This is a genomic window from Geothrix paludis (genome assembly GCF_022808815.1).
GTDB lineage: Bacteria > Acidobacteriota > Holophagae > Holophagales > Holophagaceae > Geothrix > Geothrix paludis.
In genome coordinates this window covers 164,167-391,004 of sequence record NZ_JAKZLC010000003.1, presented here as the reverse complement: position 1 = coordinate 391,004, position 226,838 = coordinate 164,167, and the positions used below count along the sequence as shown (strand labels likewise).

Here is a 226,838-nt window from a genome sequence, read left to right as displayed (position 1 = left end):
CAAGATGCCGGGACCGGCGGAGGTTGACCACAGCCTCCGGAGGCCCGATGATGCCATATCTGCCGGATTGGGGGATTCTATGCGCAGGCAACTGCTTTCACTCGCGGCGCTCGCCGCCATGACTGCCCTCCCGGCCTCCGCCGGCGAGGTCGGCGTGCTGCTGGACAAGCAGGTGGGCAAGGCCCAGGCTGCTTCCTTCGGCACGGGCCAGAAGTACGATGCCGTGAGCCCCACGGGCTTCGCCATCCGCGGCGGCTTTGACGTCGTGGACCTGAAGGTGGCTGCCCTCCAGCTGAACGCCACGTGGCACAACAAGACCACCGGCGATCTGACTTACGGCGGCACCAAGTACGGAGAGCTGGAGAACCAGTACTGGGCCGTGGGCGCCATGGTGAATTGGAAGCTCCTGGTGAACGTGGGCGCCGGCGTGGAATACCGCTCCGAGAGCCTCACCTTCCGCCCCACCGCGGGCACCAGCACGGACAGCACCCTGGGCCGCCCCTGGGCCCGCGTGAACGTGGGCTTCAGCATCCCGACCCCCATCGTCAGCCCCTTCTTCACGCTGGAGGTGGCCGCGCCCCTCACCAAGAAGGACACCACGGCCACCTACAAGGACTTGAGCGAGGCGCTGGCTCCCCAGGTGCAGATCGGCATCTACGGCGGCATCCGCTTCTAGACCCGTCCGCTCTACGAAAAAGGGGCGCCTCCGGCGTCCCTTTTTCGTATGATGAGTCCACTTACACCGAGGAGCGATGGAACTCAGGATCCTGGGCTGCAGCGGCGGAGAGGTCGAGGGCGAGCGCCTCACGGGCCTGCTCGTCAACGGCTGCGTGGCCATCGATGCCGGCTCGCTGACCGCGGCCCTCACAGTGGCCGAGCAGGTGGCCATCCAGCATGTGTTCCTCAGCCACTCGCACCTGGACCACATCTGCACCCTGCCCTTCTTCACCAAGAACATCTTCGGGCACACCCACGAGGCCGTGGAGATCCACGCCCTGCCCGAGACCCTCGACGTGCTGCGGCGCCACCTCTTCAACGACGAGCTGTGGCCCGACTTCAGCGTGATTCCCAGCCCCAACGATCCCACCATCCGCTACACGGAGATCGAGCCCGAGCGCACCTACCGCGTCTGCGGCCTGGCCATCACGCCCATCCGCGTGAACCACCTGGTCCCCTGCGTCGGCTACAAGGTGGACGACGGGAAGGACGCCTTCATCTTCACCAGCGACACCGCGGGGACGGATCGCATCTGGGCGGAAGCCAACGCCACGCCCAACCTGCGCCTGGTGATCACGGAGGCCAGCTTCCCCAACGAACAGGCCGGGCTCGCCGAGGCTTCCAAGCACCTGACCCCCGCCATGCTCGGAACCGAGCTCCGTAAGCTCACCCGCGACGTGCCCGTGAGGATCTACCACCTCACCCCCGGCGACAAGGCCACCATGCTGCCCCAGATCCAGGCCCTGGGCGACCGCCGGGTCAGCCTGCTGGCCCAGGACGAGCGGCTGGTCTGGTAGGGGACGGTCAAGCCTCCGGAAAGGCCGCCCGGATCGCGGCCAGCGCTTCTTCGTAGGCGGCGGGGAACGCCTCCAGGAGGTTGCGCGCGGCCTCCCACTCGCCAGCGCGGAGGTGCTCCTCCATCCGGTGGCCCAGCTCGGCGAAGCGCTGGAGCCCCATGGTCCCCAGGGCCCCCTTCAGCTGGTGGGCCTCCGGTATCGCGGCGTCGCCGTCCTCGCGCGCCAGGGCCTGCCGCAGGGCGGCCATCCGGGCGGGGACATCCGCCTCCAGCAGCCCGATCAGCTCCGTCACCAGGCCCGGTTCCGCCCCCATCTCCAGGAGGTCCTGGAGGGGGCGGGGATCGAGGACGGGCAGAAGGTCCGGCAAGACGGCTCCGACAGGAAGACTTCACCCGCCCTCATCGGCCCCGGGCAGCGGGTCCATGAGGACGGGTGGAAGGTGTCGGGAGACGAAGCGATCAGAATCCGTGGCCGGCCGGGTGGCCCGCGGCCTGGAGGCGGATGAGGCTGGCGTCGAGGGCGGCCTGGGCGGAGGCCAGGTCATGCTCCGTCTGGGCCTCCTTGAGGAGCTTCAGGGCATGCTGGCGATCCGCCTCGACGCGCTCGAGGTCGATCATGTCCACGGTCTCGCTCTCGCGGGCCAGGATGGTGACGCGATCGGGGCCCACTTCCGCGAAGCCCCCGAACACCGTGAGCCAGTGCTTCTGGCCATCCTGCACGTAGTAGAGCAGGCCGTCGCCCACCTCGGTCATCAGGGGCGTGTGGCCCGGCAGGATGCCGTAGTAGCCGCGGGCCGCGGTGGGGAACTGCACCTCGGCCACCTCGGCCGAGAAGACCGGCCGCTCCGGGGTCACCACTTCCAGTTTGATGGTTTGGGACATGGCAGGCTCTTTTCAATGCTCGGAATCCGCTTTCGCGGATTCCGAGTTGGAGAAAGACAAGGCTACACCGCGGCCAGTTTTTCGGCCTTCTCGACGGCTTCCTCGATGGTGCCGACGAGGTAGAAGGCCTGCTCGGGCAGGTGGTCCCACTTGCCGTCGCAGATCTCGCTGAAGCCCTTGATGCTGTCCTCGAGCTTCACGTACTTGCCCTGCATGCCCGTGAACTGCTCGGCCACGAAGAAGGGCTGGCTGAGGAAGCGCTGGATCTTGCGGGCGCGGGCCACGACCAGCTTGTCGTCCTCGGAGAGCTCGTCCATGCCGAGGATGGCGATGATGTCCTGCAGCTCCTTATACTTCTGCAGGATCGCCTTCACGCGCATGGCGGTGTTGTAGTGCAGGTCGCCCAGGATGCGGGGATCCAGCAGGCGGCTGGTGGAAGCCAGGGGGTCCACGGCGGGGTAGATGCCCAGGGCCGCGATCTCACGGGAGAGGTTCGTGGTGGCGTCCAGGTGGGCGAAGGTGGTGGCGGGCGCGGGATCCGTGTAGTCGTCCGCGGGCACGTAGACGGCCTGCACCGAGGTGATGGAGCCCTTCTTGGTGGAGGTGATGCGCTCCTGCAGCTCGCCCATCTCCGTGGCCAGCGTGGGCTGGTAGCCCACGGCGGAGGGCATGCGGCCCAGCAGCGCGGACACTTCGGCGCCGGCCTGGGTGAAGCGGAAGATGTTGTCCACGAAGAGCAGCACGTCCTTGCCTTCCACGTCGCGGAAGTACTCGGCGACGGTGAGGCCGGTCAGCGCCACGCGGGCACGGGCTCCGGGGGGTTCGGTCATCTGGCCGTAGATGAGCGCCACCTTGCTCTTGGAGATGTCGTCCTTGTTGATGACGCCGGAATCCATCATCTCGTGCCAGAGGTCGTTGCCCTCGCGGGTGCGCTCGCCCACGCCGGCGAACACTGAGTAGCCGCCGTGGCCCTTGGCGATGTTGTTGATGAGCTCCATGATCAGCACGGTCTTGCCCACGCCGGCGCCGCCGAAGAGGCCCGTCTTGCCGCCCTTCGCGTAGGGTTCCAGCAGATCGATGACCTTGATGCCCGTCTCGAACATCTCGGAGGAGGTGTTCAGCTCTTCGTACTTGGGAGCCTCGCGGTGGATGGGCAGGGTCATCTTGTGGCCGATGGGGCCGCGCTCGTCCACGGGGTCGCCCACCACGTTGATGATGCGCCCCAGGGTCTCGGGGCCCACGGGCACGTTGATGGCCTTGCCGGTGTCGGTCACGATCTGGCCGCGGATCATGCCTTCCGTGGGCTGCATGGAGACGCAGCGCACGCGGTTCTCGCCGAGGTGCTGCTGCACCTCCAGCGTCACCGTGACGCCGGCGATCTCGGTATGCAGGGCGTTCATGATCTCGGGCAGGTGGGCGTCGAACTCGACGTCCACGGCGGGACCGACGATGGCGATCACGCGGCCTTGAAGTTGGTTGGACATGGGAACCTCGACGAAGGAATAGGCGGAGGGCTAGGCGTTGGCGCCCGACACGATCTCGATGATCTGGTTGGTGATGCTGGCCTGGCGGATCTTGTTCATGGTCAGCGTCAGCTTGGCGATCATCTCGCCGGCGTTGTTGCTGGCCTTGTCCATGGCCGCCATGCGGGCGCCGTGCTCGGAGGCGCTGCTCTCCAGGAGGTTGCGCAGCAGCTCCGTCTCCACGAAGCGGGGCAGCAGGGTCTCCAGCACCGCGTTGGGATCAGGCTCGAGCAGGTGGGGCACCTCGGCGGCCTCGCGGCTCTCGGTGCGCCGGTCCAGCTCCATGGGGAAGACCTTGAAGACCGTGGGCGTCTGCGCCACAGGGCTGTTGAAGTAGTTGTAGATGACGTAGAGCGCGTCGATCTCCCCCGCGTGGTACTGGGCGGCGGCGCCTTCGGAAATCTCCGTCACCACACGCTGGAAACCCGCGAGGGGGATGTTCAGGTATTCCCCGGTGGCGGTCAGCTTGCGCTTGCGCGCCCACTCGGCCGCGCGCTTGCCGACCACGTCCAGATGCACGATCTCGGCCTGGGTTTCCGTGGCGAAGGCGGTGGCGGCCTTGAGCACGTTGGCGTTGAAGCCGCCGCAGAGTCCCTTGTCCGAAGCCACGAGGACCACGCGGATGCGCTTCTCCTCGCGGGGGGTCAGGAAGGCCTGGGCGGCGGGGCCCGGCTGGATCTCGGAATCACCCTTGATGCGGCCCACGACGCGCTGGACGACGTCCATCATCTTCCCGGCGTAGGGGCGCAGGGCCACCAGGCGTTCCTGGGACTTCCGCAGCTTCACCGCGGAAATCATCTTCATGGCCTTGGTGACCTGCTGGGTGTTCTTCACCGACCGGATGCGGCGGCGAATGTCCTGGAGACCGGCCATCGGACTAGGCTCCCGCGGCCTGGTTCAGGGAGGCCACGAAGGTCTCCTTGAAGGTCGCCACCTGGGCCTTGAGCTGGGCCTTGGCGTCGTCGCTCAGCACCTTGGTGTCGCGGATGCCGCGGAGCAGCTCCGGGGCGTTCACGTCGAGGTAGGCCATGAACTCGCTCTCGAACCGGCGCACCTGGGCCACCGGCAGGTCATCCACGTAGCCGTTGGTGGCGGCCCAGATGCTGACGACCTGCTTCTCCACGGACATGGGCTGGTACTGGCCCTGCTTCAGGATCTCGACGAGCCGCTGGCCGCGGTTCAGCTGGGCCAGGGTGGCCTTGTCCAGATCGGAGCCGAACTGAGCGAAGGCCGCGAGCTCGCGGTATTGGGCGAGGTCGAGCTTGATGGTGCCGGCCACGGACTTCATGGCCTTCACCTGGGCGGAACCGCCCACGCGGCTCACGGAGATGCCCACGTTCACGGCGGGACGGACGCCCGCGTTGAAGAGGTCGCTCTCGAGGAAGATCTGACCGTCGGTGATGGAGATGACGTTGGTCGGGATGTAGGCGGACACGTCACCGGCCTGGGTCTCGATGACCGGCAGGGCGGTGAGCGAACCCGCGCCGCGCTCGTCGCTGAGCTTGCAGGCGCGCTCCAGCAGGCGGGAGTGGAGGTAGAACACGTCGCCGGGGTAGGCCTCACGTCCGGGAGGACGGCGCACCAGCAGGGAGATCTCGCGGTAGGCGGCGGCCTGCTTGGAGAGGTCGTCGTAGATGCAGAGCACGTGGCCGCCGGGGTTGTCCTTGCCCGCGGGCTTGCCGTCCTTGCCGTGCCACATGAAGTACTCGCCCAGGGCCGCGCCGGTCATGGGGGCCAGGAAGAGCAGCGGGGCGGCCTCGGAAGCGGAGGCGGCCACCACGATGGTGTGCTTCATGGCGTCGTACTCTTCCAGGGTCTTCACCACCTGGGCGATGGTGGAGCGCTTCTGGCCGATGGCGACGTAGATGCAGATGACGCCGGTGTCCTTCTGGTTGATGATCGTGTCCACCGCGACGGCGGTCTTGCCGGTCTGGCGATCGCCGATGATCAACTCGCGCTGGCCGCGGCCGATGGGGATCAGGCTGTCGATGGCCTTGAGGCCCGTCTGCATGGGCTCGTGGACGCTCTTACGGTCCACGATGCCGGGGGCGATGCGCTCGATGGGGTTGCTGGAGACCGCCTGGATCGGGCCCTTGCCATCGATGGGATTGCCCAGGGCGTCGATGACGCGGCCCACGAAGGCGGGGCCCACGGGCACGGACATGATCTTGCCGGTGCGCTTGACGGTGTCGCCTTCCTTGATGGCGGCGGCATCGCCCAGCAGGATGATGCCGACGTTGTCCTCCTCCAGGTTGAAGGCGAGGCCCATCACGCCGTGGGGCAGCTCCAGCAGCTCGCCGGCCATGGCCTTCTCGAGGCCGTAGGCGCGGGCGATGCCGTCGCCCACGCTGATGACGGTGCCGACTTCGGCCACGTCCACCTGGGCGTCGAAGCCTTCGATCTGGCTGCGGATGATGCGGGAGATCTCTTCCGCGCGGATGTCCATGAAGTCCTCCAAAACCTGCGAGTGAAAGCGAAGGGGATTAAGCCGAGAGGAGCTGCGTCTTGAGCTGGCGGAGCTGGCCCTGGAGCGAGGCGTCCAGGACCGTGGAGCCCACCTGGACCTTCAGGCCGCCGAGAAGGGCGGAATCCTGCTGCCAGGAGAGGCGGATGGTCTTGCCCGTGCGGGCGGCCAGCGACGCGACGAGGGCCTTGGACTGGGCCTCGCTCAGGGCTTGGGCGCTGGACACCCGGGCCTCCACGATGCCGGCCCGCTCGTCCACCAGCTCCGCGAAGGTGCGGTGGATGTCGGGAAGCAGGTTCAGGCGGCCGGCCTCGGTCACCACCCGGAAGAAGTGGCGGAGGGTCTGGCTCACCTTGGCGCTGGCGAGAATGGCCTCGAAGACCTCGGCCTTCCTGGTGGGCAGCACCAGGGGCGACGCCACCAGGCGGGTGAGGTCGGCATTGGCGGCCACGGTGGCGGCCACGGTGTCCAGCTCCTGCTGGAGCTGGGACACGTTGCCCTGCTTGTCGCCGATCTGGAGGAGGGCCTTGGCGTAGCGCCGGGCGGTCAGGCGGTTGCTCACTGGATACCCCCGGTCTGCTGGCCGATCTGGTGGATGGCGCGGTCGATGGCCTTGGCGGCGTCAGGGCCCGCCAGCTTGGCCTCCAGGCGCTTGGCGGCACCTTCGACGGCCAGCTCGGCCACGAGAGCCCGCAGTTCCTGCTCAGCCTGCCGCTTCTGGAAGCCAATCTCTGCCTGGGCCTGGGCCAGGATCTGGGCGGCCTCGGCTTTCGCGGCCTCCAGCACGCGCTGCTTCTCGGCCTCGGCGTCGGTCTCGGCCTTGGCCAGGATGCCCGCCAGCTCACCTTCGAGCCCAGCCATCTTGGCCTCCATCTCCTTCATCTGGGCCTCGCTCTCGGCCTTGTCCTTCTCCGCCTGGGCGAGCATCGTTTCCAGCTCCTCCTTGCGGGACTTGAACATGGCGGACAGGGCGCCCTTCAGCAGGAAGAAGAGGGCCGCGGCGTAGATGGCGAAGTTCAGCAGCTGGACGAGGAAGGCGCCCAGGTTGCCGTACGCCTTGCCGAAGAGCTTCATGGCCGGGCCGTGGTGGGCGCCGCCATGCGCTTCCTGACCGGCCGTTTCGTGACCGGCGGCCGCCTCGCCATGGGCTTCGGGCGCATGGCCTTCCGCGGGCTGGGCCTCATGCGCCGCAGGCTGGGCGCCGTGGCCGGCCGCAGGCGCCTCGTGCGCCTCAGCGGCGGGGGCTGCGTGGGAGTCTTGGGCCTGGGCCGACAGCCCGAGGGGGCTGAGCACCAGGGCGGCGGCGAGGGAGAGTCGGGTCAGGGTCTTCATGCTCGGGGTCTTCATGCTCAGGCCTGCTTCAGGAGGGTCTGGGCCATGGTCTCGGACAGGGCGTCCACCTGGGCCAGCAGGTTCTGCTTGGCTTCGGCCTGCTGCGCCTTCAAGGAAGCCACAGCGGCCTGACGCTCGGCCAGGGCCTTGGCCCGGGCCTCGTCAAGCAGCTGCTGCTTGTCCTTGCCGGCGGCATCCGCCAGGGCCTTGCGCCGCTCGAAGGCCTGCGCGCGGAGATCCTTCAGGCGGCCCTGATAATCCTTCTGACGGGCCTCCAGCTGCGCCGCGGCCTCGGCCTTGGCGTCTCCGCCGGCGCTCAGGTCCCGCTCCCGGTCGTCCATGACCTGGGTGATGGGCTTGAAGAACACCACCTTGAGGTAGATGTAGAGCACCACGAGCAGGACGATCACGAACAGGATGGCCGGCAGGTCCGGGCGCATGGGATCCGGCATCTGGGCCAGGATGCGCGCGACGGGGCCGTCCCCTTCCGGTGATCGGAGCGTCAGATTCGCCAGTTCCAGCAGCGCCACAGGCCACCCTCCAGAAACGTCCCAAGGCCACGGCCGAAGGGATCGGCCAGGGTCACACCGACACCAGCGAAAGGTCCCCGGGAACCCCTGGCACGGAAGTCTGAAAACCTTACCAGATCTGGAGGAAACCCTCAACGCAGACCTTTGGCCTTGACCCTTCCTGCATCCTGTGTGAGCATCATGGTTCGGCGATTCGGGCGATTAGCTCAGTCGGTAGAGCAGCTGCCTTACACGCAGCATGTCGGCGGTTCGAGCCCGTCATCGCCCACCAGATTCATCTGGTGAAAAAGCAAGGGGTTGTAGCTCAGTCGGTTAGAGTGCCGGCCTGTCACGCCGGAGGTCGCGGGTTCGAGCCCCGTCAGCCCCGCCAAAAAGCGCCCAGTCGGGCGCTTTTTGGCGTTTGGGGCGGACGGGGCTCGGACCCGCGAGTGGGATCGCAGAGGCGCCACTTGATGTGGCGCCGGAGCGAGACCGGCAGACGCAAGCCCAAAGGGCGCAGCGGCTGCGTTCGAGCCCCGTGGCGGCATGGGTCGGCACGAAAGGGGGGGAACGGCGGGGCTGACGGGGCTCGGACCCGCCCCGGCCGCGCATGCGCGGCCAGGATCCAGCGTCGAGTGGACTTGCGGAGACAGGGCTTGATGCCCTGTCCCCCGCGCCCCCGCCCCCCGCGTCGGTCGGCGCGCCCCGCGCCCGGCCCCCCCCCCCCCCCCCCCAAGGCCAGGGGACGCAAGCCCGCAGGGCGCCGCGGACCCGTTCGAGCCCCGTGACTGCATGGGTCGCCGCGAAAGGCGGAGAACGGCCAGATGCGAAAGGGCGCCGCCCTACCTCATCTCGCTCTTGAATGCCGCGATGTCCCTCCGCAGGATCGTGGCCCGGTTCTTGGCTTCGGTGGACTTCAGCTGGGGCGTCAGATCCGCCAGCTCCTGGTCAAGGCGATCCAGGGTCGCCAGCGGAGATTCTGTCTGGCTGGACGCATCCACCCCAAGGGCCTGGGACCGGCCGGCCGCCTGCCACTGCTCCCGCGCCCGCTGGAACTCCTCGCCCAGGGCGATGACCCGCTGTTCTTCCTGGGAGAGGGCCACCCAGGGAAGGCGGCCCGTCATGACGTAGTAGACCCCGGTGAACAGCCCAGCCACTACCAGGAAGACCACCAGAATCCTCTTCATGAACGCACCTCGTCGGATTTATCCTCCCCAGCTTACGGCGGAAGTGACGGCGAGTCCTCATTCGTGCGCTGTCTTTTCCCCTCCAGGCCGATAGACTGGAGGGCTTGGAACAGATATGAAACTGCCCCTCGTCGCCCTCTGCGGACGCCCCAATGTGGGCAAGTCCACCCTCTTCAATCGGCTCACCCGCAGCCGGGCGGCCCTGGTCCACGACCTGCCGGGCATGACCCGGGACCGCAGCTACGGCCGCGTCACCTGCCTCGACGACGAGGGGGTGGCCGAGGAGGTCTTCGAGCTGGTGGACACCGGTGGCCTCGACTTCGAGGGTGACGACGTCATCACCCAGGGCATCACCCGCATGGCCGAAGCGGCCCTGGGCGAGGCCCATGTCGCCATCCTGCTGGTGGACGGCCACGACGGCCTCACGGCCGGGGACGAGGAGATCGCCGCGCGCCTCCGCCGTCAGGGCAAGCCCATCCTGCTGGTCATCAACAAGCTGGACGGCATGAAAGGCGGCGCCCCCGACGCCGGGTTCTACGGCCTGGGCTTCGACGCCGTGCTGTCCATCTCGGCGGCCCATGGCTCCGGCGTGCCCGAGCTGCTGGAGGCCATCCGCGCCCGGCTGCCCTTCCACCGCACCCCCGAGGAAGCGGCGATCCACAACCTCTCGGATGAGCTGCGCTTCGCTCTCATCGGCCGTCCCAACGTGGGCAAGTCCTCCCTCACGAACCGCCTGCTGGGCTATGAGCGCAGCCTCGTCAGCGAGGTGGCCGGCACCACGCGGGACACGGTGGACACGGTCTTCCACGTGAAGGGGAAGGTCTACCGGATGATCGACACGGCCGGCATCCGCAAGAAGGGCAAGACCCACGAGGGTGCCGAGAAGCTCAGCATCCTCAAGGCCAAGCAGGCCATGGCCCGGGCCGACGTCAGCCTCCTGCTGCTGGACGCCGTGGAAGGTGCCACCCACCAGGACGCCGTCATCGCCGGCTACGCCCAGGAGGCCGGCGCCGCCGTCATCCTCGTGGTGAACAAGTGGGACCTGGTGGAGAAGGACACGCACACCATCTACGGCGCCGAGGAGGACCTCCGCCGCAGCCTGGGCTTCCTGCACCATGCGCCCATGATCTTCCTCTCCGCCCTGACTGGACAGCGGGTGTCCAAGCTGTTCGGCATGATCGACGAGCTGGCCGAGGCCCACGCCCGGCGCATCCCCACGGGCGAGCTGAACCGCTTCCTGCGCGAATCCGTGGCGGCCATGAGCCCCCACGCCGTGGACGGCAAGCTGCCCAAGCTCTACTTCATGACCCAGGTGGGCGTGCGGCCCCCCAGCTTCGTGGTGAAGGCCAACACGGACCGGGGCCTGCACTTCAGCTACGTGCGCTACCTGGAAAACCGCCTGCGCGAGCAGTTCGGCCTGGCGGGCGTGCCCCTGCGCCTCAGCGTCCAGAAGAAGCAGAAGGGCGAAGGCGAGGAGGCCGAGGTGGCCCCCGTGCGCCGCATCCTCGATCCCGGCGAGGGCCTCAAGCCCTCCCGCAGCAACGAGTCCCTCCAGGCCCAACGGGCGGACAGGGTGAAGGCCCGGCCCAAGCCCAAGAAGAAGGAGGGCCCCCGACCCGCAGCCAAGCAGGCTCCCCGCAAGGGCGCCGGCCCGAAGCGGGTCCGCCAGAAATCCACCAAGCGGCCCTAAGCCCCGGATCTGATCCCGGGGTTCCAGAAGGGCGCAATCCCTTCCGTGCCTTTGCTCAAAACGATCAAACCTGACCAATGGATTAATTATCAAACATTGGTATCAATAATTTTGTATCGTATATTTTTAAATAGAAATGATTCTCAAGAAAATTAACAAGCCTTAACTTGAGGGGTTGACGCGCGGTAGGGACTCTGGTTCCGACTTTCCGATCTTTTCACCCCCACCTAGCCTCCGTCCTCGCTTCGGCGAAGCGGGCAGGCCTCCCCCCCCTCAAGTCAAGGAGCCCCCCATGGCGATCTCCACGGGCCGTACGGCCCTGTCCTTCCTCACCGCGGCCCTCGCCGCGGGTTCCCTGAGCGCTCGGCTTCCGCAGGATTCGCCGCGCGCCGATGCGGCCGCCCAGCATCTGCTGGCCAGCCGCGCGCAGCTGGGGCTGGATGCGGACCACGCGTTCCTCCTCCGCGGCGCCCATGCCGACCAGCTCGGTCAGTCCCACGCCCACTTCCAGCAGACCTACAAGGGCGTGAAGGTGTGGGGCGGCGACGCCATCACCCATACCGCCAAGAACGGCTCGGAGCTGCCCCTCACCAACGCCCTGCTCAAGGGCATCCAGCTGAACGTGACCCCCTCCCTCGACGCCGCGGAGGCGCTGGCCGTCGTCCAGAGTGATCTGGCTCCCAAGGGCGCCTATGCCTACGCCCCGACGACCGAGCTCGTGGTCTACCCCGAGATGGCCGAGGTCGTCCGCGCCGGTCGCGCCGCCGCCGACCTGAACGCCGAGGACGTGTCCCGCGAAGTGCTCCGCTACGCCCTGGCCTACCACGTCCACACCGAGCTCGAGAACGACCAGGACGGCATCAAGCACACCGACTACCTGGTGGACGCGCACAACGGCGCCATCCTGAAGTCCTGGAACACCCTCCACACCACCGCGGCCACCGGCACCGGCAACAGCCAGTACAACGGCACGGTCTCCCTGCCCGCGAACTACACCGGCAGCACCTACGAGCTGCGCGACACGACCCGGGGCAGCGGCGGTTCCTTCGGCAACAACGTGGTCACCAACATGGCCCACGCCTCCACCAGCAGCACGGCCACGGGCACGATCTACACCGACGCCGACAACACCTGGGGTGACGGCGCCAACTATGTCGAAGGCGGCTCCACCACCGCCGCCAACGGCGAGACCGCGGCCGTGGACGCCATGTTCGGCATGATCAAGAGCTGGGACTTCTACAAGAACGTCTTCAGCCGCAACGGCATCGACGGCTCCGGCACCGCCACCTACAGCCGGGTTCACATCGGCAACGGCTACGACAACGCCTTCTGGTCCGACAGCTGCTTTTGCATGACCTATGGCGACGGCACCAGCTTCACCACGCTGACCGCCCTGGATGTGGCCGGCCACGAGATGAGCCACGGCGTCTGCGCCCGCACCGCCAACCTCACCTACTCCGGCGAGTCGGGCGGTCTGAACGAGTCCAACTCGGACATCTTCGGCACCATGATCGAGTTCTACGCCCGCGGCGGGTCGGGTTCCACCATCGGCAGCACCGGCGGCAACTGGACCATCGGCGAACAGCTGGCCACCAACCCCCTGCGCTGGATGTACAAGCCCAGCCTGGACGGCTCCAGCCCCGACGCCTGGTCCTCCACCATCGGCAACCTCGACGTGCACTATTCCAGCGGCCCCATGAACCGCTGCTTCTACTTCCTCAGCCAGGGCGCCACCACCAGCGGCAACACCAGCACCACCTACCTGCCGAACGGCATGACCGGCATCGGCAACGACGCCGCCGCCCGCATCTGGTTCCGGGCCCTCACCGTCTACATGACCTCCAGCACCAACTACGCCGGGGCCCGGACGGCCGCCATCAGCGCCGCCAAGGACCTCTACGGCGCCGGCAGCGCCCAAGAGCAGGCCGTGTGGAACGCCTTCCACGGCATCAACGTGGGCTCCGCCTGGACCAGCGGTTCCGGTGACACCACCGCTCCCACCGTGAGCGTCACCGAGAGCGGGACATCGGGCACCATCACCTTCACCGCCACCGCCAGCGACAACGTCGGCGTCACCAAGGTGGAGTTCTACGTGGACGGCGCCCTGAAGGGCACGGACACGGCCACGCCTTGGACCCTGTCCTTCGACAGCACCACGCTGACCAACGGGTCCCACAACCTGGTCGCCAAGGCCTATGACGCCGCCGGCAACGTGGGCACCAGCACCACCGTCGCCTTCAGCGTCTCCAACACCAGCGGGGGTGGCACGGAGCTGGTCCTGAACGGCGGCTTCGAGAGCGGCGCCACCAGCTGGACCCAGACCACCGGCGTCATCGGAACCTACACCGGCGAGCCCGCCCACGGCGGCTCCTACGATGCCTGGATGTGCGGCTACGGCTCCGCCCACACCGACTACATCTACCAGCAGATCGCCATCCCCAGCACCGCCACCGGGACCCTGACCTTCTGGCTCCACGTCGACACGGCGGAGACCACCACCACCACCGCCTACGACACCATGAAGGTCCAGGTCCTCAACACCTCCGGCACCGTGCTGGCCACCCTGGCCACCTACTCGAACCTGGACAAGGGCACGGGCTACACCCAGAAGTCGCTGAGCCTCAGCGCCTACAAGGGCCAGACCATCCGCCTGCGCTTCTACTCCGTGGAGGACAGCAGCCTCCAGACCTCCTTCGTCGTCGACGACGTGAGCGTCAAGTAGTCGGAACGAACCACGGAAAGGGCCGCCTCCGGGCGGCCCTTTTTCATGCTCTTCCGCAGCGGATCCCACCGCAAACGCCGGCCAATCCAGAATGTTCTTGCGGGTCACGGAAGACGCGGAAGAAGGCCGGAAAACACGGAAAAAGCACTTGGTACCCCAGCCCGGACATCCGGGCCTCCGGCCCCAGGTCGCGCTTAGCGCGGCCTGCTTCATGGGCGGCGGCCACGGCGGTCCTCGGAAGCCGTCCGGAGCCGCCGCCCGTGAAGGGATGTCCGCGGTGGGTCGAGTCCCTTCTGTGTCCTCTGTGCGCGCCCAACGGGCGCTTCTGTGCCTTCTGTGTCCCTGCTTTTCTGGCTGAGACCTGCAAGCCTAGAAAACCTGAATCAACCTTCCAGCAGCACCTTGGCATGCTCCAGGGCCTCAGGCCGGTCGGGGTGGCCTGAGAGGAGCCGGGCCAGCTCGCGGTTGCGGGTCTCGCCCGCCACCCAGCCCAGGGCGCTGCGGGTGCGGCCGCCTTCGGTCTCCTTGTGCAGGCGTCCGTGCCGGTCGGCCCGGGCCGCCACCTGGGCCAGGTGCGTCACAGCCAGCACCTGGTGGGCCTTCCCGAGCTCGGCCACAGCCTTGCCCACGGCCAGGGCCGTCTCACCGCCGAGACCCGCGTCCACCTCGTCCAGCACCAGGGTGAGGCCGTCCCTGACGCCTGCGCCGAGGGCGAGACCGGCCCCCACGAGCGACAGCATGAGGCGGCTCAGCTCGCCGCCGGAGGCGATCTTGGCCAGGGGGCGGAAGCCCTCGCCGGGGTTCGGCTCGATCCAGATGGCCAGGGCCGAGAAGCCCTGGGCCGCCACGCGGACGGGCCGGCCGCTCTGCTGGACGGGACTGCCCGGTTCCTCCGCCAGGGAGAGGCGCAGCTGGATCCGCGCCCCCTTCATGCCCAGACGGCCCAGTCGCTTCTGGACTTCCGCCTCGAGCTTCGGAATGGCCTCGGACCGGCGGCCGTGCAGCACCTCGGCCACCTGCCGGTAGGCCTCCGCGGCCTTCGCCAGGGCCTTCTCCAACTCCTTCACGGAGACGTCGCCGGCCAGCAGGGAGCGCTGCTCGTCCTTGAGGGCCTGCTGGTGCGTGGCCAGCTCCTCGGGCTCGCAGCGGTGGCGGCGGGCCAGGCGCTCGTAGAGGGCGAGGCGGGCCTCCATGGCTTCGATGCGGTCGGCGCCGGCCTGGGACCAGCGCAGGGCCTGGTCCTGAGCCAGAGCCAACAGGTCCTCCAGCTCCAGGACGGCGGACCGCAGGCGGTCCTGCTCGGCCACGGCGTCCGGCCAATGGGTCACGGCGCGCACCAGCGCCTTGTGGGCCAGCTCCACCTTGGGAATGCCCGCATCCAGGGCCTCGGCGGCCTCCCGGAAGGCCTGCTCCAGGTGGACGGCATGGCGCAGGGGCTCGCGGTCGGCCTTGAGCTGGGCCCACTCGCCGGGCTTCGGCGCCAGCTTCTCCAGGTCCGCCAGGGCCTCCGCCAGCTGCTCCAGGCGCTGTTCCCGCTCGGCCTCGCTGCGGCGTCGGGCCTTCAGGGCGGCCTCGGCCTCCCGCACCGAGGCCGCCTGGGATTCCAGGGCCGGCTCGATCCCCAGCACCTCGTCGATGAGCGTCAAGTGGCGGTCTTCGCCCAGCAACGACTGGTGGTCGTGCTGGCTGGTGAGGCGCATCCAGAGCCGGCCCGCGTCCCGCAGGTCCGCCAGGGCGCAGCTGGCGCCGTTGATCCAGGCCCGACTGCGGCCCGCTCCCACCTCGCGGCGCAGCACCACCGGCTGTTCCTCCGGCAGGCCACGCTCCGCCAGGAAAACCCGCCAGGCCTCGAAGCGGCCCTCCACCACGGCCTCCACCGTGGCCCGTTCCGCGCCGTGCCGCACCAGCTCCCCATCGCCCCGGGCGCCCACCAGCAGCGACAGCGCGTCCACCAGGAGGGACTTGCCCGCTCCAGTCTCGCCCGTCAGCACCGTGAAGCCCGGTCCCCAGTCCAGGGACAGGTCTTCCACCAGGGCCAGGTTCTGGATTCTGAGGGATGAGAGCATGGGACCAGTCTAGCGGAGCCCTCCGACCAGCCGGACCTCCCGAGCCGTCTCGTCGATGGCGAGCTCCAGCGCGGGGAGATCCCCCGGCGCCGGCCCATAGCCGGCAAGCAGCTCCGTCAGGCTCAGGCGCTGGCCCTCGTGGGGCGGGAAGAGGCTCCAGCGGGCGGCGTAGGCCAGGCCGTGGGGCATGCCGTCCGAGCCGAAGATCAGGTCCCTACCGGGGCGGAAGCCGACCCGGTCGATGAGCATGCGGAAGGGATTGTTCCGCGCCAGCATATCGGGGCCCAGACGGTCGCCGTAGTCCACGCTGTCGCTGGTGAAGTTGGGCTGCATGGAGAGCACCAGTCCCAGGTCCCGGGCCCGGCGGGCCTGGGCCTCGGTGATGAACTGGAGGTGCTCCAGACGGACCAGGGGAAAGCGGAGTCCCTGCCGGTCCAGGTCCTCCAGGGCCCCCAGCGCCTGGCCGATGGCCCGGTCCCCGATGGCGTGGATGGCCAGGGCCTTGCCGTGGGGGTGGAGGGCGGCCAGGGCCTGCCGCAAGCCCTCGTCGGTGTGGAGCAGGAGGCCCGGGGTCCCGTCCAGGAAGGGCTCAGCCAGGGCCGCCGTGCGGGCGCCCAGGGCCCCGTCGGTGAAGACCTTCAGGCCTGCGCATTCGGCCTTGGCCTCGGCGGGAAGGGCCTCGAAGATGACGGGAACCGTCCACCAGGGCATGCGATCCGCCCACCGGGAGGCCCGCATCACCCGCCAGGCCGCATCGCCCGTGAGGAGCAGGTCCTCCACGGCCCCGGTGCCCGTGGCTTCGAGACTCTGGATCCAGGCTTCCAGCTTGGCGGGCGTGAGGCCCGCCGTGCGGCCGTAGAGGACCAGGAGTCGGTCCAGGTTCCGCTCGCACCAGCCTGGATCGGCGTGCCGCGCCACCAGCTCCGAGTCTGTGTCCTGGAGCATCTCGGCGGCTCCGGGGCTGAGGCGCAGGCCGTGGAGGCTGAAGTTCACCAGGAGCAGGGGCGGCAGGCCTGCGAGGTCGGCTTCCGAGAGGGGCAGACGCCCGCTGTGCCAGCCCCGGACCAGGGAGAGTCGGTCCTCCGGCAGGGCCCGCATCAGGCGCAGTGCCGCGGCCGGGTTGGCGCAGGTCGAGAGGTCCAGGCAGCCCTGCAGGGCCGCATAAAGGCTCACGTGGGAGTGGTGGTCGAAGATGGGCGCGAAGCGGTGCGGCATGGGTCCCCGTCCGCCGCGATCAAAGGATCCCCAGCGGCGGCTGGCCCCATTGTCGCCGGCCCCTGGCCGTTGCGCCGGTCATACTGGCGGCAGGAGGAACCTCATGCAGTACCGGAAGCCCTGCGGCAGCGTCCTGGAAGCCATCGGCAACACGCCGCTGGTGCGGCTGCGCCGCGTGGTGTCGGACCTTCCGGCGGAGGTCTTCGCCAAGCTCGAGTTCCTGAACCCCATGGGCAGCAGCAAGGACCGCATCGCCAAGCACATGATCGAGGCGGCCGAGCGGGACGGCCGGCTGAAGCCCGGCGACACCATCATCGAGAACTCCTCGGGCAACACCGCCATGGGCCTGGCCCTCATGGCCATCCAGAAGGGCTACAAGCTTAAGGTCGTGGTGCGCGACACCATCAGCCAGGAGAAGCTGAACCAGCTGCTGGCCCTGGGCGCCCAGGTGCACAAGGTGGACACGAGCCTGCCGCCGGAGCATCCCGACAGCTACAACAACATCACGCCGCGCCTGGCGAAGGAGCTCCCCAACTGCTTCTTCCCCGACCAGCACGGCAACCGGGAAAACAATGCCGCCCACTACGCCGGCACGGGACCGGAGATCTGGGAGCAGATGGAGGGCCGCATCGACGTCCTGGTGGCGGGCGCCGGCACCGGCGGCACGATCGGGGGCGTGGGCCGCTACCTGAAAGAGAAGGATCCGAAGATCAAGGTCGTGGCCGTGGATCCCGTGGGCTCGGTGTTCACACCCCACTTCCGCGGAGAGAGGGAGCTGAAGGCCGGGCCCTACAAGATCGAGGGCCTGGGCGACGAGTTCCTCATCCCCACCATGGAGTTCGAGCTCATCGACGAGATGCTCCAGGTGACGGACCGCGACGCCTTCCTCCACGCGCGGCGGCTGGTGAAGGAGGAGGGGGTCCTGGGCGGCGGCTCCAGCGGAGCGGCACTGTGGGCGGTGCGGCAGGTGGCGGCCAAGCTGCCGCCCATGGGCCGCCCCGCGCGCATCGTCACCGTGTTCCCCGACGGCGCCGGCCGCTACCTCAGCAGCATCTTCAACGACGCCTGGCTGGCGGAGAGGGGCCTGCTCGAGGCGAAGGGATGACCGCCTTCTCCGGCACCTACGTCGACGCCATCCGCCAGGCCCTCTTCGACGCCATGGAGGCCGATCCCCGGGTCTGCTGCCTGGGTGAGGACATCGGCACGTACGGCGGCGCCTTCCGCGCCACGGAGGGCCTGCTGGAACGCTTCGGCGCGGACCGGGTGATCGACACGCCCATCTCCGAGCAGGCCATCGCCGGTGCGGCCATCGGCGCGGCCCTCATGGGCCAGCGCCCCGTGGCGGAGTTCCAGTTCATGGACTTCGCCCTGCTGGCCTCCGACCTCATGGTGAACTTCGCCGCCAAGGCCCACTGGCGCTGGGGTGCCACCGTGCCCGCCGTGTTCCGCGGCCCCTCCGGCGCCGGCAACGGCGGCGGCCCCTTCCACAGCCAGAACCCCGAGGGCCACTTCCTCGGCAGCCCCGGCCTGAAGGTAGTGGCTCCGGGCACCGTACGCGACGCCTACGCCCTCCTGCGCGCGGCCATCGACGACCCCGATCCTGTGCTGTTCTTCGAGCACAAGCACCTCTACCGTCGGCTCAAGGATGAGTGGGACGAGGCCCCCACGGCCCGGCTCGGGGAGGCGGCCCTGCGCAAGGACGGCTCGAAGGCCTGCGTGATCACCTACGGCGCCGCCCAGCACGTGGCGCTGGAAGCCGTGGCGGACCTGGACGTGGCGGTGCTGGATCTGCGCACTCTCTGGCCCCTGGACGACGAGACCATCGCCGAGCTCGCGAAGCGGACCCATCGCGTCCTGGTGCTCACCGAAGCCAGCCTCACCTACGGGCCCGGCGCCGAGCTGGCCGCTCGCATCGGCGAGACCTGCTTCGAGTGGCTGGACGCTCCGGTGCTGCGGGTGGGCGCCGCGGACACGCCGATCCCCGCCAGCCCTCCGCTGGAGGCGGCCTACCTGCCCGGAACGAAGGCGGTGCGATCCGCCCTGGACCATCTCCTGGCCTGGTAGATCCCTCGGAGGGCTCACCGCCTAGCCAAAGGCCCTGTCTGTGATTTTCTGCTCGCGAACGGTAAATTCCAGTTCTAATGAAGCAGATGATCCGGCGTTTACCAGCTCTGAAGATGCTCGGCCTCGCCCTTTCCCTGGGTCTCCCGGGGGGTGAGGCCCTCCTGTCGGCGACTCCGGCGCCTCCCTCCCGCCAGCGGACCAACCTTCCGCGCCCGGTCCCTCGCCCCTCCCAGCCCCAGATCCCGGCGCGCGCCCACGACCGCCGGTTGGAAGTGGCGGATGGCGCGGGCGGCTGGCGGCCCTTCTACGTCAAAGGCGTGAACCTGGGCGCCGCCATTCCCGGCCGGCACCCGAGCGAGTTCCCGGACCGGGCCACCTACGACGGGTGGATCCGCGAGATGGCGGAGGCGGGCTTCAACACGATCCGCGTCTACACCATCCATCCACCCGCATTCTACGAGGCCCTGCGCGCCTACAACCTCGGCGCCCGGAAGCCCATGTGGCTCATCCACGGCGTCTGGACCGAGCTGCCCCCCGGCCACGACTTCCTGGATCCCGCCTGGCTCGCGGCCTGGCATCGGGAGATGCGGGACGTGGCCGACGTGCTTCACGGCCGCGCCCGCATCCCCTCCCGCCCGGGCCACGCCAGCGGCGCCTTTGACGCGGACGTCAGCCCCTGGACCGTGGCCGTCATTCTGGGCCGCGAATGGGAATCCTCCAGCGTGGTGGCCTTCAACCGCCAACACCCCGGGACCTCGACCTGGACCGGCCGCTTCGTCACGGTGCGGGAGGGCCACGCCATGGAGCGATTCCTCGCCCAGAGCCTGGACCGCTTCCTCGCCGAGGAATGGGACCGGTTCCAGGCCCAGCGGCCCATCGCCTTCACCAACTGGCCCACGCTGGACCCCCTCTTCCACATCACAGAACCCACGGAACAGGAGGATCGCGCCCTGCGGCGGAAGCTCGGCATGGCGGTCGAGGCCCCGAACCCGGATCCCGACGACGAGGACGCCGCCAGCCTGGACATGGAGAAGTTCGATGGCACGGCAAACCTCAGGGCCGGCCTCTTCGCCAGCTACCACGCCTATCCGTACTACCCCGACTTCATGAACCTGGACCCCGGCTACGGCCAGGCCCGGGATCACCTGGGCCCCAGCCATTACGCGGGATACCTCGCCGACCTGATGAGGCATCACGCCCACCATCCGGTGCTCATCGCGGAATTCGGCGTGCCCTCCTCCCGCATCGTGGCCCACTGGCAACCCCAGGGCATGACCCATGGCGGGCAGGGCGAGCGCGAGCAGGGCGAGCAGGATGCCCGGCTCCAGCAGGACATCTACGACGCGGGCTGCGCCGGGGGCGTGCTCTTTGCCTGGATCGACGAGTGGTTCAAGAAGAACTGGCTCACCCTGCCCTTCGAGCGCCCCTTCGAGCGGAAGCCACTCTGGTACAACGCCATGGACGCCGAGGAGAACTACGGGCTCATCGCCTACCGGCCCGGCGCCAAGGGGCCTTCCATCCTGATCGACGGCAAGGCGGAGGACTGGGCCCGGATTCCGGCGTACCTCGAGGGCCGCGGCCTCTCCCTGAAGGTCGTGGCGGACGAGGGCTGGCTCCACCTCGGTCTGTTCCTCCCGCGCCCCGTGGACTTCTCGAAGGAAGCGATCCTCGTCGGCCTCGACACCGTGGACGTCCGCCGGGGCGACCACCGGCTTCCCTGGGTGGCGGGCCCGCGCAGCGAGGCTGGCCTGGAGTTCGTGATCCTCTTCCAGGGGCCGGACCACACGGGGGTGTTCGTGGATGCCCCCTACGCCATCCCCGACTACCGGCCCCTGCCCCAGCACCGCTACCAGAGCGTGGCCAACGAGGCGGGCCGCTTCCTCCTGCCCACAGCCAAGAGCAACCATCCTCGGATCGGCCGGGACGGAACGCGGTTCCCGGGCCACACCACGGAGATCGGCTGGCTCCGCCAGGGGACGCAGGACCGCGCCGATCCCGCCTTCGACTCCCGAGCCGAATGGCAGGCGGGCCGGGGCCCGGGGGGCCAGGGGTTCCTCGAGGCGCGCATCCCCTGGACACTGCTCCAGGTCACGGATCCGAGCCAGCGGATGGTCCTGGATGATCCCGGGAGGAAACACGGCGACCCTCTGGAATCGTCCAAGTCGACCGGCTTCAGATTCGTGTTGGCGATCCTGGATGCCGACAAACCGCTCGGGGAAGGTCCGAGCGCCCTCCGCCTCACCCTTCCCGCTGCCGTTCGCGGCAGCATCCCCGTGCCGCCGCTCTACACCTGGCCGACCTGGAGCCGACCGACCTTCCATCGCTTCCGCAAGCTGTCCTTCGCCATCTACCAGAAAGCCCTGGCCGCCACTCCCGACGAACCGAGGTTGCTCCGATGATCCATCCCGCCCCGCCCGCCATGCAGGAGCCCGCCCCGGCTCCGGATGCCGCCGCGCTCCTGAAGCAGGCCCGGGAGCTGCGCTCGCAGAAGCGGTTCACCGAGGCCGTGGCGGTCTACACCCGGATGCTGGAGCTCTGGAAGGACCAGCCCGACGCCCTCCTGGAGCGGGCCCGGACCCTCAGCTGGATGAAGCGGTTCGACGAGGCCATCCGCGACCTGAAGCGGCGCCGGGAGGTCCATCCGGAGCTGGCGGCGGAATCCGAACCGGTGCTGGCCCGGGTCACCGCCTGGTCCGGACGCTTCGGCGAGGCCGTGGGGATCCTCCGGCCCTACGTGGCCAAGGGCGACCGCCAGGCCACCCTGGACACGGCCACCTACCTGAGCTGGGACGGGCGCATGGACCAGAGCCTGGCCCTGACGGACGCCTGGCTGCAGGCCCATCCCGCCGACACGGACTTCCACCTGCTCCGGGGCCGGGTGCTCGGATGGCGCGGGCGGCACGGACAGGCCCGCCGGGCCTACCAGGAGGCCCTCGCCCGGACGCCGGGAAACCGCCAGGCGATCCTGGGGCTGGCCCAGCTGGACCTCTGGGCCGGCGATCCCGAAGCGGCCGAGCGGCGTCTGGGCAGTCTCGGATCCGAGGACGCCCGGAGCCCCGAGGCAGAGCTCATGCAAGCCCAGATCGACCAGCGGATGGGCCGTCTCCGCCGGGCAAGGGCCCGCACTGAGGCCCTGCTGGACCAGCCGGACACGCGCGAGGACGCCCAGGCCCGGCTCCGCGGCCTGGCCGATGCCCAGGGCCCCTGGATCGAGCTCTCCCAGACCCGCACGGACTCCAACGAGGGCCTGCGCGCCCAGGCCCAGCGGGTGGACGCGGCGGTGCCGTTCTTCGACGGGAGCCTCCGGGCCGGCGGCAGCTTCGATCTGCTCGACCAGAGCGGCCAGGCCGAGCGCAAGCCCCGCGAGTGGTCGCTGGGCCTCAGCCATCCCCTGGGCTCGCGGGTCATGGCCTCGGCCCAGGTGGGCCGGGTGGATGACGTGGGCGGGGAACCCGCGGGCTTCCACAGCCTGGCCCTCGGATGGCGCGCAGCGCCGGGCCTGAACCTGGTGCTGTCCCACACCTTCGCGCCGAACCTGGCCACCCCCCGGGCCGTGGACCTCCGTACCTTCACCCGGACCTGGGGGCTGGGAGGAACCTGGGTCTTCAACCAGACCCTCGACCATGCGGCCCTGTCCCTGGAGCGGGCCTTCCTCTCCCCCGGCGCCGCCCGGACGGGCGTCCGGGCAGAGGCGGGGCATCGCTTCCCCTTCGAGTGGGGGGAGTGGCGCGCGGGGCTCGCCACCCGGTTCATCGACCAGGACCAGAGCCTCCGCATCGGGTTCTTCAACCCCGAGCGCTACCGCTACTACGGCGCCACCGCCGGCGTCTCGGTGCGGCGCGAAGAGCGCTGGGAGGTCGCCCTCGACGGGTGGGGCGGAAGCCAGGTGGTGAACCAGACCGCCAGCCAGTTCACCTGGGGCTACACCCTGGCTGGAACCTGGACGCCCGGGGGCTCCGCCGCCACCCTCTTCGCCTCCTGGAGCCAGAGCGTGGCGGGCCTGCCCATCGCGGATCCCACGGACCCCACCAGCTACCGCGACCACACCCTCCGGTTCGGCATCCGGGTACGCGGGAATCGATGGTTCTGGTAGAAAGGGGTAGACTTTTTCCGATGACCCGACGCTGGCCAGCCCAAACGACGATCCTGGTGGTCGAAGACGACCCTGCGACCGCGAAGATCATCCAGGTCCGCCTGGAGATGGAGGGGCTGAAGGTGCTCGTGGCCGCCAACGGCATGGAGGCCCTCGAGATCCTCCACCGCGAACAGGTCGACATGATCACCACCGACCTCATGATGCCCGCCATGAACGGGTTCCGGCTGGTGCAGGAGGTGCGGGACCTCGCGCCGCCCAAGGGCCGCATCCCCATCCTGCTGCTCTCCAGCAACCACAGCGAGCAGGACATGGTGCGCTGCCTGGCGGCCGGCGCGGACGACTACATGGCGAAGCCGATCTCGGTCCAGGTGATGGTGGAGCGGCTCTGGCGGCTCTACGAACGCTCCCACCGCGTGGGGTGAGCCATCCTGTCCATGCCCTTTCCCCATGTCCCCCTGCTGCCGGTCCTCCGCTGGGCGACGTTCGGCCTGCTGGCCCTGACCGGCGGGCTGGTGCTGGTGGGCACCATCCTGCAGTACCGCAAGGACCGCCAGAACCGGCATCGCATCGCCTGCTACCAGGCCTGGGAAACCCAGCTCACGGACTACCTGTTCAAGAAGGGCTACGAGGACGGGTCCTTCGGACCGGTCTCCTGGGCCGACCGGTGGCTGTTCAGGGACTTCCTCGCCCGCTACCAGTCCACCATCGCCGGGCAGGAATTCGAGCTGCTCCGGGAGCTCTACTTGGGCATGGGCCTCCACGCCTCCCTGCCCCAGCGGCTGAAGGACCGCGATCCCAACGTCCGGGCCCAGGCGGCCAAGGAGATCTCCGTCTTCCGCCTGGACGAGCCGGCGGAGCACGCGCCGCCCCCGGTGACCGAGCGCCCCTGGCGCTGGAAGCCCGGGGTCCGCATGGAGGGCTACCTGGACCAGGTTCTGCCGCTGCTCGATGATCCGGTCCCCTTCGTGGCCCACACGGCGGCCCAAGCCCTGACCCACAGCCGGAGCCTGAGGTTCGCCGCGCCGGTGCTGGCCTGGGTCATGCGCGAAGAGCTCTACCAGCGGGAGCGCCTCCTCCGGGTGCTCGAAGGGTTCGGGCCGGACCTGCTGCCCTGGATGAAGGAGAACCTGGAGTCGCCGAACCAGAACCCCGAACCCTGGATTCTCTACGCCCTGCTGGTGGGCTCCCACCGTCACCGCGAGTCCCTGCCGCGCCTGCTCTGGCTGCTGGACGTGCCGAGCGTGGACCTCCGGGCCTCCGTCCTCAAGGCCCTCATCATTCTGGCGGATCCAGAGGTCTACCCGCGGGTCCTGAGCTTCGCCGCCAGCCCGGCCTGGGAGATCCGCGCCCAGGTGGCCCGGGCTCTGGGCGTGCTGGGCGGCCCCTCGGCCGTTCCCGACCTGCTCCCGCTGATGACTGATCCCGTCTACGAGGTCCGCCGCAACGCCGCTCAGAGCCTCGTGGACTTGGGCCACTCCGGCGTGTCCGCCCTGTCCTGGCTGGCGGACGATCCAGCCTCCGACCGCTTCGCCCGCGACATGGCCCGGGAGCGGCTCGAGTGGGCCGATGAACGGGGGCACCTGTGACCTTCCGCGCCGTCATCCTGGCCTTCGCTGAGTGGGGCATCCTCCTCTACTACCTGGCCATGCAGCTGACGAACCTGTCGCTAATCCTGCGGGCCTTCTTCTCCATCCGCAGCTACCTGGACGCGGTGAGGATCGACCGTCTCGACACGGCCTTCGAAACCAGCCACTACAAGCCCATCACGCTGATCTGCCCGGTCTACAACGAGGAGGCCGGCGCGGTGCCCAGCGTCAACAGCCTCATCAGCTTGCGCTATCCCGAGTTCCAGGTGGTGGTGGTGAGCGACGGCAGCACGGACGCCACCCTGGAGCGCCTGGTCAAGGCCTTCAAGCTCCAGCCGAGCCAGCGCGTCGTGCGCCACCTGCTGCCCACCCAGGAGGTGCGCGGCATCTACGAGAGCGCCTACGTGCCCAACCTGGTGGTGGTGGACAAGGCCAACGGCGGCAAGGCGGACGCCCTGAACTGCGGCATCAACCTGGCCCGCTACCCGCTGGTCTGCTGCATGGACGGGGACAGCCTCCTGGAGAACGATGCCCTCCTCCGCATCGCCCGGCCCTTCATGGACCGCCCGGACATGGTGGCCTCCGGCGGCGTGGTGCGGCCCGTGAACGGCTGCAAGATCACCCCCATGGGCATCCGCGGCATCTTCCTGCCGGGATCCTGGCTGGCGCGCTTCCAGATCGTGGAATACCTGCGCGCCTTCCTCTTCGCCCGCGTGGGCCTGGCCTCCCTGGACAGCATGTTCATCGTCAGCGGCGCCTTCGGCGTGTTCCGCAAGGACCTGGTGGTGGCCGCGGGAGGCTTCGAGACCGCCACCATCGGCGAGGACTTCGAGCTCGTCGTGCGCCTCCACCGCTGCCTGCGCGAGTGGAAGCGGCCCCATCACATCACCCTGGTGCCCGATCCCGTGTGCTGGACCGAGGTGCCCGAGGATTTCCGAGGCCTGGGGCGGCAGCGGAACCGCTGGCAGCGCGGCCTGCTGGAGACCCTCTGGCGGCACCGGGCAATGTGCTTCAACCCGAAGTTCGGGCGCATCGGCTTCTTCTCCATGCCCTACTTCATCTTCTTCGAGGCCCTGGCCCCCATCGTCGAGGTGGGCGGCTACCTCGTCTTCGCCTGGTCCGTCTGGACCCACTCGCTGAACACGCCCTTCGCCATCCTCTTCATCTACGTGGCCCTGCTCCTGGGCGTGCTGAACTCCGTGGTGGCCGTGGTGCTCCAGGAGATCAGTGGCCACCGCTACCAGGGCCTCAAGGCCTGGGCCCTGCTCCTGTTCGCGGCCGTGGCCGAGAACTTTGGCTACCGGCAGCTGACACTGTGGTGGCGGCTCCGGGGCACCTTCGACTGGATCCGCGGCAAGGACAGCTGGGGCCACCTGAAGCGCAAGGGCCTCACGGCGCATCCGGCCGGGGAAGGGGTCGCCCCGCCGCCGCAGGCTTGACGGACGGGCGTGGTCAGACCATGCTGGTTCCTCGATCTTTGGCAGTCCCCATGAGTGCCCCTGGCACTCCATAGCGCTATCCAGAAAGGTGGAGGGAAAGGCCCTGTGAAACCTTGGCAACCTGCGAACGCAAGGTGCCAACTCCTGCCCCCGGCATGCCGGGGGGAAGATACCGAACGACCCGGACTGACCCGAGACCCCCTGGATGCCGATGAGGACCGCCCTGATCACCACCAGGCGCATCCATGACCGAATCCACCTTCCGGCAGGCCCTCGACGAGGGCGAGTGTTTCCTCTTCGACGGAAGCACGGCCTCGGCCCTGCATGACCGTGGCATCACGCTGCAGCGGAGCTTCGAGGAGTGCAACCTCAAGACGCCGGACCTGCTGCTGGCCATCCACGGCGAGTTCCTCGCCGCCGGCGCGCAGGTGCTCACCACCAACACCTGGGGCGCCAACCGGCTGAAGCTCGCCGCCCGGGGCCTGGAGGGCCAGCTCGACGCCATCAACCGCGAGGGCGTGGCCCTGGCGAAGCAGGCCATCGCCCAGCAGCAGGCCCGCGCCTGGGTGGCGGGCTGCATCGGGCCCCTGGGCGTTCGCATCGAGCCTTGGGGACCCACCTCCTTCGACGAGGCCCGGGCCCTCTTCCGCGAGCAGGCGGAGGCGCTCATCGAGGCCGGTTCCGATCTGGTCGTCCTGGAGGGCTTCGAGGATCTCAACGAGATCCACCAGGCCATCCTCGCCGTCCAGGAGGTGCGCGACCTGCCCCTCGCCGCCCTGATGACCACCAACGACGAGGGCCAGGCCCTGTTCGGCTCCGAGCCCGAGTGGTTCATCAAGCAGCTCGACACCTGGGGCGCGGACCTGGTGGGCCTCATCGGCGGCAACGGCCCCGCGCCGCACCTGCGGCTGCTGGAGCACCTGAAGGGCGTCACCACCCGGCCCATCGTCCTGCTGCCCAACCCCGGCCTGCCACACCTGGTGGATGGCCGCCTGATCTACGGGGCCAGCCCCGAGTACCTGGGCGGCTTCGCGGCCCGGGCCCTGGCCGGCGGCGCCCGCGCCGTGGGCGGCTGCAGCGGCACCACGGCCGCCCACATCCGCGCCATGCGGGGGGCCTTCCGCCAGGAGCGGGCCTTCGTCCAGGCCGGGGGACGCTACGAGCTCAAGCCCCACGAGCAGCCGCAGCCCGAGGTGCCCTTCGCCTTCCGCAGCCGCTTCAGCCTCAAGCTCGCCCAGGGCGAGTTCACCCACACCGTGGAGCTCGTGCCGCCCAAGGGCATGGAGTACGACAAGCTCCTGGCGAAGACCCGCCAGTGCCGGGCCCTGGGCGTGGACGCCATCAACGTGCCGGACGGCCCCCGGGCCATGGCCCGCATGTCCGCGCTGGCCACGGCCCTCATCATCGAGCAGCAGCTGGGCGTGGAGACCATCCTCCACTACGCCTGCCGGGACCGCAACCTGCTGGGCATGCAGAGCGACCTCCTGGGCGCGGCGGGCCTGGGTCTGCGCAACATCCTGGCCGTCACCGGCGATCCCCCGAAGCTGGGGCCGTACCCCCAGGCCACGGCGGTCTTCGACGTGGACGCCATCGGCCTCGTGAACATGCTCAAGCGCCTCAACACGGGCCTCGATCTCGGCGGCGCCAGCATCGGCAAGCCCACCTCCTTCAGCGTGGGCGTGGGCGCCAATCCCGTGGCCCCGGACCTGGAGCGGGAGAAGACCCGGTTCCGCTACAAGGTCGAGGCCGGCGCCCAGTGGGCCATCACCCAGCCCGTCTTCGACCCGGATAGTCTCTTCCGCTTCCTGGACTTCGCCGAGGGTGTGGCCCCGGACCTGCCTGTCATCGCCGGCATCTGGCCCTTCAAGAGCCTGCGCAACGCCGAGTTCATGGCCAACGAGGTACCCGGCGTCCTCGTGCCGCCCGCCCTGCTCACCCGCATGGCCAGGTGGGCCACCGCCGACGACCAGGTCAAGGAGGGCCTGGCCATCGCCCAGGAGACCATCGAGGCCATCCGCCCCCGCATCCGCGGCCTCCAGCTCAGCGCCCCCTTCGGCCAGGTCGAGCTCGTGGCGCCGCTCCTGCCGAAACGGGAGGTCGCATGAGCGTGAAGGTCCATTTCCTGCTGGAAGATCTGCTGGTCGAAGCACCGGAGGGGACGCCGCTGCAGACGATCGCCGACGCCGCCGGGGCGGACATCACCTTCGGCTGCCGCACGGGCTCCTGCGGCACCTGCCGCGTGCGCGTGGCCGAGGGCCTGGGCCACTGCAGCGAGATGGGGCCGGAGGAGCGGGACTTCCTCCAGGGCCTGGACGCGCCGGCCGACCAGCGCCTCGCCTGCCAGGTGACCGTCCACGGCGACGTGGCCATCGACTACCTGGGACTGTGACATGACCACCCTCGACACGCTCCTCCGCGACAAGGTGCTGCTGCTGGACGGCGGCATGGGAACGCAGATCTTCGCCCGCACGCCCACGGTGGAGGACTACGGCGGCGCGGCCCTGGAGGGCTGCGTGGACCTGCTCACGGAGCGGCGGCCCCAGTGGATCCGCGAGATCCACGAGAGCTATTTCAACGCGGGCGCCGACGCGGTGGAGACCAACACCTTCGGGGCGAACCCGCTGGTGCTCGGCGAGTTCGGACTCTCGGCCAGGGCCTACGATCTGAACGTCCAGGCCGCCTCGCTGGCCAAGGAGGTGGCCCGCAGCTTCGACCGGCCCCGCTTCGTCATCGGCTCCGTGGGTCCCGGCACCAAGCTCATCACCCTGGGCCACGTGGGCTACGCCGAGCTGCTGGCCTCGTACCGCGTGCAGATGGAGGGCCTGCTGGACGGCGGCGCCGACGCCATTCTCATCGAGACCTGCCAGGACCTGGGCCAGATCAAGGTGGCCGTGCGCGCCGCGCGCGAGGCCATGGCCGCCAAACGCCGGAAGGTCCCGCTCTGGGTGCAGGCCACCGTGGAGACCACGGGCACGCTGCTCGTGGGCTCCGACATCTCCGCCGTGCTCACCAGCGTGGAGCCGCTGGGCATCGACGTGCTGGGCCTCAACTGCGCCACGGGCCCGGACGAGATGCACCAGCACCTGCAGACCCTCTGCGAGGCCAGCCCCTTCCCCATCAGCTGCCTGCCCAACGCGGGCCTGCCGGAGAACGTGGCCGGCGAGGTGGTCTACCCCCTGGACCCGGCCGCCTTCGCCCCCAAGGTGCTGCATGCCGCCTCGGAGTTCGGCCTGGCCATCCTGGGCGGCTGCTGCGGCACCACGCCGGATCACATCCGCGCCCTGGCGCCCGGCGTGACGAAGCTGAACCCGCCGAAGCGCGCGCCGAAGCTGGAGCGCAGCGCCGCCAGCCTCTACCAGAGCGTGACGCTCAAGCAGGAGCCCGCGCCCCTCATCGTGGGCGAGCGGACGAACGCCAACGGCTCGAAGAAGTTCCGCGACCTGCTGGCCGCCGAGGACTGGGACGGCATGATCGCGCTGGCCAAGGAGCAGCAGAAGGAGGGCGCCCACCTGCTGGACCTCTGCGTGGCCTACGTGGGCCGCGACGAGACGCGCGACGCGGACGAGCTGCTGGGTCGCCTGGTCTCCCAGATCACCCTGCCCCTGGTCATCGACAGCACCGAGGTACCGGTCATCGAGAAGGCCCTCCAGCGCAGCCCCGGCAAGTGCGTGGTGAACTCCATCAACTTCGAGGATGGCGAAGGCAAGGCGCGGAAGATCCTGGACCTGTGCAAGACGTACGGCGCGGCGGTGGTGGCCCTCACCATCGACGAGCGGGGCATGGCCAAGACACGGGAGGAGAAGCTGGCCGTGGCGAAGCGCCTGCACGCTCTGGTGGTGGGCGAGTACGGGCTGGACCCCGGCGACCTGATCATCGATCCGCTGACCTTCACTCTGGGCAGCGGCGAGGAGACGTTCCGAGGCTCCGCCGTCGAGACCCTGGAGGCCCTGCGGCTCATCAAGGCCGAGCTGCCGGGCGTGATGACCATGCTGGGCGTGAGCAACGTGAGCTTCGGCCTGAACCCCGCGGCGCGCCACGTGCTCAACGCCCTCATGCTCTACCACGGCGTGAAGCACGGGCTGGACATGGCCATCTTCAACGCCTCGAAGGTGCTCCCCGTCGCGAAGATCGACCCCGAGGACCGCCGCATGGTCGAGGACCTGATCTTCGACCGGCGCTCGGAGGGCTACGACCCCCTCAAGGCCGTCCTGGCGCGCTTCAGCGACCGCAAGGCCACCCTCACCGACGGCCACCGGGCCGACCTGCCCGTGCTGGATCGCCTGCACCGCGGCATCCTCGACGGCGAAAAGCAGGCCATCCTGGCCGATGTGGACGAGGCCCTGAAGGACCACGACCCCCTGAAGCTCATCAACGAAGTGCTGCTGGGCGCCATGAAGGTGGTGGGCGAGCGCTTCGGCTCCGGCGAGATGCAGCTCCCCTTCGTGCTGGAGAGCGCCGAGGCCATGAAGGCCGCCATCAAGCGCATCGAGCCGCACCTGCCCCGGGAATCCAGCTACCAGAAGGGCCGCATCCTCCTGGCCACGGTGAAGGGCGACGTCCACGACATCGGCAAGAACCTGGTGGACATCATCCTCAGCAACAATGGCTTCGAGGTGCGGAACCTGGGCATCAAGCAGCCCATCGAGTCCATCCTCAAGGAGCTGGAGGCCTGGCCCGCGGACGCCATCGGCCTCTCGGGCCTGCTGGTGAAGTCCACCGTGATCATGAAGGAGAACCTGCACTTCCTGGAGGAGCAGGCGCAGCGCGTACCCGTCATCCTCGGCGGCGCCGCCCTCACCCGCGACTACGTGGAGGGCGACTGCCGCCGATCCTATTCCGGCGCGGTGCTCTACGCAGAGGACGCCTTCGAGGGGCTGCGGCACATGCAGGCGCTGGTGGCGGGCGACCTCAGCGTGCCGGCACCTGCGCCAGCCGCTTCCGCGGCGGGCGATATCAAAATACTGAAGCGGGGAAGTGCTTCAGTCCCGCTGACAGAGCATGGCCAGAGCAGCTGGGTACGCCATGACACACCCTCGCCGGAGCCGCCCTTCTGGGGCGTGCGGGAGATCGCCGACGCGCCCGTGGACCTCTTCGAGCACCTGGACGAGTTCGCCCTGGTCCGCAACCGCTGGGGCTTCAGCCAGGGCAGCCAGGGGGACGAGGCCTTCGCGGCCGTGCTGCGGGACAAGGCCGAGCCCCAGTTGGCGCGCTGGAAGGAGCGCCTCGCGGCCGATCCGGTCTTCCAGCCGAAGGCTCGCTACGGCTACTTCCCCGTGCGGGCCGAGGGCGACGCGCTGCGGGTGCTCGATCCTGCGGATCCTGCCCGCACCCTCGCTGTGCTCGGCTTCCCGCGCCAAAGCGCGGGCCGTCGCCTCTGCATCGCGGACTTCTTCCGGGCGGACGCCACCGACGTGCTGGCCGTCCAGCTCGTCACCCTGGGCCAGGCTGCTGCGGACCACGCGGCCAGGCTCTACCGGGAGGACGGCTACGCGGACTACTTCGCCTTCCACGGCCTCGCCACCGAGCTGACGGAAGCCTACGCGGAGCGGCTCCACGCCCGCATCCGCCGGGAGCTGGGCATCCACCACAAGGACCTGCCGGGCCGCGCCCTCTTCGCCCAGGGCTACCAGGGCTCCCGCTACTCCTACGGCTATCCCGCCTGCCCCGACCTGGAAGACAACGGCCCCATCCTCGACCTGCTGCGCGGCGCCGAGATCGGCGTCCACCTCAGCGACAGCCACCAGATGGATCCCGAGTACAGCACCAGCGCCCTCGTGGCCTGGCATCCCCAGGCGCGGTACTTCTCCGTGTAAAGACAACGAAAGGGGTTGCCAACCAGGTTGCCCGGCGTTACCGTTCTTCACCGGCCCTTCGGGGCCGTTCTCTTACGAGATCCTTGTCAGTTCCATAGCGAGTTATCCAGAAAGGTGGAGGGACGGGCCCTGTGAAACCTTGGCAACCTGCGGAAGCAAGGTGCCAATTCCTGCCGCGAGTGAGCGATCAAGCGCGGAGAGATGTCGAGCTGTGTCGAGCTGACGCAATCATCGAAGGGGCCCGAGCAATCGGGCCCCTTTGGCTTTTCCTGGACTTGCTTGGACAGACGAGGCCTCGGCCTTTCCATCCCTTTTCCAGGAGACGCCATGAGCGCCAGCCCCACCCCCCGCTTCGAGACCCTCGCCCTCCACGGGGGCCACAGCCCGGATTCGGACACCAAGAGCCGGGCCGTGCCGATCTACCAGACCACGAGCTACGTGTTTGACAGCACCGAGCACGGCGCGGCCCTCTTCAACCTGGAGGTGCCGGGGAACATCTACACCCGCATCATGAACCCCACCACGGCCGTGCTGGAGCAGCGCGTGGCCCAGCTGGAGGGCGGCATCGCGGCCCTGGCCACAGCCTCGGGCCAGGCCGCCATCACCCTCACGCTCACCACCCTGCTCCGCGGCGGCGACCACGTGGTGGCCGGCAACAACCTCTACGGCGGCACCTACAACCTGCTGAGCCACACCCTGCCGCGTGCGGGCATCACCACCACCTTCGTGGATTCGACGAAGCCCGAGGCCTTCCGCGCCGACCTGCGGCCCGAAACCCGCGCCATCTACATCGAGGCCGTGGGCAATCCCAAGCTGGACGTGCCGGACTTCGAGGCCATCGCCGCCATCGCCCACGGGGCCGGGATTCCGCTCATAGTGGACAACACCCTGCCCAGTCCCTACCTGCTGAACCCCTTCAAGCTGGGCGCGGACATCGTGGTGCACAGCGCCACCAAGTACCTCGGTGGGCACGGAACCTCGGTGGCGGGCCTCATCGTGGACGGCGGCACCTTCGACTGGAAGAGCGGCAAGTTCCCCGAGTTCACAGAGCCCTTCGCCGCCTATCACGGCGCCATCCTGGCGGACCTCGCCGGCCCCGCGGCCTTCATCACCAAGGCCCGCATCGAGGGGCTGCGCGACACGGGCGCCGCCCTGAGCCCCTTCAACGCCTTCCTCATCCTTCAGGGCATCGAGACCCTGCACCTCCGCGTGGAGCGGCACGGCGCCAACGCCCTGGCCCTGGCCCAGTGGCTTTCGACGCACCCCAAGGTGGCCTGGGTGAACTACCCCGGCCTGCCCGGCAGCCCGAACCACGCCGCCGCGGCGCGGTACTTCCGCAAGGGCGCCGGTTTCGGCGGCATCCTCACCTTCGGCGTGAAGGGAGGGCTGAAGGCCGGCGGAGCCGTCATCGATGCCGTGCAGCTCTTCTCGCGCCTGGCCAACCTGGGCGATGCCAAGAGCCTCATCATCCACCCTGCCACCACCACCCACGCCCAGCTCTCCGCGGAAGAGCGCGCGGCCACCGGCGTCACCGACGACCTGGTCCGCCTCTCCGTGGGCCTCGAGCACATCGACGACCTCACCGCGGACCTGGATCAGGCCCTGGCGAAAGCGTAGGCCCCGCCCATGCCCGTCAAGATTCCCGACACCCTGCCCGCCCGCGGCGTCCTGGAGGCGGAGAACGTGTTCCTGATGGAGGAGCACCGCGCCCTCCAGCAGGATATCCGCCCCCTGCGCATCGCCATCCTCAACCTGATGCCCACCAAGATCGCCACGGAGACGCAGCTCCTCCGCCTGCTGGGCAACTCCCCCCTGCAGGTGGAAGTGACGCTGCTCCACATGGCCTCCCACGAGGCGAAGAACACCCCGGCGGAGCACCTGCTGGAGCACTACGTGTCCTTCGCGGACGTGCGCGGGCAAGCCTTCGACGGGCTCATCGTCACCGGCGCCCCCGTGGAGACGCTGCCCTTCGAGGCGGTGGACTACTGGCCGGAGCTGGCGGAGCTGCTGGACTGGGCCCGGACGAACGTCTTCTCCAGCCTCTTCATCTGCTGGGGCGCCCAGGCCGCCCTCCACCACTACTACGGGATTCCCAAGCACCCCCTGGCGGAGAAGCAGTTCGGAGTGTTCCCCCACAAGGTGAACGCGCGCCAGGAGCACCTGGTGCAGGGCTTCGACGATGTGTTCTTCGCGCCCCACTCGCGGCACACGGAGACCCGCCGGGCGGACGTCCTGGCGGAGCCGCGGCTCATGCTCCTGGCCGAGTCCGACGAGGCCGGCGTGTACCTGCTGCAGTCCGCAGACCGTCGGCAGGTCTTCGTCACGGGGCACTCGGAGTACGACCCTGGCACCCTCCAGGGCGAGTACGCCCGGGACCTCGGCAAGGGCCTGCCCATTGGCATTCCCCGGAACTACTTCCCGGACGACGACCCGACCCGTGAGCCCCTGGTGCGCTGGCGGAGCCACGCCAACCTCCTCTTCTCGAACTGGCTGAACTACGCCGTCTATCAGGAGGTCCCCTTCCAAGCGGACGCCCTGCCGGTGGAAGGGAGGCAGGCATGAGCCTGAAGGTCCTCAAGTTCGGCGGCAGTTCCGTGGGCAGCGCCGACGCGCTCCGCCGGGCCGCCGCCATCGTCCGCGACGAGCTCCCCGAGGGCGGCCTCGTGGTGGTCTCGGCCCTGAGGGGCACCACGGATCGCCTCCTGGAAGCCTGCGCGGCAGCGGGCCGGGGCGACCTGCCCAGTGCGCGGGAACATCTGGTCGCCCTGCGGGACCGGCACCGCCAGGTGGCCTCCGAGCTGGGCCTCTGGGCCGAGGTTCGGCCTGCCTGGACGCCCCTGTTCGAGCGGCTGGACCAGCTGCTCACGGGTATGGCCATGCTGAGCGAGGCCACGGCCCGGGGGCGGGACTCGGCCCTGGCCCTGGGCGAGACGCTGTCGGCGCATCTGGCGGCTCTCTGCTTCGGCGGGACCTTCAAGGAAGTGCGGGACGTGATGCGGACCGATGCCCGCTTCGGCAAGGCGCGGCCCCAGCTCGCGGCCCTGCGCGCCGCCGCCGCGCCCTGGCGTGAGGGCCTGGCGGCCGGCGCCCTCTGGGTCACCCAGGGCTTCCTGGGCGCCACGGCCGAGGGGCACACCACCACCCTGGGACGGGGCGGCTCCGACACCAGCGCCACCCTGCTGGGCGAGGCGCTTGGCGCGACCGAAGTGCAGATCTGGACGGATGTGGACGGCGTGCTCACGGCGGATCCCAGCCTGGTGGCCGAGGCCCAGCCCATCCCCCAGATGAGCCTCGGCGAAGCGGAGGCCCTCAGCGCCTTCGGGGCCAAGGTGCTGCACGCGGACTCCCTGGCTCCCGGGGGCCGGGCGGGCTTCCGGCTCGTGGTGGCCAACACGCTGCGGCCGGCGGCCTCCCGCACGGAGATCCTGCCCGTGCCGCCCGTGCGGACGCCAGGTGCCGTCACCTCCGTGGCCTACAAAGAAGGTCTCAGCCTCCTGCGGTTCCCGGCCTCGGATGGCCTGGAACCGCCCCTGGAGGCCGCCCGGCGCCTGGAGGAGGTCGGGGCCCTGCGCTTCGGCCTGGTGTCCAGCCCGGCAGGGACCCTGCTCGCGGTGCGGCCGGACACGCCCGCGGCGACCAAAGTGCTGGCCGACCTAGCCGCCGAGGGCCCGGACCTGGAAGCCGGCTGGGCCGTGGTGGCCCTGGTGGGCGAGGGCCTGCGGGCCGATCCGCTGGCCGCCCTGCGCCACCTGGCAGCCCTCGGCCAGGAACCGGTCGGCGGCCTCCTCACCGGCGGCAGCACAGTCTCCATCGCCTTCTTGGTCCCCGAGGCCCGGCTGGGCGACCTGATCCCCCGCCTCCATGGCCGCTGCGTCCTGGACACCCTCCAGACCCAGCCCTGACCCAGTCCTGATCTTGTATTCGCGATACTGACTCAGCCCTGGCGCAGGAGCCAGGCGGTGAGGCGCGTGTGGAAGTCCTCAGGGTGTTCCAGGTCCGTGGGTCGCAGGCGGGCGGGATGGGCCGGATCCGCCAGCAGGAGGGGCGCCGCGTCCACCAGGTTGGGCAGACGGTGGCCATCCGGCAGGGACCACAGGGCCCCTCGCGCCTCGTCTTTCCGCACTTCCGGCGCATGGCGCCGGTCGCCCCGTGTCTCGCAGGTCATCACTTTCCTCTGTGAATTCTAAAGATAGGGCTCTCAACCCCCCGCGCCACCACCCTCGGATCCCACCCTGCTCCCCGTGCCTGGCCGATCACGACGATGAGAGAGCTTGACCACGACCCAATCCATACAGCGCCTCAATTCAACATGGATTTTCCCGCGACGACCTCTGACCCCGTTCTCCCGTCCGACGTACATTTCCCGTACGCGGACGCGTCCCCCGCGGGAACAGGCGGCAGGCCATGAGATCACTCAATGAATCCACCACCAACATCCTGGAATGGCGGCGGTCGGGAGCCAATCCCAGGAGCTTCGAACTGCACGTGGAGCAGGAGGTCTTCGCCACCATGGCCTTCATGGACGAAGGCTGCATCCTGGCCCGTGTCGAAACAGCCGAGGGGACCTGGACCCTCAAGCACCTGGGCGTGATGAACCCGGTGGTGACCCTGCGGGAGGAGGGCGGAAAGGTAAACCTCGCCACCTTCCACCCCCACGCCTTCCGGCACGGGCGCCTGGAATTCGAGGATGGCGCGGCCTTCGACTGGATCTGGCACCACGGCGTCGGCCCCGGCGGCACCTTTGCGGATCTCAGCGGCATGCCCCTGGTGCGCCTCCATGCCCGTACGGGCCGGGACGCGACTTCCCTCCCCGGCTATGAGCAGGGCGATGTGGAACTGGACACGACGCATCCCGCCCGCTTCCGGCACGCCATCCTCGCAGCCATCGGGTGGTACCTGATCGTCTTCGATCACCTGAAGGCACGCGACGCCACGGCAGCGGAGACCGCGCTTCGAATGTAGCGTCCGGTTGATTTAAGGCGCGTTCAGCCCAGGAACTTCTTCAGCAGATCCATGCCGACGCCGCCTTCGGGCAGGCTGCCCTGGGGGCTCAGCTTGTCGATCACCTGGGGCAGGATGCTGGCCAGGCCCGAGGCGGCTTCGCCATGGGAGACTCCCAGCTGGCCTGCCAGCTGCTGCAGCTGATCAGAACCCAGCGCCGCCTGGACGTGTTCGGCGCTGATGGGCTGGTTCTCGCCGGTGCCGATCCAGGAGGCCACCTGATCGCCCAGCCCCTTCTCCTGGAACTGGCCCAGCAGGCCCTGGAGGCCGCCGGGATGGTTCTGGATGAGGCCCATGACCGCGCCCATGAGCGGGTTGCCACCCTCCGCCTGACCGCCCTGTCCCAACAGACCGCCCACCATGTCCAGCAGACCCATGACATCCTCCTCGGGAAGTGGAGCCCCAGCTTCCTCTCCGGTCCTGCCTTCCGCAAGCCCTGAATTCAAGGCATCTCAGCGTGATGCGTCCCGGGTTTTGCGATTGACCGCGCCAAACCCGAGGCCTAAGGTGGCTGCAACATCACCGAACCCATCGAGGAGGTTTGCATGCTCCACCTCATCTGGACCTGCATCATCGGTCTCATCGCCGGCGCCGTGGCGAAACTCGTCATGCCCGGCAAGGACCCCGGCGGATGGATCATCACCATGGTCCTCGGCATCGCGGGCTCCTTCCTGGGCACCTGGATCGGGCGGGCGCTGGGCTTCTACAAGGAAGGGCATAGCGCAGGGTTCATCATGTCCGTGGTGGGCGCGGTGATCCTCCTGGGCATCTACCACCTCTACAAGCGGTTCACCGCCTGATGGGCCAGCTCCAGACGCTGGCGGCCATCCTCGGCCTCTCCACCGTCTCCGGCATCAACCTCTACCTGACGGTGCTCCTGGTGGGCGCGGGGCAGCGCTATGGCTGGATCCACGGCCTGCCCCCGGACCTGGCCATCCTCAGCCACCCGGTGGTGCTGGGGGTGGCGACGATCCTGTTCCTCCTGGAATTCCTGGCGGACAAGGTACCCTTCATCACGCCCATCTGGGACGGCCTGCACACCTTCATCCGGCCCGTGGGCGGCGCCCTCCTGGCCCTGGGAGCCGCCAGCGAGCTGCATCCCGTGGCCAAGGTGCTGGCCCTGCTGGCGGGCGGCACCATCGCCCTGGGCACCCACGGCAGCAAGATGGGCGTGCGGCTCCTGGCCCACACGGCGCCGGAGCCCGCCAGCCACAGCGCCCTCAGCGTGGCGGAGGACGTGGGCGTCGTCGGGCTCCTGGCCCTGGCCTACAGCCACCCGGCCATCGCGCTGCCCGTGCTGGGGGTCCTGCTTGTCGCCACCGCCCTTCTCCTGCCCCTGCTGATACGGGCACTGGCCTTCGTGCTCACGGGCTTCCGGGGGGCTCTGCGCTCCCTGGTGGGACGGGGCACCCGCGACGAGATCCCCACCTGGGTGGAGCTGAAGGCCCTGGAGTTGGCGCCCACGCGCCCCTCGGAGGTCCTGCCGTGCTTCGCCCGGCGAGTGAAGGGCCTGCCGCGGTTCCATGGGGCCTTTCTCGTGCAGGCGGGCGGAAACTGGCACCTGGTCTATCGGCGCTGGTTCCGCACCCGCAAACTCTCCTTCGACGCGGCGCCCGGCCCGGTACAGACTTTCCCGGGCTTCTTCTGGGACACCGCCGTCTTCATGCGGGACGGGAAACCCCAGATCCTGCTGGCGGGTCGGGACTGGCGCCACGCGCTGCCCGCGGAGATGGCGCGGCCCTCCTGACCCCCCACCTTCCCCAACGGGGCCTTTCGGTCCACCCTGGAAGGTCCTGAGGTACCCCATGCGCGGATCTTTGCCCCTCCTTTCCCTCTGTCTCGCCGTCTCCGCCCTGGTGGCGGCCCCGCCCAAGGCCGCGCCCCACGGCCTCGACCTGACGGGCATGGACCGCAGCGTGGCGCCCGGCGACGACTTCTTCGCCTACGCCAACGGCGCCTGGGTGAAGCGGACGGAGATCCCCGCAGACCGCGGCTCCTACGGGGTCGGCCGCGAGGTGGCGGACCTCACGGACCGCCGCACCGCCGCCCTGATCCGGGAGGCCACTAAGGCGCCCGCCGGATCCGAGCTGCGGAAGGTCGGCGACTGCTTCACCAGCTTCATGGACCAGAAGCGGATCGAGGCCAAAGGCCTGGCCCCCCTGGCCCCCACCTTCAAGGCCATCGGCGCCATCCAGGGCCGCCAGGACCTGGCCCGGTACCTGGGGACGACCCTGCGGGCGGACGTGGACGTGCTGAACAACACCCAGTACCACACCGCCAACTTCCTCGGCCTGTGGGTCGCGCAGGACCTGGACGAGCCCACCCGCTACGCGCCGTTCCTCCTCCAGGGCGGCCTGGGGCTGCCCGAGCGCAGCTACTACCTGGATTCCTCGGAGGGCATGGCGGCCGTCCGCACCCAGTACACCACCCATGTGGCGGCCATGCTGAAGCTGGCGGGCCTGTCGAACGTCCTCGAGCGCGCCACGGCGGTGGTGGACCTGGAGACCCGCATGGCCAAGGCCCACCTGGGCCGCGAGGAATCCGGCGACGTCCAGAAGGGCAACAACCACTGGACCCGTGCGGACTTCCCCGCCAAGGCCCCGGGGCTGGACTGGGAAGCCTTCTTCGCCGCCGCAGGCCTCTCGAAGCCCCAGGTGTTCGTGGTCTGGCAGCCCGGCGCCGTCACCGGCCTCTCGGCCCTGACCGCGGACGTGTCCCTCGATGTGTGGAAGGACTACCTCACCTTCCACGTCATCCAGCACTGGGCGCCGGTGCTGCCCAAGGCCGTGGCGGACCAGTCCTTCGCCTTCTACGGCAAGGTGCTGAGCGGCGCCTCCAAGCCCCTGGACCGCTGGAAGACGGGTGTGGCACTGACCAACGAGGCCCTGGGCGAGGCCGTGGGCAAGGCGTACGTGGCGAAGTACTTCCCGCCTTCCGAGAAGGCCCGCGCCGAGCAGATGGTCACGAACATCAAGGAGGCCTTCCGCATCCGCATCGAGCACCTGGACTGGATGTCCCCCGCCACCAAGGCCAAGGCCATCGCCAAGCTGGATGCGCTCAAGGTGGGCGTGGGCTACCCGGACCGCTGGCGTGACTACCGAGGCCTGAAGGTCGCCGCCGGGGACGCCTTCGGCAACCTCCAGCGGGCCGAGCGCTTCGAGTACGAGCGCAACCTGAAGAAGCTCGGCCAGCCCATCGACCGCACGGAGTGGGTGATGAACCCCCAGCTCGTGAATGCGGTGAACCTCCCCGTGATGAACGCCCTCAACTTCCCGGCGGCCATCCTCCAGCCGCCCTTCTTCGACCCGAAGCGCCCCATGGTCATGGACTACGGCGCCATCGGGGCCGTCATCGGCCACGAGATCAGCCACAGCTTCGACGACTCCGGCTCGCTCTTCGACGCCAGCGGCAAACTGGAGAACTGGTGGACGCCCGAGGACCTGAAGCACTTCCAGGCCTCCGCCGACCAGCTGGTGAAGCAGTTCGACGCCTACGAGCCCTTCCCGGGCCTCCACATCAAGGGCAGGCAGACCCTGGGCGAGAACATCGCGGATGTGGCGGGCCTCGCCGCGGCCTATGACGCCTACCGCCTGTCCCTGAAGGGGAAGGAGGCGCCTGTGGTGCAGGGCCTCACCGGCGACCAGCAGTTCTTCCTCAGCTACGCCCAGAGCTGGCGCGAGAAGACCCGCGAGCCCCTGCTGCGCCAGCAGATCCTCACGGACGGCCACGCCCCGGCCTCCTTCCGCCCCTATACGGTGCGGAACCTGGACGCCTGGTACCCCGCCTTCCAGGTGAAGGCCGGCCAGAAGCTCTACCTGGCCCCGGCGGACCGCGTGAAGATCTGGTAGATCCCCGGGAGGTTCCCATGGCCCTGCTCGATTCCAGCCGCAGCATCCTCGTCGTCATCGACCTCCAGGGCAAGCTGGTGGGCATGGTCCACCGGCCGGCCCTGGTGCTGGAGGCCACGCGCCGCCTCATGCGGCTGGCGGACCTTTTCTCGGTGCCCGTGGTCCTCACCGAGCAGTACCCGAAGGGCATCGGTCCCACCGAGGAGAGCATCCGCGCCACCTACGACGCCCTGGCCACGCCGAAGTTCTTCCTGGAGAAGACCGCCTTCGGCTGTTGCGGCGATGCCGGCTTCGAGACCCTGCTCAAGCAGGCCCGGCCCCACCTGGCCCGGGAGAAGCGCCAGATCGTGGTGGCGGGCATCGAGGCCCACGTTTGCGTGATGCAGACCGTGCTCGAGCTGCTGGGCTCGGGCCACGAGGTGCACCTCTGCTGGGACGCCGTCAGCGGCCGGGGCGAGGAGTACCGCCGCCACGCCCTGGAACGCATGGCCGCGGCCGGCGCCACGCTCACCAACCACGAGTCCGTGGCCTTCGAGTGGGCCCGCGACAAGAACCACCCCCAGTTCAAGGCACTGTCCGCGCTGATGAAGGAAGGCCAGCCCGGCTGAGCCCCGCTCAGCGGAGTGCCCGCGGCGGACTGAAGATTCCGGGCGCAGTCTGGACCATCACGCTGGGCCCCTCGTTCAGGACCACGTCCGCGCGGCCATCGCCATCCACATCGCCGAGCGCGAGAAAGTTGGACGACGGCGTTCCATCCATGACGCCGCCCACGGCGAACGCGCCGCGGTGGGTGGCGGACTGCAGGAGGACGGTCACCTTCGAAGGCGTGGACAGCGACTGGTACACCAGCGAGATCGCCGCGATGTCCGGCAGGCCGTCGCCATTGAGATCCCCGATGGCCACCTGACGCGCCCCGTCGACCACGGGGAGGGCCGTGGCCGCGAAAGTGCCGGGGTGGGTCTGCAGGAAGACCGTCACGCTGGCTCCGCCCCGGCCGCCGTCCGTGACGTTCCCGGGGTTTGCCGCCACCAAGTCCATCCGGCCGTCGCCATCAAGGTCCGCCGCGGCCACCCCATCGATCCGCTGCCCCGGGGCGAGGAAAACCGGCGGCGCGAAGCCTCCGCCCGCCTGCTGCAGGAGCAGGGCCACGCCGCCTGAGCCCGCCAGCACCAGATCCGATCGGCCATCGCCGTCGACATCCGCCGCCGTCAGGTCGCTGAAACCCTGGCCAGCCGCCACAGGCACCGGGACGGCCGGCAGGAAGGCACCCGGCGCGTCCGAAGCCTGCGCCAACAGGAGGAGGCGGCCGTTGACGCGCACCCCGTCCGCCACCGCCAGGTCGGCCAAGCCGTCCCCCGTCAGGTCCGCCACCGCCGATGATTCCGCCGCTCCGCCGGTCCAGACCCAGACCGGCGAGCGGAAGCGCCCCGGCGCCGCGGGGTCCTGCCGAAGCACGATCAGCCCGCCACTGTCTCCCGGGGTGTTCAATTGCGGTGGTGTGGAAGCGGGAATGGCCACGACGAGATCCGGCCGTCCATCCCCATCCAGGTCTCCCGCCGACAGGCCCCAGGGATCGAAGGCCAGGGGATACGCCGTCGGCGCGGCGAATCCGCCCGCCGCCTCCCGGAGGAAGACCTGCACGCTGCTCCGGTGCGTCCCGCCGTCGATCAGGGTGGCGGGGACTGCCACATCCGCCAGGCCATCCCCGTTCAGGTCCGCCACCGCCACCTGGCCCCAGACCCGGAACGGCGGGATCACCACCTCCCCGCCGCCCCCGCAGGCCGCTCCGAGCAGCAGGACCGCCGCTCCCGCCAACGGGATGGTTCCCTTCCCGAGGTCCCCCGCGAGTCGCCTCACGATCCACCTCCCCGGAGCTTCCCGGTCTGGACCCGCAGGTGGCCTCTGACGGAAGGGCGTCCTCAGCGCGGCGGGACCATTGCAGAATGTACGCCTTCAGGAAGCGCCATGCCCCGCATTCAAGGCCAACCCGTCCCCGCCCTGTTCCCCGACTCCGGGCCGGTCTCCGTCATGCTCTTCGGCGAAGCCCCCGGCCCCCGGGGCGCGGACCAGTCGGGCCTTCCCTTCTGGGGCGACGGCGCGGGCATCACCGTCTACCGCGCCCTGGCCGCCACCGGCCGGGCCGAGGTGCCAGAGGCGGTCTGGGAGGACTGGGACGGCGCCCGCTTCAAGGCCCTGGCCCTGGCCCCGCGCCTCATCGGCACAGCCCTCAGCAACGCCTACCCTGCCTGCCCCACGAAGGACGGCGAGCACTTCCACGCGCCCTCCAACCGGGACCTGCTGGATCCGGCCAACCTCGCTCGCCTCGTTTCGGAACTGACCCGCGCTTCGCGGGGCGGCGCTTCCGCCCTGCGTGTCATCGCCTTCGGCAAGCGGGCGGAGTGGGTGCTCTCGCGGCTGAAGGGCGCGCCCCCCTTCGAGCTGCACGCCCTGCCCCACCCCAGCGCCCAGGGCCTACTGCAGGCCGCCCCCGGCAAGGGAAAGGGCCTGCGGCTGGAAGACCTCCGCGCCGAGTGGGAGGCCCGGCTCCGGCGGCTGCTGGATCAGGACCGGCCCGAAGGCCGCACCTTCGCGTAGCCGTCCAGGAAGCCCTGCAGGAAGCCGAGACGCTGGCGGATGTCCTCCTCCCAGAAGCCGAGCCGCTCCCAGCCGAGGGGTGTCAGCTCGTAGACCTTCCGGGCGGGGCCTCGGGTGCCCGTGTCCCAGTGGGCCGTCACCTCCCCGGCCGCTTCCAGGGCCTGGAGCGTCCGGTAGATGGCGCCGGGGTCCCCCTTGAAGTCCGCGAACCGCGCGTGGAGCGCCGCCCGGATGGCGTGTCCGTGCAGGGGCCCCTCGGTGAGGGCCAGCAAGATGAAGGCGGGGAGGTGGCGGCCGTGGCGGTGGGGAGCGGGCATGGGATGAAGAGAGTGTACCCTCAGCGCCCACCTCAGCGAGCTGGCCGGCGTTCCAGCCGCTCCATGAGGAACCCGCAGCCGAGGATCCCGGGGACGGTGAGGGCGAGGCGGATCAGGGCGAAGCACGGGCCCAGGAAGGCGCTCTCCAGCATCAGCATGGGCACCTTGATGGTGGCCCAGGCGCCCAGGAAGATGACCAGGTTGGCGGTCCGGGCCCCCTTCTCACGGAGCGACAGGCCCAGGGGGAAGGCCGCGTAGATGGGTCCTGCGGCCGCCGTGCCCAGCAGCATGGCGAAGGCCACCCCACGGAGACCCGATCCTGGCCCCAGGCTCCGCTCCACCACGGCCCGGGGAACCCAGGCGTCGAATAGGGCCAGGAGGACCAGCACCGCGGGCAGGATGGCCAGGATCTGGCCGAAACCCCGCAGGCCCCCCTTGGCCGAGGCCGCCGCAAGCTCCGGAAACCGCCAAGCCAGGCCGAAGTGGACCGCCGCAATGGCGGCCAGGATCCAGAGGACGGGACGCCAGGTCCGGCTCATAGCAGCACCCCCATGGCGGCTCCGATGGCCAGGGCCAGGACCAGGCTCAGGGCCTGCCTTCGGAAGGTGAACGCCCGACCGAAGGCCTTGACCTCCAGGGGCGCCGTGAGGAGGCCCACCATGGTCAGGGTGGTGATGAAGCTGGCGAGGGCGGGAAGGCTGGCCCCCATGCGGTGGAGCGTCCCCGCCAGGGGATAGGCCACGGGCGATGGGATCGTGATCAGGGCGCCCAGGCCCGACAGGAGGAGGAAGCCCGCGGCCCCGTGCTCATGGAACAGCCGCGCCACGGCCTGGGGCGAGATCAGGGCCGTGGCCAGCCCGATGCCCGCCGTCAGCCCCAGGAGGGAGGGCAGCAGGCCGAGCCAGGACCGCCAGGCCGCCTCCAGGGCCGTGCGGGTGCGGGCCCGGTCCTTCCGGGCGGACAGGAGGAGGCCGGACAGAGCCAGCGCAAGCAGGATGAGGGAAGACATGAGAGTGGACTCCAGATTTAGCATTTAGATGCTTATGACATCTAGATGCTCAACATTATTCCTTCCGCGCCGCCTGTCAACCGCTCCCCTGCCCGGCCTCTGCCCGAGGGGAACCTCGGACCAGACCTAAACATTTCTTAACAAGCGCTTCTCTGCATGCCGCGTAATCTGAGGGTCTCCCATCGGGAATCTTTCACAACCTGGAGGTCACATGCCCTTCTCCCGTCGAATGATGCTGCCCCTCTGTGGGGCCCTGGCCATGGCGCTGGTGGCGGGGGACGCCCCCAGGCCCACCACGACCTCGAAAGCCGCCGCCGCGACCAAGGCCGCCAAACCCGCATCCCTGGCCGCACCCGTGCAGGTGACCACGGTGGAGGGCATCACCGAGTACCGGCTGGCCAACGGCCTGCGGGTGCTGCTCTATCCCGACGCCAGCAAGCCCACCATCACCACCAACATCACCTACCTGGTGGGCAGCCGGCAGGAGCACTACGGCGAGACGGGCATGGCCCACCTGCTGGAGCACATGCTCTTCAAGGGCACCAAGGCCCGGCCGGACACCTGGAAGATCCTCAACGAGCTGGGCGGCGACGCCAACGGCACCACCAACTTCGACCGCACCAACTACTACGTTTCCTTCCCGGCCTCCGAGGAGAACCTGAAGAAAGCGCTGGATCTGGAGGCGGACCGGATGCTGAACTGCACCTTCACGGCGGAGACGCTGTGGGGCAAAGACGGCAAGAGCGGTGAGATGACCGTCGTCCGCAACGAGTTCGAGTCCGGCGAGAACAGCCCCTTCCGCACCACCATCCTGCGGGTGATGTCCGCGGCCTACGACTGGCACAACTACGGGAAGCCCGTCATCGGCGCCCGCAGCGACATCGAGCATGTGAACGTCGACCACCTCCGGGCCTTCTACACGAAGTACTACCAGCCGGACAACGCGGTCCTGATGGTGGCGGGGCAGTTCGACGGACCGAAGACCCTGGCCTACATCAACGCCACCTTCGGGCGGATCCCGAAGCCGACCCGAGCCCTGGAGCCCACCTACACCGTGGAGCCCGTCCAGGACGGCGAGCGGCTGGTCACCATCCGCCGCGTGGGCGGCACCCCGCTCCTGGTGGCCGGATACCACGTCGCCCCCTCCGCCCAGGGGGATCGCAGCGCCACGGACCTGGCAGCGACCATCCTCACGGACGCCCCCAGCGGCCGCCTCTACAAGGCCCTGGTGGAGACCAAGCTGGCCGCCCAGGTCTTCCCCCTCTCCTTCTCCACCTATGAGCCCGGCCTCCAGATGTTCGGCGTGATGCTGCCGAAGGATGGGGATGTGGAGAAGGTGAAGGCCATCCTCCTGCGCGAGGTGGAGGACCTGAAGGACAAGCCCCTGACCCAGGCCGAGCTGGACCGCGCCAAGGCCCAGGTCCAGAAGGGCGTTGACCAGACCCTCTCCAACACCAAGAACATGGCCATCAGCCTCAGCGAGGCCATGGCCACCGGCGACTGGCGGGAGTGGTTCCTGGACCGCGACCGCACCCTGTCCGCCACCCTCGAGCAGGTCCAGAAGGTCGCCGTCACCTACTTCAAGCCCAGCAACCGCACCCTCGGGGAGTACCTCCCCACGGAGAAGCCGGACCGCACCGAGGTGCCCGGCGTGCCCGATGTCGCTGCGGACGTGAAGGGCTACACCGGCAAGCAGACCATCGCCCAGGGCGAGGCCTTCGACGCCACCCCCGCCCACGTGGATCAGCGCACTCTCCGCTTCACCGGCCCCAACGGCCTGAAGGGCGCCCTGCTGTCCAAGAAGACCAAGGGCAACATGGCCTCGGTGCAGTTCACTCTGCGCTTCGGCCAGGAGTCCTCGTTGCGGGACAAGCAGGCCGTGCCGGACCTCACGGGCGCCATGCTCATGCGCGGCACCCTCAAGCACTCGCGCCAGGAGATTGCCGACGCCTTCGACAAGCTGAAGGCGGAAGTGATGATCACCGGCGGCGCCACGTCCGCCAATGCCCGGATCAAGGTGCCCCGGGAGAACCTGGCCGCCACGCTGAAGCTCGTGGCCGAGGTGCTGCGCGAACCCGCGTTCCCGGCCTCCGAGCTGGACACCCTCGTGAAGCAGCAGACCACGGGCATCGAGTCCCAGCGCCAGGAACCCCAGGCCAAGGCCATGGAGTTCCTGGGCCAGACCCTGGACGCCTACCCCGCCGGGCACCCCTCGGCCTACCGGTCCCTGGAGACCCGGATCCAGGACCTGAAGGCGGCCAAGGTGGAGGACCTCAAGGCCTTCCACACCGCCTTCTACGGCGCCGACCACGCCACCTTCGCCGCCTCCGGCGACTTCGACGCCAAGGAGCTCCAGGCCCTCGTAACCGACCTCTTCGGCACCTGGACGTCCGCCTCCCCCTACACGCGCATCCCGGCGCGGATGAAGGAGGTCCCCGGCCAATCCAAGGTCCTGGAGACGCCGGACAAGCAGATGGCCATCTTCTTGGCCGTGGAGCGCTGGGCCATGAAGGACACGGATCCCGACTACCCGGCCTTCCTCATGGCCAACCAGATCCTTGGCGGCGGCACACTGAAGAACCGTCTCGGCGACCGCCTGCGCCAGAAGGAGGGCTTCAGCTACGGGGCCGGATCCTACGCCAACGTCAGCAGCCAGGACCCCGTGACCTCCTGGCAGGCCTACGCCATCTACGCGCCCCAGAACGCGGCGAAGCTGGAGGCGGCCTTCCAGGAAGAGCTGCAGAAGGCCCTGAAGGACGGCTTCACCCAGGAGGAGCTGGACTTCGCCCGCAAGACCTGGCTCCAGGGCGAGCAGACCGAGCGGCAGGACGACCGCGCGATCGCCGGCTGGCTGAACACCTCCCTCTACCTGGATCGCCCCGTGCTCTTCCAGGCGGAGCTGGAGGCCAAGGTCCAGGCCCTCAAGCTCGACGAGGTCAACGCCGCCCTCCGCAAGCACCTGGACCCCGCGAAGCTCGTCATCGTGAAGGCGGGAGATTTCGCGAAGAAGTAGTCTTTTGTCCGGCTGTCAAAATGGGGGAGCGGCATGCCGCTCCCCCATTTTGCTAGGTGGGAAAAGCGTTTCGTGGTCTGCTGGATGTCCGCTCGGCGTTGACAGTGACGCGGGGCGATGACGGAGGGCGTCGCCATGGCACGCATCGAACGGGAATGGCAGGCGGAGCAGGAGGGCGCAGCCCTGGCTTCGGAACTGCACAAGGTGATGGTCATCAGCCACCGGCAGGCCAAGGGCTTCATCGACGGCCGCTGCGTGACGGTGAATGGCGAGACCGCCGAGAAGCACGGCCACCGGCTCAAGGCCGGCGACACCGTGAAGGTGGTGTTCGATCCCGAGCTCACCTACGAGGTGCTGCCGCCGCCGAAGAAACTTAGCTCCGGCCCCTACGAGACGCTGTGGGAGGACAACCACCTGCTCTTCGTCTTCAAGCCCGCGGGCCTGCTGACGGTGCCGGCTGAACAAGGCGGCGAGCCCAGCCTGGCAGAGGCCATCACCGAGTCCTACCGGCGGCGCGGCTTCAAGCGCTTCAACCTCTTCATCGTCCACCGGCTCGACCGCTTCACCAGCGGCGTGCTGGTCTTCGCCAAGACCCCGGAGGCCCTGCACGGCCTCAAGAAGCACTTCGAGCTGCACCGCCTCCAGCGCGTCTACTTCGCCATCCTCGTGGGCGAGCTGCCGGAGAACAGCGGCACCCTGGCGGGCCACCTCATCGAGCACGCCAAGTCCCTGAAGATGTCCGTGGCCAAGGTCCGCAAGGGCCCCGGCGGCGGCAAGCGCATGCCCGCCGGCGCCAAGGAGGCCGTCACCCACTACCGCGTGATCGAGCGCCTGCCCGGCCACACGGTCGTGGAAGTGCGCCTGGAGACCGGCCGCCGCAACCAGATCCGCGTGCAGTTCGCGGACCGTGGCTTCCCGCTGTTGGGCGACCAGGTCTACGGCACCGAGAGCCCCCTGCTGGACCGCCAGGCCCTGCACGCCGAGCTGCTGGGCTTCAAGCATCCCGTCACCGAGGAGCAGGTCACGGTGACGGCCCCCATGCCCGCGGACATGGAGGCGGCCCTCAAGGCCCTGCGGAATTCCGCCCGCCTGCAGCGCGCCGCCACCGGCGCCAAGGGCGAGGAGGGCATCTTCCAGCCCACCGAGAGCCGCGACCACAAGCTCAAGCGCGTGGCCCGCGCCAAGCGGTTCGATGAGCGGGAAGCGCCCGCCCGCCCCGTCAATGGCGATGAGCGGCCCCGCCGTCCCTTCACCCCCGGTGACCGTCCGGCCCGGCCCCGCCGCGAGGAAGGGGATGAACGCCCGCGCCGCAGCTTCGGCTCCGCCGAGCGCCCTGCCCGACCGCGGCGTGACGAAGGCGACGAGCGGCCCCGCCGTGACGAGGGCGATGAGCGTCCGCGCCGCAGCTTCGGCGCCACCGAGCGCCCCGCCCGCCCGCGCCGCGACGACAGCGACGAGCGGCCCCGCCGTCCCTTCACCTCCGGCGACCGCCCAGCCCGGCCCCGCCGCGACGAGGGCGACGAACGTCCGCGCCGCAGCTTCGGCTCCACCGAGCGCCCCGCCCGCCCGCGCCGCGACGACAGCGACGAGCGGCCCCGCCGTCCCTTCACCCCCGGCGACCGCCCGACCCGGCCCCGCCGCGAGGAAGGGGATGAGCGCCCGCGCCGCAGCTTCGGCTCCACCGAGCGGCCCGCCCGCCCTCGACGCGACGACAGCGACGAGCGGCCTCGCCGTCCCTTCACCCCCGGCGACCGTCCGGCCCGGCCCCGACGCGACGAGGGCGACGAACGCCCGCGCCGCAGCTTCGGCTCCACCGAGCGCCCCGCCCGCCCGCGCCGCGACGACAGCGACGAGCGGCCCCGCCGTCCCTTCACCCCCGGCGACCGTCCGGCCCGACCCCGCCGCGACGAGGGCGATGAGCGTCCGCGCCGCAGCTTCGGCTCCACCGAGCGTCCCGCCCGTCCCCGGCGTGACGAGGGCGATGAACGCCCACGGCGCAGCTACGACGCGACCAGCCGCCCGGCAGGCCCACGCCGAGAAGGCCCCGGTGGGCGCCCCGCAGGCAAGCCCGGCCCGCGCAGCGGGAAACCCAAGCCCCGGAAATCCTGAGGAACCGCATCCCGGCCCGGCTCATCCTTCTTCCATGCGCCTCTGCTGGTTCGGTTTCATCCTCACGCCCTTCCTGGCGGCCCAGGAGGTGGGAACCCTGGATCTGCACACCGATCTGGGCACCGATCCCATCGTCCATCTCCGCCTGGTGCAGCCCGGGTGCTGGGACAGCCTGGTCCTGCACGCCGCCCCCCGGGCCTTGCGCACCCCCCAGCGGGATCCCGCCGAGGCCACGGTGGAAGTGTGGGATCTGGCCTACCGGGACACACCGCGGCGCGAGGCCTTCACCCTCACCCTCAAGGCCTTGCGGGATCGCCTGGTCCGGGCCTTCGCGGCTCCGCCGCCCAGCCACGGGAAGATCGAACTCAGCGAGCTGGTCTCGTCGGATCCCTCGAATCCCCAGCAACTGGACCTCACCAAGGTGCAGTCCATGCAGGAGCGGTTCAACCCGCCACCGCGCACCCCACCGATGCGCTGAGACAAGGGCGGTCTCCTGGCTAGATGTGCTCCTGGTACATCCGGTCCAGGGCCTCGGCCAGGTCCAGGTCCCGCTGGGTGACTCCGCGGCTGACGTGGGTGGTGAGGACCGCCACGACCCAGCGGTAGCCGAGGGTCAGGTCTGGGTGGTGATTCACCTTCTCGGCATGTTCCGCGGCGGCCATGACGAAGCCCAGGCCTCGCGGGTAGCCGGAGAAAACATAGCGGCGCCGGAGGGTCAGGCCATGGGCATCCCCCTGCGCGACCCAGTCGGGATGCGCCTTCAGGAAGGCCTCCATGGCGTCAGGGCTGACCAGATCCTTGGACATGCTTTCCCCCATGGGGCATCCTAATCCGTTGCCCTGGAATCGCGCCATGCCCTTCAACCAGCCTCCCCTGCTCGGCCGCATCGCTTTTGTCACCGGCTCCTCCCGGGGCATCGGGCGGGCCATCGCCGTGGAGCTGGCCCGCTGGGGCGCGGACGTGGTGGTGCACGCCCAGAAGAACCTGGACTTGGCGGAGGCCGTGGCGGAAGAGGTCCGCGGCATGGATCGCCGGGCCATGGCCGTGCTGGCGGACGTCCGCGTGAAAGCCGAGCTGGAGGCCGCCGCGGATCGCGTGAAGGCCGAGCTGGGGCCCGTGGACATCCTCGTGAACAACGCCGGGACGCGAAAGGACGGCCCCTTCATCCTCATGGGCGACGAGAAGTGGGAGGAGGTCATGGACGTGAACCTCCGGGGCACCGTCTACGCCACCAAGGCCTTCGTCCGCGGCATGATGGCCCGCAAGTGGGGGCGCGTCGTCAACATCGTCAGCCCCACCGGCATCATCGGCATGGCCGGCCAGACCAACTACGGGGCCAGCAAGGGCGCCGTGATGTCCCTCACCAAGAGCCTGGCCCGGGAAGTGGCCCCCTTCGGCGTCCTGGTGAACGCCGTCAATCCCGGATTCATCCACACGGAACTGACGGCGGACGTCTCCGAGGAAGCCAAGCGCGTCCTCCTGGCCCCCACCATCCTCAAGCGCGAAGGGGAACCCGAGGAAGTCGCCAGCGTCGTGGCCTTCCTCTGCTCCGACTGGGCCAGCTACATGAGCGGCCAGATCATCAACGTGGACGGCGGACTTTGTCCGTAAAGCCCAACGGCGAATCAGCTCTGCTGATTCGCCGCCTGCAGGGTATTGGTCAGCAGGCCCGCGATGGTGAGGGGGCCGACGCCGCCGGGGACGGGGGTCACGGCGGAGGCCACCTGCATGGCCTCGCCGAAGCGCACGTCGCCGCAGAGGACGGCGCCCTTGGCCATCAGGGTCTCCAGCTTCTTGGGCTCGGCGGCGAAGATGCGCTCGCCCAGGACGAGGTCGTCCACGCGGTTGATGCCCACGTCCACCACCACGGCGCCGGGCTTGATCCAGGAGCCTTCCACCAAGCCGGGCTTGCCGACGGCGGCCACCAGCAGGTCCGCCTCGCGGCAGACGGCCGGAAGATCCCTTGTGCGGCTATGGGCGATGGTCACGGTGGCGTGCTGCTCCAGCAGCATGAGGGCCATGGGCTTGCCCACGATCTCGCTGCGGCCCAGCACCACGGCGCGCAGGCCCTTCAGCGCCAGCCCGTGGTGGGCCAGCAGGGACATGCAGGCGGAGGGCGTGCAGGGGCGCAGGCCCGGCAGCCCCTCCAGCAGGAGGCCCTGGTTCACGGGGTGGAAGCCGTCCACGTCCTTGGCGGGGCTGATGCGGTGCAGGGCCCGCTTGGAATCGAGCCCCTTGGGCAGGGGCAGCTGCACCAGGATGCCGTCCACCCCGGGATCGGCGTTCAGGCGGTCGATGAGGTCGTCCAGCACGGCCTGGGGCGTGTCCGCCGGCAGCCGATGCTCCAGGGAGGTGATGCCCACCTTGGCGCAGGCGGCGGACTTGTTGCGGACGTAGACGTGGCTGGCGGGATCGTCGCCCACCAGCGCCACGGCCAGGGCCGGGGCGCGCTTCCCTTCAGCCAGCCGGGCCTCCACCCCCTGACGCACCGCCTCCAGCATGCGGTCCGCATGCGCCTTGCCATCCAGCACCTGTGCCATGGGCCATCCTTCCTGGGCAAAAGGGGACCCGCCAGCCCCCAATCCAGCCTACCAGCCAGCTCGCCAGCCTGAGGCCGGGCCCACCGGGGGCCAGGCACCGCCACCCCCCGATGCGTTCCCGGCCTTGAGAACCCTTGCACATCGCGCTAGACTCATAGGTCAATTCGGCCATGGCCTCCCGGACTCGGGTGCCAAGACTGGGTGGGTTCGGCCCACCTTTTTTGTTGTTCACCCGGAGATCCCGTGGATCTGAAGAAAGCGCAACCCCTCCTCGAGCGCCAGCTGGCCCTGCTGGGCTACGAGCTGGTGCACCTGGAGCTGGCCCGCGAGGGCCGGGACGAGGTGCTGCGCCTCTACATCGACCACCTCGACGGCGCCACCAGCGGCCGCAAGGTCACTCTGGACGACTGCACCGCCGCTCACGAGGGCCTCCTGCTCTGGATGGACGTGGAGTTCCCCGACCTCCGGGAAAAGCTCGGGGTCGAGGTCAGCAGCCCGGGCATGGAGCGCCCCCTGGTCAAGGCCGACCACTTCCGCCGCTTCGCGGGCCGGCTCTGCCGCGTGCAGACCGCCGCGCCCATCAACGGCCAGAAGCGGTTCAAGGGCTGGATCGGCCCCGTGGAGGGCGCCAGCGTCACCCTGGAAGAGGACGGCGTCCTCAAGAGCATTCCCCTGGAGTCCATCCAGAAGGCGCGCCTGGCGCCCTTCGATGAGGACAAGACCCCGCGGCCGAAACACCTGGCCGCCCGTTTGACTGAAGTACCGGATGCCGATGGCGTAGAGACAAGCGCCGTCGAGGACGAGGAGGCCTGAGATGGCGAACGTGGCAACGACCTTTTTCGACAGCGTGAAGATGATCGCCGCCGAGAAGGGCATCAACGAGGAAGATGTCTTCGCGGCGGTGGAGGAGGCTCTCGCCAAGGCCGCGGACAAGTACTTCAATGCCCAGGATTTCTACGGCAACTTCCAGGCCCAGATGGACCGTGAGACCGGCGAGTTCCACGTCTACGCCCTGAAGCAGGTGGTGGCCGAGGTCGAGGAAGAGGACCTGGAGATCAGCCTGGCCGAAGCCCAGACGCTGAACCCGGACGCGGCCGAGGGCGACACCCTCTGGCTGCCCCAGGACACCAGCCAGCTGGGCCGCATCGCCGCCCAGGCCGCCAAGCAGGTGCTGGTGCAGAAGGTCCGCGAGGCCGAGCGCGAGCGCATCTTCACCGAGTTCGCCGATCGCATCGGCGAGGTGGTGGTGGCCGAGGTCAAGCGCTTCGAGAAGAGCGCCATCATCCTCGAGATCGACCGCGTCGAGGCCATGCTGCGCCGCTCCGAGGCGCTGCGCGGCGACCGCTTCGACAAGGGCCAGCGCATCAAGGTCGTCATCGTGAGCGTCGACCGCAGTGCCAAGGATCCCCAGGTGCAGGTCAGCCGCACGGATCCGCGGCTGCTCATCAAGCTCTTCGAGAATGAAGTCCCCGAGATCCACGACGGCACTGTGGTCATCCGCAACTGCGTCCGCGAGGCCGGCGACCGCGCCAAGGTGGCCGTCCACAGCCTCGACCCGGATGTCGATCCCGTGGGCGCCTGTGTGGGCCTCAAGGGCAGCCGCGTGCAGGCCATCATCCGCGAGCTGAAGAACGAGAAGATCGACATCGTGCGCTTCTCGGATGACGCGGCCCAGTTCATCGCCAACGCCCTGAACCCCGCCAAGTCCATCCGGGTGAACCTGGTGGACCCCGAAGCCCACCGGGTCGAGGTGGTCGTGGACGACGAGCAGCTCAGCGTCGCCATCGGCAAGCGGGGCCAGAACGTCCGTCTGGCCGCCAAGCTCACGGGCTGGAACATCGACGTCCGCAGCGAGGCCGACAAGCGCCGCGAGGCCGAAGTCGCCATGGGCTTGGCCCTCCCGGAGATGGGTGCCGAGGCAGCCCCCGCCGCCGAGGCCGCCGCCCCCGCCTCCACCCTGCTGGACGAGATCCAGGTCGAGGGGCTGGACGCCGCCCTCGCCGACCGGCTGGCCGCCGCGGGCTATTCCGATGCCAAATCCCTTTACACTGTCACTGCCGAGCAGCTCATGCAGGTGGAAGGCATGGATCAGGATCTGGCCTTCCGTCTCATCGATGCCGTGCAGGCGTACTTCGGGGAGTAGGCTGTAGTCCTGCAGCCCTTCCCGTTTCCCACCCCCAGGCCGAGGTAATCCCCTTACATGCTGCGTATCAACCAACTCGCCAAAGAGCTCGGAGTCGCCAACCAGGAGGTCATCGAGGCCTGTGAGAAGCGTCTGGGCCTCCAAGGGAAGAGCCACAGCTCCAACCTCACCGATGACCAGGCGGACCAGCTGCGCCGGGCCTTCCAGGGCAAGCACAAGGGGGAGAGCGACGCGCCCCCCCTCGCGCTGCACAAGCCCTCCGCCGCCGTGAAGGTGGTGAAGGGACCCACCCCGGTCGCCCCCCGCCCCGAGCCCAAGGTCGAGACCCCCGTCGAGGCCCCCAAGGCCGCGCCCGCCGTGCTGGTGAAGAAGGCCGAGCCCAAGCCTGAAGCCCAGCCCGAACCGAGCCCCGAGCCGCAGGCGGCGGCCCCCGCGGCCATGCCCGCGCCCCAGGCGAAGCCGGCCGAGGCCGCCCCGGCGCCCGCTCCGGCCGCGCCCGCGGCCCCGGTCGCCACGGCCCCGGCTGCGGCGTCGGCCCCGGCTGCGGCGTCGGCCCCGGTTGAGGCTCCGGTACCGGCCCCGGCGGCGGAAGCTCCCAAGGAGACCTTCTCCCGCCTGAAGGTGTCCACGGGCACCGCGCCCGCCCCCCGCGAAGAGAAGCCTGCCCGCTACATCCAGCTCCCGCCGACCCGGCCCGCGGGCGCCCCGGCGCCCCAGCGTCCTGCCCAGCCCTCCGCGGCCCAGGGCTCCGGCCCCCGCCCCGAAGCGGGCGCCCGGCCCATCGTCCAGCGGCCCGGCCAGGCCCCCGCACCCCGGGACGTCCAGCGCTCCGGCATGCCCCAGAAGGAGAAGGCCGTTCTCCAGATGGCCACCAACACGGGCCGTGGCGAAGTCCGCCATGAGGCCCCCGCCCCGTCCACGCCCAGCCGGCGTCCCTACATTCCGCCAGCCATCACCGAATTGCGCCCCGACCAGGGCTTCAGCCGCATCAAGACCTCGGATACCCCGGCCCCGGCGCCCCGGTCCACGGAACCTGCCCGCTACATCCAGCTGCCCCAGGCGCGCCCTGCGCCCGGCAGCCGCCCTAGCGGCCCCGGCGGTCGTCCGGGCGGTCCCGGCAGCCGTCCCGGCGGCCCCGGCCGTCCCGGCATGGGCTCCCGTCCTGGCGGTCCCGGCCGTCCCGGCATGGGCCCCCGCCCCGGCGGCCCCGGTCGCGGTCCCTCCATCCCGGCCTCGGGTCCCATCGATCCCAACAGCCAGAAGGGCCCCGGTCGCGGCGCCCACGTGGGCGGCAAGAAGAAGAAGGGTGGCTACGTCCGGAGCAAGGAGGAGGAACTCGACCTCAAGCTCCGCCAGCCCCGCTCCCGCGCCCAGCAGGTGGCCAGCGAGTACATCGAGGAGGAGATCGGCATCGTCATGCTCTCCGAGGGCGTGACGGTGAAGGAACTCGCCGAGAAGTGCAACCGGCCCGCCAAGGATGTGGTCGCCAAGCTGCTCCATCGGGGCATCTTCGCCACCATCAACCAGCCCCTCGACACCGAGATGGCCAAGGACATCGCCCGCGAGTTCGGCTACCTGGCCGACATCGTCTCCTTCGAGGAGGATGTGCAGATCGCCGCGGATGAATCCGGCGAGGTGGCGGGCGAGAAGCTGTCCCGTCCCCCAGTCGTCACCATCATGGGCCACGTCGACCACGGCAAGACTTCGCTGCTGGACGCCATCCGCAAGACCAAGGTGGCGGCCGGCGAAGCCGGCGGCATCACGCAGCACGTGGGCGCCTACCACGTGGCCGTGAAGGACCCGAACACCGGCGAGAAGCGCAAGGTGGTCTTCCTCGACACGCCGGGCCACGAAGCCTTCACCAAGATGCGCGCCCGCGGCGCCAAGGTGACGGACATCGCCGTCCTGGTGGTGGCCGCCGACGACGGCGTCATGCCCCAGACCGTGGAGTCCATCAACCACGCCAAGGCCGCGGACGTCCCCCTGGTGATCGCCATCAATAAGATCGACAAGCCCGGCGCCAACCCGGACAAGGTCCAGCAGGGCCTGCTCCAGTACGGCGTCCAGACCGAGGCCTATGGCGGCGACGTGCCGGCCGTCCTCGTCAGCGCCAAGACCCAGCAGGGCCTCGACGACCTGCTCGAGACGCTGCTCCTCGTGGCGGACCTGAAGGAGCTGAAGGCGGTCTATGACTGCCCCGCCGCCGGGTCCATCATCGAAGGCCGCCTGGACCGGGGCCGCGGTCCCGTGGCCACGGTGCTCGTGCAGCGCGGCACCCTGCGGGCCGGCGACATCTTCGTGGCCGGCGCCACCATGGGCCGCGTCCGCGCCATGTTCGACTATCTGGGTCAGCGCGTCACCGAAGCCGAGCCGTCCACCGCCGTGCAGATCCTCGGCTTCGAGGAAGTGCCCAGCGCCGGCGACAACTTCCAGGTGGTGGAGGACGAGGGCAAGGCCCGCACCATCGTCTCCTTCCGCCAGGAGAAGGCCAAGCAGGCGGCCCAGCAGAAGCAGCGCGCCACGCTCGAGACGCTGTTCAGCACCCTCAAGGACGGCCAGGTCAAGGAGCTGCCCCTCATCATCAAGGCGGACACCCAGGGCTCCGTGGAATCCCTCGTGGGCCAGCTGGAGCGCCTCAGCACCGAGAAGGTCCGGGTGCGCATCATCCACAGCGCCGCCGGCACCGTCACCGAGAACGACGTGCTCCTCGCCGAAGCCTCCAAGGCCACCATCATCGGCTTCCAGACCAGGGCCGAGAAGAAGACCGAGGAACTCGCCCACGAGGAGGGCGTGGACCTGCGCTTCCACGACATCATCTACAAGGTCACGGAAGAGGTCGAGCAGGCCATGGTTGGCATGCTGGACGCCACCGAGAAGGAGACCGTCCACGGCCAGGCCGAGGTGCGCCAGCTCTTCAAGATCGGCAAGGCCGTCATCGCCGGTTCCTTCGTCACCGAGGGCAAGGTCCAGAAGTCGAACAAGGTCCGCGTGAAGCGTGGCGAGGAGGTCCTCTTCGAGGGCGGCATCAAGAACCTCAAGCGCTTCAAGGAGGACGTGACCGAGGTGAAGAACGGCCTCGACTGCGGCATCTCCCTCGACGGCTTCGACGAGCTGAAGGAAGGGGATATCCTCGAGTTCTTCAGCAAGGAGAAGGTGATCGCAACCTCTCTCAGCTGAGGCGGCCTGCGCTTCGCGCGGATCGGAAATGGGCCCGCCGAGCGGGCCCATTTTTCATTGATTTTCATAATCGACTCAATGGTGTTTAAACTATTGAATACAATTGGGTAACCATCATTCATGTGATTCCCGTCACGCCCCTGCGGCCCCAGACTGGACGGTCTGCCCCGTGTGAGGTGTCCATGACCGCTCCGAGCTTCGCCCTGACCGCCCCTGCCCACCGGGAGCCCGGCGGCAATCCCATGGGGCTGCAGCGCATCGATCACTTCCAGCTGACCGGCTCCGTCGAGCGCCTGGAGCCCCTCTACCGCCGCCTCGGGTTCGCCCGGGTGGCCAGTGGGTCCCACGCCTGGGGCCGGATGGTCCACCTGCGCCAGCAGCGCATGGACATCCTCATCTTCGAAGCCATGGCCTCCCATCCGGCCGGCAGCTACGCCCAGGCTCACGGAGAAGGCGTCTGCGCGCTCAACTTCCTGGTGGACGACCTCGACGTGGCCATGGCCCAGGCCCGCGCCCAGGACGCCCGCGTCATGCGGGAGCCCGAGACGCACCCGCTGGGTGACGGCACGCTCCGCTTCGCCGCGATCCAGGGCGTGGGCGACGTCTGGAACTTCCTCGTGCAGCGCACGCCGGGAAACGAGGGCGAACGGAAGGGCGAGTTGTCCATCTTCTGGCCCGGCCTCTCGCCCGACCCGGCCCCGGCCTTCTGCGATCCTGGCCTGGTACGCGTGGATCACCTCACCAACAACGTGGGCCCCGCCGAGATGGATGCCCTGGTGGACTTCTACGAGCGCGTCTACGGCTTCGTCGTCACCCGCGAGTTCCACATCCGCGGCGCCCTGGGCACGGGCCTCGACTCCAAGGTGGTCCAGAGCGCCAACAACCAGGTGATCATCCCCATCAACCAGCCCACGGATGAGAAGAGCCAGGTGCAGGAGTATGTCACCCGGCACAAGGGCCAGGGCGTGCAGCACATCGCCCTCTCCACCAACGACATCTTCCACACCCTGCGCACCCTGCGGGACCAGGGGTTCAAGTTCCTGCGGGTCCCCGACACCTACTACGAGCTGCTGCCCGGGCGCATCGCGGCAAGCGGCTACACCGTGCGCGAGGACCTGGCCACCGTGCAGGAGCTGGGCGTCCAGATCGACGGCGACGAGACCGGCTACCTCCTGCAGATCTTCACCGAGGACCAGATCGGACCGCTGTTCTTCGAGATCATCCAGCGGCGGGGGAACATGGGCTTCGGCGAGGGCAACTTCCAGGCGCTCTATGACTCCATTGAGCTGGATCAGAAGAAGAGGGGCGTACTCTAACGCCGCCCATGTCCCCCTCGAAATAGGGCCGCAACGCGGCCCTATTTCATGCACTCCCTATCGAAGGCTCCCCTGGAGCCTCCGATGGCCGGTCGCCCCATGGGCTTCGGCGAGGGCAACTTCCAGGCGCTCTACGACTCCATTGAACTGGATCAGAAGAAGCGGGGCGTGCTCTAGCGCAGGGTCTTGTGGGGCAGGCCCTCGACCCAGCCGGCGGGGGAGACCTGCACGTAGTTGAGCTTCCGCTGGAGCTCGCGGATGGTGTTCGCGCCGGCATAGGTCAGGCCGGAGCGCAGGCCGCCCACGATGTCGGCGAGGATCTCGTCTTCGTCCTCCCGGTAGGGGACCTCGGTGGCCACGCCCTCCGCGGTCTTCCAGCCGGTGAGCCCGCCCAGGTGGTCGTCGGCCACCTCCTGGCTGGCCATGCCCCGGTACACCTTGCGGGTGGGCGTCCCGGCGTCGTCCTTGAGCGGCTCTCCCGGCGTGGGCCGCGTGCCGGCCAGCATGCCGCCGATCATCACGAAGTCCGCGCCGAAGGCCAGGGCCTTCACGACATCTCCCGGGGTGCGGATACCTCCGTCGGCCACGATGGAGCGGTCCGCCCGGGAACACTCCTTGATGGCCGTGAGCTGGGGCACGCCGAAGCCGGTCTTGATGCGCGTGGTGCAGACGCTGCCCGGGCCGATGCCCACCTTCACGATGTCGGCCTTCACGCTGGCCAGGTAGTCCGCCCCAGCATAGGTGGCCACGTTCCCCGCCATGATGCATTCGTTCGGCAGGATGGCCCGCATGCGCTTGACCATCTTGCCGACGTACTTGGCATGACCGTGGGCCACGTCCACGCAGAAGTACTGGGCCCCGGCGTCCCGGAGGGCCTCCACCCGCTCCATCTCCGCATCCGCAGTGCCCACGGAGACGAAGGTGGGGAAGCGGCAGCGCCGGAACATGGCGACGTTCTCCTCCACGGACATGAACCGGTGGAGGACGCCCATGCCGCCCCGCTCGCCGACGAAGTCGGCCATGGCCTCCTCGGTCACCGTGTCCATGTTCGCCGTCAGGACGGGCAGCTCCAGCCGGAGCTTCCCGGTCTTGTCGGTCATGCTGATATCCACGATCCGCCGGGACTCGTGGTGGTTGTAGGCCGGGATCAGGAGAATGTCGTCGAAGGTGATCGCGGTTTCGGGCATGGGATCCTCGTCCGGACGCGCCCAGCATACGTCGATCCCGCCGTCCGGGCCCGGGCAATCCCGCAACCAACCCCTCGCCGGGCCCGGGCTGCGCTAAGGTAATGCCATGCGCCTCGTCCCCTCCCGCCAGCGCGGGTTCACCCTGATGGAACTGCTGGTCGTCATGACCATCCTGGCCCTCCTGGCCACGATCGGCCTGGTGGGCTACCGGTACAAGACGACCGTGGCCCGCGAGGCCGTCCTCAAGGAGAACCTCTTCCAGATCAACCACGCCCTCGAGCAGTACCGGGCGGATCGCGGCAAGTATCCCACGAGCCTCGCGCCCCTCCGGGAGCTGGGCTACCTGCGGGACATCCCCTGGGATCCCATGACCCAGTCCCGGGACACCTGGCAGCTCGAAACAGAGCCCCCGGATCCCGATAATCCGGATGCCGATCTGGGCGTGTGGCGCGTCCGCAGCGGCTCCGCCGACAAGAGCCCCACCAACCAGATCCCCTACAACGAGTGGTAGGGGGGCCTCAGTCCTCAGTATTCAGCGCGGAAATCCATGAGCCCCAGCACCCTGCACCGCCTCGACCGCATCACCACCGCCCTCCTGCTGCTGTGGGCGGGCGCCGCGCTGGGCTTCGGCGTGTTCTCCGCACCGGTCTTCTTCCGCGAGCTGCCCAGCCGCGATGTGGCGGGCCATATCGCCGGCCTCATCCTGGGCCGCCTGGACTGGGCGGCCTGGACGGTCTTCGGCCTGGCGGGACTGAGCTGGGGCGCCCGGTGGATCGCCGAAGTGAAGGAGGACCTCATCGGCCCCATCCGCCTGTGGAGCGCCGCCTGGCTGGTGGCTATGCTCATGTGCCTGGCCAGCACCTTCGTGGTGACGCCCAAGGTCCGGGCCATCCGGGCCCGCATCGACGCGCCCATCGAGACGCTGGCGCCGGAGCATGAGGACCGCGTGGCCTACAACAAGGCCCACAGCCTCAGCCGCAACCTCTTCTTCCTGCGCATCCTGCTGGCCCTGGGCCTGGCGGCCACCGTGGGGATGCTGCCCCGGAAGGATCAGGCGCCGGAAGGATTAGGCCCCTCGGCCTGAACGCGGTCCCCGTCCTTCAGGCCGAGGGGCGGATTCAGCACCACCGTGTCCCCGGGTCGAAGGCCGCCCAGCACGCGGATGCGCTGGTCCTCCTCCTCGCCGAGCTGGAGGGCCTGGAAGCGCACTCGGCCATCGGCCTGCACCACGGCCGCCAGGGGTTTGCCCCCCTGCAGAACCACGGCCTCGGCGGGCACCGCGAAGCGACCGGCGGCGGGCACCTTCAGCGCCACCTGGACGAAGCCCCCCGCCAGGAAGGCCCGGTCCCGGTTGTCGAGGTCGGCCTCCACCAGCAGGGTGCGGGTCCGGGGATCCAGCGCCCCGGCCACGCGGCTGAGCTTCGCCTTCCGGATGATGTCGAGGCGCTCCGCCGGGCGGATCTCCACCTCGGTGCCCACCTTCACCCGGGCCGCCGCCGACGCATCCAGATACACCGTGACGCGGAGGCGGTCCACCTCCGCCAGGGTCACCAGGGGCTGGGCCGTGCTGGTGGCGCCGGCGTTCTGCACCAGGGCGCCTGGATCGGCGAAGCGCTGGGTGACCACGCCGCTGAAGGGGGCACGGACTACCTGGTAGCCCTTGAGGGTGGCCTGGGAGGCCAGCTTGGCCTCGGCCACCCGGGCATCGGCTTCCGCCTGCTCCACGTCCCGGGGGCTCAGGAGCCCGTCCCCGCCCAAGGTCCGGCTGCGGGCCGCGTTCCGGCGCTTGTTGTCCGCGTCGGCCTGGAGGGCCTGGGTGTCCCGGTCCGTCTCCGGTGATTCCACCACGGCCACCACCTGGCCCTTGGCCACGGCGCTGCCCTTGTCCACGGGGATGCTGCGGAGGAAGCCGCTCACCTTGGCGTAGAGCGTGGTGCTCACGTAGGGCAGCGCCTCGCCCTCGAGGGCCAGGGCGCGCTCGCCGCCCTGGGTGTCCAGCCGGGCCACGCGGACCCGGGGGCCCGCCTCGGCCTCGGTCCGGAGGTGCCGGGCCTCCCGCTTTAGGTTGGACTGGCGGGCCCAGAGGAGGCTGCCCACGCCCAGGACGGCCACGGCCAGGGTGAGGACGCCGCCCAGCTTGAAGGTTGGGGATTCAGGCCGCTCGCTCATGCTTCACTCCCTTGCTGTTCTTCCTGGAACCGGCTCTCCAGCAGGTGGGCCGTGGGCGGCTTTCTCCGCAGGAGGCTGTAGATGACGGGCACGATGAAGAGGGTGACGAAGGTGGCCATGAGTAGGCCCCCGATCACCGCCCGGCCCAGGGGGGCGTTCTGGCTCCCTGCCTCGCCCAGGGCCAGGGCCATGGGCACCATGCCGATGATCATGGCCAGGGCCGTCATGAGCACGGGCCGCAGCCGCACCTTGCCGGCCTCCAGGGCCGCGTCCAGGGCGCTCATCCCCGGGTTCCCGGCCCGCACCTCGTTGGCGAAGCTCACGATGAGGATGGCGTTGGAGGTGGCGATGCCCACGGCCATGATGGCGCCCATGAGCGACTCCACGTTGAAGGTGGTGCCCGTCAGGGCCAGCATCCACAGGATGCCCACCAGGGCGCCCGGCACGGCCGTGATGATGATGAAGGGATCCAGCCAGCTCTGGAACAGCACGACCATGAGCAGGTAGACCAGGGCGATGGCGATCAGCAGCCCCCCGCCCAGGCTCCGGAAGGATTCGGTCATCACCTCGTTCTGGCCCCGGATGCGGATCTTCATGGGCGGCGGCAGGGGGCCCAGGGCCTTGATCTGCCCTTCGATCTCCTTCACCACGCTGCCCAGGTCTCGGCCGTCCACGTTGGCCATGACGTCGAGCACGCGCTGGACCGTCGCATGGTTGATCTCACTGGGGGTGCTCACCCGCTGGATCGAAGCCAGGTTGGAGAGGGGCTGGAAGGCGGCCTGGGTGGCGGGCCCCGCGGCCCTGAAGGGCTCCGCCTGGAGCAGGCCGGCGGAGCCCGGGAGCCCGAAGGGCGTCGCGAGCAGCTTGTCCGGGGAGTCCAGGTTCACCAGGGGCGACTTCACGACCACGGTGTAGTTCACGCCGTTGGCGGGGTTCAGGAAATACGAGGGCGCCAGCTGGCCGTTGCCCGAGAGGGAGACGAGCAGGCCGTTGGCGACATCCCGCTGGGTGACGCCGGCCCGCGCCGCCCGGAGGCGGTCCACATCGATGCGGTAGGCCGGGGCCTCCGTCACCTGCTTCAGTCGCACGTCCACGGCCCCGGGAATGGCCTGGATGGCGGCCTTCAGGCGCTGGGCGACCGCCCCGCTGGCCCCCAGGTCGGGCCCCTCGATCTGGACATCGATGGGCGCGGCCACGCCGAAATTCAGCACCTGGCTCACGATGTCGGCGGGCTGGAAGTAGAAGCTGACGCCCGGCAGGCGCCGCGGCAGCTCCTCCCGCAGCCGCCGCATGTGCTCGCGGGTGTGGTGCCCCTCGGGGGCCAGGGAGATGAAGATGTCCGCGTCCTGGCTCGTGACGTTGTCGCTGGGCATGTACGCCATGTTGAAGGCGTTGGCCACACCGAGGTTGCTGTTGACGGACCGGAGCTCCCCGGCCGGGATGAGGCTCCGGATCTCGCCTTCCACCTGGGCCACGACCCGCTCAGTCTCCTCCAGACGCAGCCCGACAGGGGCCCGCACGTGGAGCTTCATCAGGCCCACGTCCACCGTGGGGAAGAAGTCGCGGCCGATGACGAAGAGCAGGCCCGAGCTCACCGCCACGAAGGCCAGGGACACCATGAGGACGAAGACGCGGTGGTGCAGCACCTGATCCAGAGCCCGGCCGTAGGCCGCCTGGAACCGCTCCAGGGCGCCCTCGCGCCAGGCGTTGAAGCGGCCCACGAGGCTCTCGGGCTCCGGATGGTCGTGGCCCATGAGCATCCGGGCCATGGTGGGCACCAGGGTGCGGGACAGCAGGTACGAGGCCAGCATGGAGAAGACCACAGCCATGGCCAGCGGCGTGAACAGGTACTTGGCGGGCCCCACCAGCAGCACCACCGGGAAGAAGACGATGCAGATGGCCAGGGTGGCCACGATGGCCGGCACGGCGATCTGCCGCGCGCCGTCCAGGATGGCCACCGTGAGGGGCTTGCCCATGGCCTGGTTGCGGTGGATGTTCTCCACCTCCACCGTGGCGTCGTCCACCAGCATGCCGATGGCGAGGCTGAGGCCGCCGAGGGTCATGATGTTCAGGGTCTGGCCCGACAGCTTCAGGCCCACCAGGCCCACCAGGACCGCCAGGGGGATGCTGGTGCAGACGATGAGCATGCTGCGCCAGGAACCCAGGAACAGCAGGATCATCACGGACACGAGCAGGGAGGAGGCCAGGGCCTCCTTGGCCACGTCCTGGATGGCGGCCCGCACGAAGTGGCTCTGGTCGAAGTCGAACTTCAGCTCCAGGCCCTTGGGCGCCGCGGCCTGGATGGCCGGCAGGGCCTCCTTGGCCGCGTCCACCACCGCCAGGGTGGAGGCGTCCGCCTTCTTGAGGATGGCCAGGTAGGTGGCCCGCTGGCCATTGACGCGCACGATGTTGGTCTGATCCGCGAAGCCGTCGTAGACCCGGGCCACGTCGCCCAGCAGCACCGGCGCGCCGTTCACCACCTTCACGGGGAGATCCCGGAACGCCTCGATGGTGGAGGGGCTGGAGTTCGTCACCACCGGCACCTCGCGGCTGCCCATGCGGGTCATGCCCGCGGGGGTGATGACGTTCTCGGCGGAGAGGGCGTTCACCACGTCCGCGGGGCTGAGGCTCCGGGCCGCCAGCTTGGCCGTGTCGATGTCCACAGAGACCTGGCGCCCCTTGCCGCCGTAGGGGAGCGGCGTGGACAGGCCCGGAATGGTGAAGAGGCGGATGCGGATGAAGTTGGTGGCGTAATCCACGATCTTCTGCTCGGGCAGCGTGTCGCTGCGGGCCGCGAGCTGGACCACGGGCACGTTGCTGGCGTTGAACTGGATGACGGCCGGCGCCGTCATGCCCGGCGGCATGATGCGCAGGATGGGGCCGCTCACCGCCGAGATCTGCGCGATGGCCGCGCCGATGTCCGTGCCCGGCTGGAAATAGACCCGCAACAGCCCGACGCCCTGGATGCTCTGGGACTCGATGCGCTCGATGCCATTCACCGTGGTGGACATGGCCCGCTCGCTGATGGTGACCACCCGGCGCTCCATCTCCTCCGGCGGGAGCCCGCCGTACTGCCAGACCACGGCCACCACGGGGATGTCGATGCTGGGGAAGATGTCCACGGGCATGCGGGTGACGGACAGGCCGCCCATGAGCAGCACCAGAAGGCACATGACGGCGGTGGTGTAGGGACGGCGCAGGGCCAGTCGGACGATCCACATGGCGCGCTCCTACTTCCCTTCCACGGAGCCGGCCCGGCCTTGACCCAGATCCGGGCCCTGACCCTGGTCCTGCTCCATCCGGTCCAGCTCGTCCATCCGGTCCAGGTTGCCCATGACCGAGGCCAGGATGTCCCGGAGGCGGTCCCGGTCCTTGGGGTCCAGCCCCTGTTCCATCCCCTCCCGCATGGACTGGCGGAAGCCCCGCAGCTCCTGGACCAGCGCCTCCGCCTCCGGCAGGAGGTGGAACAGCACCCGGCGCCGGTGGGCGGGGTCGCCCTCGGCCCGCACGAGACCCCGGTCCTGGAGGGTCCGGAGGATCCGGGTGGCCGTGGGCTTGTCCATCCAGGTGCTCCGGGCCAGATCCCCGTGGCAGCGGCCATCCCGCTCGGCCACGGCCATCAGCAGCTGGAACTGCTGGGGCGTCAGCCCATAGGGGGCCAGGCGGCGTCCGGCCACCTGCCGCATGCGGCTCTTCACCGCAGTGATCATGTGGGACAGGCTGGCGGTCTTCCAGAAGGCGGTTAGTTGCATAAGCAACAAGGCTACGCGACAGGAATCTCCGGGTCCAGTCCTGTCTTCCCTCCTTCTTCCTCTTGGGATCAGACCGCCGGAGCGGGGTCCGGCAGCTCCCAGTCCTCCAGCTCCCTGGGCTTGGGCGGCCCGGGGATCAGCTCCCGCAACCAGGAGCGGATCTCGGGGATGCCCGCGCCCTGGAGCGCGCAAGCCTGGACGGCGCCCGGGTGGCGCTTCTTCAGGCCCAGCTTCTGGGGCCGGTGCAGGCGGTCCACCTGGTTGAGCACCAGGAGCCGGGGCTGGGCATCGCCATCCTCGGGGGCGCAGCCGATCTCGCGCAGGGTGGCGCCCACCACCTTGAGGTGATCCTCCAGGTCCGGATGGGCCGCGTCGGCCACCACCAGCAGGGCGTCCGCCGTGCGGACCTCGCCCAGGGTGCTGCGGAAGGCGGCCACGAGCTGGTGGGGCAGCTTGCGGATGAAGCCCACGGTGTCGGCCACCAAGCAGTGCTTGGGTTCCAGGCTGCCCTCCCCGGTCTCGGGGTCGAAGTCCTGGCCCAGCCAGGCCTTGCGGGTGGTGGTGTCGAGGGTGGCGAAGAGCAGATCCCGGGGCTCGCCTTCGCCGGTGAGGGCCTTCAGGAGGGTGGTCTTGCCCGCGTTGGTGTAGCCCACCAGGGCCACCCTGGGCAGGCCCTGGGGCCGGCCCTGGCGCTGGGTCTCCCGCACCCGCTCCAGGTGGGTGAGCTCCCGCTTGAGCTGGCTGATGCGGGTGCGGATCATGCGGCGGTCCACCTCGATCTGGGTCTCGCCGGGACCCCCGCGGACGCCCACGCCGCCCACCTGGCGTTCCAGGTGGGTCCAGGCGCCCTTGAGGCGGGGCAGCTCGTATTCCAGCCGGGCCAACTCCACCTGGGCCTTGGCCTCCCGGCTCTGGGCCCGCTGCTCGAAGATGCTGAGGATGAGGCCCGTGCGATCCAGGCAGACCAGGTTCGTGGCCTTCTCGATGGCGTTCACCTGGCTGCCGCTCAGCTCGTCATCGCAGATGAGGTGGCGGACCCCCTGCCGGGCGGCCTCGTCCGCCAGGGCCTGGAGCTGGCCGGAGCCGTAGAAGGTCCGCGGGGCGATCTGGGGGCGCTTCAGGCGGTGGTGGGCCCAGACCTCGAAGCCGCAGCTGCGGGCCAGCTCCACCAGCTCCAGCAGGTGGTCCTCGATGCGGTCCTCCCGGTCCTCGGGGCCCTGGCGGGCGATGAGCAGACAGCGGGGCGGAGTTTCGGCCATGAGCCAAAGCTGCCGTGTCGGGGGGCAAGAATCAAGTCCCGGCTACCCTGGATCCATGGCCCTGTTCGAACGCACCATCGCCGACCGCTACCTGAAGACCCACCGGAAGGGGGCCTTCGTGCGGATCATGGTGCGGTTCGCCCGGGGTGGCACGGCCCTGGGCGTCTTCGCCATGGTGGTGACCCTGGCCGTGATGAACGGCTTCCACGAGGAGATCCAGGCCACCCTCTTCAGCGCCACGGCCCACTTCACCGTCTTCAACCTGGGCGGGGACATTCCGGACACTGAAGGCGCCTTGAGAACCATCCGTGCGGTGCCCGGTGTGCAGGCCGCCTCGCCCATCCGGCTGGAAAAGGGGCTCCTGCGGCGCCCGGACAGCGACATGCCCCCTGAGACCGTGGTGGTGAAGGCCGTGGATCCCGCCACGGCCCACGGCACCTCCAGCATCTTCGACTCCATGAAACCCCTACCCGTGGAGCAGCTGAAGGAGGGCGAGATCATCCTGGGCAAGGAGCTGGCCCAGCGCCTCAGCCTCAAGGTGGGCGACACCGTGGCCCTGGCAGTCTTCCGGCTGGAGCTGGGCCTGGGCGGCCAGCAGCCCAAGGTGGCGGCCTTCCGCGTGGCCGGGACCTTCTACAGCCACAGCTCCGAGTACGACAAGGCCTGGGCCTTCATCCACCTGGCGGACGCCATGCGGATCGCCCGATCCGAGGGCCGGGCCGAGATGATCGAGGTGCGCGCCACCAGCATCGACGCCATCGCGGACGTAAAGCCCCGCGTTCTCCAGGCCCTCGGCCCCGCCTTCCAGGCCACGGACCTGCGGGAATCCAACCGGGCCCTCTTCGCCGCATTGACGGTGGAGAAGTGGGCCTTCGCCTCCATCCTCAGCCTCATCGTGCTGGTGGCGGCCTTCAACATCGTGGCCTCCCTGGTGCTGCTGGTGACGGAAAAGCGGCGGGATCTGGGCGTGCTGCTGGCCTTGGGCGCCACGCCGAAGCAGATCCAACGGCTCTTCGAGCTGCAGGGCCTGCGCATCGGCGTGGCGGGAACGGCCTGGGGGCTGGGCATCAGCGTGCCCCTCTGCCTCATCCTCGATCACTGGAAGCTCCTGAAGCTGCCGGCGGCTGTCTACGACTTCATCACCTACATGCCCTTCCGCCTCAGGCTGCTGGACGTGCTGCTGGTGGGCCTCTTCCCCTTGCTGGTCTCCTGGCTGGCCGCGCGCTACCCCGCCAAGAAGGCCGCAGCTCTGGACCCCGTCGACGCGCTGAGGGCCGAATGATCGGACAGCCCCTTTCCATCCGGGACCTGCACAAGACCTACCCCGGCAATGCCCATCCAGTCTTCGACGGCTTCTCCCTCGACGTCGAGGCCGGCAGCCTCTGCGCCATCGTGGGCGTCTCCGGCGTGGGCAAGACCACGCTCCTGAACTGCGTGGCCGGGCTCGACCACTGGGAGGGCGGCGGCATCGCCGTGGGCGGGGACCCCGTGCCCGCGGGCGCCGAGGCCCGGGCCCTCTACCGCCGGCGCCGGGTGGGCCTGGCCTTCCAGCAGCCCCACCTGCTGCCTGAGTTTACCGTGCGGGAGAACCTCCGCATGCCCCTGCTCATCGACGGCGACGGCTCCGCCGAGGCCGAGGCCTGGATCGGACAGCTCCTGTCCACCGTGGGCCTGGGCGATCTCGGCGAGCGGCTCCCCGGCCAGCTCTCGGGCGGCCAGGCCGCCCGCGCCGGCCTGGCCCGCGCCCTGGTGCGCAAGCCCGCCCTCTGGCTGCTGGACGAGCCCACCGGCAACCTGGATCCCGCCACGGCCGAGGAGGTCTTCGGCTTCCTGATGGATCTCCACGCCGAGCTGCGGCCCACCACCCTGCTCGTCACCCACAACCCGGGCCTGGCGGAGCGCTGCATGCGGACGGTGCGCCTGGGCTGAGCCGGAGGGCGGGCTCAGGCCATCTGCCCCAGCTTCAGCTTGAGGTCCATGAGCGTGAAGGGCTTCAGGATCAGCCCCACGTGAGCGCCCTGTTCGAGGATCCGGTCGCCCCGCTCGTCCCGGTAGCCCGTGGCGAGCAGGACGGGCAGGTCCGGCCTCAGGACGCGCAGGCGCCTCAGGGTCTCCTCACCGTCCATGCCCGGCATGCTGAGGTCCAGGATCACGAGATCTGGAGCGTAGCCCGCCTCCAGCCGCTCCAGGGCCTGGGGCCCGCCGGCCGTGGCCAGGACTTCATGCCCTAGCGCCTCGAGCATGACCGGCACCGTGCCCCGGACCAGCTCGTCGTCGTCCACCAGCAGGATGCGGAGCCGACGGCCCCTCGCCTCGTCCGCCAGGGGAATTCCCACATCGAAGGGAAGGTCGGCCTGGTAGGTCGGGAAGACGAGGGTGATCTCCGTGCCCCGGCCCGGCGTGCTGCGGAGGTCCACCCGCCCGCCGTGGGCCTTCATCACGCCGTAGACCAGGGCCAGCCCCAGGCCGGTGCCCTTGCCCACCGGCTTCGTGGTGAAGAAGGGCTCCAGGGCCCGCGCCAGGACCTCCGGCGCCATGCCGTGGCCCGAGTCCTCCACGACGAGCTCCACCATGCCGGCGGCGCCGGGATGGGTGGCGAGGCGCAGGCGGCCCCCCTCGGGCATGGCGTCCAGGGCATTGACGCAGAGGTTCATGAGGGCGTTGGAGATGGCGCTGGGATCGCCCATCACCAGGGGAAGGCCCTCTGCCAGCGCCAGCTCCACGCCCACCTTCTGCAGCGTCGTCCGCTGGAGGAGGGCGGCCTCCTTTCGGACCAGCTCGTTGAGATCCAGGGGCTGGGGCTCGGGGAGGTCCTTGCGGGCGAAGTCGGTCAGCCCCTTCACCAGGTCCCGGCCCCGGCCCGCGGCGTGGAGCAGGGTGTCCATGGACTTCACCAGCTCCGCATCGTCCGGGCGCTTCTCCTTGAGCATGGAGGCCACCGCCATGATGGCGGCCAGCACGTTGTTCATGTCGTGGGAGACGCCTCCCGCCAGGGCGCCGAGGGACTCCAGCTTCTGCCCGTGGGCGACCTCGGCCTCCAGCCGCCGCCGCTCCTCCTCGGCCTCGCGGACCGGCGTCAGATCGACGGTCGCGGTTCCCACCCCCGTGATGCGTCCCTCGGCGTCCCGCATGGGCTCGCAGTAGAAGTCCAGGAACAGGCGGCGCCCCGGGCGGTCCAGCCACATCTGCTGGTGGATCTCCGCGCCCTCCTCCAGCACCTGCCGCTTCAGCTCATCCAGCCTGGCCGCCTGGTCGGGGGAGAACAGGTCGGCGTCGCGCCGGCCCACCATGTCCTCGGGCCGGGCGGTCCGCTGGTTGTAGGCCCAGACGTAGCGCAGGTCCCGGTCCTGGACGGCCACGGACACCGGCGCGTTCCGCAGGGCCAGGCGGAAGCGCTGCTCGCTCTCGCGCAGGGCCTGGAGCGCCTCCACCCGCTCGGTGATGTCCTCCGAGAAGATCACGATGCCGCCCACGGTCCCGTCCGCGGCGTGCCAGGGCCGGAGCTCCCAGCGCCGCCAGTACACGGTCCCGTCCTGCCGGATGAAGCGGTCCTCCTCCGAGTGAAGGATCTCCCCCGCCAACCCTCGCCGGTGGGCCTCCCGCCAGGCCTCGGGGATCTCCGGGAAGATGTCGTAGTGGGAGCGCCCCAGGATGGCCTGCTCGCCCAGGTGGAAATCGCTGAGCCAGCGCCGGCTCACGGCAAGGTACCGCATCTCCCGGTCGAACATCGCCAGGGCCGCCGGGGCGTGGTCGATGAGCATCTGCAGGCGCTCCTGGCTCTCGCGGAGGGCCAGCTCCGTGCGCTTGCGCTCGGTGATGTCCTGGAAGGTGCCCTGGATGCGGACCACCCGCCCGCCCATGACCACCGGCTGGCCCTGGGTCCACACCCACTTGCGCGCCCCCGTGGCGCTCACCAACTCCAGCTCCAGATCGTAGGGACGACCCTTCTCGATGGCCTCCCGGATGGCCCGCTCGATCAGGGGCCGGGACTGGGCCGTGTAAAAGTTCAGTCCCAGCGCCGCGGAGGCCGGCGTCGAGGGATCGAGGTCGTGGATGCGGGCCACCTCCTCCGTCCACCAGCCCTCGCCCGAGTCCACGTCGAAGCTCCAGCCCCCCACCTTGGCCATCCGCCCGATGCGGGGCAGGAAGCTGGTGATGGCGTCCTCGAACCGCCGGCCCCGCCGCTCCTCGGAGCGGGCATCACCAGAAGGGGCGTCGTCCGGCCCCTGAGCCTCCTTCAGGCCCACGGCCGGGATCCTTCCGAGGTCTCCGTCGCCAGGAGCCCACGGGCGGCGCCTGCCCTGCGGAAGGCGGGATGGAGAGAACGAAGGGAACCTGCCATGCCTGGACCCCAGGAATCGGAGATGACGACCTTCGGAGCGACCCGGAGGCCAACTCCACGCGACTCATCATGCATCGGTTTGACCACCCCTCAACTCAAGAAAGTTCTCGAGTCTCCTGAATCCAGGTCGGCAAAAAAAGAGGCAACTCATGGCAGCCTCCTTCAGGCCAGCCCGGCATCCTCCCGACTGAGGCGGGAGAGGGCGGCCAGGTCCTGCTCGCCGTAGCCCTTGGCCACGGCCGACAGGAGGCGGTCCCGCAGGAGGCTGGCGATGGGCAGGGGCGCCTGGTAGGCCTCGGCGGCGCGGAGGGCCAGGCTCACGTCCTTGAGCCCCAGCCGCAGGGCGAAGCCCGCGGGCTCGAAGTCGCCCCGCACCACCGCGCCCCCGTAGGCATCGGCCAGGGGCGACTTCAGCAGGGCCGTGTTGAGGATCTTCAGGGTGGTCTCCGGCGCCACCCCCGCCTTCTCGCCGTAGGCGAAGGCTTCGCTGAGGGCCTCCACGGCGGTGACGAGGAGGCTGTTGCCCGCCAGCTTCATGGCGTGGGCCGTGGAGGCTCGCCCCCCCAGCGGGAAAGTGCCTTGGCCCAGGGCCTGGAACAGGGGCTGGCACTTGGCCACCTGGTCGTCGGGGCCGGCGGCCAGGATCCAGAGCTGGCCCGAAGCCGCCGCGGGCGGGCGGCCGAAGACCGGCGCCGCCACGAAGCCCTGCCCGGCTTCGGCGTGGGCCTCCCCCAGACGGGCGGAGGTGGCGATGCCGATGGTGCTCATGGAGACGTGGATGGCCTCCGGGGCCAGCGTCTCCAGCAGGCCGCCGGGACCGAAGGTGATGGCCTCTTCCGCGGCGTCGTCCGAGAGCATGGTGATGGCGACCTCCGCCCCAGCCACGGCCTCCCGCACGGAGCCCGCCACCCGCGCTCCCAGGGCCCCGAAGGGTCGGGCCCGGGCCATGTCCCGGTTGAACACCGTCAGCTCGAAGGCGCCCACCAGCCGGCGCGCCATGGGATCGCCCATCCGTCCCAGGCCCAGGAATGCGACTCGCATCGTTCCTCCCGTGGTGGGGATCAATCCAGGGCGCTGGCGGGGATCCCCTTGGCCCGCCGGTCCTCCAGCAGCTCGTTCAGGATGACCGCCGCCGCGGCGGCGTCCAGCAGGAGCTTGCGCTTCTCGGGCTTCACGCCCCGCTCGCGCAGCAGGCGCTCGGCCTCGGCGCTGCTGAGGTGCTCGTTCACGAAGCGCAGGGGCAGGCCCGTGCGCGCCGCCAGGGCCTCGCCGAAGGCCCTCGCCGCGGGCGCCGTGGCACTCTCGGCGCCGTCCTTGTGGCGGGGCAGGCCCACGCAGAGGGCCTGCACGCCCTCGTCCTTGCAGAGCCGAGCCAAGCGATCCAGCGTGCGCGCCTCCTCCTGGGGCCAGACCTCGAAGGGCGAGGCCAAGATCTCCAGCTCGTCCGAGAAGGCGAGGCCGATCTTCTTCGTGCCGTGGTCGATGGCGAGCCAGCGCATCAGGAGCGGGGTCCCGGATCCCCGAGCCCGCACTGAACCTTGGCCCAGGCCAACACCACCTCAGCCAGCTCCAGGGCCCGTGCGTGGTCCTCGCGCGTCAACGGCTCGAAGCCGCCGGGGTAGCGGGTTTCCGAGGCATAGCGGGTAAGGATCGAAGCCGCATCCACTGGCTCGGGGATGTTGTAGCCCAGTTCTTCGAGCCCTTCAAACAGCAGATCGAGGTCGTGCACGAACGGGAACGAGGTTTTCCGATGAATGAAAACAGCCTTCAACGCCTTCTCGGCAGCCTGCTGGACCTGGAAGCACAAATCCTCCAGCGCCACGCCGGGGCCGACCATGCGGGCAAGAGCCAGGCTCGCTTCCGCCCTTGCCAGCCAATCCTCTGTGCGTCCCAGGTTCCTAGGCGGCATGGAAGATCTCCTGCCCCTCGCGCAGGGCCTCGCAGTAGACCATGCCCAGGGTGTTCCGGTGGGCCTCGAGGAACCCTTCCTGAACCACGATCAGATCCTTGGCGTAGGGAAACCGCCGCAGCCCCTGGTAGGCCCGGTTCCAGGCTTCTTTCTGGGAGACACCATCGGGCACCACCACCAGTAGGTCGATGTCACTGTGGGGACCCATCTCGCCACGAGCGGCGCTCCCGAAGAGGATGATCCGCGTGGGGTGCACGGCCTCGACCAGGCGCGCCACCAATTCCTGGATCAGTTCCTCAGGCAGCTTCATGGGAGATCCTCACGACCATCCTAACGCCCCGTGACATCATCAGCCCATGGTCCGCCTCCTCACCTTCGCCACCGCCATGGGGCGGATCCGCCTGGGCTGGACGGCGGAGGGGATCTGCCTCCTGCGCTTCACGGACGCCCTGGATCGCGAGGAGACCCGGGAGGCCCCGGCCTGGGTGCTGGAGGCCGTGCGGCGCCTCATGGCCCACCTGGCGGGAAGTCCGCAGGATCTGGGTGGGATCCCCCTGGATCTTTCTGGCCTGACACCCTTCCACCGCCGCGTAGCTGACGTGCTGCGGGCCACGCGATCCGGCCAGACCCTCACCTACGGCGAGGTGGCCCTGCTGGCCGGGCGCCCAGGCGCGGCCCGGGCCGTGGGGCAGGCCGTGAAGGCGAACCCCATCATCATCCTCGTGCCCTGCCACCGCGTGATGGCGGCGGACGGTCCCGGCGGCTGGAGCGCCTTCGGATCGCCGGAGGTCAAGGCGCGGCTGCTCGAGCTGGAGACGCCCCCAGGGCGATGAGGTCGGCAGCCTCGAGGATCGCCGTCGGCGCCCCGTCCCGCGCCACGCAGAGCATGGCCCGACCCAGCTCCTCCGTGGTGAGGATGGCCTTCGGGAACAGCCGCCGCAGCAGCGGGAAGCAGGGCCCCAGCACCGTGTAGATGGCCTGGTACCAGCCCGTCCGCGACCGGATGCCATGCAGGGGCTGGATGAGGCCGGGCCGGAAGAGGTAGACGGCCTGAAAGGGCAGGCGCCGCAGGGCGTTCTCGGTCCGCCCCTTCACCCGCGCCCACATGGTGCGGCCCTGCTCGGTGCTGTCCGTTCCGGCGCCGGACACGTAGACAAATGTCATGGCCGGGTTGAGCCGTGCCAAGGTCTCCGCCGCGGCCAGCGTGAGGTCGTGGGTCAGGCGCCGGTACTCGGCCTCCGACAGGCCCGCGGCCGAGACGCCCAGGCAGAAGAAGCAGGCGTCCAGTCCGGTGAGCTCCGGCTCCACCACCCGGTAGTCGAAGAAGTCTGTGTGGACGACCTCCCGGAGCTTGGAATGGGCAGGAAGAGAGGGCTCGCGTACGAGCGCCACCACCTGGCTGATGCCGGGATCCAGGAGGCACTCGCGCAACACACCCTGCCCCACCATGCCCGTGGCGCCGAAGATCAGGACCTTCATGGCAGGCCTCCCTGGAGAACCGCGGGTTGTCCGTCCAGCGTGGCACGGACGGGCACCTCCGCCGCGGTCTTCCAGGGCAGCGTCGGCCACCAGCGCTGGGTCGGCAGGGGACCGCCAGGCTCGAAGCCCTCGCCGGGCCGGGGCAGGGCCACCGGGATACCTGCGGGGTCCGCCGCCGCCAGCACCCGCTCCACGGGCTCCGTCCAGCCGTGGGCCGCCAGGTTGAAGAGGCCCCAGTGGAGGGGCAGGAGCACCCGGCCCCGCACCATCCGGTGGGCCGCCACGGCCTGCTCGGGGCCCAGGTGCCAGTCGGGCCAGGCCGGGTTGTAGGCACCGGCCTCGATCATGGCCAGGTCGAAGGGACCCAGGCGCTCGCCGATGTCCGCCAGGCCCGGGAACATGCCGGTGTCGCCGGAGAAGTAGACCCGGTGGCGGGGGCCGAGGAAGGCGAAACCGCCCCAGAGTGTCCGGTCCTTGTCCCGCAGGCCCCGGCCCGAGGCGTGCCGGGCCGGCACCAGCACCACCTCCAGGTCGCCCACCCGCACCGACTCCCACCAGTCCAGTTCCGTGATGCGGTCCGCGGCCACGCCCCAGCGCACCAGGCGCGCGCCCACGCCCAGGGGGGTCACGAAGCGCGTGTCCCAGTCCTTGATGCGGCGGATCGTGTCCCGGTCCAGGTGGTCGTAGTGGTCGTGGGAGAGGGCCACCACCTGCGGCACGGGCACCTCCTCCAGGGGGATGGGCGGCGCGTAGAAGCGGCGGGGCCCGGCCCAGCCGAAGGGCGAGGCCCGCAGGCCCCACACGGGATCCGTGAGGACGCGGGTGCCGTCCACCTCCAGGTGCACCGTGGAGTGGCCCAGCCAGGTGGCCCGCAGGCCCGTGGGCGCGTCCGCGGCCAAGTCGGCACGCGTGGGATGGGCCACGGGAATCTCGGCCTGGGGGTTCGCGTTCGAGTCCCGCCGCACCATGGCGGCGAGGGCCCCCCAGGTGTCGTTCCAGATGGGCTGGGGATTGCGGAAGCGCCCGTCGCGCCACTGGGGGGATTGGGGGGATCGGTCCATGCGGGAACTCCTGAGGAAATCGGGGGAGGAGCCGGCGGCCCAGAAGCCTCCGGCCACCATGACGGCGATGAGGAGGGACGCGGCCTTGCGGAGACGGCGGCTGGATCCGCTAGATCGGATACACCACCCTCGTGCGCTGCTCGGAGAGGCGCCACATCCAGCGCTGGAGGCCTTCGTCCCGGGAGCGGGCGTCGGATCGCACCGGTACCGGGGCTCCCTTCATCTCCTGGAAGCCCGAGGGACCGAAGTAATCCCCGCCTTCCACCGCGGGATCCGTGGCGGCCCGCAGCAGGGGCTGGGCCCCGCCGAAGGCGTCCTGGCTCAGCAGACCCTCCAGACCCGCGATCCGAAGCCAGCGGATCCACCCCGCGTGCCTTTGAAGCTCGGTCCGGGCCCAGCCGGGGTGGGCGGCCACGGAACACGTCGTCGAGCCAACCGCCGCCAGCCGACGCTGCAGCTCGTAGGCGAAGAGGAGGTTGGCCAGCTTGGACTGGCCGTAGGCGGCCCAGGCCCGGTAGCCGCGCTCGAAGTCCATGTCGTCGGCGTAGATGCGGCCCATCCGATGGGCTCCGCTGCTCATGGTCGCCACCCGAGAACCCGGCGTGGCCATCAGGCGCGCCAGCAGGAGGCCCGTGAGGGCGAAGGGGCCGAAGTGGTTGGTGCCGAGCTGGGTCTCGAAGCCGTCCTCGGTCTTCCCGTAGGGCGGGACCATCACCCCGGCGTTGTTCAAGAGCAGGTCCAGGCGGTCGAAGCGGGCCAGGAGCTCCGCGGCTGCCGTCCGCACGGAGGCCAGGGAGGCCAGGTCCAGGGCCTGGACCTCCACCCGGGCCCCGGGATGGAGCGCCTGGATGCGCCGGGCCGCCTCCTCCGCCTTGGGCTGGTTCCGGCAGGCCAGGACCACGGTAGCCCGGCGGGCCGCCAGGATGCGGGCGGCCTCGAAGCCGGTGCCGGAGGTGGCCCCGGTGACCACGGCGACCCGGCCGGTCTGATCGGGGACCTGGGCCCAGGTCCAACCTTCTTGCGTCATGTCGTTCTCCACAATCAATTTGACACAATGACTAATAATGTCAGAAAGCCAATATTGACAATCGGACAAATTTTGTCAACACTCTTTTCATGGGAAACGAGAAGAAGGCCCGAGTCCTGGAGGCCGCCGAATCCGTGTTCCTCCGCTTCGGCTACCGGCGGACGACCATGGGCGACCTCGCGGCCGCCGCGGGCATGTCCCGACCGGCCCTCTACCTGGTCTTCTGCAACAAGGAGGAGGTCTTCGAGACCGTCCTCCGGGCCTTCACCGCCCGCACGCTGGAGGAGGTCCGCCATGGCCTGGACGCCCGTCCCACCCCCCTGGAGAAGCTCCGCTTCGCCTTCGACCTCTGGGCCGTGCGCCCCTTCGGGTTCTTCGAGGCCTCGCCCGAACTGCGGGAACCTCTCCATGGCGGCCTCGCCTTCGCCAAGGGGGCCATCGACCAGGCCGTGGCGGCCTTCGAGGCCGAGCTGGTGGGCATCCTCGCGCCCCTGAGCGCGACGGCGCCCGCGAAGGCGCTGCCCCCCGAGCAGATCGCCCGCGTCCTCACCCGCGCCGTCCACGGCTTCAAGGAATCCGCCAAGGATGCCGACGAGCTCCGCGCCATGATCGACGGCCTGCTGGAGATGGTGCTGGCCTCGCTTCGGCCCGCGCCGGAAGCGGGGGTCTGAGCCGGTTCGTCCATACTGGAATCGATGACGCGCCCCCTGCCCGATGATCTGCTGAAGGTTCCCCACCGCCGGGACGTGCCCTTCGCGCGCCTCACGACGCTGGGCGTGGGCGGGCTCTGCCGCTGGCTCTTCGAGCCCACGACAGAAGGCGAGGCCCAGGCCTTCGTGCGCGCCTGCGCCCGGGAGGGCCTGCCCTGGCGCGTGCTGGGGGGCGGCTCGAACCTGGTGGTGCTGGGCGACATTGACACGCCGGTGCTGCGGCTCGCCCTGCCCAAGATCGTCCAGCGCGACGGCACGCGGATCACCGCGCCCGCCAGCCACGGCCACATCGCCCTGGCAGAGGCCGCGGCCGCCGCCGGGCTGTCGGGCCTGGAGTTCGCCAGCGGCATTCCTGGCTCCCTTGGCGGCGCCATCCGCATGAACGCGGGCGCCTACGGCCGCGAGTGGGTGGATGTGCTCGCGCGCTACCGCTTCATCACGCCCGACGGTGAGCTGGTGGAGAAGGCGCCCGAAGCCGGTGAGTTCAAGTACCGCTGGAGCTTCCTCACTGGGGGCCGCGTGGTGCTCTCGGCCACGGCCCAGCTCGCGGAAGGCAATCCCGCCGCCATCCGGGCCCAGGTGGCGGAGTACCGGGCCAAGCGCGGCACCAGCCAGCCGCTGTCGAAGCGCAACGCCGGCTGCATCTTCAAGAACCCGCCGGGCCAGAGCGCCGGCCGCCTCATCGACCAGGCGGGCCTCAAGGGCCTGCGGGTGGGCGACGCCGAGGTGAGCCCCGAGCACGCCAACTTCCTCGTGAACCACGGCCGCGCCACCGCCGCCGAATTCGCCGAGCTGATGGAACAGGTGCGAACGAGGGTGCGGGAAAGGCATGGCGTGGAGCTGGAACCCGAAGTGGAGATCTGGCGGGAGCACCCTTGATCTCCAACGGCCAGCGCCTCGAGATCTGATGGCCAGTTAAGCGGGGTTAGGCCGCCCTCACTGACGGACATAGCGCAGGTGTGTGGCGGCTGGACCATCAAAAACCTTGTCTATGCGAAACTGCGGCCCGGGCTCGCTTAGGTTCTCGAAGAGACGCCGCCCGCCGCCGAAAAACACGGGTGCCAAGGCGATTTCCAGCTCATCAACGACACCTAGGTTCAGATACTGCTGGATCACATCCGGTCCACCCGCGACACGAATATCACGACTGCCTGCGGATTCCCGAGCCAATTCTAGGGCGCGCTCTGGCCCTTCATTGACGAAGTAAAAGGTCGTGCCACCGGGGCGCATCCAGGGCTCGCGTTTCTCATTGGTAAGAACGTATACCGGTGTGTGAAACGGAGCCTCTTCTGGCCAGGCGCGCTCGCCTTGGTCGAACATCCGCTTGCCCATGATGTTGGCACCGATGCGCTCGGTGGTCCTGCGAACCAGGTCATTGACCGGTCCGGTTTCTCCTCCTGATTCGAGCTTGAGGAGGTTCTCGCGAAAGTACTGTTGATTGATGAGCCAAGCCATCAGCGCACCCCACTTGGCACCCCAGTTCTTATACGCGGGGTTCTCCATGGTCATTCCTTCCGGCGCCATGTAGCCATCGAGGCTAAGCGCGATGTTCACAAATACCTTGCTCATGATTTTCCTCTCGTATGTTTAGATGCCATGCAAGCTCGGGATTACGGCAAGGAAAAACTCGTTGAACTCATGATCCGCGTGCAGAAGAAAGTGCACGCAAACCAAGGCAGGGAGTTGGAATCCGAAGTGGAGATTTGGCGGACCTGATGCGCCCTTCTCAGGAAGCAGGTTTCCCCTTGGCCTTGGCACGCCGTGCCTCGCTTTCGCGAATCATCTTGTCCAGGTCCGCTGCCGGCCGGATCTCCCAAGGCCCCATCTTCAGGCCCGGGTGGTTCGAGATCAGGTGGATGGCGTGGTTGAGGTCCCGCGCCTCCAGCATCAGGAGGCCGCCCAGCAGCTCCTTGGTCTCGGCGTAGGGGCCGTCCGTCACGGACGCCTTGCCCTGCTCGAAGCGCACCATGACGGCAGTGTCCGGGCCCTGCAGCCCCTCCCCGCCGGCCCAGTGGCCGTCCTTCTTCAGGCCCTCATCGTAGGCGAAGCACGCGTCGATCATGGCGTGCTGCTTGTCCTGGGAGAGGGTCGCCCACTGCTGAACATCGAGGTACCCGAAACAGATGTATTTCATGGTGGCTCCTATGGGGTTGCTCTGACCCCTTCACCCCCTGGTCGTTCGGGGAGGCGCTGTTTCGACAGGGAACCGAAGTTTTTTTGTAATCGGCCTGACCCAGCCAGAAAAGCAAGGAACCGCGAATGACGCGAAAGGGCGCGAAACGCGGCGGAGATAGGCCGCCTGGGCCTTCGGCCCCCAGCCGCGCGATGCGCGGCTGGGCACACGCGGGGCGGGAATGCCGGCTTCTGAAGGCCGCCAGACCCGCCCCGCGCGTGGAGGCGGAAGCAGGATCGTTCGCCATTCGCGCGCCCGCAGGGCGATTCGCGTCTTTCGAGGTTCGATCATTACCAAGCGCGAGTAGGCCAATAATCAGGAATTATTTTTGAAGCTCGGCCACTCGCCGCTCGAGGAACCGCCGCTCGGGCCCCTGCTGGACCAGCCCGAGGGCCTGGCGGTAGGAGGCAAGCGCTTCTTCCGTCCTCCCCAGGCGGCGGCAGAGGTCCGCGCGGACCGAGTGGGCCAGGTGGTACTCCGCCATGTCGCGGCGTGCCAGGAGGGCATCGGTGAGGTCCAGCCCGGCCTGGGGGCCGTCCCGCATGGCCACCGCCACCGCCCGGTTGAGGTCCACCACGGGCGAGGGCGCCACCCGGGCCAGGAGGGTGTACAGCCCGATGATCCGGGTCCAGTCCGTGGCCGGGGCCTCGGCCGCCTCGGCGTGGGCGGCGGCGATGGCGGCCTGGAGCGTGTAGGCGCCCACCCGGCGGGAGGCCAGCGCCTGGTCCACCAGCGCCTTCCCTTCGGCCATCAGGGCCCGGTCCCACCGGGAGCGGTCCTGGTCCTCCAGCAGCACCAGGTCCCCCTCGGGCGAGACCCGCGCGGCCCGCCGGGACTCCTGCAGCAGCATGAGGGCGAGGAGGCCCATCACCTCCGGATCCGGCAGCAGTTCGAGGAGCAGCCGCCCCAGGCGGATCGCCTCGTCCGAGAGGTCCGGGCGCGTCAGCGCCTCCCCCGAAGAGGCGGAATAGCCTTCGTTGAACACCAGGTAGACGACCTTCAGCACCGCGTCCAGCCGGTCCGGCAGGTCGGCCCGGGCGGGGATCTCGAAGGGAATGCCCGCCTCGCGGAGCTTCGCCTTGGCACGGACGATCCGCTGGGCCAGCGTGGACGGGGCGGTGAGGAAGGCCCGGGCGATGGCCTCCGTCGTCAGGCCGCACACCTCCCGGAGCGTCAGCGCCGTGCTGGCCTCCGGAGGCAGGGCCGGGTGACAGCAGGTGAAGATGAGCCGCAGGCGGTCGTCTTCGACGCCTTCCTCCTCCACCCATTCCGACGGCCCCTCGGCGGGCAGCTCCGCCAGGGTCTCAAGCGAGGTGCTGAACCGCGCGGACCGCCGCAGGCGGTCGATCGCCTTGAAGCGCCCTGTGGACACCAGCCAGGCGCGGGGATTCCCGGGAACACCGTCCCGGGGCCAGGCCTCCAGCGCGGCCGCGAAGGCATCGTGCATCCCGTCTTCCGCCAGATCGAAATCCCCGAGCAGCCGGATCAAGGAGGCGAGGATCCGCCGCGACTCCGAACGGAAGAGGGAATCGAGGAAATCCGGAATGCCCCCGGGGGCGATGGAAGCCATGGGGCATCCTCCCAGCTCTTAAGGGAGGCTTCCAGCCATCCAGCCCATCCAGGCCGCCGCCTCCAGGCGGTAGACTGACCCCCATGTCCATGCTCCCTCGCACCCGCCCCAAGCGCCCCTGGTTCCCCTGGGTGCGGGCGGGGCTCACGGTGGTGGTGCTGGGCGGGGGGGCCTGGGCCCTGATGGAGCTGGGCACGCGGTATCTCGGGTTGCAGAAGCTCACCATCGAGCAGGTGAACGTGAGCGGCTGCCGGGGCGAGCGTCAGGCGGAGATCCAGGCCCTGGCGGAGAAGCTGGCGCTGGGCAAGCCCCTCTTCTGGCTGGACGCGGAGGAGCTCCGGTCCCGGATCGAGGCCAAGCGCTGGGTGCGGAACCTCCAGATCCGCAAGGACCCCCCCGACCGCCTCAGCCTCGTCGTGGAGGAACGGCGGCCCGTGCTCTGGCTGGTGCGGAGCAACGGCGTATTCCTCGTCTCCGACGACGGCATCCTCCTGGATCGGGTCAATCAGGCGAACCTAAGTCCCATTCCCGTCGTGGTGGATCCCGCCAGCCAGACGGACCAGGGTCTGGCCCGGCTCGTGAGCGCTGCACGGGTTTTGAGGGAAAAGCAGGCGGGGTTTTACGACCGGGTGACCGAGTTCCGCTGGAGCCCCAAGGGGCCCGTGGCCTACATCGAGGGCCTTCCGGCCCCGATCTACCTGTCCCGCCAAGATGTGACGAAAAACGTGCCCAATTTCCAGGGCCTGTTCGTCGACCGCCTGTCCCAGAGGCCGGATCTGGCCCGGCTCCGGTACATCGACCTGCGCTGGGACGAGGAGGTCGCCGTGGGGGAACCTGAGGATGCCCCGGCCGGCGTCAAGACGCCACGCTGACCTGCCGGGGAAGAAAGCGGCGTTTTTTCCGTGCGCAAAGGCTCGAACCCGGCACGGAAGTGGTGTAAACCTAGAGCAAGGAAAAGGATCTTCATGCCTCAGCGTGCCGTTCTCCTAGGCCTCGACCTCGGTGCAAGCAAAGTGGTGGCGGTGGTGGCCGTCCAGGAGGAAGACGGGACGCTGAATGTGACGGGCACCGGACAGGCCTCCCCCCAGGGCGGCTTCACCCAGGGCCAGATCACGGACATGGACCTCTGCACCCGCGCCGTCGTGCGCGCCGTGGAAGAAGCCATGAACACGGCCGGCCAGACCAAGGTGGACGGCATCCGCGTGGCCGTGGACGGCATCCAGTTCAAGGGCGAGAACCTCCGCGATTCCATCACCATCAGCAGCAGCGACAAGATCATCACCGCCTCGGACCGCGACCGCGTGCTGGAGCAGGCCACCAACGGCTGCAAACTGGCCAAGGAGGAGCTGGTCCTCCACCGCATCCCCCAGATGTTCCACATCAAGGGCCAGCGGGATATCCGCAACCCGGTGGGCATGTTCGGTGAATCGCTCGAGGCCGAGGTCCGCATCATCGTGGCCCCGAGCCCCGTCATCATGAACATCCAGCTGGCGCTGAAGAACGCGGGCCTGCACGGCGCGGAGCTGATGTACTCGCCCCTGGCCAGCGCCGAAGCCGTGCTGAGCCGCGAGGACCGCGAGAACGGCGCCGTGGTGGTGGACATCGGCGAGCACCTCACGCACCTGGGCATCTTCCTGCACGGCACCCTGTTCCACTCGGCGGTGATCCCCATCGGCGGCATGCACTTCACCCGCGACCTGGAGATCACCAAGCACCTGGGCGGCATCGCGGCTTCCGAGCGCATCAAGATCCGCTTCGGCACGGTGCTGCACAACCATGTGCCCCCTGAGGAATCCATCGAGCTCGAGGAGGAGGGCCGCCTGGTCTCGCGCCGCGAGATCGCGGAGGTGCTCCAGGCCCGGGCGGCGGAGCTGCTCAACCTGGTGCTGGCCGAGATGGGCCGCACGGGCCTCATGCACGAGATCCACGGCGGCGTGCACCTGGTGGGCGGCGGCGCCCTCCTCACCCACCTCGCCATCCTCGCCCAGACCATCCTGGGGCGCCCCCGCGTGGTGCTGGGCCGCATCATCGGCGTCTCCGGCCTGCCCCAGGCCACCGGCAACCCCTACTTCGTGAACGCCCTGGGCGCGGTGAAATCCCTCGCCCGGGACATGAGCGAGACCCGCGGCAAGCAGGACCGGGGAGACGGTTTCCTCGGCCGTTTCAAGAAACTCTTCTAGTGCCTGTCCTCCGTGATGCCCCACTCGGGAGTTCCGATGTCTGAGACCCCCTTCCTCCCCTGCCCGCACAGCCTTCCCGGCGCCAACATCAAGGTGCTGGGCGTGGGCGGCGCGGGCTGCAACGCCATCAACCGCATGATCGAAAGCGGCGTGACCGGCGTGCAGTTCATCGCCATGAACACCGATCAGCAGAGCCTCTCCCAGAGCAAGGCCCACCTGAAGCTGCCGCTGGGCCCCCAGAGCAGCCGGGGCCTGGGCGCGGGCGGGAGCGCCGAGCGCGGCGCCGTGGCCGCCGAGGAGAGCCGCGAGGAAGTGCTGGCGGCGCTCCAGGGCGCCGACATGGTCTTCATCACCGGCGGCATGGGCGGCGGCACGGGCACGGGCGCGGCGCCGGTGCTGGCCAGCTTCGCCCGGGAGCTGGGCGCCCTCACCGTGGCCGTGGTGCTCACGCCCTTCGCCTGGGAGGGCCGCAAGAAGGGCGACCTGGCCCTGTCCGGCCTCGCCAACCTGCGTGAGACCGCCGATACCGTCATCGTCGTGAGCAATGAGCGCCTGAAGGCCGTCTGCGACGCCCGTGTGACCATGAAGGAGGCCTTCCGCGTGGCGGACGGTGTGCTCATCCAGGGCGTGCGCGGCATCGCGGACCTCATCCTCAAACCCGGCATCATCAACGGCGACTTCGCGGATGTGGAGGCCGTCCTGCGGGATGGCGGCGAGGCCCTCATCGGCACCGGCGCGGGCCGCGGCGAGGAGGCCGTCATGGACGCCCTCAAGAAGGCCCTGGCCTGCCCCCTGCTGGAGCGCGCCCAGACCGGCGCCGCCGCCAACGTCATGGTGTCCATCACCGCCGACTGGGAGGTCATGGAGGCCTCCGCCATCGAGACCGCGATGAACTACCTGCAGGAGCACTACAACGGCCGCCCTGACATCAAGGCCTGCACCGTGGAGGGCGAGGGCATGGAGGACCGCGTGCTGGTCACCGTCCTGGCCAGCGGCTTCGACGGCGAGGACAAGCTCCTGCAGGACCGCCGCCACAGCCTGAACCTGGCCGGGGCTGTGGAGGCCGCCGCGCCGACGCTGGTCGCCGCCGGGATCCAGCCCGTGGACGGCCAGGCGGTCCTGCCCGTGAACGGCCAGGCCATTCTCCCCGTGAACGGCCCCAGCGGCCGGGTCTACGGCGAGGTGCCCGCCAGCGAGCAGGGCCCCACCCCCACCCGCCTCCTGCCCCAGGCCCCCACGCCCAGCGGTGAGCTGCCCGGTGGCAACGACGACCTCCACGTGCCCGCCATCATCCGGCTGGGCCAGGGGCGGCTGCCCATCGAATGACGGCGCGGTTGCCCATCGAGTGACCGCACAGACCGCCGAGGCGGTCGGGGAGCGATTTCCCTTCGGCGTTCACGCCGGAGCGGAGCTAAGGTGATGGGGATCGGTCCGTGTTCCATGCACGGACCTCGCGGATCCGCGGTGATCCCATGACTGCCGAAGCTCGCATCCATCGACCCTCCGGCCTCGACCTGGAGGGCTTTGCCGGCCTCTCCGAAGCCGAGGCGCGGCGTCGCCTGGAACGCGATGGCCCCAACGAGCTGCCCTCCCGGGACCGGCGCGGCTTCCTGGCCATCGCCTGGGAGGTGGTGCGGGAGCCCATGTTCATCATGCTCGTCGCCGCGGGCGCGCTGTACCTGCTGATGGGCGAGCACGGGGACGCGGCGATGCTGCTCGGCTTCGTCTTCGTGGTCATGGGCATCACCATCGTCCAGGAGCGGCGGACGGAGCACGCCCTGGAGGCCCTGCGGGACCTCTCCAGCCCCCGGGCCCTGGTGATCCGGGACGGCCGGCAGCGCCGCATCCCGGGCCGCGAGGTGGTGCCCGGCGACATCCTGGTCCTGGTCGAGGGCGACCGGGTGCCCGCGGACGCCCTCCTGCGCGCCGGCCTCCACCTGTCCGTGGACGAGTCCCTCCTCACCGGCGAGTCCGTGCCCGTCCGCAAGGCGGCCTCCGCCGAGGCCCGCGCCATGGGGCCCCCGGGCGGGGACGATCTGCCTTCGGTCTTCTCGGGCACGCTGGTGACCGCGGGCCAGGGCGTGGCCGAGGTCCTGGCCACGGGCCTCCGGACGGAGCTCGGCCGGATCGGCAAAGCCCTGCAGCAGGTGGAGCCGGAATCCACCTTCCTCCAGCGGGAGACGGGCCGGCTGGTGCGCACCTTCGCCCTGCTCAGCCTGGGTGCCTGCGTGACGGTGGTGGTCCTCTACGGACTGACCCGGGGCGGCGACCTGGAGGTGTGGAAGGACGGCCTGCTGGCCGGCATCGCCCTCGCCATGGCCACACTCCCCGAGGAATTCCCCGTGGTGCTCACGGTCTTCCTGGCGCTGGGCGCCTGGCGCATCTCCCGCCATCGGGTCCTCACCCGCCGCATGCCCGCCATCGAGACCCTCGGCGCGGCCACCGTCCTGTGCGTGGACAAGACCGGAACCCTCACCCTCAACCAGATGACCCTCCGGCGGCTGGATGTGGCAGGTCATGCCCAGGATCTGGCGGCGACCGGGCCGGACCTTCCCGAGCCGGTGCACGAGCTGATGGAATACGCCATCCTGGCCAGCCGGAAGGATCCCTTCGATCCCATGGAGCGGGCCCTCCACGCCGCCGGGAAGACCTGGCTGGTGGAGACCGAGCACCTGCACCCGGACTGGTCCCTGGCCAGGGAATACCCGCTGATGCCCGGCCTCCTGGCCGTCACCCACGCCTGGAACTGTGGCGATGACCAGATCGTCGTAGCCACCAAGGGCGCCCCCGAGGCCGTCGTGGACCTCTGCCACCTGCCCCCGGACCGCCAGGCCCGGGTGGAGGCGCGGGTGGCAGAGCTGGCGTCCCACGGCCTGCGCGTCCTGGGCGTCGCCCGCGGTCGCTACGGCGCCGCTGACCTTCCGGAGGCCCACCACGACCTGGACCTCGACTTCGTGGGCCTGCTGGGCCTGGAGGATCCGGTGCGCCCAAGCGTGCCCGCCGCCGTGGCGGAGTGCCGCACCGCGGGCATCCGCGTGGTGATGATCACCGGCGACTACCCGGCCACCGCGGTCAGCATCGCCCGGCAGGCGGGCCTGCCCCATCCCGAGCACGTCCTCACCGGGCCCGAGCTGGACCGGATGAGCGACGCGGACCTCGCGGCGCGGATCCGGGAGGTGAATGTCTTCGCCCGCGTGGTGCCGGAGCAGAAGCTGCGCCTCGTCGCCGCCCTCAAGGCCAACCGCGAGGTGGTGGCCATGACGGGCGACGGCGTGAACGACGCCCCGGCCCTCAAGGCCGCCCACATCGGCGTGGCCATGGGGGGCCGCGGCACGGACGTGGCCCGGGAGGCCGCCGACCTGGTGCTACTGGACGACGACTTTTCCTCCATCGTGGCCGCCGTCCGGATGGGCCGGCGCATCTTCGACAACATCCGCAAGGCTGTGGCCTTCATCCTGGCCGTGCACATCCCCATCGCCGGGCTGTCCCTGCTGCCGGTCTTCCTCGGCTGGCCCCTGCTGCTGCTGCCGGTCCACATCGTCTTCCTGGAGCTGGTGATCGATCCCTCCTGCACGCTGATCTTCGAGGCGGAGGCGGCCGAGCCCGACGTCATGCGCCGGCCGCCCAGGGACCCCCAGGAGCGCCTGTTCAGCTTGAAGGCCACCGGGCTGGCCGTGCTCCAGGGGATCACCGCCCTGGCCGCCTGCGTGGCGGTCTACCTCCTGGCCCGGCCCACCCATGGCCACGACGCGGCCCGCGCCCTCACCTTCGCGGGCCTGGTGGCGTCCTTTCTCGCCATCATCCTGGCCAACCGGTCCTGGTCGAGGAGCATCCTCGGCAGCCTGTGGAGCCCCAACCCCGCCCTCTGGTGGGTGCTGGGCGGCACCACCGCCTGCCTGGCCCTGGTGCTCGCCTGGCCCGTGGCCCAGCGCCTCTTCCACTTCGCCCCGCTGCACGGCCTGGACGTCCCGCTGGCCCTGGGGGTGGGCTTCGCCAGCATCCTCTGGTTCGAGGCCTTCAAGCTCCTACGCCACCGGGCCGCCCCGGCCGGAGGCTGAGCCATGTTCATCGGCATCCTCCTCCTGGTATCGGCCCTGGTGCTGGCCTACGTGGCCTGGCGCACGGCCTCGGTTCCCTGGTTCGCACGCGGTCCGCGGCGGCGCCTCTGGATGACCTTCGCGGGAGCCTGGGGCCTGATGGTCGCCGGGGGGATCCTGGGGCATGAGGCCGCCTTCCCCGGCGCGGGCTGGGCGGCCCTCGCGGGCATGACCGTGCTGGGCCTCCTCTTCCTCGCCTTCGCCTGCCTCCTGGCCGTGGATGTGGCCACGGGGTTCGGCTGGTGGTTCCGCGCCGCGGCGCCCCGCCTGCGGGGGTGGGCCCTCCTGGCCAGCCTGGGGTTGGCCGCCTTCGCGACCGTCCAGGGCCTGCGCCCACCCGAGGTCGTGGCCTACGAGGTGGCTCTGCGGGGCCTGCCGCCGGAGCGGGACGGCCTCCTGGTGGCGGCCCTGTCGGACCTCCATGTGGGCGCCATCCTGGGGCCGGACTGGCTGGCGGCCCGGGTGGCGCAGGTCCAGGCCCTGAGGCCCGATCTGGTGGTGCTTCTCGGGGACGTCTTCGAGGGGCACGGCCGGCCCGATCCCCGCGCGATCCGGGCCCTCGAAGGCCTGCGGGCCCCGCTGGGCGTCTGGGGAGTGGATGGGAACCACGAGCACTACGGCGTCGCCGGGGCCCCCCTGGAGGCGGCGGGGGTGCGGGTCCTGCGGAACGCCCTCGCCAGCCCCGTGCCCGGCCTGGTCCTGGCGGGCCGGGCGGACGCGGGCCGGAGCCTCCGTCAGGCCGCGTGGACTGTGCCCCGGGAGCGCCCGGCCGGCGCCCTGGTGCTGCTGTCCCACCGGCCCACCCAGCTGGAACCGGCGGCCCGCTCGGGCGTGGGGCTCATGCTCGCCGGCCACACGCACGCTGGCCAGATCTGGCCCTTCGGGTACCTCGTGGCGAGGGTCTATTCCACCCTGTCCGGGCGGGCCCAGGTGGGGGACATGACCCTGATCGTCAGCCGCGGCACCGGCACCTGGGGCCCGCGCATGCGGCTGTGGCGGCGGGGCGAGATCAGCCTGATCCGGCTGCGGTCGGCGGAGGCGGGCCGGCCCGAGGAAAGGATCCAGCCCGGAGGCACCGAGAACGCGGAGGGAAGACGCTGAAAAAGCCATTGGCCACCGATCTCGCCGATTGCGGTGATGGTGCCCTGAAAGGATCGAACCGCGAAAGACGCGAATCGCCCTGCGTGTGACCAGCCGCGCATGGCGCGGAGGGAGCCGAAGGCCCAGGCGGCCAGACTCCGCTGCGTTTCGCGCCCTTTCGCGTCTTTCGCGGTTGCATGCTCTTCTGGCTGAGTCAGGCCGACCAGCTCCCGCTCCGTTCTGGCCAGCGCAGCGCCTCCACCAGCTCCTCCAGGAACAGGGCCCGGGGCACGACCTGGAAGCCGTAGCCCCTCAGGCCCTCGTGGGGCAGCTGGCCGTCGATCATGGCGAAGTCCCAGGCCTTCAGCCGCTCGTCCAGGGCCTGGAGAGCCGCGCGGCTGGCCTCGGGCTCCAGGCTGAACATGCTCTCGCCGAAGAAGGCCCGGCCCAGGGATACGCCGTAGAGGCCGCCCTTCAGCTCGCCGTTCCGCCAGGCCTCCACGCTGTGGGCGTGGCCTGCTTGGTGCAACGCGATGTAGGCCTCGCGCATCTCCGGCGTGATCCAGGTGCCATCCTGGCCGGGGCGCGGCACCTGGGAACAATGGCCGATGACCCCTTCAAAGGCCGTGTCGAAGCGGATCTCGAAGGGGCGATGGCGCAGGCTGCGACGGGTGCGGGCCGACAGGTGCAGGTGGCCGGGACGCAGCAGGGCCCGCTCTGGCGGCGACCACCAGAGCAAGGGATCGCCCTCGCCGTACCAGGGGAAGATGCCGCTGCGGTAGGCCAGCAGGAGACGCGCCTCGCTGAGGTCGCCGCCGATGGCCAGCAGGCCGTCCTCCGCCAGCTCCGGGTCCGGGAAAACCAGGGCCTTCGTCAGCCGAAAGACAGGCACGGCCGGCCGTCCTGGAGGTCCACGGTGGCCTTGCCGCCCTTGGCCAGGGGCCCGAAGAGGATGGCCTCCGCCAGGGGCCGGCGCAGCTCGCGCTCGATGAGCCGCGCCATGGGGCGGGCACCGAAGGCCGGGTCGTGGCCCTTCTCCGCCAGCCAGGCCCGGGCCGCCTCGGTACAGACGAGGGTCACGTCCTTCTCCTTGAGCTGCTCCTCCAGCTCGCGGAGGTGCTTGTCCGCCACGCGGACCATCGACTCCCGGCCCAGGGGCGCGAACTGGAGGATGGCGTCCAGGCGGTTGCGGAACTCGGGACTGAAGGCCTTCTCCAGGGCCCCGGTGGCCGTCTTCCGGGCCCCGGCCTCGGCGAAACCCACCTGCCGGGCCGACAGCTCCCGGGCACCGACATTGGTGGTCATCACGAGCACCGTGTGGCGGAAGTCCGCGCTGCGCCCATGGCTGTCCGTGAGCGTGGCGTGGTCCATGACCTGGAGCAGGATTCCGAAGAGGTCCGGGTGGGCCTTCTCCAGCTCGTCCAGCAGCAGCACCGCGTGGGGGGATTTCCGCACGGCATCCGTGAGCAGGCCGCCCTCCTCGTAGCCCACGTAGCCGGGCGGCGCACCGATGAGCCGCGCCACCGTGTGCTTCTCCTGGTACTCGCTCATGTCGAAGCGCAGGAAGGCGATGCCCAGGGCCTTGGCGAGCTGCTTGGCCAGCTCCGTCTTGCCCACGCCTGTGGGCCCGGCGAAGAGGAAACAGCCCATGGGCTTCAAGGGATCCCGCAGGCCGGAGCGTGCCAGCTTGATGGCGCCGGCGACCGTTTCACAGGCCTGGTCTTGGCCGTAGATCTGTGCCCGGAGCTGCGCTTCGAGCGTCTGCAAAGCTTCCCGGTCGTCAGCGCTGACGGAGGCCACCGGAACGCGGGCCATGCGGGCCACCACGGCCTCGATCTCGGCGGGGCCCACCTGCTTCGCCCGCGCCTTCTTCGGCAGCAGCTTCTGGGCGGCGCCGGCCTCGTCCACCACGTCCAGGGCGCTATCCGGGAGCTTGCGGTCCGTCAGGTGCTTGGACGCCAGGCGCACGGCGGCTTCCAGGGCCTCGTTCGAGTAGGTCACGCCGTGGTGCGATTCGTAGGAGGGCTTCAGGCCCTGGAGGATGTCCAGTGCATCGGCCGTGGTGGGTTCGCTCACCTCGACCACCTGGAAGCGCCGGGAGAGGGCGCGGTCGCGGTCCAGGGAGCCCTTGAGGTCCTGGAAGGTGGTGGCGCCAATGCAGCGCAGGTCGCCGGAGGCGAGGGCCGGCTTCAGCAGGTTGGCCGCGTCCATGGCGCCGCCGCTGGTGGCGCCGGCGCCCACCAGGGTGTGCAGCTCGTCCACGAAGAGGATGGCGCCGGGCTCGTCGGCCAGAGCCTTCAGCACGGCCTTGAGGCGCTCCTCGAAGTCTCCCCGGTAGCGGCTGCCGGCCAGGAGCGCACCCAGATCCAGGGCGAAGATGCGGGCAGCCTTGAGCGGCTCCGGCACCTTCTTCTCGTGGATGCGGCGGGCCAGGCCCTCGACGATGGCCGTCTTGCCCACGCCGGGCTCGCCCACCAGCAAGGGGTTGTTCTTCCGGCGCCGACAGAGCACCTGCGCCATACGCGTGATCTCGGCGTCGCGGCCCACCAAGGGATCCAGCCGGCCCGCCGCGGCCCGGGCCACCAGGTCCGTCGCGTAGGCCTCCAGCGGGTTTTCGGCCACGGTGCCCTCGTCTTCCTCTGCTTCGACTTGCTTCTTCGCCGGTGTCCTGGCCTTTGGAGCCGCGGGCCCATGGCTGAGCACCTTCAGCAGGGCCAGCCGCTTCACGCCGTGCTTCTCCAGCAGGTGGCGCACGTGGCTGGCCTCCTCCTCCAGGAAGGCCGGCAGCAGCTCGCCGCCGCGGACCTCCTTCTGCCCGGCGCTGAAGGCGTGGACCAGGGCCCGCTCCACCACCCGCACGAAGCCCAGGGTGCTGTGGGGCTGGACCTCTTCGCCCTCGGGCACCGGCTCGAACAGCCGCTCCAGGGCCGCCTCCAGGTCTCGGCGAAGGGCGTCCAGCTTCACGCCGCAGCCCTTCAGCGCCTTGGCGGCGTGGGGATTGTCCAGCAGGGCCAGCAGCAGGTGCTCCAGGGCCACGTCCTCGTGGCGCCGGGCCTTGGCCAGCTCGAAGGCCCGCTGGAAGCCCTGGTTCAGGTCGGCGCCGATCTGAGGAGATTCAGGCATTCTCGGCCTCCACCGTGAGCAGCAGGGGGAAGCCCTCACGCTCGGCCAGTTGCCGCCCCCGCTCGGCGCGGGTCTCGGCCACGTCCTTCGTGTAGACACCCGCCACGCCTACGCCCGCCCGGTGCACCGCCAGCATGATGGCGGTGGCCTCGGGCTCAGCCTTGCGGAACACCGTCTTCAGCAGCCACACCACGAACTCCTGGGTGGTGTAGTCGTCGTTGTGGAGGAGCACCTTCCACAGGCCGGGCTCCTTCACCTTCGCCCGCTGGCGGGTGAGGACCTGGCCCGCCTCCTTCGACTGCCTGGCCATGGATCGTGCCTCCGGGGCACCAGGATAGCGGGGCTCCGGGGCGAGGAGAAATCAGCGTCTGCTTTCCTCTGCGTTCTCCGCGTTCTCTGCGGTTGGCGTTTTTCTTTCCCCTGGCTACGACAGCCGCAGGAACCCGCCCCGGGCCAGTTCGCGGAGAAACAGGGCGGCGCGAAAGCCGGCATCGGGCTCGCCGGGGTGGGCCTGGGCCATGGCCTCCATCACCTGCGCCACGGTGCGCGCGCCGTCGCAGGCCTGCCACAGGGCCGTGCCGCGGGCGTCGAGCTTCACCCGGAAGTTGGGTCGCTTCATCAGCCGCACCAGCCAGGCCCAGCGTGGGGACAGGATCTTGGGGCGGATCAGGACCAGTGTGTCCCCCACGCCGGGTTCGGCCGCCACGGCCTGCACAGGGACGAGGGCGAGGAAGGATTCATCGGGGAAGGAGGACATGGATAGGACCCTGGCTGGGAAGAGTGAGAAGCGGGGGGCCCGCGTTTGCGGGCCTTAGCGCGGGGGTCCGGGGGGGTGCGCCCCCCCCCGAACCCCCCGCGAGCATCAACCTAGAAATTCGCGCTGGGTGGCGCGGGCTCGTCGGCTTCGCCGGCGTTGGCCAGGGGCACCCTCACCAGGTAGACGGCGATGCCGGCCAGGATCAGCAGGCTGATCCAGAACATGCCGGGGTCGGCGAAGATCTTGTACTTCACCTCGAAGAAGGCGAAGGAGGCGAAGAGCAGGCCTACCAGGGCCTCGCCGGCGATGAGGCCGGCGGCCAGCAGCACGCCATTGTTCTCCACGCGCACCTTCTGGGCCTCGTTGAGGCCCCGCTTGGCGCCGATCATCTCCACGGCGCCCTTGATGAGGCCGCCCAGGAAGATCGCGAAGGTGGTCTCCAGCGGCAGGTACATGCCCACCGACACCAGCATGGGACTCTTGACCTGCATGAGGATGAAGGCGAAGCCCATCATCATGCCGACGATGATCAGCGGCCACGCCATCTTGCCTTCCACGATGCCCTTGCTGAGCAGGGCCATGAGGCCCGCCTGGGGCGCCGCCAGCTGCTTGGAACCGAAGCCGGCGTCCAGGGAGAGCACGGCCTTCTTCTGGTCCGCGGGCAGCTTCTTCACTTCGTCCAGGGTGTAGGTCTTGCCATCGGGGGCGGTGACCACCTGCACCTGCTGGGCGGTCAGCTCGGCGATGCGCTTGGTGCCCTGGGCGGAGATGTCGCCTTCGTGCAGCACCATGAGGGGGATGAACAGCACCACGGAGGCCAGGGCCACGCCGATGAGGTCGCCCATCTCCATGCGCCAGGGGGTGCCGCCGAGGATGTGCCCGGCCTTGAGGTCCTGCAGCATCTCGCCGGCCACGGCGGCGGAGACGCAGACGATGGCCGCCACGCCCAGCACCGCGGCAACGCCTTCCTGGCCCTTCACGCCGAGGAGCACCATCACGAGGGCCGTGATCACCAGGGCCGTCAGGGTCAGGCCGGAGATCGGGTTGTTGCTCGAGCCCATGATGCCCACCAGGTAGCCGCTGATGGCCGCGAAGAAGAAGCCCAGGATCACCACCACCAGGGCCGCCACGAAGGAAACCAGCGGGCTCACCTGGAAGATGCGCCAGGTGATGAAGAACGTCACCAGGGCCGCGAATCCGAGGCCGAACAGGACGTTGGTGAAGGGCAGGTCCTTGTTGACGCGGTCCACCACGTGTTCGCCGGCCGCGGCCTTCTTCATGTCGGAGACCGAGCGGGTGAGGCCCGTGGCCAGGCTCTTGCGCATCTTAAAGAGGGTGAAGCCGGCGCCCACGAGCATGCCGCCGATGGCGATGGGGCGGACGATGAACTTCCACACCGAGTAGGACAGGGCGATCCAGTCGCCCTGGGAAGCGCCCTCGGGCAGGACGCCCGGCGCCAGGAAGTAGGTGATGATGGGCACGAGGAGGCCCCAGGCGATGATGCCGCCCGAGAAGTTCAGGGCACCGAGCTTGGGCCCGATGATGTAGCCCACGCCCATGTAGGCGGGGCTGATGCCGGGGGAGCTGAGCAGCATGCCGCCCGCCACCTTGGCCTTCCAGGTGCCGACGAGGTTGATGGTGGTGGTCTTGAAGGCCACGAATCGCTCCCAGGTGCTGGCGAAGACCGAGATCTGCACCAGGGCCTGGATGGCGGCGCCGAGGCCCATGGCGCCGAAGAGGAACTTCGTGCCGCTGCCCCCGCGGGCGCCGGCCTTGTGGATCTCGGCGGCGGCCACGCTCTCGGGGTAGGGCAGCTCGGCGTCCTCCACCATCACGCGGCGGAGCAGGGCCACGAACATGATGCCCAGCACGCCGCCGCCGAACATGATCAGCGAGCTGGTGACGTAGTGCCCGGCCGTGAAGAACTTGGGCCAGATGCCGCTGATGGCGAAGGCCGGGACGGTGAAGATGGCGCCGGCGGCCACGGACTCGCCGATGCTGCCCACCGTTCGGGCCATGTTCTCTTCCAGGATGGTGCCCTTCATCAGCTTGATGAGGGCCATGCCGATCACGGCCGCGGGATAGGTGGCGGCGATGGTCATGCCGGCCTTCAGGCCGAGGTAGGCGTTGGCGGAACCCAGCACCACGGCCATGACGAGGCCGATGAGCACCGCCCGCAGGGAGAACTCCCGCAGGTTCTGGTCAGAGGGGACAAAAGGTTGCATCGGTGCTCCTGGAAAGGCGCAGAGGGATGGAAAGAAAGGTCGGATGGAGCGGATAGTCTAATACATCGCTGTTTGATCCATCCCAGATCCCACGGGGAACCTGGGCCCATGGGCCCCCCAGAGGGCAGCCTCCCGGCAGACGACCCCGGGGAAACGGGCCTCCGGTCCTGCCCGGAGAGAGCCCAACAGACCACCCGCCCGAATCACCGCTCCGCCAGGGGCTCGTCCGGCCGCCGCTCCACGGAGAGGAGGATCACCGCCCCGAGGATCAGGGCCGCGCCTACCCACTGCCAGGGCAGCAGGATCTCATGGAGAAAGAGGGCCCCGAACAGGCAGGCGGCCAGCGGCTCCAGGGTGCTGACGACCGAGGCTCGGGCGGCGCCCACCCGGGCCATGCCAGCCAGAAGCAGGGGAATGGGCAGCAAGGTGCCGATCACGGCCAGCCCCAGCAGGGGCTTCCAGGCGCGGAGGGCCAGGGCCGGCTCCCACCGGTGAGAGCCCAGGGCCAGGACCAGGTACATGAGCCCCGCGCTGGACATGATCCAGGCGCTGGCGACCAGCGAGGGCACCCCTTTCTGGAGGCGCGCGCCCAGCAGGATGTAGGCGGTGTACCCGAAGGCCGTGGCGAGCCCCATGACGAGGCCCAGGACATCCGTGCCCCGGCCCGGCGCGCCCACGGCCAGGGCCGTTCCCAGCAGCGAGGCGATGAGGGCGATCAGGTCGCGGCCCGCCAGGCGGTGCCGCCCGGCCAGGACCTCCCACAGGGCCACCATGGCGGGGTAGAGGTAGAGCAACAGGGCCGTGAGAGCCACGGGGATGCGGCGGGAGCTGGCGAAATAGAGGCCGCTCTCCACCACGTAGAGGGCGCCCATGCCCACGAAGCCGGCGATCTGGGTCGGCGTGAGGGTGAAGCGGACGCCCCGCAGGAGCAGCCACAGCCAGAGGGCGCCTCCAGCCACGAGGAAGCGCACCGCCAGGAAGGTGGGGAGTCCCAAGCCCAGGGCGGCCGCCTGGCGGTTGAAGATGGGCAGGAGGCCGAAGCAGATCCCCGAGATGGCCACCAGGAGGAAGCCCAGCCCCAGGCCTGTGTCTGAACCCCCGGTGGCCGGGTCCTTCGCGTCGTCATCCATCCCAGCAGGGTATCGCGGCACCCAGGAGGGCATCGCGGGGCACGGCGCGGCCTTCTTCAGAGGAGGCGGACCGGCTCCCTGGCATGATGCTCATGTTGGCGCTGCCATCCCCAGGGTGGGGGCGTCCCGTGATGTCCCCGGACCCGGTCCCCATGCCCACCCTCACCAGCAAAGCCAATCCGCGCTTCAAGGAGCTCCTGGCCCGCCTCCGCCCGGGCGGCGCCCGCCGCGAGGCCACGCTCCTGCTGGGCTCGAAGCTCATTGAGGCCTGGGCCGAAACTCGGCGGACCGCAGCCGGAAAACGGCTCCAGCCGGCCCTTTGGCTGAGGCTGGAGCAGGCCGTCCCCCACCCCCTGGAGGCCATCCTGGGCGCGGAAACCCAGGTGCTCGGCGAAGCCCTCATGCGGGAGCTGGCCGACGCGGGCAGTCCGCCAGAGCACGCCCTGCTGATGGACCTGGGCCCCGAGCCCGCCGGGCCCCTGGCCGAGCGCGTCATCGGCGCCTGGGGCATCCAGGATCCGGGCAACCTCGGCGCGCTCCTCCGCAGCGCCGCCGCCTTCGGTTTCCAGGAGGCCCTGCTGGGGCCGGGCTGCGCAGATCCCTTCCACCCCAGGGCTCTGCGCGGCAGCATGGGTGCCGCCTTCCTGATGCCCCTGCGCCGGGCGGCGCGGCTGGAGCCGGATGAAGGCCGCTGGTACGCCCTGGACGGCGGCCCCGGCGCCGTGCCCCTGGCCGAGGCCGATCTTTCAGCACCCCTGCGCCTCTGGGTGGGCAGCGAAGGCCACGGCTGGCAGGGGGTGGACCTGCCCCCGGCCGTACGGCGCCTGGCCATCCCCATCCAGGGCGTGGAGAGTCTCAACGCCGCTGTGGCGGCGGGCATCGCGTGCTACGAAGTGGCGAGAAGGTCCAGACCTTGAAGATGCCTTCCCTCCTCCGTCCCCTCGAAACCGCCGTGCTGGCGTGCATCTTCATGCTCGCCTTCCGCTTCCCCGGCGCCCTGGGGGGCTGGCTGGAGCCGGCCCTGGCGCTGCTCTTCCCCGTGCTGCTGCTGGAAGGCCTGTTCAAGGGGCGCCACGCGGTGTGGACCTGGACGGCGATCCTGGGCGGCCTCCTCCTCCTCTACCAGTGGGTGCCCCAGACCCTGGCCTCCAAGGGCGGGCTGCCCTTCGGCCTGGCCCTGCTGGGGACGGTCCTGCTGAGCCTCTGGGAAGCCACGGGGCTCTGGCTGGTGGCCCTGGGATCGCGCTGGGCCTTCCGCCGCATCGGGCCCCTGGCCGCCGCCTGCGTGGCCGCCTTCCTCCTGATGGGATGGGAGACCTGGGGGTTCCATGTCTACCCCTGGACCTGGGGCGCCGCCTTCGGTTCCCTGCCCTGGCCGGCGCGCTCCGCCGCGTTCCTGGGCGCCTCGGGCCTGTCGGCCCTGGCCTGGGGCGCCGGGGCCTGGACCGCCGCCCACCTGGCCCAGGGCGCCTCTCCCCGGCGGACCCTGGCGGGGGCGGGCTTCGCCGTGGGTCTGATGTTCCTGCTGGGAGGCGCCTGGTTTCTGCTGCCCCGCGACGGGGAGCGGGCCCTCGACGTGGCCATGATCCAGCCCAACTTCCCCGCTGGCGTGCGCTGGCCGGGGATGGAAGCGGAGATGTGGCGGCGCAGCGACGCGTTGCTGAAGGCCCGGGACTGGCCGAGGGCCGGGCGCGCCACCCTGCTCCTCTGGCCCGAGAGCTCGGTGCTGGGCCGGGACGACCGCCACCCGGACCTGCGGCTTTCCGCCGAGGCCGTGTCCCGGGGCGTGGCCTGGCTCTTCGGCACCGAGGGAGGTCCCTACAACCTGGTGCGGGGCGAGGCCGCCGGCCGGCCCCCCTTCGTCTTCGCGAAGACGGAGCCCATGCCCTTCGGCGAGCGCACGCCGGGCCCCGAGCCCTTCCGCCGCTGGATGGACGGGAAGATGGGCTTCGTGTCCCAGGAGGCCGGGGAACTCAAGGAGGGCTGCGCCTTCGCCGTGCCCACCCCCGCCGGCGACCTGCACGTGCATCCCCTCATCTGCAGCGAGGCCCTCCTGACCCAGCGCACCCGCCGGGGCTTCGAACTGGGCCACGCGGACCTGCTGAGCAACCACACCAACGACGGCTGGTTCGACCGCAGCATCGCCACGGACCTGCATGCCGCCCAGATCCGCCTCCGCGCCACGGAGCTGGGCGTCCCCCTGCTGCGGGCCACACTCACGGGGAAGTCCGGCGTGTTCCGGGAGGACGGCCGCTTCGAGCTTTGGGGCGAGCCGCTCAGCGAAGGAGCCTACGCCGTGGCGTTGACCTGGCGGCCGGTGCACACCCCCGCGCGTTCCGCCTGGCTGCTGCCGGGGCTGATGGCGGGACTGGCGCTCGGAACGGTACTGCTAGGCTGGAAGGCCCTAGCCCGGAAGGCCTGATGGACCGCGATCTCCTCGTACCCGAGCCGCTTTCGACCCCGCACGGCACCGTGGCCTTCTTCGACGAGACCTGGAGCGTGGACCCCCGCGAGCTCCAGATCTTCTTCCAGGCGGAAGAGGTCTACTGGACCGCGGACCGCACCATCGGCCAGTGGCGGCGGCTGCTGGCCTGCTCGCGCCTGCTGACGGCCCGGCTCGTGCCCGAGGGCCATCGAGGCGGCCGCCTGGTGGGTGCCACCCGGCTCTGGTCCGACCACGCCTACGAAGCCAAGCTCTACGACGTGGTCACGGCCCGGGACCTCATGGGCCTGGGCGTCGCGACAGAGTTGGTGAAGTGGGCCCTGCGCCACCCCTGGACGGGCGAGGTGCAGCGCTTCGTCCTGGAGACCCGGGACGCGGCCAACTTCTACCCCCGCTTCGGCTTCCGCCTGGGCCAGGAAGTCGACAGCTTCCACATGCGGGTGGGCATCGCCGAGCTCGAGCAACGGGGCCTGCGGTGAGCGAAACCCTCCCCGGCCTCCCCGAGGCCGCCCTGAAGCCCCTGATCCTGGCCAGCAGCAGTCCGCGCCGGCGCCACTGGCTGGAGGCCATGCGCATCCCCTTCGAGATCCAGGCGCCCGAGGTGGACGAGACGCCCCTGCTGGACGAGGAGCCCGGCGACCTGGTGCTGCGCCTGGCGGAGCTGAAGGCCGAGGTGGTGGCCGGCCGCAATCCCGACCGCTGGGTGATGGCCGCGGACACCACCGTGGCCGTGGACCATCACACGCTCAACAAGCCCCTCGACGCGGAGGACGCCGTGCGGATGCTGGGCCTGATCCAGGGCCGCGCCCACCAGGTGCACACCGGCTTCTGCCTCCAGCGGAACGATCAGGTCCACAGCTTCGTGGACACGGCCCAGGTGGTGTTCCGCCCCCTCACCGAGGCCCAGATCCGCTGGTACATCGGCACCCACGAACCCATGGACAAAGCGGGCTCGTACGCCATCCAGGGCATCGGGGCCCTGTTCATCGAGGGGGTCGAGGGCAGCTTCTCCACGGTGATGGGCCTGCCCGTGGAGCGCATGGGCGCCCTCTTCCTCCAGCTGGGGCTCCTGAAACCCTGGATGGGCTTCCCCAGGTAGGGTGGTCAGACCCCGCGAAAAATCCCAAACCCCTGACAAAGAAGAGGTTCCGGGAGGTTATGCGCCACCTCGGGTGCGGAGGCGGAGCCGGCCTCGTCTCGACGGCCTCTGACCTGGAGGAAATCGCCACCTCCACAGGTCTCGAAATAGAACACCGGATAATCCCCTTAGTCGCTGGATCTGCCTCAGAAAAAAGGGATAAACAATCCTGTGGCACTGATCTATGATGGTGACTTGCGACACAAATTTGCCGAATGTCGCCCCAGCGTGACCAAGTCCTCTGGACACGAGTGTCGTCTTACTTCAGACGCCGCTCCGCCGACATTCTCTGGACGGAGACGCCGACACCCGGAAGGAATCCCTTCCGGCTCGCCCGGCACCTGCCAGAATCCCTGGCCATCACCTCCGATCCGTCCCGCGTCCCACCGTCCCTTCAGTCCCCACTGGCTCCGGCCACTGCGCGGATCCGAACTTTCCAGGGGTTGTGCATGCACCAATTCGACCGAGCGTTCCGCTTCGTCCTGCCGGCCGGGGCCGTGGCGGTCCTTCTCACGGTGCTCACCGTGGGCTGGTTCACCCAGCCGGACCGCTTCGCCAAGGGCTACGCCCCCGAGCAGCCCATCCCCTTCTCCCACGAACTGCACGCCGGCACCCTCCGCATGCAGTGCCAGTACTGCCACTCCGGCGTGGACAAGTCCCGGGTGGCGGGCATCCCCAGCGTCGACCTCTGCATGAGCTGCCACAAGGTGACCCGGACCGACCGGCCGGCCATCCAGAAGCTGGCGAAGGTCGCCGCCTCCGGCGAGCCCATGCTCTGGCAGCGGGTCCACACCCTTCCGGATCACGTCTTCTTCGACCACCGACCCCACGTGAACGCCGGCATCACCTGCCAGAGCTGCCACGGCGAGGTGCAGACCATGAAGGTGGTCACCCGCGAGATGGGCATGCGCATGGGCAACTGCCTGGCCTGCCACCGGGATCCCCACGCCGCGCTGCCCGCCGGCTCCAAGATCACCCGGGGCGCCGAGAACTGCGCCGCCTGCCACCGCTAGGAGCTCCGACGATGGCCGACGAGACCCGCAAGCCGCTGCTCGACCGCGCCGCCGCCCTGCTGGCGGGCCCGCTCCTCCTGGGCCGGGAGGCCCTGGGCCTCGTCTTCCGCCCGGACCGCGAGACCCCTCCGGAGACGCCGCCGGAAGCGGTTCCCCTCCGCATCCCCATCACGCCCCCCGAACACGCCATCAAGCGCCGCGGATGACCCCATGAAGACACGACTTCCCGAACACGGCCCCATCGAGACCCCGCGCTTCTGGCGCACCCTCGAGGAGCGCATCGAGACGCCGGAGGCCCAGCGGGCCGCCCACGATGAGTTCCTGCCCGGCGCCATCCCGACCGGCCCTGACTACGACGACGTCCATGGCCTGCCCCCCCAGAACGGCGTCTCCCGGCGCGACTTCCTGGGCCTGGTGAGCGCCGCCGCTGCCCTGGCCGCCACCGTGGCCTGCGACCGCAAGGGCCAGGGCACCGTGGTGCCCTACACCAAGCGCCCGGTGGAGGTGGTCCCCGGCGTGGCCAACTACTACGCCAGCGCCACCCACGAGGGCCGCCGCGTCTACCCCGTGCTGGTGAAGACCCGCGAGGGCCGCCCCATCCACCTCACGGGCAACGACGAGCATCCCGGCGTGAAGGGCAAGACCAGCCCCCGCGTCATGGCCGACGTGCTGCGCCTCTACGATCCCGACCGCCTCCGGGCTCCCAAGGCCCAGGGCCATGTGGCGAGCTGGGCGGACGTGGAAGCCCAGCTCCACGGCGCGCTCCGGGGCGCCAAGGCCGCGGGCAAGCCCGTGCTGCTGGTCTCCGGGGCCGTGGTTTCGCCCAGCCGCAAGGCCCTGCTGGCGGACCTCAAGACCACCCTGCCCACCCTGGAGTACCTGGCCTATGAGCCCGCCGTGGGCGATGCCGCCGAGGTGGCCGCCCAGGCCAGCTTCGGCCAGGCCGTGGATCTCCAGCCCCGGCTGGACAAGGCCAAGGTGATCCTGTCGCTGGGCGCGGACTTCCTGAACGGCGAGGATCCCGAAGCCCAGGCCGCCTGGGGCGCCAAGCGGAGGTTGAAGAGCGCGAAGGATGAGATCAACCGTCTCTGGGTGCTGGAAGGCCCCCTCACGCTGACCGGCACCAACGCCGATCAGCGCGTGCCCGTGTCGCCCTCGCGCCTCGGCGCCGTGGCCTTCGCCCTGGCGAAGGAGCTGGCGGCCAAGGGCGTGGCGCTGCCCGCTGGCACGGATCTATCCGGAATTCCCGCGGGCGCCCCCGCGGGCATTCCGGCAGCCACCTGGTCCAACCTGGTGAAGGACCTCCGGGCCGCCGGCCGGAACGCCGTGGTGCTCTGCGGGGCCCAGATGCCCGCCGAAGCACACCAGGCCTCCCACCTGCTGAACGCCATGCTGGGCTCCGAGGCCGTGGCCGTCCGCGCCGCCGAGCCCCTGGCCACGGTGAAGGATCTGGAGGCCGCCGCGCAGAAGATGGCCTCCGGCGCTTACGCCGCCGTCCTCTTCTGGGACGTGAACCCCGCCTACACCTACCCGAAGGCCGCCCAATGGAAGGAAGCCGTGGCCAAGGTGCCCTTCCGGGCCTGGATCGGCCAGGTGGAGGACGAGACCGCCGCCCAGTGCCAGCTGCTGCTGCCGGAGAACCACTGGCTGGAGAGCTGGGGCGACTACGCCACGCCCGGCGCTGCGGTCCTCCAGCAGCCCGCCATCGGCACCCTCTACGACACCCGCCAGGGTGAGGACCTCCTCCTGGGCCTCCTGAAGGCGCTCGGCGCCACTGTTCCCGACGGCTACCACGCTTACTTGCAGGTCCGCTGGAAGAAGGAGCTGCCTTTCGGAACCTCCTTCGAGCAGGCCCTGCACGACGGCCTGGTGAAGGGTGATGCGAAGGCTTCTGCGCCGGTGTTCAAGGGCGCCTCCGTGGCCGCCGCCGCCAAGAAGGCCACCGCCGCGAAAGCTGACGGCCTCGAGCTGGTGCTCTTCCCCGGCTTCGCCACCCACGACGGCCGCCACGCCAACAACAGCTGGCTGCAGGAGACGCCGGATCCCATCACCAAGATGACCTGGGACAACCCCGTGGCCGTCTCCGTGCAGGACGCGAAGGCCCTGGGCCTCGAAGAGGGCGATTGGGTCAGCCTCTCCCTGGACGGCGCCACCCTGCGCCTGCCCGCGGTCATCCAGCCGGGCCAGGCCCAGGGCGTGCTGGCCCTGGCGCTGGGCTACGGCCGCACCACCGGCGGCGTGGCCAAGGGCATGGGCGTCAACGCCTTCCCCCTGGTGGGCCTGGATCCCGCCAGCGCCCACGTCCGCGGCGGCGCGAAGCTGGCCAAGGCCGGCGGGAAGAAGGAACTCTCCCGCACCCAGAGCCACCACCGCATGGAGGGTCGCGACCTGGTGCGCTCCCTCACGATGGACGAGTTCGCCCACGACCCCCAGGGCCACCACCACGGGCCCGAGCTGGTGACCCTCTACGAAGAGCAGCGGTTCCCCGACCACAAGTGGGGCATGGTCATCGACCTGGCCGCGTGCACCGGCTGCTCCGCCTGCATGGTGGCCTGCCAGTCCGAGAACAACGTGCCCACCGTGGGGCCCGAGCAGGTGGCCCGCGGACGCGAGATGCACTGGATCCGCATCGACCGCTACTACGAAGGCGAGCTGGAGAACCCGAAGGTGGTCCACCAGCCGATGCTGTGCCAGCACTGCGACAACGCGCCCTGCGAGAACGTGTGCCCGGTGAACGCCACCAACCACAGCCCCGAAGGCCTGAACCAGATGGCCTACAACCGCTGCGTGGGCACCCGCTACTGCGCCAACAACTGCCCCTACAAGGTGCGCCGCTTCAACTTCCTGGAGTACACGGCCTACAAGACCGAGCCTGAGACCCTGGCGAACAACCCCGAGGTCACGGTCCGCCCCCGCGGCGTCATGGAGAAGTGCTCCTTCTGCGTGCAGCGCATCAACGACGTGAAGATCCGTGCCAAGGGCGACGGACGCGCCATCCTCGACGGCGAGATCACCACCGCCTGCATGGCCGGCTGCCCCTCGGACGCCATCGTCTTCGGCGACCTGAAGGACCCCAAGAGCAAGGTCTCCCAGCTGGTGGCCGCCAGCCGCGCCTACCGCGTGCTCGAAGAGCTGGGCGTCAAGCCCGCCATCACCTACCTGGCCGATCTGAAGAACCCCGCCGTTGAGGCCACCGTGGGAGGTCACCATGAAGCCTGATGCCGCCATCCTGGCCGGCGACATCCCCGAGGCCCTGATCGAGCCCGCGCTCACCGTGGGCGTGGTCACGCCCGGCAGCCTGGACGACCAGGTCCTGGCCTTCCCCGAGACGAAGCCCCCGAAGCAGTGGTACATCGCCCTGGCCGTCACCCTCACGGCCCTCGGCATCGGCGTGGGCTGCATCGGCTACGTCTTTGCCACCGGCATCGGCGCCTGGGGCAACACCAGCCCGGTGTTCTGGGCCTTCGACATCATCAACTTCGTGTTCTGGGTGGGCATTGGCCACGCCGGCACGCTGATCTCGGCCATCCTCTTCCTCTTCCGCAAACGCTGGCGCAACGCCATCGCGCGCTTCGCCGAGGCCATGACCATCTTCGCGGTCATCTGCGCCGTGATCTTCCCGCTCATCCACGTGGGCCGCCCCTGGCTGGCCTACTGGCTCTTCCCCTACCCGAACCAGCGCGCCCTGTGGACCAACTTCCGCTCGCCGCTGCTGTGGGACGTCTTCGCGGTGAACACCTACTTCTCCGTGTCCCTGATGTTCTGGTACCTGGGCCTCATCCCCGACATCGCCTCCATGCGCGACCGGGCGACCGGCAAGGTCCGGAAGGTCATCTACACCGTGCTGGCCATGGGCTGGCGCGGTGCCGCCTCCCACTGGCAGCACTACGAGAAGGCCTACCTGCTGCTCGCCGGCCTGGCCACGGGCCTGGTGCTCTCCGTGCACTCGGTGGTGAGCTTCGACTTCGCCACGTCCGTGGTGCCCGGCTGGCACATGACCATCTTCCCGCCCTATTTCGTGGCGGGCGCCATCTTCGCCGGCTTCGCCATGGTGGTGATGGTGCTGGTGGTGGTGCGCGAGACCATGCAGCTCAAGAACCTGATCACCATGCGTCACCTGGAGGTGATGAACAAGGTGATCCTCGCCATGAGCTGCATCATGGGCTACAGCTACATGATGGAGGGCTTCACGGCCTGGTACTCCATGAACGAGTACCTCCACCACGGCTTCATGAACATCATCAGCGGCACCTACGGCTGGGCCGGCTGGGTGACCATCAGCTGCAACATCTTCATCCCGCAGATCCTCTGGTTCAAGAAGGCCCGGGCCAGCTACTTCTGGATGATCCTGGTGGCCGTGGGCGTGACCATCGGCATGTGGTTCGAGCGGTTCGTCATCATCGTGGTCTCGCTGCACCAGGACTACCTGCCCTCCGCCTGGCGCATCTACAAGCCGACCATGATCGACTTCGGCGTCCTCCTGGGCACCTTCGGGATCTTCTTCACGCTCGTCCTGCTCTTCGCCCGGGTCCTGCCGGTCATCGCCACCACCGAGGTGAAGGCGATCCTGCCCGGCGCCCAGCCCTCTCACCATGGAGACGACCACCATGCCTGAGACGTCCTACGCCGTCCTCGGCGTCTTCGAGACGCCCGACGCCCTCATGAAGGCCATCCCCCAGGCGCGCGCCGCCAAGCTCGGCACCGTGGAGGCCTACACGCCCTACGCCATCCACGGCATCGAGGAGGCCCTGGGCCTCCGCCGCTCCCCCCTGGGCGGCATGGTGCTGGTGATGGGCATCCTGGGCGCCATCACGGCCTTCGGGTTCCAGTACTGGATCAGCGCCATCGACTACCCCATCATCACCGGCGGCAAGGGGGCGGGCTCCTGGGAAGCCTTCATCCCCATCATGTTCGAAGTGACGGTGCTCTTCGCCACCTTCACCGCCGGCCTGGGCATGCTGTTCCTCCTGAACAAGCTGCCCTTCTTCGGGCACCCCGTGCTCTCCTCCAAGTCCATCAAGGGCATCACCCGGGACCGCTACGTCCTGGCCGTGGAGGCCGAGAGCGAGGCCTTCGACAGCGCCGCCGCCGCCCGGACCCTCCAGGCCGCCGGCGCCATCGAGATTGAGGCCCTGCCTGCGCCGGATCGCAGCCCCTTCCTCACCAGCGACTACATCCTGCGCACCCTGGGCGGCATCTTCATCGCCTGCGTGGTGGCGGGGCTGGCGATGTACTTCGCCACCAAGTGGTTCCCCGTGCTGGCCCCCATGAAATACATGCACGAGCAGCCCCGGCTGAACGCCCAGAAAGCCTCCGACTTCTTCAAGGACGGCCACGGCATGCAGCAGCCGGTGCCGGGCACCGTGGCCCGGGGCTACCTGCCCACGGCCACGGGCACCCAGGAGGAGGCGGCCTCACTGGTGAATCCGCTGCCGCGCACCCCGGAGGTCTTCGCCCTCGGGAAGAAGGTCTACACCAACCGCTGCGAGGTGTGCCATGGCGCCGTAGGCAATGGCGTGGGCAGCCTGACGGCGGCCTACGGCGCCAAGCCCGCCAACCTTCAGGCCCAGCAGTTCCTGGACTACCCGGACGGCAAGATCTACTGGGCCATCGTGAACGGGAAGAATTCTATGCCCTCCCACGCCCCCTACCTCTCCGAGCGGGAGCGGTGGGCCGTGGTGGATTACGTGCGCGCCCTCCAGCGTGCCCAGAACGCCAAGGACGAGGATCTGAAGGTGGCCACGCGATGAGCCAGGACAAGAACGCCTCCAACCTCCCCGCCTCCTGGCTATGGGGCGCCGTGGCCCTGGGCGCCCTGGGCGTCCTCGGCAGCTACGCCGCCGCCGGCCCCGAGCGTTTCTGGGCCAACTGGGTCTTCTGGTTCGTGCTCCTCTTCACGCTGGGCCTGGGCTCGCTGTTCATCGTGGCCTTGGAGCACCTGGTCAACGCCAAGTGGAGCGTGCCCATCCGGCGCATTCCCGAGCGCCTGGCCACCCTGCTGATCCCCTCGATCCCCGTCGGCCTCATCGCCCTGGGCGCCATCCCGGTGCTCTATCCCGGCGCCCGGCCCGAGGCGGCCCATCACCCGCTCCTGGCCGGCAAGGCCTTCTGGCTGAGCATGCCCTTCTTCTCCGCACGCACCGTCGTGGCCCTGGCGCTCTGCCTCCTGGGCCTCTGGGTGCTGGTGGGCGGCTCGCTCAAGCAGGACGCCACGAAGGATCCGGCGTTCAACTTCAAGGCCCGCAAGTTCGCCCCCGCTTTCATGGCCATCTTCGCGCTGGTGGTGACGCTGGTGGCCTTCGACTGGATCTCCGGCCTCACGCCCGAGTGGTACAGCGACATCTTCGGCGTCTACGTCTTCGCCGGCGCCTTCCTCAGCGGCCTGGCGGCCACGGCCCTGGCGGTCCTGCACCTCCAGGACCAGGGCCGGCTGGAGGGCGTGCGGGGCGACCATCTCTACAACCTGGGCGGCTTCCTCTTCGCCTTCACGGTGTTCTGGTCCTACATCGGCTTCGCCCAGTACATGCTCATGTGGTACGCGAACCTGCCGGACGAGGTCATCTGGTACAAGGTGCGCCTCCAGGGCTCCTGGCACCTCATCACGCTGGTGCTGGCGGGCCTGCACTTCGTGCTGCCCTTCTTCGCCCTGGTGACCCGGGACTCGAAGAAGGATCCCCGGCGCCTGCGCCGCGTGGCCTACCTGATGCTCGGGGCCCACGTGCTCGACATCTACTGGCTCATCTTCCCCATCCTCGGCGCCAGCCCCAGGTTCTCCTGGCCCGAGCTCAGCTTCGCCCTCTTCTTCCTGGGCGGGATCCTGCTCTGGGCCCGCGGCGCCATGCAGAAGGGCGAGGACATGCCCGTCGGCGATCCCTTCCTCCGTGAGGGCCTGGAGTTCCGGCTATGAAGATCCAAGACTACCTCTCCCCCGACGAGCTGAAGCGCCTGCTGTCCGCCCTGCTGGTGGTGATCTGCTTCATCTTCATCGCCGCCTTCTTCGGCTTCACCGTGCTGCCCGGCCTGCGCTACCAGGCCCACACGCAGCCCGACGCCGTGCCCATCCAGGCCGTGCAGGGCGAGACCGGCTGGCTGGACCCCACGGACTACCCCGCCCAGGCCCGGCAGGTCATCCCGCCCATCGACCCCAAGACGGTCATGACGCCCAATCCCGAGCTCATGGCCCGCGGCAAGGCGATCTTCGCGCAGACCTGCGCCAGCTGCCACGGTCCCGAGGGCAAGGGGGACGGGCCGGCGGGGAAGGGCCTCAACCCCATGCCCCGCAACTTCACCCAGAACGCGGGCTGGAAGAACGGCACCCGGATCGAGGACATCTACAAGACCCTGAACGAGGGCATCAAAGGCAGCTCCATGGTGGCCTACACGGACCTCTCCAAGCGGGACCGCATGGCGCTCGTCCATGTGGTGCAGTCGCTGGGCGCCTTCGACCACGGCACGAGCGATCCGAAGGCCACCGCCGCCATGGAGAAGCTCTTCGCCAGCGCCGGTGAAGTGATCCCCAACCGCATCCCCGTTTCCCGCGCCGTGGACATCCTCTGCCGGGAGTACGCCGAGGCCCATCCCCAAGGCCGACCATGACCTTCCGCCCGCTCCGCACCTCCTTCTCCGTTCTGACCCTCGCCGCGGCGCTCCTCTGCCTCCCAGCCGCGGCCCAGGCGACCAAGTCCACGCCGTCACCCGCCCCGGCCCCGGCGCCCGCAGCCGTTGAAGGCCCAGCGGCCCCCGCCTTCACCCCCCAGGAAGTGGGCATCGACGAGAAGCTGGGCGCCACCCTGCCGCTGGACCTGGTCCTGAACGGCGAGGACGGCCAGCCCGTCACCCTGCGCCAGCTCATCGACAAGCCCACCATCCTGACCCTCAACTACTTCCGCTGCGCCGGCATCTGCACGCCCCAGCTCAATGGGGTGGTCGAGGTGCTGAACCGCACGGAGGCGATCCCCGGCAAGGACTTCCAGGTCCTCACGGTCAGCTTCGACGAGCGGGACACGCCCGAGATGGCCGCGCAGAAGCGCACCAACTACCTGGGCGAGCTCACCCGGCCCTTCCCCCCCGCCGCCTGGCGCTTCCTCACGGGCCCCGCCACCGCCAGCCGCGCCCTGGCCGACGCCGTGGGCTTCAGGTACAAGCGGGTGGGCGAGGACTTCGTCCACGCCGCGGCCATCATCTTCATCAGCCCCCAGGGCAAGGTCACGCGCTACATGTACGGCGTCACCTACCTGCCGGCGGACCTCCAGCTGGCGGCGCAGGAGGCCGGGCGCGGCGAGGCCCAGCCCACCATCAACAAGTTCCTGAAGTTCTGCTTCAGCTATGACCCCGCAGGGCGCAGGTACGTCCTGAACACCACGGCCATCAGCGCCACCGTCACCATCCTGGCGGCCCTGATCTTCGTGGTCTTCCTCGTCCGCCGGGGCCGCAAGACCAAGTCCGAGGAGGCCGAATGACCACCCACGCCACCGCCCAGCCCAGCTACCTGGTGGACACGGGCTCCCGCAAGGGCCTCATGGCCTGGCTGACCTCCACGGACCACAAGCGGGTCGGGGTGCTCTACCTCTACTCGATGATCAGCTTCTTCTTCGTCGGCGTGGGCATCGGCTTCCTCATGCGCCTGGTGCAGCTGACGCCCTTCCAGCACCTGATCACCGCCCGGACCTACAACGCCCTGTTCACGGTCCACGGCGTGATCATGATCTTCCTGTTCGTCATCCCGGGCCTGCCCGCCGTCTTCGGGAACTTCTTCCTGCCGATCCTGATCGGCGCCAAGGATGTGGCCTTCCCGCGACTGAACCTGGCGTCCTGGTACTTCTTCATGATCGGGGCCATCCTCGCGGTGCTCTCGCTGTTCACCGGCGGCGGCGCGCCCGACACGGGCTGGTCCTTCTACGCGCCCTTCAGTCTGAAGACCGGCACCAACGTGAGCCTGGCGGTGTTCGGCGCCTTCATCCTGGGCTTCTCGTCCATGCTGACGGGCATCAACTTCATCACCACCATCCACCGCCTGCGGGCGCCGGGCATGAAGTGGTTCCGCATGCCGCTCATGTGCTGGGCCCTGTACTCCACCTCCTGGATCCAGCTCCTGGCCACGCCCATCCTGGCCATCACCCTGGTGCTGGTCATCCTCGAGCGCTTCTTCGGCATCGGCATCTTCGATCCCGCCAAGGGCGGCGATCCCCTACTCTACCAGCACCTGTTCTGGATCTACTCCCACCCGGCGGTCTACATCATGATCCTGCCGGCCATGGGCGCCATCACCGAGATCATCCCCACCTTCGCCAAGCGCACCATCTTCGGCTACAAGGCCATCGCCTTCTCCAGCATGGCCATCGCCGGCGTGGGCAGCCTGGTGTGGGCCCACCACATGTTCACATCGGGCATGAGCAGCCTGGCCACGCTGCTCTTCTCGCTGCTGACGATGATCGTGGCCGTGCCCAGCGCCATCAAGGTCTTCAACTGGGTGAGCACGCTCTACAAAGGCAGCATCGACTTCCAGCCGCCCCTGCTCTTCGCCCTGACCTTCATCTTCCTCTTCGCCATCGGCGGCCTCACGGGCGTCATGCAGGGGGCGCTGGCCATCAACGTCCACATCCACGACACCTACTTCATCGTGGGCCACTTCCACTACGTGATGTTCGGCGGCACCGGCTTCGCCTTCTTCGCGGCGCTGCTCTACTGGTTCCCCAAGATGTCCGGGAAGATGTACTCCAAGAAGGCCATCTACGCCTCCTGGTTCCCCATGTTCATCGGCTTCAACATGCTCTACTTCGGCATGCTGATCCTCGGCATGATGGGCATGCCCCGCCGCTACTACGTCCACCTGCCCCAGTACCACACCATGCACGTGGTGGCAACCGTCGGCAGCTGGTTCCTGGTGCTGGGCCTCCTCGCCTTCTTCGGAACGCTCATCTACGCCCTCTTCAAGGGATCGAAGGCCGAGGACAACCCCTGGGGTGGCGTCACGCTGGAGTGGACCATCCCCAGCCCGCCCCCCCAGGAGAACTTCGAGGCCATCCCCACCATCACCCACGGCCCCTACCACTTCGAGCAGGAGTCCAAATGAGTGAGCACGTCCACCGCGACGACTTCGGCGCCCGGCTCGGCATGTGGCTGTTCCTGGTGACGGAGATCGTCCTCTTCGGCGGCCTCTTCATCGGCTATTCGTACATGCGGTACAAGTACCCCGCCGAGTTCCACCACGGCGGCGCCGAGCTGAACGCCACCCTGGGCGTCATCAACACCCTGGTGCTGCTCACCAGCAGCCTCACGGTGGTGCTCGCCATCGTGGCCATCCAGCGGGCGGAGAAGAAGCGGGCCATGGCCTTCCTGGGCACCACCCTGGCCCTGGGCCTGACCTTCCTGGTCATCAAGTCCTTCGAATGGGCCGCCAAGTTCCACCACGGCCTCTATCCCAACGCCCCGCACCTGGGCACGCTGCCGCCGGGGGAGCAGGTCTTCTTCGGCCTCTACTTCACGATGACGGGCCTCCACGGGCTCCACGTCATCGTCGGCCTCTCGCTCCTCTCCGTCATGCTCTGGTGGGTGGCCACGGACCGCATCCGCGCGGACCGCTACATCCACCTGGAAAACAGCGGCCTCTACTGGCATCTGGTGGACGTGATCTGGATCTTCCTCCTCCCCCTCTTCTATTTGGCCGCGTAAGGGAAGGACCATGAGCGAACACGCCGAACACTCCCTCGAGCACGCCAACCACCCCGGCTACGGCACCTTCATCAAGGTGTGGGTGGCCCTGCTGATCCTCACGGGCGCCCTGGTGGGCGTGAGCCACCTGGGCCAGACCTACGCCGTCTGGGGCCTGCTCACGCTGACGCCCCTCAAGGCCGGCCTGGTCTTCTACTTCTTCATGCACCTGAAGTACGAGGGGCCGCTGCTCAAGATCGTGGTCCTGGTCACCCTGGGCACACTGCTGATCTTCTTCGCCCTGCTCTTCTCCGACGTCGCTTTCCACTGAGGCACCCATGGACTGGATGAACCAAGCCGCCCTATCGGCCCAGAAGTCCGACGCGGTCTTTTTCTACGTGTTCGGCCTCTCCGTCGCGTTCCTCATCTTCATCACGGCGCTGATGATCTATTTCGTGGTGCGCTACAGCAAGAAGCGCCACCCGAAGGCCGAGCAGATCGAAGGCCACCTGGGCCTCGAGGTCCTGTGGACCACCATTCCCCTGGCCCTGTTCCTCTCGATCTTCTACTACGGCTGGACCAACTACGAATACATGCGCCAGGCCCCCCGGGACGCCATGGCCGTGAAGGTCACCGCCCGCCAGTGGAGCTGGTCCTTCGAATACCCCAACGGCAAGAAGAGCAAGGTGCTCTTCGCCCCCCTCAACAAGCCCATGAAGATGGAGGTCCGCAGCGCCGACGTGGTGCACGGCTTCTTCATCCCCTCGTTCCGCCTCAAGATCGACGCCGTGCCCGCCCGCACCAACACCACCTGGTTCCAGGCCACCAAGCTGGGCTCGTATGACATCGAGTGCACGGTCATCTGCGGCGTGGACCACAGCCTCATGCTGAGCAAGGTCGTGGTGGTGCCCGAGGACGAGTTCAAAGCCTGGTACTTCGGCAGCGACGACGCCCCCGAGCCCGGCAAGGCCATCCGCGCCGCCGAGGCCCATCCCGACCTCAAGGACCTGCCGCCGGGCCTCGCCGTCCTCACCTCCAAGGGCTGCCTGGCCTGCCACTCGGTGGACGGCAAGCCGAAAGTCGGCCCCACCCTCAAGGCCCTCTACGGCCGGCAGGAGGAGGTCCTCGTGGCGGGCGCCATGCGCGCCGTCACCGTGGACGAGGCCTACCTGCGCCGGGCCATCACCAACCCCATGGAACAGGTGGTGCGCGGCTATCCGCCCGCCATGCCCCAGACGCCCATGACGGAGCAGGAACTCGCCGAAGTCGTGCGCTACCTGAAGACGTTGAACTAGGAGCACCCTCGTGAGCGTGGCCGCCCTTCCCCTGTCCAAGCCCAGCCCCGTCTCGACCTTTCTCGAGCTGACCAAGCTGCGCATCTCCGGGGCCTCCACGTTCACGGCGGCGGCAGGCTACGTGGCCTTCCTGCGCGGGGCGGATGCCGGGCTGATCACGACCCTCATCGGCATCCTCCTCCTGGCCATGGGCTCCAGCGCCCTCAACGAGGTGCAGGAGCGCCGCTACGACGCGATGATGCCCCGCACCGCCGGGCGGCCCATCCCGCACGGGGACATCTCCGCCGGGTCCGCCACGATCCTCGCTGTGACCCTGGCCGTGGCCGGCTTCGGCCTCCTGTGGGCCGCCCACAACCTCACCTCGGCCCTGCTCGGCGCCCTGGCGCTTGGCTGGTACAACGGCTTCTACACACCCCTCAAGCGTGTGAGCGCCTTCGCCGTGGTGCCGGGCTCGCTCATCGGCGCCCTGCCCCCGGCCATCGGCTGGACCGCCGCCGGCGGCAGCGTGGCGGATCCCTCGGTCCTGGCCCTGGCCTTCGTCTTCTTCATCTGGCAGGTGCCCCACTTCTGGCTGCTGGTGGGCCTCCACGCCGAGGGCTACGAGAAGGCCGGCTTCCCCACGCTGGTGTCCGTCTTCGGCCGGCCCCGCCTGTCCCGGCTGACCTTCACCTGGACCTGCGGCACCGCCGCGGCCTGCGGCCTGCTGCCGATGTTCCGAGTGCTGGTCTCCTGGCCGGCGGAGGTCATGCTGGGCCTGGGCGCCGTCTGGCTCATCGCCGGTTCGCTGCCCCTGCTGCGCGAAGGCCAGGACGCCCCCCTCTACCGCCGCGTCTTCATGAACATCAACCTCTTCGCCCTGGTCCTCACCGCCGCCGTCATCCTGGATCCCTTCTTCAGCCGCTGAGCGGCTTGGCTGAGTCCGGTCGAAAGGCTTTGTTGCCACCGATTTCGCCGATTTCAGTGATTTAAAACCGATTCCCGGTCCCAGCGCAGCATGGGCTCCATGGGGGGGGGGGGGGGGGGGCGCCGGGGGGGGGGGGGGGGGGGGGGGGGGGGGGGGGGGGGCCCCCCCCCCCCCCCCCCCCCCCCCCCCCGCCCCCGGGCGAAGCCGACCGCGGCCTGCGGCCGGCCCATGCGGAAATCAACCGAGGCGCAATCAGCGCAATCGGCGAAATCGGTGGCTAAAAAAGGCTTTTGCTTTTGAAACCAGCGGCCAACTCATTCTCCGGATCCCTGCGGTACACTCCCGCCATGCCTCCCCGCCCCGCTGAACCCGCGCGAAAGCCTCGTCCGTGGATGTGACGCGCTTCCTCGGGACGCACCGCTACACCTGGCTCATGGACCTGGGCCAGGGCGAGGGCTGCGTCTTCCAGCTCCTGCGACGGGAACTCGATGGCGCGCGCTTCCTGGCGCAGATCTGGTCGCCGCTGCCCGCGGAGCGCGACCTGGACCAGCTGCGCGACACCTTCCTGGCCCGCTTCCGCGACGCCGACCCGCTGGATCCGGTCATCGGCCACTTCGGCTTCGACGACGGCCAGGCCTGGCACCTCCAGGCCCTCCAGGGAACGCCCCTCTCCCGCCTCTGGCCGGGCTGGGGTCCGGCCCAGCGCGCCGCCCTGACGCAGCACCTCGCGCGGGAGCTCGCGCGTGACCTGCACCCCCGGTTCCTGCACCCCGAGGTCATCTCCTTCCGGGCCGGGCTCACCCAGGTCCCGCGCGTCCTCGACGGGGCTCCCTGGGGCCTGCCGGAGCTCGCCAGTCTCCTGCCCGAGGCCGTTCCCGCCTCGGCCCTCTCCGACGACCTTCCCTGGATCCACACCCGGGACCTGTCGGAGCTCATCGCCCGGCCCCTCCGGGGGCGGAGCCAGGAGCTGCCCTACCTCAAGTCCCTCATGCTCGGCCTCAACGCTCCCATCCCCATGGAGCGCATCGTCCTCCTCCAGGGCGAGGAGGGCGTCGGCAAGGCCCACCTGGCGGCCTGGGCCTGCGCCGTGGCCGAGGGCGAGGGCATCTGGGTCCACCCCCTCGAAGCCTCCGCGGACGAATCCGCCGGGCGGTTCCTGGGCCGGCTGCTGGAGACCCTGCTCGCCGGCAACGAGGCGGATCTGTATGCCCAGCGTCCCGAGACCGCCCGGGCCCTGTCCCTGCGGATGCCCGCCTTCGCCTTCCTCACCGGCGGGCGCCACCGGAACCGCCAGGACCCTGGCCCCGAGCCCGAGGAGGTGAAGGCCGCCCTCGAGGCCCTGGACTTCGCCCGCCTCCTCCATCCCCGCCTCGTCCACCTCTCGAACCTGGAGCGGGCCGCGCCCGAGGTGCTGTCGCTGGTGCGGGAGCTGGTCCACCGCTCGGACCTGCCCTGGCTGCTCTCCCTCACCACGGGCGCCCAGGGCGCCGGGCTGAAGCCCCTCATCGCCGATCTGCGGCAGGAGGCCTCCGCGGCCCTGGTGGGCGTCAATCGCATGGAGGACGAGGACCTCCGCGCCATCCTGGACGACCTGCTGGGCCGCCACGCCCTGCCCCCGGCCTACGTGGCGGACCTGCTGACCCAGAGCCTGGGCAACCCGGGCCTGCTGCGGAACGTCCTGGAGCTGGCCCAGCAGGAGGGCGCCCTGACCTGGGACCAGGACCACTGGATCCTGGCCCCCGACCGCCCGGCGACCCTCCATGCCCAGGCCGACCTCGTGCAGCAGGTCTTTCTGGGCCGCCTCCAGCGGCTCACCCCCGCCGCCGCCACCCTGGTGCGGCTGCTGGCCCTGACCGACCGGCCCGTGCCCGCCAGCTCCCTCGGCCGCCTGCTGGGCCTCGCGGGCGACGCGCTGGAGGACGCCCAGCAGGGCGCCCTGAGCTCCCGCCTGGTCCAGCTCCAGGGCGGCCAGGCCCTCATGCCCGATCCCCGCTGGCGCGAGCTGGTGCTCGCCCACACGCCCCAGGCCGAGCTCAAGCGGCTGGCCCGCGCCCTCCTGGCCGTCATCCAGGAGCAGGGCGGCCCCGTGGCCCACTCGGTGACGCTCCAGGCCCTGGCCTCCGACGAGGCCACCGCGCTGGCGGCCGTGCTGGAGGCCCTCGAGCACCACCCGCCCGCCCCGCCCCAGGAGGCCCAGCGGATGGTGGAGCAGGCCCTCCAGCTCCAGCCCCGGCCCTGGGACGAGGCGCGCCTGCACGAGCACCTGGCGGATGCCTGGGCCGCCGGCTCCCAGGGGCCAACCACCGACGGGGAGACCCCGGCGCGGCCCGTGACGGACCTGGCCCTGGAGGCCCTCGACCACGCCCTGGACGCCCTGGGGCGATCCGCCTTCCACGAGGGCGTCCGCCTGGCCGAGGCCCGGGTGCTGCGGAAGCGGGCCATGCTCCTGCTCCACCTCCGCCGCCCCGGCGAGGCCCAGGAGCCGGTCATGGGCGCCGCCGCCCGCCTGAAGGACCACCCTCTGCATCCCGAGCAGCCCCGCCTGCGCCTGGCCCTGGGCCAGCTCCACCTGTTGCAGGGCCACCTGACCAAGGGCATCCGCGCCCTGGAGGAAGGCCTCCACCCCCAGGGCGGCCGGTCTCAGCCCCAGGACCAGGCGGCCCTGCTCACCGCGCTGGGCCGGGCCCTGGCCGCCCAGGGGCAGTTCCAGCGCGCGGCCGGCCACCTCGAATCCGCCCAGCGCCTGCTGGAGCACGGGCAGGACTTCCGCGGCCTGGTGCCGGCCCAGATCGGCCTGGCCCAGGTCCGCCTTGCCCAGGGCCAGGCCGGCCCCTGCATCGCCCTGCTCCAGGAGGCCCTCCAGACCGCCCGCCTGCAGGGCGACCTCGGCCTCCAGAGCCAGAGCCACCTGGCCCTGGGGGCGGTGCGGAGCCTCCAGCAGTTCCTGGGGCCGGCCCTGACGCACCTGGACCGGGCCCTGGGCCAGGCCCAGCGGCTGGGCGACGCTTCCCAGGTGGCCATGATCCAGGTCTGGCGCGCGCGCACCTTCGCCGCCATGGGCGATCCCGTGGCTGCGGACCACGCCCTGTTCCAGGCCCAGGGCCCTTCGTCCGGCGCCCAGCGCCTCCTGCTGGCCCCGGAGGAGCAGGGGGACCACACCCTGCTCCAGGGCGACGTGGCCCGGTTCCGCGGCGCCTGGCGGGATGCGGCCCGGCTCTTCAAGGCCGCGGCCGACCAGTTCGAGGCCTCCGGCATGCTCTGGCGCCACCGGCTGGCCCAGCTCCGGCTGGCCCAGGTGCTGTCCCGGGAATCCCAGCGCACCCGGCAGGAGGCCCCGGAGCAGGGCTGGGCCATCCTCGAGAGCCTCAAGGCCCCCGTGGAAGGCTCCGGCTCCCGCTGGCTGGAGCTGGAGTGGCACCGCGCCCACGCCCTGCTGCTTTCCACGGTGCCGGCGACGGAAGCCGTGGCGGAGGAGGAGCTGGAAGCCTGGAGCGAGGTGCTGGCCGCGGCCCGGGACCTCCAGTTCCCCGCCGAGGTGGTGGAGGCCTGCACCGAGGGCGCCCAGCTCCTGCTCCAGCGCGGCGAGAAACTGGGCGCCAAGGCCCGCCTGCAGGACGCCTTCCCCAGCTTCCAGGAGCTCTGGTCCCACCTCCCCGAGAGCCAGGGCAACGCCTTCCTGGGCCGCGAGGACCTGCACCGCTTCCGCCAGACCGTCGAAGCCGCCGGCCTCCGCTGGATCCTCCCCGACCGCGCCGACCCCCTCCAGGACTGGACCCCCACCCAGATGAACCTGCCCGTGGTGCCCGAAGGGGAGTGAGGCTTCTTCCGGCGAAAGGCCTTTTTAGCCACCGATTTCGCCGATGGCGCTGATTGCGCTTCGGATGGGTCCCGCGTGGGCCGGCCGCAGGCCGCTTCCGGCTTCGCCGGAAGTCATGGGGGGGGGGGGGGGGGGGGGGGCCCCCCCCCCCCCGCGCCCGGGGGCCCCCCCCGGGCCCCCACGAGCGGGGGGGGCCGCGCCTCCCCCCCCCCGCCCCCCCCCCCCCCCCCCCCCGCGCGGCCCCCCCCCCCCCCCCCCCCCCCCCACCCCCCCCCCCCCCCCCCCCCCCCCATGGAGCCCATGCTGCGCTGGGGCCAGGAATCGCCTTTAAATCACTGAAATCAGCGAAATCGGTGGCGAAAAAAGCTCTTTCCCAAGGAGCCTGCCGGACCTTCGGCTGCAGGTATCCCGGGTGTGCCTCACGTCACAACCGGGATCCGATACTCGCATCCGCCACCCCATCCAGCCCTATTCCGGCCTTGTCCCGACCGTGAACCCGTGCCGCCAGATGGCTTCGTCATCATTTGCCCACATGGTCATCAATCGCTTGTCACGCGGTTATTCAAGCAGAAAATACCCGCATTGATAGCATTATTATGGCTAATTAATTACCTAGTAAATCTGTTACGACAGTGCGCCATTATCCCAACATTAACGCAGGCGCCCCAACCGGCCGATTAGCCGGTTTTTGATGCCATCAAGTTCATTATGCCCTTTAGGGCCTTGGTTACGTTCAGGGAATGTTCTGAATGGGCATATTAAGCCTGCTGGAAAACGATTATCACATGTCTCCTTTTTCCGCGCTCATTGCTTGTATTTCATGCCGATACCCCTTCCGCTTGTCCTACCATCGAGTCATCTAAGAAAGCCCCACCGATGGATGTCTCCCCTTCCCTGAACCCGAGTCAACCCATGCCCACCAACCGCACCTTGAGGCGCCATCCCCTGCTCCGGCAGGCGGTCAAGCTGACCCTGGACCTCCTCCTGGCGGGCCTGGCGTGGGCGGCCAGCGAGCGGTTCCTGTCCGTGGGATCCCCCATCGCCTGGCACCTCTATGCCTGGGTGGGCCTGTGCGGGGTGGTCAACCTCGGCTTCCGGCTCACCCGCCAGCAGTACCGCTACATCGGCTTCAGGGACACGCTCCAGCTGACGGCAGCCTCCCTCACCCTCTGCCTGACCGCCCTGCTCCTCGGCCACCTCACGCCCGACCTCGAAGGCGCCCTCAGCTTCGACACCCTTGTCACCGCCAGCCTCGCCACTGCCGTGACCTGGGCCCTGGCCCGCACCTTCGTCCGGGCGCGCTACGAGGGCATTCTGCAGGAGACAGCCCCCGATGCCCGCCAGCGCACGCTCATCGTGGGGGCCGGCCGGGCCGGGCTCCTCGTGGCCCAGGAGATCCAGCGGCACCCCGAGCTGGGCAGCCAGGTCATCGGCTATGTGGACGACGCCTTCGACAAGCAGGGCATCCTCCTCCAGGGCGTCCCCGTGATGGGCCCGTCCCGGCTGCTCCGCACCCTCATCGCCGACCACCGCATCACCCAGGTGGTGCTGGCCATCCCCAGCGCCAGCGGCGCCATCATCCGCCGCCTGCGGGAGGAGGCCCAGGCCACCGGCGTCCGCATCAAGACCGTGCCTGGCATCTCCGACCTGCTGGGCCCCCGGACCTGGAAGCCCGAGCTGCGCGACGTCTCCATCGAGGACCTGCTGCGCCGCGAGCCCATCCAGCTCGACCAGAGCGCCCTCGGCAGCATCCTCGAGGACGCCACGGTGCTCATCACCGGCGCTGGCGGATCCATCGGCAGCGAGCTGGCCCGCCAGGTGGCCGCCTTCCGCCCGGCCCGGCTCATCCTCCTGGGCCGCGGCGAGAACAGCCTGTGGGAGATCGAGCGCGATCTCCGCGCCCTGTTCCCCAACCAGGCGCTCTCCCTCGAGCTCTGCGACATCCGCCACACCAACCGCCTGCGGCACGTGTTCGAGCGCTGGCGGCCCCAGGTGGTGCTGCACGCGGCCGCCCACAAGCACGTGCCCTACCTCGAGGCCCACCCCGAGGAGGCGGTCAACAACAACATCTTCGGCACCGAGCGGGTGCTGGACGCGGCCCTGGCCGTGGGGGTCCACACCTTCGTGAACATCTCCACGGACAAGTCCGTCAACCCCACCAACGTGCTGGGGGCCTCCAAGCACATCGCCGAGGGTCTGGTGCTCCGCGCCGCGCGCCGCGCGCCCGCGGGCGCCCACTACGTGAGCGTGCGCTTCGGCAACGTGCTGGGCAGCCGGGGCAGCGTGATCCCCATCTTCCGCCAGCAGATCCAGGCCGGCGGCCCCCTCACGGTGACCCACCCGGACATGATCCGCTACTTCATGACCATCCCCGAGGCCAGCCAGCTGGCCCTGCAGGCCGGCATCCTGGGCGACACCGGCAAGGTCTACGTCCTGGACATGGGCGAGCCCGTCCGCATCGTCGACCTGGCCACAGACATGGCCCGCCTCTCGGGCCTGGTGCCCGGCCGGGACATCGAAGTGAAGTTCACCGGCATCCGACCCGGCGAGAAGCTCTTCGAAGAGCTGTTCTCCGCCCAGGAGGAATCCCGCACGGACGTGCACCCCAAGGTCCTGGACGCCCACCTCCGGGAGCCGGAGGACCCCCTGTTCGAGCAGGGCCTGGATGGCCTGCGCCTCGCCATGGAGGAGGACGAGGGCCGACGGCAGGCCCAGATGCTGCGCTGGCTGCGCCGCCTGGTGCCCACCTACACCCCCTCCGCTCTGGGCCTCGGCCGGTTCGCCGAAGAGAACCGTGACCGCCGCCACTCCGGCGCCAACCCCGTCTACCTCGCGGACGGCTCCTAGTCCTGGCCCTCCCGGCCATCCGCCCCGCCTAAATCGCCTACCCGATTCGCATTTGCTCGACCTTCCCCGCCGCACCTACGGCCCTTTGCCGGAGACCTCCCATGCCCCACACCTTCCCCCCCTGGCCCACCTATGCCGAGGATGAAGTCGAGGTCGTGACCCGCGTCCTCCGCAGCGGCAAGGTGAACTACTGGACCGGCCAGGAGGGCCGGGCCTTCGAGCAGGAGTACGCCGAGGCCTCCGGCTGCACGTACGGCGTGGCCCTCATGAACGGCACCGCGGCCCTGGAGCTGGCCATCCGTGCCCTGGATCTGCCCGCCGGCTCAGAGATCATCACCACCCCCCGCACCTTCATCGCCAGCGCCAGTGCCGCCGTGGCCCAGGGTTGCGTCCCCGTGCTGGCGGATGTGGATCCCGACAGCGGCAACCTCACCGCCGAGTCCATCGCCCAGGTGATCACCCCGCGGACCCGCGCCATCATCGCCGTGCACCTGGCGGGCTGGCCCTGCGACATGGATCCCATCCTGGAGCTGGCCGAGCGGCACGGGCTGAAGGTCATCGAGGACTGCGCCCAGGCCAACGGCGCCACCTACAAGGGCCGCCCCGTAGGCGGACTCGGCCACGTGGGCTGCTTCTCCTTCTGCCAGGACAAGATCATCACCACCGGCGGCGAAGGGGGCCTGCTCACCACCAACGACGAGCAGGTATGGCGCCGGGCCTGGGAATACAAGGACCACGGCAAGAGCTTCGACGCGGTCTACCACCGCGAGCACGCGCCCGGGTTCCGCTGGCTGCACGAATCCTTCGGCACCAACTGGCGCATGACAGAAGTCCAGGCCGCCATCGGGCGCCTCCAGCTCCGCAAGCTGGCGGAGTGGACCCGCCTCCGCCGCCAGAACATGGCCTACCTCCTCGATGGCCTGGAAGGCCACCCGGCCCTGCGGGTGCCCCGCCCCGGCCCCGACTTCGGCCACGCCGCCTACAAGGCCTACGTCTACATCCGCCCCGAGCAGCTGCAGGAAGGCTGGACCCGCGACCGCATCATGATCGAGGTCGCCAACCAGGGCGTCCCCTGCTTCAGCGGCAGCTGCGGCGAGATCTACCGGGAAAAGGCCTTCACCGGAGCCGGCCTGGGCCCCGAGGCCCCCCTGCCCGTGGCCCGGCAGCTGGGCGAGACCAGCCTGATGTTCCAGGTCCACCCCGGCCTGAAGGAGGCCCACCACGACCGGCTGCTCCGGACCCTCCGGGGCGCTCTGGAGGCCGCCATGGGTGACAGCTTCTCCGAGGCCGCCGGCTGATCATGTACCCCTTCCTGAAACGCGCCCTGGACCTGGGCGTCGCCCTGGTCCTCCTGCTCCTCCTCGCGCCCGTCCTGGCCCTCACGGCCCTGCTGGTGCGCTGGAAGCTGGGGTCGCCTGTGCTGTTCCGGCAGGCGCGCGCCGGGCGTTTCGGTCGCCCCTTCACCATCTTCAAGTTCCGCACCATGACCGACGCCCGGGATCCGGAAGGCCACCTCCTGCCCGACGGAGACCGGCTCACCCCCTTCGGCCAGGCCCTCCGCAGCAGCAGCCTGGACGAGCTGCCCCAGCTGCTGAACGTCCTCTGGGGCGACCTCAGCCTCGTGGGGCCGAGGCCCCTACCCGTGCGATATGTCCCGCGCTACACCCCCGAGCAGCGCCGCCGTCTCGACTGCCCGCCCGGCATCACCGGCTGGGCCCAGGTCAATGGCCGCAACACAGTGGATTGGGATACCCGCTTTGCCTTGGACACCTGGTACGTGGATCACCGGTCCATGACCCTGGACCTGCGGATTCTTCTGCTCACCGCCCGGAAGGTCATCCTGCGGGAAGGGATCAGCGCTGAAGGGCACGAGACCATGCCGGAGTTTGAAGAGGATCAGACCGCTACTCCAATGTCCACGATGGAGCATTCATGAACATCCTCCTGACCAGCGCAGGGCGACGCGTTTCCCTGCTCAAGGCCTTTCTGGAGGCTGCGCATCCCATGGGAAGCAAGGTCTTCGTGGCAGACATGGATCCCCTGGCCCCAGCCTGCGCCTTGGCAGACGGTGCATTCCAGGTTCCGAGGGTCACGGCCCTGGATTACATCCCCACCCTACTCGGCCTGTGCCAACGCCAGCAGATTCAACTGATTGTCCCCACCATCGACACTGAACTTCAGATCCTCGCGGACCACGCATCACGTTTCCTGGGCGAGGGCATCACATCCCTGATCTCCTCGCCAGATTTCGTGCGAATCACCGGCGACAAGTGGCTCACCTTCCAGGCTTTCAAGGATGCTGGAATTCCCGTTCCAGCATCCTGGCTGCCGGAAACCGCCGATGACCGTCTTCCGATGGACCTTTTCCTCAAACCCCGGGACGGCAGCGCCAGCAGCCACATCTATCCCTGCCAACGCCCTGACCTGGATCGCATGCTCCCCCTCGTCCCCCACCCCATCATCCAGGAGCGGCTGGTGGGGCAGGAGATCACCATCGATGCCTGCTTCGACCTGCAGGGCCGTCCCCTCCACTTCGTCCCCCGAGAGCGGATCCGGACTTTGGGCGGGGAGTCCATCCAAGGCGTGACCCTGGACCGTCCCGACGTGGATGCCTGGCTGGTGACCGTCCTGGAGGCTTGCAGCCGGCTTGGTGCCCGGGGCCCCCTCACCCTTCAGGCCTTTCTGACGCCTGACGGCCCGGTCCTCAGCGAGATCAATCCCCGCTTTGGAGGCGGCTTCCCCCTGGCCCGCGCAGCCGGGGGCGATTACCCAGCATGGATCCTCCGCATGCTCCGGGGTGAAGCTCTGGCCCCCACCTTCGGCGCCTACCGAAAGAACCTCTACATGACCCGGCACCACACCGAGGTCTTTCTTGAGCAGCTGCCATGGGCCCGATGATGCTGAAAGCCCTTGTCTTTGACATGGATGACACGCTCTACCCTGAGTGCACTTACGTCGAGAGCGGCTTCCGGGCGGTGGCAGCCTGGCTCGAAACGGAGGCCAGCCTTCCTGCCGAGGAAACCCTTGCCTTCATCCACGAGGTTCAATCTGGCCAGAGGGGGGCGGTTTTCGATGCCCTCCTTGCGACTCGACCCAGCTTGGCAGGTCGCTTCACCGTGGCCGACTTGGTTCAGGTTTATCGGAATCATCGCCCCAACATCAGGTTGTATCCCGGCATGGAACGTCTCCTCGACGAGGTAAAGGCAAGGGCCATGCCCATCGGCCTGATCTCAGACGGATTTCTCGAAGCCCAGACTCGCAAAGCCGAGGCTCTAGGGGTCGCCCGCTGGGCCGATCCCATCTTGCTCACAGACGCGTGGGGCAGGGATTTCTGGAAACCTCATCAAAGGGCATTCAGACAGATGGAAGCCACATTCGGCCTGAACGGTGCCGCTGTGGCCTACATCGCCGACAATCCCGCCAAGGACTTCATCGCTCCGAACCAGATGGGATGGATCACCGTGCAAGTGGAGCACCCCGGGCAGGTCCATGCCACCCCAGAGCCTCCCTCCGTTCAGGCCATTGCAACCCATCGGGTCCAGGGCGTGGAAGCGTTGCGTCGGTTCCTTTGGAATCCCCTCCTTTCAAGCCAGGCTTGAGTTCAAAGAAGGAAGCCATGTCCAACCCCGACACCATTCTGGTCACCGGCGGCGCCGGATTCATCGGGTCCCACACTGTCGTGGAGTTGCTTCAGGCCGGATACGCAGTCGTGGCCCTGGACAACTTCGCCAACGCCAAACCTTCCGTCATCAGCCGCATCTGCACCCTGGCAGGCCGAGACTTCACCTTCGTGGAAGGCGATGTGCGAGACCCAGGCTGCATGGCCGCCCTCTTCCGCGATCATCCCATCCAGACCGTCATCCACTTTGCGGGCCTGAAGGCCGTGGGCGAATCCACCCGGGTACCCCTGACCTACTACCAGAACAACGTCACGGGCACTCTGAACCTGCTGGAGGCCATGCGGGGTGCCGGCTGCCGCAACCTGGTGTTCTCTAGTTCGGCCACGGTCTATGGTGACCCAGCCGAGGTGCCGATCCGCGAAGATTCCCCACTTTCCGCCACCAATCCCTATGGGCGTTCCAAGCTCATGATCGAGGAGATCTGCCGGGACTTGGCCAAGAGCGAACCTGGCTGGCGCATTGCCCTGCTGCGGTACTTCAATCCCGTGGGAGCCCATCCTTCCGGCCTGCTGGGTGAGGATCCCCAAGGCGTTCCCAACAATCTGATGCCATACCTCCTCCAAGTGGCCAGCGGCCATCGCCCTCACCTGGAAGTCTTCGGGCAGGACTACCCCACGCCAGATGGTACAGGCGTGAGGGACTACCTCCATGTCGTCGATCTCGCCCTCGGGCATTTGGCAGCCCTGAAGGCCCTGCCCAGGATCGAAGGCGCCATCCCCATCAACCTCGGCACGGGGCGCGGATATTCTGTGCTGGAGATGATCCAAGCCATGGAAAAGGTCATGGGACACCCCATTCCCTGGCAATTCGGCCCTCGCCGCCCTGGCGACATCGCTCTGTGTTATGCCAATCCCGACCGAGCGCACACCATGCTCGGTTGGCGTGCCGAACGCGATCTAATGGCCATGTGCAGTGATGGCTTGACCTGGATAAAATCAAATTCTTCTCTGAATTCAGCCCTGGCCTAAGCCTATTAGATGAACCCATGTATGCAGTCATTCGATGACATTCGGTTTTAAATTAAAGACAACTGATATGGTTAAAAGAGGCAGCTATGATTAGGCTGGAAAAAATATTATTATCAAACAACAATAAACGATTGACCTATCATTTTCAATGTCCAGGTGTTGAGTCCTATTTTAAACGAAAAAGATCCTTTTTCATTGAATACGAGGAAGATATTTCAACCTGCCCTGCGTCCATTTTGACAGTACCTTTTCTCGCCAACATGGCCCCGATCGCTTGGTTCTTGGACGCCGACCTCTATGTGCCAACCATAGACTCGACTTTTTTAAAATCGATAAATACAATCAAGGCCCTTTTTCTCCACCATCATCCAAACAGAAATTTTCAATCCAATATAATCTACGACAAAATTGAGACTATTTATTCAGAAAACCCTTTAAAGACAGCACTTCTCTTCAGCGGAGGAGTCGACGCTTTCACAAGTTTCATCCGGCATGCCAAGGAATCCCCTCGGCTCATCCTCTATCACGGCGCCGATATTCCTCTACGGGATACTCTCCAATGGAAAAGTTGCCAATCCTATTTCCAGCGCTTAGATCCCATAGCAACCCTCCCCTGTTCAATTGTTAAAACAGATTTCAGAGAATTCTATACTTACCACCTCCATGCCTTAGTGTCTGCTGACTGGTGGGCTTTGGTACAGCATGGACTTGCGCTTACAGCATCACTTGCCCCTTTGGCTCATCTGCACGGCCTCGGGAAAATCTACATCGCCTCGTCCGATACAGACTTCGCCTGGGGGTCGACGCCAGAGACTGACTCCGCAATCCGCTGGGCGAGTACCCAAGTCATCAATGATGGTTCTGAACTTTCCAGGGCCGAAAAGGTCGGGTTGATTGTCGAGACCTATCGTGACCTACCGGCGAAACCTTTGTTGAGGGTTTGCTACTCAGATGCAAAAGAATCGCTGAATTGTGGCGTTTGTGAAAAATGCCTACGGACTGCGGTCACTCTGGCACTCCATGGTGCAAATCCCATGGACTACGGTATTCCTCTTCCCGATAAGCCGTTTCAGTATCTTTTCGAGGCATTCCAGCATGGCCGATTCGCCTCCAACCCATCCAACCTTCGTCTTTGGAAACAGATCGAGAACCTTGCGGCCCAGGCCAAGCCCCTCAATTTCATCATCCCTGAATCGGACAGGTACTACCTCCGCAAGTTGGCCCAAAAAGAACTGTCGCAATTCATTCAACTCAGTATCGAGAGGAAGCGCACCGAAAAGGGCACCCCCTACATCAACTTTAAGACAAAGGTGGCCTTACAATTTCCATTGGCATTTTCTGTTTACCTTGGGCTTAGACGTCGGCTATCCCGCCACTTGACCCACCACTCCAATAGGAATCGTCTGCAATGATCTATGGCCTGCTGGGTTATCACCATCCTTCTACGACCTACAACCTTGGCGATTACATCCAAAGCCTAGCCGCCAAGCAGTTTCTTCCTTCAGTAGACCGACTGATCAACCGTGAGGAGTTGGGGGCCTACTCCGGCGATCCGATCGCCATGATTCTCAATGGATGGTTCACCCACAATCACCAGAACTGGATCCCCTCGAAGACCATCCAGCCGCTTTTCACCTCCTTCCACATTAACTCGAGCGCCGCTGCCGGCATCCTCAGCCATACGGGGATCGCGTATCTGAAGGAACACCAGCCGATCGGCTGCCGGGACCATCACACCCGCGATCTGCTCCAATCGGTGGGTATCGAGGCGTACTTCTCCGGCTGTTTGACCCTGACCCTGGATTCGTACCGAGGGAACCCATCCGAACGAACGGAGGAAATCTACCTCGTCGATCCATTCTTCAGCCTCCCGACCCTCGCATCCTGCTTTTCGAGCCCGAGATCTCTGGTGCGCCACATCCTCCAGGGCGACCTCCCAAGGCTGGGGCTTGGCCAGCGACTTCTGGATCGAATCTTCCCCGCGACATTCCTCGCCTCTTCCCGTGTGCTTCACCATGTCTTGCCCGCCGCCAAGACAACCCAGGAAGACAGATTCACACTGGCCGAGACCTATTTGTCCAGGTACGCGAAGGCCCGGTTGGTGATCACCTCCCGGATTCATGCGGCCCTCCCCTGCTTGGCCCTGGGGACTCCCGTGATCTTCCTGAACTACTTTCCTTCCGAGGTGGACCACTGCCGCTTCGACGGATTGATCGACCTGTTCCATCGGATAGACATACACCCTGATGGGGGCTACGAGGCGACTTTCGATCTCCAGGCTCTACTCCAGCGGGGCATCGTCCCCGAAAACCCCACGACCCACGAGGCATGGGCCGAATCTCTCAAAACAACCTGCCGAGCATTCATCAGCAGCGTGGCCTGAGCCCCATAGATGCCCGCCCCTTCCTCCATCCAACCGGCCAATAACTTGGCGCCAGCTCTGTCCGTTGGAGCCCGGGGCCGGCAAGCCGAATCCAAGGACATCCTCAAGTCCACGGTCATCGTCAGTCTGAGTTCCATCATCGTCATGGCCGTCGGGCTGGTTCGGACCAAGGTGATCGCCCTCGTCAGCGGCCCCCCCGGGGTTGGGCTGTTCGGCCTGATGTCCGGCTGGGTGGAGATCATTGCCATCCTGACCAGCTTCGGCCTGGGGACCAGCGGCATCCGACGAATCGCCCAGTATTCCGGGGCTCCGGATCAGATCGAGGTTTCCAAGGTTGCCTCCACCCTCAAGGTGACGACCTGGGCCACCGGCGGAGTCGGTTGCCTCCTGATGATTGGGTTCAGCCACCCTGCCGCCACTTGGGTGTTGAAGGCTCCCGGTGCTTCCCTCTCAGTGGCCATTCTGGGGTTGACCATCCTCTTTCGGGCCCTGACGACAGCCTACACTTGTGTCATCCAAGGCCTTCGCCGAATCACTGACCTGGCCATCATCAACATCCTTGGGGCCGTGGTAGGAACACTCCTAACCATCCCCCTTCTTGTATTCTGCGGTCCCTACGGCATTCCCCTGGCCATCGTCGCCGGCGGCTTCGCCACCCTGGCCGTGGCAGCCTGGTACACCCGGCGCTTGGACCTCCCATCGACCACGATCCCCTGGCGCGAACGCATCATTGAGGCGGGCGGGCTTATACGTTTCGGGGCGCCCGTGATGCTTTCGGCGGTGATCGGCGCGGTTTACCCCAATATCGAGCGATTGGCCATCACACGCTCCACCAGCTTGGCTGCGCTAGGTCAGTACCAGGCAGCCTCGTCCATTTCGACCATGCTGGCCACTTTCGTGCTCACAGCCCTAAGCACCGATTTCTACCCCAGGTTGGCGAGCCAAGTCAGGGAGCCCAGCGCTTTCAATGCTTCCTTCAATCAACAACTCCGCATGTCCGTCCTGCTGGCCTTTCCAGGGCTCATGTTCATCCTAGGCCTCGCACCCCACTTGCTTAGCCTGCTCTACACCACCTCATTCATCGAAGCAGCCGGGATTCTGCGGTTACTCGCTGTCGCGGTCTTTGCCCGAGTGTTGGTGTCCGGTTTCCGCTTGGCCCTCTTGGCCCAAGGAAGGAGTTCCCTGTACCTCGCGTACGAAAGCACCTTCACCCTTCTCAATGCCGGTCTGTTGTTCTGGCTCGTTCCCCGTTGGGGGGTCCTGGGCGCTGCATGGGCACTAACCCTCGCCACCCTGGCCTACGCTGGGCTATTGATCCTCGCCCACGGAAGATCCCTGGGATTCTGCTCGCGAACAAACCCAGCCATCTGGGAGTTCTTGGTGGGAATGGGGTTGCTCATGGCTTGGGCTTCCTGGTGTCATCAGTCGGGCTCTGGCGTCGGATTTGTCAGTCTTGGTACGCCCATGGCCGCGGCCGCTTATGCCATACGAATTCTGCTAAGAGAAACCGGCTATAGCGCGCAATTAAAACTCAAAAATACATCTTTTGAGTAACAATCCCCAACTAAAGCTTTTATATTTTCTAACAATTTGGACCAAATCCATCACAAATCCATCAAAATGACCAACCATCATTCTCGATGCCCTGGCTGCTGATATGTCCGCATTCAGCTAGCCGCGCCATGAGGCCCGGTTTCGTCAGCAGCATCTGGATCGCCTCAGCAATGCCCTGCGGGTCCAGGGAGCAAATCCACCCATCCTCTCCATGGCGGATCTGACTTGGAGCGGTGTCATAAGCGGTAATCAGAACCGGTTTGCCTAGAATCTGGGCCTCGCGCACGGTCACGGCCTTCCCCTCGTATCGCGAAGGCTGGACATAGAGGTCGCAGGCCTTCATGTACGGATAGGGATTGGCTTTCTTCCCCAGGATGATGACGCGATCCCCAACCCCCTCTTCCGCGATTCGCCGCCGGATGAGCACCTCATCGGGCCCAAAGCCGACGAGGTACCACTGCACCAGACATCCCAATTCACCCAGACGGCGCACAATCTGCGGCACGGAGTCGAAATTTTTTGCATGGCAGAATCGTCCGACTGAAAAAAGGCGCGCGATTCCCGGCTCCTGGGGCATCTCGGCACTCACATCCCCTTCGGCCTGCTGACGGATGAAGGTGGAGGAAAGGATGTTCTCCATGACACCCGTGCGGCCTGACGCTTCCGGAAAGACCTTGATGAAGGAGTCACGGACACCTTCGGACACCGCTAGGATGCGGTCCATGGCGGCCCACATGGGCCACTCAAAGGCCTGGTCCACCCCGTATTCCACGGAACCGTAGTCCGTATGGATCCATCCAACCCGGCGATCGGCCTGCACCTTGGCTCGCGCCACATCGTGGGGGGTGAGGAAGCTCAGGACCAGGTCATAGCGCCCTGGAATGGGAGGAAGAAAAGGCAGGCAGTAGCGAAGGCTTCGTGGAAGCAGGAAGCCGGGTCGCCCCAGAAACTGATCCCGCAGGGCAGTTACGACCTTGGCCGCAAACCGGGCCAGAGCGATGCCCACATACCCCTCGGTGAGCACCCGGTGGATGGGGCGCTCAAGCATTGTGTAGGCCGGCAGTTCTGGAAGCAGGCGCACTCCAGCAGGCAGGAGTCCCATGAACTCCCCTTCATGAGCCCAGAGAAAGAGGCTCACCTCATGCCCCTCAAGGAGCAGGTGCTCTAGCAGGCCGATCAAGGACCGTTCCACCCCGCCAATCCGCATGGCGTGGGAGAGGACTAGAATCCTCCTTCGAGTGCCAAGAGATTGATGCTTCACGCCGATTAACCCGAATGAGGTGTCGTGGTCGAGGGAAGAATCTAGGACCGCAATAACCTTCGAAGGTACTTGATCAAAGGCCCACCACCGAGAGCCGCAACAGTTTCTTTCAGCCGCCGAAGTGCCTTCCCTTTGGGTGTTACCCATGTCTGGGCATAGTGGTGGATGGCCACCGTCGCGGGTGTCCGATGGTCCAGACAGTTGGCGTAATCGTAAGGGGAGAACACAGTCTCCGGATAGCAAGCCACACCATCAGGCAGATCTTGTCGCAGGCCATTGAGGATCAGACCTCGCCGTTCGAGGAGTTGGGTAAGTACCTGGACGTTAGTGGTCAGGTCCTCACGCCCGTTCGCTTCTACAAAGGCCCGATCCTGGTATTGCGCCAGATATTCCTTGATGATCTCGTGGCCCTGGGCGCAACCGAAGGTGCTGGTGGCAACATAGTGGCCGTGTTCGAACCCGAAGAAGGCCTGATGCTCGAGAAAAACATCCATGGGCCGAAGGAGTTCAACGTCAGTATCGAGGTAGATGCCACCGTGCTGAAGCAGCGCCCACCCACGAGCATAATCACTGACGAATGCAAACTTACGGCGTTCATAAGCTTCTGATACATAGCGGCAGCAGGACACGTCGAAATTGGTTTCATTCCATTCGCGGATTTCATAGTCGGGGCAAACCCTTCGCCACCCATCGATGAACTGGATTGCCTCCAGCGGTAGGTTGCCTTTCCCGAACCAGCAGTAGTGCAGAATCTTGGGGATGCGGGGCATCTGATCATCCCTTCAGGAACATCAGGTAGGTGAACCCGAAATAGGCCAAGAGGACCCCTGCCAAGGCACGGTTGCGTCCCCTCGACGCGGCATCTGCCAGCAGGGGATAGACCATCACCCAGGACATCAGGAACCACGACAGGTAAGCAAAGCGATTCGAGAAACTCGCCCGGATCACCAGAACCCAGAAGGCGTTCGCGGCGACGTAGGTGTTGAAGAGCTGGAGGTAGAAGCGGTCTGTGAACCTATTGCGGAAGATCTGCCAGCCTCCCATGGCGATGGGCCAGAGGCTGTAGGCCAGGAAGTCCCAGCGGAACCCCGTGGCGCTGAAAGCCTGGGCGTTGGACTGGTCCACCAGGTAGCCGGAGAACCGCCCATCCCCCATCAGACCCGAAGCTGCGAAGGCCTGCTCCCACCAGCCCCCCATGGTCAGGGATAGCAGCACTGCAAAGAGGTACCCCCCCAAATAGGCCATTGGGTTGGCGTAGACGAAGGTCAGAAGGAAGACGGCGATGGGCAGGATCGCTGACGCATGGGTGCCGATGGCCAGGATAAAGATCAGGGCCATGGGAATCTTGCGATCCCGGAATGCCATGCCCAGCAGCACCAGGGAGGTCGCCAGCCCGTTGCGGATGCCATTGGTGCCATAGGCCCAGAAGGAAAACGAGGACACGGCCATGAGCAGGGTCGGGTAGGCGGCTCGGGGGCCATGCACCCGCCAGACGGCCCAGGCGATGACTCCCACGTACAGGGCTGCGCAGAGCAGGAACCAGGTTTCGGCCGACATGGCCGCTGCCGAGGCCTTCATGAAGCCCGCGAAGGCCCACTCGCCAGCGCCATACATCACCGGTGGGGCTCCGGGCCCCTGGAGCCGCTTGAAGTCGAAGGCGTAGGTGCCCATGTCCACGAAGTACCGCCCGCTGATGGGACGCAGGCCCATGTAGAGGATCACCGCCAAGGCCAGGCCCCAGGTCAGAACCACCCCCACGGCACGGGAGGGTGCGCCGAACGGCGACATCAGATAGACCAAGGCCGTTCCCAGCACCAGCGCCAACACGGCGTGGTAGAAGATGGGGGTGTAGAGGGGAAGTGGAATCACACGCAGGCTCCCTCAGCCGAGGGCCCCGGCCGGCGGGTGGACCGGACCGGGGATTCAGGCATGCCGGCGCTTCCTCAGGGTTTCATAGATGGCTGTGGGCAGCAGACCCACCAGAAGAGGGCGCAACGCTCCGATATGGCCCCGCCATGACAGCCCGAGCATTCGGCAGGCCCGCCAGGCCACCCGAGCCTCATCCACCCGGCGGCGATAGTCCCGGCGGCGATTGGTGGCACGGTCCTCCCGCACCTCGTAAAGCACTTGGTCCAGGTTGTGGCCCTTGAATCCCGCAGCGTAGACCCGCACCCATAGGTCGTAATCCTCCACTCGGCCCACATCGGTCCGGTAGCCGCCAACCCGCGCCAGCACTTCCCGACGCATCATGCAGGGGGCATGGGTGAATGGCGTGCTCCAAGCCAGGCTTTCGAGAGAAGGATCCTGCTGCCTCGGCCGGATGGTGCCCCAGAACCCCTTCTCATCAAAGGACGCCATGGCGCCACTCACTACGGCGCAGCTGGGATGCGCATCCAGATACGCCACCTGGATGGCCAGCCGGTCAGGCCGGGAACGGTCGTCGCCATCCATGCGCGCCAGGTACTCCCCCTTGGCGTGCTGAAAGGCCAGGTTGAGCGCAGCCGCCAAGCCCAGATTCCGGGGGTTCCGAATCAGCACGAAGCGGGAATCACGGTCCACGAAGGATTGGGCGATCTCGGGTGACCGGTCGGTGGACCCATCGTCGCAGAGGATCATCTCCCAGTCCGTAAAGGTCTGGGCCAGGATGGATTCCAGAGCCTCCACCAGGGTGGCCTCGCACTGATAGATCCCGGTGAGAATGGACACCCTAGGCATGAAGCGCCCCTTCCTGAACCATCCTGGCTTTGTCCGCCCGGACTTGTTCCATGAACCAGGTCTGCTCGAACCGCTTGGCCACCAGCTCCCGGCCACCGGCTCCCAAGCGGGCCCGCAAGGAGGGATCAACTAACAGGCGCCGCAGAGCCGAAGCAAGGGCAGGCCCATCCTTCACCGGCACGACGAGCCCGGTGATTCCGTCCACCATGGCATCCAGGGGCCCAGGAATGTCGGTGACCACGACGGGCAGCCCCATGGCCTCCGCCTCGACGACCGCCATGCCGAATCCTTCCCGGTAGCTGGGGAACGCGAAGACATCCATGCAAGCCAAGTACTCCGGGACCCACCGAGTGGGAGGCACCCAGATCACCTGATTGGAGGCCTGGGCCCAGGCCAGGAGCGCGGGATCCAAGGTCTTGAGAAAATCACAGGGGCCGACAAGCATCAGGCGAGCCTCGGGATGATCCGAGAGCAACTGCTGGGCTGCGAAGAGCAGTTCATTACAGCCTTTGTCCCGGCATACGGCCCCGACAAATCCGATGACCACATGACCCTCGTCCAACCCCGCCTCCTGGCGGTGGACCGCGCGCCAGGATTCTCGCTGGTCCGCATCAAACCGCCCGAGGTTCACCCCGCAGGCGCTTCCATGGCCGATGACGCGGCCCTTGGAAGGTGGGTACAGGCCTTCGTCGATGGCAAAGGCCAGATTGCTAGCGCTGTCGGGTTGCACCAAGGTGGAACAGGCACAGACGAAGCGTTCCACCGCCTTGAAAAACGAGCGCGTCAGGCCGGAAAATCCCACATAACGAAGCCCCCACTGGGCGTATAAGCGCCGTGGCTGACCGGCGAGACGCGCCGCCAGGGAAGCGCAGAAGGCGGCGTTCGGAGTGGAGTACTGCACGAGGTCGAAGCGTTCCCGGCGGAACAATCTGAACAAAGCCAAGAAACCCCTGATGGTTCCAAGGGCTGAAGACCCGCGGACAATGGGCAGGGGCACATGGCGCACCCCGGCAGGCGGAGCAGGTTGATTCCCCGTCCTGGGTGCGGAGACCCAAGTAACCTCCCAACCGGCTTTCACCAGAGTCTCGGCCTGTTGCCGGACGAAGGTGTCCAAGGTGACATAGAGGGTCGTGACAAAGCAGATGCGCCACGAGGAACGAGGGATCGGCGTCGTGTTCATTTCGAGTAGCTGTAGTGGTAGGCGTATCGGTGGTAGCGATAGCCGCCTTTCCGCTCTGGCACGTCATTGAGGATGCAGCCCCGCAGGCGCAGACCCCCGACTTCAAGGCGCTGGGCCGCGGCTCGGATCTCCTCGAGGGGATGCTGGCCGGCCTTGGCGAGGAGCAGGACCGCTCCGACACGGGTGCCGATCACGGCGGCATCGGTGACGGCCATGACGGGGGGGGCGTCGATGATCACGTGGTCGTAGGCGGCGCAGGCCTCCTTCACCAGACTGCTGAACCGATCGGACATGAGCAGCTCTGCCGGATTGGGGGGGATGGCGCCTGTGGTGAGAACATCCAGCCCCTGCACCGAGTGGATGGCCTCCCGCCAGTTCATCGCACCGGCGAGCACCTCGGAGAGGCCACGATCGCGCCTGGGGATGCCGAAATAGAGGTGCAACCCGCCCCGCCTCATATCCGCATCCACCAGCAGCACCCGCTTGCCGCCCTGGGCGAGCACCGCAGCAAAATTGCTGCTGACGAAGGACTTGCCAATGGAGGGTGAGGGACCGGCGATCATGATCGCCTGATTGGGCGCGTCCAGCATGGTGAAGTGCAGGCTGGTGCGCAGGCTGCGCAAGCTCTCGATCGCCTGATCCTCAGGGGTGGACGTGGCCAGAAGAAGCCCCTCCCCCTGTTGGTTCTGGATGTCCTTGAATAGTTGCGCCTGTCGGTCGCTGTGGGGGATGGTGACGATCACCGGAAGCCCCAAGCTGGCCTCGATCACCCTGGGATCCTCCACCCCTTGATGGAGCAGGCGTCGGAGGATGGCCAGACCGATGCCGACAGCCAGACCCAGGATGGCGCAGAGGCCGAGAATCTGGCCGCGATTAGGCCTGACAGGCCGCAGGCTCGGCAGGGCGTGGTCCACGATGCGGGCGTTGCCGATCTCGCCGGCCCTGGCTACCTGCAGCTGCTGGGCGTTGTTGAGCAGGGCGGTGTACATGTCCGTGTCCACCTGGACATCGCGCATGAGGCGCACCAGCTCCTGCTGGGTGCGGGGGAGGGCCCGCACCTTGCCGTCGAGCTGGCGGGCTTCGCCGCTCAGCTTGGCGATCTGCTGGTCCAGGGTGGCCACCACGTCCGAGCGCTCCTTGTAGGTGCGGAGCACCTCGTCCTTCTTCTGCTTGAGCGCCAGAATCTGGCCTTCCAGGTCCACGCTCTGCTTGAGCACCAGCTTGGCCTCCTCGGGCAGGTCCACGGAGCCGGCCTGCATGCGGTACTGGTTCAGCTGGTTCTCGGCGGCCTCCAGCTTGGCCTTGAGCTGGGGCAGCTGCTCCTGCAGGAAGGCCAGGGTCTTGGAGGCCTCCTCGGCCTTGCGCTCGATGTTCTGCCGCACGTACTGGGCCACGATCTCGTTGAGGATTTCGGCCCCGCGGATGGGGCTGCGGTGCTCGAAGCTGAGACCCAGGATGTTGGTCTGCTTGCCCTTCTCGGCCACCTGCAGGCCCTGGCGGAGGGCTTCGATGGCATCGAGGATGGGCTGGCGGGTGAGGCTGAAGCGTTGGCCCGGGGGGGCCACCAGGCGGCGCACCTGAAGGACCAGGGGCTGGCCCTGCCAAGCCGCCTTGAGTTCCTCACCTTCGTGGCCCGTGGCCAGCGCCCGGCCATCGGGATCCTCCCAGCGGAAGGCACCGTTCTCCCCGGCGACAAGGCGGAAGGCCGCGCCCATCAAGGGAGCAGGCACCTCGAAGCGCTCGATGCGCAGGCTGGGGGCATCGGGGCGGCGGCGCACCAGGGCATCGCCCACCAGGGGGTTGAAGGTGGGCTGGGCCACGGTGTCGAGGGCCAAGGCCTCCACCGTGCGGCCCAGCACCAGGTTGCTCTTGAGGATCTCGATCTCGGCCTGGGCCACGGTGGGCTGGTCCAGCAGGCTGGACAGGGCCTCCATGCCCGGGCCGCCCTTGCCGCCCTTCTTGTCCTCCACCTGGAGCAGGGCGTCCACCTGGTAGACGGGGCTCTTGCGCCAGGCGTAGTAGCCGCCCAGCAGCAGGGCCAGCAGGGTGGCGCCCAGGATGAGGTGGCGGCCCTCCCACAGGTTGGCGATGAGCTCGCCCAGGGAGACCTCGTCCCCGCCTCCGGGGCCACGGAGGTCCTGGGCGGCGGGACGGGAGGATGGTTCGGTGGCGCTCATGGGTTCCTTGGGGCAAGTCGGGGGAGCCAGGTCTGGATGGCGCCCTGGATGTGTTCGCAGGCGAGGCGGTGGGCCTCGGGGCCGCCCTGGATGGGGTCGGCGATCTCCTGGCCGCCGGTCTTCCCGGCATCTGTTCCTTCACCCTCGGAGGACAGCCAGTGCCCCAGCAGGAAGACCCGGCCCCGGGCGTGGGGGGTCAGGGCCTCGCAGGCTTCCTTCTGGGCCCGGTCCATCACCAGGACCAGGTCCGAGTCCCGGATCAGCTCGGGACTGACCTGGCGTCCCCGGTGGGCCTCGAGGTCGAGGCCCAGCTCCGCGGCCAGGCGCCGGGTCTCCTCGTGGGCGGGCTGGGCCACCAGGGCCCCCAGCCCGGCGGAGCGCACCTCGATGCCGGGGTCGAGGGCCTTCCGCAGCAGGGCTTCCGCCAGGGGGCTGCGGCAGTGGTTGCCCTCGCACAGGACGAGGATGCGGCGGATGGCGAGGGGCATGGGCTACTGGCTGAGGTACTTGACTTCGGAGGCGGTGGAGGTGAGGGCGGAGACCGTGGGCACGATGAGGCTCACGACGCGGTTCCAGCGCACCAGGGGGCCGGCGTCCACGTAGACCAGGTCCCGGGGCTGGAGGGCAAAGCGGTCGGCCAGCACCATGGCCACGGGGTTGTAGGCGTCCAGGTGGAACACGTCCACGGCGTTCTCGGCCTGGCCGCGCCGGAACACGTAGATGGACCGGGCCTCGGCGGTGGTGGTGTTGATGCCGCCGGCATCGGAGATGGCCTGGGCCAGGGACAGCTTGCCGTGGTAGGTCGGCACCGAGCGGGGGTTGCGCAGCTCGCCCAGGAGGTAGACGGGTTCCTCGTCCCGGCTCTGGACATGCACGGAGTCACCGTCCCGAAGCAGGATCTGACCGATGCGGTTGCCCCGGGTCATGAGCTGGAGGAAGTCGAGGGACCAGGTCCGATCCCCGCGGGAGACCAGGACGTGGCTCTGGTCCGCCGTGGGCAGAAAGCCGCCGGCACGGTTGACGGCCTCCGCCAGAGTGAAGGGGATGTCGGTGACGTTGTAGACGGCTGGGTTGCGCACCTCTCCGCTGATGAAGACCCTTTGAGACCGGTAGGCGATGACTTGCACGTTCACCTGGGGCCGCTGGAGCACGTCATCGAGCTTGGCGGTGAGGAGAGCGCGGGCCTCCACCACCGTGAGGCCCGCCACCTTCACGCGGCCGATGTAGGGGTAGAAGAGGAAGCCGTCCTCGTCCACCACCATGCCGGTGGCGGCATCGGTGCGGTACTGGCCCAGGGGCAGGGTCAGCTCGGGGTGGTCCCAGACGGTGACCATGAGGATGTCCTGGGGGCCGATGCGGTAGGGCTCGACCTTGGCGGCCAGCAGCTCCTTGACCTCCGTGGAGGCCGGGCGGGCCCCGTAAGTCTTGAGGGTCTCGGGGTTCAGGGGATGCAGGGTGACGTCCTGGCCGTTCACCCGGGTGCGGGTCTCCCGCTCGAAGGCGCGCTCGTTGAACTTCATGCCCGGGGCCCGGCAGGCGCCCAGCAGGAGGGTCAGGCCCAGGACGGCCAGGACCGGGAGGCGCCGGCAGAGGGCCGGGGCACCCGGCATAGAGGACGGGTGGATCGGGAGAATCTCAGACATTCCATTCCTATCGGTCAGGTACGAGCTGGAGGCCAGTTTCAACAGAGCCTCATATCGTCTCATTCGTGGCCGGGGATTCACAATTCGAGACTAAGTGACAAGAGGCACAGACCGCCCGGATCGAGCTTTCGCGCCCGGGCAGAAAGGGGTGAGCCCCGGTGAAAGTGGTTTTTTGCCATCGGTTTCGCCAGTAACGGTGATTGCGTCTCGGATGCGTTCCGTGTGGACTGGCCAAGTGCGGCCTCCGGCGAAAGGCCTTTTTTGCCACCGATTTCGCCGATGGCGCTGATTGGGCCTCGGATGGGTCCCGCATGGGCCGGCCAGAGGCCGCTTCCGGCTTCGCCGGAAGTCATGGGGGGCGCCAGGACCGCGAGCCCCCAAAAGATCGCGGCCCTGGCGCGCCCCATGGAGCCCACGCTGCGCTGTAGCCGGATATCGCTTTTAAATCACTGAAATCAGCGAAATCGGTGGCGAAAAACATCTTTTTCTTTGGTGTCGGATTTGCCGACCCCCCGGGCTAAGCTGTCTCTCCCTTCCCGACATGGAGACAGACGATGCAGGAGCACGATCCTCTGACGGAGCGGATCATCGGCTGCGCCTTCAAGGTGGCCAACACCCTCGGCCACGGCTTCCTGGAGAAGGTCTACGAGAATGCCCTGGCCCACGAGCTGCGCAAGGCGGGACTTGAGGTGATCCAGCAGCATGGCCTGGAGGTTCATTACGACGGCGCGCTGGTGGGTGAGTTCCAGGTGGACCTGCTCGTGGAGGGCCGAGTTCTTGTGGAACTGAAAGCGGTCGCGGGCATCCTGGACGCCCACATGGCCCAGAGCCTCAACTACCTCAAGGCCAGCGGAAAGCCTGTGTGCCTGCTCCTGAACTTCGGCCCGAGCCTTCAGGTCCGGAGACTGGTTCACGGGGGCTGAGAAATCCTTTTTAGCCACCGATTTCGCCGATGGCGCTGATGGGGCCTCGGATGAGTCCCGCATGGGCCGGCCGCAGGCCGCTTCCGGCGTTGCCGGAAGTCATGGGGGGCGCCAGGGCCGCGAGCCCCCGAAAGATCGCGGCCCTGGCGCCCCCCATGGAGCCCATGCTGCGCTGGGGAAGAGAATCGCTTTTAAATCACTGGAATCAGCGAAATCGGTGGCGAAAAATGCTTTGCGCTGGATGTGCCTCTGCCTCCCCGGGAAACCTGTTCATCCTGTTCCGGTTTTTGGTGGTTACATGGAGGCCCACGGCTTCGACCTTCCAGCGGAGACCCCCATGAGCCACCTGCCCGCGGACGCGCGCACCCGCGTCACCCTTCCCCAGCTGCACGCCTGGCACCACGCGGGACGGAAGCTCGTGATGGTCACGGCCTACGATGCCGCGACCGCCCGCATCGCCGATGCGGCGGGCGTGGACCTGATCCTCGTGGGCGACAGCGTGGGGAACGTGTGCCTGGGCTTCGAGAACACCCTGCCCGTCAGCATGGCCATGATGAACCACCACCTGGAGGCCGTGGCCCGCACCCAGCCCACGGCCATGCTGGTGGCGGACATGCCCTACCTGAGCTTCCACCTCAGCGTGGAAGACACCCTCCGCAACGCGGGAGGCTTTCTCCAGCGCGGGGCTCAGGCGGTGAAGCTCGAGGGCGGGGCCAAGCGCCTGCCCATGATCCACGCCCTCATCGACGCGGAGATCCCCGTCATGGGGCACCTGGGCCTCACGCCTCAGAGCGTGAACCCCATGGGCGGCTTCAAGGTGCAGGGCAAGCACAAGGGCGACGCCATCCGCCTGCTGGAGGACGCCCAGAAGCTGCAGGACGCGGGCTGCTTCAGCCTGGTGCTGGAGGGCATCCCCGCGGACCTGGCGGCCCGGGTGACGGAAACCCTGGAGATTCCCACCATCGGCATCGGGGCCGGCCCCCGGTGCTCGGGCCAGGTGCTGGTCTTCCACGATGTGCTGGGCCTCCTGCCGGGCACCTCGCCGAAATTCGTGCGCCGCTATGCCGAAGGATTCCAAGACCTGCGAGACGCCCTGGCCCTCTGGGCCGAGGATGTCCGCTCCGGAGGGTTCCCCGACGACCGGGAATCCTATACGCTTCCAGAAGCCGTTCGTCCGGTTCTGACCCAGTGGCACCCCTGATCGCGCCCTTGGTAAACTGACAGGCGCTTTCTGAAGGATCCCGCTTTTGTCCATGCGAGTCGTCCGTTCCATTGCTGATCTCCGTGCCCTCCTGAGACCCTTGCGGGACGAGGGCAAGCGCATCGGCTTCGTCCCCACCATGGGATTCCTGCACGAGGGCCACGGGGCCCTCATCCGCCAGAGCGCCGCCCGCTGCGACGCCACGGTGGTGTCCATCTTCGTGAACCCGACGCAGTTCGGCCCCGGCGAGGACCTGGCCAGCTATCCCCGGGACCTGGAGCGGGACCAGAACCTCTGCCTGGAAACCGGGGCCACGGTGCTGTTCATGCCGGAGGTCGCCGAGATCTACCCCACGGGCTTCCAGACCCATGTGGAGCCCGGCCACCTGGCCGACACCCTCTGCGGCCGCTACCGCCCCGGCCACTTCCGGGGCGTGGCCACGGTGGTGGCGAAGCTCTTCAACATCGTGCAGCCGGACCTGGCGTTCTTCGGCCAGAAGGACTTCCAGCAGACGGCGGTGATCCGCCGCATGGCCCGGGACCTGAACCTCACCGTGGACGTGGTGGTGGTGCCCACGGTGCGCGAGGCGGATGGCCTGGCCCTGAGCAGCCGCAATACCTACCTGGACGAGGACGGGCGGAAGCGCGCCCTGACCCTCAGCCAGGGTCTGCTGGCGGCGAAGGCCGCCTTCGATGAGGGGGAGCGGGAGCCGGCGAAGCTGCTGGGGACCGCCCGGGCCCTCATGACCGGAGCGGACTCCATCCAGTACCTGGAGCTGGTGGATGCCCAGACCCTGGAGCCCCTGCAGGCCCCTGTGGACCGCTCCGCCGCCCTCTGCGTCGCCGCCTACCTGGGCAGCACCCGCCTCATCGACAACGTCCTCCTGACCCCTTCCGTACACGGGACGGGAACCGGTGGCGGCCAGGGCGCCTGAGCGGGTTCCGGCGAAAAGCGTTTTAGCCACCGATTTCGCCGATGGCGCTGATTGGGGCTCGGATGGGTTCCGCATGGGCCGGCCGGAGGCCGCCTCCGGCTTCGCCGGAAGTCATGGGGGGCGCCAGGGCCGCGAGCCCCCAAAAGATCGCGGCCCTGGCGCCGCGGGCCGCCGTCCCTGCGCCGGGGCGGCCCCGGGCCCCCCCCCCCCACCCCCCCCCCCCCCCCCCCCCCCCCCCCATGGAGCCCATGCTGCGCTGGAGCCGGGAATCGCTTTTAATCACTGGAATCAGCGAAATCGGTGGCGAAAACAGCATTTCACAGAAAGAGCCTCACCCTTCGGACTATCCGCGCCTCCTCCCATGGATGGAGGCCCTCACTAGGGCCGGGGGTTAGAATGGCGGCGTCCTCCGGGTGACTGTCCGGAGACGCATTCCGGGAGGTTCCATGCTCGTCCCGATCCTGATTTCCGCGGCTCTCATCGCCATGCCCCAGGGGCGCGGCCATGGCCGAGGCGGGGATGACGGCCCGCCAGGGCACGCCCGCGGCCGCGATGGCGTGCCTCCGGGCCTGGCCAAGAAGGGCGGCATGCCCCCGGGCCTGGCCAAGAAGTTCGGCTCCCGGTTGCCCGAGCGGCCCTACATTGCCGTGGATCCCCGCTACACCGACCGGGCCTATTTCCTGATCGATGGCCGCTGGGAGCTGCGCAAGGGCTTCAATGTGGGCCTCCAGGCCGAGGTGCGTGATGTCCTCCGCATGCCCGCCGCGCCTCCCCCGGTGCCCCTGCCCCGGGTGGGCGTGGACCTCCACGTCGCCCTGTTCAACTAGCGAGGAGAATCCATGTTTCGCCACTTGATGAGCGCCGCCCTCCTGGCGGCCGTTTCCCTGACTGCTCCACCCGCCACGGCCCGGCCTGACGACCACCGGGGCTGGCGCGGCGAACGGGAGGAACGGCATGACGATCGCCGCGACGACCGCCGTGATGACCGCAGGGATGATCGCCGGGATGACCGCGAGGACCAGAAGTACTGGAAGGAACGCGACAAGGCCGAGCGCAAGTACTGGAAGGAGCGGGACAAGGAGGCGCGCAAGTACGAGCGCCACCGCTACGATGACGATGATCGCGACCACGACCGCGACCGCGACCGGCCGCGCCGCTACCGGGCCCCCGGCTGGATGGACGGCTACTGGCGTCCCGGCGACGACCGGCGCTACGTGGCCCTGGTGCCCGGCGATCCCTCCCGCTGCTACGTCTTCCTCGAAGGCCGCTGGGTGCTGCGCCAGATCCGCGACCCCCGGGCCCGTCTGGACCTGGAAGGGGCCTTCCGCCTGCCCGTAGCCCCGCCCCCGGTGGCCCCGCCCCGGCTGGGCGTGGACTTGCACGTGGTGCTGTTCAACTAGACTGGGCAAAAATCGAGGATGGACCCGGGGTACACCTGGGTCCATCCTTATGCGTTGGCCGGGACTCCCTTGAGAGCCTGGACCGGAGGATGCATGCTGCGTCACTTCCTGCTCGGTAAGATCCATCGCGCCACCGTGACGAGGGCCGATCTGGACTACGTGGGATCGATCACGCTCGATCCGTTGCTCATCGAGGCCGCCGGCTTCATGGAGAACGAGAAGATCGACATCTACGACGTGACCAACGGGTCGCGCCTGTCCACCTATGTGATCCCGGGGATCCCGGGATCCGGCGAGGTGGGCATCAACGGGGCCGCCGCCCACCTGGTGCAGAAGGGCGACCTGGTGATCATCGCCGCCTACGGCTGGATGACCGCCGAGGAGGCCGAGACCGTGGCGCCCAAGGTGGTCTTCGTGGACGAGCGCAACCGCATCACCGAGCGCCGCCGCCAGGAGCGCACCCCCCTCTGCACCAGCGCCTTCACGGACTGAAAAGCCTATTCGCCACCGATTTCGCCGATTTCAGTGATTTAAATGCGATTCCCGGCTCCAGCGCAGCATGGGCTCATGGGGGGTGGCAAGGCCGCGCCATTTTGGAAGCGCGGCCCTGCCACCCCCCATGACTTCCGGCAAAGCCGGAAGCCGCCTGCGGCGGGCCCACGCGGAACCCATCCGAGGCCCAATCAGCGCCATCGGCGAAATCGGTGGCTAATAATTTATTAAATCCTGTTAATCCATCTTTTAATCCTGTCAATCCTGTCCCCGCTTCTCCCTCCTCAAGGAATGAACACCAACTCCGGAACCTTCGACCGTTGGCGCGGCATCCTAGGGTCATGGTAGAAATGACCTACCCTTCGGCCTGGCACGGCCCTGGGGCCCGCAGTCGGGGCATGGCGACCTCCTGCACGATTCTGAAAGGTTGGTTCCATGGAAGTCCGCAAGTCCCTGGTGGTCAATTCGACCCCCCTGGAGACGCGCATCGCCCTGCTTGAGAACGGCCAGCTCTGCGAGCTGTTCCTCGAGCGGACGATGAACAAGAGCCAGGTGGGGGATGTGTACAAGGGCCGCGTGGCCAAGCTGCTGCCCGGCATGCAGAGTGCCTTCGTGGGCATCGGGGGCGCCAAGGACGGCTTCCTCTACCTGGATGACCCCATGGCCCAGCGCCTGGGCGCCGACCTGTCCGCCGAGGAGGATGGCGAGGAGGCCGCCGAGGATCTGCCGCCCCCGCCGCCGCCCCTGCCCCCGCTCAAGGAGGGCGAGGAGACCCTGGTGCAGGTGGTGAAGGATCCCATCGGCTCCAAGGGGCCCCGGCTGTCCCGCCACCTGAGCTTCCCCGGCCGCTTCCTGGTCTTCATGCCGGGCATCGACCACATCGGCATCTCCCGCAAGATCACGGATCCCGAGGAGCGCGAGCGCCTGCGTGAGCTGATCCGAAGCCACGCCCAGCCCGGCGAGGGCTTCATCGTCCGCACGGCCGCCATCGGCGAGAAGGACGAGGACCTGGTGGGCGACGTCGCCTTCCTGCGCCAGATGTGGCAGGAGATCCAGGCCAAGGCCGAGACCGTGCCCGCGCCGGGCCTGGTCTGGCACGACCTGCGCCTGCTGCAGAAGGTGCTGCGCGACATCTTCCGCGAAGAAGTGGCCAGCTTCTGGGTGGACGACCCCGAGGCCCACCGCGAGGTGCTGGCCTTCGTGGAGAAGCTGCACCCCGAGTGGGCGAACCGGGTGAAGCACTTCACCTCGGACCTGCCCATCTTCGAGGCCTTCGGCATCGAGTCGGAGATCGAGGCGGCCCGCCAGCCCAAGGTCTTCCTCAAGCACGGCGGCTCCATCGTGCTGAACCAGACCGAAGCCCTGGTCAGCGTGGATGTGAACACGGGCAAGTTCGTGGGCAAGAAGGATCTGGAGGAGACGGTCTACCTCACGAACCTGGAGGCCATCCCCGAGATCGTGCGCCAGCTGCGACTGCGCAACCTGGGTGGCATCGTGGTCATCGACTTCATCGACATGGTGGATCCGGTCCATCGCGAGGAGGTGCTGGCGCGGCTCCAGGAGGAGCTGAAGCGCGACCGCAACCACGCCCGGGCCGGCGGCATCTCCGAGTTCGGTCTGGTGGAGCTCACGCGCAAGCGCACGGGCCCCTCGCTGGAGCGGCAGCTGACCCAGCCATGCCCCGCCTGCAACGGCACGGGCCGCCACCAGAGCCCCGAGACCTCGCTGCTCAAGGCCTACCGCGAGCTGGTGCGCCTGGGCGAGCGCCTGCGCGGGGCGGACGTGCGCCTGACCCTGCATCCGGATCTGTCCGGTGCCCTGCACCAGGAGGCCCGCGAAGGCCTGCTGCAGCTGGCCCGCCTCCTCGGCGCGCGCGTGCAGTGGATCGAGCGCCCGGACACCCCGCGGCACTCCGTCATGATGGACGTGCAGCTGCCCGGCCAGGACAGCGCTACTGCCTGATCCGGGTCTGGGGCCCAACCAAAAGCTTTTTGGCCACCGATTTCGCTGATTGCGCTGATTGGAACTCGGATGGGTTCCGCATGGGCCGGCCAGAGGCCGCTTCCGGCTTTGCCGGAAGTCATGGGGGGGGGGGGGGGGGGGGGGCCCCCCCCCCCCCCCGGGCCCCCCCCCCGCCGCGGGCCCCCCCCGCCCCCCCCCCGCCCCCCCCCCCCCCCCCCCCCCCCCCCCCCCCCCCCCCCCCCCCCCCATGGAGCCCATGCTGCGCTGTGGCAGAGAGTCCTTTTTTCATCACTGAAATCACTGGAATCGGTGGCGAAAAAATCCTTTGGCTTTCAGAACCCACGGCTGGCGGGGCGCCCCTTCCACATCGCCCCACCTCGATCTTCCATGTCTGATGACCCGGGAATCCCGTATAGACTGGCGGATGCGGAGCCGGAACTCCGCCTGCGGGCGGCCAGGCCTTCGACTTCCCGGGCGCCACCAACCATGGATTCCCGAGTGAGATACGATCGACTGGCGCTGAACCTGTCCTGCCTATTGGCCGGCTTGCCGCTGGCGGCCCAGATGCCGCCCGGCTGGTCCCGCCAGGAACCCCTGGGTGCCGGCCGGCAGGGCGCCTGGTACGGGGGAGGCGTCTGGGCCGGGGACAAGCACAGCGCGCCGGCCACCTTCGTGGACAGCCTTGGCCTCGGGAACGCCCTCACCGGCCAGGGCACGCACCTGGAGGCCGGATGGAGCGGAGCCCGCTGGGACCTGGCGGGGCAGATCAACGCCTGGCGGGATGCCGAGGGCCAGTCCCGGATCATCGTCCAGCGCTTCCACATCGCCTACGCCTCCGCGGGCGGATGGCGCACCGCGCTCGAACAGGAGCCCCTGGTGTGGGGCTACGGGCTCAATGGCGGCTATGTGCTGGGCGAGGCCGCACGGCCCTTCCCCAGGTTCCGGGTGGAAAGCCCGTTCACGGACATCCGCGTGTTTGGCGTGCCGCTCGGCACCTGGAAGGGGCAGATCTTCCTGGGCCAGGTGGAAGGCCACAAGGTGATCGGGGAGAGCAGCCAGGATCCCTCGTACCGGCAGCGCGCCATCGCCGACATGGGGGATCCGCAGCGCCCCTTCCTGTCCGGCCTCCGACTGGAGTCCCAGCTCGGCGAGAGCACCGAGCTGTACATCAACTACATCAACCTGTTCGGCGGCAGCGTCCAGGGGAGGTCCCTCACCGAGGGGTACCAGGCCCGCCATTGGATCGCCTCGTTCTTCGGCTTGAAGGACTCCTATGCCGAGGGGGGGGTTGGCCTGAATGGCTCTTCCTCGTTCCTGAGCACGGGCCGCGTCAAGAGCGCCTCTACCTCCGATGTCGGCGTTCGGATCCGCCTGAATATCCTCGAGCGCCTGTTCGAAGCCGAGGACGTGCGCTTCTACGTATCCCGCGGCTCGAAGGCCGTGAACACCCGGATGCAGTGGCTGATCCATCGACCAGGCACGGCCTTTCGCAAGGACCTCCGCAACGACTGGATCAGCCTGACCCAGGCGCCGTTCAGGCCCTGGAACCAGCGATCCCGCTATGTCCTCCCCAGCCCTGCCGTTCCCAACGATGCGGTGGGACTCCTGGTCAATTGGGGCAGGGTCCGGCTCGGCGTAGAGTACCTCGACACGGCCAACAGCCTGCTGAACCCTGACAACCCAGGTCTTACAAACCACCGTACCTTCGAGCAGGACACCTACCTGTCCGGCTTCTATCAAGAAGGGGACCCGCTGGGCAATGCCACCGCCGGCGAGGCGCGGACAGTCACCCTGCGCGCCGAGATCGACTGGACGCCCCGATGGGCGACGAGGACCTGGCTGCTCGGGGGCGACCGCCCCTTCCGGGAATCCATTTACGGAACGGATCGACCTTATCAGGACGGCCTAGCCGACTGGCTCCTGGACCACCCCGGTGCCATGCCAGTTCGCAACCGGTTCCTGGGCCTCCAGCAGGTCGTGGTGTGGCGGCCGGACCCGGTGCTGCGCGTCCAGGCCGGGGTCAGCACCCAGCGCCAGAACGCCTACCTCAACGTGAAGGGCGACGCACGCACCGGCTTCCGGTGGTTCATCGATCTGGGCTGGACCTGGCCGAGGCGCTGACACCCCCCGGCAACGGCCGAGGCTACAAGGTTCGACGGCTCTCGGCGAAAGGATTTTTAGCCACCGATTTCACCGATGGCGCTGATGACGCCTCGGATGTTTGCCGCATGGGCCGGCCAGAGGCCGCTTCCGGCGTTGCCGGAAGTCAAAGGGGATGCGAGGGCCGCGCTCCCCAAAAGGGCGCGGCCCTCGCACCCCCTTGAGCCCATGCTGCGCTGGGACAGGGAATCGCTTTTCATCACTGAAATCGGCGAAATCGGTGGCGAAAAACGTTTCTGCTTCGAGCTGAAGGCTATCCCAGACACGTCGGGCAGCGCATCCCCAGCTGGAGGTTCTCGATGAGTTCGGGCACGCGGTCCAGGCTGCGCACTTCGTAGAGGGGGGCGTCGGGATCGTGGTGGGGCCGCGGCTTGGCCTCTCGGTTCACCCAGATGGCCGTCCAGCCCGCCGCCAGGGCGCCCTCCACATCGTCGGTCCAGCTGTCGCCCACCATGGCGAGGTTGCCCGGGAAGAGCCCCAGCCGCCGCTGCACGGCCTCGTAGGCCGCGGCCTCGGGCTTGAGGGCGCCCAGGTCCGCGCTTCGGTGTTGCAGGCGGATGCGCTCGGAGATGCCCAGGCGGTCCAGCAGCTCCAGGCCGAAGCTCTGGGTGTTGGAGAGCAGCGCCACCCGAGCCAGGTCGCGGACCGAGGCCACCACTTCCGGCGCGCCGGGAAAGCACTCCGCCTGGTCCCCCGCCTCGCGGAAGGCCTGGGCCATGGCCTCCATCTGGTCCGGGTCGAGGCCCGCCGGCTCGCGCCAAGCCTCCAGGAAGGCCTCCACGGACGCGTAGGGGCGGATCATCCCATCCCGCATGAGGGCGGCGTGCAGGTGCTCCTGCTCGGGCCGCAGCAGGCCCTTCAGCCGCTGGAACGGGCTGCCCGCCGGACTGAAGACCAGCGTGTTCCAGAGGTCGAAGACGACGGCGCGGATCATGCGGGTCCGTGGATCATCGGGCGGATCATCGAGTGGTTCAGCGGATGGTTCACCGGGTGGGTCATCGGCCGGTGGTCTTCCGGGTGGTGAACGGCACGCCGAACTCGATGCCCATCACCTCGAAGCGGGCCTCGCCGGCCAGGCTCCAGGTGGCGGACTCGTGGCGCACGGCGGCGGCCGTGATCGGCCCCCAGGCATTCTTGAGGTCCGCGTAGGTCATCACCACCTCGGCGTGCAGGGTGCTCCGGCCCTTCGGGGCCAGGTCCATGCCCTCCGGGAAGCCGATGGCGCCCAGGGCATGGTCCCCGCCCTGGGCCGCCAGCCGCAGGTTCCCGCTCACGCGCCGGGTGCGGAGGCGCATGTCCGACGCGTTGTCCACGCCCACGTCCAGGCGCAGCCGCAGCCGCGACTGCTCCAGGGGAAGGGCCAGCTCCACCTGGGGTTCCACGCGGTCCAGCGAGAAGTGGAGCTGGCGGGCAGCCTCCTGGTAGCGCAGGGCCGGGTTGATGGCGTCGCAGCCGGCGAGGAGCACGAGGGCCGAGAGGGCGAGGGCGCGCTTCATGTCAGGCTCCGCGGTAGATCACGCAGTTGTCGGTGGTCTCGTACACCTCGATCTGGCAGAGCTGCGGCAAGGCCGGCTTGAGCTGCTCCCAGATCCACACCGAGATGTTCTCGGCCGTGGACAGGGGGATCAGGTCGTTGAGGAAGCGGTGGTCCAGCTTTGCGATGACCTTCTCGGTCACCACCTTCGAGAGGTCGTCGAAGTCGATGATCATGCCCGTCTCGGGGTTCACCTGGCCTTCCAGCGACACGAACAGCTTGTAGCTGTGGCCGTGCAGGTTGCGGCACTTGCCGGGGTGGTTGTAGATGAAATGGGCCGCTTCGAACCAGTACTCTTTGCGCAGGATCATGGCACTCACGAAGAAAAGGCCCCGCAGTCGCGGGGCCCTTCATTCTAGCAGCGGCCGGCTACTTGACCGCGTTCAGGATCAGGGCCAGCGGCGTCAGCGCCTGGAGGTTCTCCTGCCAGCTGGTGTCGCGGCGGAACCGCTGGGGCACCAGGACCGTGTCGCCAGGCTCCACGGCCTTCCCCTCGATCCAGGAATCCAGGATGCGGCCATCCGCCTTGAGCAGCCGGATGTTCGAGGTGTCCGCATTCCGCGTGGTGCCCCCGGCAAGCTTCAGCAGATCGGACACCTTCATGCCCTTCCGCACCTTGTAGGTGGCGAAGGGACTGGCGGTCTCGCCCACCACATAGGCGGCCTCGGAGGCCCGGGGGATGATGATCTCGTCCCCGTCCTGGAGTTCCACGTCCGACAGGCCATCGCCCTTCAAGGCCCCGCCGAAGTCCACCACCATCCGGTTCAGGCTTCCGGCCAGCAGGCCATGCAGGAGGGGGTTCTTCAGCAGCTGTCCGGTGGCTGGCTGACGCTTGGTCTCGTTCAGGCGCTCCAGGATCTCGTTGATGCCCTTGGCCGTGGGGTCCTTCCCCGCGAGACCGGATTCCTCGGCCGCCCGCTGGAGCGAGGCGTCCTGGGTGCTCATGCGCCGCAGGAAGATGCCCGCCTGGGGCATCGCATCCGCCGTGAGTCCGCCGGCCCGCTTGATCACCTCGGACAGCCGGGGATGAGGCGAATCCAGGGTGTACGTCCCGGGGCGGACCACCTGGCCCGTGATGCGCACGGCCCGATGCACCTTGTAGTCGGGCTTCTCGAAGAGGCTCAACTGATCGTCGGCCTCGATCCGGGGGTTCACCGCATCGTCCAGCAGGGCGATGGGACTGCCGGTTTCCGTGGAAAGCAGCTTCGCCAGATCCAGACGGATCACCTCGCTGGGCCGTCCCTGCTTGCTGCGGGCCAGTTCCGCCACCAGCCGGTCCGCGGATTTGGCCGGCACCCCGGCGCGGAAGATGAGGTCCGAAGCCCGCATGCCCTCATGGAATGCGTAGGTTCCGGGGCGGGCGACGGGGCCGAGCACCGTGACCAGCAGGGGCAGCCGCAGGTCCTCCAGGCGGAACAGCTCGATCCGGTCCCGGTCCTCCAGCAATAGGTTGTGAGTGGCATCCCCGGCGAGGGCCTTGTCCACGTCGAAGGTCAGGAAGCGGGTGGTGCCATCCACGGCGGTGCGCACCACCTCGCCGCGGGCCCGATAGGTGTCCGGCAGCACCTGCGCGTCCTTGCGCAGCAGATCACCGATCCTCAGCCCTTCGGTGCGGGCGAAGAATCCGGGAACCCGGGCCCAGCCGGCGATCTGGATCACGGGGCCCGTGCGCTCCCGCTGCGGGAGGGCGGACAGGACATCCCCCCGCTGGAGGGCCACTTGCCCCGCCGACGGGAGGGGCACATCCCGGCCACTCAAGGTGCCGGAGGCCTCGCGGCGGCGCAGGGTCAGGGTGCCAGGCCCGGCCTCGGGCGCGAACCCACCGGCGAACCGGAGTGCGTCCGCGGCGGTCTCGCCATCGCGAAGTTCGAACTGCATCCGGGGGGCCCGGCCCGTCGACTCCCACCGGCGGAGCCAGGAGGGCAGGTTCTCATCGGCCTCGGAGCGGAGCACCGGTTGCTCGGTCTCGGGGTTGATCCGCACCCGATGGTCCCCAGCCGGGGGTTCCTTCAGCGCCACCATCTGCCGCTTCAGGAAGAAGAGGCGGTCTTCCAGATTGGACCGTTCCGTGAGGCTGAGGACCACGGGAACCTGGGGTGCCCTCGGCACGGCCTGCTGACCAGCGCCTTCTTTGAGGGCCGCCCCTTCAGCCAGAGACGCTTCCGTCTCCTGGGCGGCCGCGGTCGGGGACAGCTGGGCCTCGATGGCCTTGATTTCCCGCTGGATCCGCTTCCGCTGATCCTTGAGAGGGTCCAGGTCCAGGTCTTCGGCCTGGGGCTGCTCCCCCTTCTTCGCGAGGTCCACCGGCGCCGAAGCCACGCGCTGGAAAGCCCCTTCCAACAGCACCTGGTTCTGGGCCAGGGGCACGAAGACGGTGTCGCCGTTCTGGAGCGCCACATTGGGATTCCCCAGACCCTCGGCCCGCAGGGGGTAGAGGTCCAGGCCCGCCACCTTCTGGCCCCCGCGCATCACCCGGATGTCGCGGTAGCTGCCCACGGCCGTGGGGCCGCCTGCCAGGCTGAGCACGTTGACGAGGGAGCTGAGGCTCGACACCAGGTAGCTGCCGGGCTTGTAGACCTCGCCCAGCACGAAGACCCGCACCTCACGGAGCTTGATCACCTGCAGATCCACGGAGGAGCGCGAGAAGTTGCGGCCCACCACGCCCTGCACCACCTGCTTGGCACGGCCCAGCGTGAGCCCGCCCACCTTGGCCGTGCCCACCTTGGGGATGACGATCTCGCCGCGGCCATCCACCTGCACGGGCAGGTCGAAGGTGGCGCTGCCAAAGACATTGAGGTTGAGGCGGTCACCGGTGCCCAGCACATAGTCCTCGGCGATGCCGCCTTCCGTGGCCGCAGAGCCGCGCTGGCGCACGTCGAACAGATCCGCCGCGAAGCGGCGGGGCCCCTTCTCCCGGTGCTTGAGGGCCTGGATCTCGCGGTCGAGCTTCTCGTCGGCATCCAGCTGGCGCGCAGCCTCTTCCGGCGTGGTCGACGTGGCTGGAAGGGCCGTGGACCTGGCGGGCACGGAATCCGCCGCGCCGCCCGCGCCCTGGGCCGAGGCCGCCTGCTTCAGGGCCTGCAGATCCAGGCCCTGGGGCAGCTGGGCGGAAAGGGTGGTGGCGACCGCCAGGGCCAGGATGGTGCGAGGAATCGAGACGCGCATCAGGACAGTCCTATCGGTGTGGATTCCGGAGGGATCCGTCCCACCGGTGGAGCAGAAGGCATGATGATCCAGTATGCCCGACCCTTGGCAGACCTCGGCCTCTGGAGGGGCGCAGATCGGTCAAAGCCTCGTGTGGGATCCGGAGACTTCGCGGACGTTGCCGGACACCATGAAGGGGATCTCCCGCCGAACCTGGGCCGTCGCGGGCCGGTCCTTTGCCGTCACGCGGTCCTTGAAGGCCTTGAGGGCCAGGATCGCCAGGATCGCCAGGCCCGTTCGCGACATGGCCTCGTGTCCCGGGAGATTCGTGGCGTGCAGCATGGGCAGGGCGGCGATGGTCAGCAGGGTAGGCGTGGCGAACCAGGAGCGCCCGTTCATCCGATCCATCATCCAGTGGTGCAGGTGGCTGCGATCGGCTCCGCCGAGGGGAAGCCCCTTCCAGGCCCGGATGCCCACCACTAGCAGGACATCCACGGTGGGATAGGCGAAGACCCACAGCAGCAGGTTGGGATTCCTCAGCGCGAAGGCCTCCACCCCGAGGATGGCGAAGAGGGTGCCCAGCATGAGAGCCCCGCAGTCGCCCAGGAAGTGCCGGGCCTTCGGGAAATTCAGGACCAGGACTGCCCCCAGCCCCCCCCAGAAGAGGCCGGACTGGGCCCCGAGGTTCCAACCCAGCACGCCCAACGCCAGGGCGGCAAACCCCATGGCCAGGCCGTTGATGCCATCGATGAGGTTGTAGGCTTGGGGCAGGGCCCAGAACCACAGGGTGAGCAGGGGCACGAGCACAGCGGGGTGGCTGGACAAGGTGAAGTCCAGGAAGGACACCTCTTCCAGCTGCCGCCCAATCGTCCCGGCCACATGGAACGCCAGCATCAGCGCCACACCGAAACCCGCCATGGCCTTGTACCGCGGACGGAGGTCGAAGCGATCATCCAGCATGCCGATGAAGGCCATGGCGTACACACCCGCCCAGTCGGCGACATTCAGATGGAAGCGCCACTGGCCCGTGGCATGGGCTGCCATAAGAAGCAGCCATAGCACCAGGCCCCCTGTCCGCGGCGTGGGCCGCCCATGCTTCTTCCGGGCGGCGTCCGGGAGGTCCATCCATCCGAGCGGCCCCACCCAACGGATCAGCGCCCCGGAGAGCGCGAGCCCAAGGGCGAATCCGATCGCAGGTTGAGTCCAGGGAGATGCCACGACGTCCTCGGCAACAAGAGGTTCAGAGGAAAGAGAGGTCGCTGCTCGGGCCAGGGTTTATAAAATCGCTAGGGTGCAATAATTGCATCACATTCGACGTTTTGCAAGATACAACCGGTAACCTTTCTCCCACGATGTGAGGCCAGGAGGCCTATTCCGGGGGATCTGCTATGCTGATCCTGCCGATTTCCACCTGCTCCCCTTCGGCGGCGACCTCTGCAGGAAGCCCACCTCCCCAGGCCAACCAAAGCCCCCGGCGGACGGGTTTCATGGAGCGATCGCTGGAGCCCCGGCCGGTGCCCGGGCTCAGGGGGAGCCACCAAAGGGCCGCACGGCCCGGAGACCGCATGAACGCACTCAAGTTCAATCCCACGACCGTCTCGGTCGACTTGGGCGGCACGCCCATCAGCCTCGAGACCGGCCGCATCGCCAAGCAGGCCCACGGCGCCGTCATCGTCCGCCAGGGCGACACCATGGTCCTCGTGGCCGTGTGCTACGGCACCCCCCGCGAAGGCATCGACTTCTTCCCGCTGACCGTGGACTACCGCGAGCCCGTGCTGGCGGCCGGCAAGATCCCCGGCGGCTGGTTCAAGCGCGAGGGCCGCCCCACCACCAAGGAGACGCTGACCTCCCGCCTCATCGACCGTCCCCTGCGACCCCTGTTCGAAGAGGGCTACAACGGCGACACGATGATCACCGCCCAGGTGCTCAGCTACGACGGCCAGCACGCCCCCGAGACTCTGGCCATGGTGGGCGCCTCCGCGGCCCTCATCATCAGCGAGATCCCCTTCGTGAACCCCGTGGGCGGCGTCCGCGTGGGCCGCGTGAACGGCCAGCTGGTGGTGAACCCCACCGTGGACCAACGCGCCGAGAGCGACATCGACCTGCTGGTGGCCGGCACCGCCGACGCCCTGGTGATGGTGGAGTGCGGCGCCAAGGAAGTGCTGGAAGCCGACATGGTGAAGGCCCTGGCCTTCGGCCACGACCAGATCAAGACCCTCGTGAAGCTGCAGAAGGATCTGCAGGCCAAGGTGGGCAAGCCCAAGGTCGCCGCCGTCAAGGCCGAGCGCAACGAAGCCGTGTACAAGGAAGTCGCCGCCGCCTTCGCCGAGAAGCTCTTCGCGGCGCTGACCATGAAGGTGAAGATCGAGAGCTACAAGGCCATCGACGTCCTGAAGAAGGAGGCCGTGGCCCAGTTCACGGCCGACAAGCCCGAACTGAAGAAGGACGTGGTCGCGTGCTTCGACGAGCTGAAGGAGACCCTCTTCCGCAACGCCATCCTCAAGCAGGGCGTGCGCCTGGACGGCCGCAAGTTCGACCAGATCCGCCCCCTCAACATCGAGGTCGGCGTCCTCCCCTCCGCCCACGGCAGCTGCCTCTTCACCCGCGGCGAAACCCAGGCGCTCGTCACCGCCACGCTGGGCACCATCAACAACATCCAGATCATCGACGGGCTGGAGGAGGAGTACAAGAAGAAGTTCTACCTCCACTACAACTTCCCCGGCTACAGCGTGGGCGAGTGCAAGCCCAACCGTGGGCCCGGCCGCCGCGAGATCGGCCACGGCATGCTGGCGGAGCGCTCCATCTTCGCCGTGCTGCCTCCCGCCGAGGAGAACCCCTACACCGTGCGCGTGGTGAGTGATATCACCGAGAGCAACGGCTCGTCCTCCATGGCCACCATCTGCGGCGGCACGCTGGCCCTGATGGATGCCGGCATCAAGCTCAAGGCCCCCGTGGCGGGCGTGGCCATGGGCCTCGTCAGCGACGGCGACAAGTTCGTGGTGCTGTCCGACATCGCCGGCCAGGAGGACCACTACGGCGACATGGACTTCAAGGTCGCCGGCACCGAGAAGGGCATCACCGCCCTGCAGATGGACATCAAGATCGGCGGCATCACCACCGAGATCCTCACCAAGGCCCTGGATCAGGCCAAGGCCGGCCGCCTGCACCTGCTGGACGCCATGGGCAAGGTGCTCGCCATGCCCCGCGCCGAGTACGCCAGCAACGCCCCCCAGATGCACAGCATCCAGCTCCCCAAGGAGAAGATCCGCGACGTCATCGGCAAGGGCGGCGCCACCATCCGCAACATCATCGAGGTGAGCGGCTGCGAGGTGAACATCGACGACGACGGCCTCTGCCAGGTCGCCGGCCCCACCACCGAGAAGCTGAACATCGCCCTCAAGATGATCGGCGACCTCATCCAGACCGCGGAAGTTGGCAAGACCTACCTCGGCAAGGTGGCTAAGGTCGTCGAGTTCGGCGCCTTCGTCACCATCCTCCCCGGCCTGGACGGCCTCCTGCATGTCAGCGAGATCGCCCACCACCGCGTGAAGGATCCCGCCGACGAGCTGAGCGAGGGCCAGGAAGTCATGGTCAAGTGCATCGGCATCGACGAGAAGAGCGGCAAGATCAAGCTCAGCCGCAAGGCCCTCATCCCCAAGCCCGAGGGCATGGAAGAAGAGCCCGCCAGCGAAGGTGGCGACGAGCCCCGCCGCGAGCGGCGGCCGCGGCCGCGGCGATAGGCCCTGGTTGGGGGGGGCCGGGTTGTAGAACCTGGCCCCCTTATTCTCTTGGAGCGTCCAGCTACATCCCACCAGCCTACTGGCCGGGTCCCTGGCATGACCCGCGCGGATATGCCCTGACCATTGAGTTCCCCCTCCTTGAATCCGATACAGTGGTCTGATCATAGCGATCGGAGCCATCCAATCTTGGGAAGGGCCGAGTTCCTCTGCTGTGCTGCTCACCACCACTACCGACGCCAAGCCTCACAGATGGCGTTGCATTTCTTGAGGAGCCCCGAAATGTATGTCGACCCAGGCTCTGGCTCCATGCTCTTCCAAGTCGTTGCAGCTTCCATCCTTGGCTCATTTATCGCCTTCCGCAAAACAGTGCTCGGGTTCCTTTCTCGGTTCAGGCCCGGCAAGCACCCCCGCCTTGATGGAAAGGCCTGAACTTTAATGATCCGGACCTCCTTCAGGGATCCCCACGGGCAGACCCGGATTGGACCGGACACAGTCACCCGGATGGCATGGAAGACATGGGAAGCCCCCTTCCCGCCCGCACTTCGGGCTCTCCTCGAAGAACTGCAGAAGGCCGGGAAGTGGATTCCCAGCTCCGAGGTTGATCCGGAAGATCCACAGATCCAACTTGGATCAGAGACCCCTCCTCTTTTGAAAGCTTGGATACACCCCAGGATCTTTTTCCCGAGCTATGCCCACGAATGGTCCCAGGGCATGCTTCTGTGCGCAGCGCGGCTCACCTTGGAACTGAACGAGAGGTTGCTTGAGGTTGGCTGGGAACTGAAAGATGCCAGCCCTTCAAATGTACTGTTTGAGGGGCCTCGGCCAATCTTCGTCGACCACTTGAGCCCCACCCCCCGCTCGGCCGGCCAGATGGGATGGGTCGCCTACGGCCAGTTCATCCGGACATTTCTCATTCCTCAAATCCTCCATCGTCTGAACAAAACCCCGTTGGGATGGATCTACCTGTCCAAACGCGACGGACTTTCACCGGAAGAGGCCTACAGTCAATTAAGCGTCTTCCAACGAGCTAGACCAGGTGTGCTTACGGCCATTACCCTCCCAACCCTTTTCACCAAAGGCCGGGCCGGATCATCTCACGGAGGGCTCAAGACTTGGCGGGATAGTGATGAGAATATGGGCCGAGCCATCACCGGGCGCCTTCTCCATGGGCTGAGGAAGCAGCTGGACCGTTGGGTGTCGCAGACCGCCCCGGACACCGCCTGGTCGCAGTACGACCAGGCGGGGGAAAGCTATAGCCCAGGCGGGTTGCGAGCCAAGGAGGGCTTCATCCAGGAGTCCCTGGAGCGATGCACTCCTAAAGCAGTGCTTGACCTCGGATGCAACACCGGGCGTTTTTCACGTCTCGCGGCTAAAGCTGGCGCCCGAGTCGTGGCGGTAGACGGGGACGCAGCCTGTGTAGACCGCCTGTGGTGGACAGCCGCCACTGAACAGCTCGACATCCTCCCGCTGGTCATGGATTTAGGTCGTCCCTCCCCCCCCCTTGGGTGGGAGAACGGGGAAGAGGCTCCATTCCTGGAGAGGACCAAGGACCGCTTCGACATGGTCTTGGCCTTGGCGCTGATCCACCATTTACTGGTTCGAGAGAGAATTCCACTAGAGCGGGTCATTGGGCACCTGTCCCAACAGACCACCCGCTGGCTCGTCATCGAATGGGTGCCGTTTGATGACCCGCAGTTCCAACGATTGGCCGGACCCAATGCCCACCTATACGCAGGCTTGACGGTCGCCAGTTTCGAACAGGCGCTCGAGGCCCAGTTTGACATCGTTGCCCGGAGGCGGTTGGACGGAGGAGACAGATGCCTGTACCTGGCGTCCCGCCGTCCGGCATGAAGATGCGCCTGCTCCTCAGCTTTTCGGCGGCCAATCTCCTTCTCTTCCGATGCTGGCAAGCCCTCCTTCCCGGAAGCACGGACCAATATTTTGGGGCCTGGAACCCGACCATCACCTCGGTCGCAGCGCTCCTGTTCCTGGTGACCACCGCTACAATCGCGATCTATATCCTCTCATGGATTGTGTACAAAAAGGCTCGGCTTTCGGGACTTCCCAGGAGCGGCTTCCATGTGCTCGCGCTCGTCATCCTGCAACACCCCATCCGGGAGACTCTCACCGGATCGTACTCCCACTTGAATCTGTTCATCCTCAAGTCGCTGATCGGGCGCCCCGTTTTTTACACGGTCTCACTGACGCTGGTAGTTGTTGCGTTCTTCCTGATCCACCGGTGGCCCTCCCAGGCGGAACACCTCAGTCGGTCCGCCCTGCTCCTGCTGCTGCCTCTACCCCTGCTGTGCCTGGGTTCCATTCTCCTCCAGGTTCGCCCCGGAGACGGGGTCGTTCCCCAGGTGACCGCTCTTGCTCCAGGCCCCCCGCCTGCCCGACAGTTGTATCTGATCGTGTTTGACGAATGGGACTATGGTTGGACCTTTGCCCACCGACCCGAGAGCCTGTTGCTGCCGCACTTGGACGCTTTTGCCAAGGAATCCTTCCAGACCCAGCGCGCCTATCCGCCGGCCAGCGAAACCAAACGCTCCATTCCCTCGATTCTCTCCGGGCGCCTCTTCTCCGAAGTAGCCACAGAGCCAGACTGCGAATTGTCCTTCAAAGATGCTGAATCAGGACAGCGATATCGCCTCAGTGAACTCGAGGATCTGCCACTCCTCGCTTCCCGGCAGGGGAAGCGGACCCTCCTGATCGACTACTACCACGCTTACGGAAAGCGGTATCAGAGTCAGCGGAAGACACTCGAGCTCTGCCGCCTCCCCTACTATGCCGAATGGGAGAAAGCCGAACGGAGCCAGGGCCACTTCCCTGCGGCGGTCAAGTTTGAACTTTCGCTGGCCATCGAATCTCTCCCTGGTCTCAAGGGTCTGCTCAAGGACCTGGAGCTTCCTCATCTGCGGGAGCTTCACTCAAACCTTCTGAACCGCCTCCTAGAAGAGGCTTCCCGCCCCACCCACGAGCTCGTCATCGTTCACCTTCCTGTTCCGCATGCGCCCTGCCTTACCCCCCCTTCCGAATGCGGGTTCCACCCCGGTTCCCTCGGCAACCTCCGCCTCGTAGACGAGGCCATCGGCGCCTTGCGGAATCGCCTCGAAGAGCGGAGGGCCTGGAACGACTCGACGATCATTCTCACCTCGGACCATTGGCAGCGCGCCATCACTGCCGAGGGCCTGCCGCCACGACCTCCGGCTTTCTCCGCGCCCGAATTCGCTCATCGAATCCCATTGCTGATGAAATTCGCCGGCCCTTCAGCAGAGCGCCACAACGACACACCCATGAACAACCGCGTCATCCATCCATTGGTCAAGGACTGGCTTTTCGACGCGGAGCTCACTTCTGATCGGGTCGCCCAATGGGCAGGCACATTCCCACCACGGGGCGCCTACGATCCCCTGATCAAATGACTTCCCCACTGATCCCGAATCACCCGACCAAGGTGCCTTCACCCGCAACCTCCCCACTTTCCTTTCAGGCGGTCAAATGAACCTTTTCGTCCCCCGCGGTGATTCGTGACGATACCTACACACGATGACGGGGCGATGCGTCCCCTGGGTTCTGGAATCGGAAATCGTGCAGGCGTGCGGATTTCAGGTGTGGGACGTGAAGATGTCTGAATCACGCAGGTTGACCGGTGGAATGGCCTGGACCCTTCTGGGCTATGTGCTCCCCATGGCCGCCGCCATCGTCATCATCCCACTGTTGATCCACAGGTTGGGCCCGGAACGCTTTGGCCTGCTGACCTTCGTGTGGATGATCGTGGGCTACTCCACCCTGCTCGACCTGGGCATCGGGCGGGCTCTGACACAGAGCATCGCCGAGCGTCTGGGATCGGGAGAGCCCGAAGACATTCCCGCCATTGTGCAAACCGGCGTCCTCCTGCTGCTCTGCGTAGGCCTGGGCGGTGCCGCTATCCTGATTGCCGGCGGTGGGTGGATCTCCAATCACTTCCTGAAAGTTTCCCCATCGGTTATCCAAGACGCGCACCACTGTCTGACCATGGCCGCAGCAGCCGTTCCACTCGTCATCCTAGGGACGGCCCTCCGGGGGGTGCTGGAGGCCTACCAGCGATTCAAGGAAGTCAGCCTGGCGCGCTCCGCAGTCGGCATTCTGCTCTACTTATCTCCGCTCCCTGTCCTGGCCTTCTCCCAGGGAGTCTGGGCCATTGTGGGAATGCTGGTCGCCGTGCGTCTGCTTGAACTCGGCGTCTATGCCATCCAGTGCTACAGGCTCGTTCCGGGCCTGTTCGGCCGCCTATCCCTCGACAAGGCGTTCCTTAAGCCAATCTTCTCGTTTGGGCTATGGTCCACAGCCAACAACCTGATCGGGACCTTGATGACCATGGCCTACATCGATCGTCTCTACATCAGCGCCATGTTGGGAACCGCAGCTCTGGTCGTTTTCGCGACCCCTTTCGACATGGTGGTGAGGGTCCTCATCCTCCCCACCTCGATTGTCGGAGTGCTTTTCCCTGCCTTCAGCAGCCTCAGATCTGAGCCCGAACGGGTCTCCCGTTTGGCGGTGACCGCACTCAACGCGATGGCCTACGTCACGGTTCCCCTTTTCATGGCGCTCATGCTCCTGGCCAAACCCATGCTGACGTTCTGGCTGGGCTCGGATTTGTCCAGCCAAAGCGCCCTCATCTTCCAGCTCATCGCGCTTGGCATGGTTCCCATCTCGATCGGCTACGTCCCCTTTGCATTCATCCAGGCCATGGGCCGCCCAGATCTGACCACCAAGCGGCATCTGTGGGAAATCCCCTTTTACCTTCTGGGTTCATACCTGGCCGTGAAGGCCTTTGGAACCCGGGGAACAGCCATGGTCTGGTGCGCCTGGGCCCTGATCGACCTGGGTCTCATCCTGCGGATCATGTCGCGGATGCTCACCATCCGGGGTCAGGCTGGATCCGCCTCCAAATGGACCGGAATCGCTTGTTTCCTGGCCGTGGCCCTAGCAGGCGGGGTCTCCAACCAGACCTGGATCCATTTCCTCGGCGGCCTCGTCCTTCCCACAGCCTTTGTGCTTTGGGGGTGGAGGTTCCTCCTGGCCGACGAGGAGCGGAAGATGTTAGGGGACAGGCTTCCGGACCGCCTGAAAGCGAGACTGCTGCCCCGAGGCCATCTTTCATGAATCTGATGCGACCCTGGACTCACTCGAAGCTATCCCACCTCCCCCCGCCGGCCCGGGCCAAGCAGAAATCTGAACTCGCATGACACGCATCCTCGTGGACGGTTCCCCCTTGTGCTACCCCCTCACAGGGATTGGCCAGTACACCCACTCACTCCTGAACGCCATGGCCCTTGAGCGACCCGACTGGGAGTTCATCGTCCTGTCCCCCTACCACCCCACTTCCCCCGTGCGATTACCCAATGTCATCCATGACCTGAAGGCTTCAAAAGCCCGGAAAGAGCATGCCACGGGCTGGCGCGCCTGGTGGTTTGACGCCATCCTGCCACGGGCTTGCCGACAGCTCGGCGGGGACTTTCTCTGGGCCGCGAACGGCCTGGTGCCCTTTGCCCTTTCCGGACTGAAGGTGGCCTTGACGATCTATGACTTCGTCCCGGAACGTTATCCCGAGACGATGGCCTGGATGCCCCGCCAGTACCGGAAGTGGAACCTCCGACACTGGCTTGGCCGTGCCTCCCTCCTCCTTCCCATCTCCAAGGCCACCGAGCAGGAGGCGCTCACCCTCTTCGGAGCGACCTCCCACGCAGTGGTGTACCCCGGCGTGGATGACCTGTTCTTCACCCCTCCCAGCTCGCTGGAGCCTGGGGCAGGAGAGGACGACTACCTGATCGTGCTCGGAACCCTCGAACCCCGGAAAAACCTCGACCGGCTGATCGGCTGTGTCGAGGAACTGGTGCGTCGGGGCACCTGGCCGACCGGCCTTCGGCTTCGGATTGTCGGTGGGAAGGGCTGGCGTGACTCCACCCTGCTGAAGCGGATTTCAGCTCTGGAAGCCACGGGCATCGCCCAATGCACCGGCTACCTGGAGCGGGCGGTCCTTCCTTGTCAGCTGAGAAATGCCCGGGCCCTGCTCATGCCTTCCTTGTACGAGGGGTTCGGAATGCCGTTGGCCGAAGCCATGGCCGTCGGTTGCCCGATCCTGTGCAGCGACATTCCCCCCTTCCGGGAAGTGGTGGAGGGTTATCCAGCTCTGTGCCATGGAACAGACCTCGCCGCCATGGTCGAAGCCTACGAGGCATTCCTACACGCCCCACGGGCTATGCGGTTCCCGAGCGGCCAACCCCATGCTCCTTTCCGGTTCACCTGGAAGGAATCAGCCCACCAAATTCTCGGCGCCTTCGACCGCACCTCCCAGATCCGGTTGCGCGCATGACCCAATCCGCCACCCTCCCCTCGTCTCAGGCCCCGCGGGCTCTGTATCTTTCGCCCCTTGACCTCCGGGCCAACAACGGGATGCTGCAGCGGCAACTCCAAATCCTGAAGGCCCTGGAACAGGCCTACTCCAACCGACTCGATGTCCTCTCCCTCTCGTCATCACCTGAGGAGACCCAGCGGTGGTTGCAGAATACGGGGTTCAAGGCCCGCGCCCTGGGAGGGGTTTACCCCCAGATCGCCCGCTTGAATGCATTGGCCTGGTACGGAGGCAATGTCATTGCATGCAACAAACTCAAGTTAATAAAACACTTCACCTTCCCCGTCACCACCCCCCTACCCGCCAGACTCATTGACCGCTACCAGACCATCGTGTGCTACTACCCTTGGGCCTTTCATCTGCTCGGCCTACACCGTGGCGGGGGGAAAGTGGTCGTGGACCTTGGGGATGTCATGGCCGAACGGCATGAACGGATCGGAACGCGGCGCTGGATCAGCCTCAGGCCCCGGGACGAACGTGCCATCCTGCATTCGCGAGCCCGTTGCATCGCCATCTCGGAAGGAGACCAGGCCGAATTCCAGCGCCTCTACGGGGTTTCCTTACCTGTGGCGACTTTCCTCCCCGTGGACCATGACCGATTCGCCCACCTTCAAACTGATGACCTGCCCGCCACTGTGGGCTACTTGGCCGCCCGCGGCTACCAGAACGAGGTGGTCATCCAGGCTCTCGCCTCTGAAACTTTCCTTAACACATTAAAAACCGCCGGCGTCGGGCTGGTGTTGGCCGGTGGGATTTGTGCCTCGCTGGCAGAAGCCGACCGGGCGCGTGTGGAGGCCCATGGAGGCCAAGTGCTCGGGCGGGTCCCGGCCCTCGAGGACTTCTACGAGAAGGTGGGCTGGGTCATCAACCCCGTCGGGCCCTCGACGGGCGTGAAGATCAAGTCCGTCGAGGCCCTTCTGGCAGGCCGGGGCCTTGTCACCACAGAATTCGGTGTCGATGCGGGCCTTCAGGCCCTCTTTGAAACGCAGATCGTGCTGACCGGCTGGCCTCTGGAACTCCAGGAACTCGCCGACACCGTAGTCAGATCCGTGCGCCAGCGGCCCACCGGCGACCTGCCCTTCTCCCAAGCCTCCACCTCGCACCCCGCCCGCCAGTATGTCGAAGCCGTACAGGCAGCCATAACCCGGCATTTCTCATGCTGAGCAGTCTGCGCCTCCAGCACTTCATCCTGGCCGGCCTCTTGGCCTGGGGCCTGCCGGGAATCCTCCTGGGAGGCAGCCAAGTCTTCTATGCGGTGGTGGCCGTCTCCCTCCCAGTCGGACTTTCCTTGTGGGGCTGGCGGAAACCAAGTCCCATGGCGCCCACTCCCGCCCCGCAGGCTCATCGGCTATTGATGATTCTCCTCGCAGCCTATTTCCTTTTGGATGCGCTTTTCGGGCGCCAGAAGTTCGCCCAGAACCTGTTTTTTTCCAGCTCCGCGGTGAGCGATTTCATCGACAGCACCAATGCGGGCGTCTCCCAGGGACGGGGCATTATCGACCTGCTAGGGGCCGCGGCCGTCTTCGCCCCCTTCGCCCTGTTCGACCACGCCCGCACCCTCGCCCGCCCCAAACGCCTCTGGCCGTACGTCCTCGTCCTGTGCTTTCTCGTTTACGAAATCGGCATCAGCCGGGGCTACCTCCTGATGGCCGTGCTTTCCATCCTCCTGGGCGTGAGGATCAACGGCCGGCGCCTGGTCCTCGCCGGTGCCGGGGCCCTGGGGCTGTTCCTCGCGGCCAGCTACATTCGGGGGGATTTCCAGAACATGGCCTTCTCCAACCCCCTTTTCGATGCGCTGGGTTGGCCCTACCTCAATCTTTCCCTGCTCCTGGAGAAGAGCCTCGACGGCGGCAGTTGGCTGGACTTCCTGTTCGAGTTCTTCAAGAAGTTTCTCCCCTCCTTCCTTTTCCAGAAGGAGATCTTCTCCTTCAACGTGGAAATGACGAAGGTCATCTACCCCCATTTCGGGGATTACATCCAATCCGTCTCCATTTTCACCTACCTGGGTGAGCTGCTTTACTACCGGCCAACGGTTCTGACGGCGCTTTCGGCCGGTGCGGTGCTGGGGGGACTGGCCAGGTTCCTCGAGCGCCTCCTCCAACGGAATGCCCTCAATTCCACCCGCATCTTCGCCGGCCTGATGTGCATCGTCCTCCTGCGCTCACGGATCCAGGATGTATTCTCTTTCCTCATCTTCCTGGTTCTGTTCTTGTTCGCTTGGCATTGGCTGACTGCTTGGCGGCCTCGCCGATTGGATTCGTCAGCCTCGGCACCGACCGCTCCCTCTGCCCAAGGTTGATCCGTGGCCGTCCGCAACCTCCTGTTCATCTGCTGGTCCGAGCGTCCCATCCACGGAACGCTCATACAAGCCTCATGGGAAGCATTAAAGATGCTCGGATGGACCTGCTCCTATGCAGGATCCAGAGCAGGGGCCCCACCCCATCCCTTGGAAGCGGACGATTCCATCGTCGTCACGACACCCTTCCGGTTCCTTTTGAACTTGGTCAATCCGAACCGAGGGCCGATAGATGCCATCTTCTTTCAGAGCGTGCATCCCGCCAATGTGCTCATCGGGCTCTGGGCGCGATTAAACCGGATTCCGGTTATCTATTATCTGCACGAGCCCAGTAATCTGCGCGAAAAACTCAGCAAAGGCGACCCAGCCCACTACGCAACCCTGGTGGCCCTGACTCAGCAACTGGAAACCCGAATCGCCGACATCATTCTGGTCGCAACCGACACTCTGGTGAATCACGCAATACGTCATTTCCCCCATGCCAGGGGTTCCATTTTCGTCATGCCCTTGGCCATTCCCAGTCTGCCCAGGAGTCACAGGGCCTCTCCCTCCGATTCGAGGCACCGCGTTCTCTACCTCGGCCGTGCGGATTCAGCCAGATGCTTGACGCAATTCTCGGCGTTGGCAGTCGAAATGGGGACCTCATCACCGGATCTTCGCGCCACGATGCTGACTTACAGCAACCTCGACAGCCCCCTTCCCGGAGTGGAGACGAGGAGCGGCAAGAGTTATTCAGATGATGAAATGCTAAGACTTCTCGACGAATCCATTATTGTCTGGAATGTTTATGGGAAACCCTATGCCCAATCTGGCGTCACACCGGTAGCCTTGAGAAGCGGTGTCCCTCTGCTTGTCTCGGAGCACGAAAAAGAAAAGCTGCTACTGACAGAGGGAGCGGCCATTGAAGTACCCATCCATGGGTTCGATCCAAAGAAACTCCTAACCCATATCATTCAAATAAAAAGCGATTCAAGACACATCTCAAATCAATGCCTAGGGTTATTCGAAAAGCAATATTCTCCCGAGGCTGTCCGTTCGCAACTTCAGAAGATACCCATCTTCAGGCCGGCACACGCACTTTCGATGTGTGACGATCAACAATCTGTCACCTGACTACTTGGTTAGGACGTCTTGATACAGTGCAAACAGTTGATTAATTGTATACTTCAGGTCGAACACTTCCCTGACGCGTCTTTCAGCTCGAATGCCCATCTCCTGGCGCAATCCATCATCATCGACCAATGCCTGAATGGCCTTAGCCAAGGCCCCAGCGTCACCAGGCTTTACTGTCAAGCCTGTATGCGAATCAAGACTCACGTGGGGTACGCCAGTCGGTAGTGAAGTATTTATGACTGGCTTTTTGGATATCATTGCTTCAAGCTGCACAATCCCAAATGCCTCTGAGTTTTGAACGGAGGGCAATACAAACAAATCACAATCAGAAAAAGCGGATTTCAATTCATCGTCTGACAGCTTTCCGAGGAAATGAACCCGGTTTTGAATTCCCAAGGATTCGGCCTGCTCTTTTAAGGTCCCTTCTAGCGCCCCGTCCCCGGAAATAAACAACTCCGCCCCATGGGTCAATGAGATGGCGTCCAGTAGGACATCTACGCCTTTATAATAGACGAGCCGGCCAGCGAATAACACCTTTTTTGCATTAGTATCTACAAGTTTTGTGGAAAGAATCGGTTCCATCTTATGACAATCATATTCTTCCACTCGAATTCCATATGGAATGATCACGCACTTATATTCAAGCGGCTTGATGTACTCAGAGCTGTCAATATGTCCTTGAGTTGCCACCACGATTCGATCGACTCGGCGAATCAGCCTATTAAGGATTGGCCCATAGAAAAACATTATCTTTTTTTGTTTGACTATATCCGAATGCCACCACAACACGATTTTCTTTTTTCTAGCAAACAACAAACATGCAAAGTCAGACAAAGGGAAAGGGGCGTGTAACTGTATAATATCAGAAGTTCTGGCCATTCGCCAAAATTTAACAAAAAAATCCAATGAAATCGGCATCGAAAAATAGATCCCGTAGCTACTCGCGCGGGTAACCTTTACTCCATTTACCGTTTCCTGGCTGCCCTTCCCTTTTGGCTGACAGACCAAAACAGACATGTCCACTCGATCATTGAGCCCTTCTGCAATGCTCTGTGCAACAAACTCGATTCCTCCTGTCCATGGATAATAGAGTTTGTTGATTTCCAAAATCTTCATTTAATCCACCATTTCCCGCATAGACCAAGAGGCTCGGTTAAAGATCTTCATCCATGATGAATCATATGTCTCGGGTTTTAAAATCACATGTCATTCATTGTGCTGAAGCGCCTTCCGTCAGTTCTTCCCGAATGGTTTGGTCCAAAGCAGCAGCAAGGGTGAACCGCGGCTGAAATCCCGCTGTCCGAATTCGATCTGCCTTGATCTGGGTGTTCTCACAGAACTTCCGGACTCGAATGGCGCTGATGGGGAAGGTTCGCCCCGTCAACCGGGCCACCCCATCCAGGAGATGGCCGCCCGCCATGGCCATGGAGAGGGGGATCCGCAAGCGGCTCGGCGCAGGGCGGCCCAGGCTCCGGTAGACCAAAGTCACCAGCTCGTTCATGTCCATATCCGGGCCATCCACATAGTTGAAGATATGAGTCCCCGGACCCAAGCTCAGGCCGTGGACCAAGGCATCGGCCACATTCCCCACATAAGCCATGGATTTCTTATTCAGCCCCTTCCCCACCATCATGAAGCGGCCTGAAGCGACCTGCTTCAGCAGGTTGTAGACATTGCCCCGGTTGCCCTCACCAAAGACCACAGTGGGCCGAATGATCACAAGGGCTCGTTCGGGATCCTCCTCGGCCCAGGCTCGGTAGATGCCCTCGGCGAGCAGCTTCGTTTCCCCGTACGGATTGAAGGGGTTGAAGGGCCCCGACTCATCCACGGCGAATCCCTGGAAGCCGTAGACGGCCACACTGCTCGTGAACACCAGCCGCTTGATGCCGGCCGCGGAGGCGGCCCGGCAGACCTGCCGGGCTCCTTCCACATTGGTCTCGTGGTACCGGGAGATCGGCCGGACATCATCCCGGTGCTCAGCGGCCAGGTTGATCACCGCACCCGCACCCGACAGAACCGCGGACATGGAGTCCGCGACCCGCACATCACACGGGCGGTAGCAATCGAAGTGGTCATGACTGGGCACCAGATCGCCGATGCGGAAGGCTCGGTCCAGTTCGACCAGTCGGGCAGCCAAGCGGGTCCCGATGAAACCGGAACCACCCAGAACTGCAATCGGAGCCTCGGGGTTGATCGTCATGTCAGTCATCCACGTAAGGCTCAGCGGTAGCCGGCGCGGGGCGCCTCGGCGTGGCCGGCCTCGCGCAGCACGAGTTCCTTCTGGGCCAGCTTGAGGTCGGACTCCACCATCATGGCCGCCAGGGCCCGGATGTCGGTCTTGGGCTCCCAGCCCAGGATGCGCCGGCCCTTGGACGGATCGCCTTCCAGGTGGTCCACCTCGGCGGGACGGAAGTAGCGGGGATCGATCTCCACGTGCTTCTGCCAGTCCAGGTCCAGCCGCCCGAAGGTGAGGCCCAGGAAGTCGCGGATGCTGATGCTCTCGCCCGTGGCCACCACATAGTCGTCCGGCGCATCCTGCTGGAGCATGCGCCACATGGCCTCCACGTAGTCCCCCGCAAAACCCCAGTCCCGCTTGGCGTCCAGGTTGCCGAGGAAGAGCTTGTCCTGGAGCCCCAGCTTGATGCGCGTGGCAGCCCGGGTGATCTTGCGGGTCACGAAGGTCTCGCCCCGACGCGGGCTCTCGTGGTTGAACAGGATGCCGTTGCAGGCGAAGAGGCCGTAGCTCTCCCGGTGGTTGATCACCTGGTAGTGGGCGTAGACCTTGGCGCAGGCGTAGGGGCTGCGCGGCTCGAAGCGCGTGCCCTCGTGCTGCCGGGGCTTGGCGCTGCCGAACATCTCGGAGCTGCCGGCCTGGTAGAAGCGGATCTGCTTCTTCGTGTGCTTCATGTAGCTGCGGATGGCTTCCAGCAGCCGGATGACACCCACGCCCACCACATCCACCGTGTACTCGGGCTGGTCGAAGCTCACGCGCACATGGCTCTGGGCGCCCAGGTTGTAGACCTCGTCGGGCTGGATCTCATCCAGCAGGTTCCGCAGGGCCCCGGCGTCCGACAGGTCGCCGTAGTGCAGGAAGAAGGCGGGATCCGGCGTCTCGCCCACGTGCAGGTGGTCGATGCGGTCCGTGTTGAAGAGGCTGGCCCGGCGCACCACGCCGTGGACCTGGTAGCCCTTCGACAGCAGCAGCTCCGCCAGGTAGCTGCCATCCTGGCCAGTGACACCAGTGATAAGAGCAATTCGACTCATATGATCTCCCCTTTTAAATTGCTTGGTTAGCAATCATGGAACTAATGCTGTCGCAAAGAGTAAAAGCAGCTTGCCACCCACTGGCGGCATTCAGCCGATCGGGAACCCCAACCAAGAAGGGAATATCATCCTGAGATTTTGGTCCTCCCTTGAATTCGATCTCCCGCTGCTGACCAAGAAGGTCCAAAACAACTTGAACCACCTCCTCAATACTCGTCGCTCTTCCAGTGCACACATTGAAAACATGATGTTGAGGCTTCTCTAGGTCAATTATTGCCAGATACGCAGCAATCACATCGCGTACATCAATAAAATCCCTCACACTATTTTGCCCAGTCATTTGAACCATCTCACCAGATTGGTCCTCCGATAGACGCCTCAAGAGAGATGGAACCATCAACTCGGGTCTAAGGCCTGGCCCAAGATGATTGAAGGGCCTAGCCACACGTATATCTAGCCGACCTTGAAAAGGTGAAACGGTTTGTTCTAACAGATATTTGGAGAGTCCATATTTTCCCTGTGGAATCAGTGGATCATCTTCATGCCGCGGACGATCCGAAGACCCATAAACATGACAACTGCTCACAAGGAGAACACGGCTATCTCTGATATGATCCAATAAATTCAACGTGATTCCCAAATTCGTTATCACAGGGGCCATATCAAAGAAAAGGCTCGGGATTGAAGCCCCTGCCAAATGAATTACACCATCCCATTCCCGTGGTAAGTCTTTGAAGATTGCGGGGTCCCTCAAATCTCCCAAAACTTGAGTTACACCGTCTGATTGATTTACAGAAAGAGTTTGATCAAGAACTGTCACTTGGTCGCCCCGTTCGATCAGCAGTTTTGTGAGATGTTGCCCCACGAACCCAGATCCGCCGGTCATCAGATAAGAACGTCGTTTCATATGTTTTACAATCCGATAAAATCGATCTATTGGGGCCTGGTTTCGTAAAGAACTAAATCATATTTCAGTTGTTCAACATAAATGGAGGTATGGTTTCAATCGAACCGCGGAGACAGATATGCAGTGATGGCTGAAGCATCAGCTGCGCCCGTAGTCGTCCTGGAGGCGCTCGATGTCCGCCTCGTCGAAGGTGCCGAGGCTCACCTCCAGCACGCGCACGGGGTAGCCCGTGGATGCGTCGCAGCGCAGCCGGTGGGTGCGGCCCTGGGGCAGCCAGACCTCCTCGCCCACGGAGGGCCGCAGCTCCACGCCGTCGCGGTCCACCACCACCCCCGGATCCAGCGCCACCCACAGCTCGCCGCGGTGGGCGTGGCGCTGGAGGCTCAGCTTCTGGCCCGGGTTGCAGGTGAGGATCTTCACCGTGCAGGGCGTGTTGAGGGCGTACTGGTCGAAGGAGCCCCAGGGCTTGTCTACGTGGAGGGTGGTGGGTCGCTGCATGGTCGGTCCTCGGTCTTCAGTCCTCAGTCTTCGGTTTTCAGTCTTCAGGCTAGAGCAGATCCTTGCGGCCCTCGGCCTTGAGGCGCTCGACGATCTGCTTGACGGTCTGGGCACGGTCGCGGTGGCAGATGAGGAGGGCGTCGTCGTCGTCCACCACGATGAGGTCATCCACCCCACTGGCGGCGATGAGGCGCTTGCCCCCGAAGAAGGCGCTGTTGCGGGTGTCCAGGAGCAGAGTCTCGCCCTGGCTCACGTTGCCTTCGGGATCGGTCTCCTGGAACTCGATGGCCGCGGGCCAGGAGCCCACGTCGGACCAGCGGAAGCGGGTGGGCACCACCGCCACCGTCTCGGCCTTCTCCATGAGCGCCACGTCGATGGCCACCTTGGGCAGCTGGCGGTAGGCGGCGCCGAGGGCCGCGGGATCGGCGCCCGCCGCCACCCAGGCGTCCAGGGGCTTCAGCACTTCCGGCGCGTGCTTCGCCAGCCCCTCGCGGAAATCGGTCAGGGTCCACACGAACATGCCGGCGTTCCAGTAGTGGCGGCCGGATTCGAGGTACTGGACGGCCACCTCCACCGGCGGCTTCTCGCGGAAGGCCACCACCTTCTGCACGGGGCCGTGGCCCTCGGATTCGATGTAGCCGTAGCCCGTCTCCGGGTAGGTGGGCTTGATGCCGAAGGTGACCAGCTCATGCTCCCAGGCGGCATGCTTCACGGCCGTGTCCAGGTCCTCCAGAAACAGGTCCCGGTCGCCGATCCAGTGGTCCGCCGACAGCACGGCCATGACGCCGTGGGGCACCTTTCGCTCGATCTGAACCAGGGCCAGGGCCAGGCAGGGCGCGGTGTTGCGGCCCTCGGGCTCCACGATCACGTTCTCCGGCGGCAGCTCGGGCAGCATGCGGCGCGTTTCGGCGGCCAGGTCCTCCGTGGTCACCACGAAGATTCGCTCGGGGGCCACATGGCCATCCAGGCGGCGCACGGTCTGGTGCAGCAGCGTCTCCGTGCCCACGATGGCCAGGAACTGCTTGGGGCGGGCGTTGCGGCTGCGGGGCCAGAACCGGGTGCCGCGGCCTCCGGCCATCACTACGGCGACTAACATATTCTGATTTGGTACTGGCATCACCCATCTCTCACAATATGCTCCGACTTTCATCGGTAGCGTCTCAAATCAAGATCAAGTCATTTCCAATTACGAGAGTCCACCTACCAGCGAAACAAGACTGGAGCCCATGCACCCTAGGAGAACGACGCCTTTCATGATCACTCCTGGATGAGGGTTGCAGATTCGTCTTCGCCGGCCAGCAGCCGGGCCCGCACCCACTCGCGGTTGAGCCAGGTCCATCCACCGGCGCCCACCAGGAACATCACGGCGAGGACGATCACGGAGCGCGCCGGCTTGCTTTTATCGATGGGCAAGTTCCCAGGATCCAGCAGGTTGAGGATCGGGATATCGTTCTTTTCTTCCAGCAGGGCCTGCTCGCGGTTCATGGCGAGGGTGGTGACGAGCTGCTGGCGGAGGCGGAGCTCGTTCTCCAGGCGGGTGCCCTTGAGGCGGACGGCGGGATCGCCGCTGCTCTGGTAGTTCCGGTTGCCTTCCAGGAAGCGGCGGAAGGCGTCCTCGGCCTGGTCCATCTCCGTGCGGGCATCGGCCAGGCGGGCCTCGGCGAAGAGGGCTTTGGCCCCGCCGCGGGTGTGGCCCTTCTCCTGGAGGAAGGCCTCCAGCAGCTTCCCGGCCCGCTGCACCACCTGCTGGGACAGCTCGGGGGATTTCGTCTCGGCGCTGAGGGTGATGACCTTGGACTTCAGGTCGCGGGTGGCGGAGAGGACCTTGCCCAGCTCCTTGACGGCCCGATCCATGTTCTTCTCATCCACGTAGGCGTAGAGGGTGCCTTTTTCGAGGCGCTCGGCGCCGAAGCGCCAGGACCTCGCATGGTATTGGAACTCGGTCTGGAGCAGCTGCTCCTTCAGCCAGCGGCTGTTGAGGATGTCCACGAAGTTGGCATCGTTGCCCTCGCCCCCGGGCACGCTGACGCCGAAGGCCGCGGCGGCGGTGGCCAGGCCACCGAGGCTGCCGCCCAGCCCCTTGGACTCCACCGGCAGGAGCCGGGCCTCGGAACGATAGTAGTTCGGCAGGAAGAGGGTGATGACCGCCGTCGCCAAGCCTGCGGCCATGGCCCACTGGAGGGGCTTCTTCAGGCTGGCTTTGAAGTCCAGGACCGGGATTGTGGACGAATTGGGCATAAGGGCATAGGTTACCAGAACCCCGGCAGGGACTGCCTCGCAGATCCTGTGCTGGATGCCACAAAAACAAGGGCGGGATCGCTCCCGCCCTTGCTGGTGTTGTGAAGATTGCGGCTACAGGTCTTCGCCGTCGATCTCGGTCATGCCCTGGAGCTCTTCGACGTGCTGGGCCATGCGGGCATATTCGTCGTCGAAGTCCTCGCCGCCCTGGAACTCGTTGGGGGTGGGCTCGGGGTACTCGCCCTCCTCGATCTCCAGGTTGCGGTAGTGGGCCATGCCGGTGCCGGCGGGGATGAGCCGGCCCAGGATGACGTTCTCCTTGAGGCCGCGGAGGTAGTCCACGCGGCCTTCCAGGGCGGCCTCGGTGAGGACGCGAGTGGTCTCCTGGAAGCTGGCGGCGGAGATGAAGCTCTCGGAGGTCAGCGCGGCCTTGGTGATGCCGAGCAGCAGGGGCTCGCAGGTGGCGGGCTGGCCGCCTTCCTTCATGACCTGCTCGTTGATCTCCTTGAAGCGGTGCTTGTCCACCTTCTCCTCGACGATGAGCGGGGTGTCGCCCACGTCGGTGATGAGGACCCAGCGCATCATCTGCCGGATGATCACCTCGATGTGCTTGTCGTTGATCACCACACCCTGGGCGCGGTAGACCTCCTGCACCTCGTTGACGAGGAAGGCCTGGAGGGCGCGGTCGCCCTGGACCTTGAGCAGATCGTGGGGGCTGACGGCGCCCTCGGTGAGCTTCTCGCCGGCGCGGATCTCATCGCCGTCCTGCACCTGGATGTGCTTGCCGCGGGGGATGAGGTACTCGCCCTTCTCCCCGGTCTCGGCCTCGACGATGACCTTCTGGTTGCCGCGGACGCGGTTGCCGTACTTCGCGATGCCGGAGACTTCGCTGATGATGGCGGGTTCCTTCGGCTTGCGGCCCTCGAACAGCTCGGTGACGCGCGGCAGGCCGCCCGTGATGTCAGAGGTCTTGGCCTGCTGGCGGCTGGTCTTGGCGATGACGTCGCCGGGCAGCAGCTCCTGGCCCTCCTCCACCTCGATGTAGGCGCCGGTGGGGATGTTGTAGCGCTTGAGGACCTTGTGGTTGTCCCCCTTGACGTTGATGTGGGGGTGGATCTTGTCGTCGGTGGGATCGATGACCTTCTTGCGGAAGTTCCCGGAGATCGGGTCCTTCTCTTCCTGGTAGGAGACGTTGACTTCGAATTCCTTGAAGTCCGCGACGCCGCCCACTTCGGTGAGGAGCACGTCGTTGTAGGGATCCCACTCGGCGAGCACCGTGCGGGGCTCGACGGCCTCCTTGTCCTTGACCTTCAGGATGGCGCCGGAGGTGATCTTGTAGCGCTCGCGCTCGTTGCCGTCCGCGTCGGTCACCAGGAGGTAGCCGTTGCGGGTGAGGGCCACGGTCTCGCCCTTACGGTTGACCACGGTCTTGCCCTGGAGGCCTTCGTACTTCACGATGCCGGCGATCTGGGCCTCGTGGGTGCTCTTCTCGGAGGTGCGGCTCGCGGCGCCGCCCACGTGGAAGGTGCGCATGGTGAGCTGGGTGCCGGGTTCGCCGATGGACTGGGCGGCGATGACGCCCACGGCCTCGCCGAGGTCCACCAGGCGGCCGGTGCTCAGGTTCAGGCCGTAGCACTTGGCGCAGATGCCGCGCCGGGCCTCGCAGGTGAGGGCGGAGCGGATCTTGACCTTGGCGATGCCGCTGGTCTCGATCTTGAACGCCAGCTCTTCGGAGATGAGGGTACCCGCGGGGGCCCGCACGATGGACGGATCGTAGGGATCCACGATGTCCTCGAGGCAGACGCGACCCATGATGCGGTCGCGCAGGCGGGAGCGGATGGTGCCGTCGCTGTTGACGATGGCCTCCACCTCGATGCCGCCCAGGGTCTCGCAGTCATCCTCGTTGACGATGACGTCCTGCGCCACGTCCACCAGCTTGCGGGTGAGGTAGCCGGAGTCGGCCGTCTTCAGCGCGGTGTCCGCCAGGCCCTTGCGAGCGCCGTGGGTCGAGATGAAGTACTGCAGCACCGAGAGGCCTTCCTTGAAGTTCGCGGTGATGGGCGTCTCGATGATGTCGCCGCTGGGCTTGGCCATGAGGCCGCGCATGCCGGCCACCTGGCGGATCTGCGTCTTGGAACCGCGGGCGCCGGAGTCGGCGAGGATGTAGATGGAGTTGAGGAACGTGTCGTTCTCGTTCCGCTTCTCCAGCTCCTTCATCATGTCGCTGGCCACCTGGTCGCTGGTCTTGGACCAGACTTCCAGGATGCGGTTGTAGCGCGTGGAGGAGTCGAGGCGGCCCTCGTAGGCTTCCTTCTCGATGGCGCGGACGTCCTCGGTGGCGCTCTTGAGGAGCTTGCCCTTGGTGTCAGGCACGACCAGGTCGTCGATGCCCACGGACACGCCGGCGCGCATGGCCCACTGGAAGCCCGTGTCCTTCATGGCGTCCAGCATGCGGATGGTGACCTCGGGGCCGTTCAGCTTGTAGGCACGGTTCACGAGGGAGAGCAGGCCCTCCTTCTTGAGCAGGCCGTTGATGAAGGGCAGCTCGGCGGGGAGGGCGCGGTTGAAGAGCACGCGGCCCACGGTGGTGGTCTTGAGCTGGTTCTTCACGGTCTCGGCGGGTGCCTCGAAGACCTCCTGCTCGGAGTTCTTCTTGGGGTCCTTCGCGTGCCAGGCCTCGGTGTCCACCCACTCGCCCGTGTAGCGGATCTGGATGATGGCGTGGGTGTCCACGACGCCGGCATAGTGGGCCGCGACCACGTCGTTGACGCTGCCGAAGACCATGCCCTCGCCCTTGCGGCCGGTGCGCTTCTTGGTGAGGTAGTAGCCACCGAGCACGATGTCCTGGCTGGGCACCACGTTCGGGCGGCCGTTGGCGGGGTTGAGGATGTTCTGAGTGGACATCATCAGCACCTTGGCCTCGATCTGGGCCATGGGGCTGAGGGGCACGTGCACGGCCATCTGGTCGCCGTCGAAGTCGGCGTTGAAGGCGGTGCAGACCAGGGGATGCAGGCGAATGGCCTTGCCTTCCACCAGCACGGGCTGGAAGGCCTGGATGCCGAGGCGGTGGAGGGTCGGGGCGCGGTTCAGCAGGACCGGGTGGTCCTTGATGACCTCTTCCAGCACGTCCCAGACCTCGGGACGGCCCTCTTCCACCATCTCCTTGGCCTGGCGGATGGTGGCGGCGAAGCCCTTGTGCTCGAGCCGGTTGAAGATGAAGGGCTTGAACAGCTCGAGCGCCATCTTCTTGGGCAGGCCGCACTGGTGCAGCTTGAGGTCGGGACCCACCACGATGACGGAGCGGCCCGAGTAGTCCACGCGCTTGCCGAGCAGGTTCTGGCGGAACCGGCCCTGCTTGCCTTTGAGGGCGTCGCTGAGGGACTTCAGGGGGCGGTTGCTCACGCCGCGCAGGAGGCGGCCGCGCTTGCCGTTCTCGAACAGGGCGTCCACGGCCTCCTGCAGCATGCGCTTCTCGTTGCGCACGATGACGTCGGGGGCCTTGAGCTCCAGGAGCTTCTTGAGGCGGTTGTTGCGGTTGATGACGCGGCGGTAGAGGTCGTTGAGGTCGGAGGTGGCGAAGCGGCCGCCGTCGAGGGGCACCAGGGGGCGCAGCTCGGGGGGCAGCACGGGCACCACGTCGAGGATCATCCACTCGGGCTTGTTGCCGGAGCGGTGGAAGGACTCCGCCACCTTGAGGCGCTTGGCGATCTTGCTGCGCTTCTGGCTGGAGGTCTCTTTCTTCATGAGGTCGCGGAGCTCGATGGTGAGCGCCTCGATGTCCACCTGCTTGAGCAGCTCCTTGATGGCCTCGGCGCCCATCTGGGCCTTGAAGCCCTCGCCGTGGAGGCTGCGGGCCTCGCGGAACTTGTCCTCGTTGAGGATCTCGCCTTCCTTCATGCCGGTGCCGCCGGACTCGGTGACGGCATAGGCCTCGAAGTAGAGCACGCGCTCAAGATCCTTCAGGGGGATATCCAGCAGGTAGCCGATGCGGCTGGGCACGCCCTTGAAGAACCACACGTGGCTGACCGGGCTGGCCAGCGCGATGTGGCCCATGCGCTCGCGGCGCACGGACTTCTTGGTGACTTCGACGCCGCACTTGTCGCAGGTGACGCCTTTGAACTTCTGCCGCTTGTACTTGCCGCAGAGGCATTCCCAATCGTTGACGGGCCCGAAGATGCGGGCGCAGAAGAGGCCGTCGCGCTCGGGCTTCAGGCTGCGGTAGTTGATGGTCTCGGGCTTGGTAACCTCGCCCTTGGACCAGGAGCGCATCTTGTCCGGGCTGGCCAGGGACACCCGGATGCACTCGTAGGCGTTGATGTTCTGCTGCTCAGGATACATGTGGACCTCTCAGGATTCGTCGGGAACGGATGCGGAAGGAGATCAGCCTTCGATGGTGAAGACTGCGGGTTCCTCTTCCGTCAGGCCTGGATCCAGCTCCTCGCGGGTGAGCATCTCGACATCGATGCACAGCGCGTTGAGTTCCTTCTTCACGACGTTGAAGCTCTCGGGGAGGCCGGGATCCTTGATGGTCTCGCCCTTGATGATGGCCTGGTAGATCTGGGTGCGGCCGTGCATGTCGTCGGACTTGTAGGTGAGCAGCTCCTGCAGCACGTGGGCGGCGCCGTAGGCCTCGAGGGCCCACACTTCCATCTCGCCGAAGCGCTGGCCGCCGAACTGGGCCTTGCCGCCGAGGGGCTGCTGGGTGATGAGGCTGTAGGGCCCGATGCTCCGGGCGTGGATTTTGTTGTCCACCAGGTGGTGCAGCTTGAGCATGTAGACGCAGCCCACGTTCACGGGCTGCTCAAAGGCCTCGCCGGTCATGCCGTCGAAGAGCATGGTCTTGCCGGTGATGTCCGGGCCCAGCTTGCCGTTCTTCTCCCAGGCCTGGGTGAGGAAGCCCTTGATGTCCGCCTCGCGGGCGCCGTCGAAGACGGGCGTGGAGAAGTGGACGCCGAGGGTCTTGCCGGCCCAGCCGAGGTGGCACTCGAGCACCTGGCCGATGTTCATACGGGAAGGCACGCCGAGGGGGTTCAGCACGATGTCCACCGGGCGGCCATCGGGCAGGTAGGGCATGTCCTCCACGGGGAGGATGCGGCTGACCACGCCCTTGTTGCCGTGGCGGCCGGCCATCTTGTCACCGACCTGCAGCTTGCGCTTCACGGCCACGTAGCACTTCACGGTCTTGAGGACGCCGGGCATGAGCTCGTCGCCCTTGAGCAGGCGCTCCATGCGCTCGTCGAGGATGTTGCGCAGGACCTTGAGCTGGCTCTCGGTCTTGTCGAGGATGTCCAGCACCTCGGTCTCGATGCGGTTCTTGCCGGCGGCCACGGAGATCTGCCGGAAGCGGTGGTAGGGCACGGCCTCGAGCATGTTCTGGGTGAGCTTCTTGCCCTTGGGCAGCAGCTCCTTCTGGCCCTTGTCGTCCGTGAGGGTCTCGGAGAGCTCCTTGCCCTTCAGCAGGGCCACGATCTTCTTCTTGGCCTCGGCGCGGATGATGCGCTCCTCGTCGGAGAGGTCCTTCTCCCACTTGGCGATCTGGTCGCGCTCAATCTGCTGGGTGCGGAGGTCCTTCTCCTGGCCCTTGCGGGTGAACACCTTGATGTCCACCACCGTGCCCTCGATGCCCGGGGGCACCGTGAGGCTGGCGTCCTTCACGTCGCTGGCCTTCTCACCGAAGATGGCGCGGAGCAGCTTCTCCTCGGGGCTGAGGATGGTCTCGCCCTTGGGCGTGACCTTGCCCACCAGGATATCGCCGTGGCGCACGGTGGCGCCGGTGCGGATGATGCCGCTCTCGTCAAGGTTCTTGAGGGCCTCCTCGCGCACCTGGGGGATGTCGCGGGTGATCTCTTCGGGGCCCAGCTTGGTGTCGCGGGCGTGGACTTCGAACTCCTCGATGTGGATGGTGGTGTAGAGGTCTTCCTTCACCACGCGCTCGGAGATCAGGATCGCGTCCTCGAAGTTGTAGCCGCGCCAGGGCATGTAGGCCACGACCAGGTTGCGGCCCAGGGCCAGCTCGCCGTGGTCGGTGCAGGGGCCGTCGGCCAGGATCTGGCCCTCGGTGACGTACTCGCCCTTCTTCACGAGGGGCATCTGGTTGAGGCAGGTGTTCTGGTTGCTGCGGGCGAACTTCACCAGGGTGTAGATGTCCACCCCGGACTCGATGCCCTCGGTGTCCGGATCATCCTCGACGCGCACCACGATGCGGTTGGCGTCCACGGTCTCGACGATGCCGGAGCGGCGGCAGACCACGCAGGCGCCGGAATCCTTGGCGGCCACGTACTCCATGCCCGTGCCCACGATGGGGGCCTCGGTGCGGATGAGGGGCACGGCCTGGCGCTGCATGTTGGCGCCCATGAGGGCCCGGTTGGCGTCGTCGTTCTCGAGGAAGGGGATGAGGCTGGCGGCGACGGAGACCACCTGCTTCGGGCTCACGTCCATGAGCGTGACCTTGTCGCGGGCGACGATCTTGGTCTCACCGGCGACACGGACGGTCACGTCCTCGTCGAGGATGGCGCCTTCGGCGTCCACGGGGACGTTGGCCTGCGCGATGACGTGCTCGTCCTCCTCCCAGGCGGAGAGGTAGAAGGCATGCATCTCGAACTTGGCGGCGCGCTTGCCGGCCTTGGTCAGCTTCTTGTTCTCGGCTTCCAGGTCCTCCAGGCGGACCACGTCCATGTAGCCGAACTTGGAGTCGCCCACGCTGGTGACCTTGGCGAAGTGGACGATGCGACCGTTCTCCACCTTCAGGTAGGGGCTCTCGATGAAGCCGAATTCGTTGATGCGGGCGTAGCAGGAGAGCGAGCTGATGAGGCCGATGTTCGGGCCTTCAGGCGTCTCGATGGGGCAGATGCGGCCGTAGTGGGAGGTGTGCACGTCGCGCACCTCGAAGCCCGCGCGGTCGCGGCTGAGGCCGCCCGGTCCGAGGGCCGAGAGACGGCGCTTGTGGGTGATCTCGGACAGCGGGTTGGTCTGGTCCATGAACTGGGAGAGCTGGCTGCTGCCGAAGAACTCCTTCATGGCCGCGATGACGGGCTTGCTGTTGATCAGGTCGTGCGCCTGCAGGGGGCTGTTGGGATCCTGCGCGATGCTGAACTTCTCCTTGATGGCGCGCTGCACGCGCACCAAGCCCACGCGGAAGCCGTTCTCCAGCAGCTCGCCCACGGACCGCACGCGGCGGTTGCCCAGGTGATCGATGTCGTCGGCGCGCACGGGGGCGATCTCGCCGATGTCCTGGCGGGTGGTGTCGTACTTCTTCAGGCGCAGGAGGTAGTGGACGGTCTGGACGAAGTCGTCCGTGCCGAGGGTGCGGAAGTCCAGGTCGGTGCTGAGGCCCAGCTTGGCGTTGATCTTGTGCCGGCCCACCTTGCTGAGGTCGTACTTCTGGGGGTCGAAGAACATGCCGTAGAGCAGCTTCTTGCTGGATTCCAGCGTGGCGGGCTCGCCGGGCCGGATCTTCTTGAAGAGCTCCTTGGCGGCTTCCTCGCTGTCCTCGGTGTGATCCTTGGCCAGGGTCTCGGAGAAGATCTTGCCGGTGAGGTCGGCCTCGGGGAAGCAGACGTCGAAGGACTGCACATCGTTGGCCAGGAACATCTCCAGGTGGGTCTGGAGGAAGGGCTCGTTGGCCTCCATGAGCACTTCGCCGGTGCCCATGTTCACGATGTCCTGCAGCAGCACGGCGCCGTCGAGCATCTCGCGCTCCACGGGCACATCCTTGATGCCCGCCTTCTCCATCTGCTCGAGGACACGGCGGGTAATCTTCTTGTCCTTGGCGAGGATCTCTTCCTTCGTCTTGGGGTGCTTCACGGCCTCGCCGAGCTTGCGGCCCACCAGCAGCTCGCTCACGGCCACGCTCAGCTTGCCCTTCTTGAGGAAGAAGGTGGCGGGGGCGTAGAAGTGGCGGAGCATGGTCTCGTTGGAGCCGAGATCCTCGCTGAACAGGCCCAGGGCGCGCATGAAGGTGGCGCCGAGGAACTTGCGCTTGCGGTCGATGCGGGCGTAGAGCAGGCCCTTGGAGTCGAGCTCGAACTCGATCCAGGAACCGCGGTAGGGGATGATCTGGGAGCTGTAGAGGCTCTTGTCCGGCGCGATGCTGAAGAAGACGCCGGGGCTGCGGTGCAGCTGGCTCACGATCACGCGCTCGGTGCCGTTGATGATGAAGGTGCCGCGGTCGGTCATGATCGGCAGGTCGCCGAAGTAGACTTCCGAATCCTGGCTCTGCTTGAAGCGCCGGTTGCCCTTGTCGTCCTTGTCGAACTGGTTGAGGCGCACGCGGATCTTCAGGGGGGCGGCCATGGTGGCGCCGCGCTCGACGCACTCGTCCATGCCCATCTTCTGCTTCATCGAGACGGGCTCCTGGCACACGTCACAGATGGTCGCGGCGTTCTTGTTGCGGGTGCCGCACTTCGGGCAGTCCACCGTGGGATCCTTCGGGTGGTCCGACACGATGCTGTGGCCGCACTGCTTGCACTGGGTGCGGAGGTGCTCCAGGCCCAGGTACTTCTCGCACTTGCAGGCCCAGTGGCCCACGGTGTAGTCGAGGAACTCGACTTCGAGGGTGGCGTCCGTGCCATCAGCGTTCTTGCCGTTGTGCACGGGGAACATCGACTCGAACACGGCCTTGAGGCCGCGGGACTCCCGCTCGCTGTGGAGCAGGTTCATCTGGAGGAACTCGTCGTAGCTCCGCTTCTGGATGTCGATCAGGTTCGGGATGGGGACCAGGGACCGGATCTTCGAGAAGTTGTGGCGCTGGCGGTAGATGTTCTGCTGAACACTCATGGTTCGCTCCAGATGAAGTTGGCGGAACCTTCGATGAACGGCTCGCGACGCAATGGGGCGGTGTCGCGGGCCTTGAGCAAAGACGGCGATGCCCCCGGAGCCGCGGCCCCGGGGAAGGGATCAGAAGGCGGCGACGCGGATCACGCAGGCACACGCACCGAAGGCCACCCCGCCACCCATCGGTGGAGGGAGCGGCCCAGCAAGGTGATTGGCGCTGCGGCGGAAGGCGTTTCGCAACCAGGGGCCTTTGAAGGTGGCGGGACCGCCCGAGGGGTCGGGCGGAAGGAATAATCGTACCATGTCCAGACAAAACCGCAAAGCGTAAGGTGCACGAGGCACCCCACGCTTTGCGTTAGTGCAGGAAAAGGAACTACTTGATCTCGACCTTGGCGCCAGCGGCTTCGAGCTTTTCCTTGATCTTCTGAGCTTCGTCCTTGGCCACGCCTTCCTTGACGGGCTTGGGGGCGCCGTCAACGAGGTCCTTGGCCTCCTTGAGGCCCAGGCCGGCGACGATCTCGCGGACGGCCTTGATGACGTTCAGCTTGTTGGCGCCGGCGTCAGCCAGGATGACGTTGAATTCCGTCTGCTCTTCGGCAGCGGCAGCCGGGGCGGCGCCGCCGGCGGCGGGAGCGGCCATGGCGGCGGCGGAGACGCCGAAGCGCTCCTCAAGGGCCTTGACCAGGTTCGCCAGGTCAAGGACGGTCATGGTTTCGATCTCAGCGATGAGCTGGTCGGCGGTGAGAGCCATGATGGCCTCCTACATGCGATGAAAGGTTTTGGATTCGGGGTTGGGAGCTACTCGCCGGCCTTCTGCTTGCGGATGCCATCGAGGGCGACCGCCAGACCGGAGATGGGGTACTGCATGAGGTAGAGCAGCTTGGCGATGAGCACATCGCGGCTCGGCAGCTCGGCCAGGGTCTGCAGCTGGGCGGCGTTGATGGCCTTGCCGTCCATGATGCCGGCCTTGAAGGTGGCAGCCGGGTTGTCCTTCAGGAAGCCGTTGATGGCCTTCGCAAGGGCGACGACGTCGTCCTTGGTGGTGGCCACGGCGCTGTTGCCCTTGAAGGAACCGCCGAGGCCCTCGAAGGTGGTGTCCTTCACGGCCAGACGGAGCAGCGTGTTCTTGCCGACGCGGTAGTGACCCTTGCTCTCGCGGATGTTCTTGCGGAACGCGGTGTCCTTCTCGACCCCGAGGCCCTTGAATTCGATCACGACGGCCGAGGTGGCCGTGGCGAAGGTCTCCTTGAGCTCGGCGACTTCAGCGATCTTCTGATTCTTTTCCATGGTCGGCCTCCTACTTCTCAACGCTTGTGGTGTTGAGGGTGACCGAGGGGCCCATCGTGGAGGCGATGTACATCGTCTTCACGTACTTGCCCTTCGCCGTGGCGGGCTTGGCCTTGTTCACGGCATCGATGAGCGCCTTGGCGTTCTCTTCCAGCTTCTCGACGCCGAAGGAGAGCTTGCCCACGGGCGCGTGGATGATGCCGGTCTTGTCGACGCGGTACTCCACCTTGCCGGCCTTGATCTCCTTGATGGCCTGGGCCACGTTGAAGGTCACGGTGCCGGTCTTGGGGTTGGGCATGAGGCCGCGGGGGCCCAGCACCTTACCGAGACGGCCGACGCCCTTCATCATGTCGGGGGTCGCGACCAGGGCATCGAAGTCGAGGAATCCGCCGGCGATCTTCTCGACCAGCTCGTCCCCGCCCACGATCTCGGCGCCCGCCGCTTCCGCTTCCTTGATCTTCTCGCCACCCGCGATCACCGCCACGCGCATCGTCTTGCCCGTTCCGTGGGGCAGGACAATGGTGCCGCGGACCATCTGGTCCGCGTGGCGGGGATCCACGCCGAGCCGCATGTGCACTTCAACCGTCTCGTCGAACTTGGCGTAGGCCGTGTCCTTCACGACGGTGAGCGCATCCTTGAGCTCGTAGGGGCGATCTTCGATCTTGGCCGCGGCAGCCCGGTACTTCTTTCCAGGTTTTGCCATATTGGCTCCTACTCGAACGATCTCCCGCGATGACGGTCGCGGTGGCCGGGATCGCCGCACGGCGCGGCTTTCCAACAAAGAACAGCTCGCGCGGACCTGGGCCCGCGCGAGAAAGGACTAATCGATGACTTCGACACCCATGGAGCGGGCGGAGCCGGCGATGGAACGGACGGCGGCCTCGAGGCTGCCGGCGGTGAGGTCGGGCATCTTCACCTTGGCGATCTCGGCGAGCTGCGCCTTGGTGATCTTGCCGACCTTCTGCTTGTTGGGCGTGGGGCTGCCCTTGTCCAGGCCGATCTTCTTCTTGATCAGCACGGCGGCGGGCGGGGTCTTGAGGATGAAGCTGAAGCTGCGGTCGGCGTAGACGGTGATGACGACGGGGAGGGTGGTGCCCTTCTCCACCGCGCCCACGGACTTCGCGTTGAACTGCTTCACGAACTCCATGATGTTGACGCCGTGCTGGCCCAGCGCGGGACCGACGGGAGGGGCCGGCGTGGCCTCGCCAGCGGGCAGCTGCAGCTTGATGTAGCCAGTGATCTTCTTTGCCATGGGTGTGCTCCCGCGGGGGATTCCGGCGCATGCCGGCGACGCCCGCCTTGTAGGGTGGCGTATCCCGAGGGGCCGCCAACCGGGTGAAAAAGGTCCCGGTCAAAAGAGACCGGGACTGGAAAGTGTAATCGAAATGGCCCGAAAAGTCTTCCAGGAAAAGGAGGAACTACCTCTTTTCCACCTGGATGAAGTCCAGTTCCACCGGCGTGGACCGTCCGAAGACCGTGACCATGACCTTGATGGTGGAGCGTTCCTCGTGGACTTCTTCCACGTCGCCCTCGAAGTTGGCGAAGGGGCCATCGATGATGCGCACCTTCTCGCCCCGCTCGAAGTGGTACTTCGGCTTGGGCTTCTCCTGGGTCTCTTCCGTGTGGTGCATGATCTGACGGACTTCCTCGTCCGTCAGGGGCGTGGGGCGCTTCTTGTTGGCGCCTACGAAGCTGGTCACCTTGGGCGTGTTCCGCACCAGGTGCCAGTCGGCGTCCGCCATCTCCACGGAGCCGTCGGGCTTGCGCTCCACCTGGATCTGCACGAGCAGGTAGCCGGGGAAGGACTTGCGCTTCTTGACGACGCGCTCCTTCTTGCCGGACTTGGCGTCGACCTTCATCTCCTCATAGGTCTCCTCGGGGATCTGGATGTCCCCGAAGTTCACGTCGCGCTCTTCCATCTTGATGCGCTGGCGGAGATGCTCCATCACCTTGGCTTCGTAGCCCGAGTAGGTGTGGATGATGAACCACTTGAGTTCGCGGCCCTGGGTCTGGGCGGGAACCACCGTGTCCTGGGGAGTGCTCATGAGATCGGTCATGGCTGCCTCCGGCTCAGCGGGTCTTCAGGAAGAAGTAGGCGAAGCCCTTGGAGAAGACCCAGTCCGCCGCCCACAGATAGGCCCCGACGAACACCGAGACGATCACCACCGTGTAGGTGGAGGTCAGCACCTTCTCTTTGCTGGGCCAGTCCACCCGGTCGAGCTCTGCGAACAGATCCCTGGCCTGCTGTTTGATGGCACCAATCACGATGGACCCCGTGGAAAGGATTCGGTGAGAAAAACCTGGCCCCGGGCGGTATCGCCGGGGCCGGGAAGGTGGCAGGGGAGACAGGGTTCGAACCCGCGACCTGCGGATTTGGAGTCCGCTGCTCTACCAGCTGAGCTACTCCCCTGTGGGACCGCCCGGCATCTGGTGAGCCGGGCGGGAACCCTCGGGACCGGAGCCTACTTGGCCTCTCGGTGGACCCGGTAACCACCACAGAACCGGCAGAACTTGTTGAATTCAAGCTTGCCCGTGGTGGTCTTCTTGTTCTTGGTGGTGCTGTAGTTCTTGCGCTTGCAGTCCTGGCACTGCAGGTGAACGATGTCGCGCATGGTGACCTCCTGAGTCGGAGGGCGGACTGGCCTTAGGCCAGGATCTCGCCCACGTTGCCGGCGCCCACCGTACGACCACCCTCACGGATGGCGAACTTCAGGCCCTTGTCCATGGCGATGGGCTGGATCAGCTCGACCGTCAGGGTGACGTTGTCGCCGGGCATCACCATTTCGCGACCGGCCTCGAGCTCGATGGAGCCGGTCACGTCGGTGGTGCGGAAGTAGAACTGGGGGCGGTACTTGTTGAAGAAGGGGGTGTGGCGGCCGCCCTCTTCCTTGGTCAGCACGTACACCTGGGCGTTGAACTTGGTGTGGGGGGTGATGCTGCCGGGCTTGGCGAGCACCTGGCCGCGCTCCACATCCTTGCGCTCCACGCCGCGGAGCAGGATGCCGGCGTTGTCGCCAGCCTGGCCCTGGTCCAGGGACTTGCGGAACATCTCGACGCCGGTGACGACCTTCTTGACGGTGTCCTTGAGGCCGACGATCTCGACTTCCTCGCCCACCCGCACGATGCCCTGCTCGATGCGGCCGGTCACCACGGTGCCGCGGCCGGTGATGGTGAACACGTCCTCGACGGGCATGATGAAGGGCTTGTCGATGGCGCGGACAGGATCGGGAATGTAGGCATCGACGGCGGCCATGAGCTCATGGATGCAGGCGCAGTCGGGGTGCTCGGGGGTGTCGGCGTGATCCAGGGCCAGACGGGCGGAACCCTTGATGATGGGGATCTCGTCGCCGGGGAACTGGTAGGAGGACAGCAGGTCGCGGATCTCCATCTCCACCAGCTCGGCGAGCTCGGGGTCGGCGATGTCGATCTTGTTCATGAAGACCACGATGTAGGGCACGCCCACCTGACGGGCCAGCAGGATGTGCTCGCGGGTCTGGGGCATGGGGCCGTCGGTGGCGGCGACCACGAGGATGGCGCCGTCCATCTGGGCCGCGCCGGTGATCATGTTCTTCACGTAGTCGGCGTGACCGGGGCAGTCCACGTGGGCATAGTGGCGCTTCTCGGTCTGGTACTCGACGTGGGCGGTGTTGATCGTGATCCCGCGGGCCTTCTCTTCGGGCGCGGAGTCGATCTGGTCGTAGGACTTGGTCTCGCCACCGAACTTCTTGGCCAGCACGAACGTGATGGCGGCGGTCAGCGTCGTCTTGCCGTGGTCCACGTGGCCGATGGTGCCGATGTTGACGTGGGGCTTGGAACGATCGAATTTCTCTTTGGCCACGGATGCCTCCTGGAAGGTGGGAGAGAAGATGAGGAAGGGAAAATGTGCAAAGGGTGGAGCCCACAACCGGGCTTGAACCGGTGACCTCTTCCTTACCAAGGAAGTGCTCTACCGCTGAGCTATGTGGGCTTTGAACCTTCCCGCCGGAGCGGGTGGGCCTTGCCGTCGGGCCGGGCGGAACCGGCGGGACGGGGAGGGTGGAGCGGGAAACGGGGCTCGAACCCGCGACATTCAGCTTGGAAGGCTGACGCTCTACCAACTGAGCTATTCCCGCGGTGGAATCCCGAAAGCGGGATCCAGCGATCTGGACGGGATCCAGAGGACTGGTGCCGAGAGAAGGATTCGAACCTCCGTAACGCGATGCGTGGCAGATTTACAGTCTGCTGCCATTAACCACTCGGCCATCTCGGCATTGTTTGTCCAGCGCCCCTCCCGGGGCTTGTCAATGCTTCCAGGAAGCCCGGGAAGCCTCCCCTCGGAACCCCTGCCGGGGCTCCGTGTCAGGGTCGCTGCGAGGCAGGGCTTTCCTGACAGGGAACTCCAACGCTATCACGCGCCCATGGGCGCCTCAAGCGAAAACTTCGGAGCGTGGCTACCCACGGCGCGCCAGCACGCGGAACAGCGTCACCGCCGCGGCGGCGGAGACGTTGAGGCTCTCGATGCCGCCGGGCATGGGGATGTGGAGGAGGATGTCGCAGCGCTCGCGGATCTTGAGGTGCAGCCCCTCGCCCTCGGCGCCCATCACCAGCACCGTGGCGCGATCGAAGGGCTCCTGCAGGTAGTCGCGGCTGCCGGTCCCCGCCGCCAGCCCGTAGATCCACGCCCCGGCCTCCTTCAGGCCATCCAGGGCGCGGCCCAGGTTCACCACGCGGCACACGGGCACGCGGCCCGCCGTACCCGCGCTGGCGCGCACCACCGTCTCGTTCACGGCCGCGGAGCGCCGCTCGGGCAGGATCACGCCGTCCACGGCCGCCGCGGCGGCGGAACGCAGGATGGCCCCCAGGTTGTGGGGGTCGGTGACGCCATCCAGCGCCAGCACCAGCGCGGCTGCGCCCTTGACCCGGACCCGGGAGGCGATCTCGTCGAAGTCGGCGTAGGCGAAGGGACCGCCTTCGCCCAGCACCCCCTGATGGCGCTGGCCCTGGCTGCGCCGATCCAGGCTCTCCATGGGCTCGCGGTGGATGACCACGCCCGCCGACCGGGCCTCCGCGATGAACTTCGCCAGCCGCCCGAAGGCCGCCGGGGCGATCCAGGCCGTGTGCAGCTCGCCGCGGGCCAGGGCCTCTTCGCAGGCGTGAGGGCCGAGGAAGCGCATCTAGGGCTCCATCCGGGGCATGGTCAGAACGTCTTCCGGTACCCGATGGCCAGGAGATGCCCCATGCCTTCGATCCGCTCGAGGGTGCCCGTGGGGCGGAAACCGGAGGAGCTCCAGACGCCGTCCAGCCGCCGCGTGCTGAGATCCTCGCTCTGGCGGAACTGGTAGCCGATGCTCAGCTCGCCGCCCCAAGTCTTGTAGCCGGCCCCCACGGAGAAGGCCGAGGTCCGACCCCCGCCCAGCAGGGGCTCGATCATGGATTCCTCCACGGCGCGCTGATCGAGCGCGAGGCCGCCCCGCAGGGTCCAGAACTTGCCCAGCTCAACCTCGACCGAGGTGCTGAGGCCGAAGTGGCCCTTGCCGCGGGGCAGCTCCGCCGGGGCCGCCACCATCCCCGAGGGCGTGGACACCTGGGCGAAATCGGGCACCCTCAGGCCGGCGGCGGTCCAGCGCAGGTCCGCCTCCCAGGTCACCATCGGATGGGCGCGGTGCCGGAAGCCCACCGCCGTCTGGGAGGGCAGTTCCAGCCTTCCGGAACCGCCGGCCACGGGCGTCGAAGCCGACAGGATGCCGGGGGATCGCAGTCCCGTGCCCAGGGGGGGGGCGCTCAGCCCGTCGTTGGCGAAGAGGCCCAGGCTGGCGCCCCGGTAGCCCGCGCTCATGTCGAGATCGCCCTTGAGCCCGGACTGGTGGGTGGCGCCCAGGGTCCAGCGCGGATTGATGGCCCAGCGGAACCCCAGCGAGTAGCTCGGAACCACCTTGTTCCCGCTCTGCCCCACCCGCTGCTCCACCACGCCCTGGACCGTGTTCGTGCCCGAGATGGGCTGGGAGGGATCGAGGGGCACGCCGAAGCGCATGACACTGCTGGATTCGTAGCCGAGCCGGGCCACACCGAGGCCCAGGCCGATGGACATGTTCGGATTGAGGGCCCAGGCGGCCTGGCCTTCCAGGCGGTGGGCGGACAGGTCGATGCCGTCGCCGAGGAAGCGGCTGGGCGCATCGTCCCCGAACTGGCCATGGCGCAGGTAGGGCTCGTCGAGCTTGAGCCCGAGGGTCAGCTTGGGCGAGATGCGCATGGACAGCCCGAAGGCCCCGATGGCGCGGTTGCGGTCGGAGGTGTACCAGGTCTTCTGGTTCGACTCGAGGCTCTCCTGGCTGGAGGCCAGCTCCATCCCGCCCGCCACGTAGAAGCCCACCTTCTCCTTCAGCGAGGCCAGCAGGGCGGGGTTGGTGGTGGCCGCTTCCAGGCTGTAGCCGTAGGCCACCTGGGCTCCGCTGCGGGCGATGCCCACGGGATCCGCGGCCGGAAGGGCCAGGCTCTGGGCCGCCGCCGGCAGGGCGGCCACGCCCAGCATCAGTCCTGCCTTGACCACTCCACGAACCGCCTGCGCCATATCGACCTGCCTCCGGGACACGCTTCTTGAATGGCCCGAACCCGGAAAGGGTTCAAGCCCAAGGCTCCAGGATCGCCAAAAGGGTCCGATTCACCAAGCGCATTCCCTAGGGCCTGGCGGCTCAGTGCTCGGACTCGCCCATGAAGCGGACCAGGAGCCGGTCCACCAGTTCCCAGACCTCCAGGAGGGCCGCCAGGCACATCACCAGGCCGAGGCCCAGGGCCACGGCCCGTCCCCAGGGTCCCACGAGGGCCCGGCAGAGGTCCGGCCAGTGCCACAGGAACGGGGGCACCTTCAGGCGCCCGTAGAAGGCCAGCGTGGAGAGCAGCATCCCGCCCCACAGCAGGTAGAAGAATCTCAAGGTTCGGATGAGGACGTCCCAGGGGAAGGGACGGGGGCGGGAGGGCATCCGAAAAGCCTAGCCGCGGACGACCTGCCAGCCCAAGCGCAGAATGAGGGCGCCCACCACGCCGATAAAGACGCCCCGCACCCAGCGGCTGCCCTGGCTCAGGGCCACATGCGCCCCCAGGTAGCCGCCCACCCCGTTGGCCGCCGCCATGCCCAGGGCCACCGAGGGGATCCAGCTCCCCCGCCAGACGAAGAGGCTCATGGCGGTGAGGTTCGAGGCCCAGTTCACCGCCTTGGCCAGGGCCGAGGACCGCAGGAAGTCGAACCCCAGGATCGCCACGAAGAGGAAGATCAGCACCGAACCCGTGCCCGGCCCGAAGAACCCGTCGTAGAAGCCCAGCCCCAGGGCGATGAGGGCCGCCAGGCCCCGCTGGTGATGGAGACCGTACCGGGGCGCGTGCAGGTGGCCCAGATCCGGCTTCAGCAGGGTGAAGGCCAGCATGGCCACCAGCAGGCCCAACATCACGGGCTTCAGGAAGTCCGCATGCACGCGGTAGGTGAGCCACACGCCCCCGGAAGCGCCGAGGGCCGAGGCCAGCACCGGCACCACCATCTCCCGCCAGGCCACGGCCCCGGAGCGCACGAACTTGCCCGCCGCCATGGTCGTGCCCGTCACCGCCACCACCTTGTTGGTGCCCAGCAGCGTGGGCAGCGGCGTGCCCGCGGGCAGGCCGAGCATGAGAGCCGGCACGGTGATGAGCCCGCCTCCGCCCACCACCGCGTCGATGAAGCCCGCCAGCAGGGCGGCAAGCATGAGAAGGGCGAGGGTGGGCAGGCTCGGCATTGTCGACGGATCCACAAAAGGCCGCGGCCCCGAAGGGCCGCGGCGCCTACTGACAGCCTATCGCCTCAAACTTTGAGAATCTCAGCTTCCTTGTGCTTCAGGGCCTCCTCGATCTCCTTGGTGTGGAGGTCGGTGAGCTTCTGGATGTCGTCCAGGGCCTTCTTGGCGGCGTCCTCGGAGATGTGGCCCTCCTTGGCCTTCTCGAGCTTCTTCACGTCCTCGTTGGCGTCGCGGCGGATGTTGCGCACGCCGGTCTTGATCTCCTCGCCCAGGCGGTGGAGGACCTTCACCAGTTCCTTGCGCCGCTCTTCCGTGAGCATGGGGATGGGGAGGCGGATCACCTGGCCGTCGTTGGCCGGGTTGATGCCCAGGTCGGACTTGAGGATGGCCGTCTCCACGGCCTTGATGGCGCTCTTGTCGAAGGGGGTCACCACCAGCATGCCGGACTCCGGGACCGTGATGGATCCCATCTGGTTCAGGGGCACCATGGACCCGTAGTAATCCACATGCACGTTGTCCAGCAGGCTGGCGTTGGCCCGGCCGGTGCGGATGGTGGCCATCTCCTTCTTCAGGGCCTCCACGGACGCATGCATGCGGCGCTTGGTTTCCTGCAGGATCGCGTCGGGGGTCTGGGACATGGGCACCTCGAAAGAGCGGAAGCCTTCTTTTATACCTCAGGGGCGCAGGAACTTGGGTGCTACAGTAGGGCACTTTCACGAGGTCCCCATGCGCACACCCCGCCTGCTGGCTCCTCTCGCGGCCCTGATCCTGGCCGCCCCGCTGGCTTCCCCGTTGGCGGCCGCCTCCACCGAGATGGCCCTCACCAGCTCGGACGGCTTCGCCCTCAAGGGCACGCTGACCCTGCCCGCCGCCAAGCCCAAGGCCAAGGTCCCCGTGGTGATCCTCGCCCACCAGTTCCACTCGGACCGGGCCGGCTGGGCGCCCCTCACCGAGAAGCTCCTGGCGCGGGGCATCGGCGTGCTGGCCCTGGATCTCCGCGGCCACGGCGAGAGCGCCATGAAGGACGGCACCGAGACCCGGGTCAGCCCCGACTTCATGGCCTCCGCCAAGGCCGTGGGCTTCGACAAGATCCCCTCCGACCTCGCCCAAGCCGCCGCCTGGCTCCGCAAGCAGCCGGGCGTGGATGGCCGCCGCATCGGCCTGGCCGGCTCCAGCGTGGGTGCCTTCGCGGTGCTCCTGGCCGCCCCGGAAGTGAAGCCCCTGGCCGTCCTCAGCCTGAGCCCCGGCGGTAACGCCGCCTTCGGGGACAGCGCCCGGGACCGCCTGAAGGGCGCCGTGCTCCGCAGCCGGCCCTCCATCCTGGTGCTGGCGTCCATGGAGGACAAGGACGCCGCCGAGAACGCCCAGGTCGTGAAGAACCTGCCCGGCGTGGCCGTGGACCTGAAGGAAGGCAAGGACCACGGGTTCGCCTACTTCAAGGATTGCTCGGACCTCATGGCCGTCTACTTCGGCGAGTACCTCACCTACCACCACACGGGGAAGAAGTACGCGGCCGTCTCCGCCCCGGCCCGTGCCGAGGCCGCCGCTCCCGCCTCGCCCGAGGGCATGACCGGCGGCCCGGCCGCCCAGGAAAAGAAAGCGGACGCCCCGAAGTAGGGCGTCCGCTTCAGCCAAGCCGCCGGGGCCTAGTGGAACTGCTGGGCCTCGGTGGAGCCCACCAGGGCCAGGGTGGAGGCCAGGCCGCCGCTGACGGCCTGGGCCACCTCGTCGAAGTAGCCGGTGCCCACTTCGCGCTGGTGCTTGGTGGCCGTGTAGCCCCGCGCCTCGGCGGCGAACTCGGCCTCCTGCAGCCGCGCGTAGGCGGTCATGTGCTCCGTGCGGTAGGCGCTGGCCAGCTCGAACATCCCGTGGTTGAGGCTGTGGAAGCCCGCCAGGGTGATGAACTGGAACTTGTAGCCCATCGCGTTCAGCTCGCGCTGGAAGGCGGCGATCTCCTCGTCCGAGAGCTTCTTCTTCCAGTTGAAGGAGGGCGAGCAGTTGTAGGCCAGCAGCTTGCCGGGGAACGCGGCGTGGACACCCTCGGCGAACTCGCGGGCCTCCTTGAGGTCGGGCGTGGAGGTCTCGCACCAGATGAGGTCCGCGTAGGGCGCGTAGGCCTTGGCACGGGCGATGGCCATCTGGACCCCGCCGGTGATGCGGTGGAAGCCCTCAGCCGTGCGCTCCCCCGTGAGGAAGGGCCGGTCGCGCTCGTCGATGTCCGACGTGATGAGGCGGGCCGAGTCCGCGTCCGTGCGGGCGATGATGAGGGTGGGCGTGTCCATGACGTCCGCCGCCAGGCGGGCCGCCACGAGGGTGCGGATGAAGTGGCCCGTGGGGATGAGCACCTTGCCGCCGAGGTGGCCGCACTTCTTCTCGCTGGAGAGCTGGTCCTCGAAGTGGACGCCGGAGGCGCCGGCCTCGATCATGCCCTTCATGAGCTCGTAGGCGTTGAGGGGGCCGCCGAAGCCGGCCTCGGCATCCGCCACGATGGGCAGGAACCAGTCGCGGCTCACGCCGCCCTCGCCGTGCTCGACCTGGTCGGCCCGCTGGAGGGCGCCGTTGAGGCGCTTCACCAGGGCGGGGACCGAGTTGGCGGGGTAGAGGCTCTGGTCCGGGTAGGTCTGGCCCGAGAGGTTGGCGTCCGCGGCCACCTGCCAGCCGGAGCAGTAGATCGCCTTGAGGCCGGCCTTGGCCATCTGCACCGCCTGACCGCCGCTGAGGGCGCCCAGGGCCCGGGTGGGCTCCTCGTTCTGGAGCAGCTTCCAGAGCTTGCGGGCCCCCAGCTTGGCCAGGGTGTGCTCGATGCGGAGGCTACCGCGGAGCTTCTTCACCGTCTCGGCGCTGTAGGGCCGCGTGATGCCCTCCCAGCGGTGGGCCTGGAGGTCGTCCTCGATGGGGGGGATGGGGAACTTGGGGGTCATGGGGCACCTCGGGATAGGGGTTGGGGGTGGCGTGATGTCAAAGATTGACCTATTCTTTCGTGAGTCAACCAACGGCTGATTTGACAGGGGTTGAACTGAAAATTTCAGTCAATTCATTTCATTGATTTTGTAAATTGATGTAAACGAGGTCCCCATGCCCTCCGCCGCGCCCACCAAGCCCGCCGCCCGCCTCGGCGCCAAGATCCGCCTCCTCCGCCGCCAGGAGGGCCTGAGCCAGGTCCAGTTGGCCGAGGCCCTGGGCATCAGCCCCAGCTACCTGAACCTCATCGAAGGCAACAAGCGGCCCCTCACGGCCCCCCTGCTCATCCGCCTGGCCCAGCAGTTCCACCTGGACCTCCGCGCCCTGGCCCCGGACGAGGACCAGCGCCTGTCCGACGACCTCATGGAGGCCTTCGGCGATCCCCTGTTCGAATCGCTGGGGCTCCAGGCCCAGGATGTGCGCGAGCTGGTGCAGAACAGCCCCACCCTGGCCCGGGGGGTCTTCGAACTGTACCGGGCCTACCAGCACAGCCAGGACAGCCTGGACACCCTGGCGGACAAGCTCAGCGACGGCCAGGGCTTCGACCCCGAGGCCACGCGCCTGCCCTCGGAGGAGGTGGGCGACTTCCTCCAGCAGGCCATGAACCACTTCCCGGAGCTGGAGGTCGTGGCGGAGGAGCTCTGTGCCACCGCGGGCCTGGACGCGGACCAGCCCTACCCCGCCCTGGCGGCGGCCTTCGAGGCCCGGAACGTGCAGATCCGCATCCACCGCGTGTCCGAGGGGCCGGGCCTGCTGCGGCGCTACGACCCCGACCGCCGCATCCTCAGCCTCTCGGAGCTGCTGCCCCAGCGCAGCCGCACCTTCCAGCTCGCCCACCAGCTGGCCCTGCTGGACCACGGCGACCTGCTGGACCGCCTGGCGGACCACCCCCTGCTGCGCACGAACGCCTCGAAGGCCCTCGCCCGCGTGGCCCTGGCCAACTACTTCGCCGGGGCCGTGATCATGCCCTACGAGCGCTTCCTGCGGGCGGCGAAGTCTGAGCGCTACGACATCGACATCCTCGCGCGGCGGTTCCAGGCCAGCTTCGAGCAGGTCTGCCACCGGCTCACGACGCTGCGCCGGCCGGGCGCCGAAGGCGTGCCCTTCCACTTCCTGCGCATCGACATCGCCGGGAACATCTCCAAGAGCTTCTCGGCCTCGGGCATCCGCTTCGCGCGGTTCTCCGGCGCCTGCCCCCGCTGGAACGCCCACGCAGCCTTCCTCACGCCGGGCCTCATCCGCACCCAGCTCAGCGAGATGCCGGACGGCCGCAAGTACTTCTGCATCGCCCGCACCATCCAGAAGGACACCGGCGGCTACCGGGGCCAGCACGCCATGCAGGCCCTGGGCCTGGGCTGCGAGATGGGCCACGCCAAGGAGCTGATCTACGCCGATGGCCTGCGGCTGGACCAGCCCCCCGTCCCCATCGGCGTCACCTGCCGCCTCTGCGAGCGCACGGACTGCGAGCAGCGCGCCTTCCCGCCCCTGCAGCAGGCCTTCAAGGTCGAGGAGAATCTGCGCCGCACCAGCTTCTACGCGCGGATCGGCGGGAACTGATCAGGCCTTCGCGCCCCGCCCCAGCCTACCCATGGGCTCCTCGATCCACCGGTGGACCGCCCAGGCGGCGACGAGCGCCAGGCCCAGGGATAGCGTGAAGCCGGCCCGCCCGGCCAGGTGCGGCGCCACGAGCTTCATGGTGAAGGGGTGCAGCAGGTAGAGGCCGTAGCTCCAGGCGCCCAGGCTCGCGAGGCGCTTCCCGAGCCAGCCGGGCTCCCCGTCCCGGGTGAAGGCCCCCAGGGCCACCAGGCCCGTCACCACCAGCAGGTAGCGGTAGCGGAGCCACCCCGTAAGCGCCACGAGGTGGTCGAAGAACTGGGGCGTGGGCTTCACCAGGATCCACACCAGCGGCAGCGCCAGCAGGAGGGCCCAGCGCGGATCCAGCCGCCGCTCCGTGGCCTCGTGGAGGCCCGCCAGCAGGGCGCCCCAGGCCAGGAGGAAGAGCTGGTTCGGCGCCAGCACGTAGGTGTGGAAGCGGTTCCACTGGGGCTGTCCCATCACGCCGTGGAGGGTGGAGGGCAGGCTCCAGGCCCAGAGGCCCAAGGCCAGGGCGATCAGGAACGGGAGCCCAGCCTTCTCCCGCAGCCAGGCCAGGGCCGGATAGGCGAAGTAGAGCAGCGCCACCAGCCCCACGTACCAGCCGCCGGTCACCAGGGCATGGTTGGGGTGGATGGCGCCGAAGGTGAGCGTCAGGTTCTCGAGGAGGAACCGGAGCGAAACCTCGGGCCCCATGCCCAGACGAAAGATCACGTTCAGGGCGCAGGCCAGGTAGAAGACCGGCGCCAGGCGCAGAAAGCGCCGGAGGTAGAAGCGCCCCGGCCCCTCCTTCCGCACACGGCCCCAACGCGTGGTGCGGAACAGCACGAAGCCGCTCAGCACGAAGAAGGCCGACACGCTGTAGTTGCCCAGACGCGCCATGGCGATGTTCGCACCGCCGCCCGACTGCGAGATGTCGAACCACACGCCCAGGTGGTAGACGGCGACGCACAGGGCCAGGAGGCCCCGCAGGGGGTCCAGCAGGCCCAGTCGGGCGGGGCGGGCAGGACAGGCTTCCACGGGTGCGCTGGTCAGAACCGTCCTCCCTGGTCAGGGGCCAGTGGACCACCGATGGCCCGCCTTGGCCACCGTCCGGTTGTGCCGATCTGTTGGCCCTCAGGCCAGGGTCGCCTCCTGGTGCCGCTCGTAGGCGGGTTCCGGCGCGGGGTCCGCCGGCAGGTAGCAGGGGTTCCACATGGCCGCCGCGACGGCGCCGGGAATGTCCTCATCCGCCAGGGGACGGGCCGCCACGCCCATCTCCCGGGCCTCCCGCACCACGGCCGCGGCCACATGGGCCGTGACCTCGCGGATCCGGCCGGCGGAGGGGAAGAGGCTCCCCACAGACAGATCCTCGGGCCGGACCTCCTCCGCCAGCTGCCGGGCGGCGGCGGCGAACATCCCATCCGTCACCTCGCAGGCCTCCGCCACCAGCACACCCAAGCCCACGCCCGGGAAGATGAAGACGTTGTTGCTCTGGCCGATGCGGTATTCCCGGCCTTCGTAGGCCACCGGATCGAAGGGGCTGCCCGTGGCCACCAGGGCCCGGCCCTCGGTCCAGGCGAGGACATCCCTGGGCTTGGCCTCCGCCTTGCTGGTGGGGTTGGACATGGGCAGCACCACGGGCCGCTCCACCTGGGCGGCCATCGCGCGGATGGCCTCCTCGGTGAAGGCCCCGGCGGTGCCGGAGGTGCCGATGAGCATGGTGGGCTTGAAGGCTTTCACCACGGAGAGGAGGTCGCGCTTCTGGCCGCGGCCCAGGCCCATGCGCTCGGCTAGGGCCACCGGCCAGGCGAAGTCCCGCTGCAGCGGATCCAGGCTGGGATCGTCCTCCACCAGCAGTCCCTGCACGTCGAGGTTGGCCATGGCCAGGACGAGATCCTCGCCTTCGAGGCCCTCCCGCCGCAGCGTCGAGCGCACGAGGCGGGAGATGCCGATGCCCGCCGCGCCAGATCCCAGGAAGAGGATCCGCTGCCGCCGAAGGGGCGTGCCCGTGGCCCGGGATCCGGCCAGCAGGGCCGCCACGCCCACGGCCGCCGTGCCCTGGATGTCGTCGTTGAAGCTGGTGAGCACCTTCCGGTAGCGGTCGAGCAGGTGGAAGGCGTTGAACTTCTTGAAGTCCTCCCACTGAAGCAGGGCCTTGGGGAAGACCTGGCGGACCGCCTGCACGAACTCCTCCACCAGGGCGTCGTACTCGGGGCCCCGCAGGCGGCGGGAGCGCCAGCCGAGGTAGAACTCGTCCTCCAGCAGGTCCAGGTTGTCCGTGCCCACGTCCAGGCTCACGGGCAGGGTCTGCCAGGGCGGGATGCCCGCGGCGGCGGTGTAGAGGGCCAGCTTGCCGATGGGAATGCCCATGCCGCCCACGCCCTGGTCCCCCAGGCCCAGGATGCGCTCGTTGTCTGTCACCACGATGAGCCGGATGTCCTCGAAGGCCGCGTTCCGCAGCACGTCCGCGATGTGGCCGCGGTGCTCCGGCGTGATCCAGATGCCCCGCGCCCGGCGGAAGATGTGGCTGAACTCCTGGCAGGCCCGGCCCACGGTGGGGGTGTAGACGATGGGGAGGAACTCCTCGATGTGGTCGATGAGCACCCGGTAGAACAGGTGCTCATTACGGTCCTGGAGGGCCGCCAGCCCGATGTACTTCTCCAGCGGGTCCTGCTTGCGCTGGATACTGGCGTACACCCGCCGCGCCTGCTGCTCCATGCTGGTCACCGCATGGGGCAGCAGCCCGTCCAGCCCCAGGGTGAGGCGCTCCTCCTGGGAGAAGGCCGTCCCTTTGGTGTACATGGGGTTGCGCAGGAGCCGCACGCCCCGGAAAGGCACGGCCAGGCGCTGTTTGCCGCTGGGTTCGCATTCCACACCGAAGCGTTCCATGGGACCTCCTCCGCCGGGACAGGGACTCCTCCAGGGCACAGGCCATGAAGGCGGTCCGCCCCCCACGGAGAGCCTTCCCGCAGGCAGGGGGAGGCGGCCGGAAACCCGGGCAACGCCCCAATATGCGTCCCGCGCTCCGCCCGGGCCAATAATTGACGATCTAGCGGTAGCGAACGATCCCAGCGCCCTTCACCAGCCGCCCCAGCACCCAGGCGGGCTCCTCGGCCTCGTGCAGCCGCGCCAGCACATCGCCGGCCAGCTCGGGCTTCACCACCAGCACCATGCCCACGCCCAGGTTCAGGGCCTGGCGCGCGTCGTCGATCCCCAGGCCGCCCTTCTCCATGAGGAAGCGGAACAGGGCCGGGATCTCCCAGCTGGCGGTGTCGATCTCGGCGTCCAGGGTCTTGGGCAGCACGCGGGGAATGTTGTCCGTCAGACCACCGCCGGTGATGTGGGCCATGGCCACCAGCTGGTGGGCCTTCACCAGGGGCATGACCGGCGTCAGGTAGCTGCGGTGGATGGCCAGCAGGGCGTCCGCCACCGTCCGGTCCGTGCCGGGCACCTTGTCGTTCACGTCCAGCTTCTCGACCTCGAAGCAGACCTTGCGGGCCAGGGAGTAGCCGTTGGTGTGCAGGCCCGAGCTCGGCAGGCCGATGAGTACGTCGCCTTCGGCCATGGCGTCGAGGCGCGGCAGCAGGTCGGCTTCGTCGACCACGCCCACGATGGTGCCGGCCACGTCCACCTCGCCCTCGGCGTAGACGCCGGGCATCTCCGCCAGCTCGCCGCCGATCAGCGCCGAGCCCGCATCCTTGCAGGCCGTGGCCATGCCCTTGACGATCTGCTCGATGACCTCGGGCTCCAGCCGCTGGGCGGCGATGTAGTCCAGGAAGAAGAGGGGCCGGGCGCCCTGCACCAGGATGTCGTTGATGCAGTGGTTGACCAGGTCCTGGCCGACGGTGTCCCAGGTGCCGGCCCGCCGGGCCACCTTCATCTTGGTGCCCACGCCATCCATGCTGCTGACGAGGATGGGCTTGGCTTCGGGGAACTGGGCGCTGAAGAGGCCGCCGAAGAGGCCGATGTCGCTGCGGACGCCGGGGGTCTTGGTGGCCTTCACCAGGGGCTTGATGCGGCGGAGCGCCTCGTCCTGGCGGTTGATGTCCACGCCGCTGGACGCGTAGCTGACCTTGGCTTCGCTCATGACCTCTCCCGAATCCGCCATTGTCCCACAAGGCGGACGACCTGCCACCGGCCCGCCTCGCGAGGCGCGGTGGAACGCACCGCGCGCGGCGAAAGGCCTCAGCACAGCAGCAGCCAGGCCAGGAGGGCCGCCACGACCCAGGCGGCCAGGATGCGCGGCGCGCGGTGAGGATCGAGGGCGTGGGCGCGGAGCATGGCGGGCCTCCCTTCCCTTTGAAGCATCAACCGCGCCGGAAACCACCCGGCAACCGGCGTAGACTGGCCGCACCATGGCCGACGCCCCCTTCCCCCCCTTCGACCGCGCCGCCTCCGAGGCCGCCGTCCGCGCCCTGCTGAAGGGCCTGGGGCAGGATCCGGACGCGCCGGAACTGCGGGACACCCCGGCCCGGGTGGCGGAGTTCTGGGCCGAGCGGCTGGCGGGCTACGGCGTGGACCTGGCCTCGGAGCTGAGGCCCCTGCCCGGCGACCTCGCCCCCGTGCCCGTCATCCTGGAGCGCATCCCCTTCGTGAGCACCTGCGAGCACCACCTGGCCCCCTTCGAGGGCCACGCCACCATCGGCTACCTGCCCGGGGAGGGCGGCACCGTGGGCCTCTCCAAGCTCGTGCGCGTGGTGCAGGCCTACGCCGGGCGCCTGCAGGTGCAGGAGCGCATGGCCCGGCAGATCGCCGACGCCCTCCAGACCCACCTCCGCCCCGCCGCCTGGGGCGTGGACCTGGTGGCCGTCCACACCTGCATGGCCCACCGCGGCGTCCGCACCCCCGGCGTCCCCGTCCGCACCACCCTCCTGGGCGGCGCCTGGGGAACCGATCCCCCCCGACCGTTCAGGGGCTGATCCGCCACCGTTCGGCGGAAGCCAGCGGAGATGATCCGGGGCCTGGGTATGCTGGGTCCGCTGTTCCCGGACCCACGGAGATTCCCATGGCGCGCGCCCTCGGCCTCGGCTTGGCCTTCTGTCTGATGCTGCTCGGCTGCGGCGGGGGCGGAGGCAGCTCGGCGCCCCCCGCCCCCATCCAGCTCCAGGCCGCCTACGACCCCGCACAAACCCAGGTCAAGCTCACCTGGACCCAGGCCTCGGGCAACATCGACGGCTACAACCTGGAGGCCAGGGTCAACTCGGGGTCCTATACCCTGATCAACCCGAGCCCCATCTTCAGCGACGTCACGTCGGCGATCCTGACCTTCACAGCGACACCCCCGGAGCTGGCGACCTTCGACTTCCGGATCTGCACCGTCACGAAGGGCGTCAACGGGCCGTACTCCAATGTCGCGGGAATCAAGACCCCCCTGCTCCCTCCGACCTATGTGGCGGCCTCGTACTCTGTACCGGATGGAGGAATCCTCGTCACCTGGGAGACGCTCTCCCTGCTCACGGACCGCTATGTCCTGGAGCGCGCCCCCTGCGACGCCGCTGGCGCTCCGACCGGAACCTGGGCCAGCCTCCCTTTGCCGAATCCCGCCGCCACCATCTTCGTGGACAAGGCCGTGGCCGAAACCCAGGGTTACCTGTACCGGGTCACCGCCTGGTCGGGAACCACCGCCAGCACGACGCGGGGGCCGAGCCAGCGGGCGGTCACCCCGCCCCTGGCGCCGACCGCCTTCGCGGCCCAGCCCCTTTCCGGCGCGGTGGGCCTCACCTGGGTGAACCAGAGCCGGACCGCCACCCAGATCCAGATCACGCGGGTGGCCTTCGGTGGCTATGGGCCCACGGTCCCCCTGGCGGTCCTCCCCGGCACGGCCACCTCGTTCCAGGATGCCGACGTACCCCTCGGCTACTACCAGTACGCTCTCAGCGTCTCAGACGGCCAGAGCACCACCACCGGCCCGGCGATCTATGCCGCCCCCGCCAATCCTCCCGGTGCGCCCAGCTTGACGGCGACCTCCCAGACGATCGACCCCTCCGTGGGGGTCTTCGCCCTCTCCCCCGGCGGGCTCTGGGCTTTCGGCACGAGTTCCCCCTTCACGATCCTTCCCGCCCCCTGGGGCACCTGGCCTGCCTGGACGCAGCCCACCTCGTATGGCTATGGCGGTCCGAGGGACCCCCTGGTGCTGGATGCCCAATCCCGGCCCCACACCCTCTACACCGACTCGACCTCCTCCATGACGGTCCTGAGCCATGCCTGGTTCGACGGCAGCGCCTGGGTCTCCGAAGTGATCGCCCAGGCCCCTTCAACCGACACCCTCTCCTTCGCCGACACCCTCTGGCTGGATCAGAGCGGCAGCCCCCAGACCCTCCTCTCCACCGCGACAGGCGTCCGGTACACCCGCAAGGTGGGCGGGGTCTGGATCCAGGAAGACATCGACCCTTCGAATACCCTCCCCGGGAACTGGCGCCTGTTCCTTGACCGTTTCGACGTCCCCCACGTGCTGCTCACCTCCTCGATCGACAGCCGGGAATACAGCCGGAATGCGGACGGCACCTGGACCCGCCAGATCCTGCCGAACACGCTGAACTCGTTCGTCGGCTTCCACTTCGAGAGCGGCCTGTGGACCGACTCGAACACGGCCTGTGTCTTCTACAAGATCCCCGATGCGGGCAACCCCGTGAACGACGCCTTCTGGGCCATGCAAAAGGTGAACGGCCTCTGGCAGCCGCCGGTCCTCCTGAAGTCGTTCCCCTCTACCGGCATCTCCGACTGGCCCTCGGCCGCCCTCTCCCCGGACGGCAAGCGGGTCGCGGCGGTCTTCGCCCAGAAGAACGGGCTGTTCCTCTTCACCCTGACCGCCCAGGTCTGGACCGAGAGCCTCCTGCCGGTCCCCTCCGTCGACACCCCCACCTACAGGGTCGCCTTCGATGGCGCGAACCGCCTGCACATCCTGGTGAAGCCGTCCTTCGTCGCCACGGACCTGGTGGACTTCCACGAATGAGGGCTCAGCCCATCGCCGACGTGCCCCGGACCCACCTCCGCCAGCCACCCGGAGGGTCCGGGGCGTCCGGCCTGCGGCTGTCCGCGCCCCCACGGCCCACCGTAACGTGAAACCTCCCGGCGATTCAGTGCGGACCTTCTATCAGGTGGTGGCTGGAGGGCCGACCCACCCGCACCGTTCAGGGGCCGAATCAGACCGTTCGGCGGATCTCGAGGTAGATGACCTTCGGAGTGGATATGCTGTCCCGGCATCCCCCGGAGGCTCATGCCTCGCGTTCTCGAATTCGACCTTCAGACCCAGGCGGGCCGGGATTTGTTCGCAGTACGGAAGGCTTAGAATTAGTCCCTCTAAATTCAAACTGGCCAATTCTGTAACATTTCACCTTATTTCAGCATAAGTCCGACAGGAGGTTCCATGATTAAATCATTTCATAAATATTTGTCTTTTTTAATCCTCGCGCTCCTGCAAATCCCCCTGTATGCCCAGGATGTAAAATATGGTTTACAGGCCAACCTTTCACGCCCGCTAGGTGACCTGGATCCTACATGGTACGGACAGATAGGCTATGGGTTTGGGCTCCATTCACAAATTGAATTGAAATCTGGTAATCGACTAATTCCTAGAGTAGATTTCATGGAATATAAACATGATAATTTGGGCCAAATCTATAAATTTAACACATTAAGTTTAGGTCTTGATTTTCAACATCGTTTTAGTGCAAAATATAATGAAAAATTCTATCTAACGGGTGGAATCGGCTATACATTCGCACGCAACAGTTTTGAGATCACCGATGCTGCACACCCGGTACCTGGTGGAATATATCTTCCAAATTACTCTCGTTCAGAGCGATTCAATGCACCCTATTTAGCCGTTGGTATTGGGTATGCAATAAATTCAAATTTTTCATTAGAAACCCGATACAACTATTTAAAATTCAATTCTCCGACGGAAGCCACAACTCCTTCACTTCAACTTTCCTTACTGTTTCATTTATAAATTGAATGCTCACCCTAAAATGTGCATATCATGGGGCCACCTTGGCCCCCTGTTTTGTGTTCTCGAGCTAACCCTCCACCCAACTCGGACCCAAACGTACTTGCCTTCCATTCTTCACACTGCACTCGGCCCCAGTTGGGCGGTTCGCTTCATCTGTTAAGCGCAGGTAGCCCCCCAGGAATCCCCATGGAAAACCCCTACCAATCCCCCCAGGCCCCGGACCAGCCGGCCCCCAAATCCAAAGTCTGGAAGTGGGTCGCCTGGGGTTGCGGCGGCTGCCTCGGGGCCAGCCTGCTCCTGCTGGCCAGCTGCTATGTCATGGCCCGGGGGGTCATGACCCTCGGCGAACGCCAGCTCGGGCCCACCTGCGATGCCTACCTGGCCTATGCCAATGAGGGGCGCTACGACCAGGCCTATGACGACGAGTTCGACCAGAGCCTGAAGCAGGTCGTGACCCGGGAGAAGCACCGGGCCCTGCTGAGCGCCGTCTACGGGAAGCTGGGCAAGCTCGAATCCAAGCAGGTGCAGAACGTCGAGTCCGGCTTCGACCAGGCGGGGAAATGGTCGAGGATCCAGTACTCGGGCAAGTTCACGAACGGAGAGGGCACGATCCGCTTCCGCCTTGTCAAGCGCGGCGACGCCTACAAGATCGTCGAGTTCAACTACCACTCGCCGCTGCTGCTGGATCTGATGATCGACCCGAAATAAGCCCAGTTGCTGTGCCTGTATGGCAACCAGCGATCGACTCCTCCCCAAAGGACCTCCATGCGACACCGATTCCTGCTCGTCCTCGGGCTGGCCCTCCTCGGATGCGGAAGGCCCCACTACACCTGGCGGACCGCTCCGAACGCCGCGAGCACTCCCATCGCCCTCCGCATCCAGACCCAGTTCGACCCCAAGGCCAAGCTCACGCCCGAGGTCCAGAAGCTCTACGTGGACTCCATCCGCGAGGGGCTTTCGTCCTGGGCGGAGATCCTGCCCGAGGCCGAGCCCGCGAAGGAAGGCGACATCACCCTGCGGATCCGCATCAGCTGCGCGTGCCGGAGCGAATTCGCCAAGCAGGCCGACGCCACCATGGAGCTGGCCTCCCTCTTCGATCGCGACAGGCCCCGTCCAGCCACCAGGAACCCCGAGGCCATCCAGCGGGACCGGCTCGGCTACGACGCGGACGACATGCAGGGGGACATCCGGATCTACGGCAGAGCCACCGCGGCCCACCCCTACACGTCGATCTTCATGAAGGCCCACCTCATGGCCTTCATGGACCCGCTCTCCGGCGACGCCAAGCTGGTCGCCGCGAACCGGGCCCGCGAGCAGGCCAGGGGCTTGGCCCGCTGGATCGTCGCCGACCTCCAAAGGATCGACCTCCTGCCCCGCGAGCCCATCCGCTGACTGCGGCGGCCACGGAGACCGGCCCCACCTGGCCTGCTCCATGCCCGAGTGGACAAGCCCTGACGCGTACCTTCAGCTAACCTTCCGCCATGTCCCTCCCCACCCCCGAACTGAAGCTCGGCTATGAGCTGTTCTCCAAGCTGCTGAACTGGGCGGCGGGGAAGCGGCAGTCGAAGCGGCTGGAGGAGCTGAAGTCCAGGGCCTTCCAGGAACTGCTGAAGGGCGACGCGGCGGACCTGGACTTGGTGGCCTCGGTGCTGAAGGAGATCCACAAGGCGGCGGACACTTCGGCCAAGGCCGTGCGCCTGGAGCACCTGTACGACAACGCCACCCAGCCGGCCGCCAAGGCGAAGAAGCCGGATCGCCGCCGGCGAGCCGTCAAGAAGGAGCCTGGCGCCAAGGGCTGAGGGCCCGGGCCTGATCAGGCCCAGCAGGCCTCACCATCCGAAGGCCGGCAGCCTTTGCAGCCAACGATGCTCGTGGAAAAATACGATGGAACGGCGAGCCATCTTGCTCCATCTTTTCCGGTGGATGCGGCCATCATGACGACCGCCTCCCACCGATGAGAGGCATCTATGCATTACCTCCTGATCTACGAGGTCGGTCCGGAATATGTGGATCGCCGAGGGGAATTCCGGAAGGAGCACCTGGCCCTGGCCTGGGCCGCCCACGAGCGGGGCGAGCTGGTGCTGGGTGGAGCGGTGGCGGACCCCGTGGACATGTCCATCCTCCTCTTCCAGGGGGACTCCCCGGCGGCGGCCCAGCGCTTCGCCGCGGCGGATCCCTACGTGCTCCACGGCCTGGTGCATCGCTGGCAGGTGCGCCCCTGGATCACCGTGGTGGGCGCGGACGCGGCCACGCCGGTGCACGCGTAGGCCTGCAAGCGCCTGCGCATGTAGGTGCAAGGGTTATCCGCTTCGCCGCCGGATCTGGGCAGAATGTCACTACATCCGCTCGGAGGACGTCCCATGTCATGGCTTGAGAAGTACGCCGACCACACCTACGCGCTGCTGCGCATCGTGTCGGGCGTGCTGCTGGCATTCCACGGGCTCCAGAAGATCTTCGGGGTGGTGAGCGGCTTCCAGCCCCCGGTGGGCTCCCAGCTCTGGATCGGCGGCCTCATCGAGCTGGTGGGCGGCGCGGCGATCCTGGTGGGCTTCCGGACGCAGCTGGCGGCCTTCCTCTGCAGCGGCATGATGGCGGTGGCCTACATGCAGTTCCACTGGAAGTTCCAGTTCGGCGCCGCCTTCTGGCCCGCCGTGAACAAGGGCGAGCTGGCGGTGGTGTTCTGCTTCCTGTTCCTCTTCATCGCCGCCAAGGGTGGCGTGAAGTGGTGCCTGGACAAGACCGCATGAAGGCCGCCACCCTCAAGTCCCTCGCGGGTCTGGCCCTCATCGCCCTGGGCGCCGCGGCCTTAGCCTGGCCTGAATTCAGCTACACGAAGGACTCCCACGACGCCAAGCTGGGCCCCCTGGAGTTCACCCTGAAGGAAAAGGACACGGTCCGCATCCCCGCCTGGGCGGGGCTCGCCGCGATCGCCGCCGGGACGATCCTCGTGTGGCGGCGGAAGGCCTGATGCGGATCCTAGCCCTGGCCGGCAGCCTGCGGGCCGGCTCCCTCAACGCGCGGCTGCTGCGGGAGGCGGCGCGCCTGGCGCCGGAGGCCACGTTCGAGTTCTGGGAGCGCCTGGACGACCTGCCCCACTTCAGCCCGGAGCGCGACGTCGAGCCCGCGCCGGAGCCCGTGGCCCACCTGCGGGCCCGGATCCTGACGGCGGACGCCCTGCTCGTCTGCACGCCCGAGTACATCCACGCCATGCCCGCCGTGCTGAAGAACCTGCTGGAGTGGGTGGTCTCGTCGGGCGCCTGCGTGGGCAAGCCCGCGGCGGCCTGGAGCGCCTCGCCCTCGCCGGAGGGCGGCGCGAAGGCCCAGGCCTCCCTGGCCCACACGCTGGAGGTGATGTCGGCGCGGGTGGTGCCGGAGGCTTCGCTCTGCCTCACCCTGGCCGCCTCCAGACTGGACGCGGAGGGGCGCCTGGCGGATCCCACCCAGACCGCCCGCGTGGCGGCGGCGATCCAGGCCCTGATCGCCGCCGGGGCCGCCGTATGAATGGCATGAGCGTGGAAGGCCCTGCCATCCGCATCTTCGTGGACGCGGACGCCTGCCCGGTGAAGGAGGAGGTCTTCCGGGTGGCCACGCGGTGCAACCTGCGAGTCTTCCTGGTGTCCAACGCGCCTTTGCGGGTGCCCCGCGACCCCCTGTTCGAGGCCGTGGTGGTGGCCCGAGGGCAGTTCGACGGCGCCGACGACTGGATCGTGGCGAACATCACGGCCTCGGACATCGCCGTGACCGCCGACATCCCCCTGGCGGCCCGCTGCCTCGAAAAAGGCGCCCGGGCCCTGGACGCGAGGGGCCGCGTCTACACGCCCGATTCCATCGGCGACGCCCTGGCCAGTCGCGAGCTGATGAGCCACCTGCGCGCCATGGGCGAATTGGGCACGGGCCCGGCTCCGTTCAGTGCGAAGGACCGCTCCACCTTCCTGCAGCGACTGGACGACCTCATCCAGGCGCTCCGGCGGACGAGGCGGTAGACTAAGGAAAGGGCTTCACAGGCTTCAACCTTTTTCGAGATCGGACGCGCCATGGCCAGAAAGCCCAACTACAACTTCGAGAAGCGGCAGAAGGACCTGGCCCGCCAGAAGAAGAAGGAAGAGAAGCTGCAGAAGAAGGCGCTGAAGAAGGACGCCCAGGGCAACGACATTCCGGAAGTCGAAGGTCAGGACGAGACCCCCGAGGGCGGTCAAGGCCCCGACCAGGATCCCGAGTAACCGACGCCGCGATCGCACCGTGGTAGAAGGAAGGGCCTTCCAGGAGTCGCCATGAGCCGGATCCTGTGCACCGCCCTTCTCCTGATCCAGGCCCTCCAGGCCGCACCCCCAACCCCAGCTTCGGCCCGAACCCCGGCCCAAGCTCCAGCCCCGGCCCGCCTCGCCGCCCTGGAGGCCCGCACGGGCGGGCGTCTGGGCGTGGTGGCGCTGGACACGGGCACGGGCCGCCGCATCGCCCACCGCGGCGAGGAGCGGTTCCCCCTGTGCAGCACCTTCAAGGTCCTGCTGGCGGGGGCGGTGCTCGCCCGGGTGGAGCGGGGCCGGGAGCGCCTGGACCGGCCCATCACCTACACGAAGGCGGACCTGCTGGACTACGCGCCCGTCACGGCGGCCCGCGTGGCCGAGGGGCGCCTGACCGTGGCAGAGCTCTGCGCCGCCGCCGTGGAGGCCAGCGACAACACCGCCGCCAACCTGCTGCTCCAGGCCCTGGGCGGTCCCGCCGAGGTGACAGCCTTCGCACGCGGCCTGGGTGATCCCGTGACGCGGCTGGACCGCACCGAGCCCGCCCTCAACACCGCCATCCCCGGCGACCCCCGGGACACCACCAGCCCCGCGGCCATGGTGGACTCCCTGAAGGCCATGCTGCTGGGCGGAGCTCTCGAGCCGGCCTCCTGCCAGCGCCTGGAGGGCTGGATGCGGGGCTGCCTCACCGGCGGGGATCGCCTCCGGGCGGGCCTCCCAGTCATCTGGGCCATCGGCGACAAGACCGGCACCGGGGCGCGCGGCACCGTGAACGACGTGGCCATCTTGCGCCCGCCGGGCCGGGCGCCGATCCTGGTGGCCGCCTACTACACCGGCTCCCGGGCCCCCATGAAGGACCGCAACGCCGTGCTGGCGAAGGTGGGACGCATCGTGGCCGCCGCCTTCCCGAACTGACCAGGCCGAGGAGCCCCCATGGATCCGAACACGGAATCGACCCTCCACGCGCTGCTGACGGGACTTCCCGTGGCCTCCCTCGGCACACTGCAGGAAGGGGCCCCCTTCGTTTCCATGGTGCCCGTGGTCCCGGCGCCGGACGGCGCGGGCTTCCTCATCCACGTGAGCGGCCTGGCCCAGCACACCCGCGACCTGCGGGCGGATGCCCGCGCCAGCCTGTTGCTCGTGGTGCCCATGGAGGAAGGCCAGAATCCGCTGGCCCTGCCCCGGGTGACCCTACAGGGCGTGGCCGAGGAGATCCCCGGGGAATCCAGCCGCCATGACCAGGCGGCCGAAGCCTATCTGGCGCGGTTCCCGGAGGCGGAGATGACCCTGGGCCTGGGGGACTTCTCCTTCTTCCTCATCCGCCCGGCATCGGGGCGCCTGGTGCTGGGCTTCGGCCGGGCCCTCAGCCTGGACGCCGCTCAGATCCAGACCAGCCTCCGCGCGATTCCCTGACCGGCCCAACTCACGGCATGCCGAGGATCCGGCTCTCGACCGGTCGGGATTCTCTTGGGAAAGCCTGGCTTGGAATTTACAGAATTTGTTCAATGATTTGACTTATTGCTTTGGCATGAGGATGGCTCTACCTTGATGCCGCCGATCGCGGCCCACGAGGAGATGCCATGTCCTTCACCGATTCCAAGACCCACCAGAACCTCAAGGCCGCCTTCGCCGGCGAGAGCCAGGCGAACCGCCGCTACACCTGGATGGCCCAGGTGGCCGAGAAGGAAGGCCTGAAGGAAGTGGCAGACCTCTTCAAGCACAGCGCCGACGGCGAGACGGGCCACGCCCTGAGGCACCTGATGTTCCTGGCGGAGAAGGCCGGCGATCCCGCCACGGGCCTGCCCCTGGGCGACACGCTCACCAACCTGAAGTCCGCCGTGGCCGGCGAGACCTACGAGTACACGGACATGTATCCCGAGTTCGCCCGCCTGGCCAAGGAAGAGGGCTACCCCGAGATCGCCGCCTGGTTCGAGACCCTGGCCAAGGTCGAGCGCTTCCACGCCGGCCGCTTCCAGGAGGCCCTGACCAAGCTGCAGGCCGGCGCCAAGCCCGCCTTCGCCCAGCCCGCCGCCGACATCGCCCAGCATGTCTGAGTTCCTGGTGGCCCCTTCCTTCGACCCCGCCACCGAGCGCGCACGCTTCCAGGCCCGGCAGGCCTTCCTGGCCCGCCAGGCCGCCCTGCGGCTCGACCTCGCCGAGGGGGTCAGCTTCCAGCCCGAAACGGCGGAAAGCGTGGAGGACCAGGTGGTCGAGACCCTCTGGGCCGAAGGCATGACCCTGGACTCCGCCCCGGCGGAGGACCTGGCCGAGGCCCGCGCCTCCTTCGCGGTGCTGGCGCCCCGGCGCGAGCCGGGGGGCATGAGCCTGGCCGCCACGCTCATGCTGGGCTTCCCCGACGGCGTGCGGGACCGCCACCTGGCGGCCCTGCACACGTTCCCGGACCAGCTGGCGCTGGAGCTGGCGGATGGATCCCTCGTCGCGCCCTCCGTGGATCGCGGCGCCGCCGGCCCGGAGGATCGGCTGCCCTCCGTGCTGGCCCTGCGCTACCTCATTCCGGACGGCCGCCCCATCGCCGCCCTCGTCTCCACCCACGCCGGGCTTCCCGGCCGCTGGCCCGCGCCGGCCGCCTGGACGTCCTGGCCTTCCTGAGGAGAAGCCATGAACCGTTCCGTCATCGATCACCTGAACGCCGAGCTGGCCACTGCCTTCGTGCTGGCCCTCAATGCCAAGCGCTACCACTGGACTGTCACCGGCCCCCACTTCCGCGACTACCACCTGCGCTTCGAGGACCTCTACACCGCCGCCGACGGCACCGTGGACGAGCTGGCGGAGCGGATCCGCATGATGGGCGGCGTGCCGATCCACGCCCCGGCCCAGATCGAGGCCCAGACCAAGGCCGCCATCTCCAACCCCTCCGCCCGCCTGGATCCCGAGGCCATGCTGAAGGAGGCCCTGGCCAACGAGGAGGTCACCGTGTCGCTCATGCACGAGGGCATCGAGCTCGCCAACGACGCCGGCGATCCCGGCACCGCCGACCTGCTCACCCGCTTCGTGCAGGTCCATCAGAAAGAGGCCTGGTTCCTGAGGGAGATGCTGGGTTGATCTAAACGAGGGGGGACCGCCCGGACGCTTCGCGTCCTCCCCGGTTATCGCACGCTCCGCTGGAGCGTGTTCCCGCTCGCATGTGCTCGCGGATCCGGGGCCCCTGTCCCCCCTCGTGCACCCCCATGCGGGGTCCGGGCCAAGCCCGGCCACCGCGTCCGATACCGGACCCGCACCTGAACATTGTGCCTGTTTCATCCAATTTCCGACTTTTTAAGTAAACTACTCATCCGCGCGTCGCGCAGCCAAGGAGACACCCATGGCCTACACCGCCAAGAACTACGACCACCTGAAGGGCGGCGCCCTGAAGGGGCTCAGCGATTCCCAGCTGGACCAGCACTTCGGCCTCTACAAGGGCTACGTCACCAAGCTGAACGAGATCGAGGAGCGCTTGGCGACCGCCGACAACACCAAGCCCAACTACTCCTACAACGAGTACAGCGAGCTGAAGCGCCGCGAGGCCGTGGCCTTCAACGGCTCCTTCCTGCACGAGCTCTACTTCGAGAACCTGGGCGCCGACAGCGACATCAGCGCCGGCCTCAAGGCCGCCCTGGACGCCGTGGGCGGCAAGGACAAGGTGCTGGCCGACCTCAAGGCCTGCGCCCTGGGCGGTCCCGGCTGGGCCCTGCTCACCCGCAACCGCCGCGACGGCAAGCTGCACACCTACTTCGTGGCCGAGCACCACCTGGGCCTGCCCATCGAGCAGGACCTGCTCGTGGTGCTGGACAGCTGGGAGCACGCGTTCATGGTCGACTACGGCACCGCCCGCGCGAAGTACCTCGAGGCCTTCGTCGAGAACATCAAGTGGAGCGAAGTCTCCAAGCGCTTCGGCAAGTAAGAGGGCGCGGGTGAACCTCGTCGCCCCCCGGATCGCAGGCCCCGCATGGGGCCTGCTCCCGTTCAGCTTTCGCTTCGCTCGGCTTCACGGACGGGGCCCCGCTGGCACCGCCCGCGCGAAGTACCTCGAGGCCGGGACTACCCCCCGATCGGACACGCCCCCGGCGTGTCCTCCCACTCGCCTTCGGCTCGTGGAGGGGGCCCCGTTGTCGAGAACATCAAGTGGAGCGAGGTCTCCAAGCGCTTCGGCAAGTAAGGCGCAGGCGATTCATCGCCTGCGTACGGGCCCCCGCAAGGGGGCCCGCATCGTTTTGGGCCTACCCTGGAAGCACCCGCAGGAGGCGATGTGGCGTCGAAGACGACTTCCTCTGGACTGGAAAATCCGCTGGGCCCCGGCCTCTTCCGGTTCCTGAAGGACCTGAAGGCGAACAACGAGCGCGCCTGGTTCCTGGAGAACAAGGCGCGGTACGAGGCCGAGGCCCGGGAGCCCATGCTGCGGCTCATCGCCGCCTTCAGCGGCCCGCTGGCGTCCCTCAGCCGCCACTTCATCGCCGATCCGCGGCCTTCGGGCGGCTCCATGTTCCGGATCTACCGCGACACGCGGTTCGCCAAGGACAAGACGCCCTACAAGACGCACGTCGCGGCCCACTTCCCCCATCGGGCCATGCTGGCCGGGGGCGTCCACGGGCCCGGCTTCTACCTCCACCTGGAGCCCGGTGGCAGCTTCGCGGGCGGCGGCCTCTGGCACCCGGATCCCGATTCACTGCTCAAGGTCCGCCAGGCCATCGCCGCCAAGCCCGCAGCCTGGAAGGCCCTCCGGAAGTCGGGTCTGGAGATTGAGGGCGATGCGCTGAAGCGGGTCCCTCAGGGCTTCGATCCCGCCCACCCCTGCGCGGAGGACCTCAAGCTCAAGGACTTCTACACCTCCACCGGCTTCACCAACGCCCAGGTGCTGGCTCCCGATTTCGTCGACCAGGTGGCCGCTGCCTGCCGGCAGGCCTCTCCGCTCGTCGCCTTCCTGTGCAAGGCGCTGGACCTGCCCTGGTAGACCGGATCGAGATCGATCTCGCGACCCGACATCCAATCCCCCAGGACCGGCGTATTCCTCTTATGTCCCCCCGAGAGGAGGACAGCGCCGGGCCCGGCCCGGGAGGGGGGTGCATGGGATCGCAGATGGATCGGCTCACGTTCCTGAAGGTCATGGGCATCGGCGGGGCCGTGTTCGCCACGGGCCTGCCAGGTTTCGCGGAGGCCCTGGGTCCGACGGGCGCAGCCAAAGCCTCGGACTTCTACTGGGTGCAGCTGTCGGACACCCACTGGGGCTTCGAGGGGCCCAAGGTCAATCCCGATGCGACCGGCACCCTGGGCAAGGCCATCGATACGGTGAATGCGCTCGATCCCCAGCCGGACTTCGTCATCTTCACGGGCGACCTCACCCACGACACCGACGATCCGCAACTCCGCCGCAAGCGCATGGCGGAATTCAAGCAGCAGGCCGGCCGGCTGCGGGTCCGGCAGATCCGCTACCTGCCGGGGGAGCATGACGCTCAGGAGGACCGCGGCGAAGCCTACCGGGAGGCCTTCGGAATCTCGCACTACGCCTTCACGCACCGGGGCGTGAACTTCATCGCCCTGGACAACGTCTCCCAGGTGGGCTCCGTCCTCGGCGCCGAGCAGCTGAAGTGGCTGGCGGGCGAGCTGAGCCACACGCCCAAGGACGAGCCCCTGGTGATCTTCGCGCACCGGCCCCTCTTCGACCTCTATCCCGACTGGGACTGGGCCACCCTGGACGGGCAGAAGGCCCTGGACCTGCTGAAGGACCATCGCTTCGTGACGGTGTTCTACGGCCACATCCACCAGGAGCACCACCACCGCACGGGCCACATCCAGCACCACGCGGCCACCTCGCTCATCTTCCCCCTGCCCGCGCCCGGCTCCGCCCCCAAGCGGGCGCCCCTGCCCTGGGACCCTGCCCATCCCTACCGGGACCTCGGCTTCCGGCAGATCCACACCCAGCCCCAGCTCAAAGGCAGCGATGGACTCCTGGTGCTGGCCGAGAAGCCCCTAGCCGACTCGCTGAAGGGCGCTGGGGCGCCAGCATGACGACGAAGCCCCCCGATGGTCCAGCCTTCGATCAGGTCCACCCGCGACGGGCCTTCTGCGCCACCCTCGGCCTCCTGCTGGCGAGCGCGGGCCTCCCGGGCGGGGCGCAGCCTCCCGCCCCGCCGAAGCTGCCCCCCGATCCCCACCCGCTGAAGCTCACCGAGGCCACGCGGCCGGACCTGACGCCCGGCAAGGTGCTGGACTACCGGCGACTCGGAGCCTTCTTCCTCATGGCGGACGAGCGTGGGATCTACGCCCTGTCCGGCATCTGCACGCACCTCGGCTGCATCGTCCATACGGAAGGCGCCGCCGGCTTCGCCTGCCCCTGCCACGGCAGCGAGTACGACGCCCACGGCGAGGTCACCCAGGGCCCGGCCAAGCGCCACCTGCGGCACCTGGACGTGAAGGAGACCGACCCGCAGGGGCTGCTGCTGGTGGACACCGCCAGCACCGTGCCCCCGGAGACCCGGCTTTGACCCGGATTCCGGACCCACCGGGGCTGGCCCAGGAACGCTTGAGGGAAGAGGATGGAGCCACGATGACCGCCCTTGTCCCCCCTTCCCCTGCCAGCCCCCTCGGCGAGGAGGACGCGCGCCTTCTTCAGCAGGTGCGGGAAGGCCGGGAGGAGGCACTCCAGCAGCTGCACCGGCGCTACGCGCCCCTGGTGTTCCACCTGGCCTGCCGCTCCCTGGACCGCCCCGCGGCTGAGGAGGTCGTGCAGGACACCTTCCTCGCCGTGTGGCGGAAGGCCGGCGAGTTCGACCCGGCGCGGGGCTCCTTCCGCTCGTGGCTGCTTGGCATCAGCCGCCACCGGATGCTGGACGAGCTGCGCTCCCGCGCCCGGCGGCCCCAGTCCGCCGGCGATCCTCTGCTCGAGCAGGCCGCCCTGTCGGCGGAGGAGCCCCTGCCGGACGAAACGCTCTGGCGGGAGTACCAGCGGGACGCCGTGTCGGAAGCGCTGGCCGCCCTGCCGGAATCCCAGCGCACCGCGCTGCGACTGGCCTTCTTCGCCGACCTCACCCACGAAGAGGTGGCCCGGACGCTCCAGGTGCCCCTGGGCACCGCGAAGACACGGATCCGTAGCGGCCTGAAGTCACTGGAGCGGCACCTGGGCGGCCTGGTGGCCGTCCTGGCCGTGGCCCTGACCGGCACGGGAGCCTGGATCTACCGCCGCCATGCGGAAGGGGACCGCCAGCATGGAAGGGCCCTCCACCTGCTGGCGGACAGCCAGACGAAGGTTCTGCGCCTGGCGCCGCCCGGAACGACCGCCGGGGAGGCCGGCCTCCACGCCGCCTTCCGCAGCGCCCCCGGTGCCGGGATCGCGGTGCTCACCCTGTCCCGCTTCCCTGCGCCGCCGGCCGGGACGCGCCCCATGCTGTGGCTCCGGACCGCCGCGGGCTGGCAGCACCTGGACCTCCGGGGCCCCGATGCCGAGGGCAAGGCCCTCCAGATCCTTGAAGCCCCCGGCCTGGCCGAGGCCTGGCCCCTGGAGCTCCGCATCACCTGGGAATCCCGACCCGGAGCCCAGCCCGGCGCGGCTCTGGTGGTGGCGTGGCCGGAACCGGCGGCGGCCGGTCAGCCCCTGCCGCCCTGAGCCGACCGCGACGCCCGCAGCACGGCCCGGAAGACGTCCTCCACACCCTGCGCGTCCAGATGGGCCTCCTGGGCCCAGGCGCGGCGGGCCTGGAGCTGCGAGGCTTCCCGGTCAGGGTCGTGCACGGGGAGGCCCAGCTCGGCCTTGGCGCGGCCGGCGCGGAGCACCAGCTCGGTGCGGCGGGCCAGCAGAGCCACCAGTTCCTGGTCCAGGGCGTCGATGTGGTCGCGGGTCTCCTGGAGGATGGGGGAGCGCTCCCCCAGGCTGGGGATGGCCAACTGCTGCTCGTCCGCACCTTCCGCCACGGCTTCCGCCAGGGTCTGGTGGATGGCGGAGAGGGCCTCCAGCAGTCCTTCGCGGGCTCCCTTGGCGAAGGGGTTCTGGTTCTGCAGCGCGGCGAAGAGGTGGCCGGCATCCTCGCGCACGGATTCCAGGGTGCGGGCGATGGCGTGGAAGGAGGGCGGCGTGAAGGGCAGCTCGGCCCCGGCGCCCACGGCCAGCAGGCCCTTGGCGATGAAGAAGGTGAGGGCGTGGGTGGTGGCCATCACGCGGTCGTGGTCCTCGGGGCTCTGGCGCAGCACTTCGCAGCCCAAGCTCTCGAACAGGGCCTGCACCCGATCGGCGGCAGCGGGGTGGTGGATCGAGGGGCAGAGCACCACGCGCAGGGGCCGCTCCGCCCGGGCCAGGCTCACGGGCCCGAAGAGAGGATGCGTCCCCGCGTGGGGGATGGCCGCGCCCAGCTGGGCGTCCATCAGGGCGCAGGGGCCCGACTTCACGCTGCCCACATCGAAGACCAGCTGGTCTGGCCGCAGGTGGGGCCGCAGGCTCGCCAGGGCCGCGACCTGGGCGGCCACGGGCACCGCCAGCACCAGGGCCTCCGCCTCCACCAGGTCCCGGAGGCCGGCGGCCCGGCGCTCGGCGGGGACCTCCACGGCGGGATCCCAGGCCCGATAGCCATGGCCGGCCTCGCGGAGCAGCTCGCCCAGCGCGCGCCCGAAGCGGCCATAGCCCAGGATGCCGATGCGCATGAAATCCCCTCGCGGTGTGGGGAAATCCTACCGCAGCAGGTCCTTGATGGCCGCCACCGTGGGCACGTGGCCCTGGCTCTTCACCACGCCATCCACCACCAGCCCCGGCGTGGACATCACGCCCCGGGCCACGATGTCCGGATACTCCGTGACCTTCACCAGCGTGAAGTCCAGGCCCAACCCCTTCGCGGCTTCCTCCGTCCGCTCCGCCAGCAGCTTGCACTTGGCGCAGCCGCTGCCCAGCACTTCGATCTTCATGGCCTCTCCTACATCACGAGGTTGAACAGGAACCCGACGAGCACGATGCCCGCCGCCACGGTGCCGAGGAAGACCGCCAGGAGCCGGGGCTTGAGCACCTTGCGGAGGATGACGGTCTCGGGAAGGGACAGCCCCGTCACCGCCATCATGAAGGCGAGGGCTGTACCCAGCGCCGCGCCCTTGGCCAGCAGCACCTGGACGATGGGGATGATGCCGGCCGCGTTGGAATACAGGGGCACGCCGATGAGGACCGCCAGGGGCACGCTCCACCAGGCGGACTTGCCCATGACGCGGGCCATCAGCTCGGCGGGCACGTAGCCGTGCAGGAAGGCGCCGACGGCGATGCCAGCGAGAATATAGGGCCAGACCTTGCCGACAATGTCCTTCGTGGCCTGGAGCGCCAGGTCCAGGCGCTGCGCGAAGCCCAGAGAAGCGTCCGACGCCTTGGAGGCCTCGAAGGGGATCTCCATCACCCAGGGCTCCAGGTGCCGCTCCATGCGGAGCTTTCCGAGGATCCAGCCGGAGACGAAGGCCACCGCCAGGCCCGTCGCGGTGTAGAGGAGGGCGATGCGCCAGCCGAAGAGGCCCCACAGCAGGAACAGCGCCACCTCGTTCACCATGGGGGCCGACACCAGGAAGCTGAAGGTGGCGCCCAGGGGTACACCCACCCGCACGAAGCCGATGAAAAGCGGCACCGCCGAGCAGGAGCAGAAGGGCGTGGCGATGCCCAGCAGGGAGGCCAGCAGGTTGCTCCAGGCGCCCGTGCGCTTGGCCAGCAGGTCGCGGGTGCGCTCCGCGCTGAGGAAGGTCTGCACGAAGCTCACGCCCAGCACCACGGCCGCCAGGAGCATGAGCACCTTGGGCGCGTCGTAGGCGAAGAAGGCCACGGCCTCACCCAGGCGGCTGCCTGGCGCCAGGCCGAAGACCCGGAAGGCCAGCCAGTCGGCGGCGGGATGGAGCAGGAGGTAGAGGCCGATCCAGAGCGGGAGGGCGGCCAGCAACCACCCTCCCGACCTCCAGAATCCGGGCCCTGCGGCAGGGACCGGCGCGGCGCAGGCACAGCTTTTCGAAGTGTCGGTCATGGCATCCTCACCCGCAGCAGCCGGGCGCGCAGCAGGCGCGATCCACCGCTGTGGCCGCCTTGGTGGCTTCCACCTGGACGCTCAGCACCGAGCCGGCCAGCTGTTCCAGCTCCTCCGGGCTCATGCCCGGATAGCGCTGCTTCGCCAGCTCCATCAGCTCCGGCGAGAGTTCCGCCAGGCCGAAGCGCCGCTCGGAAGCCACGGTCACGCCCTGGAAGCCCGCGGCGCGGATGGCGGCCAGGTAGTCGTCCTTCAACATCGCGCCGGAGATGCAGGCCGCGTAGACGTCCAGATCCTGAAGCAGCGCCTCGGGCAGGGGCCGGGCCAGCACGAGGTCGGACACCTGGAGGCGCCCGCCGGGCTTGAGCACACGGAAGGCCTCGCGGAAGACCTTGGCCTTGTCCGGGGCGAGGTTCACCACGCAGTTGGAGAGGATCACGTCCACGCTGGCGTCGTCCACGGGCAGGGCCTCGATGTCGCCCCGGCGGAACTCGACGTTCCCGTAGCCGTGCTTCCGGGCCAGGGACGTGGCGCGTTCGATCATCTCGGGTGTCATGTCCACGCCGATGACGCGGCCTTCGGGTCCCACGCGCTGGGCGGCGAGGAAGGCGTCGAAGCCCGCGCCCGAGCCCAGATCCAGCACGGTCTCGCCGGGCTTCAGGCCTGCCAGGGCCACGGGGTTGCCGCAGCCCAGGCCCAGGTTGGCGCCTTCGGGCACGGCGGCGAGGTCTTTCGGGTCGTAGCCCACGTCCAGGCTGGCGTCACCCGGCGCGCAGCAGGAAGCGGAAGGCCCGCAGCAGCTTTGATTTTTCGTCACGAAGCCGGCATAGCGGTCGCGGACAGCGGATTTGAGGGTCTCGGGTTTCATGGTGGCGCCTTTCGGATAGAGATCACCTGGGACACCGGAGGCATCCACATCCCAGGACGGTGGAAGGTCAGTCCCTGCGGCAGCAGGGCGAAGGTTGGGGGTCGTCCGCCGCGCCGCCGGCGCAGCAGTCCTGCCAGAGGTATTCAGTCAGGGCCCGCAGGGTGCCGTAGTCGGCGCGATAGCGGAGTGTGGTGCCTTCCCGGGCCACCAGCACCAGGCCGGCGTCGGCGAGGGTGGCCAGGTGATGGCTGAGGGTGGAGGCCGGGATGTCCAGGCGCGTCTGCAGCTCCCCGGCGGGTGTCCCAGCCTCGGGGCCCTGCACCAGGCGGCGCAGAATGGACAGACGGAGGGGATGCCCGAGGGCCTTCAGCCGCTCCGCCGCCTGTTCCACACGCCCGGTCATGGTCTCCTCCTGACTTAATTCTAGATTTATCGAAATAGGGCGCAAGGCCTAATTTCGATTTTTTTCGAAATTCATGAAACCCAACCCTGCTCGCGCCCCAAGGCTTCCAGCCGTCGGGCGATCTCGTCCCGGGCGGCGCGGAAGCGGGCACGCAGGTCCTCGGGCGTGAGCGAAGGATCGTCGCTGGCGGGATCGGGGATGGGCCAGTGCAGGCGCTCGGCCTTGCCCAGGAAGGCGGGACACACCTCCTCAGCGCAGAGGGTGATGACCAGGTCCACGGAAGCCGGGTCGATGTCCGACACGGGCTTCGAGGTGTGGGCCGAGGCGTCGATGCCCCGCTCCGCCAGGACCTCGATGGCGTATGGGTTCACGCGGCTGGGCCAGCTGCCGGCGCTCTGGACACGGAAGCCCGGGAACAGCTGGCGCGCCAGGCCTTCGCCCAGCTGGGACCGGGCGCTGTTGGCCACGCAGAGGAAGAGGATCGAGGTCATGCGGTCTCCGTCACAGGAGCAGTTCCCAGAAGCCCACATCCACCCAGGCGCCAAACTTCCAGCCGGCCTCGGTCATGTGGCCCACCTTCTTGAAGCCGAGCTTCTCGTGGAGCCGCACGCTGGGCTCGTTGGGCAGGCTCAGGCAGCCCAGGGCGGAATGGAAGCCCCGCTTCCGGAGCTCGTCCAGCAGCGTCTGGTAGAGCGCGGCGCCCCGACCCTTCCCGTGGTGGCCGCGGTCCAGGTAGATGGTGGTCTCCGCGGCGAAGCGGTAGGCGTGCCGGGTCCGCCAGGTGGAGGCGTAGGCGTAGCCGAGCACGCGGCCGTCCTCCTCCCACACAAGCCAGGGGTAGGTGGCCGTCACCTTGGCGATGCGGGCGCCCATCTCCTCGGCGGTCACGGGCTGCTCCTCGAAGGTGATGATGGTGTCCCGGATGTAGGGGTTGTAGATCTCGGCCAGGGCCGGGGCATCCGTGGGCAGGACGGGGCGGATCATCGGTGGCCTTTCCGGGGGCGCAGCACGCAGGGGCACTGGCCGTGGAGGAGCGCGGCGGCGTCGGTCGTCACGGGCCAGCCCTCCTGGTCCCAGAGGAGCATGCCGCCGTTGAGACAGGCCACCTCGGTGAAGCCGTGGTCCAGCAGCAGGTGCGCGGCCTCCTTGGTGTAGACGCCGGCGCTGTCGGCCAGCAGCAGGGGCCGGTCCGTGGGCAGCTCGGACAGCAGGCCGGCCAGCTCCTCATGGGGGATGCGGATGGTCTCGGCCACCTGGAAGGCCTTCATCTCCGCCAGCTCGTCGAGGCGAAGGTCCACCAGGATCGCGCCTTCGTTCAGCGCGGCCAGCGCGTCCTTCGGCGCCAGGAAGCGCAGCCCCGCGATCACCATGCCCCTGCCCTCGAAGATGTCCATGGTTCACCTCCCGTGAGAATCCGCCGCGGATCCGGTGGCTGCGACTTCCTCCGCGCCGGCGGCGTACCACTTCCGCCGCAGCCAGAGGGCCACGTTGACCAGGCCGATGAGCACGGGAACCTCCACAAGCGGCCCGATGACGGCCGCGAAAGCCGCCCCGTGGGCGATGCCGAAGGTGCCGACGGCCACGGCGATGGCCAGCTCGAAGTCGTTGGAGGCGGCCGTGAAGGAGAGCGTGGCCGTGTGGCCGTAGGGGGCGCCAAGCCGGTGGCTGATCCAGAACGAGACGAAGAACATGATGAGGAAGTAGAGCAGCAGGGGCAGGGCCACCCGCGCGACATCGAAGGGGACCCGGACGATGCTGTCGCCCTTCAGGCTGAACATCACCACGATGGTGAACAGCAGCGATACCAGGGTGATGGGGCTGATGGCCGGCACGAAGCGGTGGTCGTACCACTCGTGGCCCTTCATCCGGACCAGGACCAGGCGGGTGATGAGCCCCGCCGCGAACGGGATGCCCAGGTAGATGAGGACCGTCTTGGCGATCTCGCCCATGGTGATATGGATGGCCACCCCGTGCAGGCCCAGCCAGCCCGGGGCCACCGTGAGGAAGAACCACGCGTAGACGGAGTAGAGCAGCATCTGGAAGACGGCGTTGAAGGCCACGAGCCCCGCGCAGTACTCGCGGTTCCCGCAGGCCAGGTCGTTCCAGACGATGACCATGGCAATGCACCGCGCGAGCCCCACGAGGATGAGGCCCGCCATGTATTCGGGCTTGTCGCGGAGGAAGAGCACCGCCAGGAGGAACATGACCACCGGCCCCGCCACCCAGTTCTGGATCAGGGAGAAGGTCAGGACCTTCCGGTTCAGGAACACCTTCCCCATCTCCTCGAAGTGCACCTTCGCCAGCACGGGGTACATCATCAGGATGAGTCCCGCGGCGATGGGCAGGCTGGTGGTCCCCACGTTGAGGCTGTTCACCGCCCGGTTGAAGCCCGGGACGGCGTAGCCCAGCAGGATGCCCAGCCCCATGGCGAGGAAGATCCACAGGGTGAGGAAGCGGTCCAGGAAGGCGAGGCGCTTGGGCGCGGTCATGGGCGCTGTCATGGGTGGACTCCAGGGGAAAGAACGGGGTCTGCCGGAACGCAGGCGAGGGGCTCGAGCACGATGGAGGAGGTGTGGCGGAGGAGCTCGTTCAGGAAGCGGGCCTCCTGGGCCCGGCGCGCTTTCAGGACGGGATCCGTGACCGCCAGGGGCGTGAGGCTCTGGTTCACCACCCAGGCGAAGGGACGGATCCCGGCGCGGGCGAGGTCCCCTTCCAGCTGCATGGCCTCGTGGATGGGCGTGGCCTCGGGAAGGGTGACGAGCAGGATGCGCGTGAAGGCCGCATCGCGAAGGCGCGGCAGGAGCTGTCTCACGGCTTCCGGCGCATCGCTGGACTGGCGCAGCACCTCCCGGTGGTAGGCCTCCGCCGCGTCCAGCAGGAGCAGGGTGTGTCCTGTGGGGGCGGTGTCGATGATGACGAAGCCCTCCCGGCCCTGGGCCACGGTCTCCGCGAAGGCCCGGAAGACGGCGATCTCCTCCGTGCAGGGCGAGCGCAGATCCTCCTCCAGGAGCGCGCGCCCCGGGGCGTCCAGGTCCGGCGCCGCCGCGGCCAGGACCTCCGCCCGGTACCGTTCCGTCACCCGCTCGGGATCGATGCGGGTCACGCGCAGCGTGGGCGGCCGCACGGGGGCGGCCGCCTCCACATGGGCCGCCGGGTCCGTGGTGGTGAGCGTGACCGGGAAGCCTGCGCCGGCCAGCCGCAGGGCCAGGCGGGCCGCCAGGGTGGTCTTCCCCACGCCGCCCTTGCCCATGGTCATCACCACGCCCTTGCCCTGAGCCACCAGGCGATCCGCCAGGGCTTCCAGCGTGTCGAACCGGGACGGGTCGACCGCCTCGCCGGCCGCTTCGATACGCGGCGAACCTTTCTCGCCGCCCATGCTCCGCAGGGCCCCCAGGCCGACGAGGCCGTAGGGCAGCAGGGGGACGGTCGTGCGGGGCAGCTCCCGGAGCCCCTCGGGGAGGTGATCCAGGGCCTGGGCTTCCCGGGCCTGCAACTCCGCGGCGATGAGATCCGAAGAACCCATCGCCCGGAAGAGGCCGTTGAGGATCAGGTGGACCTGCCGGAGGCCCAGGTGGGCCAGCTCGATCCGGGTGCGCTCCGCTTCCCGCAGGGATGCGTCATCGGGCCGGGCCACCAGCACGAGGGTGGTGCGGCCGGTGTCCCGGAGCGCGGCCTGGGCGGCCTCGTAGAGCCCCCGCTGGGCCGAGAGCCCCGACAGCGGCCCGAGGCACGAGTTCCCGCCGACGTTGGTCTCGATGAAGGTGGACCAGGCCGCGGGAAGCTCCAGCAGCCGCAGGGTGTGGCCCGTGGGCGCCGTGTCGAAGAGGATGTGGTCGAAGTCCGCCGTCCGGGCCGGATCGCCCAGCAGCCGGGAGAACACATCGAAGGCCGCGATCTCCGTGGTGCAGGCCCCCGAGAGCTGCTCCTCCATGCTGGCGACGACCGCCTCGGGGAGCAGGCCCCGGACGGGTGCGATGATGCCCTCCCGGTAGGCACGGGCCGTCTCCTCCGGATCGATGTTCAGGGCCCGGAGGCCCGGCACCCCGGAAACGGACTGAGGCTCGCCAGACAGCTCCGTGCCCAACACCTCATCCAGGTTGGAGGCCGGATCCGTGCTGACGAGCAGGACCCGCTTCCCCGCGTCCGCCAGCGCGATGGCCGTGCTGCAGGCCGCGGAGGTCTTGCCGACGCCCCCCTTTCCCGTGAAGAACAGGAGTTGCGTGGGATGGGGGACGAGGAGAGCCATAAGATGCGCTTCAACCGCAGGAACCGGGGGTCTGGCCGGCGCCGTCTTCCAGCGAGGAAGCCCCGAGCCCGGGCCCGAGGTCCGAGGCCTCGATCCGGCTGCGAGATGGCTGGGCCAGGTAGCGCTCCGCCAGGCTCAGCACGGACTTGGCGGGGACCTGCTTGACGCTCTGGGCTGTCTGGACGGCCCGGAGCATGTCCTCCCGCGAGACGCCGAGGCGCCGGGCCTTGTCGTAGTGGAACTTGAAGCAGCTCTCGCAGTTCGCGGCCACGGCGGCGCCGATGGCGACGAGCTCCTGGACCGCCTCCGTGAAGCGGGAGGGTTCCGGAGCGCCCAGCCCCAGCCATGCGGCGAGCTCCTCCCGCGAGGGGTAGCGTCCGCGGCTCTGGACCTGGCCCTCCACCTTGATCAGCGGCAGGGCCTTCTCGCCTTCGCCCTGGAGGGCCGCCTTGACCTCGGGATCCTGGGCGAACGCGAGGGGCTGCTGCGCGAGGTTGTACCGCTCCACGGCCACGCCCTGTGTCTTCACCCAGTCCAGGTCCGCGGAGAAGCGCACGAGCCTGGGGTCCACGGAAGGGCCGCAGACGCCGGTGGAACAGCACATGGGAGGATCGAACACCTGGACGCGGATCATGGGACCTCTCCTGGTGTGGGCTCTGGCGCGGATGTCACCCATTTCGATTCCGGACTCCGGCCCGCCCCGTCGCGGGCCGGGAAGGCCGCGCTCTGGGGGGACAGGCGATCCGGAGACATGGGCGCTCCTAGCCGCAGTCGCAGTCGTCGCCGCAGTCGCCCTTCTGGCCGCCGGCCTCTTCGCAGGCGCAGGCGCCGCCGCAGCAGCCGCCGGCGCTCTCGCCCACCAGCGTCGTCTGGGCCAGGGCCATGATCCGCGAGTGGGGATCGCCCTTCACGCGCAGGGCCATGTTCACGGCCTCGATCATGTCGTCCTTGGAGACGCCCAACTCTTCCAGGCGGCTCTGGTGGGCGCGGAAGGCGCGCTCGGCGTTGGAGCCGATGGCGGCGCCCAGGGCGATGAGGTTGAGGGTGGTCTCGCTGAGGCCGGAGTCGGTCGAGGTCTCAGTCTGGGCCTGGGTGGTCATGCGTGCTCCTGGAGGGTGCGGGAAGGGGGACAGGCGACGGGGTCGCAGGGATCGCAGCGGAGGGCGCGGGCCTGGGCCCGGTCCCGGGAAAGCTCGGCCTCGGCGCCGGCCATGAGGGGCCAGAGGGCCTCCAGCAGGGGCCGGGTGGCGGCCTCGTCGGCCAGGGCCACGTGGACCCAGCGGCCCACCTTCCACTCGCGCACCAGCCCCGTGCGGCGCAGGCCGGTCAGGTGCTCGGAGACGGTGGAGGGCGCCAGGCCCAGCACCTCGGCCACCTCGCAGACGCACAGCTCGCCCCCGTGCAGGAGTGCGAGGATGCGCAGGCGCACGGGGTGGGCCAGGACTTTGAGGGTGTCCACGAGGGGACGGAGGGGTTCAAAGGTCATTTCGCTATTTCCCGAAACATCGTCAGCATACGCTCAAACCCGAGTCTTGTCATACCTCGTTTTTTGATGTTTTCTAGAGGCCTCATCCCTCCTGGAGGTCCCATGACGCGGTTCCCCTCCGCCCTGCCCTGGCTGGCCCTGGCCGCCCTCCTCCGGGCCCAGGCCCCCTTTCCGACTGCGCCGGCCCCCTCCCCGGTGCCGGTCCTGAAGGAGTATCCCGCCACGCCGGCCGGCCGCCTGCTCCGGGAGATCCATGACCATGCGGAGGTGGTGGCGCGGGTGGAGCAGCTCTGCGACACCATCGGCCCCCGCCTCACGGGCTCGGAGCAGCTTCGCCGGGCCCAGGCCTGGGCCATGGGCGAGCTGACGCGGTTCGGCGCGGCGAACGTCCACGAGGAGGCCTACGACTTCGGCCTGGCCTGGACCCGGGGCACAGACAGCGCCCGCCTGCTCACGCACAATGGCATCCGGTTTCGGGTGGACCAGCAGGCCTGGACGCCGGCCACCGGGGGCCCGGTCCGTGGCGAGCTGATCCTGGTAGATGCCCGAAACCTCGAGGAGCTCCAGCCCTTCAAGGGCCAGCTCAAGGGGAAGATCCTCCTGCGCACCAACCCCGATGACAAGCGCCCTCCGCTGGCGCGCCGGGGGGCGGACTTCGCCACCTACCAGGCCGAGCAGGCCGCCATGAACCAACTCCTCAAGGACGAAGGTGCCCTGGCCGCCCTGACCATGTCCGCCCGGAAGAACGGCCTGGGCTTCGCCGCCGGCGGCGCGGGCCACGACCCGAAGAAGGCGGGCCTTCCCGCGGCCTACGTCCCCCAGGAACCCTACAAGATGCTGCTGCGCCTCCTGGCCCGGAAGGAGCCCGTGAAACTGGAGCTGAGCCTCGGCGGTGCCTTCTCCAAGGCCCCCGTGCAGGCCTTCAACGTGGTGGGCGAGCTCAAGGGGACCGAAAAGCCCGACGAGGTGGTCATCCTCGGCGCCCACCTGGACAGCTGGGACCTGGGCACCGGCGCCACGGACAACGCCACGGGCAGCGCCATCGTCTTGGAGGCCCTGCGCGCCTTCCAGGCCACGGGCCTGAAGCCGAAGCGCACAATCCGCTTCGTGCTCTTCAGTGGCGAGGAGCAGGGCCTGCTGGGCTCCCGCGCCTACGTGGAGGCCCACCGGGCCGAGCTGGACGCCATCCAGGCGGTGCTGATCCACGACATGGGCACGGGCATGGTGAAGGGCTTCACCCTGCAGGGCCGGGAGGACTGCCGTGGCCGCATGGCCCAGGCCATCGCGCCCCTCAACGACCTGGGCGTGAAGGACCTTTCACTGCGCGTCATGGGCAGCACGGACCACGCCCCCTTCGACCGAGCCGGCGTGCCCGCCTTCGCCGCCATCCAGGATCCGGCGGACTACTTCCTGGGCACCCACCACAGCCAGATGGACTTCCCGGACCACCTGATCCCGGACCAGCTCGTGCAGGGCGCCCAGGCCATGGCCATCACCGCCTGGGAGCTGGCAGAGATGCCGGTCCGCCTGCCCCACGGGATGAACCTCCGGCCGCCCGTGGCGGCGGTGAACCCCCAGGGACCTCGCTGAGGCTCAGGCCCCCGGGCCCGGTTCCCGTCCCAGCAGCGCCTCGGCCTGATCCAGGGCCGAGGCCGGGCCGCTGAGGGCCAGCAGGTCGCCCGCCTGCAGGCGCGCGTCGGGCCGGGGCTCCAGCAGGTGGCCCTCCCGCAGCAGGGCCACCAGGGCCGCACCCGAACCGCCCGGCAGGTCCAGATCCCCGAGGCTGCGACCCAGCGAGGGGCAGCGGGGCCCGATGCGGAGGGTGCGCCAGCCCCCAGCCGGAGCCGCCGGCGCCGCATCTGGATCGCCCCAGGGATCCCGGGCCTCCGCGCCCATCCAGTCAGCGCCGGCATCCAGGTCCCGCTGAAGGCTCCGGGCCCGCCGCCAGAGCAGCAGCGGGATCGCCAGGGCTGCGGCCGCGCCCAGCGCGCCCAGGGAGGCCAGGGGAATGAGGGCCGAGACCGCCGCCAGCACGGGTAGGCCCGTGAGCAGCAGCACGCCGAGGCGCAGGCCCGTGCGGAAGGCGCGGCGCATGTCGGGACGGCTGCCCAGGCCGCCGGGACCCGGCAGGTCCAGCAGGCGCTCGGCCAGGGTCCGGGTGCGGCGCACCATGCGGCTCACCAGGAAGCCCACCACGACCACCGCCGCCAGCAGGACCGCGCCCTGGGCCAGGGTGTGGCCCAGCGCGCCCCGCCCCTCGAGCCAGGTGGCCCCCAGCCGCATCACCCGCGGGGCGAGGACGCCCACCAGGCCGATGAGGACCGCATCCAGCAGCAGGCGCAGGAAGGTCCGCCGCGCCGCGGCCCCCGGGGCCTTGCGGAGCGCCGGAGCGCGCAGAGCGGCGGCCCAGGACTGGTAGAGGCCCAGGTAGGTCTTCAGGGCCACGGGCAGGTGCCGCTCCACGAACCGGGCCGCGGGCTCCCCTCCGCTGAGCAGCGCCGGCGTGGCCAGGGCCGTGGCGACGCCGATGGCCGCCAGCAGGGCGTAGCGAGAAGGGTCCACCACGCCCAGGCCGATGCCCGCGCTGAGGAGGATGAACCCGAACTCCCCCACCTGCCCCAGGGCGAGGCCCGCGCGCACGCCGAGGGCCAGGGGCAGGCCCGCGAGCGTGGCCCCCACGGTGACGGAAAGCGCGTTCACGACGATGACCAGGGCGGTGAAGAGCAGCACCAGCGGCCAGTCGCGCGCCACCACCGCCGGCTCCATCAGCATGCCCACAGCTACGAAGAACATGGCCGCGAAGAGGTCCCGCAATGGGTGGACCAGGTGCTCCACCTTGCGGCCCCGGCCCGATTCGCAGACCAGCATGCCCGCCACGAAGGCGCCCATGGCCACGGAGAAACCCGCCCAGGCCGCCAGCTGGGCCAGGCCGAAGCAGAGTGCCGCCGCCGCCACCAGCAGCACCTCGTCCCGCGCATGGTCCGCCACCCAGCGCACGGCGCGGGGCACCACCAGGCGGCCCAGACCGATGAGCACGGCCAGGAAGGCGGCCAGCTTGAGCAGCGTGCCCGCGATGG

The 226,838-nt window shown here is 67.9% G+C and carries 205 protein-coding genes, 6 tRNA genes and 2 riboswitches (1 of these 213 running past the window's edge); of the genes, 113 read left to right on the top strand and 98 right to left on the bottom strand.

Annotated elements, in window-relative coordinates; genetic code table 11:
- Nucleotides 1–79: 79 nt before the first annotated feature.
- Both MLE64_RS10110 and MLE64_RS10105 read left to right on the top strand, forming a co-directional pair.
- Complete coding sequence (locus MLE64_RS10110; RefSeq protein WP_243317607.1) at nt 80–676, top strand: hypothetical protein; 597 nt, start codon at nt 80–82, stop codon at nt 674–676.
- A 76-nt stretch (nt 677–752) separates the two neighbouring features.
- Nucleotides 753–1,514 (top strand): MBL fold metallo-hydrolase, encoded by a 762-nt coding sequence (locus MLE64_RS10105; RefSeq protein WP_243317606.1) that lies wholly within the window; start codon nt 753–755, stop codon nt 1,512–1,514.
- 7 nt (nt 1,515–1,521) lie between these two features.
- Here the strand turns inward: MLE64_RS10105 and MLE64_RS10100 are convergent, their stop codons facing one another.
- The 8 genes from MLE64_RS10100 to MLE64_RS10065 all read right to left on the bottom strand — a co-directional run bounded on the left by MLE64_RS10100 (nt 1,522) and on the right by MLE64_RS10065 (nt 8,244).
- A complete protein-coding gene (locus MLE64_RS10100) occupies nt 1,522–1,881 on the bottom strand; it encodes an Hpt domain-containing protein (protein WP_243317605.1) in 360 nt (119 codons plus the stop codon).
- Nucleotides 1,882–1,972: 91 nt separating this feature from the next.
- A complete protein-coding gene (gene atpC, locus MLE64_RS10095) occupies nt 1,973–2,395 on the bottom strand; it encodes an ATP synthase F1 subunit epsilon (RefSeq protein ID WP_243317604.1) in 423 nt (140 codons plus the stop codon).
- A gap of 62 nt (nt 2,396–2,457) precedes the next feature.
- The gene (atpD, locus tag MLE64_RS10090; RefSeq protein ID WP_243317603.1) at nt 2,458–3,879 is read right to left on the bottom strand and encodes a F0F1 ATP synthase subunit beta; all 1,422 of its coding nucleotides are present in this window, start codon (nt 3,877–3,879) and stop codon (nt 2,458–2,460) included.
- 30 nt (nt 3,880–3,909) lie between these two features.
- Nucleotides 3,910–4,791 (bottom strand): ATP synthase F1 subunit gamma, encoded by an 882-nt coding sequence (gene atpG / locus MLE64_RS10085; RefSeq protein ID WP_243317602.1) that lies wholly within the window; start codon nt 4,789–4,791, stop codon nt 3,910–3,912.
- A 4-nt stretch (nt 4,792–4,795) separates the two neighbouring features.
- Nucleotides 4,796–6,364 carry a F0F1 ATP synthase subunit alpha gene (gene atpA, locus MLE64_RS10080; RefSeq protein WP_243317601.1) on the bottom strand — a complete coding sequence of 523 codons (1,569 nt, stop codon included), beginning with the start codon at nt 6,362–6,364 and terminating at the stop codon, nt 4,796–4,798.
- Nucleotides 6,365–6,401: 37 nt separating this feature from the next.
- Nucleotides 6,402–6,944, bottom strand: coding sequence for an ATP synthase F1 subunit delta (gene atpH / locus MLE64_RS10075; protein ID WP_243317600.1), 543 nt, complete (start codon nt 6,942–6,944; stop codon nt 6,402–6,404).
- Nucleotides 6,941–7,714, bottom strand: a complete 774-nt coding sequence (locus tag MLE64_RS10070; RefSeq protein ID WP_243317599.1) for an ATP synthase F0 subunit B — start codon at nt 7,712–7,714, stop codon at nt 6,941–6,943. Before MLE64_RS10070 ends, atpH begins: the two co-directional genes overlap by 4 nt.
- Before the next feature lie 17 nt (nt 7,715–7,731).
- Nucleotides 7,732–8,244, bottom strand: a complete 513-nt coding sequence (locus MLE64_RS10065) for a F0F1 ATP synthase subunit B family protein (protein ID WP_243317598.1) — start codon at nt 8,242–8,244, stop codon at nt 7,732–7,734.
- Between the two features lie 195 nt (nt 8,245–8,439).
- On the opposite strand from MLE64_RS10065, the gene MLE64_RS10060 reads away from it, so the two are divergent.
- Together MLE64_RS10060 and MLE64_RS10055 are read left to right on the top strand one after the other, a co-directional pair.
- Nucleotides 8,440–8,515 (top strand) — tRNA-Val (locus MLE64_RS10060).
- A gap of 22 nt (nt 8,516–8,537) precedes the next feature.
- A tRNA-Asp gene (locus MLE64_RS10055) sits at nt 8,538–8,614 on the top strand.
- A 451-nt stretch (nt 8,615–9,065) separates the two neighbouring features.
- On the opposite strand, the gene MLE64_RS10050 is transcribed toward MLE64_RS10055, so the two are convergent.
- Nucleotides 9,066–9,410 (bottom strand): hypothetical protein, encoded by a 345-nt coding sequence (locus MLE64_RS10050; protein ID WP_243317597.1) that lies wholly within the window; start codon nt 9,408–9,410, stop codon nt 9,066–9,068.
- Between the two features lie 115 nt (nt 9,411–9,525).
- On the opposite strand from MLE64_RS10050, the gene der reads away from it, so the two are divergent.
- Nucleotides 9,526–11,100, top strand: coding sequence for a ribosome biogenesis GTPase Der (der, locus tag MLE64_RS10045; RefSeq protein WP_243317596.1), 1,575 nt, complete (start codon nt 9,526–9,528; stop codon nt 11,098–11,100).
- Nucleotides 11,101–11,392: 292 nt separating this feature from the next.
- Nucleotides 11,393–13,822 (top strand): M4 family metallopeptidase, encoded by a 2,430-nt coding sequence (locus MLE64_RS10040; protein ID WP_243317595.1) that lies wholly within the window; start codon nt 11,393–11,395, stop codon nt 13,820–13,822.
- Between the two features lie 383 nt (nt 13,823–14,205).
- On the opposite strand, the gene MLE64_RS10035 is transcribed toward MLE64_RS10040, so the two are convergent.
- Both MLE64_RS10035 and MLE64_RS15800 read right to left on the bottom strand, forming a co-directional pair.
- Complete coding sequence (locus MLE64_RS10035) at nt 14,206–15,888, bottom strand: DNA repair protein RecN (RefSeq protein ID WP_243317594.1); 1,683 nt, start codon at nt 15,886–15,888, stop codon at nt 14,206–14,208.
- A 9-nt stretch (nt 15,889–15,897) separates the two neighbouring features.
- Nucleotides 15,898–17,103: an amidohydrolase family protein gene (locus tag MLE64_RS15800; RefSeq protein ID WP_279343027.1), complete on the bottom strand. Its 1,206-nt coding sequence runs from the start codon at nt 17,101–17,103 to the stop codon at nt 15,898–15,900.
- A gap of 103 nt (nt 17,104–17,206) precedes the next feature.
- Between MLE64_RS15800 and MLE64_RS10025 the strand changes: the two genes are divergently transcribed.
- From MLE64_RS10025 to MLE64_RS09965, 13 genes are all read left to right on the top strand, one after another.
- Entirely contained in the window at nt 17,207–18,208 is a 1,002-nt protein-coding gene (locus MLE64_RS10025) for a PLP-dependent cysteine synthase family protein (protein WP_243317593.1), read from the top strand.
- Complete coding sequence (locus MLE64_RS10020; protein WP_243317592.1) at nt 18,205–19,167, top strand: alpha-ketoacid dehydrogenase subunit beta; 963 nt, start codon at nt 18,205–18,207, stop codon at nt 19,165–19,167. The genes MLE64_RS10025 and MLE64_RS10020 overlap by 4 nt, the downstream gene beginning before the upstream one ends.
- Nucleotides 19,168–19,253: 86 nt before the next feature.
- Nucleotides 19,254–21,566: a hypothetical protein gene (locus tag MLE64_RS10015; protein ID WP_243317591.1), complete on the top strand. Its 2,313-nt coding sequence runs from the start codon at nt 19,254–19,256 to the stop codon at nt 21,564–21,566.
- The gene (locus tag MLE64_RS15795) at nt 21,563–23,260 is read left to right on the top strand and encodes a tetratricopeptide repeat protein (protein WP_279343026.1); all 1,698 of its coding nucleotides are present in this window, start codon (nt 21,563–21,565) and stop codon (nt 23,258–23,260) included. The genes MLE64_RS10015 and MLE64_RS15795 overlap by 4 nt, the downstream gene beginning before the upstream one ends.
- A gap of 20 nt (nt 23,261–23,280) precedes the next feature.
- The gene (locus MLE64_RS10005) at nt 23,281–23,685 is read left to right on the top strand and encodes a response regulator transcription factor (protein WP_243317689.1); all 405 of its coding nucleotides are present in this window, start codon (nt 23,281–23,283) and stop codon (nt 23,683–23,685) included.
- A 12-nt stretch (nt 23,686–23,697) separates the two neighbouring features.
- Nucleotides 23,698–24,849, top strand: coding sequence for a HEAT repeat domain-containing protein (locus tag MLE64_RS10000; RefSeq protein ID WP_243317590.1), 1,152 nt, complete (start codon nt 23,698–23,700; stop codon nt 24,847–24,849).
- A complete protein-coding gene (locus MLE64_RS09995) occupies nt 24,846–26,288 on the top strand; it encodes a glycosyltransferase family 2 protein (protein WP_243317589.1) in 1,443 nt (480 codons plus the stop codon). The genes MLE64_RS10000 and MLE64_RS09995 overlap by 4 nt, the downstream gene beginning before the upstream one ends.
- Before the next feature lie 73 nt (nt 26,289–26,361).
- A riboswitch (SAM riboswitch) is annotated at nt 26,362–26,464 on the top strand.
- A 69-nt stretch (nt 26,465–26,533) separates the two neighbouring features.
- Nucleotides 26,534–28,393: a bifunctional homocysteine S-methyltransferase/methylenetetrahydrofolate reductase gene (locus MLE64_RS09990; RefSeq protein WP_243317588.1), complete on the top strand. Its 1,860-nt coding sequence runs from the start codon at nt 26,534–26,536 to the stop codon at nt 28,391–28,393.
- The gene (locus MLE64_RS09985; RefSeq protein ID WP_243295761.1) at nt 28,390–28,677 is read left to right on the top strand and encodes a 2Fe-2S iron-sulfur cluster-binding protein; all 288 of its coding nucleotides are present in this window, start codon (nt 28,390–28,392) and stop codon (nt 28,675–28,677) included. The genes MLE64_RS09990 and MLE64_RS09985 overlap by 4 nt, the downstream gene beginning before the upstream one ends.
- A gap of 1 nt (nt 28,678) precedes the next feature.
- Nucleotides 28,679–32,101, top strand: a complete 3,423-nt coding sequence (gene metH, locus MLE64_RS09980) for a methionine synthase (RefSeq protein WP_243317587.1) — start codon at nt 28,679–28,681, stop codon at nt 32,099–32,101.
- Nucleotides 32,102–32,200: 99 nt separating this feature from the next.
- A riboswitch (SAM riboswitch) is annotated at nt 32,201–32,309 on the top strand.
- 119 nt (nt 32,310–32,428) lie between these two features.
- The gene (locus MLE64_RS09975; protein WP_243317586.1) at nt 32,429–33,718 is read left to right on the top strand and encodes an O-acetylhomoserine aminocarboxypropyltransferase/cysteine synthase family protein; all 1,290 of its coding nucleotides are present in this window, start codon (nt 32,429–32,431) and stop codon (nt 33,716–33,718) included.
- A 9-nt stretch (nt 33,719–33,727) separates the two neighbouring features.
- A complete protein-coding gene (gene metA / locus MLE64_RS09970; RefSeq protein WP_243317585.1) occupies nt 33,728–34,663 on the top strand; it encodes a homoserine O-acetyltransferase MetA in 936 nt (311 codons plus the stop codon).
- Entirely contained in the window at nt 34,660–36,003 is a 1,344-nt protein-coding gene (locus tag MLE64_RS09965) for an aspartate kinase (protein WP_243317584.1), read from the top strand. Before metA ends, MLE64_RS09965 begins: the two co-directional genes overlap by 4 nt.
- Before the next feature lie 32 nt (nt 36,004–36,035).
- On the opposite strand, the gene MLE64_RS09960 is transcribed toward MLE64_RS09965, so the two are convergent.
- Nucleotides 36,036–36,266, bottom strand: coding sequence for a hypothetical protein (locus MLE64_RS09960; protein WP_243295754.1), 231 nt, complete (start codon nt 36,264–36,266; stop codon nt 36,036–36,038).
- A gap of 239 nt (nt 36,267–36,505) precedes the next feature.
- Between MLE64_RS09960 and MLE64_RS09955 the strand changes: the two genes are divergently transcribed.
- Nucleotides 36,506–37,063 carry a hypothetical protein gene (locus MLE64_RS09955; protein WP_243317583.1) on the top strand — a complete coding sequence of 186 codons (558 nt, stop codon included), beginning with the start codon at nt 36,506–36,508 and terminating at the stop codon, nt 37,061–37,063.
- 23 nt (nt 37,064–37,086) lie between these two features.
- On the opposite strand, the gene MLE64_RS09950 is transcribed toward MLE64_RS09955, so the two are convergent.
- On the bottom strand, nt 37,087–37,479 hold the full coding sequence (locus MLE64_RS09950) for a YidB family protein (RefSeq protein ID WP_243317582.1): 393 nt from the start codon (nt 37,477–37,479) through the stop codon (nt 37,087–37,089).
- Between the two features lie 168 nt (nt 37,480–37,647).
- Here MLE64_RS09950 and MLE64_RS09945 point away from each other — a divergent pair, with 168 nt between their 5' ends.
- From MLE64_RS09945 to MLE64_RS09930, 4 genes are read left to right on the top strand one after another with little or no spacing between them, the layout of a single operon-like run.
- Entirely contained in the window at nt 37,648–37,902 is a 255-nt protein-coding gene (locus MLE64_RS09945; protein ID WP_243317581.1) for a GlsB/YeaQ/YmgE family stress response membrane protein, read from the top strand.
- Complete coding sequence (locus MLE64_RS09940; protein WP_243317580.1) at nt 37,902–38,849, top strand: DUF4126 domain-containing protein; 948 nt, start codon at nt 37,902–37,904, stop codon at nt 38,847–38,849. The genes MLE64_RS09945 and MLE64_RS09940 overlap by 1 nt, the downstream gene beginning before the upstream one ends.
- A 58-nt stretch (nt 38,850–38,907) precedes the next feature.
- The gene (locus tag MLE64_RS09935; RefSeq protein ID WP_243317579.1) at nt 38,908–40,950 is read left to right on the top strand and encodes a M13 family metallopeptidase; all 2,043 of its coding nucleotides are present in this window, start codon (nt 38,908–38,910) and stop codon (nt 40,948–40,950) included.
- Between the two features lie 17 nt (nt 40,951–40,967).
- The gene (locus MLE64_RS09930) at nt 40,968–41,558 is read left to right on the top strand and encodes an isochorismatase family protein (RefSeq protein WP_243317578.1); all 591 of its coding nucleotides are present in this window, start codon (nt 40,968–40,970) and stop codon (nt 41,556–41,558) included.
- A 7-nt stretch (nt 41,559–41,565) separates the two neighbouring features.
- Here the strand turns inward: MLE64_RS09930 and MLE64_RS09925 are convergent, their stop codons facing one another.
- Nucleotides 41,566–42,807, bottom strand: coding sequence for an FG-GAP repeat domain-containing protein (locus tag MLE64_RS09925; RefSeq protein WP_243317577.1), 1,242 nt, complete (start codon nt 42,805–42,807; stop codon nt 41,566–41,568).
- Between the two features lie 108 nt (nt 42,808–42,915).
- Here MLE64_RS09925 and MLE64_RS09920 point away from each other — a divergent pair, with 108 nt between their 5' ends.
- Nucleotides 42,916–43,545 carry a uracil-DNA glycosylase family protein gene (locus MLE64_RS09920; RefSeq protein ID WP_243317576.1) on the top strand — a complete coding sequence of 210 codons (630 nt, stop codon included), beginning with the start codon at nt 42,916–42,918 and terminating at the stop codon, nt 43,543–43,545.
- Here MLE64_RS09920 and MLE64_RS09915 read toward each other — a convergent pair.
- From MLE64_RS09915 to MLE64_RS09905, 3 genes are read right to left on the bottom strand one after another with little or no spacing between them, the layout of a single operon-like run.
- Nucleotides 43,512–43,862 carry a PadR family transcriptional regulator gene (locus MLE64_RS09915; RefSeq protein ID WP_243317575.1) on the bottom strand — a complete coding sequence of 117 codons (351 nt, stop codon included), beginning with the start codon at nt 43,860–43,862 and terminating at the stop codon, nt 43,512–43,514. The genes MLE64_RS09920 and MLE64_RS09915 overlap by 34 nt on opposite strands.
- A 32-nt stretch (nt 43,863–43,894) precedes the next feature.
- Nucleotides 43,895–44,401, bottom strand: a complete 507-nt coding sequence (locus tag MLE64_RS09910; protein WP_243317574.1) for a permease — start codon at nt 44,399–44,401, stop codon at nt 43,895–43,897.
- Nucleotides 44,398–44,871: a hypothetical protein gene (locus MLE64_RS09905; RefSeq protein WP_243317573.1), complete on the bottom strand. Its 474-nt coding sequence runs from the start codon at nt 44,869–44,871 to the stop codon at nt 44,398–44,400. Before MLE64_RS09905 ends, MLE64_RS09910 begins: the two co-directional genes overlap by 4 nt.
- A 211-nt stretch (nt 44,872–45,082) precedes the next feature.
- Between MLE64_RS09905 and MLE64_RS09900 the strand changes: the two genes are divergently transcribed.
- The 3 genes from MLE64_RS09900 (at nt 45,083) to MLE64_RS09890 (ending at nt 50,471) form a co-directional block, all read left to right on the top strand.
- Nucleotides 45,083–47,884, top strand: coding sequence for a M16 family metallopeptidase (locus MLE64_RS09900; protein WP_243317572.1), 2,802 nt, complete (start codon nt 45,083–45,085; stop codon nt 47,882–47,884).
- A gap of 135 nt (nt 47,885–48,019) precedes the next feature.
- Nucleotides 48,020–49,993 carry an RluA family pseudouridine synthase gene (locus MLE64_RS09895; protein ID WP_243317571.1) on the top strand — a complete coding sequence of 658 codons (1,974 nt, stop codon included), beginning with the start codon at nt 48,020–48,022 and terminating at the stop codon, nt 49,991–49,993.
- A 34-nt stretch (nt 49,994–50,027) separates the two neighbouring features.
- A complete protein-coding gene (locus tag MLE64_RS09890; RefSeq protein WP_243317570.1) occupies nt 50,028–50,471 on the top strand; it encodes a hypothetical protein in 444 nt (147 codons plus the stop codon).
- A gap of 19 nt (nt 50,472–50,490) precedes the next feature.
- Here MLE64_RS09890 and MLE64_RS09885 read toward each other — a convergent pair whose 3' ends face one another.
- On the bottom strand, nt 50,491–50,799 hold the full coding sequence (locus MLE64_RS09885) for a 4a-hydroxytetrahydrobiopterin dehydratase (RefSeq protein WP_243317569.1): 309 nt from the start codon (nt 50,797–50,799) through the stop codon (nt 50,491–50,493).
- Nucleotides 50,800–50,845: 46 nt separating this feature from the next.
- On the opposite strand from MLE64_RS09885, the gene MLE64_RS09880 reads away from it, so the two are divergent.
- Nucleotides 50,846–51,604, top strand: a complete 759-nt coding sequence (locus MLE64_RS09880; RefSeq protein ID WP_243317568.1) for a 3-oxoacyl-ACP reductase family protein — start codon at nt 50,846–50,848, stop codon at nt 51,602–51,604.
- Nucleotides 51,605–51,618: 14 nt separating this feature from the next.
- Here MLE64_RS09880 and folD read toward each other — a convergent pair whose 3' ends face one another.
- Complete coding sequence (folD, locus tag MLE64_RS09875; RefSeq protein WP_243317567.1) at nt 51,619–52,533, bottom strand: bifunctional methylenetetrahydrofolate dehydrogenase/methenyltetrahydrofolate cyclohydrolase FolD; 915 nt, start codon at nt 52,531–52,533, stop codon at nt 51,619–51,621.
- Between the two features lie 243 nt (nt 52,534–52,776).
- Between folD and MLE64_RS09870 the strand changes: the two genes are divergently transcribed.
- The 4 genes from MLE64_RS09870 to hppD all read left to right on the top strand — a co-directional run bounded on the left by MLE64_RS09870 (nt 52,777) and on the right by hppD (nt 59,169).
- Entirely contained in the window at nt 52,777–53,346 is a 570-nt protein-coding gene (locus tag MLE64_RS09870; RefSeq protein ID WP_243317566.1) for a ribosome maturation factor RimP, read from the top strand.
- 1 nt (nt 53,347) lies between these two features.
- Nucleotides 53,348–54,676 carry a transcription termination factor NusA gene (gene nusA / locus MLE64_RS09865; protein ID WP_243317565.1) on the top strand — a complete coding sequence of 443 codons (1,329 nt, stop codon included), beginning with the start codon at nt 53,348–53,350 and terminating at the stop codon, nt 54,674–54,676.
- Between the two features lie 57 nt (nt 54,677–54,733).
- Nucleotides 54,734–57,853 (top strand): translation initiation factor IF-2, encoded by a 3,120-nt coding sequence (infB, locus tag MLE64_RS15790; protein WP_279343025.1) that lies wholly within the window; start codon nt 54,734–54,736, stop codon nt 57,851–57,853.
- A gap of 182 nt (nt 57,854–58,035) precedes the next feature.
- Nucleotides 58,036–59,169: a 4-hydroxyphenylpyruvate dioxygenase gene (gene hppD / locus MLE64_RS09850; protein ID WP_243317564.1), complete on the top strand. Its 1,134-nt coding sequence runs from the start codon at nt 58,036–58,038 to the stop codon at nt 59,167–59,169.
- A 173-nt stretch (nt 59,170–59,342) separates the two neighbouring features.
- Here hppD and MLE64_RS09845 read toward each other — a convergent pair whose 3' ends face one another.
- The gene (locus tag MLE64_RS09845) at nt 59,343–60,356 is read right to left on the bottom strand and encodes a guanosine monophosphate reductase (protein WP_243317563.1); all 1,014 of its coding nucleotides are present in this window, start codon (nt 60,354–60,356) and stop codon (nt 59,343–59,345) included.
- 106 nt (nt 60,357–60,462) lie between these two features.
- Here MLE64_RS09845 and MLE64_RS09840 point away from each other — a divergent pair, with 106 nt between their 5' ends.
- Nucleotides 60,463–60,867, top strand: coding sequence for a type II secretion system protein (locus MLE64_RS09840; protein ID WP_243317562.1), 405 nt, complete (start codon nt 60,463–60,465; stop codon nt 60,865–60,867).
- Nucleotides 60,868–60,903: 36 nt separating this feature from the next.
- A complete protein-coding gene (locus MLE64_RS09835) occupies nt 60,904–61,440 on the top strand; it encodes a DUF4149 domain-containing protein (RefSeq protein ID WP_243317561.1) in 537 nt (178 codons plus the stop codon).
- Here the strand turns inward: MLE64_RS09835 and MLE64_RS09830 are convergent.
- The 4 genes from MLE64_RS09830 to hflX form a co-directional block, all read right to left on the bottom strand.
- Nucleotides 61,407–62,525, bottom strand: a complete 1,119-nt coding sequence (locus tag MLE64_RS09830) for an efflux RND transporter periplasmic adaptor subunit (protein WP_243317560.1) — start codon at nt 62,523–62,525, stop codon at nt 61,407–61,409. The two genes, MLE64_RS09835 and MLE64_RS09830, sit on opposite strands and share 34 nt — an antisense overlap.
- The gene (locus tag MLE64_RS09825) at nt 62,522–65,746 is read right to left on the bottom strand and encodes an efflux RND transporter permease subunit (RefSeq protein WP_243317559.1); all 3,225 of its coding nucleotides are present in this window, start codon (nt 65,744–65,746) and stop codon (nt 62,522–62,524) included. Before MLE64_RS09825 ends, MLE64_RS09830 begins: the two co-directional genes overlap by 4 nt.
- Before the next feature lie 9 nt (nt 65,747–65,755).
- Nucleotides 65,756–66,277 (bottom strand): MarR family winged helix-turn-helix transcriptional regulator, encoded by a 522-nt coding sequence (locus tag MLE64_RS09820; RefSeq protein WP_243317687.1) that lies wholly within the window; start codon nt 66,275–66,277, stop codon nt 65,756–65,758.
- Between the two features lie 68 nt (nt 66,278–66,345).
- Nucleotides 66,346–67,536, bottom strand: coding sequence for a GTPase HflX (gene hflX, locus MLE64_RS09815; RefSeq protein ID WP_243317558.1), 1,191 nt, complete (start codon nt 67,534–67,536; stop codon nt 66,346–66,348).
- Nucleotides 67,537–67,591: 55 nt separating this feature from the next.
- On the opposite strand from hflX, the gene MLE64_RS09810 reads away from it, so the two are divergent.
- Together MLE64_RS09810 and MLE64_RS09805 are read left to right on the top strand one after the other, a co-directional pair.
- Nucleotides 67,592–68,818, top strand: a complete 1,227-nt coding sequence (locus tag MLE64_RS09810; RefSeq protein ID WP_243286870.1) for an ABC transporter permease — start codon at nt 67,592–67,594, stop codon at nt 68,816–68,818.
- Complete coding sequence (locus MLE64_RS09805) at nt 68,815–69,465, top strand: ABC transporter ATP-binding protein (protein WP_243286871.1); 651 nt, start codon at nt 68,815–68,817, stop codon at nt 69,463–69,465. The genes MLE64_RS09810 and MLE64_RS09805 overlap by 4 nt, the downstream gene beginning before the upstream one ends.
- Before the next feature lie 14 nt (nt 69,466–69,479).
- Here MLE64_RS09805 and MLE64_RS09800 read toward each other — a convergent pair whose 3' ends face one another.
- The 5 genes from MLE64_RS09800 to MLE64_RS09780 all read right to left on the bottom strand — a co-directional run bounded on the left by MLE64_RS09800 (nt 69,480) and on the right by MLE64_RS09780 (nt 74,097).
- The gene (locus tag MLE64_RS09800; protein WP_243317557.1) at nt 69,480–71,783 is read right to left on the bottom strand and encodes a hybrid sensor histidine kinase/response regulator; all 2,304 of its coding nucleotides are present in this window, start codon (nt 71,781–71,783) and stop codon (nt 69,480–69,482) included.
- Nucleotides 71,784–72,040: 257 nt separating this feature from the next.
- Complete coding sequence (locus MLE64_RS09795; RefSeq protein ID WP_243317556.1) at nt 72,041–72,919, bottom strand: NAD(P)-dependent oxidoreductase; 879 nt, start codon at nt 72,917–72,919, stop codon at nt 72,041–72,043.
- 20 nt (nt 72,920–72,939) lie between these two features.
- Nucleotides 72,940–73,377, bottom strand: a complete 438-nt coding sequence (gene ruvX / locus MLE64_RS09790) for a Holliday junction resolvase RuvX (protein ID WP_243317555.1) — start codon at nt 73,375–73,377, stop codon at nt 72,940–72,942.
- Entirely contained in the window at nt 73,377–73,787 is a 411-nt protein-coding gene (locus tag MLE64_RS09785; RefSeq protein ID WP_243317554.1) for a HEPN domain-containing protein, read from the bottom strand. The genes ruvX and MLE64_RS09785 overlap by 1 nt, the downstream gene beginning before the upstream one ends.
- Complete coding sequence (locus tag MLE64_RS09780; RefSeq protein ID WP_243317553.1) at nt 73,777–74,097, bottom strand: nucleotidyltransferase domain-containing protein; 321 nt, start codon at nt 74,095–74,097, stop codon at nt 73,777–73,779. Before MLE64_RS09780 ends, MLE64_RS09785 begins: the two co-directional genes overlap by 11 nt.
- A 46-nt stretch (nt 74,098–74,143) precedes the next feature.
- Between MLE64_RS09780 and MLE64_RS09775 the strand changes: the two genes are divergently transcribed.
- The gene (locus MLE64_RS09775; protein ID WP_243317552.1) at nt 74,144–74,620 is read left to right on the top strand and encodes a methylated-DNA--[protein]-cysteine S-methyltransferase; all 477 of its coding nucleotides are present in this window, start codon (nt 74,144–74,146) and stop codon (nt 74,618–74,620) included.
- Here MLE64_RS09775 and MLE64_RS09770 read toward each other — a convergent pair.
- From MLE64_RS09770 to MLE64_RS09760, 3 genes are read right to left on the bottom strand one after another with little or no spacing between them, the layout of a single operon-like run.
- A complete protein-coding gene (locus MLE64_RS09770) occupies nt 74,577–75,266 on the bottom strand; it encodes an NAD(P)H-binding protein (RefSeq protein WP_243317551.1) in 690 nt (229 codons plus the stop codon). The genes MLE64_RS09775 and MLE64_RS09770 overlap by 44 nt on opposite strands.
- Nucleotides 75,263–76,387, bottom strand: coding sequence for an MBL fold metallo-hydrolase (locus MLE64_RS09765; protein WP_423748252.1), 1,125 nt, complete (start codon nt 76,385–76,387; stop codon nt 75,263–75,265). Before MLE64_RS09765 ends, MLE64_RS09770 begins: the two co-directional genes overlap by 4 nt.
- A 49-nt stretch (nt 76,388–76,436) precedes the next feature.
- Nucleotides 76,437–77,354 (bottom strand): oxidoreductase, encoded by a 918-nt coding sequence (locus MLE64_RS09760; protein WP_243317549.1) that lies wholly within the window; start codon nt 77,352–77,354, stop codon nt 76,437–76,439.
- Between the two features lie 89 nt (nt 77,355–77,443).
- Between MLE64_RS09760 and MLE64_RS09755 the strand changes: the two genes are divergently transcribed.
- The gene (locus tag MLE64_RS09755) at nt 77,444–78,025 is read left to right on the top strand and encodes a TetR/AcrR family transcriptional regulator (RefSeq protein ID WP_279343024.1); all 582 of its coding nucleotides are present in this window, start codon (nt 77,444–77,446) and stop codon (nt 78,023–78,025) included.
- Nucleotides 78,026–78,049: 24 nt separating this feature from the next.
- Nucleotides 78,050–78,943: a UDP-N-acetylmuramate dehydrogenase gene (murB, locus tag MLE64_RS09750; RefSeq protein WP_243317547.1), complete on the top strand. Its 894-nt coding sequence runs from the start codon at nt 78,050–78,052 to the stop codon at nt 78,941–78,943.
- Between the two features lie 57 nt (nt 78,944–79,000).
- Here the strand turns inward: murB and MLE64_RS09745 are convergent, their stop codons facing one another.
- The 3 genes from MLE64_RS09745 to MLE64_RS09735 all read right to left on the bottom strand — a co-directional run bounded on the left by MLE64_RS09745 (nt 79,001) and on the right by MLE64_RS09735 (nt 81,807).
- Nucleotides 79,001–79,633: a dihydrofolate reductase family protein gene (locus tag MLE64_RS09745; RefSeq protein WP_243317546.1), complete on the bottom strand. Its 633-nt coding sequence runs from the start codon at nt 79,631–79,633 to the stop codon at nt 79,001–79,003.
- Nucleotides 79,634–79,790: 157 nt separating this feature from the next.
- The gene (locus MLE64_RS09740) at nt 79,791–80,198 is read right to left on the bottom strand and encodes a YciI family protein (RefSeq protein ID WP_243317545.1); all 408 of its coding nucleotides are present in this window, start codon (nt 80,196–80,198) and stop codon (nt 79,791–79,793) included.
- A 361-nt stretch (nt 80,199–80,559) separates the two neighbouring features.
- Entirely contained in the window at nt 80,560–81,807 is a 1,248-nt protein-coding gene (locus tag MLE64_RS09735; protein ID WP_243317544.1) for an RNA polymerase sigma factor, read from the bottom strand.
- Nucleotides 81,808–81,890: 83 nt separating this feature from the next.
- On the opposite strand from MLE64_RS09735, the gene MLE64_RS09730 reads away from it, so the two are divergent.
- The 5 genes from MLE64_RS09730 to MLE64_RS09710 all read left to right on the top strand — a co-directional run bounded on the left by MLE64_RS09730 (nt 81,891) and on the right by MLE64_RS09710 (nt 89,185).
- A complete protein-coding gene (locus tag MLE64_RS09730; RefSeq protein WP_243317543.1) occupies nt 81,891–82,679 on the top strand; it encodes a cell division protein FtsQ/DivIB in 789 nt (262 codons plus the stop codon).
- A gap of 93 nt (nt 82,680–82,772) precedes the next feature.
- The gene (gene ftsA / locus MLE64_RS09725) at nt 82,773–83,987 is read left to right on the top strand and encodes a cell division protein FtsA (protein ID WP_243286886.1); all 1,215 of its coding nucleotides are present in this window, start codon (nt 82,773–82,775) and stop codon (nt 83,985–83,987) included.
- 36 nt (nt 83,988–84,023) lie between these two features.
- Nucleotides 84,024–85,313: a cell division protein FtsZ gene (ftsZ, locus tag MLE64_RS09720; RefSeq protein ID WP_243317542.1), complete on the top strand. Its 1,290-nt coding sequence runs from the start codon at nt 84,024–84,026 to the stop codon at nt 85,311–85,313.
- A gap of 146 nt (nt 85,314–85,459) precedes the next feature.
- Nucleotides 85,460–88,045 carry a cation-translocating P-type ATPase gene (locus MLE64_RS09715; protein ID WP_243317541.1) on the top strand — a complete coding sequence of 862 codons (2,586 nt, stop codon included), beginning with the start codon at nt 85,460–85,462 and terminating at the stop codon, nt 88,043–88,045.
- Between the two features lie 3 nt (nt 88,046–88,048).
- A complete protein-coding gene (locus MLE64_RS09710; protein ID WP_243317540.1) occupies nt 88,049–89,185 on the top strand; it encodes a metallophosphoesterase in 1,137 nt (378 codons plus the stop codon).
- 193 nt (nt 89,186–89,378) lie between these two features.
- Here the strand turns inward: MLE64_RS09710 and aat are convergent, their stop codons facing one another.
- From aat to MLE64_RS09680, 6 genes are all read right to left on the bottom strand, one after another.
- Nucleotides 89,379–90,056 (bottom strand): leucyl/phenylalanyl-tRNA--protein transferase, encoded by a 678-nt coding sequence (gene aat, locus MLE64_RS09705; protein WP_243317539.1) that lies wholly within the window; start codon nt 90,054–90,056, stop codon nt 89,379–89,381.
- Complete coding sequence (clpA, locus tag MLE64_RS09700) at nt 90,038–92,287, bottom strand: ATP-dependent Clp protease ATP-binding subunit ClpA (RefSeq protein WP_243317538.1); 2,250 nt, start codon at nt 92,285–92,287, stop codon at nt 90,038–90,040. The genes aat and clpA overlap by 19 nt, the downstream gene beginning before the upstream one ends.
- Nucleotides 92,280–92,597, bottom strand: coding sequence for an ATP-dependent Clp protease adaptor ClpS (locus tag MLE64_RS09695; protein WP_243317537.1), 318 nt, complete (start codon nt 92,595–92,597; stop codon nt 92,280–92,282). Before MLE64_RS09695 ends, clpA begins: the two co-directional genes overlap by 8 nt.
- A gap of 114 nt (nt 92,598–92,711) precedes the next feature.
- Nucleotides 92,712–93,044, bottom strand: a complete 333-nt coding sequence (locus MLE64_RS09690; protein ID WP_243317536.1) for a PqqD family protein — start codon at nt 93,042–93,044, stop codon at nt 92,712–92,714.
- 110 nt (nt 93,045–93,154) lie between these two features.
- Entirely contained in the window at nt 93,155–95,269 is a 2,115-nt protein-coding gene (locus tag MLE64_RS09685; RefSeq protein ID WP_243317535.1) for an OPT family oligopeptide transporter, read from the bottom strand.
- A 203-nt stretch (nt 95,270–95,472) separates the two neighbouring features.
- Nucleotides 95,473–96,399: an EamA family transporter gene (locus MLE64_RS09680; RefSeq protein WP_243317534.1), complete on the bottom strand. Its 927-nt coding sequence runs from the start codon at nt 96,397–96,399 to the stop codon at nt 95,473–95,475.
- A 152-nt stretch (nt 96,400–96,551) separates the two neighbouring features.
- Between MLE64_RS09680 and MLE64_RS09675 the strand changes: the two genes are divergently transcribed.
- From MLE64_RS09675 to MLE64_RS09545, 27 genes are all read left to right on the top strand, one after another.
- A complete protein-coding gene (locus MLE64_RS09675) occupies nt 96,552–97,316 on the top strand; it encodes a TrmH family RNA methyltransferase (RefSeq protein WP_243317533.1) in 765 nt (254 codons plus the stop codon).
- 2 nt (nt 97,317–97,318) lie between these two features.
- Nucleotides 97,319–98,821 (top strand): apolipoprotein N-acyltransferase, encoded by a 1,503-nt coding sequence (gene lnt / locus MLE64_RS09670; RefSeq protein WP_243317532.1) that lies wholly within the window; start codon nt 97,319–97,321, stop codon nt 98,819–98,821.
- Complete coding sequence (locus MLE64_RS09665; protein ID WP_243295698.1) at nt 98,821–99,321, top strand: GNAT family N-acetyltransferase; 501 nt, start codon at nt 98,821–98,823, stop codon at nt 99,319–99,321. The genes lnt and MLE64_RS09665 overlap by 1 nt, the downstream gene beginning before the upstream one ends.
- Nucleotides 99,318–99,941 (top strand): Maf family protein, encoded by a 624-nt coding sequence (locus tag MLE64_RS09660; RefSeq protein ID WP_243317531.1) that lies wholly within the window; start codon nt 99,318–99,320, stop codon nt 99,939–99,941. The genes MLE64_RS09665 and MLE64_RS09660 overlap by 4 nt, the downstream gene beginning before the upstream one ends.
- A gap of 488 nt (nt 99,942–100,429) precedes the next feature.
- Nucleotides 100,430–100,993, top strand: coding sequence for a cytochrome c3 family protein (locus tag MLE64_RS09655; protein WP_243317530.1), 564 nt, complete (start codon nt 100,430–100,432; stop codon nt 100,991–100,993).
- Between the two features lie 11 nt (nt 100,994–101,004).
- Nucleotides 101,005–101,199 (top strand): hypothetical protein, encoded by a 195-nt coding sequence (locus MLE64_RS09650; RefSeq protein ID WP_243295695.1) that lies wholly within the window; start codon nt 101,005–101,007, stop codon nt 101,197–101,199.
- Between the two features lie 4 nt (nt 101,200–101,203).
- On the top strand, nt 101,204–104,212 hold the full coding sequence (locus MLE64_RS09645; protein ID WP_243317529.1) for a TAT-variant-translocated molybdopterin oxidoreductase: 3,009 nt from the start codon (nt 101,204–101,206) through the stop codon (nt 104,210–104,212).
- Nucleotides 104,202–105,608: an NrfD/PsrC family molybdoenzyme membrane anchor subunit gene (gene nrfD, locus MLE64_RS09640; protein ID WP_243317528.1), complete on the top strand. Its 1,407-nt coding sequence runs from the start codon at nt 104,202–104,204 to the stop codon at nt 105,606–105,608. Before MLE64_RS09645 ends, nrfD begins: the two co-directional genes overlap by 11 nt.
- Nucleotides 105,601–106,743 carry a quinol:electron acceptor oxidoreductase subunit ActD gene (locus MLE64_RS09635; RefSeq protein WP_243317527.1) on the top strand — a complete coding sequence of 381 codons (1,143 nt, stop codon included), beginning with the start codon at nt 105,601–105,603 and terminating at the stop codon, nt 106,741–106,743. Before nrfD ends, MLE64_RS09635 begins: the two co-directional genes overlap by 8 nt.
- Nucleotides 106,740–107,900 carry a hypothetical protein gene (locus MLE64_RS09630; RefSeq protein WP_243317526.1) on the top strand — a complete coding sequence of 387 codons (1,161 nt, stop codon included), beginning with the start codon at nt 106,740–106,742 and terminating at the stop codon, nt 107,898–107,900. The genes MLE64_RS09635 and MLE64_RS09630 overlap by 4 nt, the downstream gene beginning before the upstream one ends.
- Nucleotides 107,897–108,589, top strand: coding sequence for a c-type cytochrome (locus tag MLE64_RS09625; protein WP_243317525.1), 693 nt, complete (start codon nt 107,897–107,899; stop codon nt 108,587–108,589). Before MLE64_RS09630 ends, MLE64_RS09625 begins: the two co-directional genes overlap by 4 nt.
- Nucleotides 108,586–109,452, top strand: coding sequence for an SCO family protein (locus MLE64_RS09620; protein WP_243317524.1), 867 nt, complete (start codon nt 108,586–108,588; stop codon nt 109,450–109,452). The genes MLE64_RS09625 and MLE64_RS09620 overlap by 4 nt, the downstream gene beginning before the upstream one ends.
- The gene (locus MLE64_RS09615) at nt 109,449–111,065 is read left to right on the top strand and encodes a cytochrome c oxidase subunit I (protein WP_243317523.1); all 1,617 of its coding nucleotides are present in this window, start codon (nt 109,449–109,451) and stop codon (nt 111,063–111,065) included. Before MLE64_RS09620 ends, MLE64_RS09615 begins: the two co-directional genes overlap by 4 nt.
- Nucleotides 111,062–111,664 carry a cytochrome c oxidase subunit 3 family protein gene (locus tag MLE64_RS09610; protein WP_243317522.1) on the top strand — a complete coding sequence of 201 codons (603 nt, stop codon included), beginning with the start codon at nt 111,062–111,064 and terminating at the stop codon, nt 111,662–111,664. Before MLE64_RS09615 ends, MLE64_RS09610 begins: the two co-directional genes overlap by 4 nt.
- 10 nt (nt 111,665–111,674) lie before the next feature.
- Complete coding sequence (locus tag MLE64_RS09605; RefSeq protein WP_243317521.1) at nt 111,675–111,974, top strand: cytochrome C oxidase subunit IV family protein; 300 nt, start codon at nt 111,675–111,677, stop codon at nt 111,972–111,974.
- Nucleotides 111,975–111,981: 7 nt separating this feature from the next.
- A complete protein-coding gene (gene coxB, locus MLE64_RS09600; RefSeq protein ID WP_243317520.1) occupies nt 111,982–112,938 on the top strand; it encodes a cytochrome c oxidase subunit II in 957 nt (318 codons plus the stop codon).
- A 10-nt stretch (nt 112,939–112,948) separates the two neighbouring features.
- A complete protein-coding gene (locus MLE64_RS09595; protein ID WP_243317519.1) occupies nt 112,949–113,842 on the top strand; it encodes a protoheme IX farnesyltransferase in 894 nt (297 codons plus the stop codon).
- A gap of 388 nt (nt 113,843–114,230) precedes the next feature.
- Nucleotides 114,231–117,659, top strand: a complete 3,429-nt coding sequence (locus MLE64_RS09590; protein WP_243317518.1) for a hypothetical protein — start codon at nt 114,231–114,233, stop codon at nt 117,657–117,659.
- Nucleotides 117,660–118,571: 912 nt separating this feature from the next.
- Nucleotides 118,572–120,506, top strand: a complete 1,935-nt coding sequence (locus tag MLE64_RS09585) for a polysaccharide biosynthesis protein (protein ID WP_243317517.1) — start codon at nt 118,572–118,574, stop codon at nt 120,504–120,506.
- Between the two features lie 101 nt (nt 120,507–120,607).
- Nucleotides 120,608–121,804, top strand: coding sequence for a DegT/DnrJ/EryC1/StrS family aminotransferase (locus MLE64_RS09580; protein ID WP_243317516.1), 1,197 nt, complete (start codon nt 120,608–120,610; stop codon nt 121,802–121,804).
- 2 nt (nt 121,805–121,806) lie between these two features.
- A complete protein-coding gene (locus MLE64_RS09575; RefSeq protein ID WP_243317515.1) occupies nt 121,807–122,442 on the top strand; it encodes a sugar transferase in 636 nt (211 codons plus the stop codon).
- On the top strand, nt 122,439–123,404 hold the full coding sequence (locus MLE64_RS09570; protein WP_243317514.1) for an ATP-grasp domain-containing protein: 966 nt from the start codon (nt 122,439–122,441) through the stop codon (nt 123,402–123,404). Before MLE64_RS09575 ends, MLE64_RS09570 begins: the two co-directional genes overlap by 4 nt.
- On the top strand, nt 123,392–124,105 hold the full coding sequence (locus MLE64_RS09565) for an HAD family hydrolase (protein ID WP_243317513.1): 714 nt from the start codon (nt 123,392–123,394) through the stop codon (nt 124,103–124,105). The genes MLE64_RS09570 and MLE64_RS09565 overlap by 13 nt, the downstream gene beginning before the upstream one ends.
- 17 nt (nt 124,106–124,122) lie before the next feature.
- Nucleotides 124,123–125,154, top strand: coding sequence for a UDP-glucose 4-epimerase GalE (galE, locus tag MLE64_RS09560; RefSeq protein ID WP_243317512.1), 1,032 nt, complete (start codon nt 124,123–124,125; stop codon nt 125,152–125,154).
- A gap of 86 nt (nt 125,155–125,240) precedes the next feature.
- Nucleotides 125,241–126,566: a hypothetical protein gene (locus MLE64_RS09555; RefSeq protein ID WP_243317511.1), complete on the top strand. Its 1,326-nt coding sequence runs from the start codon at nt 125,241–125,243 to the stop codon at nt 126,564–126,566.
- Nucleotides 126,563–127,537, top strand: a complete 975-nt coding sequence (locus MLE64_RS09550) for a polysaccharide pyruvyl transferase family protein (RefSeq protein WP_243317510.1) — start codon at nt 126,563–126,565, stop codon at nt 127,535–127,537. Before MLE64_RS09555 ends, MLE64_RS09550 begins: the two co-directional genes overlap by 4 nt.
- 9 nt (nt 127,538–127,546) lie before the next feature.
- The gene (locus MLE64_RS09545; RefSeq protein WP_243317509.1) at nt 127,547–129,091 is read left to right on the top strand and encodes an oligosaccharide flippase family protein; all 1,545 of its coding nucleotides are present in this window, start codon (nt 127,547–127,549) and stop codon (nt 129,089–129,091) included.
- A gap of 61 nt (nt 129,092–129,152) precedes the next feature.
- On the opposite strand, the gene MLE64_RS09540 is transcribed toward MLE64_RS09545, so the two are convergent.
- The 8 genes from MLE64_RS09540 to MLE64_RS09505 all read right to left on the bottom strand — a co-directional run bounded on the left by MLE64_RS09540 (nt 129,153) and on the right by MLE64_RS09505 (nt 138,067).
- Nucleotides 129,153–130,271, bottom strand: coding sequence for a glycosyltransferase (locus MLE64_RS09540; protein ID WP_243317508.1), 1,119 nt, complete (start codon nt 130,269–130,271; stop codon nt 129,153–129,155).
- 122 nt (nt 130,272–130,393) lie between these two features.
- A complete protein-coding gene (locus tag MLE64_RS09535) occupies nt 130,394–131,122 on the bottom strand; it encodes a glycosyltransferase family 32 protein (RefSeq protein WP_243317507.1) in 729 nt (242 codons plus the stop codon).
- 4 nt (nt 131,123–131,126) lie between these two features.
- Nucleotides 131,127–132,221, bottom strand: coding sequence for an EpsG family protein (locus tag MLE64_RS09530; RefSeq protein ID WP_243317506.1), 1,095 nt, complete (start codon nt 132,219–132,221; stop codon nt 131,127–131,129).
- Between the two features lie 54 nt (nt 132,222–132,275).
- Nucleotides 132,276–133,067, bottom strand: coding sequence for a glycosyltransferase family 2 protein (locus tag MLE64_RS09525; protein ID WP_243317505.1), 792 nt, complete (start codon nt 133,065–133,067; stop codon nt 132,276–132,278).
- A complete protein-coding gene (locus MLE64_RS09520; RefSeq protein WP_243317504.1) occupies nt 133,060–134,247 on the bottom strand; it encodes a glycosyltransferase family 4 protein in 1,188 nt (395 codons plus the stop codon). Before MLE64_RS09520 ends, MLE64_RS09525 begins: the two co-directional genes overlap by 8 nt.
- On the bottom strand, nt 134,244–136,424 hold the full coding sequence (locus tag MLE64_RS09515) for a polysaccharide biosynthesis tyrosine autokinase (RefSeq protein ID WP_243317503.1): 2,181 nt from the start codon (nt 136,422–136,424) through the stop codon (nt 134,244–134,246). The genes MLE64_RS09520 and MLE64_RS09515 overlap by 4 nt, the downstream gene beginning before the upstream one ends.
- Entirely contained in the window at nt 136,421–136,912 is a 492-nt protein-coding gene (locus MLE64_RS09510; protein WP_243317502.1) for a low molecular weight protein-tyrosine-phosphatase, read from the bottom strand. The genes MLE64_RS09515 and MLE64_RS09510 overlap by 4 nt, the downstream gene beginning before the upstream one ends.
- A 3-nt stretch (nt 136,913–136,915) precedes the next feature.
- The gene (locus MLE64_RS09505) at nt 136,916–138,067 is read right to left on the bottom strand and encodes a polysaccharide biosynthesis/export family protein (protein WP_243317501.1); all 1,152 of its coding nucleotides are present in this window, start codon (nt 138,065–138,067) and stop codon (nt 136,916–136,918) included.
- A 554-nt stretch (nt 138,068–138,621) separates the two neighbouring features.
- On the opposite strand from MLE64_RS09505, the gene MLE64_RS09500 reads away from it, so the two are divergent.
- From MLE64_RS09500 to MLE64_RS09465, 8 genes are all read left to right on the top strand, one after another.
- Entirely contained in the window at nt 138,622–138,990 is a 369-nt protein-coding gene (locus MLE64_RS09500) for a GxxExxY protein (RefSeq protein ID WP_243317500.1), read from the top strand.
- Nucleotides 138,991–139,327: 337 nt separating this feature from the next.
- Entirely contained in the window at nt 139,328–140,191 is an 864-nt protein-coding gene (gene panB / locus MLE64_RS09495) for a 3-methyl-2-oxobutanoate hydroxymethyltransferase (protein ID WP_243317499.1), read from the top strand.
- Nucleotides 140,192–140,243: 52 nt separating this feature from the next.
- Nucleotides 140,244–141,125 carry a pantoate--beta-alanine ligase gene (gene panC, locus MLE64_RS09490; protein WP_243317498.1) on the top strand — a complete coding sequence of 294 codons (882 nt, stop codon included), beginning with the start codon at nt 140,244–140,246 and terminating at the stop codon, nt 141,123–141,125.
- Between the two features lie 446 nt (nt 141,126–141,571).
- Entirely contained in the window at nt 141,572–141,952 is a 381-nt protein-coding gene (locus MLE64_RS09485; protein ID WP_243317497.1) for a hypothetical protein, read from the top strand.
- Nucleotides 141,953–141,964: 12 nt separating this feature from the next.
- Nucleotides 141,965–142,525, top strand: a complete 561-nt coding sequence (locus MLE64_RS09480; protein WP_243317496.1) for a hypothetical protein — start codon at nt 141,965–141,967, stop codon at nt 142,523–142,525.
- Nucleotides 142,526–142,618: 93 nt separating this feature from the next.
- On the top strand, nt 142,619–143,017 hold the full coding sequence (gene panD, locus MLE64_RS09475; protein ID WP_026853130.1) for an aspartate 1-decarboxylase: 399 nt from the start codon (nt 142,619–142,621) through the stop codon (nt 143,015–143,017).
- A 435-nt stretch (nt 143,018–143,452) separates the two neighbouring features.
- Nucleotides 143,453–144,979 carry an Rne/Rng family ribonuclease gene (locus tag MLE64_RS09470; protein WP_243317495.1) on the top strand — a complete coding sequence of 509 codons (1,527 nt, stop codon included), beginning with the start codon at nt 143,453–143,455 and terminating at the stop codon, nt 144,977–144,979.
- A gap of 498 nt (nt 144,980–145,477) precedes the next feature.
- A complete protein-coding gene (locus MLE64_RS09465; RefSeq protein ID WP_243317494.1) occupies nt 145,478–147,100 on the top strand; it encodes a capsule assembly Wzi family protein in 1,623 nt (540 codons plus the stop codon).
- Between the two features lie 292 nt (nt 147,101–147,392).
- On the opposite strand, the gene MLE64_RS09460 is transcribed toward MLE64_RS09465, so the two are convergent.
- From MLE64_RS09460 to MLE64_RS09440, 5 genes are all read right to left on the bottom strand, one after another.
- Complete coding sequence (locus MLE64_RS09460) at nt 147,393–148,073, bottom strand: HAD family hydrolase (protein ID WP_243317493.1); 681 nt, start codon at nt 148,071–148,073, stop codon at nt 147,393–147,395.
- 61 nt (nt 148,074–148,134) lie between these two features.
- Nucleotides 148,135–148,635, bottom strand: a complete 501-nt coding sequence (locus MLE64_RS09455; protein ID WP_243317492.1) for a hypothetical protein — start codon at nt 148,633–148,635, stop codon at nt 148,135–148,137.
- 1 nt (nt 148,636) lies between these two features.
- A complete protein-coding gene (gene queD, locus MLE64_RS09450; protein ID WP_243295660.1) occupies nt 148,637–148,984 on the bottom strand; it encodes a 6-carboxytetrahydropterin synthase QueD in 348 nt (115 codons plus the stop codon).
- A gap of 58 nt (nt 148,985–149,042) precedes the next feature.
- Complete coding sequence (locus MLE64_RS09445; protein ID WP_243317491.1) at nt 149,043–151,838, bottom strand: SLBB domain-containing protein; 2,796 nt, start codon at nt 151,836–151,838, stop codon at nt 149,043–149,045.
- 120 nt (nt 151,839–151,958) lie between these two features.
- Entirely contained in the window at nt 151,959–152,942 is a 984-nt protein-coding gene (locus MLE64_RS09440) for an MraY family glycosyltransferase (protein ID WP_243317490.1), read from the bottom strand.
- 440 nt (nt 152,943–153,382) lie between these two features.
- On the opposite strand from MLE64_RS09440, the gene pnp reads away from it, so the two are divergent.
- From pnp to MLE64_RS09400, 8 genes are all read left to right on the top strand, one after another.
- The gene (pnp, locus tag MLE64_RS09435) at nt 153,383–155,557 is read left to right on the top strand and encodes a polyribonucleotide nucleotidyltransferase (protein ID WP_243317489.1); all 2,175 of its coding nucleotides are present in this window, start codon (nt 153,383–153,385) and stop codon (nt 155,555–155,557) included.
- Between the two features lie 501 nt (nt 155,558–156,058).
- Nucleotides 156,059–157,408, top strand: coding sequence for a class I SAM-dependent methyltransferase (locus tag MLE64_RS09430; protein ID WP_243317488.1), 1,350 nt, complete (start codon nt 156,059–156,061; stop codon nt 157,406–157,408).
- On the top strand, nt 157,375–158,979 hold the full coding sequence (locus tag MLE64_RS09425) for a sulfatase-like hydrolase/transferase (RefSeq protein WP_243317487.1): 1,605 nt from the start codon (nt 157,375–157,377) through the stop codon (nt 158,977–158,979). Before MLE64_RS09430 ends, MLE64_RS09425 begins: the two co-directional genes overlap by 34 nt.
- Nucleotides 158,980–159,244: 265 nt before the next feature.
- The gene (locus tag MLE64_RS09420; protein WP_243317486.1) at nt 159,245–160,702 is read left to right on the top strand and encodes a flippase; all 1,458 of its coding nucleotides are present in this window, start codon (nt 159,245–159,247) and stop codon (nt 160,700–160,702) included.
- A gap of 79 nt (nt 160,703–160,781) precedes the next feature.
- Nucleotides 160,782–161,912 (top strand): glycosyltransferase family 4 protein, encoded by a 1,131-nt coding sequence (locus MLE64_RS09415; RefSeq protein ID WP_243317485.1) that lies wholly within the window; start codon nt 160,782–160,784, stop codon nt 161,910–161,912.
- A complete protein-coding gene (locus MLE64_RS09410) occupies nt 161,909–163,114 on the top strand; it encodes an SAM domain-containing protein (RefSeq protein WP_243317484.1) in 1,206 nt (401 codons plus the stop codon). The genes MLE64_RS09415 and MLE64_RS09410 overlap by 4 nt, the downstream gene beginning before the upstream one ends.
- 152 nt (nt 163,115–163,266) lie before the next feature.
- Nucleotides 163,267–164,250: a hypothetical protein gene (locus tag MLE64_RS09405; protein ID WP_243317483.1), complete on the top strand. Its 984-nt coding sequence runs from the start codon at nt 163,267–163,269 to the stop codon at nt 164,248–164,250.
- A gap of 3 nt (nt 164,251–164,253) precedes the next feature.
- On the top strand, nt 164,254–165,360 hold the full coding sequence (locus MLE64_RS09400; RefSeq protein WP_243317482.1) for a glycosyltransferase family protein: 1,107 nt from the start codon (nt 164,254–164,256) through the stop codon (nt 165,358–165,360).
- Here MLE64_RS09400 and MLE64_RS09395 read toward each other — a convergent pair whose 3' ends face one another.
- The 26 genes from MLE64_RS09395 to frr all read right to left on the bottom strand — a co-directional run bounded on the left by MLE64_RS09395 (nt 165,361) and on the right by frr (nt 190,703).
- The gene (locus MLE64_RS09395; RefSeq protein WP_243317481.1) at nt 165,361–166,476 is read right to left on the bottom strand and encodes a glycosyltransferase; all 1,116 of its coding nucleotides are present in this window, start codon (nt 166,474–166,476) and stop codon (nt 165,361–165,363) included.
- Nucleotides 166,477–166,570: 94 nt separating this feature from the next.
- Complete coding sequence (locus tag MLE64_RS09390) at nt 166,571–167,560, bottom strand: NAD-dependent epimerase/dehydratase family protein (protein ID WP_243317480.1); 990 nt, start codon at nt 167,558–167,560, stop codon at nt 166,571–166,573.
- A 20-nt stretch (nt 167,561–167,580) separates the two neighbouring features.
- A complete protein-coding gene (gmd, locus tag MLE64_RS09385) occupies nt 167,581–168,624 on the bottom strand; it encodes a GDP-mannose 4,6-dehydratase (protein ID WP_243317479.1) in 1,044 nt (347 codons plus the stop codon).
- A 13-nt stretch (nt 168,625–168,637) separates the two neighbouring features.
- Nucleotides 168,638–169,531 carry an NAD-dependent epimerase/dehydratase family protein gene (locus MLE64_RS09380; RefSeq protein WP_243317478.1) on the bottom strand — a complete coding sequence of 298 codons (894 nt, stop codon included), beginning with the start codon at nt 169,529–169,531 and terminating at the stop codon, nt 168,638–168,640.
- Between the two features lie 138 nt (nt 169,532–169,669).
- Nucleotides 169,670–170,029 carry a phosphomannose isomerase type II C-terminal cupin domain gene (locus MLE64_RS15785; RefSeq protein ID WP_279343023.1) on the bottom strand — a complete coding sequence of 120 codons (360 nt, stop codon included), beginning with the start codon at nt 170,027–170,029 and terminating at the stop codon, nt 169,670–169,672.
- Between the two features lie 49 nt (nt 170,030–170,078).
- Complete coding sequence (locus MLE64_RS09375) at nt 170,079–171,125, bottom strand: mannose-1-phosphate guanylyltransferase (RefSeq protein ID WP_279343022.1); 1,047 nt, start codon at nt 171,123–171,125, stop codon at nt 170,079–170,081.
- A gap of 161 nt (nt 171,126–171,286) precedes the next feature.
- Nucleotides 171,287–172,267 (bottom strand): GumC domain-containing protein, encoded by a 981-nt coding sequence (locus MLE64_RS09370; RefSeq protein ID WP_243317477.1) that lies wholly within the window; start codon nt 172,265–172,267, stop codon nt 171,287–171,289.
- Between the two features lie 114 nt (nt 172,268–172,381).
- Nucleotides 172,382–176,605, bottom strand: coding sequence for a DNA-directed RNA polymerase subunit beta' (gene rpoC, locus MLE64_RS09365; protein WP_243317476.1), 4,224 nt, complete (start codon nt 176,603–176,605; stop codon nt 172,382–172,384).
- A gap of 42 nt (nt 176,606–176,647) precedes the next feature.
- Nucleotides 176,648–181,042: a DNA-directed RNA polymerase subunit beta gene (gene rpoB, locus MLE64_RS09360; protein ID WP_243317475.1), complete on the bottom strand. Its 4,395-nt coding sequence runs from the start codon at nt 181,040–181,042 to the stop codon at nt 176,648–176,650.
- 370 nt (nt 181,043–181,412) lie between these two features.
- Nucleotides 181,413–181,790 carry a 50S ribosomal protein L7/L12 gene (rplL, locus tag MLE64_RS09355; protein ID WP_243288282.1) on the bottom strand — a complete coding sequence of 126 codons (378 nt, stop codon included), beginning with the start codon at nt 181,788–181,790 and terminating at the stop codon, nt 181,413–181,415.
- A gap of 47 nt (nt 181,791–181,837) precedes the next feature.
- Entirely contained in the window at nt 181,838–182,326 is a 489-nt protein-coding gene (rplJ, locus tag MLE64_RS09350; RefSeq protein WP_243295639.1) for a 50S ribosomal protein L10, read from the bottom strand.
- A 10-nt stretch (nt 182,327–182,336) separates the two neighbouring features.
- Nucleotides 182,337–183,029, bottom strand: coding sequence for a 50S ribosomal protein L1 (rplA, locus tag MLE64_RS09345; protein ID WP_243288284.1), 693 nt, complete (start codon nt 183,027–183,029; stop codon nt 182,337–182,339).
- Nucleotides 183,030–183,146: 117 nt separating this feature from the next.
- Entirely contained in the window at nt 183,147–183,578 is a 432-nt protein-coding gene (gene rplK, locus MLE64_RS09340; protein ID WP_243295638.1) for a 50S ribosomal protein L11, read from the bottom strand.
- A 166-nt stretch (nt 183,579–183,744) separates the two neighbouring features.
- Entirely contained in the window at nt 183,745–184,383 is a 639-nt protein-coding gene (gene nusG / locus MLE64_RS09335) for a transcription termination/antitermination protein NusG (protein WP_243317474.1), read from the bottom strand.
- 13 nt (nt 184,384–184,396) lie between these two features.
- Nucleotides 184,397–184,591 (bottom strand): preprotein translocase subunit SecE, encoded by a 195-nt coding sequence (gene secE, locus MLE64_RS09330; RefSeq protein ID WP_243288286.1) that lies wholly within the window; start codon nt 184,589–184,591, stop codon nt 184,397–184,399.
- 69 nt (nt 184,592–184,660) lie between these two features.
- A tRNA-Trp gene (locus MLE64_RS09325) sits at nt 184,661–184,736 on the bottom strand.
- 52 nt (nt 184,737–184,788) lie between these two features.
- Complete coding sequence (rpmG, locus tag MLE64_RS09320) at nt 184,789–184,938, bottom strand: 50S ribosomal protein L33 (RefSeq protein ID WP_026853109.1); 150 nt, start codon at nt 184,936–184,938, stop codon at nt 184,789–184,791.
- Nucleotides 184,939–184,970: 32 nt separating this feature from the next.
- On the bottom strand, nt 184,971–186,164 hold the full coding sequence (tuf, locus tag MLE64_RS09315) for an elongation factor Tu (protein WP_243288287.1): 1,194 nt from the start codon (nt 186,162–186,164) through the stop codon (nt 184,971–184,973).
- A 54-nt stretch (nt 186,165–186,218) separates the two neighbouring features.
- Nucleotides 186,219–186,293: transfer RNA gene (locus MLE64_RS09310), tRNA-Thr, on the bottom strand.
- Nucleotides 186,294–186,362: 69 nt separating this feature from the next.
- A tRNA-Gly gene (locus tag MLE64_RS09305) sits at nt 186,363–186,438 on the bottom strand.
- Between the two features lie 50 nt (nt 186,439–186,488).
- A tRNA-Tyr gene (locus tag MLE64_RS09300) sits at nt 186,489–186,575 on the bottom strand.
- 181 nt (nt 186,576–186,756) lie between these two features.
- Nucleotides 186,757–187,479: a 23S rRNA (guanosine(2251)-2'-O)-methyltransferase RlmB gene (gene rlmB, locus MLE64_RS09295; protein ID WP_243317473.1), complete on the bottom strand. Its 723-nt coding sequence runs from the start codon at nt 187,477–187,479 to the stop codon at nt 186,757–186,759.
- 23 nt (nt 187,480–187,502) lie between these two features.
- Nucleotides 187,503–188,873, bottom strand: a complete 1,371-nt coding sequence (locus MLE64_RS09290) for an OmpP1/FadL family transporter (protein ID WP_243317472.1) — start codon at nt 188,871–188,873, stop codon at nt 187,503–187,505.
- A gap of 121 nt (nt 188,874–188,994) precedes the next feature.
- The gene (locus MLE64_RS09285; RefSeq protein WP_243295633.1) at nt 188,995–189,282 is read right to left on the bottom strand and encodes a hypothetical protein; all 288 of its coding nucleotides are present in this window, start codon (nt 189,280–189,282) and stop codon (nt 188,995–188,997) included.
- A gap of 9 nt (nt 189,283–189,291) precedes the next feature.
- The gene (locus MLE64_RS09280) at nt 189,292–190,065 is read right to left on the bottom strand and encodes a TSUP family transporter (RefSeq protein ID WP_243317471.1); all 774 of its coding nucleotides are present in this window, start codon (nt 190,063–190,065) and stop codon (nt 189,292–189,294) included.
- A gap of 65 nt (nt 190,066–190,130) precedes the next feature.
- Nucleotides 190,131–190,703, bottom strand: a complete 573-nt coding sequence (gene frr / locus MLE64_RS09275; protein ID WP_243317470.1) for a ribosome recycling factor — start codon at nt 190,701–190,703, stop codon at nt 190,131–190,133.
- 88 nt (nt 190,704–190,791) lie between these two features.
- Between frr and MLE64_RS09270 the strand changes: the two genes are divergently transcribed.
- Nucleotides 190,792–191,682 carry an alpha/beta hydrolase gene (locus tag MLE64_RS09270; RefSeq protein WP_243317469.1) on the top strand — a complete coding sequence of 297 codons (891 nt, stop codon included), beginning with the start codon at nt 190,792–190,794 and terminating at the stop codon, nt 191,680–191,682.
- A gap of 29 nt (nt 191,683–191,711) precedes the next feature.
- On the opposite strand, the gene aceA is transcribed toward MLE64_RS09270, so the two are convergent.
- Entirely contained in the window at nt 191,712–192,986 is a 1,275-nt protein-coding gene (aceA, locus tag MLE64_RS09265) for an isocitrate lyase (RefSeq protein ID WP_243317468.1), read from the bottom strand.
- 154 nt (nt 192,987–193,140) lie between these two features.
- Between aceA and MLE64_RS09260 the strand changes: the two genes are divergently transcribed.
- Nucleotides 193,141–194,583, top strand: coding sequence for a helix-turn-helix domain-containing protein (locus MLE64_RS09260; protein WP_243317467.1), 1,443 nt, complete (start codon nt 193,141–193,143; stop codon nt 194,581–194,583).
- Here MLE64_RS09260 and MLE64_RS09255 read toward each other — a convergent pair whose 3' ends face one another.
- The 3 genes from MLE64_RS09255 to purM form a co-directional block, all read right to left on the bottom strand.
- A complete protein-coding gene (locus MLE64_RS09255) occupies nt 194,584–195,639 on the bottom strand; it encodes an acyltransferase family protein (RefSeq protein WP_243317466.1) in 1,056 nt (351 codons plus the stop codon).
- 96 nt (nt 195,640–195,735) lie between these two features.
- Nucleotides 195,736–197,490, bottom strand: a complete 1,755-nt coding sequence (locus MLE64_RS09250; protein WP_243317465.1) for an NAD-dependent malic enzyme — start codon at nt 197,488–197,490, stop codon at nt 195,736–195,738.
- A gap of 160 nt (nt 197,491–197,650) precedes the next feature.
- Nucleotides 197,651–198,688, bottom strand: a complete 1,038-nt coding sequence (gene purM / locus MLE64_RS09245) for a phosphoribosylformylglycinamidine cyclo-ligase (RefSeq protein ID WP_243317464.1) — start codon at nt 198,686–198,688, stop codon at nt 197,651–197,653.
- Between the two features lie 268 nt (nt 198,689–198,956).
- Here purM and folE point away from each other — a divergent pair, with 268 nt between their 5' ends.
- The 22 genes from folE to MLE64_RS15780 all read left to right on the top strand — a co-directional run bounded on the left by folE (nt 198,957) and on the right by MLE64_RS15780 (nt 214,390).
- A complete protein-coding gene (gene folE / locus MLE64_RS09240; protein ID WP_243317463.1) occupies nt 198,957–199,520 on the top strand; it encodes a GTP cyclohydrolase I in 564 nt (187 codons plus the stop codon).
- An 86-nt stretch (nt 199,521–199,606) separates the two neighbouring features.
- Entirely contained in the window at nt 199,607–201,553 is a 1,947-nt protein-coding gene (locus MLE64_RS09235) for a fibronectin type III domain-containing protein (protein WP_243317462.1), read from the top strand.
- Nucleotides 201,554–201,967: 414 nt separating this feature from the next.
- Entirely contained in the window at nt 201,968–202,552 is a 585-nt protein-coding gene (locus tag MLE64_RS09230; RefSeq protein WP_243317461.1) for an outer membrane protein, read from the top strand.
- 186 nt (nt 202,553–202,738) lie between these two features.
- Nucleotides 202,739–203,260 (top strand): DUF3887 domain-containing protein, encoded by a 522-nt coding sequence (locus MLE64_RS09225; RefSeq protein ID WP_243317460.1) that lies wholly within the window; start codon nt 202,739–202,741, stop codon nt 203,258–203,260.
- A gap of 57 nt (nt 203,261–203,317) precedes the next feature.
- A complete protein-coding gene (locus MLE64_RS09220; protein ID WP_243317459.1) occupies nt 203,318–203,944 on the top strand; it encodes a hypothetical protein in 627 nt (208 codons plus the stop codon).
- A gap of 89 nt (nt 203,945–204,033) precedes the next feature.
- On the top strand, nt 204,034–204,351 hold the full coding sequence (locus tag MLE64_RS09215) for a hypothetical protein (RefSeq protein WP_243317458.1): 318 nt from the start codon (nt 204,034–204,036) through the stop codon (nt 204,349–204,351).
- Between the two features lie 168 nt (nt 204,352–204,519).
- Nucleotides 204,520–204,819 carry a YciI-like protein gene (locus MLE64_RS09210; protein ID WP_243288304.1) on the top strand — a complete coding sequence of 100 codons (300 nt, stop codon included), beginning with the start codon at nt 204,520–204,522 and terminating at the stop codon, nt 204,817–204,819.
- Between the two features lie 93 nt (nt 204,820–204,912).
- The gene (locus tag MLE64_RS09205) at nt 204,913–205,299 is read left to right on the top strand and encodes a DoxX family protein (RefSeq protein WP_243317457.1); all 387 of its coding nucleotides are present in this window, start codon (nt 204,913–204,915) and stop codon (nt 205,297–205,299) included.
- Nucleotides 205,296–205,520 carry a hypothetical protein gene (locus MLE64_RS09200; RefSeq protein ID WP_243317456.1) on the top strand — a complete coding sequence of 75 codons (225 nt, stop codon included), beginning with the start codon at nt 205,296–205,298 and terminating at the stop codon, nt 205,518–205,520. Before MLE64_RS09205 ends, MLE64_RS09200 begins: the two co-directional genes overlap by 4 nt.
- Nucleotides 205,520–206,053: an NADPH-dependent FMN reductase gene (locus MLE64_RS09195; protein WP_243317455.1), complete on the top strand. Its 534-nt coding sequence runs from the start codon at nt 205,520–205,522 to the stop codon at nt 206,051–206,053. The genes MLE64_RS09200 and MLE64_RS09195 overlap by 1 nt, the downstream gene beginning before the upstream one ends.
- Nucleotides 206,054–206,058: 5 nt before the next feature.
- Nucleotides 206,059–206,535 carry a YaiI/YqxD family protein gene (locus MLE64_RS09190; RefSeq protein WP_243317454.1) on the top strand — a complete coding sequence of 159 codons (477 nt, stop codon included), beginning with the start codon at nt 206,059–206,061 and terminating at the stop codon, nt 206,533–206,535.
- 51 nt (nt 206,536–206,586) lie between these two features.
- On the top strand, nt 206,587–206,772 hold the full coding sequence (locus MLE64_RS09185) for a hypothetical protein (RefSeq protein WP_243317453.1): 186 nt from the start codon (nt 206,587–206,589) through the stop codon (nt 206,770–206,772).
- 51 nt (nt 206,773–206,823) lie between these two features.
- The gene (bla, locus tag MLE64_RS09180; RefSeq protein ID WP_243317452.1) at nt 206,824–207,708 is read left to right on the top strand and encodes a class A beta-lactamase; all 885 of its coding nucleotides are present in this window, start codon (nt 206,824–206,826) and stop codon (nt 207,706–207,708) included.
- A gap of 18 nt (nt 207,709–207,726) precedes the next feature.
- Entirely contained in the window at nt 207,727–208,206 is a 480-nt protein-coding gene (locus MLE64_RS09175; protein ID WP_243317451.1) for a HugZ family pyridoxamine 5'-phosphate oxidase, read from the top strand.
- Nucleotides 208,207–208,373: 167 nt separating this feature from the next.
- Entirely contained in the window at nt 208,374–208,847 is a 474-nt protein-coding gene (locus MLE64_RS09170) for a rubrerythrin family protein (RefSeq protein ID WP_243295610.1), read from the top strand.
- Nucleotides 208,848–208,854: 7 nt separating this feature from the next.
- The gene (locus MLE64_RS09165; protein WP_243317450.1) at nt 208,855–209,403 is read left to right on the top strand and encodes a DUF3501 family protein; all 549 of its coding nucleotides are present in this window, start codon (nt 208,855–208,857) and stop codon (nt 209,401–209,403) included.
- 9 nt (nt 209,404–209,412) lie between these two features.
- Nucleotides 209,413–209,856, top strand: a complete 444-nt coding sequence (locus tag MLE64_RS09160; RefSeq protein ID WP_243317449.1) for a Dps family protein — start codon at nt 209,413–209,415, stop codon at nt 209,854–209,856.
- A gap of 259 nt (nt 209,857–210,115) precedes the next feature.
- Complete coding sequence (locus MLE64_RS09155; RefSeq protein ID WP_243317448.1) at nt 210,116–210,694, top strand: Fe-Mn family superoxide dismutase; 579 nt, start codon at nt 210,116–210,118, stop codon at nt 210,692–210,694.
- Between the two features lie 345 nt (nt 210,695–211,039).
- The gene (locus MLE64_RS09150) at nt 211,040–211,741 is read left to right on the top strand and encodes a DUF2461 domain-containing protein (protein WP_243317447.1); all 702 of its coding nucleotides are present in this window, start codon (nt 211,040–211,042) and stop codon (nt 211,739–211,741) included.
- 125 nt (nt 211,742–211,866) lie between these two features.
- On the top strand, nt 211,867–212,796 hold the full coding sequence (locus MLE64_RS09145) for a metallophosphoesterase family protein (protein ID WP_243317446.1): 930 nt from the start codon (nt 211,867–211,869) through the stop codon (nt 212,794–212,796).
- Entirely contained in the window at nt 212,793–213,272 is a 480-nt protein-coding gene (locus tag MLE64_RS09140) for a QcrA and Rieske domain-containing protein (RefSeq protein WP_243317445.1), read from the top strand. The genes MLE64_RS09145 and MLE64_RS09140 overlap by 4 nt, the downstream gene beginning before the upstream one ends.
- Nucleotides 213,273–213,334: 62 nt before the next feature.
- Nucleotides 213,335–214,390: an RNA polymerase sigma factor gene (locus MLE64_RS15780; protein WP_279343020.1), complete on the top strand. Its 1,056-nt coding sequence runs from the start codon at nt 213,335–213,337 to the stop codon at nt 214,388–214,390.
- On the opposite strand, the gene MLE64_RS09125 is transcribed toward MLE64_RS15780, so the two are convergent.
- The 13 genes from MLE64_RS09125 to MLE64_RS15775 all read right to left on the bottom strand — a co-directional run bounded on the left by MLE64_RS09125 (nt 214,372) and on the right by MLE64_RS15775 (nt 223,761).
- Nucleotides 214,372–215,418: a prephenate dehydrogenase/arogenate dehydrogenase family protein gene (locus MLE64_RS09125; RefSeq protein WP_279343019.1), complete on the bottom strand. Its 1,047-nt coding sequence runs from the start codon at nt 215,416–215,418 to the stop codon at nt 214,372–214,374. The genes MLE64_RS15780 and MLE64_RS09125 overlap by 19 nt on opposite strands.
- A 27-nt stretch (nt 215,419–215,445) precedes the next feature.
- Complete coding sequence (locus MLE64_RS09120) at nt 215,446–215,676, bottom strand: thioredoxin family protein (RefSeq protein WP_243295602.1); 231 nt, start codon at nt 215,674–215,676, stop codon at nt 215,446–215,448.
- A gap of 8 nt (nt 215,677–215,684) precedes the next feature.
- Complete coding sequence (locus MLE64_RS09115) at nt 215,685–216,677, bottom strand: permease (RefSeq protein WP_243317443.1); 993 nt, start codon at nt 216,675–216,677, stop codon at nt 215,685–215,687.
- An 88-nt stretch (nt 216,678–216,765) separates the two neighbouring features.
- Nucleotides 216,766–217,626, bottom strand: a complete 861-nt coding sequence (gene arsM, locus MLE64_RS09110) for an arsenite methyltransferase (protein WP_243317442.1) — start codon at nt 217,624–217,626, stop codon at nt 216,766–216,768.
- A 67-nt stretch (nt 217,627–217,693) separates the two neighbouring features.
- Entirely contained in the window at nt 217,694–218,029 is a 336-nt protein-coding gene (locus tag MLE64_RS09105; protein WP_243317441.1) for an ArsR/SmtB family transcription factor, read from the bottom strand.
- A 71-nt stretch (nt 218,030–218,100) separates the two neighbouring features.
- Nucleotides 218,101–218,520, bottom strand: coding sequence for an arsenate reductase ArsC (locus MLE64_RS09100; protein ID WP_243317440.1), 420 nt, complete (start codon nt 218,518–218,520; stop codon nt 218,101–218,103).
- Nucleotides 218,521–218,530: 10 nt separating this feature from the next.
- On the bottom strand, nt 218,531–219,013 hold the full coding sequence (locus MLE64_RS09095) for an arsinothricin resistance N-acetyltransferase ArsN1 family B (RefSeq protein ID WP_243317439.1): 483 nt from the start codon (nt 219,011–219,013) through the stop codon (nt 218,531–218,533).
- On the bottom strand, nt 219,010–219,423 hold the full coding sequence (locus MLE64_RS09090; protein ID WP_243317438.1) for a rhodanese-like domain-containing protein: 414 nt from the start codon (nt 219,421–219,423) through the stop codon (nt 219,010–219,012). The genes MLE64_RS09095 and MLE64_RS09090 overlap by 4 nt, the downstream gene beginning before the upstream one ends.
- Before the next feature lie 3 nt (nt 219,424–219,426).
- Entirely contained in the window at nt 219,427–220,530 is a 1,104-nt protein-coding gene (gene arsB / locus MLE64_RS09085) for an ACR3 family arsenite efflux transporter (RefSeq protein WP_243317437.1), read from the bottom strand.
- Nucleotides 220,527–222,275 (bottom strand): arsenical pump-driving ATPase, encoded by a 1,749-nt coding sequence (arsA, locus tag MLE64_RS09080; RefSeq protein ID WP_243317436.1) that lies wholly within the window; start codon nt 222,273–222,275, stop codon nt 220,527–220,529. Before arsA ends, arsB begins: the two co-directional genes overlap by 4 nt.
- A gap of 10 nt (nt 222,276–222,285) precedes the next feature.
- Entirely contained in the window at nt 222,286–222,909 is a 624-nt protein-coding gene (gene arsD / locus MLE64_RS09075) for an arsenite efflux transporter metallochaperone ArsD (RefSeq protein ID WP_243317435.1), read from the bottom strand.
- 127 nt (nt 222,910–223,036) lie between these two features.
- A complete protein-coding gene (locus MLE64_RS09070) occupies nt 223,037–223,375 on the bottom strand; it encodes a carboxymuconolactone decarboxylase family protein (protein WP_243317434.1) in 339 nt (112 codons plus the stop codon).
- Nucleotides 223,372–223,761 carry an ArsR/SmtB family transcription factor gene (locus tag MLE64_RS15775; RefSeq protein ID WP_279343018.1) on the bottom strand — a complete coding sequence of 130 codons (390 nt, stop codon included), beginning with the start codon at nt 223,759–223,761 and terminating at the stop codon, nt 223,372–223,374. Before MLE64_RS15775 ends, MLE64_RS09070 begins: the two co-directional genes overlap by 4 nt.
- 102 nt (nt 223,762–223,863) lie before the next feature.
- Between MLE64_RS15775 and MLE64_RS09055 the strand changes: the two genes are divergently transcribed.
- The gene (locus MLE64_RS09055) at nt 223,864–225,351 is read left to right on the top strand and encodes a M20/M25/M40 family metallo-hydrolase (RefSeq protein WP_243317433.1); all 1,488 of its coding nucleotides are present in this window, start codon (nt 223,864–223,866) and stop codon (nt 225,349–225,351) included.
- Between the two features lie 3 nt (nt 225,352–225,354).
- Here the strand turns inward: MLE64_RS09055 and MLE64_RS09050 are convergent, their stop codons facing one another.
- Nucleotides 225,355–226,838: the 3' portion of a cation:proton antiporter gene (locus MLE64_RS09050; protein ID WP_243317432.1), read on the bottom strand. Its footprint extends 541 nt past the window's final position; 1,484 of the gene's 2,025 nt are visible here — the last part of the coding sequence; the start codon falls outside the window, past its right edge; the stop codon is at nt 225,355–225,357.

Bases quoted from the DNA above. Each gene is read 5' to 3' on its own strand.
- MLE64_RS09280 (WP_243317471.1), bottom strand. From the start codon at position 190,065: ATGCCGAGCCTGCCCACCCTCGCCCTTCTCATGCTTGCCGCCCTGCTG.
- MLE64_RS09630 (WP_243317526.1), top strand. From the start codon at position 106,740: ATGAGCCAGGACAAGAACGCCTCCAACCTCCCCGCCTCCTGGCTATGG.
- MLE64_RS09610 (WP_243317522.1), top strand. From the start codon at position 111,062: ATGAGTGAGCACGTCCACCGCGACGACTTCGGCGCCCGGCTCGGCATG.
- MLE64_RS09770 (WP_243317551.1), bottom strand. From the start codon at position 75,266: ATGAAGGTCCTGATCTTCGGCGCCACGGGCATGGTGGGGCAGGGTGTG.
- MLE64_RS09805 (WP_243286871.1), top strand. From the start codon at position 68,815: ATGATCGGACAGCCCCTTTCCATCCGGGACCTGCACAAGACCTACCCC.
- MLE64_RS09250 (WP_243317465.1), bottom strand. From the start codon at position 197,490: ATGGAACGCTTCGGTGTGGAATGCGAACCCAGCGGCAAACAGCGCCTG.
- MLE64_RS09090 (WP_243317438.1), bottom strand. From the start codon at position 219,423: ATGGACATCTTCGAGGGCAGGGGCATGGTGATCGCGGGGCTGCGCTTC.
- MLE64_RS09470 (WP_243317495.1), top strand. From the start codon at position 143,453: ATGGAAGTCCGCAAGTCCCTGGTGGTCAATTCGACCCCCCTGGAGACG.
- MLE64_RS15800 (WP_279343027.1), bottom strand. From the start codon at position 17,103: ATGCCGCACCGCTTCGCGCCCATCTTCGACCACCACTCCCACGTGAGC.
- MLE64_RS09055 (WP_243317433.1), top strand. From the start codon at position 223,864: ATGACGCGGTTCCCCTCCGCCCTGCCCTGGCTGGCCCTGGCCGCCCTC.
- MLE64_RS09985 (WP_243295761.1), top strand. From the start codon at position 28,390: ATGAGCGTGAAGGTCCATTTCCTGCTGGAAGATCTGCTGGTCGAAGCA.
- MLE64_RS09225 (WP_243317460.1), top strand. From the start codon at position 202,739: ATGGAAAACCCCTACCAATCCCCCCAGGCCCCGGACCAGCCGGCCCCC.
- MLE64_RS09480 (WP_243317496.1), top strand. From the start codon at position 141,965: ATGTTTCGCCACTTGATGAGCGCCGCCCTCCTGGCGGCCGTTTCCCTG.
- MLE64_RS09445 (WP_243317491.1), bottom strand. From the start codon at position 151,838: ATGCGCGTCTCGATTCCTCGCACCATCCTGGCCCTGGCGGTCGCCACC.
- rplJ (WP_243295639.1), bottom strand. From the start codon at position 182,326: ATGGAAAAGAATCAGAAGATCGCTGAAGTCGCCGAGCTCAAGGAGACC.
- MLE64_RS09755 (WP_279343024.1), top strand. From the start codon at position 77,444: ATGGGAAACGAGAAGAAGGCCCGAGTCCTGGAGGCCGCCGAATCCGTG.
- MLE64_RS09500 (WP_243317500.1), top strand. From the start codon at position 138,622: ATGCAGGAGCACGATCCTCTGACGGAGCGGATCATCGGCTGCGCCTTC.
- MLE64_RS09260 (WP_243317467.1), top strand. From the start codon at position 193,141: ATGCCCTCCGCCGCGCCCACCAAGCCCGCCGCCCGCCTCGGCGCCAAG.
- lnt (WP_243317532.1), top strand. From the start codon at position 97,319: ATGCCTTCCCTCCTCCGTCCCCTCGAAACCGCCGTGCTGGCGTGCATC.
- MLE64_RS15780 (WP_279343020.1), top strand. From the start codon at position 213,335: ATGACCGCCCTTGTCCCCCCTTCCCCTGCCAGCCCCCTCGGCGAGGAG.
- gmd (WP_243317479.1), bottom strand. From the start codon at position 168,624: ATGAGTCGAATTGCTCTTATCACTGGTGTCACTGGCCAGGATGGCAGC.
- arsA (WP_243317436.1), bottom strand. From the start codon at position 222,275: ATGGCTCTCCTCGTCCCCCATCCCACGCAACTCCTGTTCTTCACGGGA.
- MLE64_RS09685 (WP_243317535.1), bottom strand. From the start codon at position 95,269: ATGCAACCTTTTGTCCCCTCTGACCAGAACCTGCGGGAGTTCTCCCTG.
- MLE64_RS09620 (WP_243317524.1), top strand. From the start codon at position 108,586: ATGACCTTCCGCCCGCTCCGCACCTCCTTCTCCGTTCTGACCCTCGCC.
- MLE64_RS09510 (WP_243317502.1), bottom strand. From the start codon at position 136,912: ATGCCCCTCGCCATCCGCCGCATCCTCGTCCTGTGCGAGGGCAACCAC.
- MLE64_RS09935 (WP_243317579.1), top strand. From the start codon at position 38,908: ATGCGCGGATCTTTGCCCCTCCTTTCCCTCTGTCTCGCCGTCTCCGCC.
- MLE64_RS09845 (WP_243317563.1), bottom strand. From the start codon at position 60,356: ATGCCCGAAACCGCGATCACCTTCGACGACATTCTCCTGATCCCGGCC.
- MLE64_RS09290 (WP_243317472.1), bottom strand. From the start codon at position 188,873: ATGGCGCAGGCGGTTCGTGGAGTGGTCAAGGCAGGACTGATGCTGGGC.
- MLE64_RS09095 (WP_243317439.1), bottom strand. From the start codon at position 219,013: ATGATCCGCCCCGTCCTGCCCACGGATGCCCCGGCCCTGGCCGAGATC.
- MLE64_RS09945 (WP_243317581.1), top strand. From the start codon at position 37,648: ATGCTCCACCTCATCTGGACCTGCATCATCGGTCTCATCGCCGGCGCC.
- MLE64_RS09140 (WP_243317445.1), top strand. From the start codon at position 212,793: ATGACGACGAAGCCCCCCGATGGTCCAGCCTTCGATCAGGTCCACCCG.
- panD (WP_026853130.1), top strand. From the start codon at position 142,619: ATGCTGCGTCACTTCCTGCTCGGTAAGATCCATCGCGCCACCGTGACG.
- MLE64_RS10015 (WP_243317591.1), top strand. From the start codon at position 19,254: ATGATCCGGCGTTTACCAGCTCTGAAGATGCTCGGCCTCGCCCTTTCC.
- MLE64_RS09410 (WP_243317484.1), top strand. From the start codon at position 161,909: ATGACCCAATCCGCCACCCTCCCCTCGTCTCAGGCCCCGCGGGCTCTG.
- MLE64_RS09840 (WP_243317562.1), top strand. From the start codon at position 60,463: ATGCGCCTCGTCCCCTCCCGCCAGCGCGGGTTCACCCTGATGGAACTG.
- MLE64_RS10105 (WP_243317606.1), top strand. From the start codon at position 753: ATGGAACTCAGGATCCTGGGCTGCAGCGGCGGAGAGGTCGAGGGCGAG.
- MLE64_RS09205 (WP_243317457.1), top strand. From the start codon at position 204,913: ATGTCATGGCTTGAGAAGTACGCCGACCACACCTACGCGCTGCTGCGC.
- MLE64_RS09270 (WP_243317469.1), top strand. From the start codon at position 190,792: ATGCGCACACCCCGCCTGCTGGCTCCTCTCGCGGCCCTGATCCTGGCC.
- MLE64_RS09820 (WP_243317687.1), bottom strand. From the start codon at position 66,277: ATGCAACTAACCGCCTTCTGGAAGACCGCCAGCCTGTCCCACATGATC.
- MLE64_RS15785 (WP_279343023.1), bottom strand. From the start codon at position 170,029: ATGCAGCGACCCACCACCCTCCACGTAGACAAGCCCTGGGGCTCCTTC.
- der (WP_243317596.1), top strand. From the start codon at position 9,526: ATGAAACTGCCCCTCGTCGCCCTCTGCGGACGCCCCAATGTGGGCAAG.
- panC (WP_243317498.1), top strand. From the start codon at position 140,244: ATGCGAGTCGTCCGTTCCATTGCTGATCTCCGTGCCCTCCTGAGACCC.
- MLE64_RS09525 (WP_243317505.1), bottom strand. From the start codon at position 133,067: ATGCCTAGGGTGTCCATTCTCACCGGGATCTATCAGTGCGAGGCCACC.
- folD (WP_243317567.1), bottom strand. From the start codon at position 52,533: ATGGCACAGGTGCTGGATGGCAAGGCGCATGCGGACCGCATGCTGGAG.
- MLE64_RS09965 (WP_243317584.1), top strand. From the start codon at position 34,660: ATGAGCCTGAAGGTCCTCAAGTTCGGCGGCAGTTCCGTGGGCAGCGCC.
- MLE64_RS09950 (WP_243317582.1), bottom strand. From the start codon at position 37,479: ATGGGTCTGCTGGACATGGTGGGCGGTCTGTTGGGACAGGGCGGTCAG.
- MLE64_RS09930 (WP_243317578.1), top strand. From the start codon at position 40,968: ATGGCCCTGCTCGATTCCAGCCGCAGCATCCTCGTCGTCATCGACCTC.
- MLE64_RS09960 (WP_243295754.1), bottom strand. From the start codon at position 36,266: ATGACCTGCGAGACACGGGGCGACCGGCGCCATGCGCCGGAAGTGCGG.
- MLE64_RS09420 (WP_243317486.1), top strand. From the start codon at position 159,245: ATGGCCGCCGCCATCGTCATCATCCCACTGTTGATCCACAGGTTGGGC.
- MLE64_RS10070 (WP_243317599.1), bottom strand. From the start codon at position 7,714: ATGAAGACCCTGACCCGACTCTCCCTCGCCGCCGCCCTGGTGCTCAGC.
- MLE64_RS09430 (WP_243317488.1), top strand. From the start codon at position 156,059: ATGGCATGGAAGACATGGGAAGCCCCCTTCCCGCCCGCACTTCGGGCT.
- MLE64_RS09380 (WP_243317478.1), bottom strand. From the start codon at position 169,531: ATGAAACGACGTTCTTATCTGATGACCGGCGGATCTGGGTTCGTGGGG.
- MLE64_RS09285 (WP_243295633.1), bottom strand. From the start codon at position 189,282: ATGCCCTCCCGCCCCCGTCCCTTCCCCTGGGACGTCCTCATCCGAACC.
- MLE64_RS10005 (WP_243317689.1), top strand. From the start codon at position 23,281: ATGACCCGACGCTGGCCAGCCCAAACGACGATCCTGGTGGTCGAAGAC.
- MLE64_RS09390 (WP_243317480.1), bottom strand. From the start codon at position 167,560: ATGACGATCAACCCCGAGGCTCCGATTGCAGTTCTGGGTGGTTCCGGT.
- metH (WP_243317587.1), top strand. From the start codon at position 28,679: ATGACCACCCTCGACACGCTCCTCCGCGACAAGGTGCTGCTGCTGGAC.
- MLE64_RS09215 (WP_243317458.1), top strand. From the start codon at position 204,034: ATGTCCCTCCCCACCCCCGAACTGAAGCTCGGCTATGAGCTGTTCTCC.
- ruvX (WP_243317555.1), bottom strand. From the start codon at position 73,377: ATGCGCTGGCTCGCCATCGACCACGGCACGAAGAAGATCGGCCTCGCC.
- MLE64_RS09190 (WP_243317454.1), top strand. From the start codon at position 206,059: ATGAGCGTGGAAGGCCCTGCCATCCGCATCTTCGTGGACGCGGACGCC.
- MLE64_RS09635 (WP_243317527.1), top strand. From the start codon at position 105,601: ATGCCTGAGACGTCCTACGCCGTCCTCGGCGTCTTCGAGACGCCCGAC.
- rplL (WP_243288282.1), bottom strand. From the start codon at position 181,790: ATGGCTCTCACCGCCGACCAGCTCATCGCTGAGATCGAAACCATGACC.
- MLE64_RS09195 (WP_243317455.1), top strand. From the start codon at position 205,520: ATGCGGATCCTAGCCCTGGCCGGCAGCCTGCGGGCCGGCTCCCTCAAC.
- MLE64_RS09175 (WP_243317451.1), top strand. From the start codon at position 207,727: ATGGATCCGAACACGGAATCGACCCTCCACGCGCTGCTGACGGGACTT.
- nusA (WP_243317565.1), top strand. From the start codon at position 53,348: ATGGCGAACGTGGCAACGACCTTTTTCGACAGCGTGAAGATGATCGCC.
- frr (WP_243317470.1), bottom strand. From the start codon at position 190,703: ATGTCCCAGACCCCCGACGCGATCCTGCAGGAAACCAAGCGCCGCATG.
- MLE64_RS09155 (WP_243317448.1), top strand. From the start codon at position 210,116: ATGGCCTACACCGCCAAGAACTACGACCACCTGAAGGGCGGCGCCCTG.
- purM (WP_243317464.1), bottom strand. From the start codon at position 198,688: ATGAGCGAAGCCAAGGTCAGCTACGCGTCCAGCGGCGTGGACATCAAC.
- atpC (WP_243317604.1), bottom strand. From the start codon at position 2,395: ATGTCCCAAACCATCAAACTGGAAGTGGTGACCCCGGAGCGGCCGGTC.
- MLE64_RS09690 (WP_243317536.1), bottom strand. From the start codon at position 93,044: ATGTCCTCCTTCCCCGATGAATCCTTCCTCGCCCTCGTCCCTGTGCAG.
- MLE64_RS09785 (WP_243317554.1), bottom strand. From the start codon at position 73,787: ATGCCGCCTAGGAACCTGGGACGCACAGAGGATTGGCTGGCAAGGGCG.
- rpoB (WP_243317475.1), bottom strand. From the start codon at position 181,042: ATGAGTGTTCAGCAGAACATCTACCGCCAGCGCCACAACTTCTCGAAG.
- MLE64_RS09905 (WP_243317573.1), bottom strand. From the start codon at position 44,871: ATGTCTTCCCTCATCCTGCTTGCGCTGGCTCTGTCCGGCCTCCTCCTG.
- metA (WP_243317585.1), top strand. From the start codon at position 33,728: ATGCCCGTCAAGATTCCCGACACCCTGCCCGCCCGCGGCGTCCTGGAG.
- MLE64_RS09650 (WP_243295695.1), top strand. From the start codon at position 101,005: ATGGCCGACGAGACCCGCAAGCCGCTGCTCGACCGCGCCGCCGCCCTG.
- MLE64_RS09760 (WP_243317549.1), bottom strand. From the start codon at position 77,354: ATGACGCAAGAAGGTTGGACCTGGGCCCAGGTCCCCGATCAGACCGGC.
- aceA (WP_243317468.1), bottom strand. From the start codon at position 192,986: ATGACCCCCAAGTTCCCCATCCCCCCCATCGAGGACGACCTCCAGGCC.
- MLE64_RS09405 (WP_243317483.1), top strand. From the start codon at position 163,267: ATGGCGCCCACTCCCGCCCCGCAGGCTCATCGGCTATTGATGATTCTC.
- MLE64_RS15775 (WP_279343018.1), bottom strand. From the start codon at position 223,761: ATGACCTTTGAACCCCTCCGTCCCCTCGTGGACACCCTCAAAGTCCTG.
- MLE64_RS09505 (WP_243317501.1), bottom strand. From the start codon at position 138,067: ATGTCTGAGATTCTCCCGATCCACCCGTCCTCTATGCCGGGTGCCCCG.
- folE (WP_243317463.1), top strand. From the start codon at position 198,957: ATGGCCGACGCCCCCTTCCCCCCCTTCGACCGCGCCGCCTCCGAGGCC.
- MLE64_RS09795 (WP_243317556.1), bottom strand. From the start codon at position 72,919: ATGCGAGTCGCATTCCTGGGCCTGGGACGGATGGGCGATCCCATGGCG.
- MLE64_RS09665 (WP_243295698.1), top strand. From the start codon at position 98,821: ATGGACCGCGATCTCCTCGTACCCGAGCCGCTTTCGACCCCGCACGGC.
- MLE64_RS09555 (WP_243317511.1), top strand. From the start codon at position 125,241: ATGATTAGGCTGGAAAAAATATTATTATCAAACAACAATAAACGATTG.
- MLE64_RS09105 (WP_243317441.1), bottom strand. From the start codon at position 218,029: ATGACCGGGCGTGTGGAACAGGCGGCGGAGCGGCTGAAGGCCCTCGGG.
- coxB (WP_243317520.1), top strand. From the start codon at position 111,982: ATGGACTGGATGAACCAAGCCGCCCTATCGGCCCAGAAGTCCGACGCG.
- nusG (WP_243317474.1), bottom strand. From the start codon at position 184,383: ATGACCGATCTCATGAGCACTCCCCAGGACACGGTGGTTCCCGCCCAG.
- MLE64_RS09920 (WP_243317576.1), top strand. From the start codon at position 42,916: ATGCCCCGCATTCAAGGCCAACCCGTCCCCGCCCTGTTCCCCGACTCC.
- MLE64_RS09235 (WP_243317462.1), top strand. From the start codon at position 199,607: ATGGCGCGCGCCCTCGGCCTCGGCTTGGCCTTCTGTCTGATGCTGCTC.
- MLE64_RS10020 (WP_243317592.1), top strand. From the start codon at position 18,205: ATGACCGCCTTCTCCGGCACCTACGTCGACGCCATCCGCCAGGCCCTC.
- MLE64_RS09835 (WP_243317561.1), top strand. From the start codon at position 60,904: ATGAGCCCCAGCACCCTGCACCGCCTCGACCGCATCACCACCGCCCTC.
- MLE64_RS10040 (WP_243317595.1), top strand. From the start codon at position 11,393: ATGGCGATCTCCACGGGCCGTACGGCCCTGTCCTTCCTCACCGCGGCC.
- MLE64_RS09710 (WP_243317540.1), top strand. From the start codon at position 88,049: ATGTTCATCGGCATCCTCCTCCTGGTATCGGCCCTGGTGCTGGCCTAC.
- MLE64_RS09915 (WP_243317575.1), bottom strand. From the start codon at position 43,862: ATGCCCGCTCCCCACCGCCACGGCCGCCACCTCCCCGCCTTCATCTTG.
- MLE64_RS09900 (WP_243317572.1), top strand. From the start codon at position 45,083: ATGCCCTTCTCCCGTCGAATGATGCTGCCCCTCTGTGGGGCCCTGGCC.
- MLE64_RS09695 (WP_243317537.1), bottom strand. From the start codon at position 92,597: ATGGCCAGGCAGTCGAAGGAGGCGGGCCAGGTCCTCACCCGCCAGCGG.
- rpoC (WP_243317476.1), bottom strand. From the start codon at position 176,605: ATGTATCCTGAGCAGCAGAACATCAACGCCTACGAGTGCATCCGGGTG.
- MLE64_RS09605 (WP_243317521.1), top strand. From the start codon at position 111,675: ATGAGCGAACACGCCGAACACTCCCTCGAGCACGCCAACCACCCCGGC.
- MLE64_RS09375 (WP_279343022.1), bottom strand. From the start codon at position 171,125: ATGTTAGTCGCCGTAGTGATGGCCGGAGGCCGCGGCACCCGGTTCTGG.
- ftsA (WP_243286886.1), top strand. From the start codon at position 82,773: ATGCCTCAGCGTGCCGTTCTCCTAGGCCTCGACCTCGGTGCAAGCAAA.
- ftsZ (WP_243317542.1), top strand. From the start codon at position 84,024: ATGTCTGAGACCCCCTTCCTCCCCTGCCCGCACAGCCTTCCCGGCGCC.
- MLE64_RS09745 (WP_243317546.1), bottom strand. From the start codon at position 79,633: ATGAGCAAGGTATTTGTGAACATCGCGCTTAGCCTCGATGGCTACATG.
- MLE64_RS09120 (WP_243295602.1), bottom strand. From the start codon at position 215,676: ATGAAGATCGAAGTGCTGGGCAGCGGCTGCGCCAAGTGCAAGCTGCTG.
- MLE64_RS09825 (WP_243317559.1), bottom strand. From the start codon at position 65,746: ATGTGGATCGTCCGACTGGCCCTGCGCCGTCCCTACACCACCGCCGTC.
- MLE64_RS09680 (WP_243317534.1), bottom strand. From the start codon at position 96,399: ATGGATGACGACGCGAAGGACCCGGCCACCGGGGGTTCAGACACAGGC.
- MLE64_RS09615 (WP_243317523.1), top strand. From the start codon at position 109,449: ATGACCACCCACGCCACCGCCCAGCCCAGCTACCTGGTGGACACGGGC.
- MLE64_RS10050 (WP_243317597.1), bottom strand. From the start codon at position 9,410: ATGAAGAGGATTCTGGTGGTCTTCCTGGTAGTGGCTGGGCTGTTCACC.
- MLE64_RS09370 (WP_243317477.1), bottom strand. From the start codon at position 172,267: ATGCCCAATTCGTCCACAATCCCGGTCCTGGACTTCAAAGCCAGCCTG.
- MLE64_RS09515 (WP_243317503.1), bottom strand. From the start codon at position 136,424: ATGAGCGCCACCGAACCATCCTCCCGTCCCGCCGCCCAGGACCTCCGT.
- MLE64_RS09830 (WP_243317560.1), bottom strand. From the start codon at position 62,525: ATGAGCGAGCGGCCTGAATCCCCAACCTTCAAGCTGGGCGGCGTCCTC.
- MLE64_RS09895 (WP_243317571.1), top strand. From the start codon at position 48,020: ATGGCACGCATCGAACGGGAATGGCAGGCGGAGCAGGAGGGCGCAGCC.
- MLE64_RS09625 (WP_243317525.1), top strand. From the start codon at position 107,897: ATGAAGATCCAAGACTACCTCTCCCCCGACGAGCTGAAGCGCCTGCTG.
- queD (WP_243295660.1), bottom strand. From the start codon at position 148,984: ATGATCCTGCGCAAAGAGTACTGGTTCGAAGCGGCCCATTTCATCTAC.
- arsB (WP_243317437.1), bottom strand. From the start codon at position 220,530: ATGACAGCGCCCATGACCGCGCCCAAGCGCCTCGCCTTCCTGGACCGC.
- atpA (WP_243317601.1), bottom strand. From the start codon at position 6,364: ATGGACATCCGCGCGGAAGAGATCTCCCGCATCATCCGCAGCCAGATC.
- MLE64_RS09460 (WP_243317493.1), bottom strand. From the start codon at position 148,073: ATGATCCGCGCCGTCGTCTTCGACCTCTGGAACACGCTGGTCTTCAGT.
- MLE64_RS09740 (WP_243317545.1), bottom strand. From the start codon at position 80,198: ATGAAATACATCTGTTTCGGGTACCTCGATGTTCAGCAGTGGGCGACC.
- MLE64_RS09145 (WP_243317446.1), top strand. From the start codon at position 211,867: ATGGATCGGCTCACGTTCCTGAAGGTCATGGGCATCGGCGGGGCCGTG.
- MLE64_RS09990 (WP_243317588.1), top strand. From the start codon at position 26,534: ATGACCGAATCCACCTTCCGGCAGGCCCTCGACGAGGGCGAGTGTTTC.
- MLE64_RS09780 (WP_243317553.1), bottom strand. From the start codon at position 74,097: ATGAAGCTGCCTGAGGAACTGATCCAGGAATTGGTGGCGCGCCTGGTC.
- MLE64_RS09200 (WP_243317456.1), top strand. From the start codon at position 205,296: ATGAAGGCCGCCACCCTCAAGTCCCTCGCGGGTCTGGCCCTCATCGCC.
- MLE64_RS09655 (WP_243317530.1), top strand. From the start codon at position 100,430: ATGCACCAATTCGACCGAGCGTTCCGCTTCGTCCTGCCGGCCGGGGCC.
- MLE64_RS09395 (WP_243317481.1), bottom strand. From the start codon at position 166,476: ATGAAGATTTTGGAAATCAACAAACTCTATTATCCATGGACAGGAGGA.
- rplA (WP_243288284.1), bottom strand. From the start codon at position 183,029: ATGGCAAAACCTGGAAAGAAGTACCGGGCTGCCGCGGCCAAGATCGAA.
- murB (WP_243317547.1), top strand. From the start codon at position 78,050: ATGACGCGCCCCCTGCCCGATGATCTGCTGAAGGTTCCCCACCGCCGG.
- bla (WP_243317452.1), top strand. From the start codon at position 206,824: ATGAGCCGGATCCTGTGCACCGCCCTTCTCCTGATCCAGGCCCTCCAG.
- MLE64_RS09535 (WP_243317507.1), bottom strand. From the start codon at position 131,122: ATGCCCCGCATCCCCAAGATTCTGCACTACTGCTGGTTCGGGAAAGGC.
- MLE64_RS09545 (WP_243317509.1), top strand. From the start codon at position 127,547: ATGCCCGCCCCTTCCTCCATCCAACCGGCCAATAACTTGGCGCCAGCT.
- MLE64_RS09765 (WP_423748252.1), bottom strand. From the start codon at position 76,387: ATGGTGGCCGGAGGCTTCTGGGCCGCCGGCTCCTCCCCCGATTTCCTC.
- MLE64_RS09440 (WP_243317490.1), bottom strand. From the start codon at position 152,942: ATGGACCTCCCGGACGCCGCCCGGAAGAAGCATGGGCGGCCCACGCCG.
- MLE64_RS09810 (WP_243286870.1), top strand. From the start codon at position 67,592: ATGGCCCTGTTCGAACGCACCATCGCCGACCGCTACCTGAAGACCCAC.
- pnp (WP_243317489.1), top strand. From the start codon at position 153,383: ATGAACGCACTCAAGTTCAATCCCACGACCGTCTCGGTCGACTTGGGC.
- MLE64_RS09070 (WP_243317434.1), bottom strand. From the start codon at position 223,375: ATGACCACCCAGGCCCAGACTGAGACCTCGACCGACTCCGGCCTCAGC.
- MLE64_RS09455 (WP_243317492.1), bottom strand. From the start codon at position 148,635: ATGAAGCGCGCCCTCGCCCTCTCGGCCCTCGTGCTCCTCGCCGGCTGC.
- MLE64_RS09185 (WP_243317453.1), top strand. From the start codon at position 206,587: ATGGCCAGAAAGCCCAACTACAACTTCGAGAAGCGGCAGAAGGACCTG.
- atpG (WP_243317602.1), bottom strand. From the start codon at position 4,791: ATGGCCGGTCTCCAGGACATTCGCCGCCGCATCCGGTCGGTGAAGAAC.
- MLE64_RS15795 (WP_279343026.1), top strand. From the start codon at position 21,563: ATGATCCATCCCGCCCCGCCCGCCATGCAGGAGCCCGCCCCGGCTCCG.
- MLE64_RS10035 (WP_243317594.1), bottom strand. From the start codon at position 15,888: ATGCTCTCATCCCTCAGAATCCAGAACCTGGCCCTGGTGGAAGACCTG.
- MLE64_RS09125 (WP_279343019.1), bottom strand. From the start codon at position 215,418: ATGCGCATCGGCATCCTGGGCTATGGCCGCTTCGGGCGCGCGCTGGGC.
- MLE64_RS09575 (WP_243317515.1), top strand. From the start codon at position 121,807: ATGTACCCCTTCCTGAAACGCGCCCTGGACCTGGGCGTCGCCCTGGTC.
- MLE64_RS09100 (WP_243317440.1), bottom strand. From the start codon at position 218,520: ATGACCTCGATCCTCTTCCTCTGCGTGGCCAACAGCGCCCGGTCCCAG.
- MLE64_RS09880 (WP_243317568.1), top strand. From the start codon at position 50,846: ATGCCCTTCAACCAGCCTCCCCTGCTCGGCCGCATCGCTTTTGTCACC.
- galE (WP_243317512.1), top strand. From the start codon at position 124,123: ATGTCCAACCCCGACACCATTCTGGTCACCGGCGGCGCCGGATTCATC.
- atpD (WP_243317603.1), bottom strand. From the start codon at position 3,879: ATGTCCAACCAACTTCAAGGCCGCGTGATCGCCATCGTCGGTCCCGCC.
- MLE64_RS09220 (WP_243317459.1), top strand. From the start codon at position 203,318: ATGCGACACCGATTCCTGCTCGTCCTCGGGCTGGCCCTCCTCGGATGC.
- MLE64_RS09520 (WP_243317504.1), bottom strand. From the start codon at position 134,247: ATGAACACGACGCCGATCCCTCGTTCCTCGTGGCGCATCTGCTTTGTC.
- MLE64_RS09230 (WP_243317461.1), top strand. From the start codon at position 201,968: ATGATTAAATCATTTCATAAATATTTGTCTTTTTTAATCCTCGCGCTC.
- MLE64_RS09975 (WP_243317586.1), top strand. From the start codon at position 32,429: ATGAGCGCCAGCCCCACCCCCCGCTTCGAGACCCTCGCCCTCCACGGG.
- arsD (WP_243317435.1), bottom strand. From the start codon at position 222,909: ATGATCCGCGTCCAGGTGTTCGATCCTCCCATGTGCTGTTCCACCGGC.
- MLE64_RS09580 (WP_243317516.1), top strand. From the start codon at position 120,608: ATGCCCCACACCTTCCCCCCCTGGCCCACCTATGCCGAGGATGAAGTC.
- MLE64_RS09885 (WP_243317569.1), bottom strand. From the start codon at position 50,799: ATGTCCAAGGATCTGGTCAGCCCTGACGCCATGGAGGCCTTCCTGAAG.
- MLE64_RS09940 (WP_243317580.1), top strand. From the start codon at position 37,902: ATGGGCCAGCTCCAGACGCTGGCGGCCATCCTCGGCCTCTCCACCGTC.
- MLE64_RS09730 (WP_243317543.1), top strand. From the start codon at position 81,891: ATGTCCATGCTCCCTCGCACCCGCCCCAAGCGCCCCTGGTTCCCCTGG.
- MLE64_RS09160 (WP_243317449.1), top strand. From the start codon at position 209,413: ATGAACCGTTCCGTCATCGATCACCTGAACGCCGAGCTGGCCACTGCC.
- MLE64_RS10025 (WP_243317593.1), top strand. From the start codon at position 17,207: ATGCAGTACCGGAAGCCCTGCGGCAGCGTCCTGGAAGCCATCGGCAAC.
- panB (WP_243317499.1), top strand. From the start codon at position 139,328: ATGAGCCACCTGCCCGCGGACGCGCGCACCCGCGTCACCCTTCCCCAG.
- MLE64_RS09675 (WP_243317533.1), top strand. From the start codon at position 96,552: ATGCCCACCCTCACCAGCAAAGCCAATCCGCGCTTCAAGGAGCTCCTG.
- MLE64_RS09170 (WP_243295610.1), top strand. From the start codon at position 208,374: ATGTCCTTCACCGATTCCAAGACCCACCAGAACCTCAAGGCCGCCTTC.
- MLE64_RS09415 (WP_243317485.1), top strand. From the start codon at position 160,782: ATGACACGCATCCTCGTGGACGGTTCCCCCTTGTGCTACCCCCTCACA.
- rlmB (WP_243317473.1), bottom strand. From the start codon at position 187,479: ATGCGCTTCCTCGGCCCTCACGCCTGCGAAGAGGCCCTGGCCCGCGGC.
- MLE64_RS09955 (WP_243317583.1), top strand. From the start codon at position 36,506: ATGAGATCACTCAATGAATCCACCACCAACATCCTGGAATGGCGGCGG.
- hflX (WP_243317558.1), bottom strand. From the start codon at position 67,536: ATGGCCGAAACTCCGCCCCGCTGTCTGCTCATCGCCCGCCAGGGCCCC.
- arsM (WP_243317442.1), bottom strand. From the start codon at position 217,626: ATGAAACCCGAGACCCTCAAATCCGCTGTCCGCGACCGCTATGCCGGC.
- MLE64_RS10110 (WP_243317607.1), top strand. From the start codon at position 80: ATGCGCAGGCAACTGCTTTCACTCGCGGCGCTCGCCGCCATGACTGCC.
- clpA (WP_243317538.1), bottom strand. From the start codon at position 92,287: ATGCCTGAATCTCCTCAGATCGGCGCCGACCTGAACCAGGGCTTCCAG.
- infB (WP_279343025.1), top strand. From the start codon at position 54,734: ATGCTGCGTATCAACCAACTCGCCAAAGAGCTCGGAGTCGCCAACCAG.
- MLE64_RS09565 (WP_243317513.1), top strand. From the start codon at position 123,392: ATGGGCCCGATGATGCTGAAAGCCCTTGTCTTTGACATGGATGACACG.
- hppD (WP_243317564.1), top strand. From the start codon at position 58,036: ATGACCGCTCCGAGCTTCGCCCTGACCGCCCCTGCCCACCGGGAGCCC.
- MLE64_RS09775 (WP_243317552.1), top strand. From the start codon at position 74,144: ATGGTCCGCCTCCTCACCTTCGCCACCGCCATGGGGCGGATCCGCCTG.
- rplK (WP_243295638.1), bottom strand. From the start codon at position 183,578: ATGGCAAAGAAGATCACTGGCTACATCAAGCTGCAGCTGCCCGCTGGC.
- MLE64_RS09210 (WP_243288304.1), top strand. From the start codon at position 204,520: ATGCATTACCTCCTGATCTACGAGGTCGGTCCGGAATATGTGGATCGC.
- MLE64_RS09645 (WP_243317529.1), top strand. From the start codon at position 101,204: ATGAAGACACGACTTCCCGAACACGGCCCCATCGAGACCCCGCGCTTC.
- rpmG (WP_026853109.1), bottom strand. From the start codon at position 184,938: ATGCGCGACATCGTTCACCTGCAGTGCCAGGACTGCAAGCGCAAGAAC.
- MLE64_RS09585 (WP_243317517.1), top strand. From the start codon at position 118,572: ATGCCCACCAACCGCACCTTGAGGCGCCATCCCCTGCTCCGGCAGGCG.
- MLE64_RS09425 (WP_243317487.1), top strand. From the start codon at position 157,375: ATGCCTGTACCTGGCGTCCCGCCGTCCGGCATGAAGATGCGCCTGCTC.
- MLE64_RS09485 (WP_243317497.1), top strand. From the start codon at position 141,572: ATGCTCGTCCCGATCCTGATTTCCGCGGCTCTCATCGCCATGCCCCAG.
- MLE64_RS09910 (WP_243317574.1), bottom strand. From the start codon at position 44,401: ATGAGCCGGACCTGGCGTCCCGTCCTCTGGATCCTGGCCGCCATTGCG.
- MLE64_RS09890 (WP_243317570.1), top strand. From the start codon at position 50,028: ATGCGCCTCTGCTGGTTCGGTTTCATCCTCACGCCCTTCCTGGCGGCC.
- MLE64_RS10000 (WP_243317590.1), top strand. From the start codon at position 23,698: ATGCCCTTTCCCCATGTCCCCCTGCTGCCGGTCCTCCGCTGGGCGACG.
- MLE64_RS09715 (WP_243317541.1), top strand. From the start codon at position 85,460: ATGACTGCCGAAGCTCGCATCCATCGACCCTCCGGCCTCGACCTGGAG.
- MLE64_RS09735 (WP_243317544.1), bottom strand. From the start codon at position 81,807: ATGGCTTCCATCGCCCCCGGGGGCATTCCGGATTTCCTCGATTCCCTC.
- MLE64_RS09570 (WP_243317514.1), top strand. From the start codon at position 122,439: ATGAACATCCTCCTGACCAGCGCAGGGCGACGCGTTTCCCTGCTCAAG.
- MLE64_RS09550 (WP_243317510.1), top strand. From the start codon at position 126,563: ATGATCTATGGCCTGCTGGGTTATCACCATCCTTCTACGACCTACAAC.
- nrfD (WP_243317528.1), top strand. From the start codon at position 104,202: ATGAAGCCTGATGCCGCCATCCTGGCCGGCGACATCCCCGAGGCCCTG.